This is a genomic window from Sphingobacterium kyonggiense (assembly GCF_039536825.1).
Taxonomy (GTDB): domain Bacteria; phylum Bacteroidota; class Bacteroidia; order Sphingobacteriales; family Sphingobacteriaceae; genus Sphingobacterium; species Sphingobacterium kyonggiense.
In genome coordinates, this window is record NZ_BAAAZI010000006.1 from 461,372 (window position 1) to 692,057 (window position 230,686).

At 36.9% G+C, this 230,686-nt stretch carries 197 protein-coding genes, 4 tRNA genes and 2 riboswitches (2 of these 203 cut by a window edge); of the genes, 112 read left to right on the forward strand and 89 right to left on the reverse strand.

Annotation, left to right across the window (positions count from 1 at the left end):
• The 3 genes in view from ABD676_RS06885 to ABD676_RS06895 are tightly spaced (at most 15 nt apart) and all read left to right on the forward strand, a layout consistent with a single transcriptional unit that may run on beyond the window.
• Positions 1 to 293: the end of a DUF4843 domain-containing protein gene (locus tag ABD676_RS06885; protein WP_344673860.1), read on the forward strand. Its footprint begins 475 nt before the window's first position; only the last 293 of its 768 coding nucleotides appear in the window; the start codon falls outside the window, past its left edge; it ends in the stop codon at positions 291 to 293.
• 10 nt (positions 294 to 303) lie between these two features.
• Positions 304 to 1,773, forward strand: a complete 1,470-nt coding sequence (locus ABD676_RS06890) for a PKD-like family lipoprotein (RefSeq protein ID WP_344673861.1) — start codon at positions 304 to 306, stop codon at positions 1,771 to 1,773.
• A gap of 15 nt (positions 1,774 to 1,788) precedes the next feature.
• Positions 1,789 to 2,913 (forward strand): redoxin domain-containing protein, encoded by a 1,125-nt coding sequence (locus tag ABD676_RS06895; protein ID WP_344673862.1) that lies wholly within the window; start codon positions 1,789 to 1,791, stop codon positions 2,911 to 2,913.
• 110 nt (positions 2,914 to 3,023) lie between these two features.
• Here ABD676_RS06895 and ABD676_RS06900 read toward each other — a convergent pair whose 3' ends face one another.
• The 7 genes from ABD676_RS06900 to ABD676_RS06925 all read right to left on the reverse strand — a co-directional run bounded on the left by ABD676_RS06900 (position 3,024) and on the right by ABD676_RS06925 (position 12,591).
• On the reverse strand, positions 3,024 to 3,635 hold the full coding sequence (locus tag ABD676_RS06900) for a sugar O-acetyltransferase (RefSeq protein ID WP_344673863.1): 612 nt from the start codon (positions 3,633 to 3,635) through the stop codon (positions 3,024 to 3,026).
• 139 nt (positions 3,636 to 3,774) lie between these two features.
• The gene (locus tag ABD676_RS06905) at positions 3,775 to 5,757 is read right to left on the reverse strand and encodes a RagB/SusD family nutrient uptake outer membrane protein (RefSeq protein ID WP_344673864.1); all 1,983 of its coding nucleotides are present in this window, start codon (positions 5,755 to 5,757) and stop codon (positions 3,775 to 3,777) included.
• 10 nt (positions 5,758 to 5,767) lie between these two features.
• The gene (locus ABD676_RS06910) at positions 5,768 to 9,277 is read right to left on the reverse strand and encodes a TonB-dependent receptor (protein WP_344673865.1); all 3,510 of its coding nucleotides are present in this window, start codon (positions 9,275 to 9,277) and stop codon (positions 5,768 to 5,770) included.
• A gap of 94 nt (positions 9,278 to 9,371) precedes the next feature.
• Positions 9,372 to 10,376, reverse strand: a complete 1,005-nt coding sequence (locus tag ABD676_RS06915) for a FecR family protein (RefSeq protein WP_344673866.1) — start codon at positions 10,374 to 10,376, stop codon at positions 9,372 to 9,374.
• A 16-nt stretch (positions 10,377 to 10,392) separates the two neighbouring features.
• Positions 10,393 to 10,974: a sigma-70 family RNA polymerase sigma factor gene (locus ABD676_RS18200; RefSeq protein ID WP_425565273.1), complete on the reverse strand. Its 582-nt coding sequence runs from the start codon at positions 10,972 to 10,974 to the stop codon at positions 10,393 to 10,395.
• A 344-nt stretch (positions 10,975 to 11,318) separates the two neighbouring features.
• Positions 11,319 to 11,951: a nitroreductase family protein gene (locus ABD676_RS06920; RefSeq protein ID WP_344673867.1), complete on the reverse strand. Its 633-nt coding sequence runs from the start codon at positions 11,949 to 11,951 to the stop codon at positions 11,319 to 11,321.
• Positions 11,952 to 11,988: 37 nt separating this feature from the next.
• Complete coding sequence (locus tag ABD676_RS06925; RefSeq protein WP_344673868.1) at positions 11,989 to 12,591, reverse strand: TetR/AcrR family transcriptional regulator; 603 nt, start codon at positions 12,589 to 12,591, stop codon at positions 11,989 to 11,991.
• 120 nt (positions 12,592 to 12,711) lie between these two features.
• On the opposite strand from ABD676_RS06925, the gene ABD676_RS06930 reads away from it, so the two are divergent.
• Positions 12,712 to 13,551, forward strand: coding sequence for a patatin-like phospholipase family protein (locus tag ABD676_RS06930; protein WP_344673869.1), 840 nt, complete (start codon positions 12,712 to 12,714; stop codon positions 13,549 to 13,551).
• A 2-nt stretch (positions 13,552 to 13,553) separates the two neighbouring features.
• Here ABD676_RS06930 and ABD676_RS06935 read toward each other — a convergent pair whose 3' ends face one another.
• On the reverse strand, positions 13,554 to 14,384 hold the full coding sequence (locus ABD676_RS06935) for an alpha/beta fold hydrolase (protein WP_344673870.1): 831 nt from the start codon (positions 14,382 to 14,384) through the stop codon (positions 13,554 to 13,556).
• A 137-nt stretch (positions 14,385 to 14,521) separates the two neighbouring features.
• Here ABD676_RS06935 and ABD676_RS06940 point away from each other — a divergent pair.
• The 5 genes from ABD676_RS06940 to ABD676_RS06960 all read left to right on the forward strand — a co-directional run bounded on the left by ABD676_RS06940 (position 14,522) and on the right by ABD676_RS06960 (position 17,362).
• Positions 14,522 to 14,595, forward strand: a tRNA-Arg gene (locus ABD676_RS06940).
• A 203-nt stretch (positions 14,596 to 14,798) separates the two neighbouring features.
• Positions 14,799 to 14,872, forward strand: a tRNA-Arg gene (locus ABD676_RS06945).
• Positions 14,873 to 14,942: 70 nt separating this feature from the next.
• Complete coding sequence (locus ABD676_RS06950) at positions 14,943 to 15,512, forward strand: adenylate kinase (RefSeq protein ID WP_344673871.1); 570 nt, start codon at positions 14,943 to 14,945, stop codon at positions 15,510 to 15,512.
• Positions 15,513 to 15,542: 30 nt separating this feature from the next.
• The gene (gene obgE, locus ABD676_RS06955) at positions 15,543 to 16,541 is read left to right on the forward strand and encodes a GTPase ObgE (protein WP_344673872.1); all 999 of its coding nucleotides are present in this window, start codon (positions 15,543 to 15,545) and stop codon (positions 16,539 to 16,541) included.
• Positions 16,542 to 16,588: 47 nt separating this feature from the next.
• Entirely contained in the window at positions 16,589 to 17,362 is a 774-nt protein-coding gene (locus ABD676_RS06960; protein WP_344673873.1) for a TIGR02757 family protein, read from the forward strand.
• 18 nt (positions 17,363 to 17,380) lie between these two features.
• Here the strand turns inward: ABD676_RS06960 and ABD676_RS06965 are convergent, their stop codons facing one another.
• From ABD676_RS06965 to ABD676_RS06995, 7 genes are all read right to left on the reverse strand, one after another.
• Positions 17,381 to 17,821, reverse strand: a complete 441-nt coding sequence (locus tag ABD676_RS06965) for a GNAT family N-acetyltransferase (RefSeq protein WP_344673874.1) — start codon at positions 17,819 to 17,821, stop codon at positions 17,381 to 17,383.
• On the reverse strand, positions 17,818 to 18,816 hold the full coding sequence (gene gap / locus ABD676_RS06970) for a type I glyceraldehyde-3-phosphate dehydrogenase (RefSeq protein WP_344673875.1): 999 nt from the start codon (positions 18,814 to 18,816) through the stop codon (positions 17,818 to 17,820). The genes ABD676_RS06965 and gap overlap by 4 nt, the downstream gene beginning before the upstream one ends.
• Positions 18,816 to 19,439 carry a peroxiredoxin family protein gene (locus tag ABD676_RS06975; RefSeq protein WP_344673876.1) on the reverse strand — a complete coding sequence of 208 codons (624 nt, stop codon included), beginning with the start codon at positions 19,437 to 19,439 and terminating at the stop codon, positions 18,816 to 18,818. Before ABD676_RS06975 ends, gap begins: the two co-directional genes overlap by 1 nt.
• 183 nt (positions 19,440 to 19,622) lie before the next feature.
• Entirely contained in the window at positions 19,623 to 22,643 is a 3,021-nt protein-coding gene (gene secDF / locus ABD676_RS06980; protein ID WP_344673877.1) for a protein translocase subunit SecDF, read from the reverse strand.
• Between the two features lie 249 nt (positions 22,644 to 22,892).
• Positions 22,893 to 23,951 carry a glycosyltransferase family 4 protein gene (locus ABD676_RS06985; protein ID WP_344673878.1) on the reverse strand — a complete coding sequence of 353 codons (1,059 nt, stop codon included), beginning with the start codon at positions 23,949 to 23,951 and terminating at the stop codon, positions 22,893 to 22,895.
• 1 nt (position 23,952) lies between these two features.
• On the reverse strand, positions 23,953 to 25,128 hold the full coding sequence (locus tag ABD676_RS06990) for a glycosyltransferase (protein WP_344673879.1): 1,176 nt from the start codon (positions 25,126 to 25,128) through the stop codon (positions 23,953 to 23,955).
• A 357-nt stretch (positions 25,129 to 25,485) separates the two neighbouring features.
• Entirely contained in the window at positions 25,486 to 25,962 is a 477-nt protein-coding gene (locus tag ABD676_RS06995) for a hypothetical protein (protein WP_344673880.1), read from the reverse strand.
• Between the two features lie 212 nt (positions 25,963 to 26,174).
• Between ABD676_RS06995 and guaB the strand changes: the two genes are divergently transcribed.
• From guaB to nhaA, 3 genes are all read left to right on the forward strand, one after another.
• Positions 26,175 to 27,650 carry an IMP dehydrogenase gene (gene guaB / locus ABD676_RS07000; protein WP_344673881.1) on the forward strand — a complete coding sequence of 492 codons (1,476 nt, stop codon included), beginning with the start codon at positions 26,175 to 26,177 and terminating at the stop codon, positions 27,648 to 27,650.
• A 183-nt stretch (positions 27,651 to 27,833) separates the two neighbouring features.
• Positions 27,834 to 27,953, forward strand: a complete 120-nt coding sequence (locus tag ABD676_RS07005; protein ID WP_344673882.1) for a 30S ribosomal protein THX — start codon at positions 27,834 to 27,836, stop codon at positions 27,951 to 27,953.
• 452 nt (positions 27,954 to 28,405) lie between these two features.
• A complete protein-coding gene (gene nhaA / locus ABD676_RS07010) occupies positions 28,406 to 29,575 on the forward strand; it encodes a Na+/H+ antiporter NhaA (RefSeq protein ID WP_344673883.1) in 1,170 nt (389 codons plus the stop codon).
• A 264-nt stretch (positions 29,576 to 29,839) separates the two neighbouring features.
• Here nhaA and ABD676_RS07015 read toward each other — a convergent pair whose 3' ends face one another.
• From ABD676_RS07015 to ABD676_RS07025, 3 genes are all read right to left on the reverse strand, one after another.
• Positions 29,840 to 30,892: a peroxiredoxin family protein gene (locus ABD676_RS07015; protein WP_344673884.1), complete on the reverse strand. Its 1,053-nt coding sequence runs from the start codon at positions 30,890 to 30,892 to the stop codon at positions 29,840 to 29,842.
• Between the two features lie 1,314 nt (positions 30,893 to 32,206).
• The gene (locus ABD676_RS07020; protein WP_344673885.1) at positions 32,207 to 33,502 is read right to left on the reverse strand and encodes a DUF389 domain-containing protein; all 1,296 of its coding nucleotides are present in this window, start codon (positions 33,500 to 33,502) and stop codon (positions 32,207 to 32,209) included.
• Between the two features lie 117 nt (positions 33,503 to 33,619).
• A complete protein-coding gene (locus ABD676_RS07025; protein WP_344673886.1) occupies positions 33,620 to 34,474 on the reverse strand; it encodes a helix-turn-helix domain-containing protein in 855 nt (284 codons plus the stop codon).
• Positions 34,475 to 34,607: 133 nt separating this feature from the next.
• Between ABD676_RS07025 and fucP the strand changes: the two genes are divergently transcribed.
• From fucP to ABD676_RS07060, 7 genes are all read left to right on the forward strand, one after another.
• Complete coding sequence (gene fucP, locus ABD676_RS07030; protein WP_344673887.1) at positions 34,608 to 35,855, forward strand: L-fucose:H+ symporter permease; 1,248 nt, start codon at positions 34,608 to 34,610, stop codon at positions 35,853 to 35,855.
• A 16-nt stretch (positions 35,856 to 35,871) separates the two neighbouring features.
• The gene (locus tag ABD676_RS07035; protein WP_344673888.1) at positions 35,872 to 36,204 is read left to right on the forward strand and encodes an L-rhamnose mutarotase; all 333 of its coding nucleotides are present in this window, start codon (positions 35,872 to 35,874) and stop codon (positions 36,202 to 36,204) included.
• 6 nt (positions 36,205 to 36,210) lie between these two features.
• Entirely contained in the window at positions 36,211 to 37,875 is a 1,665-nt protein-coding gene (locus ABD676_RS07040; protein WP_344673889.1) for a UxaA family hydrolase, read from the forward strand.
• Positions 37,876 to 37,910: 35 nt separating this feature from the next.
• Positions 37,911 to 38,675 (forward strand): SDR family NAD(P)-dependent oxidoreductase, encoded by a 765-nt coding sequence (locus ABD676_RS07045; RefSeq protein WP_344673890.1) that lies wholly within the window; start codon positions 37,911 to 37,913, stop codon positions 38,673 to 38,675.
• Between the two features lie 139 nt (positions 38,676 to 38,814).
• Positions 38,815 to 39,672: a fumarylacetoacetate hydrolase family protein gene (locus tag ABD676_RS07050; RefSeq protein WP_344673891.1), complete on the forward strand. Its 858-nt coding sequence runs from the start codon at positions 38,815 to 38,817 to the stop codon at positions 39,670 to 39,672.
• Between the two features lie 13 nt (positions 39,673 to 39,685).
• Positions 39,686 to 40,516, forward strand: a complete 831-nt coding sequence (locus ABD676_RS07055) for an amidohydrolase family protein (protein ID WP_344673892.1) — start codon at positions 39,686 to 39,688, stop codon at positions 40,514 to 40,516.
• 5 nt (positions 40,517 to 40,521) lie between these two features.
• Positions 40,522 to 41,310: an L-fucose dehydrogenase gene (locus ABD676_RS07060; RefSeq protein ID WP_344673893.1), complete on the forward strand. Its 789-nt coding sequence runs from the start codon at positions 40,522 to 40,524 to the stop codon at positions 41,308 to 41,310.
• Positions 41,311 to 41,392: 82 nt separating this feature from the next.
• On the opposite strand, the gene crcB is transcribed toward ABD676_RS07060, so the two are convergent.
• The gene (gene crcB, locus ABD676_RS07065; protein ID WP_344673894.1) at positions 41,393 to 41,764 is read right to left on the reverse strand and encodes a fluoride efflux transporter CrcB; all 372 of its coding nucleotides are present in this window, start codon (positions 41,762 to 41,764) and stop codon (positions 41,393 to 41,395) included.
• Between the two features lie 343 nt (positions 41,765 to 42,107).
• Between crcB and ABD676_RS07070 the strand changes: the two genes are divergently transcribed.
• Positions 42,108 to 42,974 (forward strand): AraC family transcriptional regulator, encoded by an 867-nt coding sequence (locus ABD676_RS07070; protein ID WP_344673895.1) that lies wholly within the window; start codon positions 42,108 to 42,110, stop codon positions 42,972 to 42,974.
• 352 nt (positions 42,975 to 43,326) lie between these two features.
• Here ABD676_RS07070 and ABD676_RS07075 read toward each other — a convergent pair whose 3' ends face one another.
• Positions 43,327 to 43,836 carry a DUF6702 family protein gene (locus ABD676_RS07075; RefSeq protein WP_344673896.1) on the reverse strand — a complete coding sequence of 170 codons (510 nt, stop codon included), beginning with the start codon at positions 43,834 to 43,836 and terminating at the stop codon, positions 43,327 to 43,329.
• A gap of 77 nt (positions 43,837 to 43,913) precedes the next feature.
• Here ABD676_RS07075 and ABD676_RS07080 point away from each other — a divergent pair, with 77 nt between their 5' ends.
• The 3 genes from ABD676_RS07080 to ABD676_RS07090 all read left to right on the forward strand — a co-directional run bounded on the left by ABD676_RS07080 (position 43,914) and on the right by ABD676_RS07090 (position 47,199).
• Positions 43,914 to 44,312, forward strand: coding sequence for a hypothetical protein (locus ABD676_RS07080; protein ID WP_344673897.1), 399 nt, complete (start codon positions 43,914 to 43,916; stop codon positions 44,310 to 44,312).
• Between the two features lie 134 nt (positions 44,313 to 44,446).
• A complete protein-coding gene (locus tag ABD676_RS07085; protein ID WP_344673898.1) occupies positions 44,447 to 45,022 on the forward strand; it encodes a HupE/UreJ family protein in 576 nt (191 codons plus the stop codon).
• Positions 45,019 to 47,199, forward strand: coding sequence for a M1 family metallopeptidase (locus ABD676_RS07090; protein ID WP_344673899.1), 2,181 nt, complete (start codon positions 45,019 to 45,021; stop codon positions 47,197 to 47,199). Before ABD676_RS07085 ends, ABD676_RS07090 begins: the two co-directional genes overlap by 4 nt.
• A 218-nt stretch (positions 47,200 to 47,417) precedes the next feature.
• Here the strand turns inward: ABD676_RS07090 and ABD676_RS07095 are convergent, their stop codons facing one another.
• Genes ABD676_RS07095 through ABD676_RS07105 form a run of 3 tightly spaced genes read right to left on the reverse strand, consistent with a single transcriptional unit; the run spans position 47,418 to position 49,727 of the window.
• On the reverse strand, positions 47,418 to 47,987 hold the full coding sequence (locus ABD676_RS07095; protein WP_344673900.1) for a GNAT family N-acetyltransferase: 570 nt from the start codon (positions 47,985 to 47,987) through the stop codon (positions 47,418 to 47,420).
• Positions 47,988 to 47,995: 8 nt separating this feature from the next.
• A complete protein-coding gene (locus ABD676_RS07100) occupies positions 47,996 to 48,652 on the reverse strand; it encodes a TetR/AcrR family transcriptional regulator (protein ID WP_344673901.1) in 657 nt (218 codons plus the stop codon).
• Positions 48,653 to 48,692: 40 nt separating this feature from the next.
• Positions 48,693 to 49,727: a helix-turn-helix transcriptional regulator gene (locus tag ABD676_RS07105; protein ID WP_344673902.1), complete on the reverse strand. Its 1,035-nt coding sequence runs from the start codon at positions 49,725 to 49,727 to the stop codon at positions 48,693 to 48,695.
• Positions 49,728 to 50,587: 860 nt separating this feature from the next.
• Between ABD676_RS07105 and ABD676_RS07110 the strand changes: the two genes are divergently transcribed.
• Positions 50,588 to 51,673, forward strand: coding sequence for a slipin family protein (locus ABD676_RS07110; RefSeq protein WP_344673903.1), 1,086 nt, complete (start codon positions 50,588 to 50,590; stop codon positions 51,671 to 51,673).
• Between the two features lie 72 nt (positions 51,674 to 51,745).
• On the opposite strand, the gene ABD676_RS07115 is transcribed toward ABD676_RS07110, so the two are convergent.
• From ABD676_RS07115 to thiS, 7 genes are read right to left on the reverse strand one after another with little or no spacing between them, the layout of a single operon-like run.
• Positions 51,746 to 52,459: a HesA/MoeB/ThiF family protein gene (locus tag ABD676_RS07115; protein WP_344673904.1), complete on the reverse strand. Its 714-nt coding sequence runs from the start codon at positions 52,457 to 52,459 to the stop codon at positions 51,746 to 51,748.
• Between the two features lie 2 nt (positions 52,460 to 52,461).
• Positions 52,462 to 53,580 (reverse strand): 2-iminoacetate synthase ThiH, encoded by a 1,119-nt coding sequence (gene thiH, locus ABD676_RS07120; protein WP_344673905.1) that lies wholly within the window; start codon positions 53,578 to 53,580, stop codon positions 52,462 to 52,464.
• A gap of 8 nt (positions 53,581 to 53,588) precedes the next feature.
• Complete coding sequence (locus tag ABD676_RS07125) at positions 53,589 to 54,362, reverse strand: thiazole synthase (RefSeq protein ID WP_344673906.1); 774 nt, start codon at positions 54,360 to 54,362, stop codon at positions 53,589 to 53,591.
• Between the two features lie 18 nt (positions 54,363 to 54,380).
• Positions 54,381 to 54,974, reverse strand: coding sequence for a thiamine phosphate synthase (locus tag ABD676_RS07130; protein ID WP_344673907.1), 594 nt, complete (start codon positions 54,972 to 54,974; stop codon positions 54,381 to 54,383).
• On the reverse strand, positions 54,967 to 55,557 hold the full coding sequence (locus ABD676_RS07135; RefSeq protein ID WP_344673908.1) for a thiamine phosphate synthase: 591 nt from the start codon (positions 55,555 to 55,557) through the stop codon (positions 54,967 to 54,969). Before ABD676_RS07135 ends, ABD676_RS07130 begins: the two co-directional genes overlap by 8 nt.
• A complete protein-coding gene (gene thiC / locus ABD676_RS07140) occupies positions 55,554 to 57,368 on the reverse strand; it encodes a phosphomethylpyrimidine synthase ThiC (protein ID WP_425565274.1) in 1,815 nt (604 codons plus the stop codon). The genes ABD676_RS07135 and thiC overlap by 4 nt, the downstream gene beginning before the upstream one ends.
• Before the next feature lie 28 nt (positions 57,369 to 57,396).
• Positions 57,397 to 57,603, reverse strand: coding sequence for a sulfur carrier protein ThiS (gene thiS, locus ABD676_RS07145; RefSeq protein WP_344673910.1), 207 nt, complete (start codon positions 57,601 to 57,603; stop codon positions 57,397 to 57,399).
• Positions 57,604 to 57,668: 65 nt separating this feature from the next.
• Positions 57,669 to 57,767: riboswitch (TPP riboswitch) on the reverse strand.
• A gap of 917 nt (positions 57,768 to 58,684) precedes the next feature.
• On the opposite strand from thiS, the gene ABD676_RS07150 reads away from it, so the two are divergent.
• The 5 genes from ABD676_RS07150 (at position 58,685) to ABD676_RS07170 (ending at position 63,276) form a co-directional block, all read left to right on the forward strand.
• A complete protein-coding gene (locus ABD676_RS07150; protein ID WP_344673911.1) occupies positions 58,685 to 59,545 on the forward strand; it encodes an EamA family transporter in 861 nt (286 codons plus the stop codon).
• Between the two features lie 54 nt (positions 59,546 to 59,599).
• Complete coding sequence (locus ABD676_RS07155; RefSeq protein WP_344673912.1) at positions 59,600 to 60,166, forward strand: DUF4256 domain-containing protein; 567 nt, start codon at positions 59,600 to 59,602, stop codon at positions 60,164 to 60,166.
• Between the two features lie 105 nt (positions 60,167 to 60,271).
• Positions 60,272 to 60,610 (forward strand): PadR family transcriptional regulator, encoded by a 339-nt coding sequence (locus tag ABD676_RS07160; RefSeq protein WP_344673913.1) that lies wholly within the window; start codon positions 60,272 to 60,274, stop codon positions 60,608 to 60,610.
• Entirely contained in the window at positions 60,607 to 61,284 is a 678-nt protein-coding gene (locus ABD676_RS07165) for a hypothetical protein (RefSeq protein WP_344673914.1), read from the forward strand. Before ABD676_RS07160 ends, ABD676_RS07165 begins: the two co-directional genes overlap by 4 nt.
• 237 nt (positions 61,285 to 61,521) lie before the next feature.
• Positions 61,522 to 63,276 (forward strand): OmpA family protein, encoded by a 1,755-nt coding sequence (locus tag ABD676_RS07170; protein ID WP_344673915.1) that lies wholly within the window; start codon positions 61,522 to 61,524, stop codon positions 63,274 to 63,276.
• A gap of 103 nt (positions 63,277 to 63,379) precedes the next feature.
• Here ABD676_RS07170 and ABD676_RS07175 read toward each other — a convergent pair whose 3' ends face one another.
• Both ABD676_RS07175 and ABD676_RS07180 read right to left on the reverse strand, forming a co-directional pair.
• Entirely contained in the window at positions 63,380 to 65,833 is a 2,454-nt protein-coding gene (locus ABD676_RS07175; RefSeq protein WP_344673916.1) for a CHAT domain-containing protein, read from the reverse strand.
• Between the two features lie 104 nt (positions 65,834 to 65,937).
• Positions 65,938 to 67,932, reverse strand: coding sequence for a PKD domain-containing protein (locus ABD676_RS07180; protein ID WP_344673917.1), 1,995 nt, complete (start codon positions 67,930 to 67,932; stop codon positions 65,938 to 65,940).
• Positions 67,933 to 67,984: 52 nt separating this feature from the next.
• On the opposite strand from ABD676_RS07180, the gene ABD676_RS07185 reads away from it, so the two are divergent.
• Positions 67,985 to 68,596, forward strand: a complete 612-nt coding sequence (locus tag ABD676_RS07185) for an RNA polymerase sigma factor (RefSeq protein ID WP_344673918.1) — start codon at positions 67,985 to 67,987, stop codon at positions 68,594 to 68,596.
• Positions 68,580 to 69,299 (forward strand): tetratricopeptide repeat protein, encoded by a 720-nt coding sequence (locus ABD676_RS07190; RefSeq protein ID WP_344673919.1) that lies wholly within the window; start codon positions 68,580 to 68,582, stop codon positions 69,297 to 69,299. Before ABD676_RS07185 ends, ABD676_RS07190 begins: the two co-directional genes overlap by 17 nt.
• Before the next feature lie 17 nt (positions 69,300 to 69,316).
• On the opposite strand, the gene ABD676_RS07195 is transcribed toward ABD676_RS07190, so the two are convergent.
• The 12 genes from ABD676_RS07195 to ABD676_RS07250 form a co-directional block, all read right to left on the reverse strand.
• Positions 69,317 to 69,790, reverse strand: coding sequence for a hypothetical protein (locus tag ABD676_RS07195; RefSeq protein ID WP_344673920.1), 474 nt, complete (start codon positions 69,788 to 69,790; stop codon positions 69,317 to 69,319).
• Between the two features lie 158 nt (positions 69,791 to 69,948).
• Positions 69,949 to 73,221 carry a TonB-dependent receptor gene (locus ABD676_RS07200; protein ID WP_344673921.1) on the reverse strand — a complete coding sequence of 1,091 codons (3,273 nt, stop codon included), beginning with the start codon at positions 73,219 to 73,221 and terminating at the stop codon, positions 69,949 to 69,951.
• Between the two features lie 31 nt (positions 73,222 to 73,252).
• On the reverse strand, positions 73,253 to 74,227 hold the full coding sequence (locus ABD676_RS07205; RefSeq protein WP_344673922.1) for a fasciclin domain-containing protein: 975 nt from the start codon (positions 74,225 to 74,227) through the stop codon (positions 73,253 to 73,255).
• 6 nt (positions 74,228 to 74,233) lie between these two features.
• Complete coding sequence (locus ABD676_RS07210; RefSeq protein ID WP_344673923.1) at positions 74,234 to 75,538, reverse strand: fasciclin domain-containing protein; 1,305 nt, start codon at positions 75,536 to 75,538, stop codon at positions 74,234 to 74,236.
• A gap of 10 nt (positions 75,539 to 75,548) precedes the next feature.
• Entirely contained in the window at positions 75,549 to 76,622 is a 1,074-nt protein-coding gene (locus ABD676_RS07215; protein WP_344673924.1) for a fasciclin domain-containing protein, read from the reverse strand.
• Between the two features lie 2 nt (positions 76,623 to 76,624).
• Entirely contained in the window at positions 76,625 to 77,893 is a 1,269-nt protein-coding gene (locus ABD676_RS07220) for a hypothetical protein (protein ID WP_344673925.1), read from the reverse strand.
• Between the two features lie 10 nt (positions 77,894 to 77,903).
• The gene (locus ABD676_RS07225) at positions 77,904 to 79,655 is read right to left on the reverse strand and encodes a hypothetical protein (protein WP_344673926.1); all 1,752 of its coding nucleotides are present in this window, start codon (positions 79,653 to 79,655) and stop codon (positions 77,904 to 77,906) included.
• Position 79,656: 1 nt separating this feature from the next.
• Positions 79,657 to 83,145 carry a TonB-dependent receptor gene (locus ABD676_RS07230; protein WP_344673927.1) on the reverse strand — a complete coding sequence of 1,163 codons (3,489 nt, stop codon included), beginning with the start codon at positions 83,143 to 83,145 and terminating at the stop codon, positions 79,657 to 79,659.
• 123 nt (positions 83,146 to 83,268) lie between these two features.
• The gene (locus ABD676_RS07235; RefSeq protein ID WP_344673928.1) at positions 83,269 to 84,495 is read right to left on the reverse strand and encodes a FecR family protein; all 1,227 of its coding nucleotides are present in this window, start codon (positions 84,493 to 84,495) and stop codon (positions 83,269 to 83,271) included.
• 143 nt (positions 84,496 to 84,638) lie between these two features.
• Positions 84,639 to 85,250 (reverse strand): RNA polymerase sigma factor, encoded by a 612-nt coding sequence (locus ABD676_RS07240; RefSeq protein ID WP_344673929.1) that lies wholly within the window; start codon positions 85,248 to 85,250, stop codon positions 84,639 to 84,641.
• Between the two features lie 188 nt (positions 85,251 to 85,438).
• Positions 85,439 to 86,455 (reverse strand): acyltransferase, encoded by a 1,017-nt coding sequence (locus ABD676_RS07245; RefSeq protein ID WP_344673930.1) that lies wholly within the window; start codon positions 86,453 to 86,455, stop codon positions 85,439 to 85,441.
• A 696-nt stretch (positions 86,456 to 87,151) separates the two neighbouring features.
• Positions 87,152 to 87,601, reverse strand: a complete 450-nt coding sequence (locus ABD676_RS07250) for a hypothetical protein (RefSeq protein WP_344673931.1) — start codon at positions 87,599 to 87,601, stop codon at positions 87,152 to 87,154.
• Positions 87,602 to 87,703: 102 nt separating this feature from the next.
• Between ABD676_RS07250 and ABD676_RS07255 the strand changes: the two genes are divergently transcribed.
• From ABD676_RS07255 to ABD676_RS07300, 10 genes are all read left to right on the forward strand, one after another.
• Entirely contained in the window at positions 87,704 to 87,952 is a 249-nt protein-coding gene (locus tag ABD676_RS07255) for a hypothetical protein (protein WP_344673932.1), read from the forward strand.
• A gap of 75 nt (positions 87,953 to 88,027) precedes the next feature.
• Entirely contained in the window at positions 88,028 to 88,615 is a 588-nt protein-coding gene (locus ABD676_RS07260) for a response regulator transcription factor (RefSeq protein ID WP_344673933.1), read from the forward strand.
• A 5-nt stretch (positions 88,616 to 88,620) separates the two neighbouring features.
• The gene (locus ABD676_RS07265) at positions 88,621 to 89,055 is read left to right on the forward strand and encodes a hypothetical protein (protein WP_344673934.1); all 435 of its coding nucleotides are present in this window, start codon (positions 88,621 to 88,623) and stop codon (positions 89,053 to 89,055) included.
• A 253-nt stretch (positions 89,056 to 89,308) separates the two neighbouring features.
• The gene (locus ABD676_RS07270; protein ID WP_344673935.1) at positions 89,309 to 92,302 is read left to right on the forward strand and encodes a primase-helicase family protein; all 2,994 of its coding nucleotides are present in this window, start codon (positions 89,309 to 89,311) and stop codon (positions 92,300 to 92,302) included.
• A 19-nt stretch (positions 92,303 to 92,321) separates the two neighbouring features.
• Positions 92,322 to 92,522, forward strand: a complete 201-nt coding sequence (locus ABD676_RS07275) for a hypothetical protein (RefSeq protein WP_344673936.1) — start codon at positions 92,322 to 92,324, stop codon at positions 92,520 to 92,522.
• Positions 92,519 to 92,797, forward strand: a complete 279-nt coding sequence (locus ABD676_RS07280) for a hypothetical protein (protein ID WP_344673937.1) — start codon at positions 92,519 to 92,521, stop codon at positions 92,795 to 92,797. Before ABD676_RS07275 ends, ABD676_RS07280 begins: the two co-directional genes overlap by 4 nt.
• Entirely contained in the window at positions 92,788 to 93,624 is an 837-nt protein-coding gene (locus ABD676_RS07285; RefSeq protein WP_344673938.1) for a hypothetical protein, read from the forward strand. Before ABD676_RS07280 ends, ABD676_RS07285 begins: the two co-directional genes overlap by 10 nt.
• Complete coding sequence (locus tag ABD676_RS07290; protein ID WP_344673939.1) at positions 93,621 to 93,920, forward strand: hypothetical protein; 300 nt, start codon at positions 93,621 to 93,623, stop codon at positions 93,918 to 93,920. The genes ABD676_RS07285 and ABD676_RS07290 overlap by 4 nt, the downstream gene beginning before the upstream one ends.
• 9 nt (positions 93,921 to 93,929) lie before the next feature.
• Positions 93,930 to 94,184: a hypothetical protein gene (locus ABD676_RS07295; RefSeq protein WP_344673940.1), complete on the forward strand. Its 255-nt coding sequence runs from the start codon at positions 93,930 to 93,932 to the stop codon at positions 94,182 to 94,184.
• Complete coding sequence (locus ABD676_RS07300) at positions 94,181 to 95,875, forward strand: DNA cytosine methyltransferase (RefSeq protein ID WP_344673941.1); 1,695 nt, start codon at positions 94,181 to 94,183, stop codon at positions 95,873 to 95,875. Before ABD676_RS07295 ends, ABD676_RS07300 begins: the two co-directional genes overlap by 4 nt.
• Before the next feature lie 156 nt (positions 95,876 to 96,031).
• Here ABD676_RS07300 and ABD676_RS07305 read toward each other — a convergent pair whose 3' ends face one another.
• Positions 96,032 to 96,334 carry a hypothetical protein gene (locus tag ABD676_RS07305; protein WP_344673942.1) on the reverse strand — a complete coding sequence of 101 codons (303 nt, stop codon included), beginning with the start codon at positions 96,332 to 96,334 and terminating at the stop codon, positions 96,032 to 96,034.
• A 649-nt stretch (positions 96,335 to 96,983) separates the two neighbouring features.
• On the opposite strand from ABD676_RS07305, the gene ABD676_RS07310 reads away from it, so the two are divergent.
• From ABD676_RS07310 to ABD676_RS07445, 28 genes are all read left to right on the forward strand, one after another.
• Complete coding sequence (locus tag ABD676_RS07310; RefSeq protein ID WP_344673943.1) at positions 96,984 to 97,526, forward strand: hypothetical protein; 543 nt, start codon at positions 96,984 to 96,986, stop codon at positions 97,524 to 97,526.
• Positions 97,523 to 97,924 carry a hypothetical protein gene (locus tag ABD676_RS07315; RefSeq protein ID WP_344673944.1) on the forward strand — a complete coding sequence of 134 codons (402 nt, stop codon included), beginning with the start codon at positions 97,523 to 97,525 and terminating at the stop codon, positions 97,922 to 97,924. The genes ABD676_RS07310 and ABD676_RS07315 overlap by 4 nt, the downstream gene beginning before the upstream one ends.
• Positions 97,925 to 98,058: 134 nt before the next feature.
• The gene (locus tag ABD676_RS07320) at positions 98,059 to 98,955 is read left to right on the forward strand and encodes a S49 family peptidase (protein ID WP_344673945.1); all 897 of its coding nucleotides are present in this window, start codon (positions 98,059 to 98,061) and stop codon (positions 98,953 to 98,955) included.
• 33 nt (positions 98,956 to 98,988) lie between these two features.
• Positions 98,989 to 100,506: a hypothetical protein gene (locus ABD676_RS07325; protein ID WP_344673946.1), complete on the forward strand. Its 1,518-nt coding sequence runs from the start codon at positions 98,989 to 98,991 to the stop codon at positions 100,504 to 100,506.
• An 81-nt stretch (positions 100,507 to 100,587) separates the two neighbouring features.
• Positions 100,588 to 101,133 carry a hypothetical protein gene (locus ABD676_RS07330; protein WP_344673947.1) on the forward strand — a complete coding sequence of 182 codons (546 nt, stop codon included), beginning with the start codon at positions 100,588 to 100,590 and terminating at the stop codon, positions 101,131 to 101,133.
• Between the two features lie 58 nt (positions 101,134 to 101,191).
• Entirely contained in the window at positions 101,192 to 102,250 is a 1,059-nt protein-coding gene (locus ABD676_RS07335) for a hypothetical protein (RefSeq protein ID WP_344673948.1), read from the forward strand.
• Entirely contained in the window at positions 102,234 to 102,695 is a 462-nt protein-coding gene (locus ABD676_RS07340) for a D-Ala-D-Ala carboxypeptidase family metallohydrolase (protein ID WP_344673949.1), read from the forward strand. The genes ABD676_RS07335 and ABD676_RS07340 overlap by 17 nt, the downstream gene beginning before the upstream one ends.
• Before the next feature lie 26 nt (positions 102,696 to 102,721).
• Positions 102,722 to 103,420, forward strand: a complete 699-nt coding sequence (locus ABD676_RS07345; protein WP_344673950.1) for a hypothetical protein — start codon at positions 102,722 to 102,724, stop codon at positions 103,418 to 103,420.
• A 35-nt stretch (positions 103,421 to 103,455) separates the two neighbouring features.
• The gene (locus tag ABD676_RS07350) at positions 103,456 to 104,091 is read left to right on the forward strand and encodes a hypothetical protein (RefSeq protein ID WP_344673951.1); all 636 of its coding nucleotides are present in this window, start codon (positions 103,456 to 103,458) and stop codon (positions 104,089 to 104,091) included.
• A gap of 49 nt (positions 104,092 to 104,140) precedes the next feature.
• Entirely contained in the window at positions 104,141 to 105,097 is a 957-nt protein-coding gene (locus ABD676_RS07355) for a hypothetical protein (protein ID WP_344673952.1), read from the forward strand.
• Positions 105,097 to 106,851: a hypothetical protein gene (locus tag ABD676_RS07360; protein ID WP_344673953.1), complete on the forward strand. Its 1,755-nt coding sequence runs from the start codon at positions 105,097 to 105,099 to the stop codon at positions 106,849 to 106,851. The genes ABD676_RS07355 and ABD676_RS07360 overlap by 1 nt, the downstream gene beginning before the upstream one ends.
• Positions 106,852 to 106,912: 61 nt before the next feature.
• Positions 106,913 to 107,524 (forward strand): hypothetical protein, encoded by a 612-nt coding sequence (locus ABD676_RS07365; protein ID WP_344673954.1) that lies wholly within the window; start codon positions 106,913 to 106,915, stop codon positions 107,522 to 107,524.
• Entirely contained in the window at positions 107,508 to 108,047 is a 540-nt protein-coding gene (locus ABD676_RS07370) for a hypothetical protein (protein WP_344673955.1), read from the forward strand. The genes ABD676_RS07365 and ABD676_RS07370 overlap by 17 nt, the downstream gene beginning before the upstream one ends.
• Positions 108,044 to 108,442, forward strand: coding sequence for a hypothetical protein (locus ABD676_RS07375; RefSeq protein ID WP_344673956.1), 399 nt, complete (start codon positions 108,044 to 108,046; stop codon positions 108,440 to 108,442). The genes ABD676_RS07370 and ABD676_RS07375 overlap by 4 nt, the downstream gene beginning before the upstream one ends.
• Before the next feature lie 63 nt (positions 108,443 to 108,505).
• Entirely contained in the window at positions 108,506 to 108,784 is a 279-nt protein-coding gene (locus tag ABD676_RS07380; protein ID WP_344673957.1) for a hypothetical protein, read from the forward strand.
• Positions 108,781 to 110,151, forward strand: coding sequence for a hypothetical protein (locus ABD676_RS07385; protein ID WP_344673958.1), 1,371 nt, complete (start codon positions 108,781 to 108,783; stop codon positions 110,149 to 110,151). The genes ABD676_RS07380 and ABD676_RS07385 overlap by 4 nt, the downstream gene beginning before the upstream one ends.
• Before the next feature lie 5 nt (positions 110,152 to 110,156).
• Complete coding sequence (locus tag ABD676_RS07390; protein ID WP_344673959.1) at positions 110,157 to 111,098, forward strand: DUF6712 family protein; 942 nt, start codon at positions 110,157 to 110,159, stop codon at positions 111,096 to 111,098.
• 3 nt (positions 111,099 to 111,101) lie between these two features.
• A complete protein-coding gene (locus ABD676_RS07395; protein WP_344673960.1) occupies positions 111,102 to 111,962 on the forward strand; it encodes a hypothetical protein in 861 nt (286 codons plus the stop codon).
• Positions 111,959 to 112,393, forward strand: a complete 435-nt coding sequence (locus ABD676_RS07400; protein WP_344673961.1) for a hypothetical protein — start codon at positions 111,959 to 111,961, stop codon at positions 112,391 to 112,393. Before ABD676_RS07395 ends, ABD676_RS07400 begins: the two co-directional genes overlap by 4 nt.
• A 15-nt stretch (positions 112,394 to 112,408) precedes the next feature.
• Positions 112,409 to 112,741, forward strand: coding sequence for a hypothetical protein (locus tag ABD676_RS07405; RefSeq protein WP_344673962.1), 333 nt, complete (start codon positions 112,409 to 112,411; stop codon positions 112,739 to 112,741).
• A 44-nt stretch (positions 112,742 to 112,785) separates the two neighbouring features.
• Entirely contained in the window at positions 112,786 to 113,691 is a 906-nt protein-coding gene (locus ABD676_RS07410) for a hypothetical protein (protein WP_344673963.1), read from the forward strand.
• A 407-nt stretch (positions 113,692 to 114,098) separates the two neighbouring features.
• On the forward strand, positions 114,099 to 114,491 hold the full coding sequence (locus ABD676_RS07415) for a hypothetical protein (protein WP_344673964.1): 393 nt from the start codon (positions 114,099 to 114,101) through the stop codon (positions 114,489 to 114,491).
• Positions 114,484 to 118,722, forward strand: a complete 4,239-nt coding sequence (locus ABD676_RS07420; protein WP_344673965.1) for a phage tail tape measure protein — start codon at positions 114,484 to 114,486, stop codon at positions 118,720 to 118,722. Before ABD676_RS07415 ends, ABD676_RS07420 begins: the two co-directional genes overlap by 8 nt.
• A 2-nt stretch (positions 118,723 to 118,724) precedes the next feature.
• Positions 118,725 to 120,656, forward strand: a complete 1,932-nt coding sequence (locus ABD676_RS07425) for a hypothetical protein (protein ID WP_344673966.1) — start codon at positions 118,725 to 118,727, stop codon at positions 120,654 to 120,656.
• Positions 120,657 to 120,699: 43 nt separating this feature from the next.
• Complete coding sequence (locus tag ABD676_RS07430; protein ID WP_344673967.1) at positions 120,700 to 121,029, forward strand: hypothetical protein; 330 nt, start codon at positions 120,700 to 120,702, stop codon at positions 121,027 to 121,029.
• Positions 121,030 to 121,079: 50 nt separating this feature from the next.
• Positions 121,080 to 121,727, forward strand: coding sequence for a DUF6808 domain-containing protein (locus tag ABD676_RS07435; RefSeq protein WP_344673968.1), 648 nt, complete (start codon positions 121,080 to 121,082; stop codon positions 121,725 to 121,727).
• A gap of 3 nt (positions 121,728 to 121,730) precedes the next feature.
• Complete coding sequence (locus ABD676_RS07440) at positions 121,731 to 122,798, forward strand: hypothetical protein (RefSeq protein WP_344673969.1); 1,068 nt, start codon at positions 121,731 to 121,733, stop codon at positions 122,796 to 122,798.
• A gap of 19 nt (positions 122,799 to 122,817) precedes the next feature.
• On the forward strand, positions 122,818 to 125,145 hold the full coding sequence (locus ABD676_RS07445; RefSeq protein ID WP_344673970.1) for an SGNH/GDSL hydrolase family protein: 2,328 nt from the start codon (positions 122,818 to 122,820) through the stop codon (positions 125,143 to 125,145).
• Between the two features lie 23 nt (positions 125,146 to 125,168).
• On the opposite strand, the gene ABD676_RS07450 is transcribed toward ABD676_RS07445, so the two are convergent.
• Together ABD676_RS07450 and ABD676_RS07455 are read right to left on the reverse strand one after the other, a co-directional pair.
• On the reverse strand, positions 125,169 to 126,410 hold the full coding sequence (locus ABD676_RS07450) for a site-specific integrase (RefSeq protein WP_344673971.1): 1,242 nt from the start codon (positions 126,408 to 126,410) through the stop codon (positions 125,169 to 125,171).
• A 151-nt stretch (positions 126,411 to 126,561) separates the two neighbouring features.
• A tRNA-Leu gene (locus ABD676_RS07455) sits at positions 126,562 to 126,643 on the reverse strand.
• 329 nt (positions 126,644 to 126,972) lie between these two features.
• Here ABD676_RS07455 and ABD676_RS07460 point away from each other — a divergent pair.
• On the forward strand, positions 126,973 to 127,485 hold the full coding sequence (locus tag ABD676_RS07460) for a hypothetical protein (protein WP_344673972.1): 513 nt from the start codon (positions 126,973 to 126,975) through the stop codon (positions 127,483 to 127,485).
• 102 nt (positions 127,486 to 127,587) lie between these two features.
• On the opposite strand, the gene ABD676_RS07465 is transcribed toward ABD676_RS07460, so the two are convergent.
• The 4 genes from ABD676_RS07465 to ABD676_RS07480 all read right to left on the reverse strand — a co-directional run bounded on the left by ABD676_RS07465 (position 127,588) and on the right by ABD676_RS07480 (position 132,646).
• A complete protein-coding gene (locus ABD676_RS07465) occupies positions 127,588 to 130,629 on the reverse strand; it encodes an SbcC/MukB-like Walker B domain-containing protein (protein WP_344673973.1) in 3,042 nt (1,013 codons plus the stop codon).
• Between the two features lie 3 nt (positions 130,630 to 130,632).
• Complete coding sequence (locus tag ABD676_RS07470) at positions 130,633 to 131,859, reverse strand: metallophosphoesterase family protein (RefSeq protein WP_344673974.1); 1,227 nt, start codon at positions 131,857 to 131,859, stop codon at positions 130,633 to 130,635.
• Between the two features lie 104 nt (positions 131,860 to 131,963).
• Positions 131,964 to 132,239 carry an Rdx family protein gene (locus ABD676_RS07475; protein WP_344673975.1) on the reverse strand — a complete coding sequence of 92 codons (276 nt, stop codon included), beginning with the start codon at positions 132,237 to 132,239 and terminating at the stop codon, positions 131,964 to 131,966.
• Positions 132,240 to 132,247: 8 nt separating this feature from the next.
• Complete coding sequence (locus ABD676_RS07480; RefSeq protein ID WP_344673976.1) at positions 132,248 to 132,646, reverse strand: c-type cytochrome; 399 nt, start codon at positions 132,644 to 132,646, stop codon at positions 132,248 to 132,250.
• A gap of 221 nt (positions 132,647 to 132,867) precedes the next feature.
• Between ABD676_RS07480 and ABD676_RS07485 the strand changes: the two genes are divergently transcribed.
• Entirely contained in the window at positions 132,868 to 133,560 is a 693-nt protein-coding gene (locus ABD676_RS07485) for a carboxylesterase family protein (protein WP_344673977.1), read from the forward strand.
• A gap of 1,177 nt (positions 133,561 to 134,737) precedes the next feature.
• On the opposite strand, the gene ABD676_RS07490 is transcribed toward ABD676_RS07485, so the two are convergent.
• Positions 134,738 to 135,220 carry a hypothetical protein gene (locus ABD676_RS07490; protein WP_344673978.1) on the reverse strand — a complete coding sequence of 161 codons (483 nt, stop codon included), beginning with the start codon at positions 135,218 to 135,220 and terminating at the stop codon, positions 134,738 to 134,740.
• A gap of 192 nt (positions 135,221 to 135,412) precedes the next feature.
• Between ABD676_RS07490 and ABD676_RS07495 the strand changes: the two genes are divergently transcribed.
• The 5 genes from ABD676_RS07495 (at position 135,413) to ABD676_RS07515 (ending at position 140,771) form a co-directional block, all read left to right on the forward strand.
• Entirely contained in the window at positions 135,413 to 135,913 is a 501-nt protein-coding gene (locus tag ABD676_RS07495) for a hypothetical protein (protein WP_344673979.1), read from the forward strand.
• Between the two features lie 16 nt (positions 135,914 to 135,929).
• Entirely contained in the window at positions 135,930 to 136,604 is a 675-nt protein-coding gene (locus ABD676_RS07500; RefSeq protein WP_344673980.1) for a head GIN domain-containing protein, read from the forward strand.
• Between the two features lie 187 nt (positions 136,605 to 136,791).
• A complete protein-coding gene (gene guaA / locus ABD676_RS07505; RefSeq protein ID WP_344673981.1) occupies positions 136,792 to 138,342 on the forward strand; it encodes a glutamine-hydrolyzing GMP synthase in 1,551 nt (516 codons plus the stop codon).
• The gene (locus ABD676_RS07510; protein WP_344673982.1) at positions 138,299 to 139,585 is read left to right on the forward strand and encodes an ABC transporter substrate-binding protein; all 1,287 of its coding nucleotides are present in this window, start codon (positions 138,299 to 138,301) and stop codon (positions 139,583 to 139,585) included. The genes guaA and ABD676_RS07510 overlap by 44 nt, the downstream gene beginning before the upstream one ends.
• A gap of 10 nt (positions 139,586 to 139,595) precedes the next feature.
• Positions 139,596 to 140,771, forward strand: coding sequence for an RsmB/NOP family class I SAM-dependent RNA methyltransferase (locus ABD676_RS07515; protein WP_344673983.1), 1,176 nt, complete (start codon positions 139,596 to 139,598; stop codon positions 140,769 to 140,771).
• A 13-nt stretch (positions 140,772 to 140,784) separates the two neighbouring features.
• Here ABD676_RS07515 and ABD676_RS07520 read toward each other — a convergent pair whose 3' ends face one another.
• Together ABD676_RS07520 and ychF are read right to left on the reverse strand one after the other, a co-directional pair.
• On the reverse strand, positions 140,785 to 141,252 hold the full coding sequence (locus tag ABD676_RS07520) for a universal stress protein (protein ID WP_344673984.1): 468 nt from the start codon (positions 141,250 to 141,252) through the stop codon (positions 140,785 to 140,787).
• Between the two features lie 154 nt (positions 141,253 to 141,406).
• The gene (ychF, locus tag ABD676_RS07525) at positions 141,407 to 142,507 is read right to left on the reverse strand and encodes a redox-regulated ATPase YchF (protein ID WP_344673985.1); all 1,101 of its coding nucleotides are present in this window, start codon (positions 142,505 to 142,507) and stop codon (positions 141,407 to 141,409) included.
• A 268-nt stretch (positions 142,508 to 142,775) separates the two neighbouring features.
• Between ychF and ABD676_RS07530 the strand changes: the two genes are divergently transcribed.
• From ABD676_RS07530 to ABD676_RS07545, 4 genes are all read left to right on the forward strand, one after another.
• Positions 142,776 to 143,273: a hypothetical protein gene (locus ABD676_RS07530; RefSeq protein ID WP_344673986.1), complete on the forward strand. Its 498-nt coding sequence runs from the start codon at positions 142,776 to 142,778 to the stop codon at positions 143,271 to 143,273.
• A 250-nt stretch (positions 143,274 to 143,523) separates the two neighbouring features.
• Positions 143,524 to 144,480 carry a polysaccharide deacetylase family protein gene (locus tag ABD676_RS07535; protein ID WP_344673987.1) on the forward strand — a complete coding sequence of 319 codons (957 nt, stop codon included), beginning with the start codon at positions 143,524 to 143,526 and terminating at the stop codon, positions 144,478 to 144,480.
• Positions 144,481 to 144,531: 51 nt separating this feature from the next.
• A complete protein-coding gene (locus ABD676_RS07540) occupies positions 144,532 to 146,316 on the forward strand; it encodes an ABC transporter ATP-binding protein (RefSeq protein WP_344673988.1) in 1,785 nt (594 codons plus the stop codon).
• Between the two features lie 66 nt (positions 146,317 to 146,382).
• Positions 146,383 to 147,357, forward strand: coding sequence for a 1-acyl-sn-glycerol-3-phosphate acyltransferase (locus ABD676_RS07545; protein WP_344673989.1), 975 nt, complete (start codon positions 146,383 to 146,385; stop codon positions 147,355 to 147,357).
• A gap of 5 nt (positions 147,358 to 147,362) precedes the next feature.
• On the opposite strand, the gene ABD676_RS07550 is transcribed toward ABD676_RS07545, so the two are convergent.
• Complete coding sequence (locus ABD676_RS07550) at positions 147,363 to 147,956, reverse strand: DUF4126 domain-containing protein (RefSeq protein WP_344673990.1); 594 nt, start codon at positions 147,954 to 147,956, stop codon at positions 147,363 to 147,365.
• Positions 147,957 to 148,068: 112 nt separating this feature from the next.
• Positions 148,069 to 149,979 (reverse strand): ABC-F family ATP-binding cassette domain-containing protein, encoded by a 1,911-nt coding sequence (locus tag ABD676_RS07555; RefSeq protein ID WP_344674312.1) that lies wholly within the window; start codon positions 149,977 to 149,979, stop codon positions 148,069 to 148,071.
• A 52-nt stretch (positions 149,980 to 150,031) separates the two neighbouring features.
• On the opposite strand from ABD676_RS07555, the gene ABD676_RS07560 reads away from it, so the two are divergent.
• Positions 150,032 to 151,066 (forward strand): quinone-dependent dihydroorotate dehydrogenase, encoded by a 1,035-nt coding sequence (locus ABD676_RS07560; protein ID WP_344674313.1) that lies wholly within the window; start codon positions 150,032 to 150,034, stop codon positions 151,064 to 151,066.
• Positions 151,067 to 151,155: 89 nt separating this feature from the next.
• On the opposite strand, the gene ABD676_RS07565 is transcribed toward ABD676_RS07560, so the two are convergent.
• From ABD676_RS07565 to ABD676_RS07600, 8 genes are all read right to left on the reverse strand, one after another.
• Complete coding sequence (locus ABD676_RS07565; RefSeq protein ID WP_344673991.1) at positions 151,156 to 151,626, reverse strand: copper resistance protein NlpE; 471 nt, start codon at positions 151,624 to 151,626, stop codon at positions 151,156 to 151,158.
• A gap of 148 nt (positions 151,627 to 151,774) precedes the next feature.
• A complete protein-coding gene (locus ABD676_RS07570; protein WP_344673992.1) occupies positions 151,775 to 152,188 on the reverse strand; it encodes a CBS domain-containing protein in 414 nt (137 codons plus the stop codon).
• 165 nt (positions 152,189 to 152,353) lie between these two features.
• Entirely contained in the window at positions 152,354 to 153,004 is a 651-nt protein-coding gene (tenA, locus tag ABD676_RS07575) for a thiaminase II (RefSeq protein WP_344673993.1), read from the reverse strand.
• Entirely contained in the window at positions 152,991 to 153,830 is an 840-nt protein-coding gene (gene thiD / locus ABD676_RS07580; RefSeq protein ID WP_344673994.1) for a bifunctional hydroxymethylpyrimidine kinase/phosphomethylpyrimidine kinase, read from the reverse strand. The genes tenA and thiD overlap by 14 nt, the downstream gene beginning before the upstream one ends.
• Complete coding sequence (gene thiE, locus ABD676_RS07585) at positions 153,827 to 154,459, reverse strand: thiamine phosphate synthase (protein ID WP_344673995.1); 633 nt, start codon at positions 154,457 to 154,459, stop codon at positions 153,827 to 153,829. The genes thiD and thiE overlap by 4 nt, the downstream gene beginning before the upstream one ends.
• Complete coding sequence (gene thiM, locus ABD676_RS07590; RefSeq protein ID WP_344673996.1) at positions 154,443 to 155,264, reverse strand: hydroxyethylthiazole kinase; 822 nt, start codon at positions 155,262 to 155,264, stop codon at positions 154,443 to 154,445. Before thiM ends, thiE begins: the two co-directional genes overlap by 17 nt.
• Before the next feature lie 58 nt (positions 155,265 to 155,322).
• Positions 155,323 to 155,416, reverse strand: a riboswitch (TPP riboswitch).
• Between the two features lie 74 nt (positions 155,417 to 155,490).
• On the reverse strand, positions 155,491 to 156,993 hold the full coding sequence (locus ABD676_RS07595) for an NAD-binding protein (RefSeq protein ID WP_344673997.1): 1,503 nt from the start codon (positions 156,991 to 156,993) through the stop codon (positions 155,491 to 155,493).
• Between the two features lie 198 nt (positions 156,994 to 157,191).
• Positions 157,192 to 160,518 carry a TIR domain-containing protein gene (locus ABD676_RS07600; RefSeq protein WP_344673998.1) on the reverse strand — a complete coding sequence of 1,109 codons (3,327 nt, stop codon included), beginning with the start codon at positions 160,516 to 160,518 and terminating at the stop codon, positions 157,192 to 157,194.
• 391 nt (positions 160,519 to 160,909) lie between these two features.
• On the opposite strand from ABD676_RS07600, the gene ABD676_RS07605 reads away from it, so the two are divergent.
• Positions 160,910 to 164,761 carry a TIM-barrel domain-containing protein gene (locus ABD676_RS07605; protein WP_344673999.1) on the forward strand — a complete coding sequence of 1,284 codons (3,852 nt, stop codon included), beginning with the start codon at positions 160,910 to 160,912 and terminating at the stop codon, positions 164,759 to 164,761.
• A 60-nt stretch (positions 164,762 to 164,821) separates the two neighbouring features.
• On the opposite strand, the gene ABD676_RS07610 is transcribed toward ABD676_RS07605, so the two are convergent.
• From ABD676_RS07610 to ABD676_RS07620, 3 genes are all read right to left on the reverse strand, one after another.
• Positions 164,822 to 165,556: a hypothetical protein gene (locus ABD676_RS07610; RefSeq protein ID WP_344674000.1), complete on the reverse strand. Its 735-nt coding sequence runs from the start codon at positions 165,554 to 165,556 to the stop codon at positions 164,822 to 164,824.
• A 206-nt stretch (positions 165,557 to 165,762) separates the two neighbouring features.
• Complete coding sequence (locus ABD676_RS07615; RefSeq protein ID WP_344674001.1) at positions 165,763 to 166,308, reverse strand: hypothetical protein; 546 nt, start codon at positions 166,306 to 166,308, stop codon at positions 165,763 to 165,765.
• A 640-nt stretch (positions 166,309 to 166,948) separates the two neighbouring features.
• A complete protein-coding gene (locus ABD676_RS07620) occupies positions 166,949 to 167,473 on the reverse strand; it encodes a YceI family protein (protein WP_344674002.1) in 525 nt (174 codons plus the stop codon).
• A 334-nt stretch (positions 167,474 to 167,807) separates the two neighbouring features.
• On the opposite strand from ABD676_RS07620, the gene ABD676_RS07625 reads away from it, so the two are divergent.
• Positions 167,808 to 168,347, forward strand: a complete 540-nt coding sequence (locus ABD676_RS07625; protein WP_344674003.1) for a DUF5025 domain-containing protein — start codon at positions 167,808 to 167,810, stop codon at positions 168,345 to 168,347.
• 221 nt (positions 168,348 to 168,568) lie between these two features.
• Here the strand turns inward: ABD676_RS07625 and ABD676_RS07630 are convergent, their stop codons facing one another.
• A complete protein-coding gene (locus ABD676_RS07630) occupies positions 168,569 to 169,144 on the reverse strand; it encodes a hypothetical protein (protein WP_344674004.1) in 576 nt (191 codons plus the stop codon).
• Positions 169,145 to 169,868: 724 nt separating this feature from the next.
• Between ABD676_RS07630 and ABD676_RS07635 the strand changes: the two genes are divergently transcribed.
• Positions 169,869 to 170,531 (forward strand): NAD-dependent epimerase/dehydratase family protein, encoded by a 663-nt coding sequence (locus tag ABD676_RS07635; RefSeq protein ID WP_344674005.1) that lies wholly within the window; start codon positions 169,869 to 169,871, stop codon positions 170,529 to 170,531.
• 518 nt (positions 170,532 to 171,049) lie between these two features.
• Here ABD676_RS07635 and ABD676_RS07640 read toward each other — a convergent pair.
• From ABD676_RS07640 to ABD676_RS07660, 5 genes are all read right to left on the reverse strand, one after another.
• Entirely contained in the window at positions 171,050 to 173,722 is a 2,673-nt protein-coding gene (locus ABD676_RS07640) for a carboxypeptidase-like regulatory domain-containing protein (RefSeq protein WP_344674006.1), read from the reverse strand.
• A gap of 9 nt (positions 173,723 to 173,731) precedes the next feature.
• The gene (locus ABD676_RS07645; protein ID WP_344674007.1) at positions 173,732 to 174,610 is read right to left on the reverse strand and encodes a GLPGLI family protein; all 879 of its coding nucleotides are present in this window, start codon (positions 174,608 to 174,610) and stop codon (positions 173,732 to 173,734) included.
• Between the two features lie 87 nt (positions 174,611 to 174,697).
• Positions 174,698 to 175,051, reverse strand: coding sequence for a hypothetical protein (locus ABD676_RS07650; RefSeq protein ID WP_344674008.1), 354 nt, complete (start codon positions 175,049 to 175,051; stop codon positions 174,698 to 174,700).
• A complete protein-coding gene (locus ABD676_RS07655) occupies positions 175,044 to 175,592 on the reverse strand; it encodes an RNA polymerase sigma factor (RefSeq protein WP_344674009.1) in 549 nt (182 codons plus the stop codon). Before ABD676_RS07655 ends, ABD676_RS07650 begins: the two co-directional genes overlap by 8 nt.
• Positions 175,585 to 175,926 carry a hypothetical protein gene (locus ABD676_RS07660; protein WP_344674010.1) on the reverse strand — a complete coding sequence of 114 codons (342 nt, stop codon included), beginning with the start codon at positions 175,924 to 175,926 and terminating at the stop codon, positions 175,585 to 175,587. Before ABD676_RS07660 ends, ABD676_RS07655 begins: the two co-directional genes overlap by 8 nt.
• A gap of 179 nt (positions 175,927 to 176,105) precedes the next feature.
• Between ABD676_RS07660 and ABD676_RS07665 the strand changes: the two genes are divergently transcribed.
• The 7 genes from ABD676_RS07665 to ABD676_RS07695 all read left to right on the forward strand — a co-directional run bounded on the left by ABD676_RS07665 (position 176,106) and on the right by ABD676_RS07695 (position 184,627).
• Positions 176,106 to 178,238 carry an HD family phosphohydrolase gene (locus ABD676_RS07665; protein ID WP_344674011.1) on the forward strand — a complete coding sequence of 711 codons (2,133 nt, stop codon included), beginning with the start codon at positions 176,106 to 176,108 and terminating at the stop codon, positions 178,236 to 178,238.
• Between the two features lie 113 nt (positions 178,239 to 178,351).
• Positions 178,352 to 178,438 (forward strand) — tRNA-Ser (locus ABD676_RS07670).
• Between the two features lie 240 nt (positions 178,439 to 178,678).
• Positions 178,679 to 179,659, forward strand: coding sequence for a HEAT repeat domain-containing protein (locus ABD676_RS07675; protein WP_344674012.1), 981 nt, complete (start codon positions 178,679 to 178,681; stop codon positions 179,657 to 179,659).
• Between the two features lie 1,511 nt (positions 179,660 to 181,170).
• Positions 181,171 to 181,545: a hypothetical protein gene (locus ABD676_RS07680; protein WP_344674013.1), complete on the forward strand. Its 375-nt coding sequence runs from the start codon at positions 181,171 to 181,173 to the stop codon at positions 181,543 to 181,545.
• A gap of 232 nt (positions 181,546 to 181,777) precedes the next feature.
• Positions 181,778 to 182,581, forward strand: a complete 804-nt coding sequence (locus tag ABD676_RS07685) for a sterol desaturase family protein (protein WP_344674014.1) — start codon at positions 181,778 to 181,780, stop codon at positions 182,579 to 182,581.
• Positions 182,582 to 182,883: 302 nt separating this feature from the next.
• Complete coding sequence (locus ABD676_RS07690) at positions 182,884 to 183,414, forward strand: hypothetical protein (RefSeq protein ID WP_344674015.1); 531 nt, start codon at positions 182,884 to 182,886, stop codon at positions 183,412 to 183,414.
• 232 nt (positions 183,415 to 183,646) lie between these two features.
• Positions 183,647 to 184,627: a deoxyhypusine synthase family protein gene (locus ABD676_RS07695; protein ID WP_344674016.1), complete on the forward strand. Its 981-nt coding sequence runs from the start codon at positions 183,647 to 183,649 to the stop codon at positions 184,625 to 184,627.
• A 189-nt stretch (positions 184,628 to 184,816) separates the two neighbouring features.
• Here the strand turns inward: ABD676_RS07695 and ABD676_RS07700 are convergent, their stop codons facing one another.
• The 8 genes from ABD676_RS07700 to ABD676_RS07735 all read right to left on the reverse strand — a co-directional run bounded on the left by ABD676_RS07700 (position 184,817) and on the right by ABD676_RS07735 (position 196,952).
• On the reverse strand, positions 184,817 to 186,379 hold the full coding sequence (locus tag ABD676_RS07700) for a hypothetical protein (protein WP_344674017.1): 1,563 nt from the start codon (positions 186,377 to 186,379) through the stop codon (positions 184,817 to 184,819).
• 17 nt (positions 186,380 to 186,396) lie between these two features.
• On the reverse strand, positions 186,397 to 187,854 hold the full coding sequence (locus ABD676_RS07705; RefSeq protein ID WP_344674018.1) for a DUF4302 domain-containing protein: 1,458 nt from the start codon (positions 187,852 to 187,854) through the stop codon (positions 186,397 to 186,399).
• Between the two features lie 24 nt (positions 187,855 to 187,878).
• A complete protein-coding gene (locus ABD676_RS07710) occupies positions 187,879 to 188,769 on the reverse strand; it encodes a substrate import-associated zinc metallohydrolase lipoprotein (RefSeq protein ID WP_344674019.1) in 891 nt (296 codons plus the stop codon).
• Positions 188,770 to 188,794: 25 nt separating this feature from the next.
• The gene (locus tag ABD676_RS07715) at positions 188,795 to 190,252 is read right to left on the reverse strand and encodes a RagB/SusD family nutrient uptake outer membrane protein (RefSeq protein ID WP_344674020.1); all 1,458 of its coding nucleotides are present in this window, start codon (positions 190,250 to 190,252) and stop codon (positions 188,795 to 188,797) included.
• A 17-nt stretch (positions 190,253 to 190,269) separates the two neighbouring features.
• Positions 190,270 to 193,938, reverse strand: coding sequence for a SusC/RagA family TonB-linked outer membrane protein (locus ABD676_RS07720; RefSeq protein WP_344674021.1), 3,669 nt, complete (start codon positions 193,936 to 193,938; stop codon positions 190,270 to 190,272).
• Positions 193,939 to 194,063: 125 nt separating this feature from the next.
• Positions 194,064 to 195,302, reverse strand: a complete 1,239-nt coding sequence (locus ABD676_RS07725; RefSeq protein ID WP_344674022.1) for a FecR family protein — start codon at positions 195,300 to 195,302, stop codon at positions 194,064 to 194,066.
• A gap of 77 nt (positions 195,303 to 195,379) precedes the next feature.
• Positions 195,380 to 195,973 carry an RNA polymerase sigma factor gene (locus ABD676_RS07730; protein ID WP_344674023.1) on the reverse strand — a complete coding sequence of 198 codons (594 nt, stop codon included), beginning with the start codon at positions 195,971 to 195,973 and terminating at the stop codon, positions 195,380 to 195,382.
• Between the two features lie 154 nt (positions 195,974 to 196,127).
• Complete coding sequence (locus tag ABD676_RS07735) at positions 196,128 to 196,952, reverse strand: glutaminyl-peptide cyclotransferase (protein WP_344674024.1); 825 nt, start codon at positions 196,950 to 196,952, stop codon at positions 196,128 to 196,130.
• Between the two features lie 1,267 nt (positions 196,953 to 198,219).
• On the opposite strand from ABD676_RS07735, the gene rpe reads away from it, so the two are divergent.
• Both rpe and ABD676_RS07745 read left to right on the forward strand, forming a co-directional pair.
• On the forward strand, positions 198,220 to 198,900 hold the full coding sequence (rpe, locus tag ABD676_RS07740) for a ribulose-phosphate 3-epimerase (protein ID WP_344674025.1): 681 nt from the start codon (positions 198,220 to 198,222) through the stop codon (positions 198,898 to 198,900).
• A 143-nt stretch (positions 198,901 to 199,043) separates the two neighbouring features.
• On the forward strand, positions 199,044 to 201,308 hold the full coding sequence (locus ABD676_RS07745; protein WP_344674026.1) for an aconitate hydratase: 2,265 nt from the start codon (positions 199,044 to 199,046) through the stop codon (positions 201,306 to 201,308).
• A gap of 95 nt (positions 201,309 to 201,403) precedes the next feature.
• On the opposite strand, the gene ABD676_RS07750 is transcribed toward ABD676_RS07745, so the two are convergent.
• Both ABD676_RS07750 and ABD676_RS07755 read right to left on the reverse strand, forming a co-directional pair.
• The gene (locus tag ABD676_RS07750; protein WP_344674027.1) at positions 201,404 to 201,640 is read right to left on the reverse strand and encodes a hypothetical protein; all 237 of its coding nucleotides are present in this window, start codon (positions 201,638 to 201,640) and stop codon (positions 201,404 to 201,406) included.
• A gap of 1 nt (position 201,641) precedes the next feature.
• Positions 201,642 to 202,490, reverse strand: a complete 849-nt coding sequence (locus ABD676_RS07755) for a universal stress protein (RefSeq protein WP_344674028.1) — start codon at positions 202,488 to 202,490, stop codon at positions 201,642 to 201,644.
• Positions 202,491 to 202,774: 284 nt separating this feature from the next.
• On the opposite strand from ABD676_RS07755, the gene ABD676_RS07760 reads away from it, so the two are divergent.
• Together ABD676_RS07760 and ABD676_RS07765 are read left to right on the forward strand one after the other, a co-directional pair.
• Positions 202,775 to 203,311: an RNA polymerase sigma factor gene (locus ABD676_RS07760; RefSeq protein WP_344674029.1), complete on the forward strand. Its 537-nt coding sequence runs from the start codon at positions 202,775 to 202,777 to the stop codon at positions 203,309 to 203,311.
• An 11-nt stretch (positions 203,312 to 203,322) separates the two neighbouring features.
• Positions 203,323 to 204,696, forward strand: coding sequence for a hypothetical protein (locus tag ABD676_RS07765; protein WP_344674030.1), 1,374 nt, complete (start codon positions 203,323 to 203,325; stop codon positions 204,694 to 204,696).
• Here ABD676_RS07765 and ABD676_RS07770 read toward each other — a convergent pair whose 3' ends face one another.
• Together ABD676_RS07770 and ABD676_RS07775 are read right to left on the reverse strand one after the other, a co-directional pair.
• Positions 204,697 to 205,308: an HAD family hydrolase gene (locus ABD676_RS07770; protein ID WP_344674031.1), complete on the reverse strand. Its 612-nt coding sequence runs from the start codon at positions 205,306 to 205,308 to the stop codon at positions 204,697 to 204,699. It abuts the gene before it with no gap.
• A 49-nt stretch (positions 205,309 to 205,357) separates the two neighbouring features.
• Positions 205,358 to 206,551 carry a proline dehydrogenase family protein gene (locus tag ABD676_RS07775; protein ID WP_344674032.1) on the reverse strand — a complete coding sequence of 398 codons (1,194 nt, stop codon included), beginning with the start codon at positions 206,549 to 206,551 and terminating at the stop codon, positions 205,358 to 205,360.
• Positions 206,552 to 206,645: 94 nt separating this feature from the next.
• Here ABD676_RS07775 and ABD676_RS07780 point away from each other — a divergent pair, with 94 nt between their 5' ends.
• From ABD676_RS07780 to ruvB, 12 genes are all read left to right on the forward strand, one after another.
• Positions 206,646 to 206,852: an RNA-binding S4 domain-containing protein gene (locus ABD676_RS07780; RefSeq protein ID WP_344674033.1), complete on the forward strand. Its 207-nt coding sequence runs from the start codon at positions 206,646 to 206,648 to the stop codon at positions 206,850 to 206,852.
• Between the two features lie 117 nt (positions 206,853 to 206,969).
• Entirely contained in the window at positions 206,970 to 208,034 is a 1,065-nt protein-coding gene (gene aroB, locus ABD676_RS07785; protein ID WP_344674034.1) for a 3-dehydroquinate synthase, read from the forward strand.
• A gap of 14 nt (positions 208,035 to 208,048) precedes the next feature.
• Entirely contained in the window at positions 208,049 to 208,774 is a 726-nt protein-coding gene (locus tag ABD676_RS07790; RefSeq protein WP_344674035.1) for a ThuA domain-containing protein, read from the forward strand.
• Between the two features lie 175 nt (positions 208,775 to 208,949).
• Positions 208,950 to 210,245 carry a D-alanyl-D-alanine carboxypeptidase/D-alanyl-D-alanine-endopeptidase gene (locus ABD676_RS07795; protein ID WP_344674036.1) on the forward strand — a complete coding sequence of 432 codons (1,296 nt, stop codon included), beginning with the start codon at positions 208,950 to 208,952 and terminating at the stop codon, positions 210,243 to 210,245.
• A 41-nt stretch (positions 210,246 to 210,286) separates the two neighbouring features.
• The gene (locus ABD676_RS07800; protein WP_344674037.1) at positions 210,287 to 211,606 is read left to right on the forward strand and encodes an MFS transporter; all 1,320 of its coding nucleotides are present in this window, start codon (positions 210,287 to 210,289) and stop codon (positions 211,604 to 211,606) included.
• A complete protein-coding gene (locus ABD676_RS07805; protein WP_344674038.1) occupies positions 211,606 to 212,337 on the forward strand; it encodes a (Fe-S)-binding protein in 732 nt (243 codons plus the stop codon). Before ABD676_RS07800 ends, ABD676_RS07805 begins: the two co-directional genes overlap by 1 nt.
• Positions 212,338 to 212,357: 20 nt before the next feature.
• Positions 212,358 to 213,236, forward strand: coding sequence for a sugar phosphate isomerase/epimerase family protein (locus ABD676_RS07810; protein WP_344674039.1), 879 nt, complete (start codon positions 212,358 to 212,360; stop codon positions 213,234 to 213,236).
• A 291-nt stretch (positions 213,237 to 213,527) separates the two neighbouring features.
• On the forward strand, positions 213,528 to 215,105 hold the full coding sequence (locus ABD676_RS07815; RefSeq protein ID WP_344674040.1) for a peptide MFS transporter: 1,578 nt from the start codon (positions 213,528 to 213,530) through the stop codon (positions 215,103 to 215,105).
• 125 nt (positions 215,106 to 215,230) lie between these two features.
• Positions 215,231 to 217,021 (forward strand): peptide MFS transporter, encoded by a 1,791-nt coding sequence (locus tag ABD676_RS07820; protein WP_344674041.1) that lies wholly within the window; start codon positions 215,231 to 215,233, stop codon positions 217,019 to 217,021.
• A gap of 22 nt (positions 217,022 to 217,043) precedes the next feature.
• Positions 217,044 to 218,576 carry a peptide MFS transporter gene (locus ABD676_RS07825; RefSeq protein ID WP_344674042.1) on the forward strand — a complete coding sequence of 511 codons (1,533 nt, stop codon included), beginning with the start codon at positions 217,044 to 217,046 and terminating at the stop codon, positions 218,574 to 218,576.
• A 65-nt stretch (positions 218,577 to 218,641) separates the two neighbouring features.
• Complete coding sequence (locus ABD676_RS07830; RefSeq protein WP_344674043.1) at positions 218,642 to 219,376, forward strand: polyprenol monophosphomannose synthase; 735 nt, start codon at positions 218,642 to 218,644, stop codon at positions 219,374 to 219,376.
• A 35-nt stretch (positions 219,377 to 219,411) separates the two neighbouring features.
• A complete protein-coding gene (gene ruvB / locus ABD676_RS07835; protein ID WP_344674044.1) occupies positions 219,412 to 220,434 on the forward strand; it encodes a Holliday junction branch migration DNA helicase RuvB in 1,023 nt (340 codons plus the stop codon).
• Here the strand turns inward: ruvB and ABD676_RS07840 are convergent.
• The 3 genes from ABD676_RS07840 to ABD676_RS07850 form a co-directional block, all read right to left on the reverse strand.
• A complete protein-coding gene (locus ABD676_RS07840) occupies positions 220,431 to 220,991 on the reverse strand; it encodes a hypothetical protein (protein ID WP_344674045.1) in 561 nt (186 codons plus the stop codon). The two genes, ruvB and ABD676_RS07840, sit on opposite strands and share 4 nt — an antisense overlap.
• A gap of 1 nt (position 220,992) precedes the next feature.
• Entirely contained in the window at positions 220,993 to 223,482 is a 2,490-nt protein-coding gene (locus ABD676_RS07845) for a S9 family peptidase (protein WP_344674046.1), read from the reverse strand.
• A gap of 87 nt (positions 223,483 to 223,569) precedes the next feature.
• Positions 223,570 to 224,994 carry an ATP-dependent DNA helicase gene (locus tag ABD676_RS07850; RefSeq protein ID WP_344674047.1) on the reverse strand — a complete coding sequence of 475 codons (1,425 nt, stop codon included), beginning with the start codon at positions 224,992 to 224,994 and terminating at the stop codon, positions 223,570 to 223,572.
• Between the two features lie 73 nt (positions 224,995 to 225,067).
• Between ABD676_RS07850 and ABD676_RS07855 the strand changes: the two genes are divergently transcribed.
• The 3 genes from ABD676_RS07855 to coaD are packed head-to-tail and all read left to right on the forward strand — an operon-like array spanning position 225,068 to position 226,853.
• A complete protein-coding gene (locus ABD676_RS07855; protein WP_344674048.1) occupies positions 225,068 to 225,856 on the forward strand; it encodes a DUF3822 family protein in 789 nt (262 codons plus the stop codon).
• Complete coding sequence (gene rsmD, locus ABD676_RS07860) at positions 225,844 to 226,383, forward strand: 16S rRNA (guanine(966)-N(2))-methyltransferase RsmD (RefSeq protein WP_344674049.1); 540 nt, start codon at positions 225,844 to 225,846, stop codon at positions 226,381 to 226,383. Before ABD676_RS07855 ends, rsmD begins: the two co-directional genes overlap by 13 nt.
• The gene (coaD, locus tag ABD676_RS07865) at positions 226,380 to 226,853 is read left to right on the forward strand and encodes a pantetheine-phosphate adenylyltransferase (RefSeq protein WP_344674050.1); all 474 of its coding nucleotides are present in this window, start codon (positions 226,380 to 226,382) and stop codon (positions 226,851 to 226,853) included. Before rsmD ends, coaD begins: the two co-directional genes overlap by 4 nt.
• 484 nt (positions 226,854 to 227,337) lie before the next feature.
• On the opposite strand, the gene ABD676_RS07870 is transcribed toward coaD, so the two are convergent.
• Complete coding sequence (locus tag ABD676_RS07870; RefSeq protein WP_344674051.1) at positions 227,338 to 228,648, reverse strand: DEAD/DEAH box helicase; 1,311 nt, start codon at positions 228,646 to 228,648, stop codon at positions 227,338 to 227,340.
• Between the two features lie 414 nt (positions 228,649 to 229,062).
• Here ABD676_RS07870 and ABD676_RS07875 point away from each other — a divergent pair, with 414 nt between their 5' ends.
• Positions 229,063 to 229,944 (forward strand): OmpA/MotB family protein, encoded by an 882-nt coding sequence (locus ABD676_RS07875; protein WP_344674052.1) that lies wholly within the window; start codon positions 229,063 to 229,065, stop codon positions 229,942 to 229,944.
• 161 nt (positions 229,945 to 230,105) lie between these two features.
• Positions 230,106 to 230,686, forward strand: the beginning of a protein-coding gene (locus ABD676_RS07880) for a sigma-54-dependent transcriptional regulator (RefSeq protein WP_344674053.1). 769 nt of this gene lie beyond the right edge of the window; 581 of the gene's 1,350 nt are visible here — the first part of the coding sequence; its start codon is at positions 230,106 to 230,108; its stop codon lies off the right edge, out of view.

Here is a 230,686-nt window from a genome sequence, read left to right on the forward strand (position 1 = left end):
ACATCCTATTAATTCCCAACTGGTGGAATGATTGGGAGATGTATTTCGGACCTTTTTACAAGGAAGTTTTTCAACAATGGATGATCGTTTATTATCTAGGATCTGATTTGACAGCAGATATCTACACCGGGGCACCAGGTCCAGTTTATTTTTGGAGAAACATGCCTGAATATCCTTACCCGGAATGGTTCCCGATTACTTTTATGCATATCAGCCTATTGAAGAAATATTTTGATGACCATGTCGTATATCCAAATGGGGATAACACCCAAGAACGGATCATACTTCCTTAAAAACAGAACAATGAAAACTCTAAAATTATTATTATTAAGCCTCGTTGTGGTACTTATATATTCCTGTTCGAAGGATTTAGGGAATTACAAATATAATGATGTCAACGAGGTTATAATTGAAGGATTAAAACAAGGTAACCATAATTCTGAGCGAATTTATGACCTCGCATATAATGAAACATTGACCTTGAAACCTACCTTTCGACCAAGTATTGAAGGTTCGGATATGAGCAAGTTAACTTTTGTTTGGAAAATTAAAGGTGAAGTAGTTTCTGAAAGCAGCGAGTTAATCTACGTTGCTAAAAGTGATTATGGAAAATTACAAGCAGAGTTAATTATAAGCAACGGAGCTACAGGAATTGATAAGAATTACAATTTCTACTTGAACATAAGTAATCCATTTATGTTAGGTTATTATGTGCTCGCTAAGGATGCAAATAACTCCGCACTTCTTTATTGTAAAACTACGCTAAAAGAAAATTCGGGATTTGAGAATGCGGTTATTCCAGATTATCCTTTAGGTACTAATCCTGTTGGCATCGAGGGAATGAGGATGTATGGAAATTCAGAGTCAGAGTATTATAATCATTTGGTAATTGCAGTGAAAAATGCAAAATACCCTGTGTTTCTGATGGATTCTAGGGAGTTTATACCTAACCTATTGTATAACTCTAATAGCTTTATCGGGGATAAAAAGAATTTTGTTTTCGAACCTACTGAAATAAGTATGGAAAGAAACAGTAATGTTGTTTATTCGGTAAGTGGGGGCAAGTTGTATGTTTTGCAACAAGGTGCTATCGGTCTTCCAGCATTATATAATGACCCATTGGATTATCAAATTCCGCTTGCTGGTATGGGAGGAAATAACGATGATTCTCCATATTTCTTTACATTTTATGATGCAAAGAATAAGATGATTCGAGCGGTTGATAATGGATCCAGGTATAGTATTCCATATAACTTTATTTATTCACATGATGAAGTAACTGATCCCTCTCAGTATCCTAACCAGACTTATGTGACATCGCAATTTGCAAATATAAACTCCGGCAAAAAGTTTATATACCTTATGCGAGAAGGGAACAAGCTGTTTTCATATTTATTGGGATTTTCTGCTGAAGAGAAACCTAATTCATTTGATCGGATAGCGACCGGAACAATACCTGGGGATGGAAATATTAATGTTGTGTACTTTGAAATCGCAGAAAATTTCTGGTATCTCGGTAATGGGAAGACAGTTTATCGGGCTTCGCATTTGGGTTTGGAGTTTCAAGAACATATTAAACTTCCCAATGATGCTCCAGGCCATATAACCAAGTACAAAAGAGGACTAGGGAAGTTGATGATAGCAACGTATGATCCAGGGTATTCAGGAACAAAAAAAGGGTCAATTTATATTTACGATGATAATACATTGGAATTAGAACAAGCGCTTCCTCATAGCGTAGAGGAAGTGGTTGGTCTTTATGTAGGTATTTAATCTTTAAAATCAATCATGAAATTTATTTATATATTTTTTATAGGAATGTTCATTCTTCCTATACTCACTAGAGCACAATCTTCTACTTTACCAACCTTTGAATTGGAAGGGAAAAACATAAAGGACGGTAAAATATTGTATGTCTTGCATTATTCGTATGCTAATGGCGAACAAGTTATAGATTCAGCTGAGATTAACAATGGAAGTTTTACCTTAAAACGGGAGTTTGCAGGTCCTGCTTATGCGGGTGTGCTTTTTCAGCATCCCTTTGAAAATCCATCTAATAATGAATTCTGGTTCTTTCTTAATCCAGGAAAAACAGTGATCGACTTCAGTGGAGAACCAAAAGTGGTTTCTGGAGATAAGCTGACTCAGACCTATATGGCCTATCAAAATGAGATAGAGAAGGATATAGAAGCATTCAAAAGTCCAGAATACCGCAAGAAAATGAAAGAACTTGATAGTTTGATTGCGATCGCAAGAGATTTTGAAGCAGAACTGTATAAAACTTATGGTAGCCCTATGAGTGTTAGCCGTCAAACAACAATAGATTTCATTAAAAATAACCCGGATAATGGTTTAAGCATTATCTTTTTGGAAGAATTAGCAGGCCCAGAGCCAGAGATTGAAGTGATTGAGCCTTTGTTTAAAGGACTTTCTGAAAATGTTCAATCTTCATATCTTGGTAAACGTCTTGCCAGTCTATTGAAAGGTAGTGGCTTGGTTGTGGGGGAGAAGGCTATAGAATTTAGTTTATCCAATCCAGAAGGCAAAACTGTCAATCTTTCGGACTTTCGAGGTAAGTATGTGTTAATTGATTTCTGGGCATCATGGTGTGTGCCTTGTCGTGCAGAGAATCCAAATCTTATTAAAGCCTATGAGGCCTATAAATCGAAAAACTTTGAGATCATTGGTGTTTCCTTAGATAATCAAAAGAATGATTGGGTTAAAGCCATAGAAACTGATAAAATTAATTGGGTTCATGTTTCTGATTTAGGTGGTTGGAATAGTGCCGTGGCGCAAGATTATGGCATACGAGCCATTCCAGACAATGTGTTAATTGATCCGAATGGTGTAATTATAGCTAAAAACTTGAGAGGTGAAAATTTACATACTGTATTGGAAAAACTAATCAAATAGTTGAAAAGAATGTTGTTTAATAATTCAACAAATCTACTTTAGCCTGTAAGCGCTCAATTGATTTGTATAACACCTGAGATGACCCAACTCAGGTGTTTTTATTTTTAGTTTTAAAAGTCTAATTCTGGGAATGGCTCCGTTTTGTAAAAATATTTTTTATCGTTTTCATTGATCTCTCGTAGGACTTTACAAGGATTACCAACAGCCACAACATTCGCAGGAATATCTTTAGTAACCACCGACCCTGCTCCAATAACGGAATTTTCGCCAATTGTTACCCCCGGATTAATAACTGTATTGCCACCAATCCATACGCGGTCATGAATTTTTATAGGTTTGGAGAATTCCCAGCCTGCAGTTCTTGTAACCGGATCAATGGGATGGCCTGCAGTGAAAATACTTACATTGGGAGCTATCATAACATCATTACCTATTACAACTGCTGCTCCGTCAAGAATCGTTAAATTAAAATTGGCATAAAAGTTCTCACCTAATTCAATGTTATATCCATAGTCACATCGAAAAGGGGGCTCAATATAAAAACGACCATTCGTTTGGCCCAGTAAGGGTTTAAGTAATTGATGACGTGCTTTTACACGAGTAGGATCCATTTGGTTGAATTGATGTAATATGAGTTTGGCATGTTGTCTCTCCTTGAATAATTCCCCTTGCTTATCCAGAAATAACTCCCCGGCAATCATTTTTTCCTTACTTGTTTTCATTCGATGTAAAATACGATTTGATGACAAGATAATATTCTAGATTGATTGTACATTCTAATAAAAGAAAAAACCATAGCAAATTCTGGTGTGGTGGAATTGCTATGGTTAGGGTTTTTGTAGGTTGAATTATAGAAATCCTCTATTGCATTGCTCCTTGATCCGCTACAATTGGCCAACCAGGGTTTTGATATAAACTTGAATTGGCTGGAGTGGCATCTGAAGAAGTAATCGTAAAATGATTAAATGCGATTGGACTTAAATAATGTGCCTCTGTCCAACGATAACCATTTAAAACCAAATTGTTGGCATTTAAATTAATGCGATATGGTCTTAAATAGGAGCTTTCGCTTTTTGCAGATACATTTGCTGTTTTACCAGGTGTATTTGGTTCTATTAAGACGGAGACACCTTTAATGGTAAACCATTTTTGCATTGGTCCCCAAACTTTAATCCCCTCTAAGATGACAGGGTTTGTCTTAAGCTGATCTAAAGCTCTCCATCGCTTTAAGTCAGCAAAACGAAAGCCTTCAGACATAAGCTCTAAACGTCGCTCTCTGCGGATATTAAATAAGGTTTTATCGGTAAGGATATTGCCTGCACTGTATGCAGCAAAATCTCGTTTGGCTTCTTCTTGCATATTTGTGTTATTAATCGTGATTTGAACATCCGAATTAACACCCGCACGTGTCCGAATCCGCTGCCAATAATCTAATGCTTTTGCATTTAAGGACTTATTTTTTAAATAGCTTGCTTCGATATAATTCAAGTATGCTTCTACGGCACGAAAGACGATAGAACCTGTTGTACCAGCTGAACCTTCTGCCTGACCAGATAAATAACTCATACCTTTTTTAAGTGCATAGCCTGTTACATAACGCGTTTCAGCAAGACCTACGATATCAGGATAGCCTTCTAGCATGGGCCCTCCCGTCGTATTGTTTCTGTCGGTAAAGCGTAGTTCACGAGGCCCTTTCATGAAAATCTGTAATCTGTTGTCACGATCTGCTTTCACTGTAGAAATAGAGTCATCACCATGGTAACCAGAACCGGCAGCATAAATTGGTAGTCCATTGGACATCGTAAAGCTTTCAACCAAACCTCGGGTATATCCGGTATTTCCACCGTTGGTATTCATGTAATGGTTTACATTATGAGAAACATTTAAGGCTGCAGAATAGCTTCTCCACAGAAGTACTTCACCATACTTGTTCATATCCATGTCATTGAACATGTTGAAATATGGGTTTGCCGAAGAATTATATCCATTATCCTTCGTGTTATTAACCAAAGGCACAGCATCCGCTACCTTTTCTGCTGCTTCCATAGCCTGTGTTAAAAAGAAATCAATTTCAGTATCTATGTTTATGGTAAAGTTAGGATGAGACTTCTTTCCTGGCCAATTAGCTGATCCTGGAACTAGTGCTGTATTCCTATGGTACATTAGCCAAGTCGCTTCATATAATGCTACTCGAGATTTAAATAAATAAGCTGCATTTTTATTTAACCTATTTTGAGCATTCGGAGATGCTGATTTCAATAAGGTGATGGCTGAATCTAAATCCGAAAGAATAAATCTGGAAACCATATTTCGTGGTTGTCTCACTGAAGCTCCAACTAATTCGCCTAACTCATCTTTAAGGGTAGTTTTTATGATTGGAAAATCACCCAATGCTTGTACTTTATTGAAATATTCATATGCACGTAAAAAGTAAGATTCACCGATATAATGTTCAATATTTCCGGCAACACCAGATAGTTTGTTTGCTTTCCATTTTGGAACAACCTGTTCGATGAAATAATTAAGATCACGAATTCTTCCGAATTCATAATCACCACCGGCAGTGGGAACTTTCCATTCTCCTGGAACCCAACGTGTAGCATAGGAGCTGGTCATTTGATTATCTGTGTGATTATCATTGGCGAATGTTCCAACACCCCAACCTCCATGTGTAGGGAAGTTGTATTTGGAGATGGTATATGTAGCTAAATCAGCCTCTGTATTTAAGTAATCAGAAGGTGTAATATTGGAGAGCGGCGCACGATCTAAGAAGTCATCACAGCTAGTGAAAATTAAACTGCCTAGGGCAAGCATGCTCAGTATTTTGTTGAACTTGTTTTTCATGTTTGCTAGATTAGAAATTGATGTTTAAACCAAATGAATAAACGGTTGAGAATGGATAGGTTTTACCATCATTCCATCCGCCTAAGCCTACGGACTCTGGGTCAAATACCTTGGCCATTTTTGTAAATGTCAATAGATTTTCACCCGATAAATAGAATCGAACCTTGGATACACCGATACGACTTAGAGATGCAGGATTTAAAGAATAACCAATTTGGGCATTTTTTAATCTCAAATAAGCACCATTTTGAAGGTATCTAGTTTGTGTGTATTGGTTTTTAGTCGTGTTGAAATATGGTCTTGGTAAATAGGAATCGGTGTTTACACCTAAGATTCCATTTTGAACCATCAAAGAGTTTTCGTCACGGAAGAAGTCCATATTTTCTTGGAATCCGGCAGATTGCCACATGCCACCATTCGCTCCCCAGAAGTAAGGGCCATTCGGCATATAATCTCTTTTGCCAACACCCTGTAAGAACACACGGAAATCAAATCCTTTATAATTTCCAGATAAATCCAGACTATAACGGTATCGAAGTTGACTATTACCAATAATACTAATATCACCATGTTCGTCTAATCTGTTTGATCCAGCAGAGATATTTCCATCGCCATTTAAGTCAGCATACATGATATCGCCTGCTTGCCATTTGCTAGCAAAACTTTGCTTACTAGCAGCTAAATGGGCATCCATTTCCTCTTGCGTCTTGGCAATGCCTATGGTTGTATATCCCCAGATTTCTCCAACGCGGCGACCATTGTACCAATTGTTCAAGTTGCCTGTTAAGTTAGGGTATTTGGTAACCGTTTGTCTATCATCAGAAAGTACCCCTCTAATGTTATAATTGAAATCACCAATTTTATCCTTCCATGTTAATTCTAATTCAAATCCTTTGGAGTTCATTTCCGAGTTGTTAATTCGAGGAACTTCAGTACCTAAAATAACTGGTAATTCAGGAGCTGGTCCAATCATATTGAATGTATTACGCTGGAACACTTCGAAAGTCAATCCAAGCTTGTTGTTTATAGCCTGTAAGTCAAGTCCAATATTCCAACTGCTGATACGCTCCCAAGTTAAACTACTGGCAATTAGACCTGGAGCACTGGATGTGTTGGTCTTTTGACCATTCAGTAACCAAGAACCTCCATTCACTGCAAATGGCATAATAGAATAGAACGGATACCAATTGTCGGTATATTGATTGCCCAGCTCACCATAAGAGCCTCTTAGTTTGAACATAGATACTTGATCTTTCCATTTCCAGAAGTTTTCATTGGCGATGTTCCAACCTGCCGAGAAAGAAGGGAATAAATTCCAACGTAAATCTCTTGGAAATCTGGAGGAACCATCGTAACGTCCGTTTACTTCTAGCAGGTACTTCTCTTTATAGTTATAATTCAATCTACCGAAGAAACCCGCAGTTGCCCAATGTTGGTATTGGCCGGAGGTCAAAGGATTTAGCGTTGCGGTATTAAGAGTTGGAATGTTGTCTGAAATAAGATCAGTCATGCTTCCGTTCAGCGTTCTATATTTATTCAGTTCGGAGTTAAAACCTAGTAGAGCTTTGAATTGATGATCATCAGCTATGCGAAAAGAATAATCAGTAAATAAATTGGTCGAGAAATATTCATCTTTACGATTGCTCTCAGAGACAGCAGTATAACCTGCAGCACTGTAACTTACTGCAACTGGATATGGATTACCATCGGCATCATAACCATAGGCTTTTAAAGTTTCACCATGACCATTGTTGTTTGTAATTCGGTAATTAACATTTCCGGTAATATTCCACCCGGCCAAAGGTCGAACATTTAATTGTAGTTGTTGGTAAAGTAGATCTTTTACTGAATTTGTGCGACCTCCGTCTACCAATTGTGCTAGTTCACTAGGGTCTGAGAAATATCCATTATCATCACGTACAGGAACTGTGGGCCATCTCCTTGCGATATTATGGTAATAAAGGTCATTCATATGGCTTGCCTTATCATAATTCTCACGAACGAATCGTGTATTGCTCATAAGATCAATCTTATCATGTAACTTCACATTGATTTTGTTGGAAAAGGCATAACGTTTGAAGTCATCTTTAGCATACTTATTCAAACCGTTTTGATCCATAAAGTTCAACGAGCTATAGAATTGTAATTTCTCTGTTCCTCCATTGGCACTTAATGTATGTTCATGGGAAGGGGAGTAGTCACGATAGAACTCATCAAACCAATTGGTATTGGCGTTTGAGCCGCCATAATATTGCCAGCGTCCGTTTGTTCCTTTGGTACTTACTGTCGTAATTTCACCATTTTGATAGGCTATAATACGGTCCAATACATCTTGTCCAAAAACAGCTGACTCTCCATCATTGGATTTGACCTCATTGAAATAATAGGCAAAGGTTTTAGAGTCCAACATTGTTGGTAACCCTCTTGGTTTACTGAGTCTAACGTTATTGTTATAGTTCACAATTGTTTTCCCTTGTTTACCCGATTTTGTAGTGATTAATATGACTCCAAAAGGTGCTCGAGATCCATAAATAGAAGACGCTGCTGCATCTTTAAGGATAGAAATGTTCTCAATATCATTAGGGTTAATAGCATTAAGGTCACCTTCCATACCATCGATAAGAACTAAGGCTGAAGAGCTAGAACCTACCCCAATCGTACCGGTTCCACGAATATTTACATTCATGGTTTGGTTAAGTTCACCACCCAAACCCGAAGTCTGAACATTTAGTCCAGGAGCTAGACCTTGAAGTGCTTGACCGACATTTTGTACAGGTCTAGATTCTAATTCTTTACTGTCTATGCTAGATACAGCTCCAGTTAAATTTACTTTTTTCTGAGTTCCATAACCAACCACTATAACCTCTTCCATTTCGTTCTGTGTTTCTAACATGGTGATAGTCATATTTGAACCAGTAATACTCGCACTTGAAGTGGCATAGCCTAGTGATGAAATTTCCAAAATTGCTTTTGAACTCGAAACAGCTAACGAGAATTCTCCTTGTAAATTGGTTGAAGTTTTATTATTAGTACCTTTTTCGGTTACTGTTGCACCCGGAAGTGGAGCGCCATTTTTATCTACAACACGACCAGTAGCCGTATATTGCTTACTTTCGTTGCTTACAACTAGTTGATCAATATTCTGTTCTGCAGATGCTGGTTTTAAAAGGATTAGCTTGTCTCGGACTTCATATGCTACATTCTCGTTCGCCAAAATTTTATTCAAGGCATCTTGAACAGTTATTTCGGTCTGCACTAGGTTGATTAACTTCTTGTTTTTTAATAGGGATTCCTTGTAAACAATTTGATATCCGCTTTTCTTACGAATCTCTGTTAATGCTTGTTTGACTGTTGCATTTTTTAGATTCAATGAAATGGTTTGTCCAAAGCTAACTGCAAATCCTTGCAAAGCTAAGCAAGAAATAATTAGGGTCAGCTTAGAGGCTTTTGAAATCCTTGGCAATGATTTCATGCCAATTTCTTTCAAATGCTGAAAGCATGTTAGGTAATTTTTGTTCATACTGTTATAATGGTTTTAGGATTTATAAAATGGTGTTTTATTTACCTTCTACCTATAAGAGTATAACAGGGCTAGTTACCCTAAATAAAAAATATTATTTTTTGAAATTGATGATATTGTTGGCTAATTGCATGCTAATATCTCCGGATTTCTCCAAGAGTCGTAGAAGTTCAGGAAGTTTCTTTTCACGAGCCAAATAAATGGTGAAGTATTCTGAAGGAACCTCCTTACCATTGAATTCAAAATCATAGTATTTCTGAAGATCTTCCAGGATATGTTTTAATGTTCGATTGTTGTAATACAAATAGCCTTCCTTCCAGGCTAGTGTTTCCTCGATTTCACCTTCATTTAATTTGACAACTTCCGTATTGCCTTCGTTTATTTTGGCTAAGTCTCCTGGGAAAAGCTTTTTCAGCATTCCAGTTTTGTTTTTTAAGTTTATACGACCTTCATACAAAAGCGTTTCATCTTTAATATTTCCTGTTTTTACATTAAAAGCCGTACCTAATACTTCAATAGTTTGTAATTCGGTTTTGACTTGAAAAGGAGCTTTCTTTTCAGCAATTAAAAGTGGCTTCACTTCAAAATAGGCTTCTCCGGAAAGTGTTAGATTTCTATCCTCCATGTAGTTTGCCTGATATTTAAGGCTGGATTTAGAATTTAGATTTACAATAGATCCGTCTGGAAGCTCAACTTTATAGAATCCTCCAACCCCTGTCTTAATGTTCAAAATGTCCTTATTACTTAAATCAAGTTTGGCAATATTTAATACGGTGAGGTTTTTAGATTTATTCTGATAAATCGCTTGTGTACTATTAGAATCTAAAATTAACTTATTGGTTTTTGAGGAGAATAAATCTTTTTGAGTGTAAGTCCCTTGATTGAAATCGGCAGTAAATTCCCTAGGTTGATGTATACTCATAGACTCATTGAGGCTAATTTTATTTGCATACATAAAGAAGCCCAATAAGAAAATCGTGCAGCCTAATACAATAAACGTGATACGTTTATTTCGTTTGCTTCGCTTATCCTGTGCTATGGAATGTAAAATTCGATCATGAATTTCATTTCCAATATCTTCCTTTTGCGTATTATTCATAATCTAGTATTCTTCCTCAAAAGAATAACATGCAGGTTATTAATGTTAAAATTGATTTTCTTAATATGGTTAAAACTTTTGACATGTGGTATTCCACCGATTTGACACTCAGGTTTAACCGATATGCAATCTCCTTATAGGAAAGGTCCTCGTTTCGATTTAATTCGAATATGATTCTACTCTTGTTGGTTATTTTTTCTGTAAGAACATAGTTTAGTTGACTTTCAATGTCTCGTACAGAAAATTGGTCATGTTCAACAGATTGGAAATCATAATCTTCTATCTCGAGGAACTCAAATCTCCGCATTTGCTTCAATACAAAAATACATTTGTTTTTGATACATACAGCAAGATATGCTTTAATAGAATACTTTATTTCTAGTTTACCCCTGATTTTCCAGAATTCTAAAAAGACATCATGCAATACATCCTTCACCAAATTTTCATTTTTAAGATACCTTAAACAATAGTCATGGAAATTTTCCCAATAAGTGAAATAGATCTCTGAGAAGGCCTTAGTATCGTTGTTTTTTAACCTGCAGAGCCAATCGTAGTCTTGATTCGAAAGTTTAAAGGTTAGGGATTCGAGGTTTTTCATGGTAGATGTAAAATAAATCAAATTGGTGTTATGTATGATTTATTGTAAATGTACTGTATAATTTTATAATTCCAAAAAGCATGTAACTTTTTTGATATTTAGTTTTTATAGCACATTTCTAATAGTTAAAGCAATATAAATGGTATTCATTATTAGCAATGTTAAAATAAATAAGAGGGCAGGAACCAATTGAAATTGATAGAATAAATGTTCTTAATTGCAGTTAGCTATTTCATTCTGACTAGAAATGTTAAACGAAAAAAAGACCACAGCTAGGGATATCCTTACTGTAGTCTTTTAATTAATTTGACCTAGTATATTTTTTTGTATTTGTGTTTTACAAACTAGTTGTAGTTAATCACAAAATCTTCTTTTTGAATACGAACTTTTTTAAGGTTCAATAACCAATCGTTTTCTTCATCACGATAGCCTAATGCAAGGATAGTCACTGAACGAAGTCCTAGTTTTTCTAATCCCAACAATTCATCCAATTGCTGATTGATAAAGCCTTCCATAGGTGTAGCATCAACTTTAAGCTCTGCAGCAGCTGCAATGGCTAAACCAAAACCAATATAGGCTTGACGAGCTGCATGTTCGAAATGCTGGTCTTTTGATTGTGTTTGTAGTTTAGCAAACAATCCATTTTTATAATCGTCAGCAAAGCCTGCAGGTAAACCGCGTTCGATTTCTTGTTGTTTGAAAGGAGCATCTACACGTTCTTTGGTATATTCATCGTATGCTGCAAATACCAATAGGTGCGAGCTATCCACAATTTGTGATTGATTGAATGCTATAGGTTGAATTTTCTTTTTTAATTCAGGATTGGAAATTTCAATGATTTTAAATGGATGTAATCCAGAAGAAGTAGGTGCTAAGCGTGCTGCTTCTACGATTTGATCTACTTTTTCCTGATCTACTGCACGGCCACTCATCTTTTTAGTGGCATATCGCCATTGTAAGTCTTCTATTAAACTCATGTGTTACGGATGTTATATTATATGTGAAAAAAATGTGTTAAAATAAAATGGATTTGACATAGCCGTCTACTACATCTTCTAAAGCCTTCGCTGAGCATACTGGATTAACACCCGGAAGTGCTAATAACTCAAATGCTACGACACCATGTAAAAGAGACCATAAGGTGCGGTATTTCAAACATTGGTCAATTTCTTTATTCGGGTTCTTATGACTTAACTCTTTAATCATACTTCTGAAGATCCCAGATAATTGATTGATTGACTCTACATTTCTTGCTGATTCGCAAGTAGGGATTCCCAATCCAAACATCACTTCATAATGCTTAGGGAATTTTTCAGCAAAATGGTAATATCCCATGCCTAACTGCTGAAATCTATCCTCAATGCTAGCGTTGGAATCAATATGTGCCAAAACCTCATTAAGTAAATTTTGAAACCCCTCTTGTACAAAATAAGCCGTGATTGCTTCCTTATTCTCAAAATGCTTATAAATTACAGGGACAGAGTACTCAATAGCATCTGCTATTTTACGGATAGAAAGATTCGCCCATCCCTCTTCTTCCACGATTTCACGAGAACATTCGATGATTTGATTCCTCAATTCCTCATGTTGTCTTTGCTTTCTTTCTGATACGCCCATACTTAATTAGTTAACAGTGTTAGCAAAAGTAACAATGATAGATAATTGTTCAAACTTTTAATAAAAAACATACAAAAAGATGACATTTTAATAGAACGGAAAATTGTTTTACCTTTAAATATGAACTTCTTGAAAAGTAAACGCAAGGTATCATTGGTCTTAGGGAGCGGTGGTGCAAGAGGCTTAGTCCAGATTGGTATAATACGTTGTTTAGAAGAGAAAGGATATGAAATAGATGAGATTGTAGGTTGCTCCATAGGTTCATTAATTGGAGCAGCATATGTGGAAGGTAAATTGACAGAATTGGAAGATTGGATGCGTAGTTTTACAAAACGCTCTGTTTTTAAGTTGATGGATTTTACGAATCCTAAATTCGGTCTTTTGAAAGGAGTTCGTGTATTTGAATCACTAAAAGAAATCTTTCCTGATCGAGATATTGAAGATATGCGCATTCCGTTTAGAGCTATTGCTACGGATTTGAAGAATGAGCGTGAGATGATTTTTGATAAGGGGAGTGTTTACCAAGCTATAAGGGCTTCCATAGCTATTCCTGGTGTCTTTACAAGTATTGAATCAGATGAATGGAATTTGGTTGATGGGGGAGTTATAAATCCACTTCCAATTAACTATGTCAAACGAAAGCGCCGAAACATCGTTATTGCTGTCAATTTAGATGGTAAACCCGATGCTAAATATGGGCCACTTCCTTTTGAAAGCAAGATGAATTCCATAGGTTTAATGCAAGAGGCTTATTTAATGATGCGCAGAAGACTATCTAAATTAAGTGTAGAACTGTATAAACCAGATTATCTGATCGATATTCCGCATAATATTGGAGGTATTTGGGATTATGATAAAGCTTCCTTTTTAATCGAAAAAGGAGTGGAGTATACAAAAAAGAATATACCCAATATTTCGACCAAAAAGAAAGCTGAGAAGGATCAAAGCCTAGTTAAATAAGCTTATTCCTCAATATTTTGCAACATACTATTCATATGTAAGTTGAATTTTTCTGGATCTTCCATATTCGGGAGATGGCCGCAATCTTCAAATTCATAGTATTTAGCACCTTTAATGCTGTTAGCCATATCCTCCATTAACTCAGCAGGAGTAATTTTATCTTCTTTTCCTCGAATCAAGATAGTAGGAACATTGATTTTATCCAATACCTCGGTAGTATCAGTTCTTGCAGCTAAAGCCAATAACGTAGCACAGATTGCCGATACGCTGTTTCTACGAATACTACTTTTGATTAGCTCAATAGCTTCTGGTCTTTCTTCGATTGCTTTTGCACCAAATACATTGGATACAAAACCGATAGCGTAAGGTCTTCTACCGTGATTTAATACGGCTTGAATGCCATCAAAGCGCTTCTGCTTACCAGCATCATCATCTGCTTTGCTGTGGGTATCGGAAAGAATTAACCCGCTAATTTTTTCTGGAAATAATTGGTAAGCACGTAAGGCAATGTATCCACCCATGGATACACCACAGATAACCGCCTTATCAATTTCCATTTTGCGCATAAAAGCACCAAGGTCTTTTGCAAAGACATCGATGGAAAAGAAGCCATGGCCTTTTGTAGTATTTCCCATTCCGCGGATATCAACTGCAATTCCGGTAATATTATCTTCTAAACTTTCCAATTGTTCCTTCCACATGTTTTTATTGAAAGGGAAGCCATGTAGGAAAATAATCGTTTGATCCCTTTTTTCGCTCGCTTTTTTAATATGGTAGGCGATACTAATGTCGCCAATTCGGATCTTGTTGCTTTTTATTATACGTTCAGCCATAAAATTAATTATATAGGTATCAACAGAATAGGGGTAATATAGTTTGAAATTGCTTAAAAAACGAAAAAATGATTTGGAAAATATAAAAAAACAGCGATATTTGCAGCACTTCAACGGACAATTAGTCCTGTAGAAATGCGCTCATAGCTTAACTGGATAGAGCATCTGACTACGAATCAGAAGGTTAGGGGTTCGACTCCCTTTGAGCGCACTTTCTTTATTTAAACTCATCATTTTTTCACGGATACTATAACAAAGTTACTGCCAGCTTTTCATCCCTGTAAGCATTCTATGCGATAAACTGCTCTTTCCTATGTTATATAAATATTAAAAAAAAGTTTGGTCAAGATTAATATTTCCTTATATTTGCATCACCAAAACGGAACGGTCAGATGACGTGAAGTGGAGGTTGACGCGCTCATAGCTTAACTGGATAGAGCATCTGACTACGAATCAGAAGGTTAGGGGTTCGACTCCCTTTGAGCGCACTTAGAATGAGCCTAATTCGTCATCGGATTAGGCTTTTGTTTTTTATGATCAACAATAAATAACATCATTATGCTAAACCTTGTATTATTCGGGCCTCCAGGAGCAGGAAAAGGAACTCAGTCCGCTAAATTAATTGAAAAATATGACTTACATCATATCTCAACAGGCGACATGTTTCGTGCTCACATTAAGGATCAAACCGAATTAGGTAAACAAGTAAGTCAAATCATTGCTGACGGTAATCTAGTACCAGATTCAATCACTATTGCAATGATCGAGGAAGAAATCAGCAATAATCCTGCTGTTAAAGGATTTATTTTTGATGGTTTTCCACGTACCGTTGCACAAGCGGAGGCTTTGGACAAGTTTATGGAATCTAAGAATATGCCTATTTCAGGTGTTATTGCATTAGATGTTAATGAACAAGAGTTAACTCAACGTATTGCTAAACGTCAGGAAATTTCAGGTCGTGCAGATGATGCAGCAGACAAATTGAAGAGACGTATTGAGGAGTACTTTGGTAAAACGGTTCATGTACTACCTTACTATGAAGCTAAAGGTAATTTAACCAAAGTAAATGGTATTGGAGATATCCAAGCTATCTTTGGTGAACTTTCATCGATCATTGATCGTTATTAATAATAAACACATTTTACTGGGAGAGGATTTATGGCTCAGGGGTCAAATTTTGTAGATTATGTAAAGGTATGCTGCCGCTCGGGGCATGGTGGATCAGGATCTGCCCATTTACACCGAGACAAGTTCACCGCAAAAGGTGGACCTGATGGTGGTGATGGTGGCCGTGGTGGGCATATCATGTTGAGAGGATCAACACAGCACTGGACGTTATTGCACTTGAAATATCGCAAGCACATTATTGCGGAAAATGGTCTGCCAGGTGGCTCTACGCTTAAAACTGGAGCAACTGGTAAGGATGAAATCCTGGAAGTACCACTAGGTACGGTGGCTAAAGATGCGGAAACAGGTGAAGTGCTTTTTGAGATTACACGTGATGGTCAAACCAAAATTCTTACTCCAGGTGGTCGCGGTGGTTTAGGTAACTGGCATTTTAAGTCGTCAACTGTTCAAACTCCTCGTCATGCTCAACCGGGCATGCCTGGTAAAGAACAATGGATTATTCTTGAACTGAAAGTCCTTGCTGATGTAGGTTTAGTGGGTTTTCCTAATGCGGGTAAATCAACCCTACTTTCGGTTGTTTCAGCCGCAAAGCCAGAAATCGCTGACTATCCTTTTACAACAATAGTTCCTAACCTAGGTATTGTTGCCTATCGAGATAATAAATCTTTCGTTATGGCTGATATACCGGGTATTATAGAAGGTGCTTCGGAAGGTAAGGGATTGGGGCATCGTTTCCTACGTCACATCGAACGTAATTCGGTTTTGCTATTTATGGTTCCTGCAGATACCGATCGCACGATCGCTGAGGAATACGATATCCTATTTAACGAATTGACTGCTTATAATCCCGAATTATTGGATAAGCCGAGATTATTAGCCATTAGTAAATCCGATATGTTGGATGAGGAACTTGAAAGAGAAATGGCACTTCAAGTGCCTAAGGGTATCCCTTATCTCTTTATATCCTCTGTCACCGGAAAGAATATTCAACAGCTGAAAGATATGATCTGGAAAGCTATCAACGAATAAAATATAAAAAAGCAGCCTTAGAGCTGCTTTTTTATATTTTTGTACCTATGGACTTATCATTAAAGGATTTCCTAGACAAAAAAGTCTTGGAATTCAATCAACCTGATTTCATTCCAAATGATCCCATTTCAATTCCTCATCAATTCAGTAAACAAGAGGATATCGAGATTATGGGTTTCTTTGCCAGTATTTTAGCCTGGGGACAAAGAAAGACCATAATTAATAAATGTAAGGAATTGATCGAACGCATGGATCATGCGCCACATGACTTTATCCTACATCATCAAGATCAAGATTTGAAATCATTATTGGGATTTAAACACAGAACTTTTAACGATACTGACCTTTTATATTTCATTGCCTTCTTCAAACAGCATTATACGCGCTTCTCGAGCCTTGAGGATGCATTTCTGCAAGGAAGTCAGCTTGGAGAGCCTTTTCAAGTTGAAGCAGCCTTAAATCACTTTAAATCTTATTTTTTCTCCCTGCCTGATTTTCCGCTGAGGACGCGTAAGCATGTGAGTTCACCAGCTCAAAAATCAAGCTGTAAGCGATTGAATATGTTTCTTCGATGGATGGTCAGAAAAGATAATGCTGGAGTAGACTTTGGGATATGGAAGAATATTGATGCAAAAGATTTAATTTGCCCCTGCGACGTGCATGTTGAGCGTGTAGCCAAGAAATTCGGTTTGATGCAATCAGATAAAGTAAATTGGAAATCAGCAGTAGAACTGACAGAAAATCTTCGATCGCTAGATCCGCTAGATCCCGTTAAATATGACTTTGCTTTATTTGGATTAGGTGTAGTAGGGGAATTATAGGAAATTCAATTCCACACTTTAGCCATAGAATGGCATATACATTTCAGTATGCTTGCCAATACCTTCAATTTCATATTCATCGGAAAAGTATTCAAAGCCCATTTCTTCATAGAAAGGATAAGCTACTTCTCGAGCAATCATCCATAAATAGTCGGCAGGTAGCTGTGTTTTGAGATGTTCTATGGCCGCATTCAATAGCTCCTTAGCATAGCCTTTTCTTCTTTCTTCGGGGATTGTTGCCATGCCTCTCAAGCGATAACCGGTATGAGGAAGCTTGGGGTGATTCGTCTGATGTATGGTTAATACCGCACATAATTTTCCTGATTCATCGTAATAACCGAGGTGAAAACTATCAGCTTTATCATGCTCAGGATTAATGCAAAGCTGTTCATCTTTCCCGTTCTGTAAAACGGAACTACGAATAGGTAGTGTATCAGCAGTTTTTATGAATCGGATCATTTATTAGCTAATATTTGCAAGATATCTACCAAACGGTTAGAATAACCAAATTCATTATCATACCAACCAACAACTTTCACCAATCCACCAACAATACTGGTCAATTGCGCATCAAATACACAAGAATAGGGATTGTTGATAATATCAACTGATACGATTGGATCTTCGGTATAATACAATACATTTTTAAGCGAACCTTCCGATGCTTCTTTGAATTTCTGATTGATTTCCTCTACGGTAGTCTCTTTCTGCAAATTACATGTAAAGTCAGTCAATGACCCATTTAATACCGGTACGCGAATACCAGCACCCCCAAGCTTACCATCCAAATGTTTAAAAACATTGGTAATAGCTTTGGCAGCTCCGGTTGTCGTTGGGATAATGGAAGCTGAAGCAGCTCTAGAACGTCTTAGGTCTCGGTGTGGCGCATCATGTAGATTTTGGTCACCTGTCATCGAATGGACTGTGGTAATATAACCATCTACGATTCCCCAGTTTTCATCTAAGATTTTAATCAGTGGAGCCACGTTATTGGTGGTACAAGATGCATTGGAAAAGATTTGGGTATTCCAATCAAAATCCGCATCATTAATACCCAACACAACTGTAGGAATCTCTTTGTCTGGAGAAGGAGCGGAGATGATAACCTGTTTGGCTCCCGCTTGAATATGTTTATTAGCTAATTCAGCTTTCACAAACAAACCTGTCGATTCCACCACTACATCAATGTCCAAATCTTTCCAAGGCAATTCCTGTGGGTCACGCTTATTTAATATCTCAATAGATTTGCCATCAATGAATAGGTGATTTTGATCGTGCTTAACTTCACGGTTTAAAGGACCATGAACCGAATCGTATTTGAATAAATGCGCTAATGTTGCGGCATCCGCCAAGTCATTAATCGCTACGACCTCGATATTATCGATGTCCCTATTTAGGATATTTCTGAGGGTATGACGCCCGATACGTCCAAACCCATTGATGGCAATTCTCATTATTGATTAAAATCTGATATTACTTCGCTTATTGCTTTTTCGCCTTCCCAATATTTCTTTAAAGCACCATCAGGGCCATAAACATAGTTTGCTGGGAATTGCGCAGGAATATGTATGCGTTGTACGAACTCTTGATTCTTGTCGTAAAGCATCTCCACATTTGGCTTTCCATCTAATTCTTTACCGAAAGTCTGTAAGAAACTAGCCATTAAAGCCGGGTCATTCATCGATACATAATAGATGTTCACCCCTTTAACCTTATCGTAATTTTTAGCTAATTCTCGAGTTTCATTTTGACAGTGACCACATGAAGGATCGAATAGAATAAATACGGTATTCTGTCCAGCTTTGATATCTGCTCTGGAAAATGGTAAACCCGATTTAACCTTGAAGAAGGTGAATTCCGGAATCGATAAATTAGCAGCTTTAACTGTCGGAGGAGCAGTAGCAGCAGCAGGTGCATCTTGATGCGGTTGACCAGCGTGTTCACTGTGGTCATGACCTTCATGACCCGCTTGCTCCTGGGTAGTAGGTGTCTCTGCTTGTTTCGGTTGATTGTTACATCCAACGGCAAATAAGCCTAAGGAAATACTCAATAAAGGTAGGACAAACTTTGTTCTCATGTTTAATGATTAAGTATCAAAACTACTAAAAAATTAGGTTAGGCCAAGATTTACTAAGGATAATATTCAGGAATCTGACATAAATAAAACATCAAAACCATTTCAGATTTCCATACTTAGCAGATATGCAACAAAAAGCCCCAAAGGATATCCTTTGGGGCTTTCAATATTTGTTATTCCAGATTATGGAGTTACAACTTTAACTTGTTTTTTCTCTTCTTCCTTAGCTGAAGATGCTAAGTGTTTTCCACGACTTAAGTCGAAGATAGCAGGAGCTGCTAAGAAGATAGATGAGTAGGTTGCTACAACGATACCAATTAAGATAGCGAATGAGAAACCACGGATAACTTCTCCACCGAATACAAATAATACGGCAAGTACGAAGATTACGGTTAATGAAGTGATCACTGTACGACTCAATGTCGAGTTAATCGCATTGTTAATCGTAGTGCCAATCTCTTCTTTATGTGCATTTGGTTTCTTCAAGTACTCACGAAGACGGTCAAATACAACCACCGTATCGTTCACCGAGTAACCCAATACCGTTAAGATTGCTGCCACAAAGTGTTGGTCAATATCCAATGAGAAAGGAACGATTCCATCCAACATGGAGAATAAACCTAACAAGATGATTGCATCGTGAATTGTTGCAATTGCAGCACCAGCAGAATATTGCCATTTGTGGAAACGAACTAAGATATATCCAGCGATTACAATGATCGATAGGATAGATGCGTAGATCGCACGGTCTCTAATATCACTTGCAATTGTAGGTCCTACTTTTTGTTGCGATAAGATCTCGTATTTAGAAACTTGAGCTTTGCTTAAGCCTTCGTTTAATTTTGCTAATACTTCTTTATCTGCAGCATCAGAAGTCTCCTCGATATGGTAAGAAGTCGTGATGCGTAATTGGTTTTCACTTCCAAAAGTCTTAACCTCTGTTGTAGTACCAAATACATTATTTAAGTTCTCACGGATGTCTTCAGCTTTTACTTGTTCATCAAAACGAACAGTATAAGTACGACCACCTTGGAAATCTACACCGTAAGAGAATCCTTTTGTTGCGATAGAAGCAATAGAGATTACTACAGCGATTAAAGAGATGGTATAAGCCACTTTTCTTTTCTTAACGAATTGGAAGTTGGCATTTTTCATCGTATGATCAGACCAAGGGAAAGACACCGTAATTTTCATCTCACGCTTCAACATGTATTCGAAAATTAAACGAGTGATGAAGATGGCAGTGAATAATGAGGTAATAATACCGATCATTAAGGTAGTTGCAAAACCTTGGATAGGACCTGATCCTGTAAAGAACAAGATTAAACCTACTAAGAATGTTGTGATCTGCGAGTCTAAGATAGACGGCATCGCATGTTTGTAACCATCTGATACTACTTGACGCATGGATTTACCAAGAGCCTTTTCTTCACGCATACGCTCATAGATCAAGACGTTTGCATCGACGGCAGTACCCATGGTCAATACGATACCTGCAATACCCGGAAGGGTCAATACTGCATTTAACGATGCAAGTACACCCATCAAGAAGAACACGTTGAAAATTACAGCGATGTTAGCTGCAATACCAGCACGGTTGTAATAAGCAATCATGAATGCCATTACCACGATGATACCAACGATAGCCGAGTTTACACCAGAGTCAATCGCTACTTGTCCTAATGATGGACCTACGATAGCCTCTTCAACGATTTTTGCCGTAGTCGGTAGACGACCAGCTTTCAATACGTTTGCTAAGTCTTTCGTATCTTCAATAGTAAAGTTTCCAGAGATTTCTGAATTACCACCAGCAATTTCTTTTTCTACACCAGGAGCTGAGTAAACAACACCATCCAAAACAATAGCGATAGAGTATTTACCTTGAGCAGCCTGACCCGTTACACGTTGCCATTGACGAGCACCTTCAGCGTTCATCGACATGGAAACGATTGGTTTATTTTGTTGGCTGAATCCATCACGTGCATCAGTGATTACATCACCAGTCATGGTTGGACCATTCTCAGCACCTGAAGTTTTGATAGCATATAAAGCTAAGATGTCAGCTGTTTTAGAGAAGCTCTCTGGTTTAACAGCCCATAATAGGCGCATATTCCCAGGGATAATGCCTTTCACCTCAGGACGTGCTAGGTAAGCATTAACCTTTGCTGTATCTTTTAAGCTTGCATAACCTACGATTGCACCCGGTGCTAATTCCATTTGACCTGAAGGACCTTGTCCAACATTAGGATTCAAAACAGAGAATAATGGGTTACCAGCTTCTAATCCTGCATTTGCTGCAGCATTGGAGTCAGTAGCATTTTTATTTGCACCTAGTTTTGCTAATAGGTTATCTTCTTTTTTGGTTGTGTCAGCAGCAGCAGTTGCAGTAGAATCAGTTGTCGCTACTGTAGCAGGAGCTTTTTTGTCCGATTTAAGTGCTGATGCTAAAGTATTGTTGATGTTGTCAATAATACCATAAGCTTGCTCATTCCTGAACGTCTCATAGAATTCTAACTTAGCAGATCCTTGAAGCAACTTACGAACACGCTCTTGATCGTTTACACCTGGTAACTCGATTAAGATACGGTTAGTTCCTTGTTGGATTTGGATATTAGGAGAAGCTACACCGAATTTGTCAATACGCGTACGCAATACTTTGTAGGAATTCTGGATCGCGTTGTCAGCTTCTCTGTTTAAGAAACTACGAACTTCACCTTCTGAACTTCCAGCTTGAATTGCACCAGCATTATCCTTCGTAGCGAAGAATGTCGCAATAGGCGTAGTAGCACCAGTAGCTTTGTATTCATTTAAGAATAATTCAATCAACGATGTGTTAGTCGTTTTGCTTTTTGCAATAGCAGTCTCTAAAGCCTTATTGAAGTTTGCATCTTTTGGTTTGTTTGCCAAGTTGGTAATTAACTCGTCCAAGGAAATTTCCATGGTCACGTTCATACCACCTTTCAAATCCAGACCAAGAGCAAGCTCATTTGCTTTTGCTTCGCGATAGGTGAATTTTGCAATGCCTATATTATACACCACTTCACTAGCGATGGAATCCAAATACGCCTTTTCCTTTACCATGTCTCCTTTGGCATAGTTTGCGGCATCTTTTTCAACTTTTCGTGTTACAAAAGTGAATGATAAGGAGTAGAGGCACGCTAGGGAAACCACTATCACCAAAAATTTAATCAGCCCTTTACTCATTGTCTAATCGTAATAAATTATGGTTTTTTATGTTCTTTTTTTAAGCTTAATAATATTTACCAAGAATCGCAAAGGTATAAAAAAAATGCATAATGAAAATAATTAAGCAAACTTAATCTCGAAAATTTTGTTATACATAATTTCCCTTCCACCGAACTCCCAAATATAACATAGAAAAAAGGAAATGAATAGGTTATTTCAACTCCTCTTCCATAGAAGATTGTAATTTTCTTGTTCCTTTAACTCCTTTTAAGATCTTAATATGGATTGATAAAGATCCCAATAGGCTTTAGCAGCAGTTTCCCAAGAGAATTGTCCAGCCCAAGCTTTTATTTCATCCGAACGGTCCTCTCCTTGAATGATCATTTCAAGCTTATTTGTGGCAAAATCCTGTAAATAATTCGCATCCATCGACTCCAAATAAAAAGCCTCTTTGCCACCAATTTCAGGTAAACTGGTATAGGTCGATAATAAGACCTTCTTACCAAAACTCATGGCCTCAATTACAGGAAGTCCAAATCCCTCAGCCAAGGAGGGAAATACAAATAAGGAACAATGTTTCAAGTAACTGTATTTCTCTTCTTCAGAAACTGGACCTGTTAATATAACGCGGTCTTCTAATCCCAAAGATTTAGCAATTGCTTTTATTTTTTGGTAATAGTCCTCTTCTTGGATGATTCCACTGATGACCAACTTATAATTATTGTTGACCAACAAAAAAGGCAACACATGAAAATTTTTTTTCGCTGCTATGGTGCCTATACTGAATAGAAATGGTCCATCTATTGGTGATTCCGGAGAAGCTAACTTTATCTTTTCGGGATCAATATTGCTTCCATTATAAATGACCTCTATTTTTTTATTACCTAACTTACAGTGCTTTTCCACATCCTCTTTGACAAAGTTAGAGATGGCCACTACAGCAACGGCACGGTCAATATTCGCCTGAACCTTTCCTAGATATTTTTTAATCTTTGCGGGCGTTTTACCCTCAGCAATAAAGTTGAGATCATGTATGGTTAAAACAACCTTGGTTTTTCCTTTTTTAGGAAGATAGGGGGAGAGTTGGTAATTGGCATGATACAGATCAAATCCCTTCCAAGATAGTTTCAGGAATTTATCAATTGATTTTTGCTTGATGTAGTTCTTGTCATCTCCAAAAACCAATTCTGCTCGTTCGTTATGATAGAATGAAAGTTGCATATCCAGAGGTGCGCTATTTAATAAGGCATTCCCCAAGTTTAAACAGTAATAATATAAGCCGGTATGGCTATATTTCATTCTTTCGGTCTCAAAAACGACTCTCATACTATTGTTGTGCTGGTTCCAACAGCGAATATAATAAGACTTTCTTTTCTAGCTCTAGATTATAAAAACTCCGCATCAATTCTTGCCCTTGTTTGGCTACTTCATTGCGGTATTCTGGATTATTTAATAAGTCCAGTATATAGTTTGCAAATTTATCAGAATCATCGGTCACCAAACAGCCGCTATTGATTTTATTAACTAACCCTGTGACACCGTAAGAATTGGTAACTACCGGAAGCCCCATCGATAAGGATTCCAATACTTTAATCTTAATGCCCGTTCCACTCAGCATCGGGCAAATGGAGATCTTAGAATTTCGATATGCTGCATCTAAGTCATCAACAAAGCCCAACTTATGGATACTAGGATGTTCTGTAACGTAATTGGCAATTTTACCTATAACCGCAATTTTCATTGGCGGTAATTTCGGTAGTACATTTTCAGTAAACCATTTAATCCCTTTTATATTATGCGGGTTTTCACTCGCTACATAAATGATATCATACAATGGATCTTGTGGATGACTACTGATGTCATCGAGTTTGTACCCAATAGGTATCAAATCTACCTTTCTTTGACAAAACTGCCCAAATATATATTTCTCCTCAATGGAGAATGTCCAAATACTTTGGAACTTTTTTAGGATACTAATTTCCGATTTTAAATTTTTAGATGCTTTGCTACTGCTTTTTAAATCATCTACTTTTAATAAGCTAATAAAATCATGCGTATCAATAATGGTACGGGCAGCGTATGGTAGGTAATCCACCAATTTACCCCATTGAGCGTAACTGATGATGATGATGTCGTATTTCGTTTCTTGTAATACTTTCTTAAATTCTTTCCGCATAATAACGGAGGTCAAATCCACTCTGTTTTGCTCAAAGGGCTTTACAAATAGGTTTGGAAGTTTATATACAAAGAGGTACTTGAAGAAATCATCTCTTTTAAATTTTCTGTTGATGATCTTTAAACCAAGTTTAGGGTACTTGTTTTTAAAGTCTATTTCGGATTTATCGTCCCAATTTCCCCATACCCTTTCAGACACAAAGTCGGTATCAAATTGTTCCTCCTGTTCACTGAAGAAGGCTAGTAATTGCTTACATCTGGAAATATTGCCGGCATGTCCCTTCATAGGGTTGTCAGGCATAAAATAAAGGACTTTCTTTCGCTCCATAGACAATAAGTTCAACGACAATTAATAGGATAGTGCTACAAAAATGCTGATAGAAGTGCCAACTTACTTGACAGACGTATAGAATCTTGATTATGATCAAGACCATTTAGGTTGCGAATACAAACTTGATAAATTGTTGTTGTTTTAAAAATCATGTTTGCCGTAAAGTTCTATCCTTTTCCCCACAATAACAAAAATATTACAAATTATTCTGACCTAAAAAGGGCATTGACTACTATGTGTACGATGTTTTGTGCTTTGTTTACTACAGTTTATGTTGTGTTGAGCAGTAGTAAAAATACACAAAAAAAGGCTTCAAAATATTGAAGCCTTTTCGATTGAAAATAAATTCTTGACTTATTTAAGCACGAATTTCACACCGAAAGTGAAACCACCACCATCAAAGCCAGTATCGTTATTTAAACCTAAATAAGGTTTGTAGTCTAAGTGCATAGCGATAGGAATAGTAGGGATTTTGTATTCCAAACCTACTTGAGGGCGGATACCGAAACCTGTGCTAGAGTGTCCATCGTAGCTATAGATACCTACTTGAGCACCAACACCAGCATACCATGCTAAACCATCAGCACCAGGGATAGCTTTTTCGTATTGCCAGTCAGCACCGAAAGATACCCAGTGATTACGGAATGCTGCTTGTAATTGTAATGCAGAAACGTTAGTTAATGCAGTTTTGTATTGGATACCTACGTTAGAACCGTCATATCCGTCGAATACGATACCAAGAGCTGATTTGTAAGGAGTTTGCGCTTGAGCTTCAGAAGTAGCAAATGTTAAAGCTGCTACTGCAATTAGAGGTAAAAATAATTTTTTCATGTGAATTAATTTATTGTTTTCCATAAACCCAACAAGGTCAATAATTAACATTAGTTAGGTCCTTTCACGTCTTCCTATGCAAATAGTCTGCCAAAATCCGTTGTATTTAATTTAATTGTCATTTAATTCGTTTCAGACGTTTATTTATTTTGTTAAAATCAATGAAAATCGTAATTTTGCCCTGCAAATAGGAAACCCCATTATTATTTGCTATGCAATTAGATCCACAAAAATTCGTACAAGAAGGCCTCACATATGACGACGTCTTATTAATTCCAGCTTATTCTGAAATTCTGCCAAGAGACGTTGATACGAGTACCTATCTGACAAAAAAAATCAAATTAAATATCCCTTTGGTGTCCGCAGCAATGGACACAGTAACCGGTGCTGATTTAGCGATCGCTATCGCTCAAGCAGGGGGTATCGGGATGTTACATAAGAATATGAGCATTGTTGAACAGGCTGCTGAAGTTCGGAAAGTCAAGCGCTCGGAGAGTGGAATGATCCAAGATCCGGTGACTTTGTTAGAAACAGCAACTGTAGGTGATGCTTTCCAAATCATGCGTGAACATAAGATCGGTGGTATTCCAGTGATAAACCTGGAAAACAAACTTGTGGGCATCGTGACCAATAGAGATCTTCGTTTCCAAAAAGATATGGCTCGTCCTATCAGTGAATTAATGACTAAAACAAATCTAGTAGTTGCTCCTGAAGGTACAGATTTAATCAAAGCGGAAGAGATCCTTCAAAACCATAAGATCGAAAAATTACCAGTGGTAGATGCCAATGGTTCGTTGAAAGGTCTAATTACTTTCAAAGACATTCAAAAATATAAGCATTATCCAAATGCAGCTAAAGATGAACATGGTCGTTTATTGGTTGGTGCAGCAGTAGGTGTAACCCACGATACGATCGAACGTGTTGATGCTTTAGTAAAAGCAGGCGTTGATGTAATCACGATTGATACAGCACACGGACATAGCTTGGGTGTAGTCAACAAATTAAAAGAAGTAAAAGCACAATATCCAGATCTTCAGGTTATTGTTGGAAATATTGCTACAGGTGATGCAGCTAAAATGTTAGCTGATGCAGGTGCAGATGCAGTTAAAGTTGGTATCGGTCCTGGTTCTATCTGTACCACCCGTATTATTGCTGGTGTAGGTGTTCCTCAATTATATGCTGTTTATGAAGTCGCGAAAGCATTGAAAGGTACTGGTGTACCGCTTATCGCTGATGGTGGTATCAAACAAACCGGTGATATTGCCAAAGCAATCGCTGCTGGTGCACACACCATTATGGCAGGTTCTTTATTTGCAGGTGTCGAGGAAGCTCCAGGTGAAACCATTCTTTTAGAAGGAAGAAAATTCAAGTCGTACCGTGGCATGGGCTCTGTGGAAGCGATGGAAAAAGGATCGAAAGACCGTTATTTCCAAGACGTAGAGGACGATATCAAAAAATTAGTTCCAGAAGGAATCGTAGGACGTGTGCCATATAAAGGAACATTAGCAGAGGTGGTTTACCAATACATTGGTGGATTACGTGCTTCCATGGGCTACTGTGGAGCAGCAACTATTGAAAAATTACAAGAAGCAAAATTCGTTCGTATTACAGGTGCAGGTCTTCGTGAATCTCACCCGCATAATATTCAAATTACGAAAGAAGCTCCTAACTATAACAGTAGAGGCTAATAAGCACTATCTGGGGTATTGGCAGGCTGAATATTACTTATTCAGCCTGCTTTTTTTTTAACCTATCCCTTGTGGGGTTTTCATGTGTCATTTAATCCGATATTTTTCTTTTTAACTCATTTTTAGTAGATTAGATGTCTATTTAAGTATTTTTTAATCACATTTTATCAAACAGTAAGAATTATGGGAAAAGGAGATAAAAAAACACGCAAAGGAAAAATTATCATGGGCTCTTATGGTAAAAAGAGGCCTAGAAACCCTTTTAAAGGGAAATCCAATACCAAACCTAAAGAAGAAAAATAGACTATGTCTTATTTATTAATCGGATAGGATAGCATTTCTATCCATCTTAGAAAATCTAAAGGATTTGAATCAACAATTTTTATAAAGCAAATCCTTTAGATTTTATTTTTACTTCATAACCCAATATTTTTACAGAAATTCTCTTACACTCACTTTGACTTCTATTTTCCAAAAGATGTTTCCCAAAAACCCGAAGGAGAACATCTTGGTTTCTGTCAAAACAGAAATAATACATTGAAATAATTATAGATATTATCTATGCAATAATTCTAAACTGTCTAAGAAGTATTCTATATTTTAGCCGAAATTCACGGTTTTAAAGAGATTTTGTTTTCGAAGTATCAATAAAATTTATGGTTTTAACATAAAGTAAGAGCCCGTGGTCTTACGAAAATATGCCTTTTTGGGATATTAGTATTCAGCTAACTGTACAAAACAATAAACAGCTATATATGAACAAACTTATTAATCTAAATGCTTTTAAAGATTTTTTTCAATCGAGCAATGCGGGTGGTATCATGCTATTCCTATGTGTTATCTTGTCGATGATCATAGCGAATTCGCCTTTAGCGCCTGCATTACAAAACTTATTGGACGTACAATTAGGATTTGAAAATGAATCCGTACATCTACGTTATCCCGTATTGTTGTGGATTAATGATGGATTAATGGCCGTGTTCTTTCTGTTAGTTGGATTGGAAATCAAAAGGGAGGTGGTGGAAGGAGAATTATCCTCACCTAAGAAGGCTTCTTTACCTATTTTATGTGCTATTGGTGGTGCGGTAGTTCCTGCATTAATTTACCTATCCTTTAACGCTGGTGCAGAAACCGCTAGTGGTTGGGGAATCCCAATGGCTACGGATATTGCATTTGCCTTAGCAGTCATCAATTTATTAGGAAATAGAATACCGAGTAGCTTAAAGATTTTTTTAGCCGCATTGGCTATTGTAGATGACTTGATCGCTATTTTAGTTATCGCCTTTTTCTATTCTTCTGGTATTGAAATGTTCTACCTGATGTATGCCGGTATTGGAATGGTAGCTTTGATTATCATGAACCGTATGAACATCTTGAATCCTTACCTATATTTAATTCCAGGTGTTTTTGTGTGGTACTTTGTGCACCATTCTGGTATTCATGCAACTATAGCAGGGGTATTGGTTGCTATGTGTATCCCAACAAACGATACCGATGTAGAATCTCCATTGGAGCGCTTAGAGCATGCACTAACCAAGCCTGTCAATCTTTTGATTATTCCAATCTTTGCGTTCGCCAATACGAATATAACCTTGGAAAAAGAGATGTTAAGCGGATTAACAAACTCCTTAGGATTAGGAATTAGCTTAGGATTATTATTAGGAAAACCAGTAGGTATCCTTTTAACTTCCTTCATCTGTACCAAGCTAAAGCTAAGTAGTTTGCCGGAAGGAAGTACTTGGAGACATATTATTGGGGTTGGTTTACTGGCCGGAATTGGTTTTACCATGTCTATTTTCATCGCTATTTTATCGTTCGGAGATCCATTGCATGTGTCCGAAGCGAAACTATCCATCTTGATTACCTCTTTATTGGCAGGTGTTATCGGATACTTCTCTTTAAAATCCAATAAAGTATATGAATAGTGGTCCTAGGAGAGTAAACTATATACTCTTCGCGTAGTTATGAGTTATAAGTAACTATACATTATAACTAGTTTTATCTATCAGCGCAGCAATCTCCTATTTCATATCTTACATCTATTTCTAATATTTAATAGCAAAGGGTTAAGTAAATCAGACTTAACCCTTTATTTTTGCTCTTTATTCCTTCTTGTAGAAACCTTTCAACTTGATTTTTGAAATTTTACTTAATCTAAAATAGCCAATCAATTCAGATGTCAATCAATTTTAGATCTTTCCATCCAATACTGACCATATTTTATCCTGATCTAATCCACCATTGTAAATTACTTTTCCCTCTTGGTCTAAAATGAAAACATGGGGGACTCCATCAACACCATAAGCTTTGCTCACAGAACCATCCTTGTCCCATACGATATCATATTCCGGTTTTTGTGTTTTGATAAAAGAATGCAAATCTGATTGGCTATCCTGGGAATTGATACCTAAAATTGCTACGTTCTTTCCAGCTAGTTTTTCTTGTAAAGTATTCAGTTTCTTCACACCTTCAACGCAGTAACCACAATTTTTAATATAAAACTCCAGGATAAGGTATTTTCCTTTATACTCCTCTAAAGATCTGCTACCATTCTGATTTGCTAAGTTCATGCTCCAAGCAGGAGCCTCTTGGTTTAATGCCAATTGAGCCAATGAGATTTTCTTATATGGTTTAAAGCCGCTATAAGTGGAAGTGAACCAGCTCGTTTCATGAGGTCGTTTACCCTTCAAGGATAGATATTCGATTTTCGTTTTGACAAAGTCTTTAGAACCTACGCGTTGACTGATTAGCTCTAAGGGTAATAAGGTTTTTTGGTCCAAATATACAATCAATAGGTTTTCAGCCTTTAATTTCATGGGATTTAATACCCCCGTTTTGCTCAGGAAATTTTGCCCTATATTTAGCTCAACTTTATATACTTTTTTTCCATTTAAAGTCTCTTGACTAATCTTTTTACCGATATCCTTATTGCTCTTGAAGCTGCTTAATCCCAATCTCCAAGTAACATAGGATATATTGAATGTCGTGTTGGAATATATATCCTCCTCTTTAGGATGTTTTGTCACCTGAATCGTACTGTCTGCCAAATCCAAAAAGAAATTTTCGGAACCATTATAGATAAATCGACTGTTTTTGCCCTCACCCTGATATAGAATATACCTGTAGTCTCTTTTGTCGGGAAAAGATAAATAGAGTTGATTCGAAATCGTATCATACATTTCTTCAGATTCATAATGCAAATACAAGGTGGATTTAATGTGGAGCTCAGATTGCTTATTCATAGCATTTTCCGCCTGATCTAAAATTCGCTGTACATCCTGGGCTTGACTTGCTGTACAAAAACAAATGCAAAAGCTTATTAGTAGAATTAATTTGATTTTAATGGATTGGCGAATCATAATAAAGGTGTTTGATAGATCCAAATTACTGAATAAACTATTTTGATTGCCTTAAAATTTGTTAAATGTGACGAACGTGCTGTTTTTTCTGGAATTAGGGTTCAATTCTATTCGGGTATACTTAGGTATAAGTTAAATATTGACAGGATTTGGCTTCGAGACTCTTAAGTAATTTATACGGATTTGATAGGGATCTTGTTCGGATCTCGTTCGGTCGGAACCGAACGAGATCCGAAGGAGTTCCGAACAAGTTCCGAAGGAGTTCCGTAAGAGTGGCGAATAAAACCCTTGAGAGAGACCGCTTCGCTATTGGATATGAGATATGAGATCGCTTCGCTGTTAGATGTGAAATCGCTATTTTTTATTGTGAATATTTAGTCCTATTGGAGTAATATGACTTACGACTCAGAGCGAAGCGAAGAGTCTTGGCCCTGCGGGCAGTATCTAGTAGATAGTATTGAGTAATTAGACCTATGAGCGGTTAAAAGTAATGCAACTTTCAACTCAGAGCGAAGCGAAGAGTCTTGGCCCTGCGGACAGTATCTAGTAGATAGTATTGAGTAATTAGACCTATGAGCGGTTAAAAATAATGCAACTTCCAACTCAGAGCAAAGCGAAGAGTCTCACTCCCTATCCACTTGAGGTCTCGTCATTGAGAGGCTTGCCGAACAAACTTCATACTATTAAAGGTATTTTAATTCGTGCTATATGCGGGCGATGCATGCATCGCCCCTACAAACAATCGTGATTTTATTAATCCAAACCTCCATAACCGTAGGGTCGAAGCATGCTTCGACCGTTAATACGTTCATGAATCTAACCCGCTCATAGGTCTATCTACTAAATACTTTTTACTATATACTGCCCGAAGGGCCAAGACATTCCGCTGCGCTCAGTGCTGCCCCTACGCTGTGCGGCTATTAAAGTGATATTGTCGAACTTTCTAGATAGCACGTTAGGTATGGGCGGTACGGAGGGACTTCGATGGGAAGGGGATTTATACCCCGATGAGAACGAACGGAATGTCCGCCCGTTTAATTTAATTTGAGACAACAGACGACACGCAACAGAAAAAAAAGAAGATAGGAATTAGGGAAAAATTAAAAAACAGGAGCAATTGATAAAATGCCATATGCCCATAATCATAAATATTGGGATTTTAATATTAATGAAATTTTACCCTATTTCCCTTAAATACTAATCTGCTTTGATGATTTGAAAGCTTTCTGAATGAAATTTAGCTTGAAGCCAGGCTTTAAGTTTATTCAGATCATCAATGCTTATCTCGGTTTTACCTTGATAGGTTAAGGTGTTTTGATAGAAACTGCTGTCTGGTCTGATAATCACCAATTGCTTTCCGATGGAATATGGAGCTAATTTTGGGAAAAGGATATTGATTTCTTTCAATAATTCCTTGTCATCAAAGTTATAGGACTGTAGTTCTTTTCGTAAATTTTGGATAATGACATCTTTCTCCGATACGTTCTTCGATTGTTGGTTGATTTCTGCAAGGATATCCTTTTTGAGGTCAGTGCTATCTTGTCTGATTTTTAAGGTTGTACCTTGTAAGCCGTAATTTTCCAGTTTACCATTTAATTCTTGTAACTCGTTAGGGGAGAATCGTTTGTCAAGGAATGCCAATTCAATCATCTTTGGACGGTTGTTGAAATAGGTCTTTTCGTAGATTAGGGTATAGCCCTTGTTATTGAATTCGGTTTGAATAAATTCATTGACCTGTTGACTGTATTTCTTTTCTTGAAGAAGGGCATAGGCCAAGTAAAAGCTTGGAATTAAGATCACAATGATCAAGGTACTAATGATTCGGGTTATTTTCTTTTCTTTCTGATCGTCCACAAATTTGACCTTAGGGTATTTGAGTAATTTGACGATTAAGAAAGTGGAAATGCAGATAAAGAAACAGTTGATGATGTACAAATATAAGGCGCCGCCAAAATAACTGAAGTTTCCGATGGCTAATCCGTAACCTGCTGTACAAAGTGGAGGCATTAATGCTGTAGCAATGGCTACTCCGGGTATTGGATTGCCTTTTTCCACCCTGGTCAATGCTATTACGCCCGCCAAGCCACCAAAGAAGGCGATGAGGACATCATAGATGTTAGGAGCGGTACGAGCAAGCAATTCTGACTGCGCTTCCTTAAAAGGGCTTAAAAGGAAGTATAAAAAGGAAACGAACAAACTCACAACAGTTGCAATCCCTAAGTTTTTTATGGATTTCTTTAAAAGGTTGAAGTCATAGGTTCCTAAAGCAAAACCAGCACCGATAATAGGGCCCATAAGTGGTGAAATGAGCATGGCTCCAATGATGACAGCTGTAGAATTGACATTTAAGCCAACTGAAGCAACAACAATAGCACAGGCAAGAATCCAGACATTTGCGCCTCGAAAGGATATGCTGGATGTCACATTCTCCAATACTTTATCTTTTGCTTCTTCTCCGAAATGAAGGTTTAGGAAACGCGTAATCGTGTTCATGCAGTTCAGTGTGAATTTTCTGCAAAAGTAACAACTATTGTGAAAAATCGTTTGCTGAATTACCTAAGCTTAGACAAATAACTACATCGCTATTTGTGTTAGAGCACAGGTTTTCAGCTATTGTTGCCTGAATTGCAGGGGAGTAAGGCCTAAGATGCTCTTGAAATTTTTATGAAAGCTCACGAAGTTATTAAATCCACTATCATAGCAAATTTCTTTGAGAGTCATTTTACTGTTTCGGAGTTGGGTACAGGCATGAGAAACACGAAGTTCGGTTATGAATTGCACGGGAGTTTTACCAGTTTTCTGTTTAAAATAGCGACAAAAGGAATTTTCGGTTAATCCTGCTAAGCTGGCTAAATCAACCAATTTAATTGGTTGTTTGTAGTTTTCCCGGATATAATCCATCAGGTTGTTCATCCGATGTTGGTCTTCTGATTGATGCAACATCGCATAATTTTCAGAGGTCAACATTTCTTTTGGGGAATCCTGAATGCATTCCAAAAGCTTGAATAGACTAATGAGCTTATCTAAATTGCTGGCATTTAAAACTTGCTCAAAGTGGTTTTTGATGAGTTTTCTATTGGTTTTGTTTATATAGTATCCACGGTCACCTTGATCGATTAATAGCTTTAATGCATGTAATTCAGGCATAGCGAGCAGATTCTCAATTCCTAAATTCTTCTTGAAGTGTAAGACAATGCAGTTAATGGATTCCATTTCTTCAGCCTGGTCTTGGAAAGTGTCAAAAAGCCAATAATGAGGGGTTTGTGAGGGTATTAATACTGTTTCACCAGGCTGAATAGCCTTTATCCGATCACCAATAAACAGTGTTCCTGAACCATCTACGATATGCACAAACTCCAATTCCTCATGATAATGCCAAACCTGATGGTGCTTTGGTGCATAATCCCTGCGCACCTGAAAACTCTGGTGGTATTGTTTGGGTAAATCAAGTTGTTTGATGATCATAGCTGTCCAATTTATTCATTTTTTACTAATTATGTGCCATGCAGATGATAAAATTGTTTATAAATAGGGTAAATTTCATTATAGATTTATCCCAAGGAATACCGTATTTAGGATATCCAATATAAATCTATCCATGAGTAAAAAGAGTTATACGTTCGCCATTGTTTTGATTACATCCCTGTTTTTCTTTTGGGGATTTATCCATAACCTGGATCCAATATTGATTGCACACTTGAGAAGTGCGTTTAGTCTCAGTCATTTACAGGCATCTTTGATTGATTCAGCTGTATTTGTTGCCTATTTTGTGATGGCAATCCCTGCGGGATTGATCTTGAAAAAATATGGCTATAAAACGGGGATTTTAATAGGTCTATTATTATTTGCGATTGGCTGTTTCTTGTTTGTTCCAGCAGCAAATACCATGAGCTACCTGTTTTTCTTGTCTTCCTTGTTTATTTTGGCCTGTGGTATTACCATCTTGGAGACAGCGGCCAATCCTTACATGACAGTTTTGGGAGATCCAGCAAAAGCCACTCAACGTTTGAATTTCGCACAATCTTTCAATGGATTGGCTTCGTTTGTAGCTCCATATGTTGGGGGATATGTTATTTTGGCTAATCCGCCCTTGTCACATGAGGAGGTTGCAGCATTGGAAGAGAGTCAAAGGATAGCTTATATTCAAGCGGAAACAGCCTTAGTGAAAGGTCCGTATATTGTTTTGGGCTGTATCATTTTATTGGCTGCCTTATTGTTTTTATTGATCAAGTTGCCGGAGGTAAAGGAAGAAGGGGCAGCAAAAAGTGGATTTTTACATGCTTTTAAGCGTAAAAACGTTTCTTGGGCGGTGTTTGCACAGTTCTTTTATGTAGGGGCGCAAGTAAGCGTGTTAAGTTTTATCATCGTTTTTGCGACCGAAGTGGCAGGCATTAAAGCATTCGATGCTAAGGATTATGCGGCAATAGCGGGTCTATTGTTTATGATTGGACGATTTGTAGGAACATTTCTTATGCGCTACATCTTACCTTCTAAGTTACTGTTTATTTATGGGGCTATTTCTGCAGTCTTAACACTTGCGGTTATATTTAGCTCAGGCATGATGGCATTATACTTTTTAGTTGCTATTGCCTTCTTTATGTCCATCATGTTCCCAACAATCTTTGCTTTAGGCGTGGAAGATACCGGTGCAGATACGAAATCTGCTTCCAGCTTAATCATTATGTCCATTGTAGGAGGGGCTGTGTTGCCACCATTATTCGGCTATATATCCGATAGTACAGGGCATATGCAATATGGATACTTTGTGGTATTTGTTTGTTTCTTAGTGGTGATGCTTTTTGCTGTAAAAAATAAATCGAAAGCCGTAGAAACTGCTGCATCTTAAATAGAAAATAAATAATATGAAAAAACGCTATGCACTAGCTTTGGATTTGGTAGATGATCCAATTTTAATAGCCGAATATGAGCAATACCATCAAGCCGTATGGCCTGAGATTAGAGAGTCTATCTGTACTGCTGGTATTGATAATATGGAAATATATCGATTTGCTAATCGGTTGTTTATGATAATGGAAGTTAATGAAACCTTTAGTTTTGAAAAGAAAGGAGAGATGGATGCTGCCAATGCTAAAGTGCAGGAATGGGAGCAACTGATGTGGAAATATCAACAAGCCATTCCAGGAGCAAATCCTGGAGAGAAATGGGTGATAATGGATAAGATTTTTGAATTATAATACTATATGAATAAGAAGAACTTGGCGTATTTACAGATACACCCAAAGGATAATGTTTTGGTGGCTTTGCGCGATTTACCGGAGTTCAGTCAGGTTGAATATGCTGGAGAAACGATAGTACTAAAGCAGACTGTAAAGGCTAAACATAAATTTACGATTACTCCAATGTCTCAGGATTCGGAGGTGTTTATGTATGGAGTTCTAGTGGGTAAGTTGAATTATGACTTAGACGCTGGAGTACTTATCAATACAGAGAATCTTCGTCATGCTGCCGAAGATTTTAAATTGGGTGAACGGAAGTTAGCTTGGACAAAACCTAATGTACAAGCCTTTGAAGGAAGGACATTTAATGGCTTTCATCGCAGCAATGGCCAAGTAGGAACCGCTAATTATTGGTTGGTCATCCCGTTGGTTTTTTGTGAGAATAGAAACGTATTAACATTGAAGGCTGCTTTGGAAGAGAAGTTGGGTTATCAAGTTCAAGCGAAAGATTACTCAAATGAAGTAGATGCTTTGATTTCCAAGTATAAGTCTGGTGCATCGGTAGATGAATTGCTGGGTTTAGATTTACAGGCAAATCCTTCGGGTCTAGGTAAAAACCGATTGTTTCCGCAAGTTGATGGGGTGAAATTCTTAAACCATGATATGGGGTGTGGAGGCACAAGAATGGATTCTGATGCGCTTTGTGGGTTATTGGCTGGATATATTACCCATCCCAATGTGGCTGGTGCTACCGTATTGAGTTTGGGTTGTCAGCATGCACAAGCATCAATATTACGTGCTGAGATTTCAAAACGTGATCCACAGTTTGATAAGCCATTATATATTTTTGAGCAACAGTTGGAAGGTACAGAGCAGGATTTAATGCAGAAGGCTTTAAAATCGACTTTTGTTGGTTTGGCACAAGCCAATGAGATGAAGCGAACACCTGCTGGATTGGACAAATTGGTCATCGGTCTGGAATGCGGTGGTTCAGATGGTTTCTCGGGCATATCAGCAAATCCTACTCTAGGCTACTTGTCTGATATGTTGGTAAGTTTGGGAGGTTCTGTAATACTTGCTGAATTTCCGGAATTATGCGGTGTAGAACAAGAATTGAGTGATCGTTGTGAAACTTCAGAAATGGCGACTTATTTTATGCAATTGATGAAGACCTACAATGCCAAAGCTGAAGCTGATGGTTCAGGTTTCTATATGAACCCTTCACCAGGAAATATTCGTGATGGCTTAATTACCGATGCAATAAAATCTGCTGGAGCAGCTAAAAAGGGAGGTACTTCACCAGTAACTGCTGTAGTGGATTATCCAGGTTTGGCAAATGGGCCTGGTTTGAATTTACTTTGTACACCGGGTAATGATGTGGAAAGTACAACCGCTGAGGTTGCTGCTGGAGCCAATGTGGTCTTGTTTACAACAGGACTAGGCACACCTACAGGGAATCCGATAGCACCGGTAATCAAGATTTCTTCGAATACGAAGATTTATGAGAAAATGCCGGATATTATTGATATCAATTGTGGGACGATCATTGATGGTGAGGAGCAAATCGAAGAAGCGGCGCACCGTGTATTGGAGTACGTGATTGAGGTGGCAAGTGGAGAACGATCGGCTAAAGCCGTTTTGTTGGGTCAAGACGATTTTATTCCTTGGAGAAGAGGAGTTTCACTTTAATTAATAAAAAGTAAATAATAATAAATCAATATATTATGTTGAAGTTGGGAGCAAAGGTTGCTTTAATAACAGGAGGAGGAAGTGGAATTGGAAGAGCCATTTCAGAATTATTTGCTGCTGAAGGCGCACAAGTTCATATCTTGGATTTGAATCCAGCTGGAGCAGCTGAAACAAAGGCTGCTATCGAGTCTGCTGGAGGGCAATGTGAGGTGCATATTTGCAATGTTGCTGTTCAGGAAGAGGTGTTGACCGTGGTTGCAAAGATCGGAAGGGTAGACATATTGGTGAATAATGCGGGAATAGCCCACGTGGGAAACCTAGAGAACTGTTCTGTTGAGGATTTTGATAGAGTATTCCAAGTGAATGTGAAAGGGGCTTATAACGCCTTATTTGCGGTCGTTCCAGTGATGAAGACCAACGGTGGAGGCGCGATTCTTAATTTGGCTTCTATCGCTGCGGTAGTAGGGATAACCGACCGATTTGCCTATTCCATGAGCAAAGGTGCAATCTATGCTATGAATTTATCCGTAGCAAGAGACTATATGGCGGATAATATCCGTTGTAATTCTATCTCTCCGGCACGCGTGCATACCCCATTTGTGGATGGTTTCATCAATAAAAATTACCCAGGCAAAGAAGCGGAAATGTTTGAAAAACTATCTAAATCACAGCCTATCGGCCGCATGGGTAAACCGGAGGAAATAGCAAAATTGGCCTTATTCCTCTGTTCAGATGATGCCGCCTTTATCACTGGAAATGATTATCCTATTGATGGAGGATTTATTAAGTTGAATAATTGAAATGAGTAGTTAGTATTTAGTAGTTAGTATTTAGACCTAGGGTCGATAAGCAAAAGGTCTAATAATCTATTTCAAGGCTGAAAACCTTTGGATCATACATCTAACTACTAAATACTTTCTACTAAATACTATAAAAGCAATGAAATTAATACGTTTTGGGGAACCGGGTCAGGAAAAGATTGGGGTTCAGATTGAAGGAAAGAATTATGATGTTTCTGCATTTGGTGGAGACTATGATGAGCAGTTTTTTGCGGAGAATGGATTGGCTCGTTTGGAGCAGTTTGTGAAGGCGAATGATGGTGAATTAATTGAGGTGCCTGCTGGTACTCGATTAGGTGCTCCATTTGCTAGACCATCTAAGATTGTGTGTATTGGATTAAATTATAAAGACCATGCTGAGGAGACTGGTGCTGCAATTCCTGCAGAACCTATCATCTTTATGAAGTCCACAACGGCATTGGTTGGTCCGAATGATCAAGTAATGATTCCAAGGAATTCCGTGAAGACCGATTGGGAAGTGGAATTTGGTATAGTCATTGGCAAAAGAGCTAGTTATGTAAATGAATCTGATGCGTTGAATTATGTAGCAGGTTATGTTTTGCATAACGATGTTTCAGAACGAGAGTTTCAAATTGAGCGTGGTGGAACTTGGGATAAAGGCAAGGGTTGTGATACATTTGCTCCTATGGGACCTGTCATGACGACTGCCGATGAGGTGCCAGACATCAATAATGTGGCGCTTTGGTTAAAGGTAAATGGAAAGGTTTTTCAAAATGGTAATACCTCGAATTTGATATTTTCGGTTCCTTTTATCGTATCTTATGTTTCTCAATTTATGACTTTGTTGCCAGGGGATGTTATTTCTACGGGTACACCTGCAGGAGTAGGTTTAGGCTTTAATCCGCCGATTTATTTGAAACCTGGAGATGTTATTGAATTGGGAGCAGACCACTTAGGTGAACAACGCCAGGAGGTTATCGCGTATTCCGCTACTTAAAAGAGAATTTAAAATGAAAATAGACGCACATCAACATTTTTGGCTTTATGATCCTGTAAGGGATGCTTGGATATCTGAAGAGATGCAGGCTATTCGGAGGAACTTTCTTCCTAATGATATTGGGCAGATCTTAAAGGATAATGGATTTGATGGATGTGTCGCTGTTCAAGCCGATCAAAGTCCACAGGAAACAGCCTTCCTATTGGAATTGGCTCAGGTGTATGCTTTGATAAAAGGTATTGTAGGTTGGGTTGACTTATTTGCATCAGATATTGATGAACAATTGGCTGCTTATAAACAACATCCCAAAGTAAAGGGCTTCCGCCATATTGTAGAAGGAGAAGGAAATCCTGATTTTCTACATCAGGATGGATTTTTACGCGGCATGGAAGCATTGACGAAGCATAGTTATACTTATGATTTATTGATTCGACCTAGGCATTATGCAAGTACCTTGAAATGTGTTGCTGCGAATCCTCAACAAGCATTTATGTTGGATCACATTGCTAAGCCTCCCATCAAGACGCAAGAGTTTACTGAATGGGCAGATTTTATCGGTGAATTGGCCAATTTTTCAAATGTACATTGTAAAATATCTGGATTAGCAACCGAGGCTGATTGGAAGCATTGGAAGTTAGATGATTTCAGTATTTATATTGAGCATGTCATTCAATGCTTTGGTAAGGATCGGGTATTATTTGGATCAGATTGGCCTGTGTGTTTATTGGCCGGCACCTATGAGGACAGTATTCGCATTGTGGAAGATAAGTTAGCTGATTTCAATCAGGATGAGTTGAATGGCTTTTGGGGTGATAATGCAGTTAAGTTTTATGGATTAACATAATTGACATGAATTTAGAATTACAAGATAAGGTGATCATCGTTACGGGTGGGGCAAAGGGAATAGGGAAGGGAATTGTGATGACTCTTGCACAAGAAGGCGCTATACCGGTAATTGTCGGTAGAAAATCTGTAGATAACGATAAAGTTAAGGCTGAAGTTGAAGCTGGAGGTGGAAAAGCCTTAGCTGTACAAGCCGAGTTGGCTAATCCGGAGGATTGCAAACGTGCAGTAGAAGAAACCCTAGCTGCCTTTGGCCGTATAGATGGTCTGGTTAATAACGCAGGCCTAAATGATGGGGTGAGTTTGGAGAAGGGGACTTATGAAGGATTTGTTCAATCGCTGCATAATAGCTTAATTCATTATTTCTTAATGGCGCATCATGCCTTGCCAGCTTTGAAAGAGTCTAAGGGAAGTATATTAAATATCAGCTCGAAGACTGCAGAGACGGGACAAGGTGGTACTTCTGGCTATGCTGCTGCAAATGGAGGTAGAAACGCTTTGACAAGAGAATGGGCAGTGGAATTACTTCCTTCAGAAATACGCGTAAATGCGATTATTGTAGCCGAAAGTATGACGCCACAATATGAAAGTTGGATTCAGACCCTAGATAAACCTGCTGAAACCTTGAAGAAGATAACTGATCGTATTCCTCTTCAAAATAGAATGACCACCGTGGAAGAGATTGCTAATATGGCTGTTTTCTTATTGTCGAATAGATCTAGTCACACCACAGGTCAATTGATACATGTGGATGGTGGCTATGTGCATCTTGATCGAGCATTAATTAAAGAGTAAAATTTCAGTTAAAAGAATTGTTGGAGCTCCTATTGAAAGATAGGAGTTTTCTTTTTGGATTTGGATTGAATTGCTAGTTAGACTAAGCTCTGCTTAATAATAAACCCAACCAGACTGCTGCGATTCCAAGAAAAATGCTAAGAGCGATATAGAATAGGGCCAAGCCAATTTGATTGTTATTAATAAGATTAAGGTTTTCAGAGGCAAAAGCTGAAAAGGTTGTGTAGCCTCCACAGAAGCCAGTTATTGAAAGTAATTTCCACTCATTTTGTAATACTTGAGTTTTTGAAAAATAACCAATCAGCACACCGATCAATAAACATCCTATGACGTTTATGGTGAAAGTTGCGAGTGGGAAATGACCATTATTATATTTCTGGACAAATTGGGAGCTTAGATAGCGTAAAATACTGCCTGCGGCACCGCCCAATCCCACCATGATGATTTCTTTCATAGATATAATATGATTTACAACAGCTCTAATTTAGGAATATCTTTGTTAAAGCCGTCTCAAGAGGTAAAACAATTGCCTTTTCAGAAAGATTTGGTTAATAAATTATTGGCTTATGATTAAGGAAATTTACTGATATTGTCCATTTTTAAAACATAAATGATTCCTTAAAAGGTTTTTTCTTGTTTTTTGAGTAAAAAAATGCACTTCTTACTTATTTATTTGCGAATAGGATAAAAAAAACATTAGATTTGTTACACATGATAATTTCATGTAGCGAACCAAGAGAATTATTAACGAAGTTAGATTCCAATAATATCATTTCGATATGGAAGCAATAAAAAACATGGAAGTTAAACATCCAATTGAATTTACCGTTCCAGCTTTAGGGGCAGGATCATTTTATATACAAGAAGATATTCGCAGTGACTTTTATAGCCATTACCACAGGCATAAAGAGATTCAAATCTCCTATATTGTGCGTGGAAAAGGTTCTGTGGTTATTGGAAACCTTATTCAGCCCTTTGTGGAGAATGAGATTTATATCCTTAAAGCAAATGATCCACATATCTTCATTAAAGAGAATGGTTTAGAGGAAGATATTCACGTGATCCATGTGTTCGTTGGTTTTGAAAAGCTTAAATACCTCTTTGACTTGCAGGAGTTAAATGCAATCCGGGAGTTTTTTAAATTTCTTGATACATCTAAGAAACTGGAACCTAAATATAGTTTGGGAATTAAAGATCGCTTTTTAGAGTTGAATAGAGCAGAGGGTATGAACAAGTTCAAAAAAGTATTGGATGTATTTGAATACCTTCTACAGAATGATTCGCATCTGATTTCCTTATATTCTGGATTGGCAGACTCTAATTTTAATGATAAAGTAGGGGTGAGAATCAATGAAGTGATTCGTTTTAGTCTGGAAAACTTCCATCATGATATTACCATTGATGAGGTTGCAAAGTTGATTCATATGACGCCTTCTGCTTTCTGTAAGTATTTTAAGAAGCACACGATGAAGACTTATGTAACCTTCTTAAATGAGATCAGAATAGAAAAAGCATGTCAATTACTTGTTAATAGATCAACAGAAAACATTTCTGAGGTGGCTTACTTATGTGGATTCAATACCGTAGTGCATTTTAACAGGGTTTTCAAACATAGCTTGGGTTGTTCACCAAGTGAATTTATTCAGCAGCACAGCGTAAATTAAGCTCTTTTCAAAGCAACTTTCTTTTAATTAATTAAGAAATTGAATTAAAATTCAAGGGATATTTGGATTTTGGTTCAATTTTTGTTATATTGGGGTCTAACAATAAAAAGAAAGGTAAAATTTATGATTAAAAAAGAGAAAACGAAGAAAGAAGCCCTAGTCAGAAACCCATACTTATACTATGTAACGAATTGGGGATTCCCGGTTAATCAACCAAACAACAACCCTAGAAGTGTTAACAATAAAAGTTAACCCTTCTAAAAAACCAAAGAAACAAATAATTTTAGATGTGCTTTTTTAACAAAAAAGCATTTTGTGTTTTATAGAGGGTCCTAATTATCCCTTATCCATTTTAAAATGCAAAATCTACAGTCCTTTTCGGATTATCCAACTTTGCACTTTTCCTGTTCTTTCCAACTGTAACATGCAATATGTTCGATTGTGTTTTGAAATCTTGAAACAGCAATTGATTGGTTATGGAGATTTTATTAATTTGCTGTACTTGTGGAATGACAAAGTAGCACCAGGCTACATCATCTTCAACCTCATATCCTACATAGCTTAGTTTTTTTGTTTGGCCTTCTAGTTTTATTCGGAAATTATTACGGATATAAGTAGCAATCGCGGAATCAGCTTGTGCTTTGATCTTTGGATTGATAATGTCAATTTTTTGTTTTTGCTGATTCTTCAATGTCAATTCTAAATCGTCATAAAAGATTCGGCACGAAATCTCCAATTGTTTTTTATTATTATTAAAATCTATGCTGCTAATACTGACATAAAAGGGATGTGCATAGGCAAAGAGCGTAATGAAAAAACTAGTTATTATACATAATATCAGGGGGTTAAATAATTTCTTCATGATTTATTTACACACTAAAAGGTTCCAATCTGAAGGAAAATGTTTACTTTTCCACTACCAAACTAATTAAAATTGTAATGAGTAGCCGTTTTATTCCATTATTTTTACAATCCAGACTACATAAGTTTGTTTTCTTGCTGTCATTTCTATCATTGTTAGGAGGAAGTTTGATGTTACAATCTTGTAAGAAAGATGATGAGCAACGCTTTGAGGTTTTCATTGGATTAAGTGATGATTATCTGGAAGAAATTGAGGTGGAGAAAATGGAAGATCAACAAGCCAAACTTGTGGTCAAAGATGCTTTTATTAGTGTACTCAAAGATTTGAAGATTAATGCTGGTCGAACAATAGAGGTCATTCGCTTACTACCTTTGTTTTTTCAATTAAATACGGAAATTACAAGCGAGGAGAAGATACTGTTAGAAAAGGATGACCGTATTGACTTCGTGGAAGTAGATAAGAGCAAGATTCATTAAACTCTGCCCTTACCTTTATGACAACTTAAAAGCCTTTACTTTCCTATAAATTCCTTTTGTAATTATTTAGTTATACGTATTTCCTTATTAAAATAATCCTAAATTTGTTTTAATTAACAGGAATAACCTAAATAATGAGTGACTTCTCCATCTATTTTCAATTGGGATGGCAACATATCCTAGATTTAAACGGATATGACCATATTCTATTTGTGCTTGTTTTATGCTGCAGCTATACCTTAAAGGACTGGAAAAGACTTTTGTGGTTAGTGACTGCATTTACCCTTGGACATTCCATCACTTTAGCATTAGCTGTATTTAAGATCGTCAAGGTAGATACAGCTTGGATAGAATTTCTAATTCCTATCACGATTTTATTAACGGCAATTTACAACCTTCCAAAAAGAAGAACACAACGTAATCCTTGGGTTCTATATAGCATGACCTTATTTTTTGGCTTAATACATGGCTTAGGCTTCTCAAACTACCTACAATCTTTATTAGGTCAAGAAGCTTCTATATTAGTTCCTTTGCTTTCCTTTAATATTGGATTAGAGTTTGGACAATTGATTATTGTATTTTTTGTAATTCTGCTCTCTGAATTGATGCTGAAGATCTTTCAAGTCAGTAACCGAGATTGGAGTTTCTTTTTGTCATCTGCTGTATTTGGTATTTCCTTTATTATGGCTATTGAACGTTTACCACTATGAGAACATATAAACAGTTAATAGCAACCTTTGTTGCAGCTCTAGCAATAGCAAATCTTCCATTTGCGCAGGCACAAATGCAGCCTAATCCAGGTTCAAACCATGGTAACAAATTTGAACAGTTAGGAACACTATTATCTGATCCTAATATTTTCCGTACGGCATCAGGTGCTCCTGGTGCAATGTATTGGCAACAAAAGGCGGATTATGTTATCAATGTGGAAGTCGATGATGTGAATCAAGTTCTCAAAGGTTCAGAAACAATCACTTATACGAATAACTCTCCAGATCCATTGAGTTACTTATGGATCCAATTGGATGAGAATGAACACGCTGATAATGCTCCAAATAAAGTGTTTGACCAGAGCAGTCTTCGCGAGCGCATGTCCATGGATCAATTAAAGGCTATGGTTCCTGAGAAAAAGGGCTATGGTGTAAATATCCATAAGGTGAATGATGGGAATAATAAACCCCTAAAATATTCCATCAATCATACGATGATGCGTATTGAATTACCTACGATCCTTAAACCTGGTGCTAAGATGGTATTGAATATAGATTGGGATTATAAAATTTCAGATCGTATGGTAGAAGGTGGTCGTGGAGGATATGAATATTTTGCTAAGGACCAGAATTACCTATATACGATTGCACAATGGTTTCCTCGGATGGCCGTTTATTCTGACTTTCAAGGATGGCAGAATAAGCAGTTTACAGGTAGGGGAGAATTTGCCTTAGTATTTGGCGATTATAAAGTAAATATAACCGTTCCTGCAGATCATATTGTAGGAGCAACAGGTGAATGCCAAAACTATAGTCAGGTATTGAGCTCAGCGCAATTGGCTCGTTGGAAGCAAGCACAATCTTCTAAAGAGCCAATTGAGGTTGTAAGTTTGGATGATGCTAAAAAGGCAATGGGACAGAAGTCCACTGCTAAAAAGACTTGGGTGTATGAAGCAAAGAATGTAAGAGATTTTGCGTTCGTAACATCAAGAAGGTTGGTTTGGGATGCAATGAAGGTAAATGAAGGGATACCAGGTAATCAGCCTATGGCAATGTCTTATTATGGACCAGAAGCATACCCTTTGTACCGCAGATATTCAACAAAGGCTGTAGCACATACGCTAAAGACCTACTCTAAATTTTCCATTCCTTATCCATATCCAGTAGCCATTTCAGTGGAAGCTGCCAATGGTATGGAATATCCGATGATCTGTTTTAATTACGGTCGTGCAGATGAAGATGGAACTTATACCGAAGCTGTTAAATATGGTATGATAGGGGTTATAATCCACGAAGTTGGTCATAATTTCTTTCCGATGATTGTCAATTCGGATGAAAGACAATGGACCTGGATGGATGAAGGATTGAATACCTTTTTACAATACCTAACAGAACAAGAGTGGGATAAGGATTTTCCATCACGTCGTGGTCCTGCGAACAAGATTGTAGACTATATGAAGTTGCCTAAAGATGAATTGGAACCGATTATGACCAACTCGGAAAATATAGTTCAATTTGGGCCAAATGCCTATGCTAAGCCTGCTACAGCACTAAATATCTTAAGAGAGACGGTAATGGGAAGGGAATTGTTCGATTATGCTTTCAAAGAATATGCTAGACGTTGGGAGTTTAAGCATCCAACACCTGCTGATTTCTTCCGTACCATGGAAGATGCTTCAGCGGTAGATTTAGATTGGTTTTGGAGAGGTTGGTTCTTCGGTACAGATCCAGTGGAAATATCATTGGAGAATGTTACTCAATACCGCATGGCTGGAGGTAATCCTGCTAAAGCACAGAAAGAGCGGAAGGAAGCATATGATAATGACCTGAATACTATTACCAGACAGCGCAATATGGAAGAAAACCTTTCTTTCTTAGTTGAAAAAGATACTTCCTTATTGGATTTTTACAATAAATGGGATCGTTTTGCTGTGAAGCCTGCAAATGAAGAAAATTACCAGAAATTCTATAGTACTTTAACCCCTAAAGAGAAAGACATCTTTGATGGGAAGATAGCATTCTACGAATTAAACTTTAAGAACAATGGTGGTTTGGTCATGCCATTGATCATTCAATGGACTTTTACAGATGGAAGCAAAGAAGTAGATCGTATCCCTGCGTATATATGGCGCAAGAATGAAGGAGAAGTAACAAAGGTATTTGCCAAGAATAAGTAGGTAACCTCTATTCAATTAGACCCTTTCTCGGAGACTGCAGATATTGATGAGTCTAATAATTCATGGCCTAGAACATCAAAGCCTTCGCGATTTGAATTGTTTCAAGGACAAGGGCGTGCTGCCAGAGGGCAATCCGCAGAACCAAACCCAATGAAAGAAGCAAAGAATTCTAATAAATAACAAATTATAATTATCTAACCGACGTCTCTTTTTATTGATTAAGAAGAGACGTCTGTTTTTAAGAGACTAAATACAATCAGGTCACGGAATTCGTAATTGCCTATCCATTCTCCATTTCTTTTAATTCCTTCTTGTTTAAAGCCTAATCTTTTAGGAATAGCTATGCTTTTCAGATTTCCTATGGCACAGCAAATCTGAATCCGCTGTATCTTCATCGTGTCAAAGAGTTCTTGAATTAGACTTTTGACAGCATTGGTCATGATTCCTTGGTTTTGGTATTCTTGTGCTAACCAGTAACCAATTTCGGTGCTTTTATTTATATAATCTGTTTCTTTTGTTCCGATAAGACCTATTAGACGGTCCTCATGACAAATCTTATAAACAAAGTCCTTATTGTTTTTCCGGCTTTCAATAGCCATTTCGATGAATCCTCGACTATCATCCACTCGATTAGTAAATTGAATGAAAGGAAGCCATTCGCCTAAGTAAGCGCGTTGGCTGTCTATGAGACGATACATTTTAGGGGCATCAGCAGATACGAGGGCTTTTAAAGTAAATCCTTCATGTAGGGGAATGCGTTTTCTCATAAACGATACGAATGCTGGCATGTTCTTTATTATGTTGGTTTTTTACACAGTTCCAATACTTTGGAAAGTGCTTTTTTGATTCTTTCTTCGCCTTCTTCTTTGTTCATGTCGATGCCACAAAATGTACTTCCATTTGACTTGGCATGTAATGCTAAGTAATACAAGCCCGCTGTTTGCAAGGCTATGATCGCTCTAATGTCAACATCGTCATTAGGAAGATCGGCTTCATATTTTTTTAGTAATTCTTCGCCTACATCCTCGCGTTCATCTGCGATCATACGTAGGGCTTTATTGGGTTCTGATAGCTCCCATTGTAAGATACGTTGCAATATTTTGTCTTGAAGCACGGCATCGAATTGTCCAATAAGCAGGTCATCCATTTCTTGTTTACTGATGCTATCCTTTTTAAGCAGTACGCTGATTTGTTTTTTTGCTTTGGTTTTCCAATAATCTTGCTCCCGAAGATATATGCCGACCAGTTTATCTAAACTGCCATAATAACTATATACCAGCTTGCGGTCTACCTGTGCTTCAATGGCAATATTGGCAATCGTAAGACCTGGATATCCTTTCTTTTTTAAAACCTTACCCACAGCAGCAACCATGCGACGCATGGTTCTTGCCTTTTCTCTTATAGGTCCTGAAGTGACCTTCCTAGGTTTCTGTGTTTCCATCTTCTTTTTCATCTATAAAGAAAATAATCTTTTGTCTTTTTTGTTTTATTAATTAATTCTTGTTTGATTCTAATTCTGAATATTGTGCTAGATTCTTGGCAATCCTCTTTTTTATCCTACTTCTTAAGATTCGAGGGGATATGACCTCCACACAATCGGCAAACCCAAGGATTTCCCGTTCGAGTTCCAGGTTATGAACGACATCGATGCGAATAACAATACTGCCATCAACTTCTCTTTTTACCAATTGTTGTGAATGATGTAAAGGTTTTGTCTCTATATATGGTGCTGTATTCGCCTCAAATTTTAAGATAATTTTATTCCCACGATCACGTTCAGTTTTAGATACACCTATGGTATCTGCAAAATAACGCTCAAAATTCACACCATCATAAGCTTCGAAATTAGACTTTGACATTTCATCGATCTCTAGGATGCGGTCCAATGCCAGGTTAGTTAAGCCTTGTGATTTCTTTTTCTTACAGATTAGAAACCATCTATTCCTATATTCTTTCAATAAATAAGGGAAATAAATTTCTGTATTTTCACTTAATGAACGAAATGACTTATAGCGGATTAATAAAGGAATTTCATTTTTTATGGCTTTATATAAAGGAGTAAGCCACTCTAATCCTTTCAACAAACTATTACCCTCCATCTGTACAATTCCTTCTTTATTGTCTTGCGAAGAGAGAATCTTGTTGTCCAGTTTAACAATCATCTCGTTCATTTCATTAAAGATTGAAAAACCACTTAATTGTTTTAAAACATCAAGTGCTTCCTTCATTTTATCCATATCGGTACTGGATATTGGAGAATTGCTTATGCTGTATTCGGGGTCGGAATAGGTGTAATATTTCTTGTCTGTAACCACAATTGGAGCTTCGTATCCTAACTTATTGCTTCGCATGAGTTGGATATCACCTTGTATGGTGCGCTTGCTGACTCCTGAATTTATTCCTTCCAATTCATAGAGACCATTAGCTACCTTTTCCATCAAGTTTTCAAGTGTCCATTTCCGATGTCTTTGACGCAAGCATTCATCAATGATTTTGTATCGTATTAAAGCTAATTTATTACTTGACATGCTGGAGAATATCGTTTTACACTTAAATAAATATACCTGTCTTTTATAAACTACGCAATAGAACTGCGCAGTTGTGCTGTTTTTATTTTTTAATGGAAATTATTTTTAAAAATATCTAATTGATTTACAGTGTGTTTGTATAAATATTTAGGGGTTACGTCTCAATTATTTTTATTGCGCAATTCGTCTGCGTATATGGCCATGCATCTTTGTAATGTCAAGTATGACAAATTAGTTCTTTGATGATTAGAAGCTTAAAGCTTAGAAGATATATGCCATTCATTTGGTATATCAGATTCGTTTAATTCAATAACATCCTAGAATGCTGTTTCTGTATAGCAGCTTAGTGCAATCCTCACAAAAGGCTTTGTATACTGATGAAATTGAATGAGCAGTCTGCTTACGTGATCGGTAGTGGGTTCAATTCCTGCCTCCCAAGTGGAGTAGCTCACCGGTAGAGCAATCACACCTGTTGCAGGTTCGAATCCTGCTCTTGTGAAAACAAGATAGCTAAATGGTAAAGCACCGCTGGTTCGCCAGCTCTTTAACAAACATGAAAGTTATGCTTTCTTTAAAAAAGCAGGGCTTTTTGCTTCCTAGCTCAGTCTGATTGAAAAGATTTCTTTCAGTTAGACAGTCGTTAGCCTGCCTGTACTTAGCAGCTAGTTTTTTGATAGGCGGATAATAGGAATCAAACTTGATATTTCATGCTTACGAGTATGTTTTTTTCGATGCTTGATTGGAGTTATCTCGAGATGAAAAACTACCTGCCTAGTCCGCGAGTGAGCGATGAGCCAGGAAGTAAAAGGTTTTTTTGAAAACGAATGAATTTAAATTAAATATAAAACAAGATGAAAAGAATGATCATTAACAAAAACGAAGTAGGATTGGTACTTAAGAACAATACCGTGAAGCGTGTATTGACTGAAGGAAAATACTGGTTAGGATTTGGAGAAACTGTAGTTCATTTTACTAGAAATGGAGAAGTTAAGACTGCCTATAATATCGATTTGCTAATGAGCATTCCGGAATTTGCAGCCTTAGTGGATGTCTTTGAAGTCGCTGACTTAGAGATCGGTTTATTGTATGTGAACAAGAACTTCCAAGCTGTCTTAACTGCTGGTCGTCATTACTTCTGGAAAGGGGTGGTAGAGAACCGTGTAGAGAAGTATAATATTTCTGAATTGGAAATTCCAAAAACTATCTCTAGAGATATGTTGTTAAAAGGTCCATTGCAATATTATGTTCGATCTTTTGAGGTGAATCCTGCTGAAAAGGCGTTGTTCTTTGTGGATGGTGAATTTGTAAAAGAATTAGGTCCAGGTAAGTACATGTTTTGGAAGAATAGCATTACAGTGGAGATCAAAAATGCTGATATGCGTTTAAATACCTTGGAGTTAAACGGTCAAGAGATCTTGACTAAGGATAAAGCTCAAATTCGGGTAAACTTTACGGCGCAATATCAGGTGGTAGATTTGCAACAAGCGATCTTAGAAAATAAGGATTACTTGACTCAATTATACAACTTGATGCAATTCGGTTTGCGAGCATATTTGGGAAATATGACCTTAGATGCCATCTTAGAGAATAAGGAAGGTATCAGCGATTATATCTTACACACCTTTGAAAAAGAAGTGAAGAACTTAGGTTTAAAGCTTTCTAAAGTAGGAGTGAAGGACATTATCTTGCCTGGAGATATCCGAGAGATTATGAACCAAGTATTGGTTGCTGAGAAAAGAGCGCAAGCGAATATCATCACCCGTAGGGAAGAGACAGCTTCTACGAGAAGCTTGTTGAATACTGCGAAATTGTTAGAAGAAAACAATATGTTGTACCGATTGAAGGAAATGGAATACATGGAAAAGATTGCGGATAAGATCAATTCCATCTCGGTTTCCGGAAATGGACAAGTATTGGATCAATTGAAACAATTGTTCGTGAAATAAGGAAATTGGAGCCATGCTCCAATTTCTTTATTTATAGGTACCTTAAGAAAGGTCAGTTTGATTCTAATTCCCTTAGTAATCTACTGTTATAAAATTCCAATGTAAGCTATCTATCAAGGTTAGTTTATTGCTTTCTACTGGTAAGCCAATAGCCAGTTTTAAAACTTGCAAAGCCATCATATTTCCAATCATACCTGCCAAAGGACCTAAAACCCCTAAACTATCGCAGGTCGGAAGATTGGAGTCATCTGTTGATCTAGGAAATAAATCGCGCAGATTCTTACTTCCTTGATAATTAAAAACCGTTAATTGTCCTTCAAAACTTTGGATACTTCCATATACCAAAGGCTTATTCCATTTGACACTAGAATCATTGATCAAATACCGCGTATCAAAATTATCTGTCGCATCCACGATGATGTCATACAAGGGGAATATGCTATCAGCAAGTTCTTCTTCCAGTCGGGTAGAATAAACCTCATATTGTAGATTAGCATGGATGGCTTCAACAAAGCGTGCCGCACTGTGAACCTTAGGTTTGCCAACATCTTGTTCTTGATGAATGACCTGTCGATTTAAGTTATGAAGCTCTACGACATCGTGGTCTACAATACCTAATTTCCCGATTCCTGCTGCCGCTAAGTATTGTATAATCGGAGAGCCCAATCCTCCGGCACCAACTACCAATACTTTGGTGCTCATGATCTTTCGCTGTCCTTCCACACCGACTTCCTCCATAAAGATCTGTCGGCTATAACGTTGAAAATTATCTTGCTCTATTGCCATGGCTACACACCCGAGTATACTTGATCCCAATCTTTCATTACAGGATCATAACCATGTCCTTTAATCATGTCACGAATGGCTTCCATCGAACGTTCATCCGATATTTCAAATTGTTCTAAAGATTGCGGGTCTACTACATATCCACCCGGATTGGTCTTCGAAGCTGCACTCATGGTACTTACACCCAAAGGAACAACATGATTTCTGAACCGTTCAGATTCTCTGGTAGAGAGTGATATTTCCAAGTCTGGATTCCAAATTCGGTAAGCACAGATTAACTGCAGCAAATGTTTATCTTCCATAATGAACTTAGGCTCTATAATTCCCTCTGCCGGACGAAGCCTAGGAAAGGATACAGAATACCGGCTTTGCCAGTATTTCTTTTGTAAGTAGTCAATATGCTTGGCATTGAGCAAACTGTCTACACGCCAATCTTCTAGACCCAATAAAACCCCTAAGCCCATTTTGTGGATACCTGCCTGTCCGATGCGGTCTGGTGTTTCTAATCGATAATTGAAATTTGATTTCTTGCCCTTTGGATGATATTCTTTATAAACCTCCTGATGGTAGGTTTCCTGGTATACCAACACCGCATGCACACCTGCTAGTTGTAGTAATTGGTAATCCGTTAAATCCAAAGGTTGTACCTCGATGGAAATTTGAGCGAAATGTGGTTTTAATAAGTCTATTGCATTTAAGAAATAAGCCGTATCCACTATTTTATTGGCTTCACCAGATACCAAAAGTACATGGTTAATGCCCATTGACTTCAATGCAAAAGCTTCCAGGAGAAGTTCCGAATCTGAAAGGGTCTTTCGTTTAATTTTATTGTCCATGCTGAATCCACAATATGTACAGATATTCTGGCATTCATTGCTTAGGTAAAGTGGTGCATATAGTTGAATGGTCTTACCAAAACGCTGTTGCGTCAAAACCATTGACTGTCTGGCCATCTCTTCTAAGAATGGTTCAGCGGCAGGAGAAAGTAAAGTAGCGAAATCATGAATATCCTTCTTCGATTTACGGAGTACGCGATGCACATCATCACTTGTTTTATGGTAAATACTCGCTTTTAAAGTATCCCAATCCTCTTGCTCGAAAATAGTGCTATAACTGTTCATTTCTTGAATTAATCAAATAAAAAGGATGTTAAAGGGGAGGAGGCAACAGCCTGTTTGGCCACTTGTCCTGCTAAACCAGCCTCATAAGCAGTACGGCCTGCTTCAACAGCCAAGCGAAAAGCAATAGCCATACTTATTGGGTCTTTAGCAGCAGCAATTGCGGTGTTTACTAATACGGCATCAGCGCCCATTTCCATAGCTTTTGAAGCATCAGAAGGAGCTCCAATTCCAGCATCGACGATTACAGGAACTTGACTTTGCTCGATAATGATCTCCAAGAAATCAACCGTCTTCAAGCCTTTATTACTTCCAATAGGCGAGGCTAGAGGCATTACTGCCGCAGTTCCTGCATCTTCCAGACGTTTACAAAGTACCGGATCCGCATGGATATAGGGCAATACCACAAAGCCTAATTTTGCTAGTTCCTCAGTCGCTTTTAGGGTCTCAATCGGGTCTGGTAAAAGGTATCTCGGGTCAGGGTGAATCTCCAACTTTAACCAATTGGTCTCCATCGCCTCTCGTGCTAATTGAGCTGCCAATACAGCTTCTTCAGCAGTTCTAGCTCCAGAGGTATTTGGTAACCAGTTAATTTCAGGAGATTTCAGAAAGTTTAGAAATTGATCTTCTTCATCATGGGTATCCACGCGTTTTAAGGCCATGGTTACCATTTCTGAACCTGATGCTTTGATGGCATTCACCATAAGATTTAAACTCCCGAATTTTCCTGTTCCTAAAAACAATCTAGAGTTGAATATTTTATCCTTGATCTGTAATTTTTCCATGAGGTGTAGTATTTAATATTATTGGTTTAGAAATAAGGTTGATGCGGCAATTCCATAAATTCCTATTTCCTGTAATGGCGCTATATCTTGCTCCTCAATCCCACCAATTGCATAAATGGCTGGAATAGCTATTTTTTCTTGTTCTAATTGCTGAAGTATTTCTTGATAGCCTGTAACCCCCAGTATCGGGCTTAATTTTGTTTTGGTGCTGGTAAACCGATAGGGACCAAGACCAATGTAATCGGATTTTTCCGCTATACGTTGCTTAACATCTTGAAAGGTATTTGCTGTACCACCTAAAATGACGTTTGATCCTAAAGACGCCCTAACCTGCGTTATGGATGCATCGGTAAGTCCGAGATGAACACCATCAGCATTTATTTCTGGTTGGATTTCCCAATGATCATTAATGATAAGTAAAGACTGATAAGTATCACAAAGTTTTCTTACTTTCAATCCCAATTGAATCAGTTGGTTTGTTTCCGCTTCTTTCCAACGGATTTGAATGAATTTAATCCCTTGATCCAGGACTTTCTGAATACCCGTTAATTGTTCAGGTTTACTTCTTCCTTGGGAAATGTATTGATATATAGGTAGATTAAAATTAGACATGTTTTAAGATTTTACGGAGACAAGCCTTAAAAGTTTCCAAAGGATTTTCAGAATTCCAGATACTTCCCAATAATGCTACGGCATCAAATCCCATCTGAAGGGTGTTATCAATATTGTCTTTATTTACTCCGGACAAGCCTACTAAAGAGACTTGTTGATTTTTTCGGTCAGCAAGTTGAGGGATAACAGACTTGTTTACCCCATATCCAGGCTTAGATAGGCTTGGGTAAACCGGACTTAATAATGCATAATCCCAATAACTGCCTAAGGAATTAAATTCTGTAATATCATGTACAGAACAAGACAGGTGATAATTTTTAATTCCGTTTTTTGTTACGCTATCACGTAAATGACGATTAAAATGAAGTCTTTTGATTCCTAATTCGTTTGCCAAATGATGATGAGAATGCAATACCAAAGCATTTCTAAAACTCATGGGAATGCTGTTTATCAATTGGATGACCTCCATATCCGTAAGATCGTATTTACGGATATGAATGCTTTCCAAACCATTTTCTAGTAATTGTAACCAGATTTTAGGTTCTAAAGGATCATAATGCTCTTTGCTTATGACAATTATCATAAGTAGATTTCTTTACCACTTTCAATAAATTCCTGCGATTTTTCTAACATGCCTTCTTCTGTTGCTTCCCTGATTTCTTGTGTGATTTTCATCGAGCAAAATTTCGGTCCGCACATGGAACAGAAGTGGGCTACCTTAGCGCCATCAGCAGGTAAGGTCTCGTCATGGAATTCTCTAGCTGTATCTGGGTCTAATGATAAGTTAAATTGATCTTCCCAACGGAATTCAAATCGAGCCTTACTCAATACATTATCACGATATTGTGCGCCAGGATGTCCTTTAGCCAAATCAGCCGCATGAGCTGCAAGTTTATAGGTAATAACTCCATCCTTTACATCTTTTTTATTCGGAAGTCCCAAATGTTCTTTAGGCGTCACATAGCACAGCATGGCACAGCCGTACCAACCAATCATTGCTGCTCCAATAGCAGAGGTGATATGGTCATATCCAGGTGCGATGTCGGTAGTCAAAGGACCTAAGGTGTAGAACGGAGCCTCATCACATTCTTCCAATTGCTTCTCCATGTTCTCCTTGATCATATGCATAGGAACGTGGCCAGGACCTTCAATCATCACTTGAACATCGTGCTTCCATGCGATTTTTGTTAACTCACCTAGCGTTTCTAATTCGGCAAATTGTGCAGCATCATTCGCATCTGCAATAGAACCCGGACGTAATCCATCTCCTAATGAAAATGCCACATCATATTGCTTCATGATTTCGCAAATCTCCTCAAAATGGGTATATAAGAAGTTTTCTTTATGATGAAATAAGCACCATTTTGCCATGATGGAACCACCTCTAGAGACAATCCCAGTTACCCGAGCTGCAGTCAAGTGAATATAGCGCAACAAGACACCCGCATGAATGGTGAAATAAGAAACCCCTTGCTCAGCTTGCTCGATTAAAGTATCTCTGAAAACTTCCCAAGTAAGATCCTCCGGCACACCTTTCACTTTTTCTAAGGCTTGGTAAATTGGAACAGTACCAATTGGAACCGGAGAGTTACGAATGATCCACTCTCTAGTTTCATGGATGTTTTTTCCTGTAGAAAGGTCCATAATCGTATCAGCACCCCAACGGCATGCCCATACTGCCTTCTCAACTTCCTCTTCAATACTGGAACTGACGGCACTATTACCAATATTCGCATTGATTTTAACCAAAAAGTTGCGTCCTATAATCATAGGCTCACTTTCCGGGTGGTTAATGTTATTTGGAATTATAGCACGGCCAGCGGCTATTTCATCACGAACAAACTCAGGAGTAATTTTATTTTTTGGCGTCTTAGCTCCAAATTTTTCTCCTGGATGCTGTTGTTTTAAGGATGCTGGTGCATTCTCCAATTGTTCGATTCGTTGATTTTCACGAATCGCGATATATTCCATCTCAGGGGTAATAATCCCTTGTTTAGCATAGTGTAATTGGGTAACATTTTTTCCTTCCTTGGCTTTCATTGGTTTGTGGGAATAAGAAAAACGTAATTCATCCAATTTTGTATCAGCTAGTCTTTCCAAACCATATTCAGAGCTAATTTGATCTAAAACATCCACATCCTTGCGGTCTAGAATCCACTGCTCACGAATTCGTTTCAATCCTTTTCTTACATCAATTGTTGCGGTTTCATCGGTATATGGTCCAGAAGTGTCATAAACTGTAATAGGCGCATTCTCTTCAAATCCACCTTTACTCAGTTTGGTAGGACTCAAGGTGATTTCACGCATGGCTACTTCAATAGGAAATAGCTTTCCTGGAATATATACCTTCTTTGAATTTGGAAATGGGCTGGTACTGATAGTCTCTTGATTCATAGTTTTAAAGCTTAAATACATGGATAGGTTAACCACCTTGGGTGGCTTTTATGATTAGAATTTGATCTTCTGCTTGTAGGGTAGTGTTGGACCATTGGTCTTTGGGGATGACACGATTGTTGAGTGCAACAGCAATTCCTCCTTTTAAGTCAGGGAATTCCTTCTCCAAAAGTATCGCAAGATTGGCTGGAGCCTCTGTAAATTGTTTCTTTTGTTGATTGATACTGATTTCCATTCCTTCGTTTATTAGTAGAATTAATAAACTTTAGGAACGCCTTCAGTGGTGCAGATTCACACCCATGATGAGCTCTTACTTTTCCCTACGCTAATATGACTTAGATCAGGTTCAAAGGGTAATATCTCAGCCCGCAACACTTGCAGACACCCCTAAAGTTTCTACGAAGCTATGGATTATTATTTAAAATTAAAAATGTTAAGGATGGAATTAAGAAGTAGCCTCTGAAAACAGTGACTTTGAATTGGATGCTAAAGTTTCACCAATGTATGTTGCCAAGAAATTCTGTATGTTTTCATAAGATTATGAGTGGATTTATCCTTGAGTTTCATTCGAGACTCTAAGGGAATTTCTAGGGATCTGATATGGATCTTGTTCGGATCTCGTTCGGTCGGAACCGAACGAGATCCGAAGGAGTTCCGAACAAGTTCCGAAGGAGATCCGTAAGAGTGGCGAATCAAACCTCTGTAAGAGACGGTTAGACATCATACAAAAGACAACAGAAATAGATGTGAGATATGATACCGGTACGCTATGTAGATGTGAGATAGTAGACGATGAGACAACAGACGAAAGACACCAGATTTTAGGTTTTTTGAGGGGAAGATAAGTTGGATTTTGGATAACGGTCGAAGCATGCTTCGACCCTACAGTTATGGTAATAATTGCCAATATTTTCACGATTGTTTGTAGGGTCGATGCATGCATCGACCGCTCAACCTATACTCTTTACAGCTCAATTGGTCTAATAGCTGGTGTCCATTATCTGTTATCTAAAATCGGGCGGACATGCTGTTCGTTCTCCTCGGAGATAAATCTCCTTCTTTCAAACTCACTTAGAACCGCGCCTATCTAACGTGCTATCTAGATAGTTCGATAGTGGATAGTTAATAGCAACCCTGCGTAGGGGCAGCACTAAGCGAAGCGGAATTTCTGCCCGCGTAAAACGTAACGTTAGTATAAAAAATTGGAATTATTAAAAGATTTGGAAATTGCCTTTAATTGATATATTTGCGATGCATCAGAATTTGTAAGATCCAGTATTTGGACCCAAGAGTTAATATGCTGCAAACCCCTAAAGATGAAGTTAAAATCCACTAATATTGCTGTTGCTGCAGCGCTTTTATCCATGGTTTGTGTACAGGGTGGCGCTTCGATTGCCAAGCAATTGTTTCCTGCCATTGGTCCGATTGGAACGACTACCTTACGTATTGGTTTATCTGCCATTCTTTTATACCTGATTAATCGCCCTCCAATATTTTCTTTCAATGCTAAACAATGGTTTTATTGTGCTATATACGGTTTAGGGATTGCTGCCATGAACCTTATCTTTTATATGGCCATACAGCGGATACCTTTAGGCCTGGGAGTGACAATTGAATTTATTGGTCCGCTATTCTTGGCATTTGCTTTATCAAGGCGATGGCTCGATGTCCTTTGGGCTTCACTCGCATGTATAGGGATATTATTGATTGTGCCTTGGAATAGTAATGATATTGATGTCATTGGATTGCTATTGGCTTTTACTGCTGGTACATTTTGGGCTGTCTACATCATTATAGGCGGGAAAGTATCCAAAATTATGGATGGCAGGCATGCGGTTAGTACGGGCATGTTGATCGCTACGGCTTTCATCATTCCATTTGCTTTATGGGATGGTTCCATCATGTCTTTAACTCCCGAACTTTTCCTAAAAGGACTAGGAGTGGCTATATTTTCCAGTGCCTTGCCTTTCTCTTTGGATATGATCGCATTGGGCAGATTACCTGCTAAAACTTTCAGTATTCTTACGAGTTTACAACCGGCATTTGGTGCTTTATCAGGATTATTGTTCTTGAGTGAAAACCTCAGTTTATTGCAATGGCTATCGGTGGGATGTGTGGTTTTAGCAAGTATGGGCACGACAGTTTTCGGAAAGAAAACTGCTGTTAAACCTCAATAATAAATGTATTTTTTGCTAAATTCGATTCACATTAACCTATCATAAATAGCTAACATGAGTAATATAAAACTATTAACCGAAGAGGAATCCGATAAATTAATTCAAATATTACAACAACGGTTTGAGAAAAATATGCACCGCCATGCCCATATAAAATGGGATGATGTGTTGGAAAAATTGAATTCTGATGCAAACAAGCTATGGTCATTACAACGTATGGAAGAGACTGGGGGTGAGCCAGACGTGGTGGTCTTAAACGCTGATAGTTCAAGCTTGTGCTATATTGATTGTTCAGCTGAAAGCCCTAAGGGTAGGAGAAGCTGTTGTTATGATCAATTGGCTTTGGAAACTCGTAAAGAACATAAACCGAAATTTAGTGCGGAGGCAATGGCTGAAGAATTTTTTGTATCCATTCTAACGGAAGAAGAGTTCAAGGCATTACAGGCAATTGAAAAGTTTGATTTGAAAACCAGTAGTTGGCTTCAGACTCCTGCAGAGGTTAGGAAATTAGGAGGAGCTATATTTGGGGATAGACGATACGACCGAGTTTTCATCTATCATAATGGTGCAGAGTCTTATTATGCTGCTCGAGGATTCCGTGCTAAATTGCTATTGGATTAAGAATTTTAAAGTATTTAAGCTTACCGATTTTAATAATCGGTATTTTTTTGCTTTATCCTATATACATAAGAAAATTATGTATATTTGAAATACTAATTGTTGAAAATGAAGGATTCTAAGTTATTGAAAGGGACATTACAGACTATTATTTTGAAATTATTATCCGATAAGGACAAGATGTATGGTTATGAAATTACGCAGCAGGTAAAGCAGTTGACAGCGGGAGAGTTCATTTTGACAGAAGGTGCTTTATATCCAGCCTTACATAAACTAGAAGCTGATGGATACCTTCAAACGGATTCTGTAATAGTGGATGGACGAGCCAGAAAGTATTATTCCTTAACTGAATTTGGACAAAAGGAGCAAGTTAGTAAGGTACAGGATGCCTTGACCTTTGTTGAAAAATTACAATTGATTCTTAACTCAAAACCAAGCCTCTCATGATAAGCAAGAAATTAAACAAAGCAGAATTAAAGACTTTACTTTCCTTTATCGAGAAAAAAGGTCACCCATATGTGGATGTACAATTGGAAATATTAGATCACTTTGCTTGTAAGGTGGAGGATTTGATGAGTTCAAATCAGCATTTGGTATTATCGGAAGCAATGGATAAAGCGTATTCTAGTTTTGGCATTTACGGATTTTCTGAAATTGCTGATTCCTATGGTTGGGGATTGAATCGTAAATTCTTACATAAGCTACCTGCTGAATTATGGAAATATATGAAGGGATGGTATAGTATTATTTTTATCATCTATTTTTCTTTGTTTGGCTATTTTATTCCGGCAGATAGAACTCCTTTCTGGGATGGATTTATATTAGGTGCAGTTGTGATTTTAATTCTGATGACCTTGGTTTATATATTCAAATATCGTCCCATATATAATAAATACATGCTATATCGAGGTTATTTAGGGCTGATGATTCCTTTAATGTTTGGCAGTTCTGTTTTGTTAATGTCAGGATGGATAGGCGAGATTCTCCCAGTAAATATTTATCATTTCTTTGTGTTTTTAGTTACTTATTTTAGTTACGCACTATTAACAATTTTTGAGAGAAATTTAAAATCAATAGTAAACCGAGTGGATGAAATGGAATTGGAGACTTATTATTCCTAGATAGTGTGAATGTAGGATATGTTTTTTAGTTCAATCTCCCTTTGAAATTGATTAGGTTGTAAAATTTCTTTTTAATCACATTTATAAAAAAACACGGGTAAGCTGTCTTATCCGTGTTTTTTGTTGGTCGAATAATAAAAAAAATAAAATAATTTTCATCAGGGGGGTAACATAATCTGGATAGTGTTGATATAGCTGTAAAAGATAACAGAATTATACACTTAAAGATTATTAGTTATGAAACGATTTTTACTTTCAATGATGATGATGACTTTAGCGATCCTTGGGATGGCTCAAGTAAAAGAATCTGGTGATTTTCAGATTGGCGTATTTGGTGGAGGTTCCTTTCCCATGGGGACCTATAAGTCCATAGGACAGACTAAAACTGGTTATTTTGGTGGTCTATTTATGGATAAATACTTTTCAGGCAATCGCTTTGGCTTAGGAGTCGATGCACGTTTATTGTCGCATGGATTAGTTAGGGAGGACAGCATGTTTTTTGAAAATGGATTTATCGAAACAAGCTATAAAAATAAGGCGAAGTTTGAGCATATGGATTTCACCTTTGGCCCTACCTATAAGTATGAAGAAGGAAGTTTTCAATTGGAGGCATTCTTACGCGGAGGTATTTTAATGCAGCGCTTTCCGGAATATGTGAAGAGTTTGCATTATGATGATGCTAAGGGCAACTCGATAGTAATTCCATTGAAACAGACTACGAATGATGCCAGTAATAAAGCGAATGCTTGGTTAGGTTTGGCGGGATTACGCTTTAACTACTTGCTATCGGATAACTTAGCGCTTTTTGCTCAAGCCGATTATATGCAATCCTTTGGAACTAAGTTTGGAAAGAAAGCTTCCAAATTTGCAGTAGAAGAACGAATTGCAGCAGGTACTGCTATAGAATCAAAGACCTTTGTCAATAACTTTTTAGATCATTATGAAGAAACTTTTAGTCCCTCGAAGACACCATATCAAAGTTTAAATATTGGCGTTGGTGTTAAATATATCCTTGGTCGAAAATCAGCAGAGAAACCTGTTGTGGAGAGACCAATAGAGACGGTAGTACCAGCTGTAAAACCACAGTCGAAAAGTATTCAAATCGTAGTAAAGGATAAGCAAACAGGCATAGCGTTGAGTGGAGTAACTGTTTCTGTGGAATCAGCAAATTACTCCAATAAGGAGACTTCCAATGCCAATGGAGAGATTGCGAGAATAAATAACGCTCAGGCTGGAGAATATAAGATAGTAGGAGAAAAAAATGGTATTAAAACTGATCTAATGACCATATCAGCAAATGATTTTACAGGACATGATGCAGTTATTTATCGAGAAATTTTTCATGATGACCCTAGATTTACCTTGATTGGGGAAACTGTTGATTGCGACAAGAATCAGATTCTTCCGAATATCGCAACTGTATTGACAAATAGTAGCAATAAAAGCAATATGAGTCAGACTTCTGATAAGGAAGGTAAGTTTATTTACCAATTGGATCAACGTGCTGATTATACTATAGTTGCCAATCAATCTGGTCGCTATTCACAAACAGAAATGGTTTCTACCCAAGGTTTGGACCGTAGCAAAACCTTATATGTCACCTTAAAACTTGGGGTATGTAATTTGGTTGCAGGAGGAAATTGGGTGCTGAAAAATATACATTATGATTTTGATAAGGCAAATATTCGATCGGATGCTGCAGTGATCTTAGATAATGTAGTTTCGATTATGAAACAGAATCCGAGCCTAAAAATCGAATTGTCTTCTCATACCGATAGCCGTGGTAATGATGCTTACAATCAGCGTTTATCGCAGCAACGTGCAGAATCTGCAGTAGCTTATCTAGTAAGTAAAGGTATTGAAAGAAATAGATTACAAGCTAAGGGATATGGTGAATCGCGTTTGTTGAATAACTGTGGCAATGGTGTTGACTGTTCAGAAGAACAACATCAGGAGAACCGCAGAACAGAGATCAAAGTATTGGCATATTAAATTAAATGATATGGAACCCAAGGAAAATAAGGATTTGCAGATCGATGATATGCAACCTGAGCGGATCTCCTTGACGCTATTTGTGATCGGATATTTTCGATACTTACTTAAGATCTGTCTTCCTTAAGCGTTGAAACAAATAAAGGATTAGGATTATAGTAAAAATGATAGCCAACCAGTGATAAACTGGAGATAGACCTGTAGCTTGCTGCAGGTCTATTGTTGTATCCAGGCCAGTATAGACCATATTTGCCCAATACCAAGGGTTTGACATCGTTTCGTCTTGTTCAAGGAGGAATTGTCTTTTGGCATTTGAAAGTGCTTGTACGGGACTCTTTGTGCGTAATAATTGTTGATAGAATTTATCTGTCATATCGAGCATAACAGCATCATTAGCATACCAGTGGGTGGCCAATACGCCAGGGATACCCTTACTTAGAAATGCTCGATTAATACTTGCTAATCCTTCGGAAGGTAGAAGTTCACCAGAGGCGGTATTGCAAGCCGACAAAACGACTAAAGGTGCCTGCATGGAAAAGTACCTTAATTGGTCGGTTGAAATGGGTTGTTTCAATAAGAGTTTTGCTTCCCCATTCTCTTCAACGATACTATGTGCAGCGATATGGATGATTCCCTTAGCATTCCATATTTCAGCCATACGGTCTGGATTTAAATCCTTAAAATCGAAAAGCTTAGCTTCATAATGCTGTTTGAGGTTCTGGACCTCTTTGTGAACAAAGGGTAAATCCACCAATGGGGGATTGTATTTTTCCCTATAGAGAATATTCAGGGTCAAATTATTAAATGACCTTTGATCGAACAGATCAAAAGCAAGGAGTGAAGGAACATATTGAATGTCATGCTTTTGGATTAAATATTCCTTCTCATCATATAAAGCATCAAAAGGCAGCACATGTAACTCATTATCCAAAGATAGTTTGATTTGTTTTTTGTTGCTAGCTAACATTGGAAGCAATGCCTGTTTCAATTGCTGTGCAGATTGAAAATATTTTTTAGGATTGCTATTAAATGCATGTGGGGAATTGCTAAAATAAGTCTCCTTAAAATGGAGTAAATCAGTGATAAACTTAGGTTCTTTTAGGTGGAAATATTGAATCTGACCTGCATCTATCCTAAATATAGAGATGCTATGATCCAATTGAATGAAATAAGCATATTGCTGTCCTTTATAGGTCTTTAGGTTATTAAGGAATTTTTCAAAAGAGGGCATTTTCCGTCTGTTTAAAAAATACTGCTCTTCTAATTCAAATTTAGTCAACAATGCTTTAATTTTCTCGTCGGTTTCTTTAATCTCGATGGAGTCTATTAGTCGATCTTTTTGTTGATATAAAGCTTGTAATTGTTGGCTTTCGGTGTTCACTTGTAAACTGTCATTTTGCCAATCGTTGGACCGGATAATATCGTTCCATAAAAGCCTTCCTTTTGATAATTCCATAAACCAGATTAATTGGAATAGCTGTTCCTGTCGTAGAGATTTTGGATCAGGTAAATTATCCAGGATCTCTTGCATTAAAGTTCTGTTCCAAATATTAGCACTTAGGTGATTTTCCTTTCCACTGCTGTTTTGTTGAAAAGCAAAGTCCTGTTGAAGTGCGAGTTGATAGTAATAGAGACTACTATCAATAGTGGATTTGCTGTAAATGGTTCCTAAGTCTCTATAGATATTGATGAGGTTGTAGGTAGATTGTCCATAGTCGTTTACTTGACTTTTTAGAAGGTCCTTAGCTTTCCAAAGACTCTTAATGGCTGTATTCTTATTTCCACCTGATAGTTCGTTTTTAGCTAATTTGTGAAATAGATCAGCCTTTTCCCTAAATCTGGAATTTGGAAAATTTTGCAATTCCAATTGAAGTGCTTTAAGTATTAAAGGTTTGGAGGTAGGATGCTTTTCATCTAATTGTTGCAGGTTAATTTGTTGGCTTAGTGCAGCTATATAAGCTGCTTTCACTTGTTCGTTTGGTGCTAAATTGTTGCTGTATTTTAAAGCTTGTTGATTATAATATTGGGAGGAGTCTATTAGATTTTTTTCTTGATAGGCTTGTGCGAGACCATTGTATAAGTGGATATGGAGGTAATTAGGCTTAGCTAATAGTTTTAATCCTTCCAATCCTGTTTGGATGGCGAGGTTTACTTGATTGCTATGTAGGTACATCAATAATAAATTGTTTAAGAAAGATGCTTTTAAGGTCGAATCTTTACTTTCTTTAACAGCTTGAAGTTGTAAGCGCTCAGACTTCTTATAATCTCCAAGCATACTGTAATTATTAGCGAGTGGTTTTATCAGGTAGGTCAATCTATCTACTTCTGAAAGGCTTTGGATTTTTTGGTCTTGTAATAATGCTTGTTCATAATACCTACTGCTCGTTAATATACGACTATGGCTTTGGAAATTGTATCCCATATTGATCAATATCCAAGAATATGTGTCTGCTTGATCCTTTGTGAATACTTTATTTTGTAGAGGCATCAGAAACGCCTCTGGGTTGTCTTTGTAGGTTTCAAAATGGTCGTATGCAATTTCCCCTAATGAGTCCAATAATACACTTGAAACACTATCCTTAGGAGATTTTGTTTGAGTTTCCGGTGATTTGTTTGAACAGGAGAAACAAAAGCAAGAAATTAAAACGAATAAAATGGATCTTATAATCGCCACATTAAATACAAGTTGATGTTATTTTTATATGTTTTATCGTATTGGTATCGAATTCCGAGAGCAGGACCTAAATATGCTCGGCCAATATTGAGGTCGACCAGAGGAGCAAATAATAAGGCTGATCTTTTTTCCTTAGCGACTTGGTTGTTTATCGTATAAGCAGAAGTCGTTCCAGCGGCATCTGGAATATGATACGTTATAGCTTCTTCACGATGGTAATTGATATTGGTTTTTACCAATGCACCCACTCCAGCAGAGATATACCGACTTATATTATACCGTATTTGAACGGGCAATTGCAAGGAGATATATTTCTTATTAGAAGAGGAGTCCATACCGCTGAATTTTCGGTACTGGAGGTTACCTCTTTCATCTGGCACCTGGATTTCACCTTGCTTAGCAATGTTTTGTTGGTTAAATTCAGATCCAAAGGTACTTGCATAAAGTTCGACCTGCCAATAGGGTCGTTTGTATGGAGCAATGGGAGCTAGGCCAACACCTATACTCAGGCCTTTGGTTAAACGACCTATCTCATCATTTGCGGCTTTTGCCGGAGCATTTAATCCTAAGAAAACAATGGGCGACAAACCAGGTCTGAACCGCATGGTAGCTTGGTTGGTGCGTATAGGTTCATTCTTGTCAAAGTATATATTGGTATAACTTGGTAGGGATTTTTTCTGAAGCTTTTTATGTGTCTCTAAAGTGAAACGTATAAAACCTTTACTGCTATCCTGATCTGTTAAAGTAGGGGATGCTGTGCCAGGCAATGCAATACCTTTGAAATGAAAAACAATCTTGTTTTCATCAACAAATTCAAAAGAATAGCAACCTAGATCAGTCGGTGACTTACATGTATCGCATTCCGGGTAAAGGTTCAATAATTTAAAACTTCTGGTATTGATTTGCTGGGGAAAGAACATTTCCAAACGGATGTTTTTGGCATCACCCTCTCCATCATTTTGAAATTGTACTTTATACGTTAGTTTTTTCTTTTTGAACTGTATCCTGTAATCAACTAATGCAGGTCTGACAGACATTTTATTCGGATCATGGGACTTAATAATAGGAACATCGAGTTTATGAATTACTGGGTCTTTTCCATCTGCTAGGTAAATACCAGTTAGGGTCACAATAGCGTTAGTGTCTGCCAGCATCTCTGGGGTAATATCAAGATTAATGATGGAGAATTGTGTTTCATTGGTATTCCCGTCAATTTCATATTGTGATACGGTATTGTATTCCTCTATTAAATCAGTGAAAAACTTGTTGGCTTCGCCCGGTTTAAATTGGATTTCTTCTATAGTACCATAATCAGGACTGCCACTTTGCGTAATACTGGTGCCTTTGACATTTGCCCATAAACGTTGGAGATCCTTTGTATGTTCTACTGGAATTATTCTTTCTTGATGGTATTTGCTTTGATTTGCCACTAGAAATCCAGTAGGATTGATCAACTTTTCATTCGTTAGAATGAGCACTGTTCCTTTATTGCTCGTCGGTTTCACACCTACTACAAGCGACATATCTTCACCAGGAACAGCGTTTGCATTCTTAAATAATTGGAAGATACCATTGGATTTGAAAAATTGTTGTTCAAATGTATTGGGTGCTTTTTGGTTGCTTGCCATTCTACTTTCCACCTGAACCTTTGTTTTTGGTTTTTTTGGTCTAGGACCATTATCGTAATTGTTGACAATATAAAGGGAAACATCGTATTCTCCAGCTTTAGCATATTGATGCTCTGGAGATTCTTTGGTGCTGAAATTTCCATCTCCAAAATCCCATAAATAGGTGAAATATGCCTGTCTGCCTCCAGGTATTGGTACTAAAGGACGGATTACGGGTTTGAATTTTATGGTAGAATCTAAATATTGAGTTTCAATTCGAGAAGGGAAGGTGTCCTGCCTAACAATAAGAGAGTCTTGGGCCATTGCTGAGCCAACGAACAATAGACAGATCAGCAGAAAATAGAATTTCTTCATTGGTTTTAATTGGTGGTTTTTTCTAGATAATGGTTAGTATTCTCCAGTAATAATGATAAATTTACGAAATACTAACCAATATATGCATCCTGATCAACAGTTAATAGTTTCTCTTTTAGCGAATAATCATGTTGGAATTCAACAGATTTACGATCGATGTGCTCCTAAAGTCCTTCGAATGATCCAACAGAATTCAGGTTCTGAAGATGATGGCTATGACATGATTCAGGAGTCCTTGGTTGATATCTATCACATGGCAAGGGATAGGAATTTTCAATTGACGACCTCCATCGAATCATTTGTATTAATGGTTGCAAAACGGAAATGGTTGAACCATTTGAAAAAAAGTAAACAATTGGAGGTAACAAATTCAGAAGAAAGTTTATTTAACAGTGAGGATGAATCAGAGGCTTTATATACAGAGCATCTGGTTAAAGTGGAGCAAGAACGTATTCTAATGGAACAATTAGATAGCCTTGGTGAGCGATGTCAAGAGATTATCAAACGATGTATGCTATCTAAAAATCAGGAGAAAATAGCTGAAGCATTGGGGTTGAGTTATGCCTATCTGAGGAAAAAGAAAAGTGAATGTATGGCTAAATTGAGCGAAAGGATGAGGAGCCATCCATTTTTTAAATTAATCAATCATGAAAACAAGGGATGAATTAATTCAAGATTATATTGATCAGGTTTTAACCGATGCTGATCAAAAAGAATTTGATGCCTTATTCGCAGGAGATGAGACTTTTAGAGAAGAGTTGAACCTGCAACAACAAATACATGCTTCCCTTGCAGATCGATTGATTTCAAAGGAGGACGAACTTCGTAGGACTTTAACATCTGTAGAACAAGACTACAGATCGAAACAAAAAGGTACTGTTGTTCATTGGCGGAAATGGATTATTCCGATCGTTGCTGCAGCCTGTTTATTGGTGATTGCTAAAGTATTTCTATTCCCAGCTGCTCGCTATTATGAAATACCAGAGATGCGGTCAGAGATTGTTCGTGGTCAAGAGAGCCCCAAACTATTAACCTATGAGGAAGCAGTTAAAGCATTTAATGCTAAAGAATATGCTCATAGTTCTTCAGTGCTTCAGTCCTTAACAGATGAAAATCCTGATGTAGTACAGTATGCTTATTATTTGGGGCTAAGTAAATTGGGTGAGGGAAAATATCGAGAATCTGTAGGGGTTTTAAATCGCGTTGCTGATGGGGAATCCATCTTTCAACAAGATGCGAATTATTATGTTGCGGTTGCCTATCACGAATTAGGACAAGATGATGAAGCCAGGGAAAGGTTAGCTAATATTCAAACAACAAGTAAGATTTTTCCTAAAGCTAAGGAGTTGTTGAAAAGGTTGAAATAAATTATAGGTCTTAGAATCTAAGGGATAGTATCAAAACCATAGATTTTATATTGACCATTTTCCTTAGTTACCCAAATGCCGAATTGTCCACCTTCATGACCTGGTGCAGCTTCATCTTTGTTGAAGATGGTATAATAAACTACATGTAGGTTCTTTTCTTCAGGTTGCTTCACATAAATTGTTTTATTTCGTTTCAACCTTGTTAGGAGATCTGTACCAAACAACCTCTTAAATTCTTCTTTATAAAAATCAGCAGCTGGAAATTTATAGCCTTCATATTTCTTGGTAAATTCTTCTGAACAGGCATAACAATCAATTACTTTTCCGGTGCGTGATTGTAAGGTCTTGATGTCCTTTTTCTCAATCCACTTGACCACCGAATCGGCAAAGGCCAGAACTTGTTTTTCTTCTGTTTGTTTAGTTTCTTGTGCTTGGCAAGAGAGACTTGCAAACAGTGAGAAAATACCAATAATTAAAGAAAAGCTTTTCATGTTCTTGTATTAATAGTTTTATCTAATTTAATAAAATTTCTGCTATTTTAAATTTGAGGAGTTGGTAAATATGTTGTTAAATAGCTGTTATAAAAATAACTCCGAATCAGAAATACTGATTCGGAGTAGGAATATAAAAACTAAGGAGAGTTTGGAGACTAAAATGAATACCTGACACCTAATTGCACTTGTGCTCTAGAATTGAAATAATCAATGCTATATGCCGTCCCTGGGTCTTTGAAAGTAAATACAGGCCAGGTATTTTGGTTCTGTTGTGGTGGAAACAGTGTTGGTGTTAAACCCACAGAACTGGTTGAATTGAACGTATTAGGAGAGAAATATTGAATTCCCCAAGTCTTGCTGATTAAGTTGGTGACATTTACGACATCAGCAGATATAGTTAAAGCTTGACCTGATTTTGTAACAGGTAATTCATGTGCTATTCGGAAATCTGCTTGAACATTCCATGGCGTTCTGGCCATATTTCGTTCTGTAAATTGTCCACGTCTAGATTTTAAATAATCATTGGAATTGATGAATTGATTGAATGCTGCAGCTTGTTGTACTGCTGTCTGTCCAGATGGAATATCCTTGAAATACTGAATAGCTTCTTCTACTTTAGGGATATAGACCAAACTAACTTGTTGGCTTAAACCTTGAATGCTGTTGTTGACAACACCATAAGTAAATGGAGAACCCGACTGTGCTGAAAAAAATAAGCTTAAATTGGTTCTTCCGGCACTTTTCCAAGGGATATCATAGTTGATATTCGACATAAGTCGATGTCTAATATCAAAATTACTGTAAGCCAATTTAGGGTTGTTCGGAACCAAAGATTGATTTAACTGCCAATTGGATTCCATGGAATTACGAACACCATTGGAAAGATCTTTGGATTCCCCAAAGGTATAACTTGCCGTTAAACTAAGTAGATTGAAATTCTTGCTTATTGAACCCGTTAAGCTATATCGATAACCCTGGTTGGTATTGCTGAGTAAATAAATGTTGGAGAATTTACTGTCGACAGTACCGTTATATACAGGTTGTTTTTTGTTTTGGTCGTAGCCATACCAAAGCGGGCTATCTTTACTATTGATTTGTTGGAACATCACATCGCTGATACTTCTTGTATAAATACCATCGAAAGTGAACTTCCAACCATTCTCTAAGGCATAATCAATCCCCAGGCTTGTACGAAATACCTGCGGCATAGTAAATCCATTATCGATCAAATCGACTTGCGTACGGCCGCTATTTCGGTCATTAATGACCGCTCCGTTTTGTGCAATAAAATCACCCAATCCATTCTGACTAGGTTTAATGGCATCAGATCCAGGTGTGAATGGTTTCTGGTCTACACGCTGATCAAAAGCGCCGTAGGTCAAACCAGTATTGTAGTAAGCATAAGCCAACCAAGCAAATGGAATTCGCCCGGTAAATAAACCAGCACCACCGCGAAGGACAAGGTCACGTTCTTCTGTTACTTCCCAACGAAAACCTATTCTTGGTGATAATTGAACCTTGTTTAAGAAACTTTTGTTAATGCGACTAACGGGAGAATACTGATAAGTTGTATTGAAATTAGGGTCTGGCCAAATAGCATTAATGCGGTCAGATACACCCGGTTTTTGTGGTAAATGAGCAAAATCAGCTCGGATACCAGGTGTTACTCTAAAACGATCGCTTATCATAATTTCGTCCTGTGCATACAAACTGTACATATTGATGTTGAAGTTTGCCGCAGGATTGTCTAAAATATAAGATCTGCTGTTGTTCGCATAATTGTAACTACCACGTACTCGGTAAGGGTTATTGCTGATGAAGTCTTCTATACTGTTATAATCAACACGACCATTCCAGCCATTAACAAATCCATAATTGATGTTGTAAAGCTCGTTATGGGTGCCAAATAAGAATTTATGGTTTCCTTTATTCCAGTTCAGATTGGCAGTAATCTCCCAAGTTTTTTGTTGAAGATCAAAGATGCTTGCCTCACGATCTGTACCGATGTAGATAGTGGTACCTGGGCTTCTACCTTGTATTTGAACCTGTGGTAGGGTAGGATCGGATAAAGGATCACGACGGTCTTTTACTAAGGTAAAACCAATGACAGCATTTCCACTTACGGAATTAGAAAACCTACTTTTCAATTCGGCCACTGTAGAGCTTTGGTTATTGGTTTGTTCAAATGCCATACTCGAAAAGCGGAAATCCTGTTGATCTCTATCCATGTGACTAGCGGAGCTACGGATGGTATTATTACGGATGGCCAATTGATGCTTCTCATTGATATTCCAATCTAAACGATTAAAGAACTTGATAGACTTTGACCAATTGGTATACAAATCGGCTGTTCCAGCATCGAATATATTGCCATACCTGGTTTTTACGGTGTTCATGATGGAGCTCGCATCTGCAGCACTTAGAATATTTGCAGTTTCATTGCTTCCGACCAACAATTGGGTAGGGTCATTTCTTCTGCTGATTTCTTGATTAGAGAAGAAGAATACCCTGTTTTTAAGAATTGGAAATCCGATACGGAAACCAGCTTGATAATCGTGGAAATCAGCATTCATTTTCCCTAAATTACCAGCTCTGTCAGATCCAGTTAAAGAAGCATTTCTACCAAAACCATATACCGAACCTTCTATTTTGTTAGTTCCTGATCGGGTAACTGCATTAATAGATCCGCCCGTAAAATTTCCAATTTTAACATCGTAAGGAGCTAAGTAAACCTGCATATCTTGTATGGCTTCAATGGATATGGGATTGGTCCTTGTGGAGCTACCTGCAAGACCTGAAGTACCAGTTTGACCACCTAAAGAAGGAGAGAAGCCGATAGCATCGTTATTGATTGCTCCATCTATGGTGACATTGTTATAGCGGAAGTTGGTTCCCATAAAACTGTTGTCTCGACTCCTTTGAGGAGTTAGACGGGTTAGATCAGTAATGGATCTGGATACACTTGGCATGCTTTGTACCTCAGCTGCTGAAATATTCTTTCCTGCACCATAGGTATCTGCCCTTTGGCCAGCAGCCCGAACAGAAACAACCACTTCTTCTAATTGTTGGGATTCTGATTTCAGGATAAAGTCGATGTTTAATGCTCCACCTAGTCGGATTTGGATATCCTCTTTGACATCACTGAGCATTCCGACTCTTGAGGCTGTCAATTGATAAGGACCGCCAATCCGAAGGTTATTTAATGTATATAGACCATTTTTATCTGTTGAAAGGACATATTTAGTTCCTGAGGGTAAGTGGATGGCCGTAATGGTTGCATCGGCTATCGCTGTTCCATTGGCTTCGATAGTTTTACCCGATAAGGAACCGGTAGTTTCTTGTGAATAAGCAAGGTTGAAGAGCCCCATTGCTAGAAAAATAAGCAATAGAAGCCTGTTCAACCATGTTGAGATATATGAAATATTCATAATAAATTCGATTTTCTTGTGCGCTTATAGGTTAATTGAATGTTCGACCAATAATGTGTATTATCCCTGTTCCTGTAATGATATCATATTTTGTTGGCTGGATATACTGCGAGCCAATTCGCATAGAAAGTTTATCAACTATTCTTCTATCTCTCCAGTGATTCTGGATGCTAATAGGTATGTCTTTGTTGTTAAGGGACTTCTCTGAATAGATATCCTTTCCTTCAGTAGCTAAAAACTGATAATCTTGTTTGAATTTTTGATCTTTACAAATATGCCATTCCACCAAATCAATTAGTTTTTCCTTGGGTGTCTCCACAATTTGCTCTAAACTGGAATAACCAGCATTCCTCATAGCAATATTGTTTGGAGCGTAAATGGTAAATTTTTCATTTGGTTTCCATTGTTCTGTAATGCCAGAAGATTTTAATGCTTGGTAGAATAAGGAAAGATCGGAAATAGCTGATAAACCATCGAGAAGGTTTTTGTGTGCATTGGGTAATAAAAGATTATTGATTACCTGCATCATTCCATTCGAGGCTTTTGTATCGAGTTGAAGAACTATGCTTCCGTTTATGGTTAGCATGGTATCTTTTCCATATAACACTTTACTCAAGTAAGCTTCGGTGCCCAATAGCGTTTCTAATGGTTGGTTATATCCCATTTTTACCTTAGAAATGATTAATTCAGATTTTAAAATATGGTATTTTGTGATTAGCTCTAACTTGCTAGCATCTTCCATATAAACTGCTGCCGGATCTTTGTAGCCTGCATCTTTGAAGGCCTGGTCAGAAGAGGCAAGTAAAGTAAAAGGGCCTGCTTCAATCAGTGTTTTGGAGATGCCGGTTTTATGTAAAGACGTCGCCAAAAATTGGAGTCCAAAATTATCTCTTACAACCTGATGTAGAGTATTATTATCTTTAGGTTCTATTTCTGAAACTGTAGAATTACATGAGTAAGCAAAAAAGAGTAGGAATGGAATAGAGTATAATGAATAATGTTTCATGATGATTTATTTTTTAAGATGCCACATGGTGAAATCTTTTGGGACTAAGATTCGATTAACAATATGTATAGGACCTTGGATAGTATTGATATCAGATTCAATAATCTCAGCATCTTTGATGTTACTATTTTTATGACTTAGATTGATTTTGTTGTTTTTTGTTTTAAATACAAAATCAGGATAAACAGTATCAAATTTACCATCGTAAGTCATGGAATTGCTGATCATGTATTTAGGAAAGAAAATCTCATCAAAGATTGTTGTGAACCAAATCATTCCAGGGGCTCCCATTACTCCAATCCCATTTTTTGAAGGATTTGTAGATTGAATTATTATACCGGCATTAAAATGAAAATTTTGATATCTTAAGAGGCTATCAATTGGAGTAGAATGACCATAAGGGAAATTAGAATTTGGAGGTATTCTATTGTTCAATGCTATAAGATCTTTTTCATTAAAAATTCCAATTTCATTAAAAGCTTCATTTGTTGGAGGGAATAATGTTAAGTTTACTAAATCCCTTTTATAATTATTACTTTCATAGGCAGAATTTGGAAATGTATAAAAAAAATCTAAAGAGTAGTGTAATGGGGTGGCAAAATTTCCATACGACTTACTATAGTATCTTTCATAAAATGGGAGGCTTAGTTCAAGAGCTTTATTATATAAACTAAGTCTTTTGTCCGATTTTAAAACATCAATCATTTGTCTTTCAGGGACCTCTAAAACACTATTTATTAAAAAGGCCTTACCTTCAAATACTGGTATTTCTTTTAATAAACTTATTCTCTTACCATTTACAAATATTGAATTTTCAGAAGCTTTTAAGTAATGATTATATCTATAAACTTCTGTTTTTGTAAAATCAGTACTTCTAGTTGAGTAATAGTATTTTGGGTTTACCAAAAGTGTTGGACACATAATGTCTGGAAATGCATTTTTTAGTTGATTAATTGATATAGCATCTGTGATTATATGATATTTAATAAGTTTTGCTAAATCTGATTGAGTACTCATTTCAATCCCTTGTTTATTTAATCCTAATTTTTCCATTGCTGAATTTGATGGAATGAAAAAAGTTAGTTTAGCAAAAGGATATTCTTTTAAAATATAATTTTTTATATCCGCTTTATCCCAAGCAAGCTTAAAAAGTGTAGCTTCTCCTGGTATGGATTCTTCGAAAATGTTTAATTTTTCTGTTATTACTTTGTTACCCGTATTTTCTGGTAGAAATTCATTTTTCTTACATGAGCTAATTATTATTATAGATAATAAGATCATAGAAAAAAATAGTTTGGTTAAAGTTCTCATATTGTATTTATCATTTTTTTATAGCTTCGGTTGGCAATACTAAAAGGTTTGATATACCATTTACAATTCCATTTTCAGCTTTATAGTCTAATTCGGAAATTGGTTCTAATGATGATTCTCGATCTGGACTATCTTGATAAGATTTCCTAGTGTCAATAATAAATGGTTTACGAGGGGAATGAGTAGAAATTCCAAATGAATAATTTTCGTCACCCCTAATTTGAGATTTGTAGTATGGTGCCCCATAATAACCAGAGCCAGGCAACTTGCCAAAAACATCCATGTCGGACAAGAAAAAATGATTATAAACTAGGTATACACTCCAAAACCTATTATGGAAATTTGAAGGGTTCCAACTCTTGATTTGTTCTAACGATATTTTTTCCTTTAAAAACGCATCATTAGTAGGAGCAAAAATGGTGAATGGACCAGATTCACTTAGTTCATCCCATTTCCTCATTTGTTTTAGAAATTGTACGAAAAAAGAGTATTTTTCTTTCGATAATAGAATATCTTGTACTGAAGGTTTGTACTTTAACACTTTATCGATGGTATGTAATACGCCATTCGTTAAAGGGATATCTGTCCCTAATTTTTGAATTGATGCACCATTTATATAAAATTCAATTCTGGGGGAACAAGTACTACAACCTATAAAAAAGCGATTTCCTAAATAAACCTCTAAATTTGCCAAATTAGTATATTTATTATCAATGGTATTTGGTGGTACATCTGAATAATTTAGTCGCCTTGGGAGAATGTGGTAGGTAAGCATCATTTTTAAACTGTCCTGATCCATTGAAGCAAAATCTGAAGCTCTGATAATTCCAATCTCGTTGAAGGCTTTATTGGTTGGGGCGAAAAATGTAAATGGACCCTCAGAAGTCAAGGTTTCGGTTAATCCAACCTGGATTAAAGCAGCATGGAATAAGGTTAGTTCATAGTTATTCTTACTGAAGTCTATAATATTTGCTAAATTTTCCGATTCCTTATAGATGCTTAAATCTTCATGTTTACAGGAATGAAAAAATGATCCAATGAGAATTAGGAAATATGCAATAATGTTTTTTATTGGATTTTTCATGATTAGTAGATTGGTTGAGGGAATTTTCGTTGAACACTCATTAGAAAGACATGGCTATTAACAATTTCAATGCTGCTAACAAGACCAAAAGTTTTTGGATTATAAATTCCTGAGTGAACATCTGCTGTAAGGCCAGGGAAAAATTCGTTATCACTTTGGCTCGGCTTATATTGACTATTGTCGAATTTTAAAAATCCATAATTACTTCGAAAAGACCTTACTGTATTTCCTCTTGGAAAAGTAGGAGCTTCTGGTATAAATGTATTTAATCTAGGGTTTAAGGGTGGTTTACAAAATTGAATAAATTGCCAAGTAGAACTGAAAATTTTGTTATTTGAATTATGGATTAATGGAAAACTATAATAAGAAGCTACCTTAGGATTATCTAATTCTCGAATTACAGATCCGGCAAACTGATAACTAAGTTTTGGAATTCTTAAATGTTGTATTTTTCCTGCTGCATCAATTTGAGGTTGAATGTGAGTCAAAAAAACATTAACGGTATCAACTATTCCATATTGAAATGATTGAATTGTGTTAGGAACTGGTGTCTTGAATTGCTCATCGGCATCCACAAATCCCTTTGCACTCAAGTTGTAAAAATTCACATAGGAGAGCGTGTCTGAAAAGGGTTGTTTATGGAAGTTTTCCTGACGAACATATAAGCCGTTTTTCTTGGTCTTAAAATCCTTTTGTAGAATATGTAATGTATAAACCTCACGTTCTGAAAGGTCAATTGTGGTGTCTAAAAATACAATTCGCTGTTGTTCATCAGGTAGTTGAGAGAATGGGATTTCGCTTATTGGTCTTGCCATAAATAGAAACCTTCTTTTACCTGCAGGTATCTGGGCCCAATTCGTCAAGTCAAATCCATTCAAAATAGGAGCTGTTGGAACTAATTCCTTACCTGGATATTCTGGGTTAAATTTAGACGTGCTTAACCCTGCATGAGCCGCATTTGGAGCAGCATAAAGGTTTCTTTTATCCAAATGATCCCCAACAACTAATCCAGAAATAGGTTTGCCAGTTTCATCAAATTCAGGATCAATAAACATACAGAAAAATGGTTGAGGTTCATCCTTGTTCTGAAGGGTCAGTGTATAAGTCATGTTATTAAATACACGTATATAGGCAGGGTTTTCTACTGTATTATACTCTATTTTTTCACATGATGAAAAGAGTGAATTGATCAAAAGGAGTAAAATTATAGGAAATCCATAAATGGCTTTTTTTGTTCTTCCGGAAAAGCCAATAATATTATTAATTTTCATAGCCATTGATTTATTTGGTGTGTTTTACGATCATGAATCTTGGTTTTTCTTGCTCATTGGTCTTACTTAAATCACCGATAAGAGCAATAGAATAGACACCTGGTTCATGTACAGGAACTTTTCGATTAACCTTCGTATAAAGTGCCTTATTCCTAATTAAACTTTCACTGGAAAGAGGAGAAATATTTCTTAACCAATCCCCTGGAACACGTCCTATTTCCGATCGGAAAGCGGTGAAATGATAAGGGGAACCTTTAACATCTGCTTTGCTGTATATTATAGTTGCGTAATTGTCTGTATAATTCAATTGATTCAAAGGGATATTTGCACCGGTTACAGAAAATCTATCGGTTATGAAGTTTTGACCATCCGAGCTGGCAACAGTTAATAAAGGGAGCTGCTTACAGAAGTTAAAATAACGGACATGGAAAAAATAGCTTAACTTCATTCTATCATAAATGGCATTATTTCCATTTTTATTTTGCCCTATATAGGTACTTCCTGAAAGGTTGTTGGCAGCAAGGGAGCCATGTACTTTATTGCCCTCATCGAGATGTAGCCATAAACTGTAGTTTTGTCCCGCCATTAGTTCTTGCTCTTCCGAATAAACCACTTCACCTACTTTGTTTTTTACTTCTAAGAAGTGTTTCCCGGCTACTAAATGGATATATTCTGAAGATTGAGTAGCTGTGGTTGAAGCACTGTTTTTTCCATCTATGGATAGGGTTAAATCTTGATTAAACAAAGCATTTGCAAGTTGTAATCGGGTAAATGTTCGATTTAGAGGTTCTGAAATATCTGCTATGGTTTGATAACAATTTTGGACATTATTAATTTCATCCCTTCCAGAAGTCCAGGTGAAATCATCTGGATGAACCACAATACTATAAACTCCGCCGGGTTGATAAGTTTGAATAGCACCATAAATCAATCCTGTTTGCGCTTTATCAACACCTTCCATTTCTGAAGTTTTTGGAAGTATTTTGGCATATTGGGTTTGTCCTTGGCCGGGCAATTGACGACCATCTGTGGTTAGTACTTTAAATTGATACGTTCCGTAAGGTACCTCTACATAATCCGACCAGGAGTCCATTGCGATATTGGAAGTTTTCCCATTGACGGTTGTGCCATCAGCAAATGCTAATGTAACTGGCCCTGCCAGGTCCTCCATTGGATTTCTAGGTGAAAGTTTTCTTGCTAAATTAATTATCCTAATCTTAAAATGATCAGGTTTACTTGGTGCGGTAATGCTTCTTGGAATTTCTACGTAATTTGTAGGGTTTTGCATTTCTGAAGTGGTATTCCTCAAGAAATAATAATCTTTTGCTTGATTCTTTCCGTCTGTTGCGATAAAATCAAAAGGTACAGCAAAAACCACTTCAGTTATATGTTTTACATGGCTCACTTTAAAATTGATGCCTGTACTGTTCTTAAATAATTCTTGTGGAATGTCCCAGATTAAACCTAAGCGGCCGTCCTTAGGGAAATACTTGGTGCCCGGAGGGGTCGTTTCACTTGGAGGGATGTTGCCAGATCTTCTAGGGGCTACAAAGAAATTGGTGAGTGAATCTCCATCAGCAATTAATTGCGGGTTTTTGGAGAGATTAACTAAACGGACCATGGATTTGTTCATATTGCTCAAATCCCTTCGATAATCATAATTAAAGCCTGGATTTTCTTTTTTACAAGCAATGAGAACAGCCAAGAGACTGAAAAGTAGCATTAGATTAATTGCTCGCTTGTTTTTTAGTATTGTTTTCATTTTAAAATAGGTTATAGGTGAAACCAAACATCAGTTCAGCACCTCGTTTATAACTTCTATTGATATATTCATTGCCATACCATTTTCCACCGGTATTTGGATTCGCATAAACGGTCTTTATTGCTGGATTAAGAACATTCTTGGCATAACCCTTAAAGACAATTCGTTTATTTATCTTTTGTGTCAACACAAAATCCAACATGCCAAAAGGTTGGGTATATAAGTCTGGCTCACCGGTTAAATTGATTTGAATTAAACGCTCGCCAACCATGTTGTAGGTTGAGGTTAAATCTGTTCCCCAATTTTTATTGGTATAATTTAACCAGGCATTGATGCTGTAAGGAGCTTGCTCGAAGAGTGGACTGTTCTTAGGTGCATTTCGATCTATAGACCAATTTGCATTTAATCTTTCTTGAGTTTTCTGGATATTACTCTGAGCAATTAATAAGTTGGATCCTAAGAAGAAGTCCCTTGCTGGATCCCAAAAACTTCCAAGGTTCTTTACCAATTCCAATTCTAAACCGTATACACGACCTCGGTTTGGATCATTCTGAAATTGAATAATTGGATACTCTGGAAATTGAGACAAAACCCCTTCCGTTCGCATGCTGTATACTTTTACCAATTGATTATCTATCTGTTTGCCAAAGGCAGAAATGGCAATTACTTCTCCTGCATTTGGAAACCATTCCCATCGGAAATCTAAGTTCTTTGTCGATTGATTTCTCAAGGCGTTATTACCTACAACAAGGCCCATTTGGAAAGCATCAAATTCAAACACATTGGTGATTTCTCGTAATTCTGGTCGAGCTAAGGTTGTATTGAAAGCAACCCTAAAGTTCATGTTGTCATGCAGGGTATAGGTTGCATTTAAGGAATAAAAAGGCTTATAACCTTGCTTATATGCTGAATTGGGATTCTGCGGATTTAAGTTTACCGTTCCATCTGTTTTGGCAGCAAGTAAGGATGGGTCCAAAAACACATTCGATGTATCTACTGAAGATTGTATATTGGTATTTTCGAAACGAACACCCCCAGCAAATCTTAAATTCTCGAAGACCTTTAAGTCCATCATACCATAAAAGGCATTGGTCACATAAAATCCACGGTAATTGTTTGGCGATTTCTGAATGTTATATAAAAATCCTCCTACTGGAAAATCACCTTCCCCAACAGCGGATGTCGGAACCTTTATGCCGACTACCTCATTACTAACCAGGCGATTTAGGTTTCCATAAACTTCATATAGTGGTTGAGTAGCAAATTGTAGATTGGCTTCTGGGTTTCCTGAAAAGTTTGATCCCGGAAGAAATAATACATTTTCACCAAAATCCCGTTCTCTACTCAAATAATTTCCTCCGACTTTAAATTCCTGTGTTGATCCGAATAAGCGAAATGGTATGGCTAAATCTGCCTTGTAATTGTAATTGACCTCATCTAATTTTCTCCAACGACGACCATTGGGATCAGCTTGTATGATTCCATAAGGACCAAATCCATTCACATAACCAGAAGATAAGGCATAATATCGATCGGTATAGGTGTATTCCGTTGCTCCTCCTAGGTGATGCGATCCAATCCTTGGCATGGCAATAACACCACCATACCTTGGTTTGTAATCCACCATATTGACAAAACGATAATCTGGGTCATTTTGCGAAGAAGTTGAACTTGCGAGGTTATAACTAAATTTTGGGGATAATTCCTTATTAGAAAACTTATGGACACCTTGAACATTAAAAGTATGCAGGGTTCTAAAAGTCTGTTTTAATGTATAGGTAGTACTATTGACTTCCCCAGGAAGACCAGCATAATAGTATCCCCCGCGAAGATTTGAGGCCGTATTCTCTGCACCCCAACTGCCTAAATATTGAAAACTAATCTCATGAATAGGGCTGAAACGATAAGCCAGACCTGTCAATGCACCATAATTTAAATTTTCATTTCCTGTATGCTCCTGATAGGTTTGGTATTTACCCATCACGATGTTGTTGGTCGTTGTAAAGTTTGGAATCTTACGTTGGCTGAATATTAATGGGTTACCTGTAACAACACCTTGGTAAATACTGTATTGTGTTAAATCCCCATTATGGATGTTACTTGTCCGACGGTAATAGTTACCACCCAAAATTACCCCCAGCCTGTGTTTTCCAAATAGCTCGTAACTATTACCAAAGGTGGCTGAATACAATTGGTTAAGTGGAGCTCGTTGAGTTTGGGTGCTTAAGATTGGATCAAAACCTTGCATCAATGAATTAATTCTTCCCACTTCTTGTCGAACATTGGGATTGTAATTGCTTTGAGCAATCATGTTCTGAATCGTGTTTAGACCATTGGGATATTGGGAAGAGAGATTTAAGAACTCAGAAGACAAATTCTTTTTATTAATCCTGGTTCCCATTAGCCCCATATCACTATTCCAAAAGCTATTGTAATTACCACCAACGCCAATATTGGAATTGTATCCACTTTGAGCAATTACCTCAAAGGTCATTTCCGAAGGAATAGATTTCGTTTTTAATTCCACAATACCTGAAGCAGCATCTGCTGGCTTATCTGGTGTAACCGTCTTGTAAATGGTAATGTTATCCAATAATGATGCTGGAACTAGGTCCAAAGGAATGGCACTACGATCAGGATCTGATGAAGCCAACCTTACACCATTCAACTGACCAATTACAGAACGGTCTCCAAGACCACGAATAGCCACGTATTTATCGTCAGTAATAGTTACGCCGGATACTCTTTGTAAGGCTTGTGTAGTTGTTATACTTCCGGTACGCTCAATTTGTTGAGCCGATATCGCATCTTGTACAATAGAGGCTTTCCTGCGTTCTTCCAAGACAGCAATTTCCGTTCGAGTATTTTGACGTGCTTGCACTGTCACCTCCATTAACTTAGTGACCGATGGATTTAATAAAACTTGAATGTTAGCATCTCCCGATTTTACGGACTGTTCCTTGGTTTGGTAGCTCACATTCGTAAATACTAATGTGTTATTAGTACCAGGCACGGTAATTTGAAAACTCCCATTAGGAGCTGTTACAGCACCTTGTCGACCACCTTTAATCCTTACAGATACACCTTGAATGGGAGTTTTGTCTTTTGCATCCAAAACAACACCTCGGATAATAAACTGTTGTTGCTCCACAGGAGAACTTGCCTTTTCATTTATTCTATTGATAACAATAGTCTGGTTGTTGATGCTGTATTCAATAGGTAAATCAGCAAATGTTCCATCAAGAATCTGTTTCAGATTTCCACGTTGATGCTGAACCTTAATTTTAGGAAGATCTTTGAATTGGCTAGCATCAAACAGAAAGTTATAATTGCTTTGTTTGCGAATCTGTATTAAGATATCAGCAACTGAACTTTCCTGTTTATTGAGGATTAATTCTTGACTAAAACTAGCGGCACTGACCTGCATCAATATACAGGTGAGTAAGACCATGCAAATTTTCATAATGCGCATGATTTGATAAAAATTCATACTTTTGTTTTGTAGTTAATTTTATTAAGAACTCTATGGATAATTTTTCTAGATTTAACTATGATTCTGCGGAGGATGTTGGTAGCATCTTCCGTTTTTTTTGTTAAATCACCTAGGTTAGTACTATTCTTGCAAAACAATCCTCCTTTCTTTAGCTAAGTATGTCACATGTAGGGTATGTATATTTTTTAAACTCTCAATGATCGTGGAAAGGGAAGATGACTTAGAGAAAATCCCTGTTAATCGAATATGTTGCAGACTATTGGGATAGGAAATCTCTACTCCATACCATCTTGAAAGTTTTCTTGAAATACTGGATAAGTCTTCTTGTTGGAAATAAAAATCACCGCTTCTCCAAGCTAAATGTGCATCTAAATCTGCATCCAGGAGTTGAAAACCATTGCCTAATCGAGCCTCTTGACCTGGTTTCAATAAAAGCATTTCTGCACTTTCTTTAGCTATAACTTGCACACTTCCCTCAACTAAGGTGGTACTGGTAAATGGCTCATCTGAATAGGCATTTACATTAAACTTGGTGCCTAATACTTGAATTTCTTGTTTTTCGGTTTCGACTATAAAAGGTATTTTTCTTTTTTGTGAATCAAGTACCTTTTCAATTTCAAAATAAACTTCCCCCTTCATGCTGATACGTCTTTCATGGGCTGGAAATTTCTGAGGATAACGAATACTGGATGCCGCATTCAGGATAGCTTTTGAACCATCGGGTAGTATGATTTGAAATTGTCCTGCAATGGGGGTGTTGATCGTGTTCCAAGTGGTTAATTGTGCTGTTTGTGGGATCAGCGATCGATAAATTATTTCACCAGACTCATTTTTTTCAATTTTTAAATGTGCATTTGGTAATAAGATCTCTCCACTTTGCTCTGAAAGGGCGATTTTTTCCCCATTTGGAAGAATCAATTCTGCTTGATCACTATTTGGTTCAATACGTGTAATTTTATCAAATGTCTCGGGATTTGAAGCTTCTTTCTGCCAAAAGTTCTTTATGTATAAAATGGAACTGGCTAGAATGAGAGCAGCTGCAATGGAGCTTATCCATTTGCTGGTTAGAGAAAATCTTTTTTTATTTTCTTTGAAGGAAAGATTAGGTGGGTATTGAATGAATTCAGGTTTCCTTGATTCAAATAGCTGGTAAAATTTTAGTTTTTCTTCATGGTCATCTTCGGGGTCATTGGTTTGGTCTAGCTCTTGCCAAACCTCCCTGATGCAAGCTTCTAAATATGAACTATCCATATCCATGCTCAGGTATAGTTCTACTATTCCTTTTTCATCTCCTTCAGCATTTCCTTTTAGATACCGAATAAGTGTTTCTTTTGATGGCTTGACCATTTTCTTTTGTTTTATCGTTAGGCTTTTTTTTTGCCTTCAAATAGAACAATGCGATTCTCAGCCTCTGCCACTAATGGAAAAGTTAAATTTCACGATTTGTTAATATTGAGCTGTAATACTTAATATTTACTTCATTTTGAACTTTAGGGAAGAAGTGGGAAAATCAAGTCTAAATTTTCACAAGTGGGGTAACAGAGAATGAATATTAATATGACTTTAGGGAATTCTTTGAGTTCTTCACGGAATATCTTTAAGGCTGCATTCATATGATTTCCAATCGTATTGATGGCTAGTCCAGTTTTTTTAGCTATTTCAAGTTGACTCAATTCTTGTTCCCGGCTCATTTTAAAAATCAGCTTTTGTTGTGGACTTAGCTTCTTTAATGCCTCCTGATACTTGTTTTTGATATCTTTGAGATTAATTTGAAGCTCTTCAGTTGTACCTAATTGATTTAATTCCATTTGGTCCATTGGTTCCAATACAACTGTTTTTTTTCGAGCATGAGCAATGACCTCACGCCTTAAAATTCCAAATAAGTAATCATCTGGCTTCGAGATATTCTTTATCCTGTTTTTATTTTGCCATAACTTTAAAAAAGCATTCATAGCTAATTCTTCTGCATCTTCTCTATTTCGAGTCATTTGGAAAGCAAAAGCTCGCATACGATGGTAATAGCGATCCATTATTCCTTTAAAGGCTATTTCGTCACCATTTAACCATTGTTTCATATATAAGTCTAAATCTTTACTAGCCATAGTATTTTAAACATTACTACAAATTTAAACTATCATACAGATTGTTGAATATTATTTTTTAGTTAAATTTTTGTTGTATTATTAGGTTTGTTAGAACATGGGTAATCTAAAGAGTAGAAATAAAATCCTAATATTTGAGCCTTTTGTTGCTCGAGAGTAATAATTTTATATCCAATTATCATCCGAGTTTACCCACTAACATATTTTCCAAAAGGCAATTTTCGGAGAATAAACGTTATGAGTATGGATATAATTATGGTGCTAATAGTAGCTAATGGAATAACCCATGCAGTACCTACGAAGGTTGAAATAAGTGGATGCAGAAAATTCAAAGGGATGATATGTGCCAGGTAAATCCCAAAACTATATTTGTCAATCAGCAGTACCCATTCAGGGGCTTTATTTTGTTTGCTTATTTCTCTGATCCATACAAATAATGCACCAGCAGCAATAGCCGTAGTTGCAAATACATAGTTATAAAAGAACGTGTTAAGTTTTTTGACATCTGTATTGAGCATTTGAGTTCCTATAGCTGCAATAACCACCATCAAGATGTAAATTAAGGGATAAATTAGCTTCTTATTTTTGAATTTAAAGTCATAGTTGCTCAAATAATACCCTAATACCAAATACCCGATATATCCCGAAAAGAAGGTTAAATCAAACTTAGGCGTGACAGCATATAGCGGCTTGCTCATGAAAAACATAGACAATAGCCATAGGGCAAGAAAGATTTCTATTTCACCTCTTGAAGATTGAATTAGTATTTTACGTAGAAAGGGGAGGGCAAGGTATAATCCAATGATCATATAGAGGTACCACAAGTGCGCATTAGCACCATGTAGAATCTTGTCCTGGCTTATTGACCAAATTTTTTCTGCTGAAAGCAACTCAAATTTGGTGAACTTATAGAAATAATAAATTAAATAGATGATTGTCCAAAAGATAAATGGATACAACAATTTAGGAATGCGTTTTTTATAAAATGTCCAGGTGCTTTCTTCTTTTGGAATCAGCAAGGCACCGGAGATAATAACAAAAATAGGAACAGAACATCTTGTCGCAGCATTTATCCAATTGGCGTATTTCCAGTCGAAAGCTTGGGTATCAATACGATAAAGAAAACCTGTAGAAGCATGAATTAAGACCACAAATATGGTCGCTATGACTCTTAAATAAACAATGTAGGTGTTCTTTTCTTCCATACCGCAATATACTCCTAATTGAAATAACTATGATAAATTAAAATTGTTAGGAGCTTAATAATCTTATGAATACTCTCCAGTTCCATAAATTGAACTAAACAATTTGATAAGGAATAAAACAGAATCAATAAACAGATATCCTCCTACAGCAATTAACAATACTCCAAGAGCCTTATTGAATTTTCTGTTTTTCTCACCAATCAAGAAAACCCCAAAAGCCAGGATAAATGGGCTAAGAAATAGGTTAATTCCTTCCATAACAGAGAAATAATAGATTAGCAGAACAATAATAGTGAAATATTAAATAGAATCCATGCTTCCCACCCTAGGTCTATCTACTAAATACTCCATACTAAATACTAAAAAAGCTCGACTATTGTCGAGCTTTTTTCCAGTACCCAGGGCCGATAGCGTAACTATATTGTTTGTCAATTAGTTATTATGTATGGGAACACAGTTGGGACAAAATTTAATATTATCTAAATCATAACTTCTTTTATAGGTTGAGATTTCATTGCTACTGATAATGTTATTTTTACTTAAAGTTTCATTATAGATTGCCTATCTCTCTGTAGATAGCATTAGAATTGTTATAATTTTTTTAAGCCATTGTAGGTCTTATTTATTAAATCAAATCATTGTTTAAAATATCGTGTAACATTATTCAAATTTTACTTTTATCAGAATATTGAAATCCTATTTTTTATTTTGCTTTATGGGGATTTCATATTCAAGTTTTTGCATTAGTAAGTTTGAATACTTTTCTTGTAAAATCATGTATTTTTTAGAAACCTCTATATACTGATCCTGCCAATATTGGGCTAAAAATTCAGGAGAGTTGGTTTCTGCTGATGAGCCATATTCCTTTTCCATAAACTCATCATCGACTTCCGATTCATCAAACATTTCACCATAACCTGTCAATAACCATGTTGGATTATAGTATGTAAACTTGTTTATAATTTCTAGAATCAAATCGGTGGATGGGGTAGGGTATTTACCGCTTCTAGCGTCTTGTTTAAACAATCTTGAAATAACTTGATAAGGAATTCCACTTAGTTTGCTTGCGAAATCTACAACTTTCCCCTTGCTTTCTCTATCGATGATAATTTTAATTCTCTGACTTATAGGGTGTTCTATAATCATATATAAAAATGTTTATATTTTATTTGTTATTAAATAAACATGTTTATATGTTTGTAATAACAAAATACAATAACAAACAATAATAACAAAAACCAATAACAAATGGATAAAACTGTTAAGCCCACACTAATTGAAGTTGAAGGAAATGAACTTCAATTTATACGAAAACACGCCCCCAAGGCATTTGTCAGAATAGTTTCCGATGCCTTGACAAAGGATGGTCATAAAATTGATCGTGTTACAGTTCATAGGGAACTTCATACCATTAAGGACAGCTACGATTCCAGGATCATTTCCAAATCTAGAGAGCTTCTGAAAATTTTGGCCCATGCTGAATACGCTTCTGAATAATCTTTAACCATCAGAACAAAGTAACCTCATTTCCAGTAAGTAAAAAATCCCAAATAACTACCAAATTTTAATCAAATGTTAAACCTATCGAAAATCAAACAACAGCTTCCACCGGGACTGGAAGACAACGCAGTCGAATTCTATGTCTCAGAGAATGAAATTAAATGCCTCCATAAGGGTGTTCCATATTTCTGGGGAGATTTCCCTGAATGGATCATTACGAAAATAGAGGAGGATATGTTGTTAAATCCCGATGCCGTAAAGGCCTTAGTTTCTTGGGACATTACCAAGCGAGACGATATGATGAGGCAATATATTATTTGTCGCTTTGGTGGTTTCGATGGCAATGCTGATATCTCAGATAACGGATCCATTGAACATGTTGAATATTTTGAATGTGGTAGGAGGGGAAATTGTTCCTATGAGGGAAAACTTTGTGCTTCGATTAAAGTCGGAAATGAACACCTTACTAAACAAGAAATCAATGTCATCAAGAAAATAGCAACTGGAAAGTCCAATAAGATAATTGCCGATGAACTTTGTATTTCTGAAGAAACCGTAAATACACATAACCAGAACATACAGCGCAAACTTGGGGTAAGTTCAAAGCTTGAAATTATTCCCTGGGCTGTGAGGAGAAATATCGTTGAACCTCAATCCTAAAGATCATGATAAAAGGTACTGTTAATCCAATAACGGGAAATCTGCATATGCAATATCCATCGTTTTCCAAGACAAAAAAAGTAGATGTCAAAGTAAGATCCTATGCCGATGCTGAGGCAGTATTGCGAATCCGAACGCTAAAATTGATTAGCCATGAATTACGGTCATTTATCAATATGAGACACTTTGCTTATGTCAATTCGGATAGTTTAACAAAAGAACGATTTCACGCAATCAAAAGGTTTCGATTCATTATTGACAGCTATTCAGAAGGTTCGATACTAAAGTTGGCTACGATGGTTGTAAATGCCCGTGTAAGCTTATCGGTACTTATGCCCATAAAACGTTCACCAGCAAAAACACATTTTGAAACCCACATTATCCCGGTTATGGAATATTGTTCGGCTGTAGTTAATAACAATCATAAAAATAAGCTCTAGTCTGGGCTAGGTAGACTAGGACGTTCTTATTAACCTATTTACTCCGCTTTGCTAGTCGAGCGGATCTTGACCTAATCACTCATAACATCATGACAATAGAAATATACACCAGGATGATCCAAGAATTGACCATCCAAAATAAGGATCTTCAAATAATAATTCTCGCATTACTGATCCTATTCCTGCTTTCTTTTTTGTTGAACCTTTTCCAATTCATTAAATCTTACGGCAAGCCTAAAACCACCAAATAACTATGACCAACTATAAAATAACTAAAGAATCTATTTTCGAAGTTACCAATGGTGGTTTGGATGTCTTTCGATTCTATATTCCGGATATCGATCAGTACACAAATTCAAAGAAGCATTTTGCTGATCCAGGAAGAGCAGAAAAAACGCCTTCTTCACTTATCAAAAAGCTTTCAGATAATAATTATGTGGTCAATGACTTTGGTGATGATGGTAAATGGCTAAATGCTATAGCCTATGTTCAAAAAAGAGAACACTGTGAATATGGAGAAGCAATCCGTTTGATTGCAGAAAGGCATGGGATAGGAACCGAAAATGATATCAAATCCATGTTTGAACCGGATGTTAGCACATCCGATGCTGCACCTGATCAGAATGATAAAGAATGGATTTTCAATCATGCTGAGGAAGTTGCAGAAAATCACCTTAGAATTATATTTTCTGAACGGACATGGACTTATATCGAAAACCAACATCGCAGTTTAAAGGAGGATGAACGAAAGGAAATGGTATTAAAGCATTTCCGTCAAATTCTAAAGGCACAACATTGGCATGCATTGGATAGCTATACTATCATTAAGAATAGAAAAGCCATCACCTTTAAGTCAACTGAGTTCTATCCTATATTTAGAATTGAAGAGGAAGGGAAATCGGGTGAAAGATTTTCAAAAATTTACCAGCCTAAATCAAAGGATAAAAGCAAGCGTTTTTTTTACCATGGTAAGTTTGATGCACAGTTCCTTCATGGATTTGCCCAGACCCAAAAGGCCTATCAAGATCTCGTAGCAAAACAGGAAAAAGATGAGGATGAAGAGGATAAAAAAGTAAAGCCTCAACTGGATGAGATTATTTATTGTACCGGAGGTTCCGATGCCCTTAACTTTTATGCATTGGGATATCATGTTGTATATCCATCTTCTGAACATTTCAAGCTTACAAAGGATCAGATTTTTAAATTGTTTTTATGGTCCAAAGGTGTATTTACTTGTCCTGATCTAGATTATACAGGACAACTTCAAAATCATAGACTTTGCATGTCATTGGTATCGGATCAATGCCTTGATATCCGTACTATAGAGTTACCGGAGGAACTGAAATTAAAGAGAGATCAGTATGGGAGACCATGTAAGGATGGCCGTGATTTTCTGAAACATTTTAAAGCATCTGATTTTGCCAATCTTGTCAAGGTTGCTAAAATGTATCGTTTTTGGGATTATGAATTGGCTTATGACCGTTCTGGAAAACCAAAATTTAAATATGGTAGACCTTTGTATGAATATAAACTGTCTATCGAAAGAGTAATTAATTTCTTGGTTAGAGCGGGTTTTGGAAGAAGAAAGGTGAATGAAGAAACCATGGAGTTTATCCAAATCGATGAAAATATTGTCAGACCAGTAAGATCAGAGGATATCAAGGCTTTCCTACTGAATTTCCTAAGAGGCCGATATGCCAATGAAGATCTTTTGAACGTGATCCACAAATCCACCAATCTATCTTCAAATACTTTTGATTCCCTTCCAGTGTTAGATCCTGATTTCAGGGACTTCGATCAGAAATCACAGTATATGTTTTTTCAGAATGTTACCTGGAAGATTACAGCTGAAGGAATTGAGGAAATTCCCAATAATAAAGTGGAGAAAATGGTATGGGAATCCAAGATTTTGCCTCATAAGGTTAGAAAACCTGAAACAATTTTTGAGGTCTCTAAAGTCGATGGGAAATATCATATCGACATTAAAAATCAGAATTCAATGTTCTTCAGGTTTTTGATGCAGACATCGAGAGTGCATTGGCAAAAGGAATTGGAGGATAATTTAGCTGATCTAAGTCTTGAAGAGGCTCAGAAATATAAAGATGAGAATAAGTTTACCGTTTTTGGCCCTAATCTTACTGAAGAGGAACGATACGATCAAACACTGCACCTGATCAATAAAATGTATGCTTTTGGCTATCTCATGCACCGATATAAAGCTGAGTCTAGGCCATGGGTTGTATTTGGAATGGATGATACTCCGCAAAAGGAACAGGGTTCATTTGGAGGAACGGGAAAATCCATATTTTTTAAAGGGATTCGAGCAGTAAAAAACCTACTTCTTTTCGATGGTAAAAACGCTAAATTATTTGAGGATAACCACGTATTTGAGCAGGTAAATATCAATACCGATGTTGTTTATATTGATGATGCCTCTCGAGAATTCCCAATGGAAAGAACGTTTTCTATGACTACTGGAGATATTACCGTAAATCCAAAGGGTAAAACGAGGATCTCTATTCCATTTGAACAATCTCCAAAATTGGGGATCACCACGAACTTTTCTCCGGATGACTTGGGTTCATCCACCATGCGTAGGATTTTGTTTTTTGGTACTTCCAATTATTACCATGTTGATAAATCTGGTATTTTCTTGGAAAACCGACAACCAATAGATGAATTCGGCAAAGAATTCTGGTCAGCAGCTTATACAGAATCCGATTGGAATGATGATCTGAATTTTATGGCACAATGCTGCCGGCTCTATCTTTCATGGCCAACGTGGATTGAAGCTCCCATGGGAAACATCATGGACCGTTCCTTAACCAATAATATGGGATTCAATTTCCTTAGTTGGGCTGAGATATTCTTTTCTAAGGAGGCTAATCGTTTAGATTCTTTTGTATCTGCTCATTATGCCCTAGAGGATTTTAAAGCGGATTCCGGATTAAAGGTTATGACCTCTCACGGTTTCAATGGTAAAATGAAACTGTACGCTCAACTCAAAGGCTATAAGCTTAATCCAAAACCTACTCAAAACAAAGATGGCCGTGTACTCAAAACAATAGAGGAATTAAAATATGACAGTCGGGAAAAAAAGTGGATTAAAACGGAACGTCGCAAAACTCAATCCATGATTTATTTGCAGACTCAAGATCAAGAATTGACGGATAACATTTACGATCCAACAATTGATCCAAGTGATTTTCCAATACCAGTTCCTGGAACAGAGAAACCTAATTTTTAAACCAAAAAAAAAATAAACGATGAATTATCTAGATGAAATTATTAAGCAAGTGAAACCAAGATCACCACGGCCTTATAAAGGTGGAATCGAATTGAGAGGAATAGATCTCGATGGTATCAAATATGAAATTGAAAACCTGATCAAAGAAAATAATTGGCCGGTTGAAATTTTTGAAGTAGACGTAAGGCTAAAATCTATTTCCATACGCCTTGTAGCATGAGTGAAATCAACCGTCCAACGTGGCCACTGGGTTTGAGGTTCGTTGATTCTGAAAAGAAGGAATTCGAGGTAATTCAAGTATTTATGGGAAATGTCAATAGTCCATTTACCTATGAAGTGGAATTGTACAATGGATGGAAGATCACTTCACAACCAGGAGAGCATCCACAAAGCCAGGTAGGTTTTGTGGATTTAAAAAACAGAAGTCAATTAATTATTGAATCCATATCCAAAATGGATGAATATGTTAAAAACGGATATTTAAAATGGAAGTAAATATGAAAGTAAAAATGAAACCAATATTATTCACTTCTGAAATGGCAAAAAAAATCAGAGGTTTTTACAAGAATCAAACTCGTAGAACAAATGGATTGGAGGAAATAAATAAAGATAATCCGGATTCTTGGAATTTAATAAAAGCAGTTACTGCTGGGAATTTATTAGTACGATTTAATCATTCAATGAATAAGATTGAAAAAGAATTTTCGAGTAAATATTCCATTGGTGATTATCTATGGGTTAAAGAGCCGTGGAGATTTTCTGCCATTTTTAAATATGAATATAAATCTTCCTTGATGTACAAACAGCCTGAAGATAAATGGAACCCATCCCTTCATATGCATTTTGATGCTTCTACAATCTTTCTTAAAATAATTAATATCAGAATTGAAAGATTAAAAGATATCTCAGTAGAAGATTGCTTGAATGAAGGAGTAGATAATTTTATCGATGAGGATGGTATCCATTATTTCTATGTATATCCACTAAAAGAAAAGGGTTGTTCTCGTTCGATAATGGGGCATCCAGTTGGATTATGTAATAGCTATATATCAAAAGGTATTTTAGGAATCAAAAATCCTGAAAAATTTGCATTTCAAAGCCTTTGGCAATCAATTAATGGGTTTAAATCCTGGTATAAAAATCCTTGGGTTTGGGTGTATGAGTTTGAAAAAATCAATACCGAACACGGAAAATGCTTTATATGTGGATGTACTGATAGTGATTGCTCTCAATGTATAGAAAAAACGGGAAAACCATGCGACTGGGCCAATGCAGCTAATACCGTATGTACAGCTTGTAAACCTAATCTTAAAAAGAAATGACCTATCAAAATCAATTAGAAGAATCGTATTTAAAGGTTCAAAAACTGAAAGCAAATATTCATACACAGGCTTTATTGGAATACGTCGATAAGGTTAAGAAGGTATGGAAACCAAAAACTAAGCAATTCACAGGTATGCATTACCATGGAAGTAAGTCCGGAGAAGAAGAGACTGTAACATTATATTTTGATGAATACAGTTTGGAATGGACAACAGAAGAAATGGCTTTTAGAGGCTATCTTTTTAATAAAGTAAAAGAAGTATTGAATAAAAATAAAATCAAAAAATATAAATAAGAATGAACGATGAAAACTTACAAAATGTGGGCTTTTAAATTGAGAGATGGTACTATTTCTAATGGTTCAATATTTATTAAGAGAACTGAAGTTATTTTATGGGCGGAACAGACCTTTCTTTATCCTTGGAAAAAAATAAAACGACTCGGACATTCTGCAGTTAAAGTTGAGCTAAGTGAGATTGTTAAATCAAAGTCGGTAACTATAGATAAAACTCAACCTTTCTTACAGTTAGGATTATTCGACAATAGGGAATTCAAATGATAAATGCATTTATTTTACAACACAAACCTTTCGTTCCTCAAAAGGTAGAAAAATCTGAGGCAATTCAATATATCGTAGTAGATCTATTTTGCGGGGCGGGTGGTACTACAACCGGATTTGCAAAAGCCAGAGACAATGATGGAAATCCCATTGCCTTGATTGCTGCCTGTGTCAACCATGATCACAAAGCTATCAGAAGTCATTGGGAAAATCACCCAGAAATCTATCATTTTGAAGAGGATATACGCACATTGGATTTGGTTCCATTAATTGAAATCGTCAACCAATATCGCAAACTATATCCTTGGGCTAAAGTCGTTCTTTGGGCATCTCTGGAATGCACCAATTTCAGTAAGGCAAAGGGAGGGCAATCACGTTATGCAGATTCAAGAACTTTGGCTGATCACTTAGATAGATATATCATCGCTATTAACCCTGATTATGTTCAGATTGAGAATGTAGTTGAATTTATGTCTTGGGGACCTTTGGATAAAAACGGAAAACCAATGAGCATGAAATCAGGAATCGACTGGATGAAATGGAGAAAGCATATAAATTCCTTTGGTTATAGGGATGATTGGCGTGAAATGAATTCAGCAGATTTTGGAGCTTATACTTCCAGAAATAGATTATTCGGATGTTTTGCAAAGGATGGTCTACCTATTGTATGGCCTGAACCCACGCATTCTAAAACAGGATCCAATAAAACAACACTTTTTGGAAACGATCTTAAGAAATGGAAAGCTGTTAAAGATCTTCTTGATTTTGATGATGAAGGTGAATCCATTTTTTTTCGTAAAAAACCTTTAGTAGAAAACACATTGAAAAGAATATATGCAGGATTGATCAAAGAAGTTGCAGGTGGTAAATCAAACTTTATTCTGAAATATAATTCAATGAATAAGGAAGGAAAAATCCGAACTCCTTCAATTGAAGATCCTTTACCTACAATAGCTTGTCAGAATAGATTAGGTCTGGTACAGACTTCCTTTGTGATGAAATATTTTTCAGGTAATCCCATGAGTAAAATCACATCAATTGATTCTCCATTAGGCACTATTAAAACTAAAGATGGAAATGCATTTGTAAATGTTAAACCAATATTTATCACCAAATACTATGGAAACGATAAAGGAAGTGAATCAATTAATGAACCATTGGATACCATTCCAACTAAAGATAGGTTTTCTTTGGTTCAGGCACATTGGCTTGATAAACAGTATTCAGGAGAACATAATCATCAATCAGTAGATATTCCAGCTGGTACAATTCTTACAAATGATAAACACGTCTTAATGACTGTAAAGGGATTTATTTACAATCCTTCTCATGGAGGCCACACGATGCATATTGAGCAGCCATGTGCGACGATTATTGCACGACAAGATAAAGCTCCATTGTACTTTATTCAATATTCTATTGATTCAAATGTGAGGATTGAAATCTATAAGGATGATTCAGAAATAATGGTTAAGATAAAAGAGTTTATGGCCATGTATGGAATCTCTGATATCAGAATGCGAATGCTTAAAGTCCAGGAGTTGAAACTAATCCAGGGATTTCCATCTGACTATAAACTATATGGAAATCAATCCGATCAAAAGAAATTCATTGGAAATAGTGTAGTTCCGCATGTCGTGACAGCTTGGGCAGAATGTCAATGTCGGGAGTTATTAAAAATGATTGCCTAATTGAAATGCCCACAGTGAAATAATTAAAGGCTTTTTTTATTCTAAATATCTATAAAAAAGACAAAAGCACCATCTTAATGAAGGTGCTTTTGTGGCACAGTGACCCCCCATTACCGACGATCTCTGTAATTCAAATATACAATTAATTAATAATTATCAAAACTTCATAACCTCCAGTATCCGCTGCAATTCCTCATTAGCCTTATTTACCCATTGAATCCGCTGTTTTAGAATGAAATGCGGCTGTACTAGAGCAAAGTCAGCCGCATTGTCGCTTCTATATGTGCGTGTCTGGGATATTTCAGAAGGTCCAGCTTCCAATTCATCAGGTGTAAACCATTTCTTAGATGGCTTGTGATAAATCAGACAACCATTTACACGGGCCGTTTTGGCCAATACTAAAAAGTTAGCAGGAATTCTTCCTGGCTCTGGCCTCTTATTAAATCCCGGATTTGCCATATAGAATAAATACTAAAAATATTAGCAAATATAAAACTTGGAAATATCATTTCCAATTTCCCCTCTGCTCCTTTCATTTATTGTATTTAAAAGCGCTCGCGTAGCAGCGCAAATATGCTTCCAGATCGAAGATTGGAAGCGCCTTATTCTCAACCCTCTCCGGGCTGCTGGGCATTCTCCTTTAACCTCTTATATTTATTAACTTAATAATTTTTGTAATTCTGTAACAAATTAAAAAACAATAATATAAAGGAATGATATTCAGTAGTTTAGAGAGTTACAAAAAATTGTATCTAAAAATAGCTTGTTACAAAAATTTGTAATTAAAAGAGCGGTTACCATCCAGTTACAAATCCTAAAATATTTTTGTAATTCGATTTTACTTATGTGACTCATGTAACTTATTGGTTTTCAGTATGGTTTACAAAATTACAAAAACACAAAAATTTTGGCAGTTTCTTGAATCGCAAGTTAATTCAATGTACATTTGAACCTTCGATCTTCCTTAATGATCTATTTTCATATTCTTCTCTTTTTAGCGAATAAACTGTTTAAATAAAATACCATAATACTACTATTTTACAGTACTTTAAATTCGTTTTTTGTACGATTTTCATGTAAATTTGGGTGTACCTAAAAGAGATCTTCTATGAATGTCATTTGTCACATCCAAAATGAAATGCATCGTGAATATTTGAATGCTATTTTAGCTTTCGAAGATGGTGCGTTTTCGGTATTTCGCGATACTGATATAGGAAGGTTTATCTGTTCGATGACCAAATATTCCGATTTCCCCATTGAGCAGAATATCGATCCTGAAAAGGCCGTTAAATTTCGTTTACCAAGAACCTCAGCAATGCCTTCTTTATTTACACGTTGGTGTTATATCGCTACAGAAGATCAAAGGAGGATCAATGATTTCTTAATAGCCAAATTTGACCAGGACTTTATCCAGTATTATTTTGTTGGAATCAATTTGGGAATGAAGCAAAAGGATGTGATCAGCAACTTCATACTGGCGCGTAAGCTGATCAGCAAAATAGGTGATGTTGAACAGTTGAAAAAACGGACCTATCGGTTAGAGGAAAAGAATATGAAAAAAATGGTAAATAGATTAGCGCGCCGGGTACAGATTCAAAATAAAATCATTTCCAATTCCATTTTAGAAATGAGCCAATACCAATTCTCATGAAAATACAAATTATTTCATCTTTGGCCTATGTAGAGGTAAAGAACATTACGAGCTATAATTTAATCCCGGAAAGAAACGGATTGTCTAAAGTCTTTTTGAAAGTTCTTTTTTGGAAAGATATTCCCATGCATCTGGCATCGGGTGAAATGCAAATCATTTCGAAACAACATCCTGCTGGTACATACTATACCTGTAATATTTCGGCTAGGCTAAAGGTTATATTTGGTACAATTCCGGAAAGTCTCATAAAAATAACCCTCTGTGATGGAAGGGAACTTATTTTGGGAACTCCTTTTATCCCTGTAAAATCCGATGAGACTAGGAGTTTGACCAATTACTTGTTTTCCATACAGCATAATGGCATTGATCCTCCGTTGGAAATGATTACCTCTATTTGATATTTTTTGATTCTACACATACTGTTGAAGCCCTATTCGAAATGCGTTTAGGGCTTTTGTTTTATTTCTGAACCCTCAAAAACGTCCTTTAGTAGACACTACCATTAAGCCACATTTGCATAAACAAATATATTATGCAAAGAAGAATAGAAGGCAATTGGCAGTACCATTTACTCACGGCTATCCTAAAGGGTCAGTTTATGATCAATCCGGAAATGGCAATGGGATTTGGAGCACAGATTTCTGGATTATTGAATTCTAAAGGTATCTATCAAAATGATTTTCAAGCCTTAAATGAAATCAATGTCTTGGCATATGATGAAGACGGGGATCAGGTACCTGAAGATATTGCTGAGGAAGGATCAAGTGTAATGGTGCTACCTATAAAAGGAACCATGTTCAAATACGGTACCTGGTGTACATATGGTATGGATGAAATAGCATATTATATCAAACATTTTGCATCAAAGGAAAATGTATCTGCTATTGTTTTAGATATTGATTCAGGAGGAGGAGCCGTAAATGCAGTGCCACCATTATTGGATGCGATAAAATTTGTTAAAGAATCCAATAAACCAATTATTGCACATTGTGATGCTGCATGTTCCGCAGCATATTGGACAGCTTCTGCTTGTGATTATATTTTCTCAAATAACAATATTTCCTCTGTTTTTGGATCCATTGGAGTTATGATATCCTTTTTGGACCTAATGCCTTATTATGAGAAACAAGGTGCAAAGTTCCATGAGGTTTATGCTGACCAATCAGCTGATAAAAACCTTGCCTTTCAGCAGCTATTAAAAGGTGAATATGATCAGATTAAGGCTGAAATGCTAAATCCAATGGCTATTCAGTTTCAGGAATCTGTAAAATCTTATCGCGAATCAAAAATAAAGTTAGACACACCAGGCATTCTATCAGGTGCTACTTATCCTGGACAAAAATCCGTGGATATTGGATTGGCGGATGCAATCGGAACTTTACAAGATGCTATCAACTATGCTACAGTTAAATCCTGGGCAAATCAATAAACAAGAATTTATCAACCTAATCCTATTTAAAAAATGAATTGGAATAAAATCAAAGCCGTATTTTTTAAAGCAATGGGTATAACCTCATTAGCTGAAAACAAATTAAGTGCTGAACAAAAAGAGATTCTCAAAGGTTTTTTTGGAGAATCTGCCTTAGCAAAGTTTGAAGCAGGTTTAGCTTCTGAAAATCCTGAAGAACATTCTAAGGGTATTTATGATGCTATGAAAGCAATCATTGCTCCAGAAGCTGAAAAAGCCACTTCAGAATTAGCAGCGAAATTAAAAGTGGCTTTAGAGGATAATGCTAAAAAAGACAAATTAATTGCTGCATTATCGGAGGAGCCAGAAGGAATCCCACAATCTGAAAACACAGAATTTCAAGGAAAGGCGGGTGTTCCTAAAGTATTGAATGTAATGAGAAAAGCTGCTCACTATGCTTTAGTGTATGGTGCAATGGCAACTGGAGCCTTTGTTTCAGCAGATGCTGCAACAATAGAAGTCGATCAGTTAAAAACTGAATTCGGAACCTATCTAAGTCAAAATCAAACCAATCTGCAAATCCATACGCAGATTTTCAATGGTTTTACTTCTGCTGAGCATTTCCGTACCGTTCCTGCAACCACGGAATATCGTGCAACACAAGCTCACATCAATTCGGTTTCCCAACAATTCAATGCGAAATGGACTCCTGCAGGAAATGCCAAGTTTACACCTTTGACGATCAAAAACTATCGTCATAAGATTAACTATCCAATTGTTCCGGCCGAGGTTTTGGATACTTACTTGTTGCATTTGTATGATGAAGGTCTTTCTCCGGATCAAATGCCGATTACGAAATACATCATCAATAAATTGGTGTTTCCAAAACTGATGGATGATATTGAAAAACGCATGGTCTTCAAGGGTAAATACAAGCTTAAGACTGATCCAAACGCAGCAAGTTCTCCAGAAGATTCCATGGATGGAATCGAAACAATCTTGATTGCAGAAAAAGCAAATCCTGCAACGAAGATGAAATTCTTCACTAAGTCCATTGACTGGGCCACTGCAACTGACGAACAGGTAGTGAAATTCGTAGAGGACTTTGCTGATTTCGTGGATGATGATCTAAAGATCAAAAAAATCTATAGCTCTAAGTCCGTGAAGAAGAGATACCAACGTGCCTATGAAAAACATTATGGAACAGGGTCAAAGGTAGTTGGAGGCATGAACAAGGAAGCAGAGGTGGATTATGTAGAAATGGAAATCCATGCATTAGATGGTATGTCCAAGTCTCCTATCATCTTTGCGACTACACCTGGAAACATGGTGAAATTGCGGAATAAAAGTACACCTCCGAATGTCATTAATGATGTTCAGAAAAAAGATTATGAGGTTCGTTTATTCGGGGAGTATTGGTTAGGTGTAGGTTTTGAAATTGCAGAGTTCGTTTTTGCCTATGTACCAGATTCCTATACGGATGCACAACAAGGATTATTGGCTTCCAATAAATATCCTGATGGAACCTCTCCAAAAACCACCACTACTGGATCGGGTGCTGGAGGTTTGTAAACTTATTTTAATCAACCATAAACCAAGGGCAGTTCAGGCTGCCCTTATTAACAGAATCGAAAACTATAAAACTTAAATAAGATGCCTTATCAAAAAGTTTCATTAAAAAAGAAAAGCGGTGCACCTTCAGCCGTAAATTCTCGTATCATCCTAATTCCCTATGATGAGATTGAGGCATTCCCTGCACGTGGTGCAGAGGATGTAAAAGTTACTGGCCCCATTACCATGAAGGCTAGTGCATTGGCAATCGCTATCTATGCGACCTCATCCACGATCGACCGTGCAGATACGCAGGAAGGTGGTGATGATGAAGAAGGATTTTTGCAAAAATTAGTATTCACCCATCCAGGTAATTCCTTGGAGATTGAAGAATTCAAACAGAAGTGGTTAGGACAGCCTTTCATTGCCATTACAGAAGAATGTGGTGATGGTAAAGCTACTTTGATACATGGCTGGTCATGTAATCCATTGTTCTTTACCTTGGAAAACCAACGTAATAACGAGGCCAATAAATCGACATTTACTTTCGCTCAAAAAATTCGAGGAATCTTCGTTGCAGGATTCTATTCCGGGGCTTTGCCTGCCATTGCTCCTGAAACAGTGGGTTCCGGTTCTGGAGGTTTATAATTTCTAATTGTTTTTGGCACGGGCTTGCTCGTGCCTTTATTTATTAATAACCATATTTATGAATAATCTAACTGAAAATCAATCCAAGGTTTTAATTGCGATCAAGGATAATAAGAATTCGGTTGCAGCAATTATCGAAGCTTGTGAAATGCCAAAAAAATCGGCTACTGGCACACTTACTTCCTTATTAAAGGCCAATCTGATCAGAAAGAATGCCGATGAAACATACTCACTTATAGAAAGTGAACCATTATCCAATGATGAGGTATCTGATTCCAAAACCTTAGTTAATCAGGTGGAAGATCTTTCCGTAATTAACCCGGATCAAGAAAATCCAATGGTATTGTTGATCCCTTATATCAAGTCGGGAGATGGAGGTGAGGAATTAAAATATGCACTCCGATCCTGGGAAAAGAATTATACAGGACCACTAAAGGTTATTATTGTTGGAGAAAAAGAAGAATGGTTTTCACCTGAGATCACATTAATCCCAGTTGAACCTCATTTAATCAAGGAAGTTTGCAACTGTCCAAAACCGAGCTTAATCCTGAATCCTCAAGCCGATTCTACTAACAAGGTGTTTACAGCTTTAGTAGCTGAAGATATCAAAGGTGAATTTATCCTATCAAATGATGATATCTTTTTATTGGGTAATACACTATTTGCTGATCTTCAAACTCTAAAGGCATTTAAGGATGACTTGGATAAGACCGCTGAGGGTGATGGTATTTATGCTCAAAACAATGGTTTAGCTTCAAAAGCTTTAAAAGCTAATAATCTTCCAGTTATACGATACGGTACACATACTCCTATGGTATTGAATGCAGAAAAACTGATTGACATTATTGAGAAGTATAAAGCATTGGAGAATGGATATCCATTGGTTTCACTTTATTATAATGAAGTCTATCCGGATGCTAGACCGATTGTAGTCAGTGGTGAAATTTCAGATAATATCCTGGCATCTGCTTATAGAGATAATATCCCTACAGAAACGCTTAAAACGGTATTTGAAACTAGAAAGTTCCTTAATTGTAATGCAAAGGGTTTGATTTCGATTAAGCCTTTCTTGGAAATGTATTTCCCTAATCCATCTATTTATGAGTACAGCAACTAAAAGAGGGCTTGTTGTGGCCATACTTGCAGCAGCTGCTATGCATGGTATCAAAACGGATGGTGATTATCTGGAGTTTAATGCTAGTTCTCCGAACTTTCCCATTACGGAAAACTTTAGGCTTCAGGAATTCCTGTCTAAAAACAGAAAGGATACTTTCACTCGTATTAACGCGAATATCATTGCAGAGGTGCAAATATTGAGAACCGAATTTGGTTCGGGAGTTGGAATCTCAAGCAGCTATCGTTCTCCAAGCTATAATAGATCCGTTAATGGTGCAACCTCCAGTCAGCACCTATTGGGAAATGCCCTGGACACTTATCCCATTAATGGAAATATTAAAGCTTGGAAATCCTGTGTAGAGAAAAATAAGACCACAGGAGGCATCGGAATGTACAATACCTTCGTACATATCGATACAGGTAAAACAAGAGCTTGGAAAGGCTAAATTTCATCTTTACTAATAAATAACCGATGATCAACATCCAAAACTTTGTTCATAATTGGTTATTAGGCGGAGCCGACCATGAGGTCGGCCTTCGTTTATTTATGGATTATACAAATCCATCAAAACCAATAGCAAGGATTGTTTCTAAAAATCCTAAAATACATCTTGGAATCATTAAAATGGCTTTGTTAAAAAAAGCTGGATTACCCTATGATATCGAAATTAAACCTAATTCAATTCAGAAAACTTCACTGGATGAGCCTAAAAGAAAAATCCGATCAGACTGGCCATTTCTAGCAGATCCTGAATGTCCACCGGAGTTAAAGCTTCTGATATCTGAAAAGATCACTGCTTATAGCAATTGTATTCAATTTTATAACAAATTAACTGATGCAGGATCATTGAATGATCAATTGGTAATTGTAGGCACTTTAGTTTCCAATTTCATAAATAATCATGAGATATACCAGGAATTGAACCATTACAAAGGAATAGGCAAAGTATTAGGGAAACATGCCATATTTGAGCAATTTAAGAGAATTAAAATACTAAGGAATCTTCCTACGATGGATTTATTCAAGAAAAAGAAGAATTTGGAACATGCCATCTGGAGAAATGAATCAAAAATCAAAAAAGAAATAAGAAATGATTTGCTCCAGGATAGACAAAGCAAGGTTAAAGAACTTAAATTACAATTGGCTGAGGTTAATAGATTGTTAGAGTAAATTTTGTTATTATTGGATTTAATCCAATAGAAGGCATGGTAACCAACGATATTTTAGATAGAAAAATTGAAGTTTTACATCAATCCCATCTTCATTTTATTTTAGTGGAACAAACATTAGCAGGATTTGCTAAAGATATCAATCCAATCACCGATCGTATTGATGATTTTATTTTAGATTTAAGCACTGATATCCGAAAAGAATATTGCTTATTAAAGTTTCTACATCATTTTCAATCTTTAGATTTTGAAAAAATAAGAAAAAGATATAATGAAAATAGTGAATTGGTATTCAATAAGAATAAACAATTAGTAATTGACCATATTGCTTTAATGTTAGAGGAATTGGATGTAAAATTTGATACAGAAATATTTAGTAATAAAGAGTTTGAAGCCTTAAAAGCCGAAATTTCAAAATTAGCTAATACAATTTTTGAATTTCAAACAAGACAGGAAGCATCAAATGAAGTTATATTTAACTCAGTTGAAGAAATCAAAGATCAATTAATCAGTGATGCTGAAAAAGCTAGAATTTTTGGAAAAGAGTTTGTAAAACAACAATTAGCAGGAAAATTAATAGAAATGAGTTTTAAAGGAGGAGCTGCAGCATTTTTAAACCATCTTCCATCACATTTAAACAATATTCAAAAATTCATAGGAGGAACTCTTTAATAGAATTTCCGTCCTTTCCATGCCACTATCTTAGTGGCATTTTTGTTTTATGGACAATAAGCCAATAAAACATCCATCCCTTAACCTATCAGATGAAGAAGTTGAAAAGCTGGAGATACTTTCCGGTCTTGGATACTCTGTTGATCAAATAGCATCTTATTTCGGGTTTAGTAAAACAATATTTAGGCAAATGGCAGAAGATCCCAATTCTTTTCTTTCTGAAAAATTGGAATCAGGTCGATTAAAACAGGATGCCGATGAACGATTGGGATTGTATAATTTGGCTAAAAAAGGTGATGTACCTGCATCAAAGGCCATTTATGAAATTAAAAGAACTCGCGCGTTTAAGATTTCCAAACTAGATATTTTCGGAAATTTCAAGGATGGGAGCATGCTTGAAAAGCTCAACAATTATATCCAATCAGGTGGATCCATTGCAATAGATAAAATTTCTACAGAAGAGCAATTATACATTGATGCCTTGATATTTATACGGGATATGGATTCCAGGTATGGTAGAAGGGCTACAGTTGACTTCTTTGTTAAAAACTTTAAAATCAAACATCAGGATGCGAGCAGGATGTACGATGAATCCATGAATTTATTTTTTGGTGATCGAAACATCAATAAAAAATCCCTAAGAGCAAAATTTAGTGATCGCCTGGAACAAGCTGCGAATGTAGTGGCTGAAAATGCTGAAACGTCCAAGGATTGGGAGATTTACGGAAATCTGATCAAGCAAGCTGCTACACTTCAGCAATTGGATAAACCTGATCTTGAAAAACTTCCTAAAGAAATCTATCAACCTCCAGTGAAAATATATACGTTGGATGCCGAAATGGTTGGGCTTCCTGGAATTAATCGTAATGAATTAGCAGCTGAAATTGATGCACTTGAACATTCCGAAGCTATTAAATCCTCATTAAAGCAGGATGCCATGATTGAACCATTGAACATCCCTGCCAAATTGGACAGAATTGAACTTGAATTTAAAAAAGATCAATAATGGCTTGGAGACCTAAAATTAAACCTGCAAAAGATATTGCCTATGCTTTTGCAAATTGGGTTGCTCAATTTGCTGCCTTAATTTTACCTAGATACTTGTATATGGTTTTGGGGCGTGGTTCTGCAAAAACGACAGAAGTTGTAGTGGAACGATTAACTGAGATGATCTACGATCTACCTGGAGCACCCATAGTGTGGGTATCGGATTCTTATTCGAATTTACAAAAGAACGTGCTTCCATCTGTTCTAGAGGGCTTGGAAAGAAAGGGATTGCGAGAAGGAGTTCATTTCGTCATTGGTAAACAGCCTCCTGAATTTTCAGAAGCTGAAAAAGAAGATCTACCACAAAATATTAAAGAGCATTTCTGGAAACCTTATAACCGCCTGGTTTCCTACAAGCATACCATGATTTTCTTTACAGGTCTAAATATAACATTTGGATCACTGGATAGACCAGCTTCCTTAGCAGGCAGGTCTTATGTTCATGTAATAGGGGATGAGGTGAAGTATTTCCCCGAACATAAAATAGCTAACCTATTAAAAGCTGTACGCGGATATGCTGTAAAATATGGGGAATCCGTGTTTTATAGGGGCCATACTTTTACAACGGATATGCCCAATACCAAAAATATTGGTGAACATGATTGGATTTTAAAACAGGTCAATAAGATGAAGAAATCCGCTGTTTTAAGGATTTTGAAAACAGCATTAGTTTATAACGAATGTATCCAAGAAAGAATCTATTATCAGCAAAAAAATGATCGTGAAGAGGTTTTAAAAAAACAAAGAACAGAGGAACGTTGGAAGGAAAGATGGATTCAAACAAGGCTTCATAAAGATGGACAAACTTTATTCTTTGTGGCTTCTTCCTTGGTCAATATTGATATTCTAACGCCTGAATGGTTTACAGATGCTATTGAATCGGATTTAGGAGATGTGGAAACATCGGTACTTTCATTAAAATCGACTTTAGAATCAGGTGAACGTTTCTATGCCAATATTGCTTCTAGGCATTTTTATGATGATGGAAAGGATTCTAAATGGTATGATTATTTTGGATTGGACAAAAAAGAAGATTGCAGAATCCTTCGATATCACAATAGGAAAAAAATCATTGAGGTTGGATTAGACTTTGGAAATATGATATCCATGTGCATTGGTCAGCCAAAGTCCGATAATAAGTATCGCATTCTGAAATTTATGCATATTCTTTCTCCGGATTGGATACCCAAACTGGCCAATGAATTCAAAGAATATTTTGCGCCACAAGAAGAAAAGGTAATTCATGTCTATTATGATCGGGCAGCCAATAGCTACAAGGATGCCAAAGTAGATTTAGCTTTAGCCTTTAAAAATGCCATCGAATTCAACGATGATCAAAAAACAAGATCAGGTTGGAGAGTAATATTGATGTCCAGGAACCAGGGAAATATAGGTCAAGCTGAGGAATATGTATTTATGCAGGAACTTTTCTCAGGATCTAATAAAAAGCTTCCAGATGTATGTATAGATATTTTTGAAGCAAAATATCTTAAAGCTTCATTAGAAGGGGCAAGAACTAAAATTGTCATAAATAAAGCAGGGTCTACAGTAGTCACAAAGGATAAATCATCAGAAAAGCTTCCAATAGCTCGTTTGTTGCAAGAATCAACTAATGCATCAGATAGTTTCAAATATTTGATGATGAGGCGTGAATGGAGGAATTTAGTTAAGATCAAGTCAAGTTCCGGTATTCAAGACTCTTCCGTGATTTAAAATGAAATTTAATTTCATACATTTGCAAACTTTGTATAATATAAATAGTTACATTTACTATATGGAAAAAGCTATATTAAATAACAACATAGTTATTTTAGGTAATTTTAAACCTGCTACTTTCGATAAGCTTTTTATGATTAAAAGCGGACTAGTTGAAGATGGTGAATTTTTAGATGAGTCAATTTTTAGTCCTGACTATGCTTTAATTGTAACTGAAAAATTATTATTTGAAATAGAGAAAAATAAAGTATCTCTAAATTTTAAAGATGATAAACTTATCAAAGAAGGAGAAAAAATTACAAAAATTTTTAAAAACAGTGATATTAAAGCTTTTGGTTTTAATTTTAAACGTGCACTTATTTTAGATGATTTCAACCAATATAAAAAATTCTTTTACTTCGAAAATAATGTGTTAAACAAACATTTCGATGGAAATGAAACTACTTATGGTTATTATGTCAGTAAAGATTTTGAAGATTATAGACTTTCATTAAACATAAAACCTTTAAAACTTCAGAAAATAGAAGAAGAAGAAGAAGAAATGGACGCTTTAGATTTTAATTTTAATTTTCATTTTTCCAAGGGAGATTTAATTAAAGAGTTATCAAACGCTTTAAAATATGAAAACATTACAGTTGGAATATTAAACGATTATGAAAGAAATTATTAGAAAAAAAATTCAATTTGACGACACATCTGTATCAGGATATGACGCTTATAAAAATGCTGGCTATATAATTAATGATTCCAGTTATTTTTTAGCAATTCATCTAAATAATAATATTGAATATTTTCAGGGTAAAATTACAGATAGATCTGATTTAACTTTAAATATTATTAAGGATTATTCAATTAAAGAATCGTTTCTTATTACTGCAATTAAAAACTTACTAAAACAAAAAAGGTATTTAAATTTAATGTATGAGTTCTCTCATGAATTAATTGATTCAGAAGAGTTCAATAAAGAACTTGAAGTAAATGAATCAAAATATTTAATTAATGCTGATTTTAAAATTAAAGACCTAGAGCATCTTTCAGCTTTATTGAAAATAATTGATGAGATTGATGAGGAATTTAATGAGGAAGATTTAACTGAAATTTTTTCAATTGAAAATTCATTTGTTATTAAAAATTTTGGAAACAGTAAACACACAACTTGTATTGAGGGTTCAGCTAAACGGATTGAGAAATGAAATTAGTTCACAATAATAATTGTATTGAGTGTTTCTCAGCTGAAATCATCTCTCGTAAAATTGTTCCTGGTACTTTTCTCAATTTAAAAAATATAGGTAAAGTATTCACATATAAATGCTCTAGAAATAGTGAAGCAACAATAAAAAAGGAATTATTACCGAAAAAGCCCTTGTATAATAATAATTCATTTCTAGATTTGGAAACTAAATTAGAATGCGATAGGCTATTTGTTATTGTTAGAGCCAAAAAACCTTATGATAAAGACTTAAAAAATCATACACATAGACACAAAGCGCAATCATTTCTAACTGACGACTTTACTTTTGCACAAATAACTTATCAATTAAAAAACATTCCTTTACTGGCAACAGGAATTAAATTGGATATAAAATAGTTATTGTCCTTTATATACATCCAAAATACTGACACCTTTGATAAAAATCAAAGGTGTTTTTTTATGACCATATTCGAAGCCATTGCTGAAATGAGAAAGCTTTCCAAAGAAGGGAAATCATTCAGCTTTACTTTTATGACCTATTCCTTATCCCGAAATGAGACTAAGGGAATCGCTGAAGTGAAAAATGCTCGCTTGAAGCCTCGTGGAAAGGTTGAACATAATCAGTACGCGCAACTTTTGGAAGAATATGTGGATATAAACACCGGAGAAGCCAAAAGATTTTGGCAATGCTGCCTTCTATCTTTTAATGGTACCAGCCTAAAATTTGCAAGTGAATGAAAACACAGGAAATAACTAATAATTCTAAAGCGTTCCATCTTCCTGATGGATCAGTCTACACCATATCCATGAGTAGTCAGCGTGATGAATCTTGGAATTCAACATTATTCGCAGCAAATAATTCATGGGAGACTGATCCAGCAATTGTAATGGGTAAAAGAATAGTTTCCAATGGCCATAACAATAATCTTCCTACTATCATCAGGAAGATCATGGATAGATCTAACATTGGCCCCGGTATTTTAAAAAGAAAAATAGGTCTTCAGTATGGTGATGGTCCATTTTTATATAAGGATTATTTGGATGAGGAAAACGAAAAAATAATTCGTAAACCTGTAAGGCACGCTGAAATTGAAGCATGGTTAAAATCATGGGATGCTGATCGATATATAGAAATTGTAACCACTGAATTTATGTACGTGGAAGGTTTCTACACCCGTTTATATAGGAATCGTGCTACTCGTATAGGTGGTCAAGGGAAAATAGTTAAACTGGAACCGGTGCTTAATACCTGGGCTAGATTGGGATGGCCTGATCATCCTGAAAAGAGATTGGAAAATGTCAAGTCTATTTTTGTTGGAGATTTCGAAAACGACTGCATGCGTTCTGGGATTACCGCTTTTCCAACTTTTGATAAAAGAGATCCATTTAAGGATAAAGTGACCATGATGTATAGTAATCTATATAGTTTTTCGCGATCATTTTATCCAGTACCATCTTATTATGGAACTTTGAATTGGTTGTCTACTGCATCGGAGATTCCGGATATCATCAAATATTTAACTGATAATGGAATAGCAGCTGCATTTCATATACATTCTCCAAAGGGTTATTGGGATGATAAAAAACAAAAGTTGGAAGAAACCTTTTCCAGCGAAACGGATGCACAAATTGATGCCCGTTTGAGAGATATCAAAGATCAATTATTTAGGTCAATTGCAAATGCCCTGGCAGGAAAAGAAAATGCAGGGAAATTCATTGAAACGGTTGATTTCTATGATCATGAAGGAAATTTATGTCAATGGAAAATAGAACCTATTGACCAGAAAATAAAGGATTTCATTGAAGCACAAGTGAAAGTATCTGAAAAGGCAGATTCAGCTGCTACCTCTGGAATGGGGTTAAATCCTTCTTTGGCAAATTTAGTAACCAACAATTCTTTTTCCGGTGGTTCTCAGCAACTGTATGCCGCAAAGTTCCATATTCTTACAGATGTGAATATCCCAGAGCGTATTATTTTCGAAGCCATTAATACAGCTATTGAAATCAATTGGCCGGGAACTGAGATAAAAATGGGATTCTCCAGAAAGGCAATGATGCGAGAAGATGAAGTTTCTCCTTCTAAACGTTTTACCGAACAAGTATAAAAATTATGATCATTAAGGATAGCGAGCAATTGCGCAAATTAACTGGTTCCTGGTATGCGACAAATGATTTTGAACGCATTGCAATGGAGATTGAATTAGAAAAGGAACAACTTGCTGAATTGGTAGGTGATGGTATCATTCAGCTGGCAGAAGTTTATGCGTTGAATGAAAGTCCAACACCTTCTGAATTGGAACTATTAAAGCACGTGCAACTTCCTATTGCAGTAATGGCCACTTTTAGGCATTACCAAAGCAATATTGTATCCCATGATGATTCAACCAGGAAAGTAAAGGTCGATTCAGATAACGAAAAGCTTCCTTGGGAATGGATGCTTGATCGAGATGATGCTGCACACTTATTGAAAGCTCAACGTGCAACGGATCGATTGATTAACTTTTTGGATAAATCCAATTTTCCCCAATGGAATGATTCTGTTCAGAAAAAAGCTACTAAAAGTCTATTTATCAATAATACTGATGTTTTTGGAAATTATTATCCCATTGATCACTCTGCTACCTTCTTCTATACAGCAGTTCCATTAATTAAGGAAGTACAGGTTACTAAAATTAAGGCTGCTTTAGGATCAGATTATGAGCCTCTTCTAACTGCTTTTCAGAATAACACCATAAATGATCAGCAAAAGGTCCTTTTAGACCTGGTTAGATCAGCTATAGCCTTAGCAACAATTGCATTGGCTGTAAGGAGATTGAATGCTAAAGTAATTCCATCAGGAATAGTAAAAGCGATTAAGTCAGAATCGCAAACTGCCAATGCCTATAGACCTGCAGATATAGCAGAATTAAAATATTTCAGCAACCGATTAGAAGAAGATTCATTTGTTTTCATCGACCGAATCAAGCGTGAAAGAAACAAAGATGTTCCAGGAGCATTGGAATATCAGCTATTGCCAAAAAATGATCCTAAAGAAAAATTTGCGAGTACATAAACTATGCATTCAATAGAAATTCCATCTATAGAACAATCAATTTTAATTCCATCGGAATGGGATGATTGTTCAAATGAACAGGCTGAATTTATTCTTAAACATGCAATGCGATTGATTAGTGGTGAATTGGATATGGAGGTTTTTCAGTCGATTATTTTTAAATATTTTACTGGAATAAAAACAGGCATCAGCTATATCATTAGGCAAAAGCTAGGATTGAATAAATCCATAAACGAAAGAATTTTTGCATTATCTTCTGAACTGTGTAGCTGGGTATTTGAGAAAAACGAAATTGGCAATTATCAATTGAGCTTTGAGACCGTAAATAATTTCTTTCCGGTATTGCTTAGTAAATACCATGGACCAAAAGCCTTGTTGTCCGATTTATCATTTTCAGAATTTAACGATGCCCTTTCTTTGTTGAATTTATATTATGATCAGAAAGATGATTTTGAGGAATCTGAAAACACCCTCAATCAATTTTTATCCATTATCTACAGACCATTGGATAATCAAGGTATTCGGATTGCATATAATCCGAATTCTATTAATTCAGACATATTCAAATCAGAGTTGACCTGGAGAAAGCAATTAATAGCTGTTTGGTTCTCCTATTGCATCAAATGTCTGCAAAGTCAAGACTTAGTTATTGATGGACTGGAAGTAAACTTCAAAGCATTATTTCCAGAAGCATCTAACAGTAATACTGGAAAGAATAAAATTCACCTAGGATGGAAAGGTGTATTAATGGATATAGCCGAATCTGGCGTGTTTGGAGATGCTAAAGGCACCGGTGCGACCTCTTTATATGATATATTAATCTTCTTGTTGAAAAAGCAGCAGGAACAACCTAAACAGCCATGATCACAGTAAATAGTTTTCACGAAATCTGTCAGAACATTGTCGATGCAATCCATATTGATGGACATATCGTTGTTAGTACAGAGGAACAAGCAACAAAGAAATTAAAGGATAAAGCGAATATTCGATTAGTTGCTGTATATCCTAACTATAATTTCACAGGTGAAAGAGACAATGAACTAATAAAGCATGAATTACTTTTCTTTATGGTCAGCAAACAGAATGAAGGTGCATCGGAGAAAAACGAACAAAAGCAATACAGCGATACACAAGATGCCATATTTAAATTACAAGACTATTTGTTTGGCAATGAAGATCATTCTGGTAAGTATTGTGAGCTATTTCCAAATATTGATGTAGAATCGGTTTCGATAGAACCTCAATACAATATTTTTGGAGGTTATTTGGGATGGTCTTTAGTTGTTGAATGTTAAAAGTTATATTTGAATATGGGATTATTAAAAAAGCTCGGAAAAGTAAAAATACAGCCACTAACAATTGGAAAGGTACTGAACCCATTCGTTTTAATCGATAAATTGAAACAAAACAAGTTATTGGAAACAACTTCATTTGGGATATTTTACACCTACTTGGAATTCCTGAAGGTTAATGAGAACCCAGAAAACCTCTTAAAACAACTCTATATATATGGTCGGAGCACAAAGCTGCTGAAAGAAGGAGAGGTACTCCAGATCAAAGAAAAGGATAATGGAGAATTAATTGCAAGCATACTTGCTGACGATGTTCAGATATTCTATAAGAAAGATAAAAGCCAGGTTTAATTCTTGGCTTTTTTATTATATTGGATGTCGCCAAACTATTTTATATGGAATTTCTATTTTTAGACACTTATTATGTAGATAATCAAAACATCTTAGATGTATTTAAGGATTATATTATTCCAATTATTTGTGGAATTGCCATTCCTTTTGTTATATTTTTATTTACTTCTTGGAATGAATATTATAAAAAATTATTAGAAAGGTATAATTTAAGAGAGGCTGTTTTTTTTAAGAATACTCAAATTATTGCTGATTTAAATTTAGGTATACGTGATATTGATGGTTATTTAATTGAAATTAATATTGATAATAATATTATCAATAAAAGAAATCTGTTCTTCAAAAACATTGAAGATATTTTATCAATTCCTTTTAACACTATAGTTGAGTTGTTTTTTAAAAATTCCAATAATAATTCAATTCAATTATATTCTAATTATGAGAAAAATCTAGTATTAGTAAACAACTTAAAGGAATTTCACAATTTGATTATCCAAAAGAACAATGAAGAAAACCTATTAATGCTTAAAAATCTATATGAGGTAGAAAAAGAAATCATGTTATTTTGTAAAGACAAAATGAATCTTTATCCAGACATCAATGCAGGGCCAGGGTTTAGTTACTGGAATAAGAATACTAATTTTGTGCGATTAATGATGAAAAATGGTGTAGATTTAAATACTAAATACCAAAATATAATCGATTTAATAAATTTTTTAGATCATAAAACTGACCCAGATTATTTTTCAAATGAATTTTACAAATTAGTACGATCTGCATCAGATTATTTATTAGTGGTTCAGTTTAACATCTCAAATGTAATATCAGATTTAAATAATATTCAAAATACATTTAGCAATTGTATAGATACTATTAATGATTTTCAACCAATAGTTCAAATTAATGAACCAAGAAAATATCAATTTTGGAAATATTTCAATAATAGCTAAAGAGTTTTATTGCTCTTTATAAAAACCTTTTGCCTAATTCCAAAAATCTAAGATAAAGTTTAAAAATAAGGCCAAAAATTAAAATAAAAGTTGAGATAAGTGTTGATTTTCAGCTATATAAACACAAAGTTCAACACCTTTTATTTGCATTCACAATTTTCTGCCCGGCCCGCCCTGCCACAAAAGTGCAATTGCACTCAATAGACAGCTACGAGATATATGACAGCCCCCAAATTAAAGTGCCTTAGTGATACCGCTAAGGCACTTTCAGTTTATCAATAATTACTTCCTTACCAATCTTCATCAATACAGCGTACTTCTACTGAATTCTTTTACTTTCCTACCAAAAAGCATGTCCTTTATATGCCCTGTCATATAGCCTAGTTTCGTTCATCGAAGCTTAAACCATGGATGCAATCAAATACAAATTCGTTGAGCTTACTTTGCGCAATGAAGCCAAACGGTTCAAAAGAAACCAAGGCATTGCTATAAGTGAAGTATTGAACAAGAAGTCGGGCAATCTATTAAATAACCGTAAGTTCCTAGTTAAAGGCTCTGGAGCCAATCTAACTTTAAATGTTGAGGTACCTGCTTATAATCGTTTTCTAGATATCAGGAACCGTTATAAAAAGAATCATCGTGGACAAAGCAAACGGTCTAAAGGAAAAGGATTAAGAATCTATAACCGCTTTGCAATGGGACACTTCTTTGGCATTGGCCAAAGGCTTCAATATGGATTAACTCAGGAGACCATTGATATCATAAAGGCTAAATGGAAAGGAGAGTTCCAGAATGGCTAAGAAACTCAAAGCGGAAACCCTAGCATTAGATGTTGTTGTAAATGCTAATAATGCCCAGAAGAACATCAATGACCTTGGTAGAACAATAACCGATACCAACTTTAAAATAAAGGAACTAAAGAATCAACAATTGGAGTTGGTTAAAGCTGGTCAAAAGAATTCAGCTGAATATAAATCATTAGGAAAGGAGATTACTTCTCAGCAAAGTAAAATCAAAAGCCTAAAGGAGGAACAGGATAAGTTAATCAACAGCCTTTCACTAGAGCAAAAGACCATTGCTCAACTTAAAAAACAATTGTCTGATCTGAATCGAATGCGTAATAACAGTATTCCTGGATCAGAACAATATAACGCATACGGCAAACAAATTGATTCAGTTACCAATAGACTTCAATACTTACAGAACGGTGCTGAAAGGACCGGAAATGTATTGACTAAGATGTCTGGCAATTTAAGTCAGTACATAGGCGGTTTGGTTGCTGGTGGTGCTTCTCTTATTGCATTCTGGACAGGATCAACTAAAGCTATACAAGAATATGCTGCTTTTGATGATAACCTGGCTGATGTTATGAAAACAACGGATTTGACGAAAGAATCCGTAAAGGAATTGAATTCCGAACTTACCAAGATTGAAACCCGAACTTCTCAGGAGGATCTTCTTGGGTTATCGCGAATTGCCGGAAAGTTGGGCTACAGTGAAGTAGGTGATATTACGGAATTTGTAAAAGCCAATAATCAAATCATTGTTGCTCTTAATGAAGATTTAGGAGGTAATGTAGAGGAAACCGTTAACCATATTGGAAAGTTGGTGGACATCTTTAAGCTGAAGGATCTATATGGTACGGAGGATGCCTTCCTAAAAGTGGGTTCTGCCATTAATGAGTTGGGAATGGCATCTACTGCAAACGAAGGGTATATGGTTGAGTTCGCTCGACGTATGTCCGGAGTTGCTCCATTGGCTAAAATATCCATCGATCAGATTTTGGGATTAGGTGCTGCACTCGATCAGTTAGGGCAAACAGAAGAGGTGTCTTCAACTGCTTTAAATAAGCTCTTTGTTAATATGGCATCTGATGCTGAGACCTACAGCAAGTATGCAGGAATGAAGCTGACCGATTTCAAAAAGCTTCTTGAAAATGATTTCATGGGTGCATTTACCAAAGTGCTTTCTGGTGTTAAGGATAATGCAAATGGTATAAATGAATTAGCAGCAACCCTTGGTGATCTGGGAGAAGATGGAGGAAGGGTAATAGGTGTTTTAGGTTCTTTGGCAAATAACGTAGATGTTCTGAAATCCTCTATGAATTTGGCAAATCAAGCTATGGTGGAAGGGGATTCCATTACCAAGGAATATAACATCAAGAACGAGACAGCTGCTGCAAAGTTGGATATGGCTAAAAAACGAGTCAAAGACTTATGGATTGAACTTGGAGAAAAGCTATGGCCGGCAATGACGACAGGTTTAAGCTTGTTTGGAATGTTTATTAATATTCTAAAAACCTCTGTTAACTTCATTTCCAATAATTTCAGAGTAATATCCTCTCTAACCATTGCAATAATAGCATATTATACGGCGATGCAAATAGCTGCAAAATGGACTGCAATCAATACCGGGTTAATGGTAGCAAAGGAAATTATCTTAAAATCTGCTGTTATTGCTTATAGATTGTTGACAGGTCAGATAACTAGAACTGCAGCTGCTCAGCAATTATTAAATCTTAGAATGCTCGCTAATCCATATGGTTTGGTAGCTGCTGCCTTGGTAGGCCTGATTTCCTATTTGGTTATTGGTTCAAATAAAATTGATAAATACACGGAATCCCAAAAGAAACTAAACCAAGTTAATATAGATGCAAAAGCGGAAACAGAGCTAGAAACATCGGCAATTAAAGAGAACCTTAAAGAGATTCAAAATTCAAAGAATTCAATAGATGAAAAAAGAAAAGCTATTGAGAATCTCAGAAAAATTATGCCTGATGTTCTGAAAGATTATACAGATGAACAGATTTTAGCTGGTGAAGCTACTACTGCAATAAAAAATCATGCAAAGGCAATCCTTTTACGAGCTGAAGCTAGAATGGAGGAAGAATTATTAAAGGAGGAATTAAGAAGGAAGGCTGATAATGAAAAAAGACTTAACAGTGGTTTTGAAGGACTGCCATTTTTGGATAAAGCTGGATATTATGTAAAAGGATTGATTGGACTAGGTAGACCAATGGAAATGTTCTTGAACGATTTTCAAAAAATTGAAAGAGAAACAAATGGAGTTATCGATTTATATAAAAACAATTTAAAAAAGAAATACGTAGAAATTGAGCAATTACAAAATCAATATAAAATTGACCTTAATCCTACTGGAAACAGAGTTGAAAATGAAGGATCTAATTCTGCTAAAAAGACTGCTTATCAAAAGGAATTAGATGAAGCGGAAAAACATCATCAAAAATTATTACAGCAAAAAGGTCTTTTCCGCGAGGATTTATCCGAATTGGATAAAGAGCAGCTTATTGAATTAGCGGGTTATCAAAAGACTTACCAGGATAAATTAGATGCGATCAATACCAAATATGGTGAATCACTTAAAACAGTTACTCAAACGGCCAATCAGGAACTAAAGAAACGTGCAGATGCTGAGAGTAATTATATTAATTCTGTTCTAATAAAAAGACAAAGTGAATCTGAGGCAGAAAAGGCAGCTTATGATGATCGTCTTAAAAAAGCAGGATTATTCGGAGTTGAAAGAGAAAGTTTGACTGCTCGACAATTGTTGGCGTTAGAAATTCTGGAAAAGGAGCATAAGGATAATCTTGCCAAAATTGATGCTAATGCTATTGCCAAAGAAATCGATTCAAGAATCAATAATAACCGCGATGTAGTTTCAGATTTAAGGATAAGACATCAAGAGGAACTTTCTTCAATTAGAAATTTAAGTCAAGCTAAAGATTACTTAAGAAAATACCTAAACGGACAGGAATTAGCACAAATCCGCAATCTTAACCAAGCTAGAAGAATGATTCAGAACCAACAGATGTTGGAAGAACAGAATCTATTAAAGAATCAGCTCAATGAGTTAATAACGATTCTTTCACAAGCCCAATCTTCTGGAGAATTTGAGGGTTTAGTTTTATCTGATAAGATACTTTCTGATGAGGAAAAGCAAATCATTTTAGATCGACTTAGAACCGTAAAGGAAGAACTTGGAAAACTAACCGGTCAAGATAAATCAGACGAACTTAGTAACGATGAGAATTCACGCTTGAAAGTGGATGTTTTGGGTATGTCCGTTCAAGACTGGGAAAACCTATTTAACAATATCGGCACTTCAAGGGAAAAAATACAAGGTGTTTTAGGTGTTTTAGGTGCTGCCACCCAAATATGGGGACAATATAATGCCATGGTAGCTGCAAAGGAAAATGCACAACTACAAAAGGATGAGCAGGTCAACAACAAAAAGAAGGATAATCTAAAAAGGCGATTGGATGAGGGTTTGATCTCTCAGGAAGATTATAATAAGCATGTTGAAGCCTTGGACAAAGAAATGGAGCGTAAGAAGGCAATTGTTGCAAGGGATCAGGCAAAAAGAGAAAGGAATGTAGCCTTAATGTCTGCCATTGTCAATACGGCTAGAGGTATAACCGCTGCATTTCCAAATCCAATATTAATGGCAATCATTGCGGCTATGGGTGCTTTACAGATAGGCACTATTTCCGCCACACCACTTCCAGAAATACCAGGTGCAGAATCCGGAGGAAGAATGATCGATGTTGTCAGATCACAAGACGGTAAGAGGTTCAATGCTAAGTCAGATCCCAATAAACGGGGCTATGTCTCAAACCCTACTGTTATTATCGGTGAAAACGGAAAAGAGTGGGTAGCGAATGCGAATGCTGTGTCAAATCCTGCAATTGCGCCATTATTTGATGTTCTGGACAAAGCCCAGCGTGATGGAACCATCGATACCATGACGATATCGGAAATAATTGCTAGAACATTGCCAAATCGGGTTCAAGGTCGTGCTAGTGGAGGAAGCTTAGATGGTGGTAGACCAATACTCTCGACCAATCAGGAAAGTCATTCCATGGAGATCTTCTTACTCAAGAATATGGAAACCATGGAAAAACTAAGTAATAAGATCGATGAAATGGAAGTTAAGGTAGGCCTATTGGGTAAAGATGGTTTTCTGTCTAAAATGGATGAATTGAAAAACTTGGAGGAAAACGGAAACTTTTAATCATGCTAGAAATCAAAATCAATCATATACCAGTTGAATTGGGTTCGGATATTCAGATTCCCATTATTATGGAGAATCCATTTCTTTTGGAAGATCGGATACCTGCTCCATATTCATTGAATTTCGAACTTCCTGCAACGGGAAAGAATTTGGAACTCTTTAAATTTCCAAACAGGATTACGTCCTATACTGGAGAAGAGTTTCAGACTAGCAGGAAAAAACCATGTAGTATTCGCTTTAATGGATTGGAGATCTTAAAAGGTCATGTGGTATTCTTGGGTTTTTCGGAAAAGATCAAGCTTCAGTTTGTTGGTTTGGATTATAATGAATTCCTAAAGGCACCGATGAATACACTGGATATGGGAAAACAATATTTCTCTGGGGAATACAATGCTGTTGATTATGATAACCCATTAAACTTTGCTTATTCCTACAAAGAATGGGCAAATCAATTGGCAGCTGGAGTTAGGGGAGATATGGTGGCCGGACCTTTGTCAATCGTGCCTGAAAATCAGCCCTTCACAAAATATAAGATAATCAATTATCCAGTAGATTCTGCAGGGTATAGATTGAATGGGTATTATACCCTTAAAAATGTCTTTCAATCTCAGGATGTTGAAAACATCAACCAATACAATCCAGACGATGCTAATTTTCTTTTGATAAAAAAATATGATTTAAGTAGGCCTACAATTTTGACAAAAAGCCATGCATCCATATTTCCGGCTTTCCGAATTGGGTATTTATTTGATGTGATATTTGGTGGATTATTGCTTACAAATCCTTTTAGGAATATTGAATTATATGACCTTATACTACCTACTTACTATTTCAGTAAATGGAAGCAAAGAGAATATTCGGACGTAATGGGATCTGATCTTACATATAATAATCAATTTCCACCGATGGTATCAAACCCTAGGCCTACAGCAGCTGATCCTTATCCCGATGTTCCATATATACAATTGAACGATTTCCTGCCTGCTGTGGCATGTAATGACTTTATCCGTGAAATCCTGAACCTATATTGTATGTCTATTTTTCCTGTGAATGGCAAATTGAAGATTAAGACAAATGATCAGGTATTGAATTCCAACGTAGTAAAGGATTGGTCAAATAAGGTTAGCAAACTTGAAGTTTTGACCGAAAAGGCAAAGCAGTATATCTATGGATATAAAAACGCCTCTGAAATAACCGTCAATGTCTCCGATGCAACAATTGTAAATGATGTTTATGATATGATGCTGGCACCTTATACCTTGGATGGAAACGGATTTTATGAGGAAAAGTTCAAGATCAATAATCAAGTTTTCCTCAAGAGAGTAGAAAAGGTAAGATTAAAATATTTGAATGGAGATGTAGATGATATCCAATATTTTTATTCCTTATTGGATGACGGTTTTAATTTGAAGATGGATAAGGAAAAATCTGAAGTTTTTGAAATTACCTCTTCCATTAAGCCTTTACCAATGATACCGGGTAATTACTTTGTTCATATTGATAATTCTGCGTATGTCTCCGGAGATCAAAAGGAATGGAAGGTTCCTGCATTGATCGGGGTTGATAGAACACAGAGGCCTAATGAAATCTTTTTGACCTACTATAAGGGGATGCGTAATATTAAAGATGAGAATACCAGGTATTTCCCTTCCCTAAACTCCAATTATGATGATTCTAATACCCTGATTTCTTCCTTGGAATGGGATGGTGAACATGGTTTATTCAATAAATACCATAAATCTTTTAAGACCTGGATGGAAAAGGATAAAATTCAGGTAAACACTATTGCCATACTAAATCCAATAGACCTAAAGAATCTGGATCTTTCCGAAAAAGTGCATGTACTAGGGAGGAATTTCTTTATCAAGAAAGTGCAGTACACCATTGGAATCAAGAATATTTCAGCAGCATCACTTGAGCTTTTGGAAGCTTAATACCTGTCCTTTACTTAGAAGCTTAATTCCGCGAATTTTAGTCATGTTTTTAAAACTGTTCGAACCAATCTTTAACGCTCTGGGCAAGAATACCAAATTGGCCTTGCTTGCGATGTTATTAGCGGTATTGATTGGTTGGGGATCAATGGCAGAGGTGAGAATCCAAACAGAAAGGAATAATTGCATCGATGAAAGGAGATTGGATAAAGATGCTCTTAAGTCCAAGGATTCCATAATCGCTGCAAAGGATTTAGAACTGGATAAGGTTAGGAATCGTCTGTTTGAATACTTTATGCGTGATAAGGAAACCCAAACCAATGATTCCATTTTAAGAAAATCAACTAATAAGGATATAAACAAGGTAATGCCATGACCAAAACAAATATAATTTTGACGTTCCTGCTAATATTAGCTTTAGTGGCCATGAGATGGCTGCATCTAGCATGGATAGATGAAAAAAAAGAAAGGACCACCTTACAAGATCAGTACGATGAGGCTATCAAAAATAATGATGCAGCACCGTTGGTCATCCTGGATACTATACGAGATACAGTGGCCGGAACGGTTACTTATATTTATCCACCCGTTGTAACCAAGAAAAATACTGATGGATATGTCAGCAAAGGATTAGCTGATACGCTAGCAAAGGCTTTGAAAGTGGCCACAAAAGAAATCGACCATTTAACTTCCAAGATTATCAGTATAGAAGGAAAGGGCAAGGGTGAACGGATCAAGGATACGATTACAAAAACGGAATGGCTTGTCATGAAGCCTGATCCCGTGTTTGATGTCAAGGTGAATCTTTTGACCGATTCCATTTATCCATCTGCTAAGATCCGTTTGGCACAGGCCTATGCTCCATATCGAAAAAACGTTTTTTCCAGATATCAATATCGTTCTGCCATTATGGCCTATGATCCTAGGATTCAGATTTCAGAGGTATATGATGTCAATAAGGTTCCTAGATCACCTCGATGGGGCTTAGGTGTAACCGTTGGTCCAGTAATTACTCCAAAAGGATTTACTTGGGGTGCATCCGTTGGTTTCTCATATGACCTAATCCAATTTTAAGAAATGCTTTCGATCGTAAAAGAACCTCAGCCTATAAATTATTCTAGGAGTATTCCTGATTTGGTCATTCAAACGGATGGTGTTCATTCTGAGATAACGATGGAAATTGCACTTGGAGAAACAAATGTTATCATCTCGGAAAAATATGATGTCACTCCGGACAATAAGATAGTGATCAAGCTGAAGGATATATTGGGATTCTATTTGGAAAACAATATGCCTCAATATTCCGATTTGATAACCATCCATGAAGATGCCTTTAAATCTTTTCGGATTACAGTCAGTGAAGTTGGATATACGATCATTCGCGATTATCAAGTTATCTCCGGTTTTTTGAGGGTTCAACCATTCGATATTGAACATTACTTCAGAAACTATTGGCTGAACCTTTTACCTTCAATTTCTAAGGTTTATCTGAATCAACCCTTATACCTGACTGCCTTGCCTTCAAAAGCCGTAACCGTAAAAATAAAGGCTAAAATGAGCAATGGTGAGGAGAAAGTGATCAGTGCAGGAAATATGCTGGCAAATAAGCTGCAATCTGTCAACTTGAATCCTCAAAAAGTAATGCAACTACTTGCTGGTGAGTTTCAATATTTCGATGTTTTTACGGTGGATTCTCAAGATGATCTTATTCATGGTTATAAGCGGTTTTATTACGATGGAACCTATAACTATCAATCAGATATTTTTCTTTATTTAAATCGTCTTGGAGGATGGGACTGCTTAGTCATAAACGGTGAAAACATCATAAGGAATATAGACAACCGATCCACGGCCATTGTCCAGGATAAAGAAGTCGAGTTCGATTATGATCATAAATTGGAATTTGAAAAGAGTACAGGCTTCATGGCCACTGAGGAAGATCATAGACAGTACCTGGATTTCATTGCATCCAGAAAGAAATACTTTTTACATAATGGTACCCTTGTTCCCATAGTTACATCCGAAAATAAGATCGACCATAGCATTGGAAAATTGAACAGCTATTCTTTTGTTTTTCGATTGGCAAATATTGATGGTTATTTTCCGGAGATAGGTCTAGCACCATATCATTTAAACATTACCTAAACCTTAATATTTTATTACAATGGATCCTAATATCAATCAATTAGCGGAAATAACGGATTTTGAAAACGCTAAAATCATAGGCAAGGAACCTCATGAGGATAAATACCGTGAAGCATCTTTCCCAAAGGTATTAAGTTGGATGCAATCCAAATTGGATATAAATGGAGCAGAACTGATTGATCCACCTGAACCTGGCACTTTGGAAGCTCCAACTGCTTTGCCTTTACCTCCAGCTGGACAAAAAAGAAAATTTGAACCTCAACCAGGATATTATAGTTTCGATGGTGCCAACTATATCGTGACATCGGAAAATAGATATTATTTCTTTTGGAACGGAACTGCTTGGTCGTTATTGGACATGGGGCCTTTAAAAAAGGGTGATAATGGACTAAACGGTAAGACTATAGAGCAGTTCAAGCCAACCAAACCAAGCGGCTATGCTGCAGGCGATCAAATTTTCTTTAATGGTGATGCTATATATGAAGTCAATGCAGGACAGACAGCTACAACAGGAGAAAGTCCATCCACGAATCCCGAAAAGTTTACACGAAAGATTCGAGGGCTAAACCTATCTTCTATGGAATCTGCCACTTTAGAAGTTGTAAAGGATATGGCAGACCTTGTGAACCTAACGTTTCAAGGCTATCTTAATAATGTTGGGACTTTTGCAGCAAGCACTGGATGGAAAACAACAGATTTCATTTCAAAATCGGATTGGCAAAAAATAATTTATTCTGGACGAGGTTCGACCAATGTTTCGGCAAGACTTTTAGTTGCTTACAAATCTGATAAGTCCATGTTATCAACTTTGGTTGATAATAGTAGCACTCAAATAACAGATAGGGAAATTGATTTAAGTTCGGTTCCTTCAGATGGTTTTATCAGAGCCTGCTTTAGAGATGTATATGAATCAAAATTAATCCTTAAAAAGGATGGTTTGATAGTGGACAAGCAACCTATGGCAAAAGCAAGTGAATTTGATGAAAACAACAACGAGGATGGTGTTACCGCTTTTCAAGTCGCTGATTATTTGAAAACCAATGGAAGCAAAGGGTTTTCACCATGGGAAGCAAAGGAATATAATATAGGGTCAAAAGTATCTTACGATAATTCACTTTTTGAAGCTATTTCACCCGCCCTGCCTTCTGATGTTCCGTTTTTCGGTTCAGAGGTTTGGAAAAGAGAGTTAAGAGGCTTGTCATTGTCAAAACAAACATTTATAGAGGAAATAATTGCGGATAGTGTTGATGATTTATTAGGAGGTAACATAAGCCTTGCGGGTGATTATAGCCCCACGGTTACGGGATGGGGAAGTACTGATTTGTTCCAAAAAAATGGAGCGCAAAAAATGTTCTATACTGGTGGGGCAAGCGGGGGCTCAAGCACTCAACAAGTTTATTGGTATAAATCAGATGGGAGTAAAGGAGGTTCATTATTGCAGGGCGGATTAACAAAAACTTGGACAGACCATGAAATTGATTTATCAGTTGTACCCGAAAATGGTTCAATACGTGCGTGTTCAAGAACTACTGTTGCAGTAAAAATAGTACTTCAAAAAGATGGAGTAACACAAGATTTATATCCAGCAATAAAAGCAACATCGTTTGATCCACTAAACACGGAGGAAGCTGTAACGGCAAAGCAAGTTGCTGATTACGTTAGTGCGATGCCCGACGGCAAACATAATCTAACCAACATGGAAGTAGTTTGGTGTGGTCATTCTATATGGGCGCTCCCAGATAACATTACATTAAAAGGGAATCAGTTCAGAATTAAAGAAGAAGTACAGTTTAAAGCAGACTATAATTATTGTTGGGCGGGTTACTCTTTAGCAAGGCAAACAACGACAGATGAGAACTCGCTTTTAGACCCAACACGTTTAGCAACAATGCCAATTGGTGACATTTATACATTAGACACAATGACCAATGATTTTAAAAGAAATATTCCTATCGGAGATTTCAAGATTGACTTTATTGATGCGTCCTCTAATCCAGATGTTACCAAATACTATGGTGCGCTTCGGGCATTCTACAATAAAATTTATTCTTTAAACCCAAAAGCATTGGTTATTGCAAGTAATGCTACACACCGTAATAATGATTATAATTCATGGACTATAAATACCAAGGGGCATACTTTAGCCGATTATACTAGCGCACTAAAAAATGTATGCAATTATTTGTCATGGAAATTTATCGACCAATTTTCAGAAAGTGGAATCAATATGATTAACCTATCGCAGTTCACAAGTGATGGACTACATTTGAATAATAACGGATATTTGCTCACCTCGCCCTTATGGGTTTCTAAATTTAAATTAATTAGAAATTTAATACAATCTTGATGTCGTAATTTCTTTTATAAAGTTTAACATTGTATAATTTCAGCATTCCTAACCTTCCACAACCCTTCAAAGTCCCCTTGGATTTGGAGGGTTTTTTCATAATTGTTATCATCATCATTATGAGCGTATTTTTCGGTGGTCGCAATTTTCGAATGTCCCAAAAGCTTTTTCAATAAATAGATATCACCGACATACTTCATGATCAGATAGCCAAAGGTATGTCTGGCCACATGTGATGTTAAAACCTTCTTGATTCCTGCAAAACCAGCCAATTCTTTTAAAGTCCTATTATATTCCTGAGTACTCGGTAATTGAAATAAAGTGTTTCCTGTACTATTTATAAAAATCTTTGCAATGGGAATCAGAGGAACGGTGATTGTTTTTGGATTACGTTCGGAATTTTTTTGCATGGTGAATTTCATGAAATTATCGGAAATCATCCATGAATATTTGGAGTTGTACAAATCTGATATCCGTATTCCAGAAAAACAACAGAAAAGAAATGCCTTCAGAACATTAAATTGATTGGTACTGAGGCTGTCTTGATCTAACTGCTGAATCAATCTGATAACTTCATCTTTATTGAGATAGGTGGATTCTTCTTCTCTGTAAGTATTTGGGAATTCAATTACCTCTTTAGGTATATAAACTTGAACTTCTTGGTCTGCAACTGCTAAAAATGCTTTTAGGTCCTTAAACCTGGTCCAAATGGTGTTGTGTGCCAAAACCATTCCATTTCTTTTTTTCTTTTTTTTAAGCCAAGCCTTGAATTCTTGCATAAAATTATAAGTAATCTGTTCCCATCTAATTGTTGGTCTAAAATTTTCTAATTCATTTATAGTTGAGCCATAATTTTTCCAGGTATTCTCTGATATCACTCTTAATTTAAATAATTCCCTTCTTCTCTTTTTAAAATAACCTATTACAGATTGTGAAGGATCAAAGTAAAAAATTTCTCTTTTTAATAATTCACACGTCAAAATCCTATTGGATAATCTATATAATTTTGCAATTTCATTCATTTTTGACCTTTCGCTCATGATTATCATATTGTAATCATTCACATCCGGATCCTTTTTTGATCTCGAAAGCAATTTAGAATTGTTGGAATCAATTTTTGATTCAGGCCATTTTAAATGTAAAGGAAATCTTTTACGATCGTGATCCTTCTGATAGGAGATATAAACTTCCAAATAAAGACTTACCAGCCCATTTGTATGAATACGATCTTTTCTGAAGAATAATTTGGTGTAGAATTTAAACACAGTATTAGAATTTTAAGATTAACAATGCCTAAGAATTTTTGTGGTAACAAAATGGGGACAAAAATTCTTGGATAATTATTTTTAAAAACTGCGTCTGGGCGTTCTAAACGAAATAAATGGGAACCCTCATTTAAGAGAATTCCCAAGTATGTACCCAGGGCCGGGATCGAACCGGCACGAATTGCTTCATTGGTGTTTGAGACCAACGCGTCTACCAATTCCGCCACCTGGGCGTTTCCGTTTGGAATGATGCAAATATAGTGCTTCTACTTTATTCTCCAAAAAGAATTTTATCCAAGCCACTAAACCAACTGATTTTTAGCCTTTTTATTTTTAACATGCTACAATTCCCCTTTGAACATGATCCTCCCTTAACCATATTTAACATTCCAAGCATTAAACTATTCGGCTATTTTAAGCTCTTACAATCAAAGCAAATCGTTCTTTTAACAACTTACCTGTAAAGCTTAACAAAAGTTAACCTTAATTAACACAGAGCCCGTTAAACGTTCGATTAAATGTTTGCTCTAATAGATAAAGAGCAACATAAAAATATAACAATATGAAAAAGGTATTCGCCATTGCGGCACTTATAGCAGGAGTAACATTTGCAGTATCAGCGCAAGACAAAAAACCAGAAGTCCGTCAGGAAGTTCAGAAAGAACGTAAAATGAAGGTTGACCATCAAAGGAAAATAAAATCCCCAGAGGAGGTCGCCAAACTGAAAACGGACCATATGGACAAAGCGTTGAAACTAACAGAGCAGCAAAAACAAGATATCTATAAATTCCATCTTGATAAAGCGAAAAAGCTGGAAGTAAAACGTGAAGAGTTGATGAAAGCTCGTGAAGTACATCGCAAAGAAATGCGTGCTGAGCATGAGACTTTAAAGAAACTGTTAACTCCAGAGCAGCAAGAACTGTATAAAAATAAACTTGCTGAAGGTAAAAAGTTTAGAGGTAGTCGTGAAGGTAGAAGCTTTAAACACAGAGAAATGCGCCATAAACGTATGGATCGTAAAATGCCTGTCGAGAAAGAAGTTAAAGAAACTAATGAAAATAGTTCAAATAGTTAATAAGGTTAGTAATATTAGTTAGTGGTTATATGTTTAATTGAAGAAGGTCCTGCAGTGATGCAAGACCTTTCTTCTTTTAAAAACTTTAAAATCTATCGAATGCTAACTATTCGTTGCTTTAACGATTGAACCTCTTTCAGGATCTTTTACAACCGTCACAGAGCTTGGAATGCGTTCCTTAAGCTCTTCCACATGCGATATAATACCTACAACTCGATTCTCTTGATGCAAGTATTGTAAAGTATCAAATACCGTATTGATGGAATCAGCATCTTGAGTTCCGAATCCCTCATCAATAAAAAAGAAATTCTTATCCGATTTATTCAAGGATTGTATATTCTCCGCCAAAGCTAAGGCTAGGCATAAGGATGCCTGGAAACTTTGACCACCAGAGAGCGTCTTAACCGATCGTCTATATCCATTGTTCAAATAATCAATAACCTCAAATTCATTATTCTCGTTGATGCTTAAACTCAATTGATTCCTGGTTAGGCGGTGAAAACGATGATTTGCCATCTCGCACATCTGTTGCAAATGAATACTTGAAACATAATTTACAAAACCGTTTCCTTTGAAAAGATTCTCTAAGGTTTTTAAGTTTGCTGCACGATTACTTAATGCCTCAAACTCTTCCAATAACTTCTCTTTCTTGCCAAATTCTACAGAAAGGTGGTTTAGTTCTTTCTCCAATCCGCCAGTCAAAGCCAACTGCAATTCCAATTCTTCCTTCTTTAACTGGAATAAGGCATTCGTGGTTTCCAGTTCTTCTTCACTATAGGCTTTATTTGCTAAAAATTCTTTTAAAGAAGCGATTTGAGATGCCAGAACTTCCAACCGAACATAATATTGTTGAATATCTTTACGCATCTGCTCTACGGGGAGAGGACGCTGAATGATCTGCTGTACCTCAATGATATCATTGAATTTAAACTCCTGTAGCAGTTTGCTTAATTGCTCTTTTCGAACTTTTAGTTGCTGATTATACGTGCTAAGCTGATCGATAGCCGATTGATATTGACCAACAACTTCAGCCAATTTCGTTTTATTACTATTGATCTTTTGATTCAGCGTTAGGTAGTTGCTTTCAACATGAATAACATGACTCTCCAAGGTCAATTTCAACTTTTTAACCTCTTCGATGGATTGATTTGAAAAATCTTCCCATTTCAGTAGCTGCAATTCATTGCTGTGTTGTTGGTTTAAGCCCTTGAAAACAGCTATCTCATTACGGATGGTTTCTAATTCCTTCTCGTATTTCTGGATGTTTTCACGAGTTCGATTAAGATCAGAATTTAACTGCTTTATACTGGATTCACGCGCCTGAATCTCCTCTTCGTTTTGCTTTAGCTTTTGTTTTTGTGCTTCAAAGGCATTTGGATCATCTGCAGAATAACCTTCCCAAACAAATAAGGTTTTATGTTGCTCAACCGCTGACATTAAGTTTCCGTGTTCTCCCTTAATATGAACTAGCTGTTGTCCTTTAGAGCGAAGGCCATGTGTTGTTAGAGTCAGACGTTCTTTTAGCTTTTGAAAATCATTTCGTTTGCTTTCCAATTGCTCACGTAACTCTTTGTTTTTTTGAATTTCCTCTTGTATATGTGCCGCAACCATCGGTTGAGGATGATCTAATGCGCCACATAGGGGACAAGGATGACCCTTTTGCAATTCATTAGCAAAGCCTCCTAATCTTGCTTGGACTTGAAGATGTGTTTCCTGCTCTCTTTGCTGTTGTAATTGTACATCCAAAAGCTGTAGCTCTTTTCGGATCATATCTTCCCAATTATCCGGATGATATCCCTCCTGTCCGAAAATCGCTTCTTCTTTATTTATTTCTTCAGTTGAACGGTCGATTAGACTTTGTTGTTGATTCAGCTGTGCAAAAAGTGCTTCCCGTTGTTGATACCATTTTTCCATCGCAAATAACTGCGTGCTATCCACTTTTTCAGCTTTTAACTGCTCTAAAGACGCTTCTGCTTGTTTTAGCTTCTCATCAAGTTCCTGCTCGGATAGTTTAGTGCGTTCTACAAATGGACTGCCTTTCAATAACCTTTGCTCAGAATCTGTTATTTTACGTTCGTTTTCTTTTAGTTGAACCAAGGATTTATAATCGCTTACCTGGGTCCTGAAATTATTGAGATTGAGGTAGTCCGATTCAATCGCTCGGATTTCTCTTTCTAAATGATCAATTTCTTGCGATTGCCGTTCCTTACTACTTCTTAGATTTTCAATCTTGCGAATTAAAACTTCACGCTCTGCATTTAGGGATTGTAAACTATTCAATGGTTCCCTAAAAGCATTTGCCGTTTGTTCGTATTTATTCAGCTCTTTTTCTTGCTTCTGTATCCGTTCCTTACTCGAGAAGAGTTCCTGTTGTTGAGCTTCCTTTTGTTGCAATTCAATGCGTTTGTCCTTGAACTCCTGCATCTGTTGCACCTTGGCCAATAGTTCCTGATAGGCCTCTCGACTACTTACCAAGTTTTCCTTAGCCTCTTCAAGCTCTTGTTTTTTAAGGGTTAATGCTTCTGCTGAGATACTCTCAAATCCAGATAAAGCACCTCTTAAGTTCTCTAATTTTCGATTATTGCCTACTTGTAGACTGGAAACTTTAGGCCCAAGATCAAATTTGTTCAGCATAAAGATCTCTTTCATCATTTCTGAACGATCTTTACCACGTAGTTCTAAAAACTCCTTAAATTGACCTTGTGGAATGATGATGGTCCTCCGGAAATTAGGGTAGGAGAGGTTGGTTATCTTTCCGGCATCAGCAGATTCCAAAGGAATCCAAGCTTCATTTTTCCACTCATAAGCTGTGCGTTCAATAACCGTTGTTTCTTCAAAATTCTTCCGTCTTTTCCACTGCGCAACAAACTTGAATTTCCGTTGTTCAAAATTTAAGAATTCAAATTCAATTAAAGCTTGATTGGACTTCAGGTTCATCATATTGTAAGCACGCCTATCTGTCTTATTCAAACGCTCAGTTTCCCCATATAAGGCAAAACTAATCGCTTCCAATATAGAAGACTTACCGGAACCTACAGCGCCGAATATACCAAATAAGCCCGCTTCCGTGAGCTTATTGAAATCGATAATTTGTTTATCTTGATAGGAGTATAACCCTTCAATACTTAATAATAATGGCAGCATGTTTTAATCTTCCTTTTCAGTTCTTTCTGCAGAGACTTCATCAAATAATTGCATTAATTCCTCATTGGCTTCCTGACCATATTTCGACTTGAAATAATCCTTAAATAAGTCTTTCATGTCTTGGTCTAGGTTTACTTGTTTTCCTTCAACACTTTCTTGAAGGGCCTTTTTAACAATCGGGATGATGTAAATAATTCCATCATGTGCGCCATGTAATCGCTTCATATCCTGCGCGCTTAAGAAATTATCGCTTTCAATAGTTAGCTCCACCAAACAATTAGGATTTTCATGTAACCACTGAACCGCTTCATCAATTAGTTGAAATCGCTTACGAAATAAGGGACGTCCATTTTTTAACGGAACTGTATAAGTTTTCGCCAATTGATTTGGTTCAAGGTCGACAATAACGACTTGTTTCTCTTGGCCACTTTCGGAGAACGAATAGCATAATGGACTACTTGGATAAACAACAGGTTTATCAGCATGACCAATTTGATGCATTCGATGCAAATGCCCCAATGCGGTATATTGAATTTGACTCGGTATGCTATCCGAATAAATCAAATCTGCATAACCTAGTTTTATAGGTTTTTCACCTTCTGGTTCCTCCAATATTTCACCACCTCTTTTCAGCATGTATAAATGACTTGTCAGGATGTTAACGCCGTAGCTGTCGCAATATTGCTGCGCAAGGGAAGACCAATTTTCCTTCAAGACCTCTTGAAGTTGTGCTGATTTATCCTCTAAACCTAAAAATTGCTTTAAACGAATTTCATTCGCAAAAGGTGTGACAAGGATTCTTGCAGGATAATAGTATTTGGGTAATTTGATTTCCATAAAACCTTTATCCGCGCGGATCACATCAAATGCTCCTTCCACAGTAATAGGTTTGATTTCCATGTCTGGATAACCAAAAAAGAAGATCCCACATTCCCGAGCTAAGGGGTCTGGTGAATCAATACGGTCCGGGGAATCGTGATTGCCCGCTAAAGCGATTACCGGTCGTTTCCCATTATTAGACAGTTTTTTTAATGTTTTATATAGTAATTCTGTAGCTTCTACCGGTGGGTTGAAGGTGTCGTATAAATCGCCAGCAACTATCACCAAGTCTACATTTTCTTGATCCGCAATTTGACAGATTTCCGCCATAACCTCTTTTTGTTCCTCTAATCTGGAAAAGAAGTCCAGCTTTTTGCCTAAATGCCAATCCGCCGTGTGTAATATCCGCATGTATAATAAATTTGTTGGGGTGAGGATTAAAAGTACAGAATTTTCAGCAGCTTCTAGGTTAAGAAATGTGAAACTGTCTGCCCATTGGGAACATGTCTGTTGTATTATCGGTCGGAATGACCTAAAGGTTTATCAGGATTTACCAGATTGCGAACCAACTGTTTAAGTTCTTTGATTTCGGGAAATCTTCCTTCACGTTTTCGGTCAAAAATAATTTCCTGATTCAGGTAGACTGTGTAACGACCTGCAATTTCACTTGGTTGCAGACTTACAGCATATAAATCATCTGAAAATGTGGTTAATAACTCCTGAGCCATATAGGCAGCGCGAAGTAACCAACCACACTTTGGACAATATTCAATTTGAATACTGGGCTTCATATCCAGAATTACTTGGTTTTTACCACCGTAAAAGCTTCCGTTTTACCATTATGACAGGTGTTACAACTAATGTTCTTCACCACACCTTCATGCTCATGTTTAAAATGTTTCTTATTGATCTGATTCGTCATTTTAATCATATAACGTGCTACATCTTTTTTTGGATTACTGTCTGAAGCAAAATCTAAGCCGCGCTCTCCATTGGCTTTTGGTGCATGACAGTGGTTACACTTAACTCCTAGGGACATGTTAAAACCCTTCATGATTTTGTCTAACTCCTCGTGTGAAATGTTTTTTGGTAATACCTTTAGATTCTTTGGCTTTTCGTCCTGTTGTACTGTGCTAAATGCTGTTAATCCTACGATTACGGCAAATACAGCCAACAAGGTTTTAATGGAATTCTTCATATATCTCTCGTTTTGAATGGTATGCACAATATACTAAGATTTTAAAAATTGTAATGGAATTGTCATGTAAAAATATAATGTACTTAAGCTTAATATTTTATCCTTAATAATTTGCCCAATAAGAGAGATGTCCTTATCTTGCGACCTTATTTTTAATGATTTCACAGAAACTAAGCTGTGTTATCAGCTATGCAACAGGCATTTATAAATAAAAATATCCTATGAAAAGAATCACATTTCTATTAACTATTATATTAAGTTTTACGATGATGTATAGCCAAGCCCAATTAAAGGCTGTGCATGTAAAATCTGGATATTCCTATTGGGTAAGGGTTCCAAAGGATGTTAAAAAGAAAGAAAAGCTACCTGTAATTGTCTTTTTACATGGCCGCAGTTTATCTGGTCATGACTTGAATCGGGTAAAGCGATATGGGGTATTAAGAGCGATTGAAAGAGGGAAGGATTTGGATGCTATTGTTGTTGCTCCTCAAACCTCCAACGGATGGAATCCTGATAAAGTAATTGATGTCTTAGACGATGTCTTAAAAGATTATCCTGCCGATGAGCACAGAGTATATATCTGTGGAATGAGTATGGGTGGATATGGAACCTTAGATGTTGCAGGGAAATATCCCGATAGATTTGCTGCTGCAGTAGCAATTTGTGGTGGAGGAACCTTATCCTACGCGTGTAATCTTACCCAAGTACCCCTTTGGATTCAACATGGTAGTGCCGATCGTGCTGTTCCAGCTTCCGAATCAAAAAAGATTTACAATGCCATCAAGAAGTGTGATAAAAATGCCGATGCAACCTTAACCATCATCCCCGGCGGAACGCATGGCAGTGTTGAAAGCCTATTCCATGGCGAAAAAATCTACGACTTTATGTTTAAGCATAGTAAAGAAGGGGATTAGGTCGTGAGTAGACGACAGATGATAGACAACAGATTTTAGACTTTGGCAGTCATCTTTTTTCTGCTTTAGGGATGGTTATTTTGAATGGAAAGAAGCGGTCGAAGCATGCTTCGACCCTACAGTTATGATGGTTAAAACAATAAAATCACGATTGTTTGTAGGGTCGATGCATGCATCGACCGCCATCAAGAATATCCAATCTGTTTTCTGTTGTCTATTATCTGGTATCTCAAAAATTAAACGGGCGGACATTCCGTTCGCTTTCGAACGGGATGAATCCCTTTTCTACAAGCTCTCTCAGTACCGCCCCTACCAAAAGAGACCGCTTCGCTATTTGATGTGAGATATGAGATAAGAGATAGAAAGGGTGATAGGTCATTTACAACTCAGAGCAACGCGAAGAGTCTTTGTTTCCCCAGCCAATTCCGTCATCTTTTACCGAAGGTTAAAGATCTTCAAAGTATACCCAGGAGAAATTATTAAACAATAGAAACCGGTCGAAGCATGCTTCGACCCTACAGTTAAGATGGTTAAAACAATAAAATTACGATTGTTTGTAGGGTCGATGCATGCATCGACCGCCATCAAGAATATCCAATCTGTTTTCTGTTGTCTATTATCTGGTATCTCAAAAATTAAACGGGCGGACATTCTGTTCGCTTTCGAACGGGATAAATCCCTTTTCTACAAGCTCTCTCAGTACCGCCCCTACCATACGTATTACCTAGATAGTTTCCTATCCGCCCTATATCACCCACGCGTAGGGGCAGCACTAAGCGCAGCGGAATGTCTGCCCGGATTGAAAAAGTCATTTAATATCTCACATCTAATAGCGTAGCGGTCTCATATCTAATCCCTATTTCTGTTGTCTTTTGTCTGATGTCTAATAGTCTCTAACAGAGGTTTCCTTCGACACTCTTACGGATCTCCTTCGGAACTTGTTCGGATCTCCTTCGGATCTCGTTCGGTTCCGACCGAACGAGATCCGAAGGAGATCCCTATCAGATTCAAAGAAATTCCTTAGGAGCCTTGAAGCAAACCCAAAGTAATATGGAAAGAAATACAGTCTAAATACAATGGAATCTGGTCAGGTATATATAGCAAAAATGGCTATTCCCGAAGAAACAGCCATTTTTGATGTTTTTTGATTTTCTACTGCTTTCAGTAAGGCGTATTATTATGTGAAATAGAACAGAGCTACCATCATAAAGGCAAATGAATAGACTGCGATGATAATAAGGGTAGCGATTGCGATAAACTTATAATGGTTTTTTAGAAACTGAAAAGCATTTTCGATTTCTAAGTCGTTGTTAAATTCGACTGCATAGTTAATTTTTATACTAAACTGATATAACCACCACATTGGGATAGCACATACGAACATTAAACCAACGGATAGGAACATGGGTAAAATTCCAACAACACCAGCATATGGGTTTTTCATTATTGGGATTGAACCGATGAAAAATGCGATGATAAAAATACAATATACACCAATAAGGCATAAGGATATTACGGAGAATAATTTTGCCCATTTAGCAGCCTCGACTAAGAAGCCTAAGCTTTTATGATTTAGTTGGAAATTTTCATTGTTGTTGTTTGCATGATTGTAAGGTGCATGAGAAGGGTTCGGCTGTTGTTGACTTTCATTATTTTCCATGATACGCAGGATTAAAAATTGAAAAAAATTATTGATTTAAGTACAAAACAATAATAATGATAAAACATTTAATTTAGATGAATCTTTTGAAAAAATATTGCACACCTGGAAAATTATATCTACAAAAATTATGTTAAAATTTTAATGAAGCCAATTGTTTTTATTATTTTAAGTCCATAAACCAGAAGAATTATGATTAAAGTACTTGTAATTGCCTTTGTGCTATTGATTGGAGAGGACTTGCGCGCACAGCAATTGGATTTAAATGCTGTACGTAATGACTTCAATAAGGGGGTCAAAGATGAGGCCTTGTGTAAACGCTATTTAAATCAATTGGAAGAACATGCAGATTCGCCTGTTGAACGTGGTTATGCTGCCGCTTTTCATATGTTTATGGCCAAGCATACTTCTAATCCCTTTAAAAAAATGGGCTTTTTTAAAGATGGTCGTGATCGTCTCGAAAAAGAGCTGAAATCTAACCCCAACAATGTGGAGTTACGCTTTATTAGATTAAGCATACAATACCACATTCCCAAGTATTTAGGCTATCATAACCATATAGAAGGTGACAAAGATTACTTGAAAAATAACCTCTATAAATTAGGTGATAAATTTGCCAAGGAAAAAATTTACCAATATTTAAAAGGTGCAAATATGTATTCTACCCAAGAATTAGCGTTATTAGGTAGATAACAAGTATATTAGTATCATGAAAATTAGAGCCGTATTCGTATTATTTTTAAGTATTTGTAGTCATTTTGCAATCGCGCAAATCAATCAGACTATTCCAGAAATCAATCATTTAGAAGCAACAGACCGTATTTGGGTAAGTTTGGTTCCAAGCGATAGCAATAAAATAACGATTGAGGGTGAACTGGCAGACAAAGTCGAAATGGTTATTTCTGGATCTAGTCTGCGGTTAAAGATGAAGGCTGGGTATTTGATGAAAGGTAATCAGGCACGTGTTATAGTCTACAGTCCTTCTGTTACACAACTGGTCGCCAGGAAAGGTGCAGAACTCTATGTAGAGCAGGAAGAGTTACAAGGCGATAGTTTAAATCTTTCCTCTTATGAAGGGGCAAAAATACGCGCAAAAATTGCTGCGAATGCAGTGAATGTAGTCTTAGCAACAGGTGCAAGCGTGGACTTGCTAGGTACATGTTCTAGTGTCATAGTGAACAGTACTGCTGGTGGATCTTTCTTTGGGAAGGATTTAAAAGCAGAATCGGCCTATGTTCGTCTAAATGCTGGCGGAAAAGTTGAGGTCTATACCACGGAAGTAGCAGATGTAGAAACTAGGGCAGGTGGAGTAATTGATGTGTATGGAAAACCGACAAATAGAAAATACCGTAAAATAGCTGGCGGGAAAATCAATTTCCGTTAAATACGCTCACAAAGAAAGAAAAATAGCCGTTTCAATTGGTCGAAACGGCTATTTTTTTGCTAGTTGTATCGCGATAAATTGCCTTGTCAGACAAAAAGAATTGAATTTTGCTTTTTTTAGTTGGAAAAATGGCTAATTGTTTAAATTTCAAGCTTACAAAATCAATCTTGATTTGTAACTTTGCGCCATGTCAGAAAAAATAATCATTCTCGATTTTGGTTCTCAATATACGCAGCTAATTGCACGTCGCGTTAGAGAGCTTAATGTATATTGTGAAATTCATCCATTCAATAACCTTCCGGAATTTGACGAAACGGTAAAAGGGGTTATCTTTTCAGGTAGTCCGTTTTCAGTTCGCCAGGAGGATGCACCTCAAATTGATTTCAAGGCTATTCAAGCTAAGTTTCCATTATTAGGTGTTTGTTATGGTGCGCAATATATTGCACAGCAATCTGGTGGTGAAGTGTTACCATCTGAAATCCGCGAATATGGACGTGCGAATTTGCAATTTGTAGATCAGGAGAATGATTTGTTAAAAGGCATCCCAACCCAATCTCAGGTATGGATGAGCCATGGAGATACCATCAAAGAAGTTCCTAGTAACTTTACGATTATCTCCAGTACCGATAAAGTTCGTGTTGCAGCATACCAAGTGCAAGGAACAAAAACCTATGGTATTCAGTTCCACCCAGAGGTTACACACTCAACCGATGGTCAAGTTTTATTGAAAAACTTTGTGATCGATATCTGTGGCTGTCACCAAGACTGGACTCCTGATACTTTTGTTGAATCAACAGTTCAAGAACTTAAGGAGCAATTGGGTGATGATCATGTTATTATGGCATTATCAGGTGGGGTGGATTCGACAGTGGCAGCGGTACTATTGCACCATGCTATTGGCGATAAATTACACTGTTTCTTCGTTGACCACGGTTTATTGCGTAAGGACGAGTATGAGCAAGTTTTAGCGTCTTACAAGGACATGGGCTTGAACATCAAAGGTGTTAATGCAAAAGAACTGTTTTATGGTCGTTTAGCTGGGGTTTCAGAGCCAGAGCAAAAGAGAAAGATTATTGGAGCTTCATTTATCGATGTATTTGATGAAGCAGCAAAAGAAATACAAAAAGAGCTTCCTGAAGGCACAGAAGCTAAATGGTTAGGTCAAGGTACTATTTACCCGGATATCATTGAGTCTATCTCAGTAAAAGGCCCATCAGCTACCATTAAATCACATCACAATGTGGGTGGTCTTCCAGATTACATGAAATTGAAAGTAATCGAACCATTAAAGACCTTGTTTAAGGATGAAGTTCGTCGCGTAGGGAAGACTTTAGATGTAGATCCTAATATTTTAGGTAGACATCCATTCCCAGGTCCTGGATTAGCAATTCGTATTTTAGGAGATATTACAGAAGAAAAGGTACGGATTTTGCAGGAGGCAGATGACATCTACGTTCGTAATTTAAAGGAATCGGGATGGTACGATAAGGTATGGCAAGCAGGAACCATCTTTTTGCCAGTCCAATCTGTCGGTGTAATGGGCGATGAGCGCACTTACGAGCATGTTGTAGCATTAAGAGCTGTTGGTTCTTTGGATGGTATGACGGCAGACTGGATTCACTTACCTTATGATTTGTTAGCTAAAATTTCAAATGAAATCATCAATCATGTCAAAGGAATCAATAGAGTCGTGTATGATATCAGTTCAAAACCACCAGCAACCATTGAGTGGGAATAAACTAAAAAATATTTATAAACATTCCATCACAGCAGTATGCCTCGGGGCAATACTTGCTGTGAGTTCTTGTACACCAAAAACTACAGGGGTATTACGTAATCCGACGGTTCATGGTGGTCAGACAGGGACTGATGGAAATAAGCCTGGAAACAAGGAAGATAATAAGAAAAACGAAGATGTTAAAAAAGCTGATTTAAGCAGTAACATTGCGCTTTTACTTCCTTTTCAGTTGGATAAAGTAGCAGGTACGAATGTGGTTGAGGCAGATGTAAAACGTTCAGCTTTAGCATTGGATTTCTACCAAGGATTTCAAATGGGCATGAATGAGGCTGCTAAAAAAGGTAGTCAAGTGAAACTTCAGGTAATGGATACACAGGATTCAGAAATGAAGAATGTGACAATCGCTTCTTCAAAAGAAATTGCAGAAGCAAGCTTAATCGTAGGTCCTGTTTATCCAAAGGAGATTCGTTCTTTTGCTCGTGCAAATACCAATAAGAAAGTGTTACAGGTTAATCCTTTGGCAGCAAGTATGCCTTCGGAATTTAATATCAGCAATTTAGTTTCCATAACGCCGCCAATCCGTATCCACATGCGTGCGATTGCGGCTGATATTGCCTCAAAATATCGCTCTGGTGATGTTGTCATTGTTTTTGATGCGAGAGATAATGATCACCGTCAATTTATCGATGGCTTTGATGCAGAAGTGAAAAAGATAAATCCAGGGATCATTATAAAACATATTGCTTCTACCAGTCAATTGGACCAAGCCATGCCTGAGGTAGGATATGCGTATGTGGTTTGTGGGACAACAGAAAAGACACAATTGCGTGCTTTTGTAAACAAGTTAGATGATTTGGTTTCTTCTGGTAATAGTATCCGTTTATTTGGACACCCACTTTGGGATCGCATAGATTTTAATCCATATAATAACTTCTATCGTATGGATCCTACGATTTCTTCTGAAAGCCATTTGAAAGTTTGGAGTTCTGAGGTTCAGAATTTCCAAAGAAATTATAAAGGTCAGTATAAAGTAGATCCTTCAGATTTTTCTTACAAAGGATATGATGCAGGACGTTTTTTTACTAATATGCTGTTGAAGTATGGTGCTGATTATGCGGAAAAGCTTGAAGGTGAAAAATACAATGGCCTATTTTCTGATTACCAATTTAGCTACAATGAGCAATGGGGATATGTGAATCAGGCGGTTCGTTTGAAAACATATCGAAACGGAACCTTTCAATAATTAGATAACATTGGAAATTAATAGCAAGCGTGTCCTCCAGCAGATTCGCAACTTTGAGCGTTGTTTGGAGTCTTATTCCTTCAAGGAGCCTTTTGCAAGGTTCTTGACCCAGTTTTACAAACTGAATAAACAAATGGGTTCTTCTGACAGAAGGATGAACTCCCGCTATTGCTATAACTACTTCCGCTTAGGGAAGGCTTTGTTATCTTTGGATGTTAAGGATAGGTTGTGTATCGCAGAGTTCCTCTGTGAGGAGCAAAGCGCTGTTGTGGCAGTCTTACAGCCGGAATGGTTGCCTAGAACTCAAGAAGGTCTTCCAACAAAGATAGAATACATTAAAAGCATATATGGAGACTTCCTACAGGATGTGTTTCCATTTGCATCGGAATTGTCGCCAAGCATTGATCGGGATGCTTTTGTTTCATCACATTTCATCCAACCTGATTTATTTATCCGTGTTCAACGTGGTCAGTTAGACCGTGTAGTCAAAGAATTGGAGAAACATGAGGTTTCCTATGAAAACTTGGGTGAGCAAACCCTGGTTTTACCGAATGGGACCAATCTTCAACAATTGCATAAAATCGAAGGATTATATGAGGTTCAGGATCTTTCTTCACAACAAACCTTAAATGGCGTTGAAGTACTTCCTAAGAGCTCGTGGTGGGATTGTTGTGCAGCTTCAGGTGGAAAAGCTTTAATGCTCTTGGATAAAGAGCCTGATATTAAATTATTAGTTTCTGATATTCGATTGAGTATTCTACGCAATTTAGATGAACGATTTGAGCGTGCCGGGGTAAAAACCTATTACCGCAAGAAAATATTGGATTTAAGTATTCCTGTTACCCAACAGATAGGTGGGGAGCATTTTGATGCCATCTTATTGGATGCGCCATGTTCGGGTTCCGGTACATGGGGGAGAAGCCCGGAGATGCTTTCTAAATTTAAAGTTGAAGAGATCGCTCGATTCGCTGAATTGCAATTTCAAATTGCCAAAAATGTGCTTCCTTTCTTAAAGGTCGGAAAGCCATTGATCTATATTACTTGCTCTGTTTATGAAAAGGAGAATGAAGCAGTTGTAAATCGATTGGCGGAGACCTATGGTTTGAAAATTGAGGCTATGGAATCCATTATTGGGTACAATAAAAAAGCGGACTCCATGTTTGTTGCCCGCTTGATAAAGCCTTAATACGATGATAAACTTAATCGCAGTTTAACGGTATAACCAAAACCGGGATATTGGATTTGCGAATCAATGCCTCCGACACAGAACCTGATAGAAAATGGTCAAAGCCTGTTCTGCCGTTATTTCCCATGATGATTAAGTCTGCTGTCCATTCTTTAGCCACGTTCAATATCTCGTCACGAACATCTCCCACACGATTAAACGTAAATGTTTCCTTTGCATCGGTAAACTCAGCTGCTACACGATTTAAGTAGTCCTGAGAAGCTTGTTGCTGTATCTCGGATACTTCAGGTACAATGATAGGTTGCTGGCCCAATAAAGGGTCTACACCATAGGATGCCGGTGAAGTAGGAGGAACAACAGTAACCAATGCTAATGATGGCTGAATGTTCGTTACAATCTGCCTGGTATAATCAATCGCCCGCTGTGAACAAGGGGTATCATCGATTGCTAATAATATTCTAGAAAATTTTAATGATGCCATGTCTCTTAGATTTTAATCGTCTATCTAATATACAAATTTATGAGGACATTTGTTCGCACATGTATTGAAATCTAATACGGATTACAAGGATTAATGCCATAAAAAAAAGGATTCCCAATTTTGGAAATCCTTTAATATGTATCGTTGTTTAGTTCTAAACGTTAAAGCGGAAGTGCATAATATCACCATCCTCTACGATATAGGTTTTACCCTCCACAGAAAGTTTACCTGCTTCTTTTACAGCAGCTTCTGAACCGTACTGTACATAGTCGTCATATTTGATTACTTCAGCACGGATAAAGCCTTTCTCAAAGTCTGTGTGGATTACACCTGCAGCCTGAGGTGCAGTATATCCTTTTTCAATAGTCCATGCACGTACTTCTTGTACACCAGCAGTGAAATAAGTCGCTAGATCCAGTAAAGAATAAGCAGCACGGATTAATTTATGTACACCTGACTCTTCTAAACCAAGGTCTTCTAAGAACATTTTGCGTTCTTCATAATCTTCTAATTGTGCAATTTCGGATTCAATCTGAGCAGAGATAACCAATACCTCTGCGTTTTCATCTTTCACTGCTTCTTTTACACGATCAACATAAGCATTTCCTGTATTCACAGATGCTTCGTCAACATTACATACATAAAGAACTGGTTTAACAGTCAATAGGGTTAAGTCTTCAATAAATTCTTTGTCTTCTTCCGAGATAGGAGCCGTACGAGCAGATTTTCCGGATTCTAAATGTTCTTTCACAACAGAAAGTACTTCATAAGTACGTTTTGCATCTTTGTCACCACCCGTCTTAGCCATTTTTTCGACTTTCTGGATTCTCTTTACGACTGTATCTAGATCTTTTAATTGTAGTTCTGTATCAATAATCTCTTTATCGCGAATAGGGTCCACTGAACCATCTACGTGAATAACATTACCATCATCAAAACAACGTAATACGTGGATAATAGCATTGGTAGTACGGATGTTTCCAAGGAATTGGTTACCAAGACCTTCACCCTTAGAAGCGCCTTTTACTAATCCGGCGATATCAACAATCTCGATGTTATTAGGGACGATACGTTGCGGGTTTACAAGCTCAGCTAATTTATTCAAGCGAGCATCAGGGACAGTAATTACCCCAACATTCGGTTCAATAGTACAGAAAGGGAAGTTCGCAGCCTGCGCCTTAGCGTTGGATAAGCAGTTAAATAAAGTTGATTTGCCCACGTTCGGTAGGCCTACTATACCACATTGTAATGCCATAAGAGATTTTATGTTAAAAATTGCGACAAAGATAAGAAAAGGAAGCCATAAAAAGGAAAGCTCTTCAACGGAATCCTCATCAATTCAAATTGGATAGAAGTTTATCCAAATATTGGAGAAATTTTCCTGCTCAATGGCTTGATAATAAGGGTTTATTAAACTTTTTACAAAATTTAACACTTTGCATATTAATCCTTCCAGGTCATTGAAAAGTCATAGAATTAAAATTAGGCAGACTATAGGGGCTGTCAACTAGAAGGAGGAGCTTATGAAAAAGTTATTTTACTTAGCATTATTTTTTGGGGGATTAGCTTTTACACAGCCAGTGAAAGCGCAGATAAATGTAAGCTTTAACATTGGCGTACAACCGCAATGGGGACCCGTAGGTTATGATTATGCACGTTTTTATTACATGCCTGAATTGGATGTGTATTACGATGTAAACAATCGCTATTACCACTATTATGATGGTCGCCGTTGGGCATCACACCGTACCTTGCCAAGACGTTATGGTCATATTGACCTGTATCGTACTTACAAAGTAGTGATCAATGATGCAAGACCTTGGAGAAACCACCGCAGTCATTACGATCGTTATCACCGTTATTCACGTAACTATTCACAAGTTTCTATGCGTGATGGACGTGGTCATAACAAATACTATAAAGATCGTGAAAAACATTACCGTAAAATGGAAAGGGAGCATGTGAAATACCATAAGAAAATGGATAAAAAATATAGAAAATATAGAGGTGACCGAGATTAGTGAGGTATGTTAATTAAGTGTAGCTGCTTCTCCTGTAAGGAGAGGCAGCTTTTTTTTATCTTATTGTTATCTAATCATTAATTAACTGGGAAAGAATTCTTGAAAATCTAAGTGGATGATTCTCAAGCAACCATATTATTTGATACACTGTGGTTAATGCCCTACTTTTGGAGAAGGCTCCATGAATGTTACTTTTTGTATTCTTATATTATTTGTACTTTTGAAAAAATTTTAATTCGTCACATTCGCTATGTTGAAAAAGTTCTTGGTTGTTGGTGTTGCTGTCGTTTCTATCCTCGCTGCCTTTTCATCTTGTAATAACATTGTTGGTTCCACCAAAAAGATCTTAAATGACTCTACAGAAGTCAATAAGGAAGATGATAAATTGGTGCAAAAACAAGATACCGTTAAATTGATGGATTTATTGGACTCACTAAATCGTGGTAAAATTGTTTTCCCACCTTTAGATTCCTTAAATAAAATTGATCCAAAGATTGCAAAACGCCAATTCCGAGATAGCATTTACCGCGAATTAAACAAGAAAGAAAAGCATATCTACTTGACTTTTGATGATGGACCTTTGATTGGCTCCAGAGCAATTGATTCCATCGCAACCTCCAAATCCGTTAAAATCAATGCCTTTTTAGTGGGTAAGCATGCCAATATGAGTAAGCGTTTGAAGAATGATTATCAACGCTATATGAATAATCCATTGGTGGAATGCTATAACCACAGTTATACGCATGCCAATAACCGTTTCCATGTTTTTTACAGCAATCCGGATGCTGCAGTGAATGATTTTGAAAAGTGTGAGGAAGACTTGGCCTTGAAACATAAAATCATCCGTATGCCAGGTCGTAATATTTGGTTATTCGATGGTACTAGACGAATTGATTTGAGTTCTGGATCTCAAACAGCAGATTTATTGGGTGTACATGGCTATAAAATATATGGTTGGGATGTGGAATGGAAAATCAATGGCCTATCTGGAAATCCTGTTCAATCAGTGAATGAAATATATACCCGCATTAAAAATATGCTTGGTAATAAATCGACTTTAAAACCGAATAACGTCGTTCTACTAATGCATGATGATATGTTCCAAAATAAAAAGGGACAAGCATTGCTAAGTAGTTTGATCGATAGCTTAAAACAACATAAAGACTACAAGTTTGACTTTATGAGCCAATATCCGGTGAAATACTAGGATATTTCAGCTTCAGTTAAACTTTTAGGATATAAATAAGGTTTAACTTGTATGACCATAAACCAACTGTTTAAGAAGATTCTTCCTTTTACTAAACCGTATAAGAATCTTATTTTCTATACCATTCTGCTCACTGTTGTCGGCTCCTTTGCGGCACAGGTCAATGCGTTTATCTTAAAATATACAGTAGATACGATCAGCGAATTGCTTATTAACAAAACACCGCTGAAGCAGGGATTATCCTTGCTGGGAATTATTTCAGCTATTCTTTTGGGTAAGGAGATTCTCTATTCCGCTGTACAGTTTGGGCAGAAGTTTTATGGTGAGAAATTGAGAATTATGATTGCTCGAGATTTCTCTCAAGCCATTGTTAATAAGATTCTCACCTATAAAATGGCCTTTTATACTTCCAGTCTTAATGAATCTGGTAAGCTTCAAACACGGATTGATGCTGGTATTAGCTCCTTAACCCGCTTAGTTCAAAATTTCTTTATCGATATTTTACCACTATTTGCCAATGCCATTGTTGCATTGGTCTGTATGTTCTTGGCTAATTTCTATGTGGGATTGGTAGGCTTGTTTATTATTCCTATCTATTTCTATGTTTCCCAAATGCAGGCTAAACGCCTTTCCGGCTTTAGACGAAACATGCGTAGTTACCGGGAGAACAAGAGTAATCAGATTATTAATTTGATTGATTCCATTACGGTTATTAAATCTTTCGTTCGGGAGGATATCGAGGCTGAGCGCCATAAGGTAATCCAATATGAGATGACTGAAAATCAAATGGCTACTCGAAAAACAAGTTTTCTATTTGATAGCATCAAAGGATTTATTGAGCAAATAGGTGTCGTAATTGTCATTATCCTTACGGCCTATTTTGTATTGAATGAGCAGATGTCTATTGGTGCCATCATGTTTCATATTATGTTGTTCAATAACGTATCCGCACCGATCAGGCAATTACATCGGATATATGATGAGGTAAATGATGCACTGATATATTCGGAGAGTTTCTTTGATATTTTGGAAGATGATGCACAACAAGAGCCTTCAGGGTCGTATAAGCCTTCCTACATAAAAGGCTGTATTGAAATAAGAAATGTTGATTTTTCTTATCCTAATGGACATCAGGCCTTAACCGATGTGAGCATGACCATTGAACCAAATCAAAATACAGCATTGGTTGGTCTATCGGGAGCAGGGAAAAGTACCATCATTAATCTGTTGGATAAATTCTATGAACCAAGTGCTGGACAGATCTTATTGGATGGGGTAGATCTTAGGGAATACGATACGGATTATCTGCGTGAGAATGTAGGTTTGGTATTGCAGCGTAATCACATATTCAAGGGGAGTATTGCCGATAATATTCGCTATGGAAAGACAGAAGCTAGTTTTGAAGAAGTGGAGGAAGCAGCCAAGAAGGCTTATATCCACCAGCAGATACTGGAATTGCCCAATGGATATGATTCCGAGGCACACCTGTTATCTGGAGGACAACAACAGCGGATTGCCATTGCACGTATGTTTTTGAAGAATCCACCAATTATCTTCTTAGATGAGCCAACCGCTAATTTGGACGCCATTGCCACCGAGCAGATAAAGAATAGCTTAGATGCTATAAAAGTGGGGCGTACTGTGATCATTGTTTCCCATAGCATATCTCAAATAATCGATTCGGAACATATAATCGTCATGGAAAAAGGTAGGGTAGTGGAAGATGGTACCCATGAGGAATTATTTGATAGACATGGAACTTATCATCAGATTTTTAGTGCCATGGCAAATAGCCTCAACATCCATAAAATCACGGAATCGATGAAGGAAGATTAGTACTTTTAAATTTAGGCGTGTTTTTTGTGAAACAATAATAAAAGATCTAGATTTAGACATTTTGTTATGCTATACCTGTTATTAAGAAACTTCGTTCGATTTGGATTAAAATGGTATGTCACGGATTGGCAATTGAAGAATTTGGAGTTTGCTGATCTAATGCAACCAGCGTTAATTGTTTCTAATCATCCCAATTCTTTTTTTGATGCTTTAGTAATTGCGGTTCATACACCGGCAGATATACGTTTTTTAACGCGAGGTGATATCTTCGATAAGCCTTGGGCAAATTGGCTCTTACGCTCAGTATTTATGATTCCTATCTACAGAAAGAATCAAGATGAAGAAGTCAATATCAAGAATGCCTTCAGTATTGATGAATGTGTCAAAGAGTTGACTAAGGGAAATAAGATATTGATCTTTCCAGAAGGTATTTCCAGAAATAAATTGACTTTGCAGCCATTCATGCATACAGGCATGCGCATGCTTATTGAACGCTCCATTCAAATGGATGTGCCCCTTCAAATACAACCTTATGCGATTGGCTATAGCTCATTTGACCATATTCCAAAAGCTGTTTCCTTAGAAGGTATGTCTGCAGTAGACTGTACCAATTATTTGGAAGGTCCAAACCAAGTCAATACGACACAACTCATTTCCGATTTAAGGGATAAACTGGATTTCAATTTGCCAGAGGGTTTTATCGCGGAGAATCCCAACAATAGAGCCAAGAACGAATGGATGCGTTTGCCAGCAAAAGCAGGTTATTATACGCATAATTGGTTCTATCAACTTGTCAAAAAACAGGTTAAAAAGAAAACAGAAGGAACGATATTTTATGATTCCTTAATGTTCGCAGTCCTGTTATTTACTTATCCGGTGTTGGTGTTTATTATCACTTTGATTTTTGCTAATCTAGTAGGTTTTTGGACAGGTGTGTTGTTTTTTGTGCTTCTTCCATTTTTAGCTTATTGCTGGGTGAATTACCAACCTATCAAAACAGTGGAAGTCCAAGAAGAGGAAAGAAGCAATCAATTGCAGTAAGCTAGTTACTGTAAGGCTTTTGGTTTTCGTTGGATCTTTCTTGCGAGTTGCTTTCCAAATTTGATAATCAAGAATAATATAAACAGTACAAAAATAATAGCCAATACAGGTAAGAAGATAGCAACTACACTCATGATGCTGGCGCCAATAGTTTCTAAGGTAGATACCACTGGATTTGCAATACCAGCAGTAGTGGCTGTCGATGCAGCTCGTGTACCCGCTAAGGCCGAACTAATGCTGGCTGCAGTACCTCCACCAGCAATAATGGCTAATGACCATTGCGTCCAAGCATTCAATTCCGTAAACTGAGATGCGACTAGTAAAGATCCGGCAATTGTTGCTAATGGCACGGAAATACTATCTAAGAGATTGTCGACATAAGGGATGTAATAGGCTAGAATTTCAATTACCGTAGCCAAACCAGTGGCTATAACAGCAGGCAATCCGCCAATCCAAGCATAACTTTCATTCTCGGGTATCCAGCCTAAATAGGTGCCTAGGCTGATGAAAAAGATCGGTAGAAAGATTCGAAAGCCTGTAGCAGCAGCCAATCCAACACCTACGAAAAAGGATAGTATATAAGGAATATATTCGGTCATCTTTGCGAATTAAAGATTATATCATAAATATAACGCAAAAATGCTTCCAATAAGCAAGAGTTTTCAATTTAAACTGGGGTACAATAGTAGAATTTTAGAATTAGAAGGATTTCTATCCTTCTAATTCCATGATTTCTTCTGCTAATTTTTCCCAGTCTGCTTGTAAATGATCTAGGGTTGCTTTTTCAGAGTTGTAATTACGTGTATGCTCTTGAAGCTTAACGGCATCACTATAAATCTCTTCTTTGGCTAATTCCACTTCTAGGTCCTTAACCAATTTATCTTGAGTGGCAATTTTCTCTTCAAGATTGCCTAATTCCTTATTCTTTTTAGCTAGGATGCGTTTGCTGTCTTCCGTAATCGGAGCTTTTTCTTTCTTAGGCTCTTCCTTTATTTTCTTAGCTTCTGCAGGTTGAGGCTTGGAAACTCGCTTAGAGCTCCATTCTTCATATTCTTGGTAAGTACCAGGGTATTCTTTAATCTGTTTATCCTCAATAAACCAAATCTTATTAGCTATATTCTCTAAGAAATAACGGTCGTGAGAAACCACAACGAATGTTCCTTCATATTGCTGTAAAGCCTGAATTAGGATATTTACAGAAGCCATATCCAAGTGGTTAGTAGGCTCATCGAGTACTAAGAAATTGGCATCAGCAGTCAGTGCCTTAGCTAAAGCAACACGTGATTTTTCACCTCCTGATAAAACCTTGATTTTCTTGAATACATCATCACCAGTAAACAAGAAACAGCCTAAAATAGAACGTAATTCTGTTTCTGTATGCTTTGGTGCAAAGGCAACAAGCTCTTGTAAGATGCTGTTCTCTAAGTGCAGAGCTTCTAATTGATGCTGTGCAAAGAAAGTCTGAGACACATTATGTCCTTTAGTAGATTTACCTTGGTATTCTTTGTCGGCATCTGCAACAATACGTAATAGGGTCGATTTACCCTTTCCGTTGGCACCGATTAGAGCTATTTTATCACCTTTCTCAATTAGTGCATCAGTGTCTTTCAGGATTTCCAGGTTCGGATAGGACTTAGAAATGTTCTCTACCGTTACCACATGTCTTCCCGAAGGTTTCGAGAATTTAAAGCTGAAGTTTACTTCCGGATTATCATCATCTACCTCATCGACTTTTTCCATACGGTCTAAAGCCTTGATTCTAGATTGAACCATCTTTGCCTTACTTGCCTTTGAACGGAATCTTTCAATTAATCGCTCTTCTTGTTTAATCTTAGCTTGTTGATTCTTGTATTGATTACTTTGAATCTCTTCACGCATGGATTTTTCCTCTAAATAGAAGGAGTAATTCCCAGCATATAAGGTCAATTTCCCTTTGCGGGATTCCACGGTCTTATTGATGATGCGGTCTAAGAAGTAGCGGTCGTGAGAAACGATAATAATTGCGCCCTCAAAAGCTTGTAAATAGTTCTCCAACCATTTAATGGAAGGTAAGTCCAAGTGGTTGGTAGGCTCATCCAGTAATAAGATATCAGGAGTTTGTAAGAGAATACGAGCAAGCATTACACGCATACGCCAACCTCCAGAGAAGGTAGCTAAAGGTCTTTTTTGTTCCTCTTCGGAGAAACCCAAACCAGCGAGAATCTCATGTGCTCTAAATTCAATGCTGTAACCATCCAAAGCTTCAAACTCCGTTTGTTTATCGCTTAATTTATTAAGGATATCGTCAGAGTAATCGGTTTCCAATTTTTTTAGGAGATTTTCAATCTCTGTATGCAATTGGTTTTGACGCTCAAAAGCTTCCATAGCAACATGGAGAATGCTTTTATCAGAATGGTAAGAAAGGAGATCTTGGTTTAAATAACCTATCTTTAAATCCTTGGCCATGGAGATTGAACCACTTGTTGGGGAATAATCACCAACAATAAGTTTCAATAAAGTAGATTTCCCTGCACCATTGGCACCTATTAAACCAGCCTTATCACCAGGCTTGATATGCCAATTTGCCTCATCGTAAAGCGCCCTTGACCCAATTTCAAATGTTAAGTTATTTATAGATATCATTTCGGATGCAAAAGTAATGAATATTTCTGCATCTTTGGCTACCTTTGCATTCATGTATAAGCTCGTAAAACCATTTTTCTTTTCAATGAATCCTGAGAAAGCTCACCATACGGTGACTGGAGGACTTCATGTATTCAATAAGATTTGGGGCTCCAATGCCTTGTTGAAGTCGCTATACTGTGTTGAAGACCCACGTTTGGAAACTAAGGTATTTGGATTGACCTTTAAGAATCCTGTTGGGCTTGCAGCAGGTTTTGACAAGAATGCCGAATACATTTCGGATATGTCTAAATTGGGATTTGGTTTTATTGAAATCGGTACTGTAACGCCTAAACCGCAGCCAGGTAATGATAAGCCACGCATGTTTCGTTTGGTAAATGACTCGGCATTAATCAACCGAATGGGCTTTAACAATCAAGGAGCTGATGTGGCAGCTGAACGTTTAAAGCATCTAAAAAATAAAGATGGTTTAATTATAGGTGGTAATATTGGTAAGAACAAAATCACCCCTAATGAGGAAGCTGTAAATGATTATATCTACTGCTTTAAAACCTTATTTGATTATGTGGACTACTTTGTTGTCAATGTCAGTTCACCGAATACACCTGGTCTTCGAGATTTACAAGAAAAAGAACCGCTTAAACATATTCTTCGTACACTGCAGAATCTAAATGAAGAGAAAGAAAGTCCAAAACCTATCTTATTGAAGATTGCACCAGATTTAACCGATTCTCAGTTGGATGACATCGTGGAGATTGTCGTAGACACGAAGATTGCAGGAGTCATTGCGACCAATACCACCATATCAAGAGATGGTTTACATTCTGATCCCGAATTGGTGAAAGAGACAGGAGGTGTAAGTGGTCGACCGCTTACCAAGCGTTCCACTGAAGTCATCAAATACTTATCGGACAAGTCTAATCGTGCATTCCCAATTATAGGAGTAGGGGGGATTCATTCTGCAGAAGATGCGATTGAGAAACTCAATGCAGGGGCTAGCTTGATTCAAGTTTACACTGGTTTTATTTATGAAGGGCCAGCATTAGTAGCTAATATCTGTAAGGGTATCTTGAAAAGTAAAGCATAATAAGTAGCAAATTGTTAATCAAAAGATATAATAAGAAAAGCCGGATTTGGTCCGGCTTTTCTCATATTAAATAGTTAGTGTATAAGGCTCTAATTTTGTTTCTTAAGAACGTAATGGTCTTTTAAGGGACCTTCGATAGGTTTCCCATCTTGATCTAATGAAATCAATTGATTTTCACCTACGCGTAATTTCATGTTGACTTCCTTTCCCATCAAGTGTACTACACTTCCATTATCATGCCACATGAATTTACCTGTATCTTCGATTTTTGTATCTCTCTCTTGGTAGACACCTGTATAGCTGAATGTGCCATCGTTGTTCAAAACCACGGTGGTTTCAATACCAGGGCAGTCAGCACATGGATATACCCCTTTATAGGTTCCATTCCAATCTAAAGAATTCTGTGAATTGTGTTCGTGGTCGATGTGTTCGTGAGTGGTAGAGTCAGGAGCTACCTGATTAGCCGTATCTTTGCTCTCAAATTGCTTGTTGTTATTTGAGGTACATGAAGCGAGCGCTACTAGAAAAAAGATACCGGCGAATAAGCTTGTTTTTTTCATTGTACTATAAGTTGTTTACCTAAAGTACCTAAAAATCTTTATTAATAAGCTCAATATTAGTATTTTGTTACAAATTATTTTCTTATTGGCTTAATAAAGACCTACAAATCTGGCTGTCTGTAGGTCTCTATTTAACTATTGACCAAAATTAGTATTGATCGATGAAGTATTTTAACAAATCAGTGGTTGTAACGATTCCCACTAACTCGCCATCATCAACAACAGGGATGGAATGGAAGGTATGATTGGCTAAGGTTTCCGTCACATCTTTGATGTTGGTATCTGAACTGACTGTCACGGGACTTTTTGCCATCAGTTGAGGTATGCTATACATATCATAAACTACAGTTTCAATATCGTCCTCTTCATTGACATCAGCATAACTAATCTTCAATAAATCGGAATAACTAACCACGCCTACTAACTTCTTGTCCTCGACAATAGGGAGGTGTCGGATATTATACTGCTTGAATAATTTCTCAGCATCGTATAAACTATCTTTTGGTGTCAAGGTAATTAATTCCTTGCTCATAATCTGGGATACAGGAACGCGTTGTTTCATGCTGTTTGGATTTTATGTTGTTCAAATTAATTGCTTCTCTCTAATCCAAATATCCTTGAAATGATAAGTATTCTCAACGATGGAAATTATATCCAAATATGATTTCCATCCCTTGAATTGAATGGAATATTTTGTATCTTGAATAGCCTTATTTGTCCCTAAGATTTACCAGATACGATTTGTATAGGCAGCATTCCAAAACTGAAATTCCAATTGACTAGCTTTTACAAATGCTTCAAACATTTGCTTTCTAAGTGCTTCTGTGGTATTATCGGCCATCAAATCAGCATAATATTGTGCTTTCCTTACACCTTCAGCAAATTCCTCCGAACTGTAGGTATCAATCCATTTCTGGTAAGGATTATTTGCTGTTTCCTTTTGAAGAATATAGTTTCCAACCTCCTGATATATCCAGAAACAAGGTAAAATGGCTGCTACCGCCACTTCTATAGGATCATATGCTACGGTACTTTTTAGATAATGCACATAATGGTGGCATACTGGCTCCATAGGGATTTCCGCATGTGGCTGCAAACCAAATTCCTCAAAGTAAGAAGCATGTAAAGCAGATTCTACAATTAAGGCATTCTTTCCAAACTCAAAAAAGTCCAATGCCATTTGATTATCCTTGGCTTTAGCACCGAGAGCTGCTAATGCTCGTCCATAATGTTCTAAATATTTGGAATCCTGTTGCATATAGAATTGGAATTTATCCAATGCTAAAGTGCCATTTTGTAATTCCTGAATAAAGGGCATCTGTAATATGCTATCATAGATGGGTTGTATCTTTTCCCATGCTTGATTAGTCCATTTCATTTGTGCGTAATTTATTGGGGTTAAAGAAGTGATTTAATGGTCCATGTCCCTTGCCGATAATTAGATCCTTGCTACCTAAAATAGCTTGGTAAACATAGGCTAAGCCGTTCTCTGTTGCATCAGTTAAAGACTGCCCAATTGCCAGATAAGAGGCAATTGCAGAGGATAAAGTACAGCCTGAACCATGCGTATTTTTTGTATCCACTTTCTTGGATTCAAAGTATTGAGCCGCTTGACCATGTTGAAGTAAGATGCTGGTCAATATATCCGATTGCAAGTGCCCACCTTTTAGTAATACAGCTTGTGAGCCCATCTCCAATAATTGATCGGAAACTGCTTCCATATCTTGAAGCTCCAATACCGGTTTTCCTACCAATACAGAAACCTCATCCAGGTTTGGGGTGATAATATCAGCAAGTGGGAAAAGCTGTCTCTTTATAGCGGAAATCGTGTCATCTTCGATAAGCTTATGTCCACTGGTACTTACCATTACTGGGTCAAATACTATTTTACCTTTATAGTCTTTTAGAAATTCGGCAATGATTCCTACTAGTTCTGTACTATGCACCATGCCTATTTTGATGGCATCGGGGTATATGTCTTCAAAGATGCACGCCAATTGTTCATGAATAGCCTTTGGTTCAATGGAAAATATATTCTTTACCCCTTGGGTATTTTGAACAGGTAATGCCGTTAAGATATTCATGGCATAGCAACCTATGGCAGAAATGGTTTTGGTGTCTGCTTGTATTCCTGCACCACCCGACCCATCAAATCCTGCGATGCTCAGAACGGTAGGAACGGTTTTATAAATTCTTTCACTCATATTAATAAAGCTTTTAATGATTCAGCAGCTGAACGAGGATTTGGGCTAGAACAGATAGCTGAAACTACTGCAATGCTATCTGCACCTGCATTATAGGTGGCTGCTGCTGTATCCATATTCATATTACCAATGGCAATCAAGGGTAAGTTTGTTAATTGTCTTATTTGCTGAAGACCATCCAATCCCCATTCTGTGATGGTATTAGTTTTTGTTTTTGTCTGGTAAATAGGACTTACTCCTAAATGGTTGACTGCCTGAATTTGCGAATCATCTAATTGATCCAATACTTCTAACGACCAACCAATTTGAATGGAATCGCCTAGTTTTTCCCGAATTTCTATAGGAGAGGTATCCGATTGTCCCACATGAATACCCCACGAAGCAACTTCCTTTGCGATTTCAACTTGATCATTAATTATTAAAGGAACTGCATGCTTATCGCAGAGTGCCTTGAGCTGCTTAGCATGATCAAGGAATTGATCATAGGACATATCCTTTTCACGCAATTGTATGATATCCACTCCACCATAGATTGCCTCCTCGGCCACTTGTAACCAAGGCTGATGAATACAGGCCTCTTCAGAAATAACCAAATAGAGTGGGAAAGGGAAGTTAGGATGAATAGGCATATCGCTTTATTTTCAATTTATCCTCTAATGTGGCGGTATCCATTTGATAGAGCTGATCATAAAGATTCATTTGAAGCGAACCAGGTCCATTTGATTTGAGTGCGGCAAGCTCTCCAGCAAGACTAAGGACAGCAACTCCAGCCGCCGCTTCTTCAAATGGATTCAAACCTAAGCCTAGGAAAGCACCTATTAATGCTGTAGAAGAACAGCCTAATCCGGTTACTTTGGTCATTAAAGGCGAACCATTGTTTATTTCAATAATCTCATTATCCGATACGATGTAATCGATCTCCCCTGAAATACATACTATCGAGCCAAAGGTCTTATTTAAGGATTTTGCAGCATCAATAGCTGTGCTACTTGATTCCGTACTGTCAACACCTTTAACCGTGGCCGTTTCAAAGCTGTGTAAAGCCATGATTTCAGAAGCATTTCCTCGAATCACCGTAGGATGTAAATCCAATAACTGTTTTAATGTTTCATTACGCAACTTGGATATTCCTGCGCCTACAGGATCTAGTACCCAGGGTTTTTGCAACTCATTGGCACAGTTCGCTGCAAAGATCATGGCCTTAGCCCATTCTACATCCAAAGTACCGATGTTAATGACCAAGGAATTGACTAGCTGAAGCATCTCGGGCATTTCCTCTTTAGCATGCGACATAATAGGCGAGGCACCTATAGCCAATAAAGCATTGGCAGTATTATTCATCACCACAAAGTTGCTGATGTTTTGTACTAATGGACATTTTGTCCTTAGGTGTGCTAATTGTTGAATGATGTTGTTTTCCATTAATAATATCATTTAATATATTAATGGCTTTTGGGTAGATGAGGAGAAATATAAGCTAGAGGAAAACTAGCCAATCTATTTCGCTTTTCCCTACGGTGGTATCAACCACATCAGGTTCAAAGGGACTCTCTCAATTCTTCTTCAGAATACCCCTAAAGCCATATCAAAGATAAGGTTTATTATAGGCCTTTCAAAATCTAGGACAGCCATATTGCTGTCATGATCTGCAGTGTTAAATCTATTTTTTCAATGCTGCAAACAGCGTTTTCAAGCGAATGATTGTATCCCTGTCTTTCTGTCTTTCGCTCTCTGATAAATCCTCCCAGGCGATCAATGATGGGTGTAGTTTTAATAAATCATCACGTTGTTCTGCAAAATCCCAACCTTGCATATAGCGATGTGCCATCCATCGATTATGCTCGATAATCGCCAATCGCTCTAGCTCTTCCGTATTGAAATCCAGATCTTCATCCTTCGGATCTATCAAAGGTCTATTGGTCAATAATAATTTATAGATGATGTGGTCAGCTTGGGTTCTGCTGGCATCTTTAGCATCTTCCGATAGGGTTAACCAATCGGAAGTGTAGCTGCTGCTTTCCGAACTGCTACCAGCCAACAATTTGCGGTAATCATCATGGATGGCCTGCGCCAGAATATCCTGTTTTTCCCCTGTTATGAATTCTACATGGCAGGTATCCTCCATATTTCCAAAAAAATATAAGCGGTCCATTTCTTCTTCTTGGCTAATCAAAGAGCGTAATCCTTTACCTTCAGTATTTAGACAGAAAATAGGGAAGGAGGAAAAGCCTTTTGTTTTATACAGTATCTCAATGGCATGATTTAAATTGCTCTGGTCATCATCCGAAGCCACGATAAATAAGGATTCCTGGTTATCCTGTTGTAATTGATTTTCTTGTAAAAGCTCTTGATATGAACCTTTAAATTCTTTGAATTGAATAGGATAAACATGATCCGCCTTTGGGAATTGTTCCTTAAAGTTATTCCGATCACGATCAGCTTGGTCTGAATAAATCAGTATTTCTAATTTTTCATCTTCATGTAAATGAAAGATTCGCAAGGTTTGAATCATTAAGGCTTTTGCATATTCGCCATAGCCCAGAAAGATTACTTTCTTTAGCTGCTGTATGTTCCAGTCTTTGTCCCGAAATATCAGAGGAAGTTTAGCGAAGAAGGCCCTAGCGACCATTTTCTGAATATTGAAGAAGTGCATTTCCATATTGGATTGCTCGAAACGCAAACCTGCATTTTTCATTAAATCAATTAGTCTAGGATTTCGTAAATGTATATAGCATTTTAGCAGTTGCTCGGGTTTACATTTACGATAAATCTCCTGCGTAGTTTCCATGATCTCAATAACAGCCTGCTCATTCTCCAAGAAGACAATTAATCGTTTGGCTCTTTTGATCCCTGCTTCCATTAAGGTGTTCTTTTCCTCAGCATCACCAATTAATACCAAATGGCCTTCCTTTTTCACGCTGTTGATGTTCGCATGCTCAGCAGTCCTTTCAATAACGATGGCCTTTTCTTGTTGATCATCTTTCAGGCTATGCAATAACTGCCTGCCTTTTTTCGAGATTCCAATAGTGACAGTATGCTTATTCTTAAAAGAAGCAACCAAGAGATTATACTGTTCTGAAAATACTTTCTGAATGATTTTAAAAGCCCCAAACAATAGTATACCTATGGCAAATACCTTAGCAAGAATTAATTCCCAAGGCACGTCCTCTTGTTCTAAGGATGTTGAAGACGGGTCACCACCAAAGACAATCTTGATGATACGTTAGATACGATCTGGAAGATATCGAAGTGTGTTACTCTCGGGATAAAGCTTGGATAATCCTATCCAAGACAAGAGTATTAAACAGACAATAAATACAATTCCAAATAATCCTTTTTGTCTTCTTGTGAACTTCATTCTTTATTTGTTTAGGTTTTGTCTAGCTTCTTTTAATAAGCTTTCTACCTCAGCTTTTAGTGCTTTGTCGTTGATTTTTATTAATTGTTTCTCGGTGATTTCCATTAAGCGCTTTCCGATAAATTGCTGGTCAGGTATTGCACTAAAATGCTTAGCCATCATGGCCCTTGCCAGTGGGTGGTAATCATAAGTAACACCCAATACCTGAAGGTTGGAAGCATTTTTTATCGGGAAGTTTTTATGTAAAATATCCAAGATTTTCACATTCGAATTTGGTGAAATGCTACGCGTAAATGGATCTTCAAAATACCAGGTGTTATAAGTCCCAGTGCTATCCGAATAATTCAAGATAGCACCTGTTTCCTCATCGTATTTCTTACCATAGAAACGCTCCAAGTCTTTTGCCAATTGATCTTTGGGAATCTCTACTTGTCCGGGGATTTCCCAAATAAAGACACTACTACCATCCATCAGCGATTCCCTCGTCATGATTTTCTTATCACCAGGCATAATGTAGATGTTGTCAAATCGTTGATTGATAAAAGGCATGGTCAACACATTGCCTGTTTTCGCATCAATGATCTTCAACATATAACGTGATGACTCTCCATCATCCTGTACGAAGATTTGCTCATCATCCTTCGAGAAATAAAGGAATTTGGCGTATTTACTTACGCGTATGGTTTGTCCAAAGGATTTCTTTTTCTCTAAATCCCATAAACGGATATGATTGGCATCTTCTGAAATAGCTAAAACATTCCCTTTCGTATTGAAGACGATGTATGGGTATTCAATGGATTTAAATTTTAAAATAGGCGAGTAATTCTTTGTTTCTAAGACTTGTGCATTTCCAGATCCATCGACGATAACCAAATGATTTCCCGAAGGACTAAATGCACCACTGCTCAGGCTTTCTTTGCCTTCTTTCAGCACTTTTTTACTAGCGATATCCAATACTCGCCAATGGTTTGGATTCACAATGATAGCAAGTTTCAAGTCAGAAGAAACTGCAAACCCCTGCATATCCTTATCTTCTTTATATTCAAATAATTGTTTTCCAGTTGCAATATCCCAGGCAGCAAAGCTCTTGCTTCCTGTCCGAGTTAATACCTGTGTTTGTTCTTTATTGAACAAATAAAGCTTAGCCTCCGCTTGAAAAGGTTTTCCCTTTGCTTTTCCTGTTTGTGCATCGAAGATATAAGACTTACCGGTTTTCCCTTTGACCAATATATTCTTGGATTCATGTAGAACCATCATCGTCACAATTTCCTCTGGGACTTTAATGAATCCTACTTTTTTCTCACCTGTACTTAAATCCAATAAATCAATTTGATTCTGCTTATGGTAGGAAACAAAGGCTGTTTGATCGGTTAGGCCAGGAATAAATACATTCATATTGGCCTCTTCATAATACTGGCCAATATTCAGTGGAAGGGCCTTTCTATTCTCTAGGAAAGTCTGCTTGCTACTGCTGTTTAAGTTCTGTGTCCAATCGGGAGAGGTATATTCCAATGTTCTAGGATCATTCTCTAAAATCTTGGCTAAACCAGTAAAGAAAAATAGGTTTCTCGGTAATTTGGTTGTTTTTACAAAACTACCCGTAGTCGGATTGTATTGATCAATACTTTGGTCATTCCCAGCAAAGATTTGGTTTTTATCCGTGAAGCCAGCATATCGGTAATCCGTCCTGCTGAAATTCGCCCACGAAGCACCATTTATAAAGTTGAAATAAAAGATACCCTCTGTATTTTGTATAAGCATTTGAGAACCATCTTTGGAAAAAGTTGGTCGTTTAAAAGTTTTATTTAGTTTTTTCTTATCCAATTGCTTAATAGCTCCACTGCTGATATCGAAAAAATAAACTTCATAATTTTCTCCCAGAGATACCTCCATGACAATTCTTTTGGAGCTCGGGTCAAAAAATACCGTAACAGGGTTCATATCTTTCGATTGATATAAGATCTGTTCGTTTTTTTGCTGGGTATTGTATAAGATGATATCCTTGTCTTTCTTAAATACTATGTATTGGCCGTTAGGCGATACATCATATAGGGCAATGAAATTACTGTCCGGATTTTCCCTTAGGACTTCTTTTTTATCGTTGGCTATATCATAACGAACTATTTTGTAATTGTCTGCAATGACATAGGTTCGGTTGTTCGCATCAAACAGGGGAAACCTGGCCTGACTGGTAAAAACATCATCAACCTGTTTATGTAATTTGCGATTTACGGCATCCCAAATTTGTAAGACTTGTTTTAATTGACCTACATTGGCAAATCCCACTAACCATTTTCCATCAGGAGAAAAGCGAATATTACCATAGTTCATATTGGGCAACTGCATCAGGTCTTCTTGAACAGCTAGCATGGAGTGGGCAAAAAGCTTGGCACTTTCATCTCCCCGTCGTGTTGCCTCAGCGATATATGCTGCACCATCCCCATATTCACTTTCCGTCAGTTTATTGATACCAGAAGCATATAAGGAGCGTGCTAAATTTCGTAAGGCCGAATTCCGTTGGTTCCAAGCAAAAATACCTGCTATGACCGCCAATATCGCTAATGCTGCAATGGCAGTAGCAATCTTTTTCATCCGTCTATTCTTCTGGCGGATTTTCTCTAATTGGTATGCTTGATCCCTTTTCGTCAATTCACTCAATGGAACTTCCAGAATACCAGCGATTAGTTTTAAAAGTGCTAAATCAAGACGCTTTTTATATTCTTCCACATCAGTTTTTATTTGATGTGCCGGAACATTCTTTTCATGCAAATACCGACGATAGGCTTCTGCTGAAGTAAATCCTTCATCTTGTGTATTCGGAATACGTACATCTGCTGCTAGTACCTCCTCCGGTTTGGAGTAATCTATTTGCCCTTCAGGACTGATGGCAAAACGTAATTCATCAGGAAAACATTGCTTCTCAGTCTTCACATCGCCGTACTCTGGCTCTCCAGAGATAATTAAGGCCATGATCTGATGCGATTTCCCGGTTTGTTTAAAATACTTGATTTCATCCTTAACGTATGTGGAGTTAGCGGAGCGAGGAGAACTTAGGAAAATAAGGTACTCTGATTTGTCTAATGCAGAGGTTAAGGAATGGCTTAAACTGGAACTTGCAGATAATTCTTTCTCATCTTGAAACACCGGATAAATCTGCCTGGGAATTTCCTTTCCTACTTGATTCTTCTTGCCTATTAAATCCTCAGGGATCTCATATGTCTCTAATGCATGGTGCAACCAATCTGCCCATTTCCGCCCTTCACCCTGGTTATTCCCATGACTATAACTGATAAATGCCTTGTACTTCTGTTGTTGATCTTTGTTTTCCATCGGTTAGTGCGTATATATCATGATAGCTTATTTAGGAAATATGTTTGTCCATCAATTGCCTTGACAATACATATGTTCTCTTCTTAATTCTCTTGGTCTTTATTGCTAAACACAAAAACCAATCCTTTTTTTCATTTAACAATTCTTTCTTTTCTCTTTTTTTAAGTAAAGTAGCCTGTGCGTTAAAACACTTGGTTTTCGGAAGACCTTTTACTTAAAATTTATACAACTATTGTAGTATATATCATACATTTCATTTCCTATCTATTGTAACTTATTAATAACCGTCGATTATTTTCTCTCAAACTTTACTACCTTTAGGCACCTAATTTTAAAACATACGATTACAATCGAAAAACAGTATTTGAAGTAATTATATTGATCGTATAACATGCATAACAAACACACTAAGGTGTACTGGGCAATAGCTTGTTCGTTGTTTTTTGCCAGTCCATCTGTGGCTTTGCCACATCAACCTCAAACCATTGTCTCCCAACAACCTGGAGATTTACACATTCTTTCTATTTCTAAAATTAATCCAACAACAGTTGAACTGTTATTATCCAATAATCAACGGATAACGATGGATTTTTATGGAAATAATATCTTTCGCTTATTCCAAGATAATAATGGCGGGATACTTCGTGATCCACAAGCCAAGCCACCTGCACAAATCCTGGTGGATAATCCAAGGAAAAAATTGGAAGAGTTAACTGTCAAAGACGAAGCAAGTGTAGCATCTATTGAAACAGAAGCTATCCGAGTTGAATTTGATAAGGCTTCGACTAAATTCAAGGTGTACAATAAGAAAAATAAGCAGTTGGTATTGGAATCTGCTGCTGCAACTACATTTGACAAGAAACAAGTCAACCTAAAATTTGTAGAACATCCTGATGAGTATTTCTATGGTGGAGGTGTTCAAAATGGACGTTTCTCGCATAAGGGTAAATCCATTGCCATAGAAAATACCAACAGCTGGACTGACGGAGGGGTGGCATCGCCTACACCTTATTACTGGTCAAGTAAAGGCTATAGTCTGATGTGGTATTCTTTCAAAAAAGGAAGATATGACTTCGGAAATAAAGAAAAGGGAATCGTTAATCTGCAACATGAAACCGATTACCTAGATGCTTTCATTACTGTAAGTGATTCACCTGTAGGTCTATTAAATGATTTTTACCAATTAACTGGTCATCCGGTATTACTGCCTAAGTTTGGTTTCTACCAAGGACATTTGAATGCTTATAACCGCGATTATTGGAAAGAAGATCCAAAAGGAATCTTATTCGAAGATGGCAAGCGTTATAAAGAAAGCCAGAAGAATGAAGGTGGTACGAAGGAATCTTTAAATGGTGAAAAGAATAACTATCAATTTTCTGCTCGTGCGGTAGTAGATCGTTATAAAAATCACGATATGCCATTAGGTTGGGTATTACCAAATGATGGATACGGTGCTGGTTATGGGCAAACAGAAACCTTAGATGGTAATATTCAAAACCTTAAAAGCTTTGGAGAGTATGCTCGTGAGCATGGTGTAGAGATTGGTTTATGGACCCAATCTGACTTACACCCAAAAGATTCTATCGGGGCACTTTTACAACGTGATATTGTAAAAGAAGTTCGTGATGCGGGTGTTCGTGTTTTGAAAACAGACGTTGCATGGGTTGGAGCTGGATATTCTTTTGGACTAAACGGTGTGGCGGATGTTGGCCATATCATGCCTTACTACGGGAATGATGCCCGTCCTTTCATTATCTCTTTAGATGGTTGGGCAGGTACGCAACGCTATGCTGGTATCTGGTCTGGTGATCAAACGGGTGGCGTATGGGAATATATTCGATTCCACATTCCTACCTATATCGGTTCAGGGCTTTCTGGTCAACCAAATATTACCTCCGATATGGATGGTATTTTCGGTGGAAAGAACAATACGGTGAATACGCGTGATTTCCAATGGAAGACTTTCACACCTATGGAATTGAATATGGATGGTTGGGGTTCTAATGAGAAATACCCGCATGCATTAGGTGAACCGGTGACTTCCATTAACAGACATTACCTGAAGTTGAAGTCCGAATTAATGCCATATGCTTATAGTATAGCTAAGGAAGCCATCGATGGTAAACCGATGATCCGTGCCATGTTCTTGGATTATCCAAACCAATATACGCAAGGTACAGCTACGCAATACCAGTTCCTTTATGGACCGAGTATCCTTGTAGCACCTATATATCAAGAAACTAAAGTTGATACCCTAGGCAACGATATTCGCAATGGTATCTACCTTCCTGAAGGTAAATGGGTCGACTATTTTACGGGTGAAGAATATGCAGGAAATACTATCCTAAATAATTTCGATGCTCCTATATGGAAATTGCCTGTTTTCATCAAACGTGGTGCAATTATTCCGATGACGAATCCGAATAACAACGTTAAGGAAATCCAACAAGATAAACGTATTTACGAAATCTACCCATACGGTAAAACCATTTTTAATGAATACGATGATGATGGAAGAACGCAAGCTTACCAATACGGTAAGGGTTCGACTACTTGTATCGATTCGGAATTGGATGAAAAAGGCAATGTGAAGATTGCTGTATTCCCAACCGTAGGTGAATTTAATGGACAGGTCAAGGATAAATCGACCGAATTCCGCGTTAATGTGACGAAGAAACCTAAACGTGTTAATGCTTACATCGGACGCAAAAAGGTAAGCTTAAAAGAGGTGAATACCTTAGCAGATTTTAATGCTGGCGAGAATGTTTATTTTTATGATGCACAGCCTAACTTAAATAAGTTTGCAACTGCTGGAAGCCCATTCTCTAAGGTAGCTATTGTAAAAAATCCTTTGGTATATATCAAGATCGAAAAGGTTAATACCATGGAAGATGCTGTTTCTGCAGTCATCAATGGATTTGAGTATGCACCAGCGAATACTTATTTGAAATCTACAGGCGCATTGACTGCTCCAGCTGATGTTCAAATAACCGATGCTAATACCAAAGCCTTTACCCTGTCTCCAACCTGGACAAAACAGGCAAATGCGGATTATTATGAAATCAAGTTCAACGATATGGTATACTCGCATATCCAAGATACTACACTTTTATTTGAAGGATTAAAGCCTGAAACAGCTTACCAATTCCAGATCCGTGCTGTCAATAAAGAAGGTGCTTCAGATTGGAAGGATTTCCAAAAAACAACGAAATCTAATCCACTTCAATTCGCAATCACCGGTATTACGGCTAAGACATCTGTTCCAAATCAAGGTTCAGAGGGTGTAAACAGGTTGTTTGATTTTGATGAGGGTAACATGTGGCATACGAAATGGGGACAAAAGGCTGTTCCTTTTGATATGATCATTGATCTTCATTCGTTCAACCAATTGGATAAGTTCCATTACTTACCTCGTTCTGGACGCGGAAATGGTATCTTGTTAAAAGGTGAGGTGTTCTATAGTGCTGATCAAAAGAACTGGACAAAAGCCGGTGACTTCAATTGGGAAGCAAATGATACCGAGAAACGTTTTGAGTTTAAGGATAAACCGAATGCTCGTTTCATTAAGATCAATGTAAGTGAAGGACTTGGTGGTTTTGGCTCTGGTCGTGAGCTTTATGTATTTAAAGTACCAGGAACTGAAAGTTATAAACCAGGAGATATCAATAATGACCGATTAATCGATATTAATGATTTAACATCTTACACCAACTATACCGGATTACGTCAAGGAGATGCTGATTTCGAGGGTTATGTAAGTAATGGTGATATCAATAAAAATGGATTGATCGATGCTTATGATATTTCAGTTGTTTCCACCCAGTTAGAAGGAGGTGTAGAACTAAATGATCAGGATAAATTAACAGGTTCTTTAAGCATCAGTACGCCAAAAGCAAATTATGCGAAGGATGAAATTGTAGAAATACATGTTAAGGGTAATAAGCTAGCTGCGGTAAATGCCTTAAGCTTCGCATTGCCTTATAGTCCTCAAGATTATGAATTTGTAGGTATTGAAAACATCAAATTAAAAGGAATGGAGAATTTAACTAATGATCGTTTGCATACCAATGGTCAGAAAGCGCTTTATCCAACCTTTATCAATATCGGCAACAAGGAGACCTTAAAAGCAGATAATGAGGATGTCTTAATTATCAAGCTGAAAGCGAAACGTGCTGTTAAATTCAATTTAAAACCTATTGACACCATTTTGGTAGATAAAAGTTTAAATACCATCAGCAATTAATAAATTATATAAAATATTAAGCCTACTTACTGTGTCAAGCAGTAGGTAGGCTATTATTATTTAACGATCTTTATGTTTTAGGTATTTCTGGTATTCTGTTGCTGTTAGTCGATCTTTGACCAGATCTTCAATGGCTTCTTCTTGCATCACATGAGCAAAAAAATGATCATTATTGGCGAGGACAATTAGTGGAGATGGAGATGAAGGTTTCGCTAATTTTAAATTCTCCTGAATGACTTCTTTTGCAGACAAAGCTTGTTTCATAAAAGCACTTGTCCATATCAAAACAATGACATCATTCGAGGTTGTCTGCTGATCGCTAAGTCCTAAATCCATTATATTACTTAATTTTTGCAGATTCCATTTTTCATGCTGTGTAGGTTTAACGGAGCTTGGGATGTATTGGTCAAACCTGCCTAATACATTCCAATCCAAATTTCCTGTAATTGTTCCTTTAGCATAACAATTCGCATGGTAGGATTGAAGCTGGCCTTTTTTGAAATATAGAATTTGTACCGGTTGATAAGCATCTTTTACCGTAATAGAGTCCACTAATGCCATATAACGAACGCTGGCTGTGTCCGTAAGAATTGCGGAGCTAAGTGGAGAATCAAAACCTTTCTTTAATTTCTCAACGTTTTTTGCATATAGGGGTTGATCAAATTCCTTAATAGATTTTATACCCATTGTACGCATTAACATGGACTGACAGGAACTGAAACTGATCAGGAATAGTAAGCAGAATGAAAATAAATATGCGGTATTTCTCTGTTTAACTTTACGTATAACTTTCATAATGGGTTGTTTAAATTAGTTTTTAGCTTATTGAAAATAAAGTTAAGTATTGGTTTTTATCGCAAAACCTAATTTTTGTTAAAAATGAGTTTAAAAGAAAGGCTGATGTTTACTAAGTATTTCGAGAAATAGGAGATATACCAGGCATAAATTCCCCATAAAAAAAGGCAACTCTCGAGTTGCCTTTGCTATAAAGTTAAATACTTTTAAAAAGAATATCCAAAACCAATGTATGGCCAGTAAGGGATAAAGTCACCTGATCCAAATACTGGTGAGAAACCAGCACGGAAGCTAAATCCACCATCAACCGGTTGGCGACGATATCCAAATGTTAGATTTCCTAATACATTGCTTGCAGATCCACCGTCTAGAAAGAAAACTCCATCAGTGTCACCTTCTTGTTCATCTTTAGCGGTAGCATGAACAAATGTAGCTCCTGCACCCATTTCAAAGTAATTTCCTTTTTTACCCAAAAGATAATTTACTCCAATTGGAACAGTTAACATGCTTACATTGTCCACAGAAACATAACTAATACCCACACGACCACCTAAGCCATTTAAGGTATTCTGAAAACGGGTGTCGTAATTAAAAGAGTATGTTATCCCTGGACCTAATATCTCAAAGTAGACATTCTGTGAGCGTCTTCCCGGTTCATACGTGTTTGGATTACGCGTATTTGCATCCTGTGCAAATGACGAAACTGCTAGTCCCAAACTTAATAGTGTAGTAGTAATGGTTTTTAATTTCATAAATTCCTTGTGATTAGTTCTTCAAATATAGTGTTAATTATTGACCTAAATTAAATGTGTGTTAATTATCGTTTAAATTCATATTCGCGATCTGTCTAAGTTTTCCATTAAACGTATTACGATAAAGAGTTGCTACAAAAAGATTTAGAGTACAAAAAGCCGTTTTTAGTTATTTTCATCTGCGGAAAAATGGTCATAATTATAGCTTTAATGTTTCTTTCCATTTAAATAGTTAGTTCATTTTTAAGACAGTTTTCCTAGGGAAAAGTTTAATTATTACATGTGTTTTATTTTAGTTTGCTTCGTTACTTGTACGGATTTTACTTGGATCTGCTAGGGATTTCGTTCGGATCTCGTTCGCTTCTAACCGAACGAGATCCGAACGAGATCCGAACAAGTTCCGAAGGAGATCCGAAGGAGATACAAAGCAAACCCTAAGAAAGTAGGGTTGAAACCCTAAGAATGTAGGAAAATAAGTAAAGATGAAATACAAGTGAAAACTTAATATTATATAATAGAAAATGAATATCGAACCATGATATTTAGTAACTAGACTATTCTGTTAAAAGACAAAATTAAGGTATTTAAAAAAAAAGGGCTGGATAAAAATCCAACCCTTTTCAGAAATATGAAAATAAAATTATGCTAATACGAATTGTAATTCAGCTTGGAATTTTACATCATCACTTACCATTACACCACCAGTTTCTAAAGCTGCATTCCAAGTAAGTCCGTAATCATTACGGTTGATTTTACCAGCTACAGTATAACCTGCTTTTTCATTACCCCAAGGATCTTTGCTGATACCACCAAATTCTACATCGAAAGTAATTGGTTTGGTTACTTCTTTGATGGTAAGATCACCAGTTAATTTAAAATCTTCCTCATCTACTTTTTCAATTTTAGTAGAAACGAACTTGATAGATGGGTGAGAAGCTGCGGCGAAGAAATCTTCACTTTTTAAGTGTTGATCACGTTGCTCGTTGTTGGTATTAATAGAGTCAGTTTTGATATCTACGGTGATAGATGCGTTTTCTAAACCTTCGCCATTGTTTTCTACTTGAATGTCGAATGCTTTGAATTGACCTTTAACGGTAGAGATCATCATGTGTCTTACTTTAAATTCAATTTCACTGTGTGCTGGGTCTAAATTCCAAGTTGCCATATTCTTTTTCTTTTTAATGTTATTAAATATTTTGTTTTATCTTTTTGTTTGTATGACAAAGGTATAGGCTTTCCTAAGGCTGCACATTGATGTATGTTAAGAAATGAAAATTTAATATGATTAATAATTTCTTAACGAAAAGATGGGAGGGAATCATTTTAAATTTAAATACTTATTTCAATGAATATTTTTTATACTTGCATGCCCTTAGAAAGGATGTTTCTTGCAATAGTTTATATAGGCACAGTTTCATAAAAAAGATGTAATAGGTCATAGCTTAACATCCGAAATGAAAGAAAACCTTTTCTAAGGTCACTGACATTAATAATACAACATGAAAATTAAAATATTAGCTGGTATACTACTTTTGTCCTTATTGTCTTGTAATAAAGGGGAAGAAATAGAGCCAATTAAATATCAGGGAATGTTTAAAGGGGATGTAGGAAGAAATAGTTTCCATCTAGAAAATACGCCTTTACAAACTCCTGTAAAATCCAAGGTAGGTCAAGATTTGGAACTTGAAGTCGTAATAGATGGTGGAAGTGGAGAGAACAGACCGGGAAATTACACCTATAACTATAAATTAGAAGTGCTTCTTTCTAATATTTCGAAGGACAAGATATTCGAATCGTTTTCAGATCGTGGTAATTCAAATAGTAAAGATTTCAATCGTGTAAAAATTGCCGTCTATGAAAAGTATTATTCTACTGTTGTCGATAAAATTTATACGGCTCCAGAAAACAAAAAGGCATTGAAAATAAGTATTGATGATATAGATGGTTCCGTAGTTAAAGGAAGTATAAATGGCTACTTGTTCAATACTGCAGATTTAAAAGATAGTATTTTGGTCGTTGCAAACTTTATTTCTGATTAATAAAATAAAGGTTTAAACTTCCATTGTAACCTTTAAAGTGCTAAGTACTGGAATCTTTTGAGCTTAATGCTGATTCAGAACTTAATTTTAAGGATTTTTTACACTTAAGGAAAAAAAAAGGTTGAATAAATAGCGGGTGGAAATCAAGAATTTGGATTGATTAGTTGTGAAGGCTGCATTGGAAAATGTAGCCAATATTTTTTCAGAACCTATTTTAAAAGCTATTCACTGTTGGAGGAGATTGATTCTGTCCTCATGATCAATTTTTGGTATAGCTGATTTGAATCGGCTTTTTTTGTGATTCTTCTTCGAATTAAATAGAAAGTAAGACAAGCAAATGAGGCCATCATTAGCATGCATATTAGCATCATTCCACCAAGGAATTGGTATAATATGGAACCTTTAACGTAAAGGTATTCCTGGGAGAGGAATAATCGGGTTTGATTTGGGTCGTTTTTATGAACGAATAGAATGGGCTGTTTGCTTTCTATAATTTCACTGGCACGTTGAATGATATCTTCTTTTTTCTGGTATGTGTCTAATTTGGTCCAAAGTGGAAAATACCGACGAAGGGCTCTTTTCTCTATCGTATTGATGGTGCTTCCTTGGTGCAAAAACTGATAATTTGCTGTCACATATGCAAATCCACTACTTTTAAACCCTTGGAAGTTATGGGCTTCAATCTCTTGAATTTCCATTTTTGTCTTATCCCAATTTTTATGACTCCATTGAAACTCTTGTACTTTGAAATAAGGTGAAATGGATAAACCAATCTGAAAAAGGATATATACAAACACGAAGGTGCTGTAAAGTTTAATAAAAATGGTTTTGGGAATTCTTCGCTTGCGGAAGTTAATAATGAAGACTATTAAGAGTGTAATAATAAGGCTGTATAGGGCAAATCTTATTGGAAAAACGAAGCAAACTATTACCAACAAAAAAATGGACATGATGGTCTTTCCAATGCTGTCACTTACTTTATCTCTTTTTCGTTTAAATTCCAAAATAGCAATACTTGTTGGGCCAAATATAATCGCTTTTTAGGCTACTGTTAAATATAACGAACGTATAAATATAAATAATCGTGTATCGTGCTATTTTACCACATTTAGCTTAAAAATTGTTGTCTCGTATTCCTTGTTGTGATGGAAAATTAGGTTTAAATAAAATAAACTGATGATGTTTTCATTCGATTACCTAAATAGGTGAAAATTATGGTTTTATAAGCTAATAATTTGTGTTTATTAAGATTGATTCTATGTCTATTTGAGGCTAAAAGCATCTGATGTTAATGGAGTTAATTTAAGGTATATGGAAATGGGATTTATTAGAATTGTTTGTTAGGAATTAAAGAGAAAATACCATTTGTTTCTTAAAAAGTGCTAAAATTTTAATGGATAACGAGTTATTTTTTAAGAGATCTGGTAATAAATGCTATTTTTTTAGTTTTGACGTCTGAATTGGAACAATTTATGCGATTATGATTTTTATCTATCGAATAGAAATAAGAAGAGTTCAACTATGAGAATAAAGGTCATAATAACGGGTTCAACTGGTATGGTTGGGGAAGGGGTTTTGCAGGAATGTATGGAAAACCCATCCGTTGAGGAGATCTTATTGATCAACCGGAAGCCTTATGGTATTCAGGATCCTATGGTTAAGGAGGTTATTTTGGCTGATTTCAATGATTTATCGTCATTAGGAGATTCCTTAAAGGATTATGATGCCTGTTATTTTTGTGCTGGAGTTTCTTCTATTGGTTTATCGGAAGATGAATATTATAAATTGACTTATTCACTGACGCTAAATTTTGCAAAAAGCTTAGCTGCGATCAATCCGAATATGGTTTTCTGCTATGTCTCAGGTCGTGGCACGGACAGCAGTGAAGAAGGCCGAGTAAGCTGGGCTCGTGTGAAAGGAAAAACCGAGAACGATTTGATGAAACTTCCTTTTAAAGCCGTGTATAACTTCCGCCCCGCATTTATGAAACCTACCGAAGGAGCAAAAAATATCAAACCACTTTTTAAGGTTATTTCCTTTCTGTATCCCATCATGCGCCCTTTTAATAAAGCTTATTTTTTGACCTTGTCAGAAGTAGGGAAGGCAATGATTAATGTCTCACTTGACGGCTATAACAAAAATATTCTGGAGATTCAGGATATTTCATTTTTGGCCAAGGAATGAGGTGCCCGAAGGGCAGTATTTTGTATTAAGTATTTAGTATTTAGACCTATTGGCGGGAGAATAGTTCGAAGGATCCTTCGACCGTTTATATTAATCCATAAAATCTAATCCGTCACAGGTCTTTATACTTAATTCTAAGTGCTTGTGCTATTTTTTCATCGGGCAGACATTCCGCTGCGCTTAGTGCTGCCCCTACGCAGGGCTGCTATTGGGCGGATAGGAAACTATCTAGGTAATATGTATGGTAGGGGCGGTACTGAGTGAGTTTGAAGAAGGAGATTCATCTCCAATAAAAACGATCGGAATGTCCGCCCGAGATAATTCAATTTAAGGAATTTAGAAGATTTTAATTTTATGCGGTCGATGCATGCATCGACCCTACAAACAATCGTGAAAATATTGGCAATTAACCTCATAACCGTAGGGTCGAAGCATGCTTCGACCGTTTCCATAATTCAATAAATTTTCTTTCTAACAGCGCAGCGGTCTCATATCTCATATCTATCAGCGTAGCGGTCTCATTTAAAATTAAACACCGCCTTTAACACGGCTGTTCTTCCTCGTAGCTGATACTGATTATGCTGTTCAATATTGGCATTAATTAAATAGGTTTCATAAGTTTTGATATTGGCTAAGTTTTGAAGGTTAAGCTCGATATCGGTATTTAGTTTTTTGATGCGGTATCTGGCGAAGGCGTCAAGAAAGACATAGTTGATGTCGTTCATGCCTATTTGCTGAACAAATTGATGTCTTGCAGCAAAGCGTAGATATAGTGCATTGAATGAGTATATAGGTAAAGCCAAGTTTTGGTTGATATGGAAAGTTTTTCGGCTTTGATCTGGACCTGCTTGAACTTGACGGTTATCGGATAAGTTGAAGGAACCGTTGTAAGAAAGGTTGAGGCTTTTCCATACTTTGGTTTCAATGCTACTGTTGAATCCGTAATTAAATTGTTTATAGGCAAGTAATTCTTGATTAAATAGGCGATTGTAATCGGTCATCGACCAGTTTGCTGCTAGTTTTAAAGAGCTGGCCAAGGAGAATATAAACTTGTCAAATCCTACTCGGGCATTCACCGTGTTAATTTGGTTTTCTCGATCAATTAACTGAGTCTGAGAGCTATTTTCGGTAATTTCATCGGCCATCATACTGCTGGAAATGGATTGGCTATAGCTAATACCCGCGTTAAAAAACATCATTTTGAGGGTACGAGCAAGGCGATAATCCAAGGAATATCTATTGCTTCGGTTCTCATTGATGTCAGCAATATTGTTGGATAAGCTTCTGTAGTTACGAATCAATACACCTCGATACACATTTTCTATATTTCCAAAAGTATTTCCTCTACTGGCGGTGAATTGTAAGTCATCTTCTGTTCCAATGAAATACTTAAAGTTAAAGCTAGGTGTAAATAAGAGTTTATTCTGATTTTCATCGATGTGAAATAAATCATCCTGATAGCTAGTGTATTGCAGGCTGAAGGGGAGGTCTAATTGGATAGAAAAACGTTTCTTAATCCATTCGTATTGTGCTTTGGCAGTGATTTGATATCTGGACCAGTCCATAGCATTTTGCATGGAATCTTGAAGAAGGTTCGTTTGGTGTCCGTTTTCCGAAATGGCAATATGAGAATTTAAGTTCTGTTTGTCAATTAAAGCCCCAATGGAGTAATTCTGAATGATGGTTTTGTTAGGTATTCGATAGCCTAGGTTCGCTGTTGAAAATAAGGTTGGGACTTCCACATATTGTATGCTGGCATCATAAGCTTGCCCTTGGTTTAGTTCATTTGGAAATACACCAGGTATCAAGGTTAATGTTTGTGGTTTATTGCCATAATCCATTTGCCAATTAAAATCAATGATATGATCCTTCTTGATTTTAGGCACATAGCTAAAGCGGTTAGAGAAACCACGTATTTTATGATCTCGCTGACCTTGATTTCTTAGGTTATTGCTAAGGATATCTGCTCTTCCTTCTTCTGATTCATACTCGAAGGCCAACTGGTTGTTGATGTATTGCTTCTCTGTGTTTTTACTGGCAGTAAAACGTAAAGAAGTCAACCAATCGGTTGTTTTTGCCTCTTGTATTTCATTCATTTCAATGATAGACCCCGAGCTTAGGTATTTGGTAGTTCCTTTGAAATTGTTTTTTATTCCACCATACATGGTTTGGATATTGGATTTTAACTGCCAATCCTTTTTTAAGTTGACCAGGTTGTTGGCATTTAGGGAGCCTTGATTATTCTGCAGATAATAGGTCGCATTGATGGCTGGATTTCCAATTGTTCCTAAGGATAGGAGGTTGTTTATCGGAGACTGCCCAAGTTTTGCTAAGATAGAAGCCTGATTGAAACCTATGAAATCAGAGCTTAGGTTTTTACCGACATTATTTCCCTGCAATACATTCAGCATTTTAAATTTCTTGTTGAATAAAATGCTGTTAACTTCTGTATCGTATAATTTCGGTATTCCTGCTCCTAGTTTTACCTCACCAGTCATTTTTAGTTTAGCATCATTCTTAATCACTAAATTGAGCGCGACATTATCAGAAAATCGCTTGTTTTTTAAGACCTTTAAATGCTCATGATTATTGATGACTTGAATGTCTTCCACCATTTTATGTGGAATGGTTCTAGTACCGATGCTATACCGATCATCTAATAGGTCATCTCCATCGATATAGAAATTGGAGATGGGCTTTCCTTGGTACTTTATAGAACCATTTTCTGAAACTTCAATTCCAGGCATTCTTTTGAGCACATCGCCAATGGAGCGATCCATCCCTGTAGCAAATTTCTCCACATTATAGGCAGTGGTGTCACCATGTCGTTGAATGGCGGGTTTAGATTTGACCACAATGGAATCTAATAGGGTGCTATTAGGGCTCATAAGCAGGGAAACCTCTTCTTGGAAATTTACCAACTTATGGATTATCTTTTTATACCCAAGATGATTAACTTCCAAATAAGCGCCAGTACTTGCCTTGCTAGCGTTAATGGTAAAATGACCATTGCTATCGGATGGTTTAAATCCAATTATCTTATCTTCTGCCGATTTCAATAGAACACTGGCAGAAGGGATGGGTTTATTGGTTTTTTTATCCAATAGATAGCCTTGTATGGTTTGGGTATGTCCAAGTAGGATGGATCCAAGCCAGGTAAGCAGGATGCTGATGAAGATTCGAAATACCATTCTAAGAAACTATGGTTTTAATTCAATAGGGTTATTCGTGATTTTAGATGGTTTATAATTTGGATCTGATGTTACGGAAACACTTTTTATGCCGGAAGCTGAACTGCTTGAGCTGGCTCTTGCTCCAACGACTATGTTTGTTATTTTAGCCCCAGAGCGCGTAGTTGATCCAATTTTAGATTGCATGTATGCTTGCGGATTGGCCTCGTATGCCTTCTGTAATTTTAGAATGTGTTCTTCCGTAGATTCAATAGCACCCATTGGAAATTCAATTTTAATATCCGTGTCCTCAGGCATCTTATCAAATCCTTCATATTCAAATGAAACTTCGTTTTTGTCATCGGAAGCTGATAAAATTAATCCTGGTAAGCCATGTAATTTCCATGGACCATAAGGGAAGGGTAGTTCCGTAGTAAACCATGCGGTATAATGACGACCTTTGAAATCAGTGGTTGCCTTTTGGCAGGTATATCCTCCAATTACTTTGGTTTCCTCTTGGATTTCCCAGTCTTGCTCTGGAAATTTAGTATCTAAAATAAAATAATCCATAGCCACCCGAGGTATTTCCTTTAAGCTTTTATCATTTGTGTTTAATAAAATGTATCTGGAAATTGGGCTAGCCGATTTGGTTAATTTAATGTTTCCATCAAATCCGGCACTTGATTGTATCTTTTTAATTTCTTCACTGACACGGCTGTTGGAATAGCTGGTATAGTAAGTACTGTGTTGTCCTAAATAGGTTACTACTTCATCGCGTATGGGTTGATCGCGTTGGTTCGTGTCATTGACATGTTTAAAGTTGTAATGCACTTTGGCCAATGGTTTCTCTTGAGCAGACAAACTGAATGCTGTGAGTAGGGTGGCGAAGAATAGAATCGACTTTATCATAGTATTGTTGTTTTTTAGTAAAGCTACGAAATATTAGTAATACTATATATAATAATTCTATTTTTTTTAAAAATTGCGTTGGTAGTATTAGGAGGGTAGTTTTTTAGTTCTTTGCAGTTCTCGAAGCCGGAGAATCTTATGGCATAAAATGATAATAAATATGATATATATAAATTGGGAAGCGAATTGAATAGCTGTTTTTACTTGGATATCGGATACACTTTCTTCTAGAGCTTTGCTTACGAGATAATTGAAAGCAATTCCAAATATGGCTCCAAAAGCAAAACTAATTAAGCTATATTTTCTAGATTGAGTGGCACGTTGTTGCGCTTCTTCAATTGCTTGAATCTTAGATAATACTTGTTCATCAAAATCTTGAAAAGGCATTTTTACTTCAGCCATTTTCATGATTTGTTTTATTTTATTTTCCTGATTATCCATAGTATTCGTGTTTTAATAAGCTATTCAATTGTTGAGCGAGGCGTTTTCTTGCTCGGTGCAAGATGACCTTGCAGTTGCTTTCAGTCCATCCGGTTACTTCCGTTAGCTCTTTTAGAGAGAGTTCTTCCAGGTAAAACAATCGAAGAGCTAATGCTTCCTGTCCGGGGATTCGGAGTAAGGCATCATTAATCACTTGTTTTCTTTCCTCGGCTAGGATTTGATTTAAAGCATGCTCTTCAAATTGAACATCCTGGACTTCAGAGTCTAGATTCAATAGGTCATTTTTATTTTTTTGAAGAGCCTTATATGCAGTATGGACTACAATTTTATAGAACCACGTACTGAATTTAGATTCTTTTTTAAATCGACTTAAGGATAGATAGGCTTGGACAAAAGCTTCCTGCGCAACTTCTTCGGCTAATAGTTCGTTTTTAACCAGAGAAATGGCAATGGCGAAAGCCATGTCCTTGTACGTATTGATAAAATACTTATAGGCATGGCGATCTCCAGAAAGGACTTTGTCGATGTAAAGACTATCCATTCAGTTGATTTTGATCCTTTTCTTTAATTCCATCTGCAATGATCATTGATCCACCAACCGTCAACAAGGTGATTCCGGTAAAGATGAATCCTGGCCATGAACTGTTTGGAAGGATCTGTAATTCGAAGATCAAACTGGAGATAAGGATTCCCACTCCAAATCCGATGATTACTATACCTAGTTTTTTCCAAGGAAATGGTGAACTTGGTAGTTTTGGAATTGGTCCGCCTAGTTTGGTGATGGTCTCCGAACGGTATTTACTAATAAAGAATACACAGAGGACCACGCAGATAAAAAAGGCGATCGGGATAAAAACGGCTAATACTTTTTCCATGATTTATTGAATTTATCCATTAGTGCTGGCAAATGAATAAAAGGTTACAAATTATTAAATATTTTCTATTTTGATCTAAAATAGAGGTGTCATTCAGTCTTTTGGGCTTTGCACCATAAAAGAAGCTGTTTTGCACGAAATTAATTACATTTGTTGAATAAGTGTATTAAATCGATATTGTGGCAAAGCTGAAAATCAATTACCCAAAGGATAAACTACAAAATAATTCTACCTTGTGGAAATATGGAATGGTGGTGCTTACCATCGTTTTAATCTGTATTTTCTTGCCAAAGCAACCACGTTTTAGGTATGAATACCAAAAAGGGAAGCCTTGGAATCATGAGAACCTTACTTCACCATATAATTTTGCTATCCTAAAAACACCAGAAGAGCTGGCAAGGGATAGGCAGCATATTCTGAATACGGTACAGCCAATCTATAACTTGAACGATGTAGCCAGCAAGGAGCAGATCGATCAATTTAATACCGATTTAAATGAAAAATGGCAAGCAAGTCAGCTGGATTCTACGGAAGGTGCCGATATCAATAAGTATCGAGCTGTTGGTAATGCTCTGCTCAATTATATTTATGATCGTGGGGTAATTTCCCTCAATAATCGATACCAAATAAAGGGGGATGATTCCTTAAAGAATGACCCTACAGCGATGGAATATAATTTTGTGCTGGTGCATGATAATATAGCCCAGCAGAAAAATACAGTCGATTCCTATACCATCGAAACGGCCAACCACTATATCAAGGATGCTTTAAGCAGGAACAAGGAGATAGGGCATAAGGCTTGGCTTGCAGAGATTCTCAAGAGTTACATCACGATCAATTTTGTGTTTAACGAGAGCCAAACGAATAAGGTAGAACAAAATGCATTGGCAAATATTTCGACCACGCGGGGGATGGTGCAAAAGGATGAATTGATTGCTGAACAGGGTAAAATTATCAATAACGACAGTTACCAGAAGTTAGAATCACTGAGGAAGGTTTATGAGGATGAATCCAGGATATCCGGTGAGCAGAATCTGGTCACCTTTGGGCATTTTATATTGATTTCATTGGCCATGACCCTGCTCATGGTGTTTCTCTATTTCTTTCGAAAGGATATTTTCAATAATAACAGGCTACTATTCATCATATTTATAGTGATACTGGTGATGCTGGGGGTACTGAGTTGGGCTATCAAGATGAAAATCCCAAGCTTGTACTACATACCTTATTGTAGTGTGCCGATCATCTTCAGATTGTTATTTGATACGCGGATTGCTTTGAATATTCACATCCTGATGGTCCTAGTGGCCGGTTTGTTTGTGCCAAATAGTTTTGACTTTGTGTTCTTGCAATTTACCGCTGGTATGGTGGCGATTTATAGTATTAAGACTTTGGTGAAAAGGGAGCAGTTCTTGGTGTCTTCGGTTATTATTTTGGCTACCTATATTATGGCCTATGTGGGATTGGTATTGACGCGTAACGGAACTTTCTCCAGTATCTATTGGGTAGATATCCTTCCATTTACAGTCAGCGTAGGATTGACCTTATTGGCTTATCCATTGATCTATGCTTTCGAGAAGTTATTTGGTATAGTATCGGATTTGACATTAATGGAATTAACGAATTCCAATTCGAGATTGCTTAGAGAGCTATCCTTGAAAGCTCCAGGTACTTTTCAGCACTCGCTACAGGTTGCTAATCTGGCGGAGGCTGCAATTTATAAGATTGGTGGTAATCCATTGCTGGTTAGGGCAGGGGCCTTGTATCACGATATCGGGAAGATGATTAATCCGCTTTACTTTATCGAGAACCAAAAGACAAATGATAATCCGCATGAGGAATTAACACCGGAACAAAGTGCGCAAATTATTATTTCCCACGTGCTAAAGGGAATTGAAATGGCAAGGAAACATCAAATGCCAGAGGTGTTGATTGATTTCATTCGTACGCACCATGGTACTACTAAAGTGGACTACTTCTATAACCTTGCTGTAAAGGATAATCCGGATAAGGTAATTGATGAGTCTATATTCAAATATCCTGGCCCTGTCCCGTTCTCTAAAGAGACGGCAGTGCTTATGATGGCTGACTCGGTGGAAGCTGCTTCAAGAGCCTTAAAAGAGCCTACAGAGGAATCTATCAATAACTTAGTAGATAAGATTATTGATCATAAGCTGATGCAGCGTCAATTCGCTAATGCAAATATCACCATGCGCGATATTACGGAAGCTTCGAAGATTTTCAAGGCTATGTTGAAGAGTATTTATCATGTTCGTATTGATTACGATCTGAGCAAGAAGAAAGATTCATAAAAAATATATTGAGATTCAGCGGGTTGGGTTATAGGGCTTGAAAATGTTAAAAAATTAGTAAAATCGGCTTTGTAGAGTAAAATAATTACTTTATGTTTGCACTGTCGAAACACGGAGAGGTGCCTGAGTGGCCGAAAGGAACAGTTTGCTAAACTGTCGTACTGGAAACGGTACCGCGGGTTCGAATCCCGCCCTCTCCGCAAAGATAATATGAAACCCACTGATTTCTCAGTGGGTTTTGTTGTTTTAGAAGATTAGGGGGATGATTAGGGGAATGAAAATTGAAAAAGGTTCAATTTATTACGCTAAATAATTTTTTAAAAAATATCTTACTTTAATTTAAATCTATTGCGCACATTTTGTAAACTAATGGTTTTATGATAGTTAATTGAAGTTTCGCAGATTCGTAGTTTTCAAAAAGTTGAGTAAATTTAAGCGTGGTGGGTAACCTTAAAAAAAAACTACCGAAAAAAATGGACATATATTTGACAAGTTTAATTGAGAGAACGTTGGATAAAAGCGACAGAGAAATTGTTCGTATAAGTTCTGAAAGTATCTCGTGGAAAGCTCTTCGTGAAGCGGAAAAAATTGATGATGAAAATTATATTACTCAACTTGTTCAATATATAGAAACTGAAAAAGAAAAAGAAAAGAGAGATAGTGCCTATTTTATTTTAGGACATATAGCAAACAACACTAAAAACAAAATCGCAACAGATTTTCTTATCGAAAGAATTGAAAAAGAGAAAGATAAAAGTATCTTATCTTCTTTGTTGGATAGAATTAAATATTTAGAAAAAACAGAAGAAACTGATATACAACCAATCATAAACGCAACTAAATCTAAAGTTTGGAGTATCCGACAAAGTGCAATTTCGGCCTTGTCAAATGCAAAAAATTCTTTGGCAGAAAATACATTATTGGAAATTATCAATAATTCAATTGATGAATATGACTTGTATTATGCAAATTGTTCGCTTTTGAGTACAGGAACAAAGAACAGCATTTCAAGTCTTGTAAAATTACTAGACCATAAAAAACAAGACGTTTCGGGAACTGCGTTAAGTGCTATTTTGAATCTTTCAGATAGTTCAAATTTGTCTTTATTTGTAAGCCAATTAGAGAAAGGAAAAAATAAATTTACTGCACTTTTAGGTGTAATTAAATTTGGAGATACTACTGTTATTCCAAATGTTGTAAAAAGAGTAAAAGAACTTGTATCAAAAAAGAGAACTCGTCAAGTAATTGGCAGTTATGGAAAAACTGAACTCATTTTTGCAATGGAATTTTTATCAAACTTTGCAAGCGAAAGCGATGAGCCTAAAAAAACCTATGATTTTTTAACAACTAAAAAAGCTGATTTTATTTGGGACAACGAAACTGAATGGTTGCTTGAAAACAAAAGCAAATTCGTGAAATAGGTAGGTTGCCTGCAACTGAAATAACCATTGGAAACATAGACATAAATCAATATTTATCCTATTGACTTTATATTCACATCACTTCAAACTTATTTGTAATTTTCCAAAAACTCTACAGCAATAGATTAAAATCCAGGCTAAGACAAATGCTCAACCAATTTAGCTTTGAACAATCGCCCTTAGATAAACATATATAATAAAGGAGGCTCAAAAGCCTCCTTTACACTATGAAGTATGACAATCGTAACTACATGTCGCACATCCATTAATTCTACTTCGATATGGATATTGTCTTATAGCTTCTTTTACGGCATCTTCACAATTATAAAACAAGCCTAAAAAACTTGTATTTGTAGCTATTGATAACCAATAACAACCTTCTTCATGGACTTCATAATCACCATTAGGTTGTACATTGTTGTTAATGTAATATTTCTTCATCTTTTTACTTGTTTTTTGTACTCTTCGAAGGCTTCAATGAAGGAGTATTACCCGGCGTGTTTTTATTATCGCGCTGACGTCTATCAGGCTTTCCTGTTGAAATTGCAGTCCTTTTTGGACCTGGTTTTAATGCCATATTGATTTGGATTAAAAATTAAAAAATTGATTATCAACTTTTGATAATCACTCAATACAATGGATTTACCCTAAGAAATTGGTATCCAACACCAACCGTGCCTATAGAAGAGAAGAAATATGAATTTTATTTGGTTAATAATTTATTTTAACCTTTATTTATAAAATATTTCGAAAATCTTCATACTACCTCTGCAGGTACTTATGATAAGCTAAAGAGTTATTTGCGTCCAACTTTTAACTCTTTTTTATTTATCTAATCTTACGTAGTTCATTAACTCATAATTCCCTCCTCATTAAGTGTTCAAGTATATACTAAATCAATTGAGTTACAATAAATATAAGCAACTAAAACAATTAGTAAAAACCTGACTTATCCACATTTTTTAAATCTTAATAGCTATAAAATTTAGTTTTATTGCTAATTATCTACAATAACGAAGTTTTATTGTGTATCTCCATGTGGAAAACTTTAAAACAAAGAAAATCAACAAATTAAACTAAAGCTAATTAGTTTGTAATTTTAATAATTTGTCTTACTTTTGCACTCACTTTAAGAAAAGGAGCAAAAAATCAATATTCCATATAACATCTTTTCTGACAAATTCCTTTTGCCTAACTTTTGTCTTTTCATTAACTTTAAACTATTAACCTAAGTACACAATAAATAAGCATGTCAGAAGATCAAAAGAAAGTTCTTGAACGTCAGTTTTAGGTAATTTCAGATATATTAAGTGGGAAATGAATACCAATCAATTCCAGGATTAAATCTTGGGACTTATGTTCTGTAAATACCCATCAAGGCGATGCGGACTTAGCACGGCTAAAAGAAATCATGGTCGAGCGCTTAGGCTATTTCTTAAGACCATCCGAACTTTTAATGTAAAGATATTGGTTATTTAGTATAACCTTTTAAAAACCAAAATAATAAGATTATGAGAATTATAGTTCTTTCAATTTTAGGATTTTTCCTAGCTTTTTCTTCATGTCAGAAAGATGATGAAACAATAGTAAATAAAGATGGAGATATTTTTTACGTAAAATATGAAATAAGTGGAAATGGGACTTATGGTAGATTTAGCAATTGGAGTGTAACTACGCCTAATAGACTTTATGTTAACACAGGTTATCAAACAAGATACTGGATGCAGACATATGGTCCGGTTAATAAGGGGTTTAATTGCGAAGTGAAAATTGACAATTATATTTCTGGTTCGCCTTCAATTAATATTCTTGTTTCAAAGAATAATGAACCTTTTGCTATCGTGTTAACAACGTCCGGGAAGAGTGCCTCTTATATTGTTCAATAACACATTGGATGAAGGTATATTATTTTTACTTTGTTTTCAATTGATTTCCAATCGTACAATCACCAAAAAAACTACTTCGTAAATTAAATTATTCTTTATAATTTAATACTTTAATTCTACTTGCCAATTCTAATTAATTCATGCTTGTTCCAAGCATAAATATTTATCTACCACCATTATTATTTCGACTTGCACTTATTTCAACTGGTTAATTTATTAAAACACCAACGTTATGGAAATGCTCGAAAAAATCCTAAACATCAATTCCAATTATGTCATAATTGGATTATTGGCCTTGTTCTTTCTGATGGAACAAGTGTTATCCAATCCATTTTCTTTCCGCCGTCGCGGGGAACATTTAATTCAGAATTTACTATTACTAATTTCTCTAACCCTGCTCAACCTATTTGTCTTAGTATGGCAAGTAAAACTGATGGACTGGCTAAATGCACAGCGAATAGGACTATTATTCCTATTTGAATTACCAATTTGGGTAAAGCTCATCTTAAGTGTTATGCTTTACGATTTTACGACTTATTGGATCCACAGGGCAGCGCACAAGGTGCCCTTACTGTGGCGATTGCATCGGGTGCACCATAGCGATGTCAAGATGGACTCTTCAACGACCTTCAGATTCCATCCATTGGAAATGATATTGGTTTATCAGGTTGGCAATGTACTCACAGTAACATTGTTTGGTACCGATGTATTTTCCATGGCCTTATATTACTTTATACTGAATATCTTCCTATTTCTAGAACACGCCAATCTCAATTATCCTTCTTGGATCAATAAAACCTTCGGATTGCTATTCGTCATGCCTGATCACCATCGTGTTCACCACCAACAGAATCAGTTCTATACAGATAGCAATTATGCCGATATTTTCATCATTTGGGATCGTTTATTCCGAACCTTCAAAACATTATCCCACTCAGAAATGAAGTATGGACTAATTGAATTTGAAAATCCAAAGCGACAAACATTTATGTACTTAATAAAAAGCCCGTTTAGTGATCCAAAGGATAAGGAATAATTCTACTATATCTTATTTAAAAAGTTCAGCATTTCTTGAAATTAAAGAATCGAGTTTGAACTGTCTCTAGATTGATAGAATTTGTTAAATATCTCTATGTCATTTGAACATAGGATTGGTATGGCATTACGCAGCATATCATCATTCCAATCCCACCATTTCATTTCCAGGAGCAAAAGCTTGAGCTCTAATGCAAATAATTATCTCTAAACTTCAAATCCCCAAAACATCAAAGAATGGCTTCATATTTGTTACACCTTTAAGACACTAGCTTTAAAATTTTTCACACAATTACACATATCATGAAACTAAGATTCCTTATTTCCGTCTGTCTTATTCTTATTAGTTTTACCACTACACAGTCTCTATTTGCCCAACCGACACCTAAAACAATTCAACCTCCAAACAGAGATCCTCAAAATGTCTTAAAAGGGAAGTGGTTTATGGATTTATCCCATTTGGGAGAGGACCTAATCATTTTGAGCAAAACAAATAAATCCAACAGTAGCATAAGCTTTTTGGATAAAGGACAAATACTATTAAACATTAACGAAGATGGAGCTAAAGAGACTATTAATACGAAGCAATCGGCATGGGTTAAAATTCGGAAGGATATTTCTGACCAAGATTCTAATGAAGAGTTAAATGTTCCTAAAAAACCGATACAGTTTAATCAAACTGATCCAGAAATGAGTGCCTCCTTTATATTCAAACAATTTTTTGAAGACGCAGAAGTCCGTGCCTATTATTTTAAAAAGGAAAACCTAATCTATTTAAAATCTACTATACTTATGAAGCAGGAAGGTCCACGGAATATTCCAAATCCTAATTAAAATTCATCATAAAACCTCCATACTATACCTATTTTGTCCTCTTTTTTTAACATTGGTAAAAAAATATCATAATTCCTCTTCCTAACTTAGCACCGCTCATTTCTAGCCCTGTTTTTAATCCAAATTTTAATTTCAGAAGAATAGCGATAAGCAAGCATAGGAAGATAGGCAGCAAGCAACATGCATCTACTGTCTTTTTGATTATTAACAACACAATTAAAACAAACAAAAAATGGAGAATAAAAAAGGTCCAGTTTCCCAATTTTTAGAAACAAACTTCTTGCACTTCAATGCTGCTACAGTAGTTGATGCGGCAAAAGGATATGAGGCACACCTAACAGCAGGAGGGAAGATGCTAGTTTCCCTGGCGGGAGCTATGAGTACGGCGGAACTTGGAATCTCTTTAGCAGAAATGATTCGCCAAGGAAAAGTCGATATCATTAGCTGTACTGGTGCCAATCTTGAAGAAGATGTCATGAATCTTGTGGCCCATTCACATTATAAAAGAATACCAAATTACCGTGATTTAACCCCTCAAGATGAGTGGGATTTGTTACAGAATAAATACAACCGCGTTACTGATACCTGTATCCCGGAAGAAGAAGCTTTCCGTAAAATCCAACATCACATTGAAAAGATTTGGAAGACTGCAGAGGAAAACGGAGAGCGTTATTTCCCTCATGAGTACATGTACCAATTACTATTGAGTGGTGTTTTGAAGGATGAGTATGAAATTGATCCTAAAAACTCTTGGTTATTGGCTGCTGCAGAGCGCAATTTGCCAATCGTAGTACCAGGATGGGAAGATTCTACCATGGGTAATATCTTTGCTTCCTACGTGATTAAAGGCGAGTTAAAAGCCGCTACGGTAAAAAGTGGAATTGAATACATGGTATGGTTAGCTAACTTCTATGAGCAAAATGCCGTGGGCCATGGTATTGGTTTCTTCCAAATTGGTGGTGGTATTGCAGGTGATTTCTCCATGTGTGTTGCTCCTATGTTAGAGCAGGATATGGAAAAACACAATATCCAAAAATGGCGTTACTATTGCCAAATCACCGATTCTACAACCTCATATGGCTCTTATTCCGGATGTATCCCGAATGAAAAGATCACATGGGGTAAACTCGATGTCGATACACCTAGTTACGTCATCGAATCAGATGCTACAATTGTGGCCCCTTTAATTTTTGCCTGGATTCTAGGTCAATAATTAGAGGTCATAAATACACACATTAACTATCCTACATATTGGGCTGGGCATTCTTGTTCAGCCCTTATTTTTTAATCACTAATTTTTATTTCAACTTTAGCCATAGAAGTATTCATGATTGGTTATTAATAGAAAAGCCTGACGACAATTGCGCCAGGCTAATATTATGAAACATTATGGAAAAATCACTTACTTCGGCACAATCCCTTCGGCTACAAACTGCTTATTCGTTTTCATACTTTTCATTTGTATACGCAGAGGTTGATTGGCTTGTAAAGCTGGTAAATAGTTGATGTGTGTTACTGCATTATCAAAGTTCTTCAAGACCTCGTATAGTTGTGGCCAAATTTTGTATGCTCGACTGGTGTTTTCAGGCACTTTCATAGGAACAGATATAGGATCATCAAACCCATAAAACTCATGATTTACAAAGGTTATTAAATCTACTTTAAAGGCAAGAATGTTATTCGTGTATTCAATGGAATCTTTAACACCATTTTTCTCCATCATAATCTTGTATTTGGTCAGTAAACCAATATGGATGTCCAGCTCTAAGGTGCTGAAGAAATCCCTACTCTTAGCAAAATCAAATTCAAATGAAGTGATGTTTTTATCTGGATTCAATTCTTTTGCCTTATTGCGTATAGCTAAGAATTGATTCTTCAATTCTGCAGACCATCCTAAACTATAATTCGCATCAGCTGACAACTTATCAAAATCGATCTTAAACTTAGTCGGAAGCTTTATCCGGTTTACAATATCATAAATCATTTTTTCCTCAATGGTAGCTGATGAAAAATAATATTCTCTATCAAGCGTCTCGCCCAATTCAAATGTTCTTTCTTCCGTAAATGAATAAAACGGTGTGGTTTGTTGCTTCAGATCAACCAGTTTTTCTTGATTGTTTTCTTGTACTAATGCCCGGTATTTTGTTCTTTCCGCATTCCATACTAGACCCTTTAAAATCACATTCTTGATAGGTACATCCTTATTGAACCTTAATGTATCGCCTAAACTAGAAGTGATATAAGATAAACCATGGCTGACTGTCGGAAGATAAGAGGTCGTATTGTCTTGCCAGTCCTCTTGGTTTTTAGCATTGGAATAAAATAACCAAACTCCGGTATAGTTGGGGTCTACAAGCATTTGCACTGGTTTTCCTTCTACATCAAAGCTGATGAAGGGGGTAGAATAATAAATCTGATCTTGTGCTGTATAATCTTTTTGAATTCCACCACTTGCAATATATTTTGCTTCCGCAGATGCTGGATTCAAAATGCGTATGCTCAATTTATCACCATATTGAATACCCTCCATTTCAAACCTTTTTTCATGAACCTGGGTAAAGGCATAACTATGGTCTGCACCACGTGTTAATTCTTCTCCAAGGTCAGTGATAATGGAAGAAAACAAAGAGGATTCTGTGAAATCTACCGTAGCGGTTACTGTGCTTGTTGCATATTTTACATCGACCTCGGCAGGAGTTGCATACTGTCTACTTTTACCAACCATGTTCAGCTTTGTTCCTGTTCCTTTAAACAGATAAAACACCTGTTTTATCTCATTCCCCTTTGGCATCAAAGTCAATTCCATCACCTCTGCTTGTTGAAAAGGAGTAAGGTATTTGGATTGAAGCAAACTATCCGTAACGGGATTTGCTTTTTCGATTTCAAAAGTGGCAAAACTATCTTTTTTACAGGCACTTACTGCAAGTAGCAAGGCAAGTAAATTTATATATATTATCTTTTTCATCTCTTTTAGGTAATTGGTTAATATGGTCTTCCTTCAAACAGAATTTCGTTCGTCCTCTTGTCATAAAATGCTATTAGTAACTCCCTATTGGATTTGGTATACTTCAAGGAATACTCGCCATCTACCACGGAGTTCTTAAAGGCATTTTTTAAATTTGGAAATTGCGCTGCATAAACAAATTGAGGTCCTTCATAATACATCGTGAATATTTCATCCGAATTGTAAGTGTATCTGAATTGATATGGAAAACTGAATTTATTATAAAATTCATCTTTTGCATTCCTGCTCGGGTTGGGTGCATCGGGTCTATCCGCATCAAATAGACCTAGGTTAATATTAAACATTATCCGTTTCTGCAAACTTTTAAAATCCAGTTTTACCCCGTAATACCTAACATCTGAAGTGAAAATTCCCAAGGCAATTCCAAGGTCCGAAGAAATAGTTCCTCCTAGAAATTTCATTACTTGCGAATAATGTGGCCAATCCAAATTGTCAGCTACAAAACCCGCTATCCAATTGGTGTTGTTGTAAGGGATTTCTATAGATGAATATGCGCCAGTCTGAAACATCTTAAAAGCACTGATGACAGGAAACTCTTGTTCTACAACCTCCAAAGCTTTGCCTTCGGAATCATACGCTTTGATAACGCCATTATCTAATCTCAATTCTTTTATAAAATGACCGTCAACCGCATAAGCATCGCCCAATAAAATACTATTGGAACTATTGTAGGCTAAGCCTGATTTATGAATATAGATGGAATCGGGAGTTACCTCCTTGGCAAACACAATTTGTCTTTGGTCTAAACTGATGGTCATTGTACTTAAGGTGTTTCCAGTTTTCACATGTAGACCTACTTTACCTTGATTAGCTTTACTAAAGGCATCAATTACTGAGTTATATTTCTGCCCATTCATCAGCTCAGTTTCATCCTTTTCTGTGGCTCTGATTAAATAGGCTTTTGTGTTTTGCAAATTGCCTTTCAGGTAGATGGTATCCTGATTGTTGCTTATGTCCTCAAAGGAATATTCCGTATCTACACGGTGGCCCCAACCCATATCCTGACCACCATTTTCCATCGTGTTTGGATCCGCAATGAAATGAATGTAGGAATAGGTGGAAAAAGACAAAGTCGTTAATGAAGTAAACTTCAGGTCATAAGCACTGACATTGGGTTTATCACGCATCTCTTTCGTAAAATCTCCAACCATCTTGACACGTTGATTATTCTTGTCAAATTGCATCATAAAAGAAAACCCCCCTTTATTTGTTGGGTTTTTCTTGATATCTGGAAAGGCTAGGAATTTCCATCCCGATTTGCTTGTCGCCAATAATGAATCATAATTGATGAAGTTCTTATCAATTTTATCAGTGGCTATGTTCGTTAGGTCTTGACTCTTTTGGCATCCTGATAATAACAAGAGCCCTAAACTCAATAATCCTAAGCTTGTTTGAATAATTTGGTTAAATTTCATGGTTACTAGGGTTTATTGATCGAATTATTTATTCTCATTGATATAGTTACTAATACCTGCTTTGACATCACTCTGCAATTGTCTAAAGTCAATACTCCATTTTTCCTTAAAGTATTCCACAACCAATTGCTCCTTTATCCTCAATCGCTCTTTTCCTTGAGGTGAAGAGACATTGATGATGTCGTTATACGCTTGTTGTCCTTTAACCAATAAAAAGGCAATAGTTTCAACAAAATCCTCATCAGAAGATGCCATCGCATAGTTTCTGACAAATCCTAAATCGAAAGCCTCCTTATCAGTGTAGTTATGCCATGTCGCTGTATAGTACTCTGGATTGACAAATTTGAATTGTTGTGAATACAGCTTCGTCTGGTGTAAGATGTGCGCTGTTTCGTGGTGTACCGTATAATTGGTGTTGATCGCGAACTGCTCATTGGGTGCATATTTATTGACGTCCATAATCGTGATCTTATTTGCACCTTCAGCCTGTCCTAAAACCATTGTTCCGTCATTATTATATTGGGCACTACCGACCAATACCCAAAGTTTAGGAATAATCTTTTTGACAAAAGTACTATCGCTGTTTTTTAAATATGGATTGGCCATGCAAGATAATACCAAACGCATCGTTGGAATAACAAATTCCTCCTTAGGTGGGGTGGTTACCTTCATGTAATCAATCTCAAAGGGGTCATATTGATATTTAACCGCAATATTGAAGGGTTTCGTCAAATTGCTTTTTATCCAAGCATCTATCTCCGGATTGCCATCTGGTTTAAATCCGCCCAAATTGTCTATTGGATCTTGAGGCAAAGCTGCTTCCTTATTACAGGAACTGTAAGAAAATACTAACACACCCAGAAATAGGGCAATTAGCATTCTGATCTTATCTATTTTTATATACTTAGCATTCATGTTGTTCATCTTTTATAGTAGTTAATTATCGAAGATTTCTTTCTACCCCACTCATTTGTACTTCCAATGGTATCTGAAGTATTCTCCTTGGATCATTGGCTCCTACAACAACAGGGGCTGCCTCATCTTGAACGATGTGATGTACAGGTATTCGATGTCTGATCATATCTAACCAACGCATACCCTCAAAGGCAAATTCACGGCGTTTAAAGTCTAATAATCCAGCGATGTAGTAATCGTAACGTAAGGTAGTTGAACCAGTCTTAAAAGCTTCTTTTAGTTGGTCCTCCGTTAAATTGGGAACACTAGTTCTGCTGGTGGTTAGTTTTTTCTTAAGGTACAAGTTGAATAACTCCAAAGCTTTGGCGTAATCTCCAGTCTCAATGCTCGCTTCTGCCCAGTTGAACAAGACTTCATCAGCCGTTAACAAAATGGCAATGTTATAGTTCTTTTGATTAAACGAGTAGCTTCTAAATTTTGGGATGTTATATAGGTTCTCTTGACCATACAGATTCCATGCATAAGTTGTACTTGGAATAGGAGGGGTCTTCCACATAAATGCTGTTGCAAATGCGCCATTGGCACCATAGCGTAAAAAAGGATATCCATTGATTTGTGAAGGTGCTGTTGCCATCAACAGGTTTGTTGGCTCTGAAGTGGATGACCAGATTTGTTCCAAAACATAGTAGGGAAGGACTTTATACTTCACGATATCCCGAATGCTGTTGGAGATAATATCATTACCTGGAAATACCAATTTGCTATATTTCTTTACGGCTTCGTAATCCTTTTTGAATAAATAAAAACGAGTAGCAAATGCTTGTGCCGAACGTCTGGTAAAATGATAGGAGGTAGCATCTGTATTGGCGATTGCATCATCATTTATTAATGGAATTCCAGTTTCTAAATCTGTCTGTATCTTTTCATATAATTCCTTGACGTTGCCGCGATCATATTTTTTAATAACGACATCCTCTACTTCGGTTACATAAGGAATCCCAGGATTAGCCTCTGGATTCACATCATTATAAGGTCGAGCAAAAAAAACACTCAACATAAAATGAGCATAAGCACGGCAAAGTAATGCTTCCCCTTTGTATGGGAGCAATGCCTTGGCATCTTTTTGTTCCTCAATATATTTCAAGGTTTGATTGGCTGCAGCAATTGCCTTATAGCATGCTGCCCAATAAAACTCTGGAGAATCCTCCGTATTGCTTTGTATATTCTCGATGAATTTATATACATCACGGTTGACAGCGTTCACCACAGAGCCTCCAAATGGTCCTTTATCGGTGAAGTTATCACTCATACTTTCCGACATCATGACATAAGATGCCTGTGGATAGGCAGTCGCCAATAGCTCTCGCGCTGCTTGTGGTGAATTTAATATGGCTCTATTGTCCGGGTCGACTTCTAAATACTTGTCACATGCTGTGAAAAGTAACAAGGACAAGAGACTGATTTTGGTTATTTTAAATTTCATGTTGCTTCGTGTTAAGGTTAGAATCCCAGTTTTACAGAAAAGGTATAATCGCGAGATAATGGAAGTGCAACACCTCCAGAGGCGAAGAATTCAGGGTCTTGACCATTTAATCGCTTGTCTGCATAAATCAAGAACATATTATTCCCCACTAAACTGATGGTCGCTGTTTTGATCTTGATGGAATTCATCCATTTCGCGGGAAGATTATAGCTTAACCGGGCTTGTTTTAGACGGACAAATCCACCATCAGCAACTCGTTGATCCGAGAAGTTGTAGGAACTGTTTGGAAAGTTACCATCTAATAGCTGTGCCTCTCTTCGTCCTAGAATCGATGGAACTTCATTATCCGAATTTAGAACCCAACGATTTAAGAAATCCCATGAAAGGGCATTTAGATCCGTGTAATTGTCGAAAAAGGCTGGGTTCATACGGATTTTATTCCCCATTGAACCAGTAATTAGGATGTTTAATTGAAGATTTTTATAGCTTAAAATGTTGTTGAATCCACCCGCTAAAATAGCATCCAATGGTCCTTCGTAAACCAAGTTGTTGATGAAAGGCGAATTCATATAGACATTACTGCTAGCTTCACCTTCCTGATTCACAAATACAGGAGCCCCGTTTACAGGTGAAAGATTCAAGAACTTCACAGAGAATAATCCTCTCTGCGGATAACCTATTACAGCTCCACCATTTGGTGAACTCAATACATTGATAGTTGGGTTGCCTCGTAGGTCCTCAATCTTCGACTTGTTATATCCGAAATTTAATGAAGTATGGTATTTCCATGTGTCGTTTTTGACGATGGTTGCCCCAATAGTAACTTCCAACCCGTGCGCCTTAAGGTTCGCGTAATTGGCTGTTTTAATGGTTTCTCCACCAATGGAAGATGTTCTTAAATCACCAATTAAATCAAAACTATTATGTGCATAATAATCTACGGTTAATTGATAACGTCCATTCAAAAAAGACATATCCGTTCCCAAGTTCCACTTGTACATCTTTTCCCAGGTCAATTCGGTATTGGCTAATCGCTCAATATTCATGATGGGCTCATTCTGATTCAAATACGGACGTGGAGATAGTGAATTACGAAGGATTAACCCCGAATTCTTGGCAATACCAATACTACCAACTAAGCCATAACTTGTTCGAAGTTTTAATGTAGAAAGTACTTTTTGCTTATTAAACCATGGTTCGCCATCTACGTTCCAGGATGAACTGACGTTCCAAGTTGGTAACCAACGACCAATGCGGCTTTTACCCAAGGCATTGGTACCGTCATAGCGAACAGTTCCACCGATATTAAGTTTGTCGCGGAAGGTATAGGTTCCTGTTCCAGCGAAGGCTAAATAACGTTCAAAAGTTGGCTGTGCACTGTAATAGGTTTCACCACGACTAGCATAATAGTAAAAGATGGCTGGATCTATATTTGGAATACCACCACGATCATACTGATAACCTACGCCTCGGTAATCTGATGTGTTTCGCTGTACATAGCGTAACTCCTGAAAGGCAAAAACATCCACACGATGGTCTGAGAACTTCTGATTTAAGTTAAGGGAATTACGGAAAGTATAGTTATCCATATCAATAGCATTTCTATTGCGGAAACCTCCATAAGGCAAAACAGAAACTGGCTCTCCTTCCACATTGTTTAAATCGCGGAATAAGTAAGGGTTTTGGTTAGCGATGGTAGAATTTTGACCATCTTCATCATATACAGAACCTGCTCGAAATGCTCTAGGAATATTGGAGGCTTCTTGGATAATGTGATCTTGTGAGGTTTTGATATAACGATAAGCCGCATCCAATAAGTAGGTTAGGGTAGGAATGATCTTATACCTCAACTCACCCTGCAACTTGAAATCTGTTCCTTTGATATCCAAATAATTGTTTTCCAATTCCTCTTGGATATTGAATTTGGCATAATTATTTCGAACGTAAAAGAGACTTCCGTCTTCATTGTACAATGGAACCGTTCTAGCGGTATTTAAGGCGTAATTAAATGGATTAATATCAAACTCCCGATTGAATCCTCCTTCATTTTTAGTGGAACGTTGTAAGGTTCCTGGAGCATTCTGATCGCGGATGTATGCTGTAGCAATAAATCCATAAGTTAATTTATCATTAGGCACAAAAGATGTACGGATATTTGCGGTTAATCTTTTTGCTTGATTTCCTTTAGCCCAACCTTGATCTTGAAGGAAACTGGTTGATGCATAAGTCTGATTTTTTTCACTACCACCACTGATGGAAACAGCATGTTCTTGACGCAAGGAATTATTGAATAATTGATCAAACCAATTGGTATTGATATGCGCAAATCGACTTAAATATTTTGATTTTGCATCTGGATCATTTAATAATGGGAAAGTTCCTGTTTTTTCATCATAACCCAACTCCTTTGCCATAGTACCATATACACCATAGCGGCTCTGTGTTAATATCTTAGTATAAGTCAACCAACCCTTCATTTCCATTTCATTGAAAATTTTCATTTGGTTGTAAGAGTCCAAGATATCGAATGAATTATAGCTTGGTTTCAAGGATGTCGTAAAGTTCCCAGTATAAGAAGTAATCAATTTACCTGCTTTACCTTTCTTGGTCGTAATAACAACAACACCATTCATGGCACGCGCTCCATATAAGGAGGTAGCTGCAGCATCCTTTAAAATTTCAAAAGTTTCAATATCATCCGGATTAATACCAGCTACAGCAGAACCCAATAAGGTACTTGGGTCTCCAGTTGACAATTGCTCATTGGAGATGTTTACTACATCTTCCAACACGATACCATCCACAACCCACAAAGGTTTGTTTTCACCGGTAATGGATGTTGCACCACGAACACGAATCTTAGGTGCAGCACCAAAAGTTCCTGATACGTTTTGAACTGTCACACCAGCAACTTGTCCTTCTAGCATTCTACTGACATCGGCAACCCCGTCCCGACGGATGTCTTCTGCCTTTAATGTCGTAGATGCACCAGTGAAATTACGTTTCCGGATAGTTTGATAACCTGTAATGACTACTTCCTCAATATTCTGGTCTGAGGGACTAAGGGTTATGTTCAAATCGCTTCCTCGAAAGGTAATATCCCTGGATTGAAAACCGATAGCGGAAATATGAATTACAGCAGAGGAGGATTTTACAGGAAGTGTAAATCGTCCGTTATTATCGGTTGCAATTTTGTTAGTACCTCCCTTTTCCATAACTGTAGCTCCAACTATGGCTTTTCCATTCTCATCACGTACCGTACCTGAAGCTTGTATTTGTTGTACAGTTGAAACCTTTGTCGGTCTTGCTGCTTCTGTAATCGTAATAACATTCTGATTGAATTGGTAGGATAGGGGTTGGTCCCTAAAGATCTCGTCCAATACTGTTTTTATATCGGCATTTTTGACATTAATGGTGACCAGTTTTGAAATTCTAAAATACTGCTCTTTAGCTAATACATTGCAGGAACTCTGTTTCTGAATACTTTCTAAAACAGATTTCAAGCTTGCTTGTCGAACATTTAAGGTTATTTCTTGGCCTATGGCAAAACCAAGACTAGGTAAATAAAGACACAAAAAGAACAGTATTATCAACTTTGGACGCAAAGAATTTCTTTGATGCGATCCTTGTTTTTTTACATACCTCTTGCCTTTAAATTGATAAGTATCAATTTTTTTAGTTATCATAATTTATTTTTGGTTTTTAGAACTTGGATTAACTTTTACAGCAACCAAATACTACAGGTTATATAAAGTGTGAAATAATATATGTGATGTTTATCTCTTACTTAGGATAATTTTTTTCTGCTGCATTAAGGATTCACATAAACCCTCCTTTTTACAATTGAAAACTTCGTTTGAGTACCCACAGAAAGCGCATTCAAGATGGCAGATAAATCGAGGTCTCGGGAAAGATTGGCATAATATCCTTGTTTACCGATTTCCTCATTTGGCAGGACAAACTCAACACCATACCAACGCTCCAAATCTTTAATTAATAGGTTCAATGGCTTATTGTCAAAGATGAATCTATTGGAAAGCCATGCCATTACTTCCTTACTATCTACCGTTTTCTTAATTAACTCGGCATTTACTAAGGTACTTTGCTCACCCGGGTTCAAGTATTGTGATTGTGGAACAGTGCCTTTTGAGATTACTTTTACTTTACCTTCTACTAAAGTGGTTTGCTTCATCAGCTCATCCGAATAATCTCTTACGTTGAAATGTGTGCCCAATACTTCGATGGTTTGACTGTTAGTTTGTACCTGAAAAACAGCATTTGGATTTTTTGCAACCTCAAAATATCCTTCTCCATCTAAGTAAACCACACGCTTATCCGAAGCAAACTGTGTCGGAAATCGTAAGGAAGACTCACTACTTAACCAAACTTTAGATCCATCTGGTAATTTAAAGGAGGTAAAGCCACCTGTTGAGGTCTTAATACTGCTGAAAGCTATTTCCTCAGACACTGCGGTCTTATCTTTTAATTCAAATACGATTTCATTATTGTCTCCTTTACTTACGATGTAGGTTTCATCGTGGTATAAAAGGCCTTCTTTATCATCCTCAATCACAACGCTTTTACCATTTGGAAGCGTCAGCGTAGACTGATTTTCCATAGGCTCTACTAAAGCTATTGTAGGATTTTCGGGGCTTGTAATTTCTTTTTCTGGACGGTTGTACCAGGTAATACCAAAGATGATGAGTAAAGCGGCAGCAACTGATGCCCATGAAATGTATTTTTTCCAAGGATTGAGGTGCTTCACTTTTTCAGACTGCTCTTCACTGATTAACAAACTAGCTTGAGCATGATCCTCTAATTTGTTCCAAATGGAACCTATCTTCTCGTTTAATCCTTCGACATGGATGTTTTCATCCATGGACGTCATACCCAACTCAGGATTGGTTGCTTGAATTTCTTGGAGACATTGAATGATCTCTTCATCCTTAAAATCCTCCAACAATTCGAAGAGTCGAATGAACTCCATCTCCGATATGGAATTGCGCAAGTATTTCTCCAAAAGAGATTTTAATTCAAAGGCTAACGGCATGTTTATTTTTGGTTATATACGCTAATACGTCGAACAAGCTATAAACACACTAGTCTAAAATGAATATTTTTTTATTTTTATACTAAACCTTTGATAATGAATAAAATAAAAAGTAGTGTGTCTTTGTTTTTATCCAATAATTCTCGAATTGTTTTTACTGCTGCGGTCAAGTGATTAGAGACAGTTGATGGGGATATCTGTAATGCTTCTGCCGCTTCAGCATAGGAATAGCCTTCTAATTTACAAAGCCGAAAAACTTGTTCTTGTTGCTTCGGTAGTTGAGAAATCAATTGATTGACTAAAGCAGATTTTTCCTTTAAAATAAATTCTTCCTCGACCGATAAACCCATTTGTTCACTATAGTGCCAGAGCTCGGCTTGCTTTTGCTGGTCTTTTGCAACCTGTCTTAAGAAATCAATAGCCAGATTATTTGAAATTTGGTAAATAAACGCTTGAAAAGATTTCTCAAGATTTATTGATGCACGCTTATTCCAAACTTTAATAAAAGTCATCTGAACAATATCTAAAGCTTGTTCCTCGTTTTTGGTCAAATTTAGAATATAGCGAAATAGGGGATCTGCATACCGTCTATAGATACGTTCAAATGAACGAATGTCACCCTGAATTAATCCATGAACATCTTGATTTATTTCGTTGGTGTCAGTTAGCATATTTATCCTATTTTCCTAAAATGTTAGAATGAAGTAAAAATAGAAAATTTAATTTTTAAGTAATTATTGGATTAGACTTTTATAAGTCCAATTATTTTACTAAAATGTTTTAGTAATACTAATATAGCAATAAAGTGGGTTAAAAATAATTTTATTATTGATTTAATTTGATTTTAAATGTCAATGGCCAATTCTTGCCAGTGATAAATAAAACTTGTTGGCCTAGATCATAGGCAATGCCATTTAAAACATTGTCCGCATCTGCTATGAAATTCTTGTCATATTGCTGAATAATCCCTTCAAAACTTATTTTTCCAACGATATTTCCAGAATTTGGATCGATCTTGTAGATGAATTCGGTGCCCCATCTGTTGGCGAAAATAAAACCATCTATATATTCCAATTCATTGATGCGATCAACTTCACCAGTATTATCCTTGACGATCAATTCCTTGCTCACTTGCATGCTTTGTGGATCTACAAAATAGATTTTGGAGCTCCCGTCTCCGAAGATCAAGGAGGTGCCGTCATTTGTTGCACCCCAACCTTCTTTTGGCCAATTATGAGTAGCAATAGGCTTTTTTAGGTTAGCTAGATCATAAACATAAATCAAGTTATTTTTATAAGTCAATTGATACAGTTTGTCCTTCAAAATGGTAATGCCTTCTCCAAAGATTTTATCATCAAAAGCATCATTCAATACTTGGGATTTACCACTTGTCGTATCGGTTTTGATAAGCTTGGTCATTTTCTCCAATCCGGTTCCTTCATACAAATCTTTGCCATGAATTAAAAAACCTTCTGTGAAGGATTGCGTATCATGAGGTATAGTTCCTAAAATCTGATAAGTAATTAAGCTTGGTGCAGGAATACTTGCTATGGTTTCCGTGTTATCGGTTTCGGTGCTTTGTTGCTGTGGATTTTGGCAAGCTGTTAAACAAGTAAAAAGGATTCCCGTGCTAATGATTAATTTTCTCATGACTTATTTTTCTATTTCTCCGGTAAATATAATGCTTGAAACATAAAATCCCTATACTCAAGATCCATTATAATAGGGGCTGATAGTAAATGAAAGAAAATGATGCCTAATGAAAGGAATTGAAATGCCAAGAGGTACATTAGGAGAGACGCTTCGCTGCTAGATGTGAGATAGGAGATTTGAGATAGAAAAGGTGATAGGAAACGTGAGTAATAATGTGTGATTTATTTCACAGTAGTTCGTAGGCGATGCATGCATCGCCCGCAAAATATAAATTATTATTAACAAATTTTCAGTGCGAGTCATCTTGCGTAATTCTATATTTTTTTCATTTACCTATTCCACTTTTTCCTTTCCATTTTTTAGTCTCATATCTCACATCTAATAGCGAAGCGGTCTTATATCTCACACTTTGCACATCAGAACAAGATATAGATTGGATTAAGAACCGCCCCTTCCTAACGTGCTACCTAACAACTTGCTATTTGGCGATTTATAGCTCGTCACGCGTAGGGGCAGCAATGAGCGTAGCGGAATGTCTGCCCGATTTAAAAAAGTATGTTTAGTAATAAAGTATAATTAGTATAACTGTCTCATATCTAATAGCGTATCGGTCTCCTATCTCTACTCTATTTCTGGCGTCTTAGGTCTGTTGTCTCATCGTCTCTCAAAGCAGTTTTCTTTGGTACTTCTTCGGATCTCCTTCGGAACTTGTTCGGATCTCCTTCGGATCTCGTTCGGTTAGAAGCGAACGAGATCCGAATTAAATGCGTTCAAGATCCAAAGAATATCCGTTGCATTCTCGAAGCAAATACCAGTCAAATCTAAGCTTCTATATAAGCCAATAGCAAGGATAATGGAGGATTTCCTAAAAGGAATGAAAGGTCAAGATGATTTAAGATCTCAATATTTCTATAGTGTTAAATTACGGTAAGGGTTGCATGCTTAGATATGATCATATAAGGTCATATTGTTTTGTGTTGAGGTTGCTTATTGTTAAAATATGTTAATCCATCTTATGGAATATAACATCGGCATTGCAATTGCGTTTTAGTATTAAAGAAAGCAAAAGAGTAATAAGAGTAAAAAAATTTCATAATTTAGGTTAATAATTGGTTTGGTAAAATCCTGAGGTTCCCCACCTCAGGATTTTTTTGTTTACTAAAAAAAACCAAGAATTGTAAGGATAGTGTAGCAATCCACGATTAAAAGCCTATTATGTCGAATAAAATGTTTATACTTATTATCTTTGCAAAAAAACATAAACATGTCCTCACAAAAACATTTAATTGCACCTTCCATTCTGGCTGCTGATTTTGCAGATTTAAAGAAAGATATTCAAATGGTCAATGAGAGCGAAGCTGATTGGTTTCACATTGATATTATGGATGGTGTCTTTGTACCGAACATTTCTTTTGGTTTCCCTGTTATGCAAGCAATCGCTAAGCATGCGAAGAAACCTCTGGATGTACATTTGATGATTGTAGATCCAGATCGTTATTTACAAATCTGTAAAGATAGTGGTGCAGAAATTATTACTGTTCATTATGAGGCGTGTACACACTTACACCGTACTTTGGCTGCTATTAAAGAATTAGGCTGTAAGGCTGGTGTTGCTTTAAATCCTCATACACCGGTTAGTTTGTTGAAAGATATCATTCAAGATATTGATTTGGTATGTTTGATGTCAGTGAACCCAGGCTTTGGAGGACAGAAATTCATTGAACGTACTTATTCTAAAATCAAGGAGTTACGTGCATTAGCTGCAGATCAAAACACCGATTTATTGATTGAGATAGATGGGGGAGTAGGTACCAGCAATGCCGGTAAATTATTGGCTGCAGGAGCCGATGTGTTGGTGGCAGGAAGTTTTGTGTTTACATCGGCAAATCCAATGGAAACAGTGAAAGAATTAAAGGCGGTTAATCCTAATTTACAGGCAGTTTAAGCTGTTTGTTTAGAATATTTCCAAATTAGGTGCAGTTGGCAGAAATGCAACATTAGCGATGTTTTTTTTGTATTTTTGCGTAGCACATCCTAGACTGGATGCCGGATTTGTAATAAAATAGAAATCAAATTAAACAAATAATAATGGCTTTTGATATAGACATGATTAAGAAGGTTTATTCACAGTATGATGAGCGCATTACTGCTGCTCGTCAGATTGTAAACAAACCTTTGACATTATCAGAGAAAATTTTGTATGCTCACCTTTGGGACGGAAATGCGACTGAAGCGTATGAGCGTGGTAAATCGTATGTAGATTTTGCACCGGACCGTGTTGCGATGCAGGATGCTACAGCGCAAATGGCTTTATTGCAATTTATGCAGGCGGGACGTCCAAAGGTAGCTGTACCTTCGACGGTTCACTGTGACCACTTGATTCAAGCACGTGATGGTGCTGAGCAAGATTTAAATCGTGCAAAACAAGAGAGCTCCGAAGTATTCAACTTCTTAAGTTCTGTTTCAAATAAATATGGTATCGGATTCTGGAAACCAGGTGCAGGTATTATTCACCAAGTTGTATTGGAGAACTATGCTTTCCCAGGTGGTATGATGATCGGTACTGACTCCCACACTGTGAATGCGGGTGGATTAGGAATGGTTGCTATTGGTGTAGGTGGTGCGGATGCATGTGATGTGATGGCAGGCTTACCTTGGGAGCTTAAATTCCCGAAATTAATCGGTGTTAAATTAACCGGTAAATTATCTGGTTGGGCTGCACCTAAAGATGTTATCTTGAAAGTGGCGGGTATTCTTACTGTAAAAGGTGGTACTGGTGCTATCGTAGAATACTTCGGTGAAGGTGCTGAGTCTTTATCATGTACTGGTAAAGGAACAATCTGTAACATGGGTGCTGAGATTGGTGCTACAACATCAACTTTTGGTTATGATGCATCTATGGAGCGTTACTTACGTGCTACAGATCGTGCAGAGGTTGCTGATGCTGCTAACGCTATCAAAGGTCACTTGACTGCTGATGCGGAGGTATATGCAAATCCTGAGCAATATTTCGATCAATTAATTGAGATCAATCTTTCGGAATTAGAGCCATCATTGAATGGTCCTTTTACTCCGGATTTATATACGCCAATTTCTCGTATGCGTGAGGAAGCTGGTAAAAACGGATGGCCTACTAAAGTAGAGTGGGGATTAATCGGTTCATGTACGAACTCTTCTTATGAAGATTTATCGCGTGCGGCATCGATTGCTCGTCAAGCTGTTGAAAAAGGTTTAGTTACAAAAGCTGAATTTGGTATCAACCCAGGTTCAGAGCAAGTACGTTTTACTGCTGACCGCGATGGTTTATTGAAAACTTTCGAGGAATTGAACGCTACGATCTTTACCAATGCATGTGGTCCATGTATCGGTATGTGGGATCGTGCTGGAGCAGACAAACAAGAGAAAAACACAATCGTTCACTCGTTCAACCGTAACTTCGCTAAACGTGCTGATGGTAACCCGAATACTTATGCATTCGTAACGTCTCCTGAAATGGTAGCAGCAATCGCTATCTCTGGTGATTTAGGTTTCAATCCATTAACAGATACTTTAGTGAACAAAGATGGTGAGCAAGTGAAATTAGATCCTCCTACTGGTGATGAATTACCAGAAAAAGGATTTGCAGTTGATGATCCGGGATATCAAGCACCAGCTGCTGACGGTTCTAACGTTGTTGTAGAAGTTTCTCCAACATCTGATCGTCTTCAACTTCTTGAGCCATTCTCTCCTTGGGAAGGTACTGACCTTAAAGGATTGAAATTGTTGATCAAAGCAAAAGGTAAATGTACTACTGACCACATTTCGATGGCAGGTCCTTGGTTGAAATACCGTGGTCACTTAGACAATATCTCCAACAACATGTTAATCGGTGCAGTTAACTACTTCAACGATAAAACGGATAGCGTTAAAAACCAATTGACAGGTGAGTATGGTCCAGTACCAGCTACTCAACGTGATTATAAAGCACAAGGAATTGGTTCTATCGTAGTTGGTGATGAAAACTATGGTGAAGGTTCTTCACGTGAGCACGCTGCTATGGAGCCTCGTCACTTAGGTGTTCGTGCAGTTCTTGTAAAATCATTTGCTCGTATCCACGAAACAAACTTGAAAAAACAAGGTATGCTTGGTTTGACTTTTGCAAACAAAGAAGACTACGATAAAATTCAAGAAAACGATATCATCGATATCAACGGTTTAACTGAGTTCGCTCCAAACACACCATTGACTATCGTATTACACCACCAAGATGGCACTTCTGAAGAAATCTTGGCAAACCATACATACAATAAACAACAGATTGAATGGTTTAAAGCAGGTGGTGCATTGAATATCATTCGTGCAAATCAGAATTAAGAACTTATTTCTTATAAAGAAGAAGAGCCTTTCCAACCGGAAAGGCTCTTCTTATTTGACTTAATCGAAATACTATTTGAACTTTATTATTTAGGTTATCGCAATAACATCGCCTCTTTATGGTTAAGGATCTGTTTAAATGTTGGAATTCCTTTATCCAATATTTCCCGGTGAAAGGGTGCAGGTATTAAAACCTTTACCTCATATTTATCCAGAGGGATGAAAAACAATACGCCATGTATGGTCAAGTTTTCATCCGTAATCTCGGTGTACTTCTCCACCATTTGATTGATTTTCCCCATGGATTCCAGTTTTTTGATAACCTGTTGCATACTATTTTTCTTCGTGGAAGACTAAGATAGGTACTTTGGAGTGAAATGCGAGGTTATTACTCACACTGTTGCTAAACATCCGATCAAAGAAATTCCGATTTCGTTTTACAACAGCCAATATGTCTACATTGTTTTCCAAAAGATAGGTAGTAATGGTATTTTCTATGCTTTCAACTTCTTCCAGTAATACATATTCGATTTGCTCATTAGGGAATTCATGACGCCAATTTTCAGTTTGCAAGAGTACATCCGCTACTTTTTCATTCTTTAGAATGTGTAAGCAGCTGATTTTTGCGCCAACCGCATTGGCCATTAATAGCATTTCCTTCAAAGCGGATTTGTCTTTATCACGGAATAGGGTGGTAAAAACCGCTCTTTTTATTCCTTGGTATTTTGCATGCGGAGGAACGGCGAGAACAGGGTTTTGAATGGAACGAATGACATTGACAGTATTGGTCCCAATCACTTTGGATAGGAAACCAGATTCTCCATGAGTTCCCATAACTACTAAATGTATTTTCTCGCGATCGGTAATCTTCTTGACCACAGCAGCTACTGGACCTTCTTCGAATAAGAAAACTAGCTCTACATCTGAGAGGTTATGTTCTTGTGCAATATCACGCAAGGCTTGTGTTTTCTTTTTGTAGATCTCAAATTGATTCAGTTCAATGGTTTGATAAACTTCACCAATGAGCTCGGGTTGTCCAGCATGAGTAGCCGACAAAACAGGTTCTAAATAGGTATAAAGCACATAAATTTTAGCGTCAATAGATTTCGCTATATTTAAGGCGTACAGAAAGGCATTACTAGCAATTTCTGAAAAATCGGTTGGAAATAATATTGCTCTCATGGTCATTCATTTAGTGTTTCCTTAAATTTACCAAATAAAGCGCAATTGCTTAATGATAGAAGTCATTATTTTCAATTGAATTGTAGCATATTAAGATGAATAATCGTATAAATCATACAAACAAATAGGAGGAAAGTTCAAATGCGTCAAAACTTTAATCCAGTTAGATGATTTATTAGCTAAAATATATACTGGATAACGTAAGGACATAGGTGGGAATTATACAGAAATACCTCGGTAAAAGTATGCCATTGAGTCTTCGGACTGCTTTGGAACAGTGCGCTATGTCCGGAAGTGAAAAAAGCAAAGCTTTTCTTTATAAGAAGTACTATGGTTATATCATGGCCATTGTGATACGTTATATGAAGCATGAAATGGAGTCGGAGGAGATTGCCAATGAGTGTTTTGTTAAAGTATTTAATAAGATTTCCAGTTTCTCTATTCATGAAGATTCAGAGATATTGGAAAAGACCTTCCGTTCATGGATGGGAAAGATTGCCGTGAATACTGCTATTGATGCATTGCGCGTACGGAAGCAAATGCTCATGTTGGATGACCTTAATGGTTCAGACACCTTGCATTATGCGGTGGACAATGGTAGTAAGTTGGAGTATCAAGACATCTTGCTTTTAATCCAACAATTGCCAGAAATCCAACGTACGATCTTCAATCTATATGAGATTGAAGGATACTCCCATGAGGAGATAGGTAAGAAGTTGGATATTCCAGATAGTACGTCTAGAACCTACCTAACCCGGGCAAAACAAAAGCTGAGAAAGCTTTACGCCCAACAGTTTAATTTGATAAATATACAATCCTGATTCGTAGAAAGATGGAAAAGCGTAATAAACAAGATATCGTTGATCAGATCATTGAGCAGTTGAAAGCTGCTGAGGATCTTCCCTATAAGGAAGGTGCTTGGGAGAAATTTCAAGAAACTCATAACCCTTCGGCTATTAAGAAGAATAGGGCCTATTATTGGGCTGCTTCGGCTGCAGCTGTACTGCTTGTGGGGGCTTTTGCTATTCAGCAATATAGCAAGGATAAACTGCCTACAAATGATCCAAATCAAACAATTGTGATGCAAGATCCTGTAAATTCATCTTCCACTCAACAAAATACGAATGAAGGCATTGAACAGAATTCAATAACAAAAGAGATACCTACATCTTTAAATCCTGGTGTTATAACTAATGGTAATGAACAGCAGGTGATTGCTCAGGTGAATGCAACGAATCAAGGAATAATAGCAAATCAGTCTTCAACTAGTTCAAATGGAATGTTTGAAGCGCAAACTGGTTTGCATACCATTACATCGAAAATAGCGAATCCAAAATATTTTGAATTAAAGAATCCGGTGATCTCTACTCAAATCAGTAGCTTAAAAAATGATAATCAATTGAAACCAATAGGGGATTCACGAATCGTATCTACCTTGGCTTCTAGCAATCAACAATTAGGTAATTCAGCAATTTCAGGTCAAGAACCGCAGTTCCAAAATAAGCGATTTAATTTTGGTGAGCGTTTTGATTTAGGGGTATTTGTTTCTCCGAACTCCACTAATGATAAGTTCAATTTTGGAGGTGGGGTATTGGTGGCCTACAATGTCACGAAGAACATTGCTGTTCGTACTGGTCTTGCTTTTAATCGTTATGAAGCGGGAGCAATGCGTGATCCAATTGCAAATCAAGATATACCAGTAGCAGCAAGTAAAGAGAGTATTCAAAAATACAATCAAAACAGCTTTTTACAGGCAAATGCAAGCAACGCTGTTATTCTGCCGAATATTAATGCAATTTCCGGTGCTGTACAAGCAATTGAGATTCCTGTTGATGTGAAGTTGAAAACTAATTCTGGTTTCTATGCTTCTACAGGTTTAACCTATTCGGCTGTGACCAAACAAGAGCGTTTTACGCATTATATTGAGAATAGTAATTCGGAAGTTTTTCCAAACGGGATGCCGGCTGATGATAAAGGTGTAGAGCGTGCTGTAAAACAAGTTTCTAAATCCATTAGGACGGAGGAACCTAACGTAAGTACTAATGGTTTTGGCGGTTTTATGAACTTATCTATTGGTAAAGAGGTGAAAATGAAAAAGAGTTTCTCGATTTCTGTTGAGCCTTATTTGAAATTGCCTGTAGGTAACTTCAAACGTGCCGATATGAATTACACCAATGGTGGATTGCGTATTATTACAAATTTCTAATTAAATCTGGTCAATTCTAACCCAAGCCATTCCTGCAGCAATAGCTCCTTGAACACCTGGATCTCCATCTTCAAATACAAGGCAATCAGCAGGGTCTACATTTAATTGTTCAGCAGCCAATAGGAAAGGTTGAGGCGATGGTTTCCCTTTAGGGGTATCACCAGCACAAACTAAGGTTTCAAATTTACCGGCAACTTCAATTACGTCTAGGGTTATGGTTAGGGTAGAACGCGATCCTCCAGATACAATACCAATCTTATGACTTCCTTTCTTGTCCAATAGTACCTGGCGTACATAGTCAACCGGTTTGGTTGCTTGGATAAAACGCTCTATAAAGATGGCAGATTTGCGTTTGGCGAATACTTCAAAATCCAATTCTACCTGATACCTTTTTGATATTTCATCAGCAACAGCAATTGTTGGCCATCCTGCAGTTTCATCGATTAGATCGGGATTTAAGTTAATGCCATATTCCAATGCGGTAGCAACATAAGCTGCTTTATGTGCATCTATGTTGTCAGCAAGGGTGCCATCGACATCAAATAATAAAGCTTTGTAGGAATCAGCAAGCGAACTTAAGGAAAGGTATTTCTGGTATGCAATCTCGTTCATGCTGCAAAAATAAGAAAGTCTCCTTATTTGGGAGACTTTCTATAAGTTATTATTTCTTTAAGGCTTTCCTTCTTTTCAATTCTTTCATGATCAGACTTAATTCACGTCCTGTTTGACCACCTACAGAGGTGTTCTCTTGAGCACGACGGAATAAGTATGGCATTACAGCTTTCACTGGTCCATAAGGCATGTATTTAGCTACATTGTAACCAGCAGCACCAAGGTTGAAGGAAAGATTATCTGACATACCCAATAATTGCGCGAAGAATACATTCGGTAAATTATGAGGGATATTTCGACGTTCCATTTCCTCAGCTAGGATACGGCAACTTTCCTCATTATGCGTTCCGGCCATTAATCCGATTTGATCAATATTATCCAAGATAAAATAGATAGCATCGTTGTAATCGGTATCCGAAGCTTTTTTGTTAGGTTGGATTGGTGAAGGGTAGCCATTTTCTTTAGCTCTTTCACGCTCAATTTCCATATAAGCTCCACGAACAATTTTAGCTCCTAAATGGAAGTTCTGTGTTTTTGCATAAGCAAAATCAGCTTTTAGAGATGCTAATTTATCAGCACGGTACAATTGATAGGTGTTGTAGACAATAGGTTTTTCCTGATTGTACTTCTCCATCATTTCGCGAGCGATATCATCAATGGTATCTTGAATCCACGAGTGCTCTGCATCAATTAATACACGGATACCTGCAGCATGACATGCTTTACAGATTTGATCACATCTGTTCCATAGACGTTGATACTCCGCTTGCTCCTCAGCAGATAAAGCTTGTTTTGCATCGATTTTAGCCAAAAGATCAAATCTTCCTAATCCGGTAGGTTTAAATACACAGAAAGAAATCAAGGAATTTTGTTTGGCACTTTCTACCGTACGTAAGATTTCATTGCACGTGGCATCAAAGCTTTCTTCCGATTCTTCACCTTCTACCGAATAGTCCAGGATCGTAGTTACATTTCCATGTCCTAATTCAGCAATGGCACGAGAACAATCTTCAATGCTTTCACCTCCACAGAATTGTCTATAGATCGTATTTCTGATGATTCCTTGGATTGGTAATCCAATATTAAGGGAGAAGTTGGTGATTGGGGTACCGATTTTAATCAATGCATTGCTGGCTACCATTTTGAATAACCAGTACGCTTTATTGAGGTCTTTGTCACTTTTACCTTTAAAGGCAATTTCCGTATTATTAAAGTCTAGCTTTAAGGGGGAAATAGTATCCATATTCAATTAGTTTTAATCCCACAAACTTACTTATTAATTGCAAATAAAATCAACATTACATTGTAAATCATTAACAATAAATTTACTTTTGGTTATGCAAACGTTTACATTAGAGGGAGAGTACATTCAACTCATCCAATTATTAAAAGTGATGAACTGGGTTGAACACGGCGCTATGGCCCAATGGGTAGTAGAAGAGGGCTTAGTAAAGTACAATGGTGCTGTGGATTACCGCAAGCGACTAAAGGTTCGAGTAGGGGATTTGGTGGAGTTTGACGGCAATAAAGTTAAAGTAATATAAATTGAATATTAATAATCAATTGTGCTTCAAGAATTAACCTAAAAAAATCTGAATCTGCCGACCAAACATAGTGAAAGAGATTCGGAAAAATGCCTATCTTTAAGCTGAATTATTATTATGAAAAGAATCAAGAGTTTAGGATACGATGTCGTATTTGATAATGAACTAGATGAGTTACAATCTTTCCTTATTGATCATGACTATTCCCAGTTGCTAATATTAGTCGATCGAAATACCAATGACCATTGTTTACCCATTTTACAGTCCTTTATTCCGGATATTGTAGACTACGATATCATTGAAGTAGATCCAGGTGAGGAGAACAAGAATATCGATTTCTGTATTGGTGTATGGAAAACGATGTTGGACTTTGGTGCAGATCGTAAGGCATTAATGCTGAATCTTGGCGGAGGAGTAGTAACAGATATGGGTGGCTTTGCTGCTTCAACCTATAAAAGAGGGATTGACTTTATTCATATTCCGACTACATTATTATCCCAAGTGGATGCTTCGGTAGGTGGTAAAACAGGAATTGATTTGGATAATGTCAAAAACATCATCGGTACATTTACCCAACCTCAAGCGGTTTTTATTTCCACTAAATTTTTAGAGACCTTAGATGATCGTCAGATCCGTTCTGGATTTGCTGAAATTATCAAGCATGGTCTTATTCAAGATAAAGCTCTTTTTGATCGCTGTATGCAAGTGAGCTTGCCAAACATTCCTGAAGAGATGGTATATGATTCAGTACAGGTTAAAAACAAAGTTGTCTTAGAAGATCCTACAGAAAAAGGATTACGTAAAATATTGAACTTTGGCCATACTGTAGGGCATGCTGTGGAAGGATATTCTCTTTATCATGATCAAAATCCTTTATTGCATGGTGAAGCGATTGCCATAGGTATGATCTGTGAGGCTTATATTTCACATAAGGAGAACAACTTATCCGAATCAGCATTGGATACAATTGTTAATTACTTAAAGGGGATTTACCCTGCATATGCTATTCATTCTGAGATCTTCCCGGATCTTATTGAGCTCATGCGCAACGACAAAAAGAATGAAAGCAATAAATTAGGATTTGCTTTATTGAAAGACATCGGTAATTGTGAATACAATAAGTACGTTGAAGAGGATTTAATCACAGCAAGTTTGGCATATTATAACGAAGTCATTAAATAAATAACAAGATATTGATGAAATCCCTTGTTTATATATTGCTTATTACCCTGTTCTTGCCATTTGTACCATCTAGTGCAAAGGCTCAACAGAAGAAGGTATTAATCTTTACTAAAACAACGGGATTTCGACATGATAATATTCCCAAGGGCGTGGCTGTCATGAAGAAATTGTTTGCTGAAACTAATATTACAGCATCCCATACAGAAGATGCGAATGTATTCTTAGCAGATTCTTTGGCAAATTTCCAAGCCGTCATTTTCTTTAGTACCTCCGGTACCATATTGGATAATGTGCAAAAAGCAGCCTTTCAAAAATTTATCGAATCTGGTAAAGGCTTTATGGGAATCCATGCAGCTGCGGATACGGAGTATGAATGGCCCTGGTATGCACAGCTTGTTGGTGCTTATTTTTCTAGTCATCCTCCGGTACAGGAAGCAAAAATCGATGTGGTAAATAGGAAGCATCCCGCTACGAAACATCTGCAGAAGATATGGATGCACAAAGATGAATGGTATGATTTTAAAGATGTCAAACCAGGGATCAATGTGTTGATGCTTTTGGATGAAACATCCTATAAAAATGGCCGAATGGGGAAATTCCACCCAATTGCTTGGTTCCAAGAATTTAAGAACTACCGTATGTTCTATACAGGCTTAGGCCATACCAAGGAGTCCTTTGATGAGACTAATTTTCAAAAACATATTTTAGGTGGACTAAAGTATGTGATGAAATTGCAATAAAGGTGTTGTCAGGTTGGACACATTAGATCTCCATAATAGATAAGCCCATTTATTAGCTTTTTTCTACATCTAATTTTCTAACTCTCATCAAATAACAAAGTGGTCTCCTATCTATCTCCGCTCATCAACAAAATTTTACATTAAATTTCCTTAACAATTCTTAAGTTTACAACTTATGAAAAGCATCCTAACCTTCCTGTGTCTCATATTAGGGCAGTTTGCAGCTGCTCAAGATTATACACGATTAGAGCAACTCCTACAGCAATCTGCCGTGCTCAATAAGCATTATTATGGCGTTTCACTATATGATTTAGATTCTGCTAGGTTTGTTCTTGATCATCAGGCGGATAAGCATTTTACGCCTGCTAGCAATACCAAGGTGTTTACTTTATTTGCTTCTCTAAAACTAATAGGAGATTCTATCCCAGGTTTAGCTTATGTAGAGCGTGGAGATTCGTTAATCTTTTGGGGAACGGGAGACCCTACTTTTTTACATGTAAAATTAGATAATGGCCGTGTTTTTCAATTCTTAAAGAATAGCAACAAGAAGTTATACTATAGTAAGTCTAAACCGCAGGAAACAGTCTATCGTAATGGCTGGAGTATGGAGGATTACGAATTCTATTATCAGCCAGAAATTACTCCTTTTCCGATTTATGGAAATGTGGTACAGTTTAGGGAACGTGGGAAAAAGTTAAGGATGTTCCCAAGTTATTTTGAAACACAGGCTCAATTATTAGCCGATACAGTTACCAAATACCGCATTCATAGACCCTTGGTTAATAACCATTTTGAGGTGAATACCTTTCCTTTACCTGCAAATTATATCAATGAGAAACCTTTCAAAACAAGTGATACCTTGTTGATCAGATTACTTCAAGATACCTTACAGAAAACAATTGGGTTAATTGATGAGCCGCTTCCAGCAGATGCCAAAGTCTATTATTCAACCCCAACCCGTGAAGTATTAAGGGAAATGATGTTGCCAAGTGATAATTTCTTAGCTGAACAATTGAATATGATCGCTTCCTTTATGAAGTATCGCAAGTTCCAAACGGAGGAATTACGTAATTACATGAAGACAACGTATTATAATCTCTTTCAAGATAAAATAGATTTAATGGATGGGAGTGGATTATCCACTTACAATAAGATTACACCAAGGAGCATGGTGGAACTTCTGTTAATGGTCAGCAACGTGGTTCGAGATGATGCTGCCAAGCACTATTTGTTTCCAGCAGGAGGTTTAGAAGGTACGTTGAAAGGTGTTTATAAGACTCCGGGAGGAGTTCCATTTGTATGGGCAAAGACCGGTACCATCAATAGTGTGCACTGTCAAAGTGGTTTTATCAAAACCAAAACCGGAAAAAGATATGCTTTCTCCTTCTTGAATAACAACTACTTAGGAAGTTCAAGTCCAGTAAGAAAAGAGATGGTAAAATTCGTGACTTATATCTATGAAAATTTTTAATCTAGGTTAAAATCTATTGGGTATATTAGCGGTAGCATATTATGAAAATCTTCAAAAAGAACGATAAGCGCCTCATCAGGTCATGGTCCATGTTTGACTGGGCTAATTCAGCTTATAACTTAGTCATTAATTCGACTATTTTTCCAGTTTATTATACAACGATCACAAAAAATGCAGAAACGGGTAGTACAACCGTTTCTTTTTTTGGTTTTGAGTTTGTCAATACCGCACTTTCTAATTTTGCGCTTTCTATCGCTTATTTAATAATGGCAGTTGGATTGCCTTTTATTTCTGCTTATTCTGATGCGGCTGGTAAGCGTAAGTTCTTTATGAAAATGTTCACTTACTTGGGAGCCTTCGCCTGTATGGGTTTGTTCTTCTTTAAGTTGGATACCTTAGAATGGGGGATAATATGTTTTGCATTGGCTGCTATGGGCTACATAGGTGGGGTGGCATTCAATAATTCCTATTTACCAATTATTGCAACACCAGACCAACAGGATCGTGTCAGTGCGCAAGGCTTTGCTTATGGTTATGTGGGTTGTGTTATCTTACAGCTTATCTGTTTCGTGTTTATATTTAAACCAGAATGGTTTGGGATTACTGATCCATCCTTACCAGCCAGACTTTCCTTCTTGTTAGTCGGAATATGGTGGGTATCATTCTCGCAGATTCCTTTTCGATTCTTACCTAGAAATAGACCTTCCAAAGAGAAAGAAGCTATGCCTTTCTTTCAAAAGGTTAAATCAGAGTTTACTACTGTCCTAGGTCAAATCAAGCAAATTGAAGCTATCAAACGCTTTTTGCCAGCCTATTTCTTTTATGCCATGGGTATTCAAACCCTTGTCATCGTAGCTGCTGCATTTGGTCAGAAGGAGCTTAACCTTGGCGCTGATAAATTAATTGCTTCCATCTTGTTAATTCAGATCGTAGCCATAGGGGGAGCTTATTTAATGTCCTTGTTAGCCAAGCGATTTGGTAATATCAAAGTTTTAATGGTCGTGGTATTTCTTTGGATTATGATCTGTGGAGCATCTTATTTCATGGCTAATGAGTACCATTTTTACATGATGGCCTTTATGGTTGGTTTGTTAATGGGGGGTATTCAGTCCCTGTCTAGATCGACTTATTCTAAGCTTATTCCTACACATATTGAAGATACCACATCCTTTTTTAGCTTCTATGATGTCACTGAAAAGTTAGCAATTGTAATAGGATTGTTTAGCTTTGGAATCATTGAACAAGTAACCAATAATATCCGTTATTCGGCATTATCCTTAGGGATATTTTTTCTGATCGGATTTTTATTGTTGTTTCCTGTTTTAAAATTTAATAAATTACAGATTATTCAAAACAATTAATGAATAAGGTAGAGCTTTTTATACCCTGTTTTATAGATCAACTATACCCAGAAACAGCATTTAATACAGTAAAACTTTTAGAGAAGGCGGGCTGTGAGGTTATTTATAATGCCGAGCAGACTTGCTGCGGCCAACCTGCTTATAATGCGGGCTTTTGGGATGATGCCAAAATAATCGGTCAAAAATTCTTAAAAGACTTTCAAGAGGAGTATCCCATTGTATCGCCATCGGCATCTTGTACCGGCATGGTCAGAAATGGATATGATGACTTGTTTACCAATACCATGGAGCATAACCGTTGTCGCTCTATTCAACGCAATATCTTTGAGATTTCTGATTTCCTGGTGAATGTACTGAAGAAAGAATACTTTGGTGCAGAACTCATAGGAACCGCGGTATATCACGACTCCTGTTCAGGTCTTCGCGAGTGTCAGATCAAAGAAGAACCTCGTCGACTGTTAAGTCATGTCGGAGGGTTGGAAATCATAGAAATGCGTGATCAAGAGACCTGTTGTGGTTTCGGAGGTACATTCTCCGTTAAGTTTGAAGCAATTTCTACCGCTATGGCTGAACAGAAAGTTCAAAATGCCTTAGCCGTAAAAGCGGAATACATTATTTCAACAGATTCGTCCTGTCTATTACAACTACAAGCCTATATAGAAAAAAATCAACTGCCTATCAAAACCTTACATCTCGTTGATGTGCTCACATCCGGATGGGCTAACATTTAAATTATCATTATTAAAAGACTATGAATTCAAGAAGAGAATTTTTAAAGAATCTAGGACTGGCAACTGCAGGTATTACTCTTGCACCTTCCTTAGATTTATTCGCAGCGAAAAAAGATTGGTTTAAGATTTCCTTAGCCGAGTGGTCCTTACACAAGAAATTATTCAAAGGTGATTTGAAAAATATCGATTTCCCAGAATACACTGCCAAAAACTTTGGTATTTATGGAGTTGAATATGTCAATCAGTTCTTCAAGGATAAAGCCAAGGATATGACTTACTTAAAAGATCTTAATAACCGTGCGAAGGATAATGGTGTTACCAATGTTTTGATCATGATTGATGGCGAAGGTAATTTAGGAGACCGTGATGAGGCGAAGCGTTTAGCGGCTGTAGAGAATCACTATAAATGGATTGATGCGGCTAATTTCTTAGGCTGTCATGCTGTCCGTGTAAATGCAGCAGGTCAAGGAACAAAAGAAGAAGTGAAAGGCCAAGTCGTAAAAAGTCTTTCTACTTTAGCTGACTATGGTAAAAAAGGAAAAATTGCAGTAGTGGTTGAAAACCATGGTGGTATTTCATCACATGGAGATTGGTTATCTGATGTTTTGAAAACAGTAGGTAAGAAGAACTGCGGAAGTCTTCCAGATTTTGGAAACTTCTATGAATACGATCGTTATAAAGGAGTTACCGAATTAATGCCTTATGCCCATGGCGTAAGTGCAAAATCGCATGATTTTGATGCACAAGGCAATGACACGAAGGTTGACTATCAGAAGATGATGGAAATCGTGAAGAATGCCAAATATAAAGGTTGGGTTGGGATTGAATATGAAGGAAGCAACCTTTCAGAAGATGAAGGAATCAAAAAAACTAAAGCACTTTTAGAGCGCTTTAAATAATACAAAAAAGGCAACTTTTCTCTCAAAAAAGTTGCCTTTTTTCTTAAAATACCATTATAATACTGATAGCTTATTAAGGTTTTTATTATAGGAATTTAAGTTTTTGCAATTGATTGTTTAAACTTTGGGATTTTTTTATCGTCCTAAGTAAAAATACCATTACATCATGAAGAGGTCTTGAACAGTTCAAGAAATGAATAGTAGCGAATTTGAATAAAAATTTGTTTATTTGTTACTCGCATGAAATTTAATTCTAATATAAATCTAATAATAACACAAATAATTTAAGAAATGAATCAAGAGAACGATGTAGCATTGGTCAAGCACCTTGCCAAACAAGGCGTTGATGACAAAATGGTAATGGGTCATCCGGCCAGTCTATTTGTCCTGTTCTTCACTGAGATGTGGGAGCGTTTTAGCTACTACGGTATGAGGGCGTTATTAACGGTATTCTTAATTACCGAGCTTGCTAAAGGTGGTTGGGGCTGGGATAATGAAAAAGCCATGAACCTCTATGCCTGGTATACTGGATTAGTTTATTTAACCCCATTAATCGGTGGTATGATCGCCGATAAATTAACCGGTTATCGGAAAGCTATCTTAATCGGAGCTCTAATTATGACTTTAGGACACGCTTCTATGGCCTTTGAGCACATCTCTGGTAATTTCTTTTATATTGGTTTAGTGCTGATGATTCTTGGTAATGGTATGTTCAAACCGAATATTTCTTCTATGGTTGGACAGCTATACCCGAATAACAGTACCAAGAAGGATGCTGGTTATACCATTTTCTATATGGGTATTAACTCCGGTGCATTCTTAGGTATGTTGTTATGTGGTTACATCGGTGAAAAAGTAGGTTGGCATTACGGCTTTGGTCTTGCTGGTGTATTTATGTTCTTCGGTATGATTCAGTTTTACTTTGCACAGAAGATTTTCGGTATCATCGGGGAGAAACCAAATACCGTTCATACGCCTACAGAACATGTAGAACCTGAAGAAGATGAAGCACCTAAAAATGTGGTTCGCGACAGATTAGTTGTTGTTGCTGTATTGATGATTGCCAGTATCTTCTTTTTCTTTGCCTTTGAGCAAGCGGGAGGATCGATGACCATCTTTGCGAAGGATTATACCCAAAGGGTACTAACCGGTGGAGCAGGTGAGACCTTTAAGTGGGTAGATGCTGCATTGACCATATTCCCGATTATCATTGTCACCTACGTACTCTTTAAATTATCACAACAGATATTTTCGAAATACCCAATGACGGTTATTGCAACGGCCATTTCCTTTGCGATTATCTGGGTATTAGGTATTTGGAAAGTAAACCGTGAATTTAGTTTAGACCAAACTGAAGTTACGGTATCTTGGTTCCAGATCTTAAATTCATTCTTCATTATTACTTTGGCTTCCTCATTCTCCAAATTATGGGAAAAAGTATGGAACCCTTCAGGTCCCGTGAAATTTGCGTTCGGATTAATCTTGGTGGCTGTTGGATTCTTAGCATTAGCATATGGTTCAATGACTATCCCTCAAGGAGCTAAAACTGCTTCTGTGAGTATGATTTGGTTAATCTTGGCTTATTTCTTCCATACCACCGGTGAATTGTGTTTATCACCAGTAGGGTTATCCTATGTAAGTAAGTTATCTCCTAAGAAATTTGCAGGACTATTGTTCGGTTTGTGGTTTACCGCTTCGGCCATTGCAAACTTCATTGCTGGTAAAACAGGATCATATATCGATAAAATTACAGAAGCCTATTCGATGACTGTATTTTTCTTGATTATTGCCGCATTACCTATCGCAGTGGCGCTATTGTTACTGTTATTCAATGGAAAATTGAAGAAAATGATGCATGGTATCCACTAATTGATACATAATCTTAACAAAAAAATAATATTTAAATAGTTAATAAATGCCGAATTGTTTTACAGTTCGGCTTTTTGTTTAATTTTACGGTTCGAAAAATTAGCATTAAGCAGAAAAATACATTTATGAGTCAAATTTCAGAAGCTTCGTTTTCAGAAGAATTGGAGAAACAGGGGATAGACGGGAAATTAGTCTTGGGATATCCATCTGGATTATTCGTTTTATTCTTTACGGAAATGTGGGAGCGGTTTTCCTTTTATGGGATGCGCGTTCTCCTAATCAACTTTTTAACCAGTGCCATTCTTGTCGGAAGTCCTTTTTCCGGTTGGGGATGGGATCCAGTTAAGGCAACATCCCTATTTGGTACATATGCCATGTTGCTTTATATCACACCAATATTTGGGGGTATGCTAGCCGATAAATTCTTAGGTTATCGGTATGCTGTAGTTATTGGTGCAGCTATAATGACCATAGGTCACTTGTTTATGGCATTTGATACACCATTGTTTTTGTACCTAGGTCTTGGAGCATTGGTCATTGGTACAGGTTTCTTTAAACCGAATATGACCTCAATTCTTTCAGAAATGTACAAGAAGTTCCCACAGAAGAAAGATGGTGCTTATACCATTTTCTATATGGGTGTAAACGCCGGTGCATTCTTCGGAATGTTGCTTTGTGGTTATTTAGCTGAGAAAGTAGGTTGGCATTGGGGATTTGGATTAGCCGGTATCTTCATGTTCTTAGGAACATTGCAATTCTGGTTCGCTAAACCAATCTTTGGAAAAGTAGGCGATCCACCGACTGCTGAGCAAGCAGAAGAGAAGGCTGCAGTTATGAAAGCAGAGAACCCTGATGATAAACCTAATCCTTTTACAAAGCTTGATACCTTCCTAATTGTTATCATGACTATATTGGGATTAGCTTATGCATTTAATGATCCTCTTTCTAAGATTGCCAATATTGATATTTTATCAGGTCTTCAAATAGGTACTATGGCTGGTCAGAACGTGGCGATTATTTCGGCTTTAGTCTTGTTTTTGTTTGTAGTTATTTCCCGTTTAGCCCGTTATACCAAGGTTGTTAGACAACGATTAATCGCGGTAATTATCTTTGCATTCTTTGTAATCTTCTTTTGGATGTCCTTTGAACAAGGCGCATCCTCGTTGGTCATCTTTGCACGCGATAGTGTTGACCGTTCCTTATCGGGAAATTCCTTAACGATCTTCAATATTGTAAACACCCTCTTAACCGTAGTTCCATTAATCTTGATTACCTATGTAGTCGCCAAATTAACCAAACAAACCTTTGGTAAAGCACCATTGACCAATATTGTCCAATTTGTCTGCTTTGCTGGTTTATGGGGTATTGCAATTTGGATGTTATACCGTGAGTTTACTGCAGAATCCTCTGAAATTCCCGTTTCTTGGTTCTCCATCATGAACTCTTTCTTCATCATTACTTTTGCCAACTTTGTTTCTAAAATCTGGGATACTAAGTTCAATCCACCAGCTGCGGTTAAATACGGTATGGGATTGATCATTATGGCTATTGGTTTTGGATTATTGGCATTTGGTGCTCATGGACTTCAAGCCGGTATTAAAGTATCCATGGTATGGTTGATTTTAGCTTACTTATTCCACACTTTAGGTGAGCTTTGCTTATCTCCAGTTGGTTTATCCTATGTTTCAAAACTTGTTCCGGCACGTATGATCGGATTTATGTTTGGTATGTGGTACTTAGCCATTGCGATTGGAAATAAGCTTGCTGCTATATTAGGTGGTCAGATTGAGAATATCACCAAGGAATACTCTTTAAGTACGTTCTTCTTGATCTTCACCATTGTTCCAATCGTTGCAGGTCTTATTGTAATGTCATTACATCCAATGTTGAAGAAATTAATGCACGGCGTAAAATAAGCAGACCCTATTTAGATTAACAATGACAACAGAGGAACACAAATCACTCGCCGAAGTACAGAATTTCGAGGGTAAGTATCCTAAACAAATATGGCGTTTATTCTTCTCCGAGATGTGGGAGCGATTCTGCTTCTATGGTATGCGCGGGATGTTGGTTTTCTTTATGATTACCCAACTGAACTTCGGCGAGAAAGAAGCCAATCTACAATATGGGGCAACCCAGGCATTCGTTTATGCCTTTACTTTTATAGGTGGTCTTTTTGCTGATAAAATCTTAGGATTCCGCAAATCCTTATTTTTCGGTGGAATACTCATGATCGTAGGATCGGTATTATTATCGATCGATACCCATCAGTTTTTCTTTTTCGGATTAGCTTTTATCATCATCGGAACAGGTTTCTTCAAGCCAAATATCTCCACGATGGTGGGTGAATTGTATAAAGATGGTGATAACCGTCGTGATGCAGGTTTTTCCTTATTCTATGCAGGTATTAACTTAGGTGCTTTCTTAGGTGGTTATATCTGTGTGGCTATTGGAAAAGGCTATATGTTAAGCTCGGTAATTGATGAAGCACATCGTTGGAATGTAGCTTTTGGTCTTGCTGCATTAGGTATGTTGATCAGTTTGATCAATTTCCAATTTACTAAACATGAGTTAGGACCAATTGGATTGCAACCTGGCCATCCAGATGCTATCGTTAAAACCAAGCCACTTCCGAAATGGGTGGAATATGCCGTTTATATCGGAACATTACTTTTAGTGCCATTGATTCAAATCATGGTGTCTAAAACCGAGTATACCGATTATTTCATGTACACCATTGGTCCATTGACTTTAATCTACCTTTTCTATGAAATGTCCAAGGTAGAATCAAAAGAACGCCATAAACTCATCGCCGCATTGATTTTCATATTATTCTCCATTGTATTCTGGGGTATTTATGAGCAAAGTGGTGGATCCCTAAGTATTTTCGCAGCTCATAACCTGAATGATTCGGTAATGGGAGGTGCATTTCGCTTAGACCCTAATGGGGTTAACAATTCTGGTGGAGCATTCTTTATTATTCTTTTAGCACCATTATTTGGTCTTTTATGGCTATGGTTAGCGAAAAGAAAAATGGAACCCAATACGATTATCAAATTCGGATTAGGATTTATCTTCTTAGGATTAGGGTTTTATGTGCTATATGCTACCCGCTTTTTTGCGGTAGAAGGTATGACCTCTTTGGATATATTCACCACCGCACTTTTGGTTATTACTATTGGTGAGTTGTGTCTTTCTCCAATAGGATTGTCCATTATGACCAAATTATCGCCAGCTAAATTGCAGGGAATAATGATGGGCATGTGGTTCTTGGCAAGTGCTTACGGACAATATGTAGCAGGATTAATTGGTGCAGGTATGGCTGAAGCCAGAGAAGGCGATTCCTTAATGGATAAGCTAGTCACCTATACAGACGGTTATAAACAATTAGGGCTATATGCCCTTATAGCAGGAGTGGTGTTAATACTGCTCTCGCCAATGATAAAGAAATTGATGCACGGTGTCAATTAGCAAAAAAGCCGAATAGTTTATCTATTCGGCTTTTTGTTTAACTTTACGCCATCAAAAATTAGATAGTGTCAGATAGCATAGTAATCATTCCTACCTATAACGAGAAGGAAAACATAGAACGCATTATTCGCAAGGTATTTTCCCTTGAAGTAGACTTCCATATTTTAATTGTAGACGATGGTTCTCCAGACGGAACAGCAGAGATTGTTCGCCAATTGCAACAGCAGGAGTTTGCTGGTCGACTTTTTATGGAAGAACGTAAAGGTAAGCTAGGATTAGGTACTGCCTATATTCATGGATTCAAGTGGTCATTAGCCCATTCTTATGAGTTTATCTTTGAGATGGATGCCGACTTTAGCCATAATCCTGATGATTTAATTCGTCTTCGCGATACTTGTTTGAATGGAGGTGCAGATATGGCTATTGGTTCTCGTTACATCAAAGGTGTGAATGTGGTCAATTGGCCAATGAACCGCGTATTGATGTCCTATTTTGCTTCGGCTTATGTGCGGATGATTACCCGAATTACCATACAGGATGCTACAGCTGGTTTTGTTTGTTTTCGAAGAAAGGTATTGGAAACCATTCCATTAGATAAAGTAAAGTTTGTGGGCTATGCCTTCCAAATTGAAATGAAGTTTACAGCTATTAAATATGGTTTTAATGTCGTGGAAATTCCTATTATCTTTACAGATCGTACCTTAGGTACCTCAAAAATGAGTACCAAGATATTTAAGGAAGCTTTCTTTGGGGTAATCCAAATGAAAATCAATAGTTTCTTTAAAGACTACAAGAAATAGTATTTTTATAGCAAAGAGTAGGAGCGTACAGCGTCATGAATGAAAATCTAGATCCAAATCCCGATCGTTTAAGTCCAACTGATAAAGATATCGAGCGTGTATTACGCCCGCAGACTTTTGATGATTTTACAGGTCAGGCAAAGATCTTGGAAAATTTAAACATCTTCGTGAAGGCGGCGAAACTACGTGGGGAAGCTTTGGATCATGTTTTGTTGCATGGCCCTCCAGGATTGGGTAAAACTACCTTGTCCCATATCATTGCCAATGAAATGGGTGTTGGTATTAAGATTACCTCCGGACCTGTATTAGACAAGCCTGGTGATCTCGCAGGTCTTCTTACTGGCCTTGATGAAGGAGATATTCTTTTCATTGACGAGATCCACCGTTTAAGCCCGCTGGTGGAAGAGTATTTGTACTCTGCTATGGAAGACTTCAAAATCGACATCATGCTGGAGACGGGGCCTAATGCACGCTCTGTACAAATCTCCCTTAATCCTTTTACCCTAGTGGGTGCTACTACGCGTTCCGGACTTCTTACAGCTCCATTACGTGCGCGCTTTGGTATCAACTCCAGGTTACAATACTACGATTCCAAATTACTGACCGACATCGTTATGCGTTCGGCCTATATCCTAAAAGTACCTATCTCAGAAGAAGGAGCATTTGAAATAGCACGCCGTAGTCGTGGTACGCCACGTATTGCCAATGCATTATTGCGTAGAACACGTGATTTTGCTCAGATCAAAGGAAATGGTTCTATTGATAAGGCTATTGCGCAATTTGCACTAAATGCACTAAATGTCGATGAGCATGGTCTTGATGAGATGGATAATAGAATCTTGAGCACCATAATCGATAAATTTAAGGGTGGGCCAGTAGGTTTAAAAACCATAGCAACAGCCGTAGGGGAAGATGAGGGAACTATTGAGGAAGTGTATGAGCCTTTCTTAATCCAAGAAGGCTATTTAATGCGCACTTCTCGTGGTAGGGAGTGTACTGAATTGGCATTCCGCCATTTGGGAAAAACCAATTACCCAAAAGGCAATACCTTGTTTTAGTCTGTATTTTTAACTCGACTTAATTTCTTGAATAATCGTTTTGCGCGACTAATTAGTGCGGCACTGGCTTCCTTTTCTAAACTAAGTTCCAGCTGCAAGCGCAATTCTTGGGCTACCCAAGGATGATTGGGAACCAAGTACATCAAAATATCATAGGCATTCACCAAAACAGCCACAGGACAATCATTATCCTCTATAATCGCAAAAGTCTTTTCTAATAATTGCTCCTCTTGTTCGGGAGAGAGTTTATAAGCTGTATTCTTTTCGGATAATAACCACATCCAAAGCTTCGTGTAGCTCCTTAGGCTGCTCCAATTATCTGTGAAGGTGTAATTGCTCAGCAAAGAAGGGATAATGCCCTTAAAGAGCTCCGTATGTTTTAAGAGGATATGTTCTAATGCCCAAGAGGCCCGAAATGCAACACGGGCTTGTTGTGGATCTACACTTAATTCCAATAATTCCTGAAGACTACAATGCTTCAAGATGTCTATAGACAAATCAGAGGCACCAAATGTCAATAGTGCCTCTGAAATGTTTTGCTGTTTATTTTCAGCCATATTATCTGCTAAGCGGTTTATCTCTGTTCATTTCAACCATATCAACTTGGTTAAATTTAGATTCCCCAAGCAAGTGCTCGCTAAAGTAATCGGCCATCTTCCAGAAGAAATATTCTGTCATGTCGCCAAAACCATGACGCTGACCTGGTAATAACAAGAAATCAAATCGCTTGTTTGCTTTGATTAAAGCATCAACCATACGGATGGAGTTCGCCGGGTGCACATTGTTGTCAATATCACCTGTTACGATTAATAATTTACCTTTTAGGTTTTTAGCTAAATCTGAGTTTTTCTCAATTTGGTAATTGAATGAAGTATCACCTTTACTACTTACTTTCTCGGTAATACCGTGGTGACGCTCGCTCCACCAACGGTTGTAAATGTTGTTTTCATGGTTACCAGCGCCTGAAACAGCTACTTTGAAGAAATCCGGGTAAACTAACATAGCTGCAGTGGACATAAATCCACCACCCGAGTGACCGGTAATACCCACACGATTAATATCAATGAAGGAATATTTGTTTGCCAATTGTTCCGCTACAACTTTCTTATCTTCCAATCCATAATCCCTAAGGTTTCCATATCCATAGGTATGGTACCATTTAGAACGGGATGGGTGACCACCACGATTACCCACAGAAACTACGATAAAGCCCATTTGCGCTAAGCGATCAATGCGATCCATGCTGCGGCCAAAGCTTTTGTTTACAGCCTCTGTTTGTGGTCCTGGATAAACGTATTCAATGATTGGATATGTTTTAGTGGAGTCAAAATCAAAAGGCTTGTACATTACACCATAAAGATCAGTGATGCCATCACCAGCTTTAACCTTAAATGGCTCAGGGAATTTATAACCAGCTGCAAATAATTGAGATAGATCCGCTTCCTCTAATTTCATGATCAATTGACCATTCGCATTGTATAAATTACTTACAGGAGCGGTATTAACACGAGAGAAGTTATCGACAAAGTAGTTTCCACTCTCAGGTGTAAGTACCACGTGATCGAAGTTGCCTGGAGTTAATAACTTAATAGCACCACCATTTTTATTTACCGAGTAATATTGGGTATAGTAAGGATCTAATTTTTTATCAACGCCATTTGCCTTGAAATAAAGGTTTCCAGTGCCTTCGTTGTAGTTGCTCAACTCATCACAGTGGTATTCACCTTTGGTAATCTGGTGCAATAATTTACCTTGTTTGTCATATAGGTAAAAATGTCCCCAGCCATCACGTTGTGACCAGTGAATGAATTGATTTCCATTATTTACGAAATAAGGTTTTTTGATGTCCATGTAAACATTTGAACGCTCTTCTACCAAAGTACGGGTATTGCCATTCACATTTACAGCTACCACATCAATGCGTTTTAAGTCACGACTAGAGCGAGCAATGTAAAACTCTTCGTTGTTTCCTAACCAATAGCTAATATAATGCTTGCCTTTGTAATTTTCTTTACTGCGGTCTTTACCCCAAATACTCAAGGTTTGGTTTTTAAATGCTGCAACATTAATTTGTCTTGGTTTTAGGTTGGCAGCATCAAAAATGTATAGATGTTGTTCTGTAGAATCTACTTCACCTGGCATCAAATACTTGTAAGTTTCCAATGTAGGACGCTTTCCGCCAACATTATTGATAACCCATAGAGCATTTAAGTTGCGGTTGTCCTTACGAGATAAAATGAAATGACGACCATCAGGTGACCAATTTAACCAAACTGGCTTGCGCTTTTTCTTTTCTTCATCCTCCGACTTCTTATCGCCATTGGTTACACTGTATTCATCACCACCCCAAGCATAGTATTGAACCCCATCTGTAGTAAATTGATGTTCTACAATGGTGCTGTCCTTTTCATCTTTTAATGCTTTTTTGTAGTTGGCATAGTCCATCCAATATAGGTTGTAGTCCTTGGCGTAGAATACTTTACTGGTGTCAGGATTGAAATTAGCCCAGAATAACCTGTTCTTTTCCTTGGTTGTATCACTAAGTTCTCTCAGGTTTTTACTGTTGATATCGTACTCAAAATAAAAAAGCTTTTTCTTGATGGTATCGCTCTTATTGGTCAGCTTTTTAATCTCTTCTTTGGATTTCACGGTATCCTTTGTGCTCTGTACTTCGAAACGGATTAAGTTCTCGTTCTTTTCCATAAAGCGCAGATTGCGAATGTCTAAATGTTGTGCATCGAAAGGGTTTCTTACAATAGAAGTAATCTTTGCCGCCATTTCTGCAGGATCAAAAAGCTCTTGCTTACGTTTTGCAGCAGGTTCAACTAGGTAGTAGCGCTTACCGGCAGAACTACGGTATTCATACCAAAATTTATCGCCAAAATTAATCCAGTTGGGGTTGACCTCTGTGGAATAAATCATCGTACTTAGACGAGATGGGGAAAATTTTGCCGCTAAAGCATAGTTGGGCTTTGCGAGGGTGCTTTTTTCTTGTCCTATTGCCCAGAGCGAGCAAAACATAAACAAGCCAAGTAATGTTTGTTTCATTATGTAATATTGGAAAATTTGGTTGAAGCGAAAATATTGCTTTCCCAACCAATAAGGAAAGAAAGTCTGTATTATTTTTGATGGATTCTAGCTTTCGTAGAACTTCTCATTGAAATTGACCAAAAACAATTCCTTGGTGGCACGAGTAAGTGCAGTATAGAGCCAACGCATGAACTCGGTCGTTAACATCTCATCCGTCATGTAGCCTTGATCTACAAAGACCAGTGGCCACTGGCCACCCTGTGCCTTATGGCAGGTTATGGCGTAAGCAAATTTGATTTGTAAGGCATTATAGTAGGGGTCTTTCTTAATGGCTTCCATCCGATATTTCTTGACCGGAATATCTTCATAATCTTTGGAAATGCTTTCGTAAAGTTGCTTCTGCTGATCATACGGAAGGCTAGGGGCATCAGCATATAAGGAGTCCAATAAAACTCGACATCGAATGGCATCGCCTTCATTATTGTCCATAAACTCTAAGTAGAGGTCAGCAAACCTAAAGCCGTGCATTTCATGCACATTACTTACTTTTTTAATGACTGCCATATCACCATTGGCAATAAAACCCTGACTCTTTTCATCATTGTCTTGTAGCCAAAAATAATTGTTGCGAACCACCATAATCTGGTCTCCACCTGTTATCTCCTCGTCTCGAAATAGAATCTGGTTACGGATATGCTGATTATATAGATTGGCTGATTTATTTGAACGACAAATCACCATACATTGGTCGATCCCAAATTTGTCGTAAGCATAATGTAAGCCTTCGATTAATCGATCGCCATTCATTCGAAAGATATCCTTGAAGGATTTGGTGACAAACTGCGGGTAGTTGTATTCAACAAATTCTTCATCCAGACGGATGTCATTCCTGATTTTGGTAGCATTGAATAAAATTCCGGAATTTTTATCCTGACGCACCACATCCGTCAGTTCATAGGTAAAGATACCCAAGCCGAATTCTCCATTCATATAGACAGGGTTCAATGCAGGGCTTTCTTCCAGTCCAACTGGTGGCAATTGGGCGGTATCACCAACGAGCATTAAGCAACAGTTTTCGCCCGATTGAACATATTGTATTAGATCATGAAGCAAGCCGGATGAAAACATACTTATTCCTTCGTTACTAATCATAGATGCTTCATCTACAATAAATAAGGTGTTTTCATGTGGATTATCACCTAATCCAAAATTCATCTCTATACTTGCCGCATTTTTCTTGCGGTAGATCTTTTTGTGGATGGTTAAAGCATTTCTACCTGAGTAACTACTCATCACTTTTGCTGCACGACCGGTAGGAGCTAACAAGACCGATCGTTTCATCAATTTAGGCAATGTGCGTACAAGAGCTGAAATAATGGAAGTCTTTCCCGTACCAGCATATCCCTTCAATATAAAACAACTGTCGGTAGAAAAAGTATGCAAGAATTCAGCTAATAAACCAAAGACTTCTTCCTGTTGTTGGGTAGCTTGGTGATGGAATTGTTGAAGGAGTATATTTTTGACTTGCACGTTTCAAAGTTATTTAAAAGGTTGGTCAATCCAATTTTTAAAACTATTTTTGTGATTAAAGCATCTGCAAAGCATGATTTATACGGCATCACAATTTCACTTACAATACATCGCTAAATATCAACTTATCGTCAAGGCAAATTACATTCATGATGTAATATATGTTGTTGATGCTGAAGGGAACTTGTTGGTGTATATGAAGTATGAAAGCAATAGCCCTACTGAGGAGGCATTAAAACTATTAAGCCTTCCATTCCAACACGTGTATGTTAGCATTCCGCATTCCAACCTGACTTTTATCCCTAATGATCTATACGATATGGAGGATACGGAAAATTATCAGGAATTCATGGACAACCCTATGAGACCTGCGGAAAATGTTTCATTAACTTATTTACAAACACAGGCTTATTTCCAATACGATGTATTGCTAGAGCAACGCTGGAAGTCCATTTTCCCAGACGCTAAATTCGTTCCTGAATTCAAATTGAATCTTGAGCAGGCAAGACCGCATATCCCTTTACAAGGAGAGGTCTTAGGGCTAGTTTTCAATGAAACAGCAGTAGATTTATTCTTGTTCATCAATGGACAGTTTAAATTCTATAATACCTTTGAAATTAAAACCGAGGAGGATTTGAATTACTATGTATTGAATCTGTTTCAGGTTTTTGGTCTACAAGCAAAGATTTCTAAAGCAGTTTATAGCAGTTTGAATAACGAAAATCCGCTAATCAACAGACTTTCTAATTTCGCAAAACATATTGTCGAATTGAAAGCTTCACAACCCTTATTGGTATCCGATGAAGAGGTAGCTGGATTAGCAAAGGATTACATTACAGAATTACCGACATGCGCATTATAGGAGGAAAGGCTGCCGGATTAAGATTAAGTCCACCACAGAACCTTCCGGTAAGACCAACTACAGATTTAGCAAAAGAAGCTTTATTCAATATTTTAAACAACAAATTAGATTTTGATGATTTGGCCTGTTTGGACTTGTTCGCTGGGACCGGTAATATCTCATTCGAATTGGCCTCAAGAGGTGTAAAATCAGTTGATTCCATCGACTTACATGGCAAATGCGTGCTTTACATTACGGAAACAGCCAAAAAATTAAAACTTGATCAAATTAAAGCGCGTAAAGCGGATGTCTTTAAGTTTATCAAGTCGGCAAAGTCTACTTATGACCTTATTTTTGCTGATCCACCATACGATATTGGGCAATTGCCTATGATTCCAAGCTATGTTTTTGAAAACAATTTATTAAATTCAAATGGTTTATTGATTGTTGAGCATCCAACAAGTCGTAAGATGGCAGACCATCCGAATTTTGTTGAACAAAGACAATATGGCAATTCATCATTTAGTTTCTATTCAAACAACATATGAAAATAGCGGTTTTTCCAGGTTCCTTTGATCCTTATACCATTGCTCACCATGACCTCATAGAGCGTGCTCTAGGGCTTTTTGACAAGATCTATGTCGCTATTGGTATCAATAGCTCCAAAGTCGGTATGATGGACGTAGAGAGCCGCAAAACAGCTATCTCTAACTTGTATGCCAATAACCCTAAAATCGAGGTGACCTTTTATCAAGGATTAACCATTGATTTTTGCCGCCAAATAGGGGCAACAGTCATTCTACGTGGATTAAGAAATGGTACTGATTTGGATTATGAAAATATCATTGCTCAAAATAACCTTATCCTAGCTCCTGAAATCGAAAGTTATTTCTTGGTTAGCCGATCCGGAAAAGCACACATCTCCTCAACCATAGTGCGGGACATCTGGAAGAATAATGGCAATATCGAAGGCTTGGTACCCAATGAGGTCTTAGAAGTCATCAAGAAATTGAAGTAATATCCCCAATTTTATTCTTAAACTCTTAAAATTTAGGTATTTCCATCAAATTGTCTTGAAACAATCTTGTCGAATTACAATAGTCCTATTGACTGTTTATAATTAGCCCCTTCGCGTTTCTCTTAGTTGTGAAGTGAAATACTTCTTTCCAGCAAATTCTGTTGTCTTTTATCCATTGTCTAATCGTCTCTCACACCGGTTTTATTCGCCACTCTTACGGAACTCCTTCGGAACTTGTTCGGAACTCCTTCGGATCTCGTTCGGTTCCGACCGAACGAGATCCGAACAAGATCCCTTTCAGATCCTATGAAATTCCATTCAAGTACCAAAGGAAACTGCACCTAAATAGGTCTTAATTACAATGGGGAATTAGCGGATTTAGGATGAGATTATCGGCAAATGAGTTCTTGGATAATAAAAAAAGAGGCATGATTTCAGGTAATATTCGAAATCATGCCTCTTTTTAGTATTTATGTATTCTGTTTTAAATTAAGTTCAGACGTACTTTTTGATTTTTGATTCTTCCTTGATTACCCAATTTGATAACTTCTCTAGCAATGCTACGGTCGACAGCTACATAAGATTCATTTGGTTTTACATCGATTAATCCAATATCTTCTTTCTTAAAGTCGCCTAAATTTAGAATGAAACCGACAATATCAATTTTATTTACTTTTTGGCGTTTACCTGCAGTAATACGTATGGTTTGATATTTCGGTTGATCTGGAATTGGATAGAATTCATCAAGTTCCATAGTTGGAACTTCGGCAAAATAAGTTGGAATCCTTTCATCAACAGTAAGTACACCATAAATATGTCCTTCTTGATTATTTCTTCCTGCACGACCATTTCTATGGATGAAATCTTCCTCCTTAGGCGGGAATTGATAATGGATAACATGGTTCATGTCAGGGATATCCAATCCTCGGGAGGCAAGGTCTGTAGTTACTAAGATTAACTGGCTGCCATTCTTAATTTTAAGGATAGCGAGTTCACGAAAGAATTGATCTAATCCACCATGATAAGGAATGCTGTCTATGCCTTTGTTTTCTAACAATTCAGAGATATGTTCTGCTGCTTCACGGTGGTTACAGAAAACTAAAATGCGTTCTGTTCCAATTTTACAGATTAACTTAAAAAGACCTTCCAATTTCATTTTACTGGAAACTTCGACACGGTGGTAATCCAAGTTTGGCAGTAATGCTTCCTTATTCAGGAAATCTAATTTGATCGGATTATTAAGCTGTATGGTATTGGGGCTTTCCGTGACATCAGTAGCTGATGTCATGACTTGATGTTTGATGTTACGGCAGCTATTGATGATATAGGAGATTTGGTCAGAAAAGCCCAATTCCAATGATTTATCAAATTCATCAAGGATTAAGGTATGGCAGTTTTCTAATAAGGCTGGCATACGTTCGAGGTGGTAAATCAAACGACCTGGAGTTGCTACGATTAGGGTAGGACCCTCTTTCAACTTATTGCGTTCAAGGCGATTGTCATTACCGCCATAAAGGCAGACCAATGACAGGGTGTTGTCCATTTTTCGAATCACGGACTCGATTTGGAGTGCCAATTCACGCGTAGGAACGACGATCAATGCTGAAGAAGCTTGGATTTTGTAGCTTTTTAGCAATTGCATGAGGATTAAGGAAAAGGCCAATGTTTTGCCTGAACCAGTTGGTGAAAGGAGAATAAAGTCCCTTGATTTGTCAAATTGGCTGATAACAGCTTCTTGCATGGGGTTTAATTTCTCAATTCCCAGTCTTTCTATGTACGATTGTTCCTGTTGCATGGCGCAAAAATATTCATTATTTATGGACTGCACACATTTGAATGTTAAATAATGTTAAGGCAAGGCTAACAATTGATTTTTTGGTATGCGATTTGAAATAGTATTAGCATTCATAATTTAGGTTAATAATTGGTTAGTTAAAACTCCTGGAGTTCCCCGCTTCAGGAGTTTTTTTTGTTTTTGCCTATTCCATTCCTTGCGGTACCCTTAATCAGAATTCTCAAATTTTGAAGTACTAAAATTTGCTTCCTTTATCAAACCTATATTGTCAAATCAAGATTTTGATATCAAGCAATAAATCAGTCTTATAAATGGGGAAAAGAAGGTTTTGCATATTGATTTACCATAAAATAGGCATTGCTTTTGCTAAAGGTAGGTGAACTATGGTAAGTAAATAAATATAAAACACGTATTATGATTAAAAAAATAGGTTTTCCCTTGTTGTTAATTTCCACGGTGCTTATTAGTTCCTGTGGGGTAAGCAAGAAGACGTATCAAGCATTAGATGCCCAGTACAAGGATCTTAGCACCCAATATCAACAAAGCCAAGTAGAGCTTGCTGAAAGTAAAGCACGCAGCAAGAGCTTAGAGGAACAGTTGGAAAATGAACGTAAAACGAATGCCGGATTACGTGAAGCGCTAGCTAGACTACAAGGTACTTTAGATAACAGTATTAACCAGAATACACAAGGAAACGTGAATATTTCCAAATTAGTGGACGAGATTAATGCTTCAAACCGCTATATCCAACATTTAGTGAATACTAAAAATAAGAGTGACTCCTTGAATATGGTATTGACCAACAACTTAACTCGCTCTTTGAGTCGTGAAGAGATGCGTGATGTGGATGTGCAAGTATTAAAAGGTGTTGTTTATATCTCCCTATCGGATAATATGTTGTATAAATCAGGTAGTTATGAGATTTCTGATCGAGCAGGCGAGACCTTGTCTAAAATTGCGAAGATCATTCAAGACTATAAAGAATACGATGTGTTAATCGAAGGTAACACGGATAATGTGCCGATCTCAAAAACAAATATTCGTAACAACTGGGATTTAAGTACATTACGTGCTTCATCGGTTGTTCAAGCATTGCAGAATACTTATGGAGTAGATCCTAAACGATTGACTGCAGGTGGTCGTGGTGAATACAACCCGATTGCGAATAATAGTACTGAAGATGGAAAATCTAGAAATCGTAGAACACAGATTATCATTACGCCTAAGTTAGATCAGTTTATGGAATTAATTGATCAAGCTCCTGAAACTTCAGAAGCAGATACTACTGCTAACTAAGCTTAGGTATAAAAATATTATTTATAAGGCCCTTGAGCAATTTCTCAAGGGCTTTTTTTATGTTGATAAGAAGGAGGGATAAAATTTATTCTATTTATTAATTGGCTCGAATGTTTAACTTAGGTGCCGTAAATACCTAGAAATCGTAGAAAAGAATAGGCATGACTAAAAAGTTATTGTTAATAGATGATGAGGAGAAGCTACGTCAGCTTTTGGCCCGAATAATACAATTGGAGTGGGATGATATCGAGATATCACAAGCCTCTAATTTGAAGGCTGGTTTGCAGATATTAAAGCAAAAGGAGATTGATGTTATTATTTGTGATGTAAAATTGCCGGATGGAAATGGTGTTGAATTTGTTCTGGAGGCTAAGAAACAACAGCCTTTAGCTGAAATTCTATTGATGACAGCCTATGGGCAAATTGCTGATGGGGTTCAAGCCATTAAAAATGGCGCCTTTGATTACATGACGAAGGGAGATGATAACAATAAGATTATCCCTTTGCTGTACAAGGCTATGGAAAAGGTGGATTTAGCAAAAAAAGTTCACCGTTTAGAACAGCAGGTAGGGAAGAAATATGCCTTTGAACAAGTAATTGGTGAGTCTAAGGAATTAAAAGAGGCAATAAGTTTAGGAAAGAAAGTAGCCCATACCGATTCTACCGTTCTTTTATTAGGTGAAACCGGTACCGGGAAAGAAGTCTTCGCTCAGGCTATTCACTACGAGAGTGATCGAAAAGG

What these genes read in the sequence shown, in the direction of transcription:
- ABD676_RS06890 (WP_344673861.1), top strand. Translation starts at nt 304, where the DNA reads ATGAAAACTCTAAAATTATTATTATTAAGCCTCGTTGTGGTACTTATA.
- ABD676_RS06895 (WP_344673862.1), top strand. Translation starts at nt 1,789, where the DNA reads ATGAAATTTATTTATATATTTTTTATAGGAATGTTCATTCTTCCTATA.
- ABD676_RS06900 (WP_344673863.1), bottom strand. Translation starts at nt 3,635, where the DNA reads ATGAAAACAAGTAAGGAAAAAATGATTGCCGGGGAGTTATTTCTGGAT.
- ABD676_RS06905 (WP_344673864.1), bottom strand. Translation starts at nt 5,757, where the DNA reads ATGAAAAACAAGTTCAACAAAATACTGAGCATGCTTGCCCTAGGCAGT.
- ABD676_RS06910 (WP_344673865.1), bottom strand. Translation starts at nt 9,277, where the DNA reads ATGAACAAAAATTACCTAACATGCTTTCAGCATTTGAAAGAAATTGGC.
- ABD676_RS06915 (WP_344673866.1), bottom strand. Translation starts at nt 10,376, where the DNA reads ATGAATAATACGCAAAAGGAAGATATTGGAAATGAAATTCATGATCGA.
- ABD676_RS18200 (WP_425565273.1), bottom strand. Translation starts at nt 10,974, where the DNA reads ATGAAAAACCTCGAATCCCTAACCTTTAAACTTTCGAATCAAGACTAC.
- ABD676_RS06920 (WP_344673867.1), bottom strand. Translation starts at nt 11,951, where the DNA reads ATGAGTTTAATAGAAGACTTACAATGGCGATATGCCACTAAAAAGATG.
- ABD676_RS06925 (WP_344673868.1), bottom strand. Translation starts at nt 12,591, where the DNA reads ATGGGCGTATCAGAAAGAAAGCAAAGACAACATGAGGAATTGAGGAAT.
- ABD676_RS06930 (WP_344673869.1), top strand. Translation starts at nt 12,712, where the DNA reads ATGAACTTCTTGAAAAGTAAACGCAAGGTATCATTGGTCTTAGGGAGC.
- ABD676_RS06935 (WP_344673870.1), bottom strand. Translation starts at nt 14,384, where the DNA reads ATGGCTGAACGTATAATAAAAAGCAACAAGATCCGAATTGGCGACATT.
- ABD676_RS06950 (WP_344673871.1), top strand. Translation starts at nt 14,943, where the DNA reads ATGCTAAACCTTGTATTATTCGGGCCTCCAGGAGCAGGAAAAGGAACT.
- obgE (WP_344673872.1), top strand. Translation starts at nt 15,543, where the DNA reads ATGGCTCAGGGGTCAAATTTTGTAGATTATGTAAAGGTATGCTGCCGC.
- ABD676_RS06960 (WP_344673873.1), top strand. Translation starts at nt 16,589, where the DNA reads ATGGACTTATCATTAAAGGATTTCCTAGACAAAAAAGTCTTGGAATTC.
- ABD676_RS06965 (WP_344673874.1), bottom strand. Translation starts at nt 17,821, where the DNA reads ATGATCCGATTCATAAAAACTGCTGATACACTACCTATTCGTAGTTCC.
- gap (WP_344673875.1), bottom strand. Translation starts at nt 18,816, where the DNA reads ATGAGAATTGCCATCAATGGGTTTGGACGTATCGGGCGTCATACCCTC.
- ABD676_RS06975 (WP_344673876.1), bottom strand. Translation starts at nt 19,439, where the DNA reads ATGAGAACAAAGTTTGTCCTACCTTTATTGAGTATTTCCTTAGGCTTA.
- secDF (WP_344673877.1), bottom strand. Translation starts at nt 22,643, where the DNA reads ATGAGTAAAGGGCTGATTAAATTTTTGGTGATAGTGGTTTCCCTAGCG.
- ABD676_RS06985 (WP_344673878.1), bottom strand. Translation starts at nt 23,951, where the DNA reads ATGAGAGTCGTTTTTGAGACCGAAAGAATGAAATATAGCCATACCGGC.
- ABD676_RS06990 (WP_344673879.1), bottom strand. Translation starts at nt 25,128, where the DNA reads ATGGAGCGAAAGAAAGTCCTTTATTTTATGCCTGACAACCCTATGAAG.
- ABD676_RS06995 (WP_344673880.1), bottom strand. Translation starts at nt 25,962, where the DNA reads ATGAAAAAATTATTTTTACCTCTAATTGCAGTAGCAGCTTTAACATTT.
- guaB (WP_344673881.1), top strand. Translation starts at nt 26,175, where the DNA reads ATGCAATTAGATCCACAAAAATTCGTACAAGAAGGCCTCACATATGAC.
- ABD676_RS07005 (WP_344673882.1), top strand. Translation starts at nt 27,834, where the DNA reads ATGGGAAAAGGAGATAAAAAAACACGCAAAGGAAAAATTATCATGGGC.
- nhaA (WP_344673883.1), top strand. Translation starts at nt 28,406, where the DNA reads ATGAACAAACTTATTAATCTAAATGCTTTTAAAGATTTTTTTCAATCG.
- ABD676_RS07015 (WP_344673884.1), bottom strand. Translation starts at nt 30,892, where the DNA reads ATGAATAAGCAATCTGAGCTCCACATTAAATCCACCTTGTATTTGCAT.
- ABD676_RS07020 (WP_344673885.1), bottom strand. Translation starts at nt 33,502, where the DNA reads ATGAACACGATTACGCGTTTCCTAAACCTTCATTTCGGAGAAGAAGCA.
- ABD676_RS07025 (WP_344673886.1), bottom strand. Translation starts at nt 34,474, where the DNA reads ATGATCATCAAACAACTTGATTTACCCAAACAATACCACCAGAGTTTT.
- fucP (WP_344673887.1), top strand. Translation starts at nt 34,608, where the DNA reads ATGAGTAAAAAGAGTTATACGTTCGCCATTGTTTTGATTACATCCCTG.
- ABD676_RS07035 (WP_344673888.1), top strand. Translation starts at nt 35,872, where the DNA reads ATGAAAAAACGCTATGCACTAGCTTTGGATTTGGTAGATGATCCAATT.
- ABD676_RS07040 (WP_344673889.1), top strand. Translation starts at nt 36,211, where the DNA reads ATGAATAAGAAGAACTTGGCGTATTTACAGATACACCCAAAGGATAAT.
- ABD676_RS07045 (WP_344673890.1), top strand. Translation starts at nt 37,911, where the DNA reads ATGTTGAAGTTGGGAGCAAAGGTTGCTTTAATAACAGGAGGAGGAAGT.
- ABD676_RS07050 (WP_344673891.1), top strand. Translation starts at nt 38,815, where the DNA reads ATGAAATTAATACGTTTTGGGGAACCGGGTCAGGAAAAGATTGGGGTT.
- ABD676_RS07055 (WP_344673892.1), top strand. Translation starts at nt 39,686, where the DNA reads ATGAAAATAGACGCACATCAACATTTTTGGCTTTATGATCCTGTAAGG.
- ABD676_RS07060 (WP_344673893.1), top strand. Translation starts at nt 40,522, where the DNA reads ATGAATTTAGAATTACAAGATAAGGTGATCATCGTTACGGGTGGGGCA.
- crcB (WP_344673894.1), bottom strand. Translation starts at nt 41,764, where the DNA reads ATGAAAGAAATCATCATGGTGGGATTGGGCGGTGCCGCAGGCAGTATT.
- ABD676_RS07070 (WP_344673895.1), top strand. Translation starts at nt 42,108, where the DNA reads ATGGAAGTTAAACATCCAATTGAATTTACCGTTCCAGCTTTAGGGGCA.
- ABD676_RS07075 (WP_344673896.1), bottom strand. Translation starts at nt 43,836, where the DNA reads ATGAAGAAATTATTTAACCCCCTGATATTATGTATAATAACTAGTTTT.
- ABD676_RS07080 (WP_344673897.1), top strand. Translation starts at nt 43,914, where the DNA reads ATGAGTAGCCGTTTTATTCCATTATTTTTACAATCCAGACTACATAAG.
- ABD676_RS07085 (WP_344673898.1), top strand. Translation starts at nt 44,447, where the DNA reads ATGAGTGACTTCTCCATCTATTTTCAATTGGGATGGCAACATATCCTA.
- ABD676_RS07090 (WP_344673899.1), top strand. Translation starts at nt 45,019, where the DNA reads ATGAGAACATATAAACAGTTAATAGCAACCTTTGTTGCAGCTCTAGCA.
- ABD676_RS07095 (WP_344673900.1), bottom strand. Translation starts at nt 47,987, where the DNA reads ATGCCAGCATTCGTATCGTTTATGAGAAAACGCATTCCCCTACATGAA.
- ABD676_RS07100 (WP_344673901.1), bottom strand. Translation starts at nt 48,652, where the DNA reads ATGAAAAAGAAGATGGAAACACAGAAACCTAGGAAGGTCACTTCAGGA.
- ABD676_RS07105 (WP_344673902.1), bottom strand. Translation starts at nt 49,727, where the DNA reads ATGTCAAGTAATAAATTAGCTTTAATACGATACAAAATCATTGATGAA.
- ABD676_RS07110 (WP_344673903.1), top strand. Translation starts at nt 50,588, where the DNA reads ATGATCATTAACAAAAACGAAGTAGGATTGGTACTTAAGAACAATACC.
- ABD676_RS07115 (WP_344673904.1), bottom strand. Translation starts at nt 52,459, where the DNA reads ATGGCAATAGAGCAAGATAATTTTCAACGTTATAGCCGACAGATCTTT.
- thiH (WP_344673905.1), bottom strand. Translation starts at nt 53,580, where the DNA reads ATGAACAGTTATAGCACTATTTTCGAGCAAGAGGATTGGGATACTTTA.
- ABD676_RS07125 (WP_344673906.1), bottom strand. Translation starts at nt 54,362, where the DNA reads ATGGAAAAATTACAGATCAAGGATAAAATATTCAACTCTAGATTGTTT.
- ABD676_RS07130 (WP_344673907.1), bottom strand. Translation starts at nt 54,974, where the DNA reads ATGTCTAATTTTAATCTACCTATATATCAATACATTTCCCAAGGAAGA.
- ABD676_RS07135 (WP_344673908.1), bottom strand. Translation starts at nt 55,557, where the DNA reads ATGATAATTGTCATAAGCAAAGAGCATTATGATCCTTTAGAACCTAAA.
- thiC (WP_425565274.1), bottom strand. Translation starts at nt 57,368, where the DNA reads ATGAATCAAGAGACTATCAGTACCAGCCCATTTCCAAATTCAAAGAAG.
- thiS (WP_344673910.1), bottom strand. Translation starts at nt 57,603, where the DNA reads ATGGAAATCAGTATCAATCAACAAAAGAAACAATTTACAGAGGCTCCA.
- ABD676_RS07150 (WP_344673911.1), top strand. Translation starts at nt 58,685, where the DNA reads ATGAAGTTAAAATCCACTAATATTGCTGTTGCTGCAGCGCTTTTATCC.
- ABD676_RS07155 (WP_344673912.1), top strand. Translation starts at nt 59,600, where the DNA reads ATGAGTAATATAAAACTATTAACCGAAGAGGAATCCGATAAATTAATT.
- ABD676_RS07160 (WP_344673913.1), top strand. Translation starts at nt 60,272, where the DNA reads ATGAAGGATTCTAAGTTATTGAAAGGGACATTACAGACTATTATTTTG.
- ABD676_RS07165 (WP_344673914.1), top strand. Translation starts at nt 60,607, where the DNA reads ATGATAAGCAAGAAATTAAACAAAGCAGAATTAAAGACTTTACTTTCC.
- ABD676_RS07170 (WP_344673915.1), top strand. Translation starts at nt 61,522, where the DNA reads ATGAAACGATTTTTACTTTCAATGATGATGATGACTTTAGCGATCCTT.
- ABD676_RS07180 (WP_344673917.1), bottom strand. Translation starts at nt 67,932, where the DNA reads ATGAAGAAATTCTATTTTCTGCTGATCTGTCTATTGTTCGTTGGCTCA.
- ABD676_RS07185 (WP_344673918.1), top strand. Translation starts at nt 67,985, where the DNA reads ATGATAAATTTACGAAATACTAACCAATATATGCATCCTGATCAACAG.
- ABD676_RS07190 (WP_344673919.1), top strand. Translation starts at nt 68,580, where the DNA reads ATGAAAACAAGGGATGAATTAATTCAAGATTATATTGATCAGGTTTTA.
- ABD676_RS07195 (WP_344673920.1), bottom strand. Translation starts at nt 69,790, where the DNA reads ATGAAAAGCTTTTCTTTAATTATTGGTATTTTCTCACTGTTTGCAAGT.
- ABD676_RS07200 (WP_344673921.1), bottom strand. Translation starts at nt 73,221, where the DNA reads ATGAATATTTCATATATCTCAACATGGTTGAACAGGCTTCTATTGCTT.
- ABD676_RS07205 (WP_344673922.1), bottom strand. Translation starts at nt 74,227, where the DNA reads ATGAAACATTATTCATTATACTCTATTCCATTCCTACTCTTTTTTGCT.
- ABD676_RS07210 (WP_344673923.1), bottom strand. Translation starts at nt 75,538, where the DNA reads ATGAGAACTTTAACCAAACTATTTTTTTCTATGATCTTATTATCTATA.
- ABD676_RS07215 (WP_344673924.1), bottom strand. Translation starts at nt 76,622, where the DNA reads ATGAAAAATCCAATAAAAAACATTATTGCATATTTCCTAATTCTCATT.
- ABD676_RS07220 (WP_344673925.1), bottom strand. Translation starts at nt 77,893, where the DNA reads ATGAAAATTAATAATATTATTGGCTTTTCCGGAAGAACAAAAAAAGCC.
- ABD676_RS07225 (WP_344673926.1), bottom strand. Translation starts at nt 79,655, where the DNA reads ATGAAAACAATACTAAAAAACAAGCGAGCAATTAATCTAATGCTACTT.
- ABD676_RS07230 (WP_344673927.1), bottom strand. Translation starts at nt 83,145, where the DNA reads ATGAATTTTTATCAAATCATGCGCATTATGAAAATTTGCATGGTCTTA.
- ABD676_RS07235 (WP_344673928.1), bottom strand. Translation starts at nt 84,495, where the DNA reads ATGGTCAAGCCATCAAAAGAAACACTTATTCGGTATCTAAAAGGAAAT.
- ABD676_RS07240 (WP_344673929.1), bottom strand. Translation starts at nt 85,250, where the DNA reads ATGGCTAGTAAAGATTTAGACTTATATATGAAACAATGGTTAAATGGT.
- ABD676_RS07245 (WP_344673930.1), bottom strand. Translation starts at nt 86,455, where the DNA reads ATGGAAGAAAAGAACACCTACATTGTTTATTTAAGAGTCATAGCGACC.
- ABD676_RS07250 (WP_344673931.1), bottom strand. Translation starts at nt 87,601, where the DNA reads ATGATTATAGAACACCCTATAAGTCAGAGAATTAAAATTATCATCGAT.
- ABD676_RS07255 (WP_344673932.1), top strand. Translation starts at nt 87,704, where the DNA reads ATGGATAAAACTGTTAAGCCCACACTAATTGAAGTTGAAGGAAATGAA.
- ABD676_RS07260 (WP_344673933.1), top strand. Translation starts at nt 88,028, where the DNA reads ATGTTAAACCTATCGAAAATCAAACAACAGCTTCCACCGGGACTGGAA.
- ABD676_RS07265 (WP_344673934.1), top strand. Translation starts at nt 88,621, where the DNA reads ATGATAAAAGGTACTGTTAATCCAATAACGGGAAATCTGCATATGCAA.
- ABD676_RS07270 (WP_344673935.1), top strand. Translation starts at nt 89,309, where the DNA reads ATGACCAACTATAAAATAACTAAAGAATCTATTTTCGAAGTTACCAAT.
- ABD676_RS07275 (WP_344673936.1), top strand. Translation starts at nt 92,322, where the DNA reads ATGAATTATCTAGATGAAATTATTAAGCAAGTGAAACCAAGATCACCA.
- ABD676_RS07280 (WP_344673937.1), top strand. Translation starts at nt 92,519, where the DNA reads ATGAGTGAAATCAACCGTCCAACGTGGCCACTGGGTTTGAGGTTCGTT.
- ABD676_RS07285 (WP_344673938.1), top strand. Translation starts at nt 92,788, where the DNA reads ATGGAAGTAAATATGAAAGTAAAAATGAAACCAATATTATTCACTTCT.
- ABD676_RS07290 (WP_344673939.1), top strand. Translation starts at nt 93,621, where the DNA reads ATGACCTATCAAAATCAATTAGAAGAATCGTATTTAAAGGTTCAAAAA.
- ABD676_RS07295 (WP_344673940.1), top strand. Translation starts at nt 93,930, where the DNA reads ATGAAAACTTACAAAATGTGGGCTTTTAAATTGAGAGATGGTACTATT.
- ABD676_RS07300 (WP_344673941.1), top strand. Translation starts at nt 94,181, where the DNA reads ATGATAAATGCATTTATTTTACAACACAAACCTTTCGTTCCTCAAAAG.
- ABD676_RS07305 (WP_344673942.1), bottom strand. Translation starts at nt 96,334, where the DNA reads ATGGCAAATCCGGGATTTAATAAGAGGCCAGAGCCAGGAAGAATTCCT.
- ABD676_RS07310 (WP_344673943.1), top strand. Translation starts at nt 96,984, where the DNA reads ATGAATGTCATTTGTCACATCCAAAATGAAATGCATCGTGAATATTTG.
- ABD676_RS07315 (WP_344673944.1), top strand. Translation starts at nt 97,523, where the DNA reads ATGAAAATACAAATTATTTCATCTTTGGCCTATGTAGAGGTAAAGAAC.
- ABD676_RS07320 (WP_344673945.1), top strand. Translation starts at nt 98,059, where the DNA reads ATGCAAAGAAGAATAGAAGGCAATTGGCAGTACCATTTACTCACGGCT.
- ABD676_RS07325 (WP_344673946.1), top strand. Translation starts at nt 98,989, where the DNA reads ATGAATTGGAATAAAATCAAAGCCGTATTTTTTAAAGCAATGGGTATA.
- ABD676_RS07330 (WP_344673947.1), top strand. Translation starts at nt 100,588, where the DNA reads ATGCCTTATCAAAAAGTTTCATTAAAAAAGAAAAGCGGTGCACCTTCA.
- ABD676_RS07335 (WP_344673948.1), top strand. Translation starts at nt 101,192, where the DNA reads ATGAATAATCTAACTGAAAATCAATCCAAGGTTTTAATTGCGATCAAG.
- ABD676_RS07340 (WP_344673949.1), top strand. Translation starts at nt 102,234, where the DNA reads ATGAGTACAGCAACTAAAAGAGGGCTTGTTGTGGCCATACTTGCAGCA.
- ABD676_RS07345 (WP_344673950.1), top strand. Translation starts at nt 102,722, where the DNA reads ATGATCAACATCCAAAACTTTGTTCATAATTGGTTATTAGGCGGAGCC.
- ABD676_RS07350 (WP_344673951.1), top strand. Translation starts at nt 103,456, where the DNA reads ATGGTAACCAACGATATTTTAGATAGAAAAATTGAAGTTTTACATCAA.
- ABD676_RS07355 (WP_344673952.1), top strand. Translation starts at nt 104,141, where the DNA reads ATGGACAATAAGCCAATAAAACATCCATCCCTTAACCTATCAGATGAA.
- ABD676_RS07360 (WP_344673953.1), top strand. Translation starts at nt 105,097, where the DNA reads ATGGCTTGGAGACCTAAAATTAAACCTGCAAAAGATATTGCCTATGCT.
- ABD676_RS07365 (WP_344673954.1), top strand. Translation starts at nt 106,913, where the DNA reads ATGGAAAAAGCTATATTAAATAACAACATAGTTATTTTAGGTAATTTT.
- ABD676_RS07370 (WP_344673955.1), top strand. Translation starts at nt 107,508, where the DNA reads ATGAAAGAAATTATTAGAAAAAAAATTCAATTTGACGACACATCTGTA.
- ABD676_RS07375 (WP_344673956.1), top strand. Translation starts at nt 108,044, where the DNA reads ATGAAATTAGTTCACAATAATAATTGTATTGAGTGTTTCTCAGCTGAA.
- ABD676_RS07380 (WP_344673957.1), top strand. Translation starts at nt 108,506, where the DNA reads ATGACCATATTCGAAGCCATTGCTGAAATGAGAAAGCTTTCCAAAGAA.
- ABD676_RS07385 (WP_344673958.1), top strand. Translation starts at nt 108,781, where the DNA reads ATGAAAACACAGGAAATAACTAATAATTCTAAAGCGTTCCATCTTCCT.
- ABD676_RS07390 (WP_344673959.1), top strand. Translation starts at nt 110,157, where the DNA reads ATGATCATTAAGGATAGCGAGCAATTGCGCAAATTAACTGGTTCCTGG.
- ABD676_RS07395 (WP_344673960.1), top strand. Translation starts at nt 111,102, where the DNA reads ATGCATTCAATAGAAATTCCATCTATAGAACAATCAATTTTAATTCCA.
- ABD676_RS07400 (WP_344673961.1), top strand. Translation starts at nt 111,959, where the DNA reads ATGATCACAGTAAATAGTTTTCACGAAATCTGTCAGAACATTGTCGAT.
- ABD676_RS07405 (WP_344673962.1), top strand. Translation starts at nt 112,409, where the DNA reads ATGGGATTATTAAAAAAGCTCGGAAAAGTAAAAATACAGCCACTAACA.
- ABD676_RS07410 (WP_344673963.1), top strand. Translation starts at nt 112,786, where the DNA reads ATGGAATTTCTATTTTTAGACACTTATTATGTAGATAATCAAAACATC.
- ABD676_RS07415 (WP_344673964.1), top strand. Translation starts at nt 114,099, where the DNA reads ATGGATGCAATCAAATACAAATTCGTTGAGCTTACTTTGCGCAATGAA.
- ABD676_RS07420 (WP_344673965.1), top strand. Translation starts at nt 114,484, where the DNA reads ATGGCTAAGAAACTCAAAGCGGAAACCCTAGCATTAGATGTTGTTGTA.
- ABD676_RS07425 (WP_344673966.1), top strand. Translation starts at nt 118,725, where the DNA reads ATGCTAGAAATCAAAATCAATCATATACCAGTTGAATTGGGTTCGGAT.
- ABD676_RS07430 (WP_344673967.1), top strand. Translation starts at nt 120,700, where the DNA reads ATGTTTTTAAAACTGTTCGAACCAATCTTTAACGCTCTGGGCAAGAAT.
- ABD676_RS07435 (WP_344673968.1), top strand. Translation starts at nt 121,080, where the DNA reads ATGAGATGGCTGCATCTAGCATGGATAGATGAAAAAAAAGAAAGGACC.
- ABD676_RS07440 (WP_344673969.1), top strand. Translation starts at nt 121,731, where the DNA reads ATGCTTTCGATCGTAAAAGAACCTCAGCCTATAAATTATTCTAGGAGT.
- ABD676_RS07445 (WP_344673970.1), top strand. Translation starts at nt 122,818, where the DNA reads ATGGATCCTAATATCAATCAATTAGCGGAAATAACGGATTTTGAAAAC.
- ABD676_RS07460 (WP_344673972.1), top strand. Translation starts at nt 126,973, where the DNA reads ATGAAAAAGGTATTCGCCATTGCGGCACTTATAGCAGGAGTAACATTT.
- ABD676_RS07465 (WP_344673973.1), bottom strand. Translation starts at nt 130,629, where the DNA reads ATGCTGCCATTATTATTAAGTATTGAAGGGTTATACTCCTATCAAGAT.
- ABD676_RS07470 (WP_344673974.1), bottom strand. Translation starts at nt 131,859, where the DNA reads ATGCGGATATTACACACGGCGGATTGGCATTTAGGCAAAAAGCTGGAC.
- ABD676_RS07475 (WP_344673975.1), bottom strand. Translation starts at nt 132,239, where the DNA reads ATGAAGCCCAGTATTCAAATTGAATATTGTCCAAAGTGTGGTTGGTTA.
- ABD676_RS07480 (WP_344673976.1), bottom strand. Translation starts at nt 132,646, where the DNA reads ATGAAGAATTCCATTAAAACCTTGTTGGCTGTATTTGCCGTAATCGTA.
- ABD676_RS07485 (WP_344673977.1), top strand. Translation starts at nt 132,868, where the DNA reads ATGAAAAGAATCACATTTCTATTAACTATTATATTAAGTTTTACGATG.
- ABD676_RS07490 (WP_344673978.1), bottom strand. Translation starts at nt 135,220, where the DNA reads ATGGAAAATAATGAAAGTCAACAACAGCCGAACCCTTCTCATGCACCT.
- ABD676_RS07495 (WP_344673979.1), top strand. Translation starts at nt 135,413, where the DNA reads ATGATTAAAGTACTTGTAATTGCCTTTGTGCTATTGATTGGAGAGGAC.
- ABD676_RS07500 (WP_344673980.1), top strand. Translation starts at nt 135,930, where the DNA reads ATGAAAATTAGAGCCGTATTCGTATTATTTTTAAGTATTTGTAGTCAT.
- guaA (WP_344673981.1), top strand. Translation starts at nt 136,792, where the DNA reads ATGTCAGAAAAAATAATCATTCTCGATTTTGGTTCTCAATATACGCAG.
- ABD676_RS07510 (WP_344673982.1), top strand. Translation starts at nt 138,299, where the DNA reads ATGATATCAGTTCAAAACCACCAGCAACCATTGAGTGGGAATAAACTA.
- ABD676_RS07520 (WP_344673984.1), bottom strand. Translation starts at nt 141,252, where the DNA reads ATGGCATCATTAAAATTTTCTAGAATATTATTAGCAATCGATGATACC.
- ychF (WP_344673985.1), bottom strand. Translation starts at nt 142,507, where the DNA reads ATGGCATTACAATGTGGTATAGTAGGCCTACCGAACGTGGGCAAATCA.
- ABD676_RS07530 (WP_344673986.1), top strand. Translation starts at nt 142,776, where the DNA reads ATGAAAAAGTTATTTTACTTAGCATTATTTTTTGGGGGATTAGCTTTT.
- ABD676_RS07535 (WP_344673987.1), top strand. Translation starts at nt 143,524, where the DNA reads ATGTTGAAAAAGTTCTTGGTTGTTGGTGTTGCTGTCGTTTCTATCCTC.
- ABD676_RS07540 (WP_344673988.1), top strand. Translation starts at nt 144,532, where the DNA reads ATGACCATAAACCAACTGTTTAAGAAGATTCTTCCTTTTACTAAACCG.
- ABD676_RS07545 (WP_344673989.1), top strand. Translation starts at nt 146,383, where the DNA reads ATGCTATACCTGTTATTAAGAAACTTCGTTCGATTTGGATTAAAATGG.
- ABD676_RS07550 (WP_344673990.1), bottom strand. Translation starts at nt 147,956, where the DNA reads ATGACCGAATATATTCCTTATATACTATCCTTTTTCGTAGGTGTTGGA.
- ABD676_RS07555 (WP_344674312.1), bottom strand. Translation starts at nt 149,979, where the DNA reads ATGATATCTATAAATAACTTAACATTTGAAATTGGGTCAAGGGCGCTT.
- ABD676_RS07560 (WP_344674313.1), top strand. Translation starts at nt 150,032, where the DNA reads ATGTATAAGCTCGTAAAACCATTTTTCTTTTCAATGAATCCTGAGAAA.
- ABD676_RS07565 (WP_344673991.1), bottom strand. Translation starts at nt 151,626, where the DNA reads ATGAAAAAAACAAGCTTATTCGCCGGTATCTTTTTTCTAGTAGCGCTC.
- ABD676_RS07570 (WP_344673992.1), bottom strand. Translation starts at nt 152,188, where the DNA reads ATGAAACAACGCGTTCCTGTATCCCAGATTATGAGCAAGGAATTAATT.
- tenA (WP_344673993.1), bottom strand. Translation starts at nt 153,004, where the DNA reads ATGAAATGGACTAATCAAGCATGGGAAAAGATACAACCCATCTATGAT.
- thiD (WP_344673994.1), bottom strand. Translation starts at nt 153,830, where the DNA reads ATGAGTGAAAGAATTTATAAAACCGTTCCTACCGTTCTGAGCATCGCA.
- thiE (WP_344673995.1), bottom strand. Translation starts at nt 154,459, where the DNA reads ATGCCTATTCATCCTAACTTCCCTTTCCCACTCTATTTGGTTATTTCT.
- thiM (WP_344673996.1), bottom strand. Translation starts at nt 155,264, where the DNA reads ATGATATTATTAATGGAAAACAACATCATTCAACAATTAGCACACCTA.
- ABD676_RS07600 (WP_344673998.1), bottom strand. Translation starts at nt 160,518, where the DNA reads ATGGAAAACAAAGATCAACAACAGAAGTACAAGGCATTTATCAGTTAT.
- ABD676_RS07605 (WP_344673999.1), top strand. Translation starts at nt 160,910, where the DNA reads ATGCATAACAAACACACTAAGGTGTACTGGGCAATAGCTTGTTCGTTG.
- ABD676_RS07610 (WP_344674000.1), bottom strand. Translation starts at nt 165,556, where the DNA reads ATGAAAGTTATACGTAAAGTTAAACAGAGAAATACCGCATATTTATTT.
- ABD676_RS07615 (WP_344674001.1), bottom strand. Translation starts at nt 166,308, where the DNA reads ATGAAATTAAAAACCATTACTACTACACTATTAAGTTTGGGACTAGCA.
- ABD676_RS07620 (WP_344674002.1), bottom strand. Translation starts at nt 167,473, where the DNA reads ATGGCAACTTGGAATTTAGACCCAGCACACAGTGAAATTGAATTTAAA.
- ABD676_RS07625 (WP_344674003.1), top strand. Translation starts at nt 167,808, where the DNA reads ATGAAAATTAAAATATTAGCTGGTATACTACTTTTGTCCTTATTGTCT.
- ABD676_RS07635 (WP_344674005.1), top strand. Translation starts at nt 169,869, where the DNA reads ATGAGAATAAAGGTCATAATAACGGGTTCAACTGGTATGGTTGGGGAA.
- ABD676_RS07640 (WP_344674006.1), bottom strand. Translation starts at nt 173,722, where the DNA reads ATGGTATTTCGAATCTTCATCAGCATCCTGCTTACCTGGCTTGGATCC.
- ABD676_RS07645 (WP_344674007.1), bottom strand. Translation starts at nt 174,610, where the DNA reads ATGATAAAGTCGATTCTATTCTTCGCCACCCTACTCACAGCATTCAGT.
- ABD676_RS07650 (WP_344674008.1), bottom strand. Translation starts at nt 175,051, where the DNA reads ATGGATAATCAGGAAAATAAAATAAAACAAATCATGAAAATGGCTGAA.
- ABD676_RS07655 (WP_344674009.1), bottom strand. Translation starts at nt 175,592, where the DNA reads ATGGATAGTCTTTACATCGACAAAGTCCTTTCTGGAGATCGCCATGCC.
- ABD676_RS07660 (WP_344674010.1), bottom strand. Translation starts at nt 175,926, where the DNA reads ATGGAAAAAGTATTAGCCGTTTTTATCCCGATCGCCTTTTTTATCTGC.
- ABD676_RS07680 (WP_344674013.1), top strand. Translation starts at nt 181,171, where the DNA reads ATGAGAATTATAGTTCTTTCAATTTTAGGATTTTTCCTAGCTTTTTCT.
- ABD676_RS07685 (WP_344674014.1), top strand. Translation starts at nt 181,778, where the DNA reads ATGGAAATGCTCGAAAAAATCCTAAACATCAATTCCAATTATGTCATA.
- ABD676_RS07690 (WP_344674015.1), top strand. Translation starts at nt 182,884, where the DNA reads ATGAAACTAAGATTCCTTATTTCCGTCTGTCTTATTCTTATTAGTTTT.
- ABD676_RS07695 (WP_344674016.1), top strand. Translation starts at nt 183,647, where the DNA reads ATGGAGAATAAAAAAGGTCCAGTTTCCCAATTTTTAGAAACAAACTTC.
- ABD676_RS07700 (WP_344674017.1), bottom strand. Translation starts at nt 186,379, where the DNA reads ATGAAAAAGATAATATATATAAATTTACTTGCCTTGCTACTTGCAGTA.
- ABD676_RS07705 (WP_344674018.1), bottom strand. Translation starts at nt 187,854, where the DNA reads ATGAAATTTAACCAAATTATTCAAACAAGCTTAGGATTATTGAGTTTA.
- ABD676_RS07710 (WP_344674019.1), bottom strand. Translation starts at nt 188,769, where the DNA reads ATGAATGCTAAGTATATAAAAATAGATAAGATCAGAATGCTAATTGCC.
- ABD676_RS07715 (WP_344674020.1), bottom strand. Translation starts at nt 190,252, where the DNA reads ATGAAATTTAAAATAACCAAAATCAGTCTCTTGTCCTTGTTACTTTTC.
- ABD676_RS07720 (WP_344674021.1), bottom strand. Translation starts at nt 193,938, where the DNA reads ATGATAACTAAAAAAATTGATACTTATCAATTTAAAGGCAAGAGGTAT.
- ABD676_RS07725 (WP_344674022.1), bottom strand. Translation starts at nt 195,302, where the DNA reads ATGCCGTTAGCCTTTGAATTAAAATCTCTTTTGGAGAAATACTTGCGC.
- ABD676_RS07730 (WP_344674023.1), bottom strand. Translation starts at nt 195,973, where the DNA reads ATGCTAACTGACACCAACGAAATAAATCAAGATGTTCATGGATTAATT.
- ABD676_RS07735 (WP_344674024.1), bottom strand. Translation starts at nt 196,952, where the DNA reads ATGAGAAAATTAATCATTAGCACGGGAATCCTTTTTACTTGTTTAACA.
- rpe (WP_344674025.1), top strand. Translation starts at nt 198,220, where the DNA reads ATGTCCTCACAAAAACATTTAATTGCACCTTCCATTCTGGCTGCTGAT.
- ABD676_RS07745 (WP_344674026.1), top strand. Translation starts at nt 199,044, where the DNA reads ATGGCTTTTGATATAGACATGATTAAGAAGGTTTATTCACAGTATGAT.
- ABD676_RS07750 (WP_344674027.1), bottom strand. Translation starts at nt 201,640, where the DNA reads ATGCAACAGGTTATCAAAAAACTGGAATCCATGGGGAAAATCAATCAA.
- ABD676_RS07755 (WP_344674028.1), bottom strand. Translation starts at nt 202,490, where the DNA reads ATGAGAGCAATATTATTTCCAACCGATTTTTCAGAAATTGCTAGTAAT.
- ABD676_RS07760 (WP_344674029.1), top strand. Translation starts at nt 202,775, where the DNA reads ATGTCCGGAAGTGAAAAAAGCAAAGCTTTTCTTTATAAGAAGTACTAT.
- ABD676_RS07765 (WP_344674030.1), top strand. Translation starts at nt 203,323, where the DNA reads ATGGAAAAGCGTAATAAACAAGATATCGTTGATCAGATCATTGAGCAG.
- ABD676_RS07770 (WP_344674031.1), bottom strand. Translation starts at nt 205,308, where the DNA reads ATGAACGAGATTGCATACCAGAAATACCTTTCCTTAAGTTCGCTTGCT.
- ABD676_RS07775 (WP_344674032.1), bottom strand. Translation starts at nt 206,551, where the DNA reads ATGGATACTATTTCCCCCTTAAAGCTAGACTTTAATAATACGGAAATT.
- ABD676_RS07780 (WP_344674033.1), top strand. Translation starts at nt 206,646, where the DNA reads ATGCAAACGTTTACATTAGAGGGAGAGTACATTCAACTCATCCAATTA.
- aroB (WP_344674034.1), top strand. Translation starts at nt 206,970, where the DNA reads ATGAAAAGAATCAAGAGTTTAGGATACGATGTCGTATTTGATAATGAA.
- ABD676_RS07790 (WP_344674035.1), top strand. Translation starts at nt 208,049, where the DNA reads ATGAAATCCCTTGTTTATATATTGCTTATTACCCTGTTCTTGCCATTT.
- ABD676_RS07795 (WP_344674036.1), top strand. Translation starts at nt 208,950, where the DNA reads ATGAAAAGCATCCTAACCTTCCTGTGTCTCATATTAGGGCAGTTTGCA.
- ABD676_RS07800 (WP_344674037.1), top strand. Translation starts at nt 210,287, where the DNA reads ATGAAAATCTTCAAAAAGAACGATAAGCGCCTCATCAGGTCATGGTCC.
- ABD676_RS07805 (WP_344674038.1), top strand. Translation starts at nt 211,606, where the DNA reads ATGAATAAGGTAGAGCTTTTTATACCCTGTTTTATAGATCAACTATAC.
- ABD676_RS07810 (WP_344674039.1), top strand. Translation starts at nt 212,358, where the DNA reads ATGAATTCAAGAAGAGAATTTTTAAAGAATCTAGGACTGGCAACTGCA.
- ABD676_RS07815 (WP_344674040.1), top strand. Translation starts at nt 213,528, where the DNA reads ATGAATCAAGAGAACGATGTAGCATTGGTCAAGCACCTTGCCAAACAA.
- ABD676_RS07820 (WP_344674041.1), top strand. Translation starts at nt 215,231, where the DNA reads ATGAGTCAAATTTCAGAAGCTTCGTTTTCAGAAGAATTGGAGAAACAG.
- ABD676_RS07825 (WP_344674042.1), top strand. Translation starts at nt 217,044, where the DNA reads ATGACAACAGAGGAACACAAATCACTCGCCGAAGTACAGAATTTCGAG.
- ruvB (WP_344674044.1), top strand. Translation starts at nt 219,412, where the DNA reads ATGAATGAAAATCTAGATCCAAATCCCGATCGTTTAAGTCCAACTGAT.
- ABD676_RS07840 (WP_344674045.1), bottom strand. Translation starts at nt 220,991, where the DNA reads ATGGCTGAAAATAAACAGCAAAACATTTCAGAGGCACTATTGACATTT.
- ABD676_RS07845 (WP_344674046.1), bottom strand. Translation starts at nt 223,482, where the DNA reads ATGAAACAAACATTACTTGGCTTGTTTATGTTTTGCTCGCTCTGGGCA.
- ABD676_RS07855 (WP_344674048.1), top strand. Translation starts at nt 225,068, where the DNA reads ATGATTTATACGGCATCACAATTTCACTTACAATACATCGCTAAATAT.
- rsmD (WP_344674049.1), top strand. Translation starts at nt 225,844, where the DNA reads ATGCGCATTATAGGAGGAAAGGCTGCCGGATTAAGATTAAGTCCACCA.
- coaD (WP_344674050.1), top strand. Translation starts at nt 226,380, where the DNA reads ATGAAAATAGCGGTTTTTCCAGGTTCCTTTGATCCTTATACCATTGCT.
- ABD676_RS07870 (WP_344674051.1), bottom strand. Translation starts at nt 228,648, where the DNA reads ATGCAACAGGAACAATCGTACATAGAAAGACTGGGAATTGAGAAATTA.
- ABD676_RS07875 (WP_344674052.1), top strand. Translation starts at nt 229,063, where the DNA reads ATGATTAAAAAAATAGGTTTTCCCTTGTTGTTAATTTCCACGGTGCTT.